Here is a 224,850-nt window from a genome sequence, read left to right as displayed (position 1 = left end):
CGCATCGGAGCCATAGATAACGGGCGCCACTGCCCCTCAAGGCGTAAGGTGGCATCCAACTGCGCCACCGCACCATAGTGCGGCAGGTTTTTCCAAAGCCATGGCGGTAACGGGGTGACCTGCAACGCGCCGATCAGCGCAAAGCACCCGAGCATCACGATCAACACACCTTCATTCTTTGTTCTTTGCTTAGATAAAAAGAACAATGAAGTGATCAATACCAGCGCTGATACTGCCCGTAGCGGTACAATTTGGATGGCATCAAATCTAGATGCCCCACCTGTCAACGCGACCACCGTGGCGAACAACGCAATTACGATCCAACCTCTGCTTCGGCCCACTGTATGCCTTCCGTTAGAGCTTGTGGCTTACTTTAAGTGACGACTTTCGCGTTCGAACTGCATAGCTTGAATGCGTCCGCATGAAAGATTAAGCGTCGGACATAGGCTCTTACAGGCGGGCATTATTGCCATGCTTAAGAAACCAGTGATAGGTCTCTTCGACCCCTTGCTCGAGACTGATCGTCGGAGTCCAGCCAAGATCCGTTAGCCGACTTATATCCATCAACTTACGCATTGTCCCGTCTGGTTTTGATGGATCGGTTACGATCTTACCCTCGAAGCTCGTTAAGCGTGCGACGAGTTGTGCTAGCGAAAGAATCGAAACGTCCTCGCCGCAGCCCACGTTGATGTGACTGAGCATCGGCTGCGTAATTGCTTCATATCGCTCACGAGGAAGGTCAAGCACAAAAAGCGATGCTGCTGCCATGTCATCGACATGGAGAAACTCGCGACGCGGGGCCCCAGTACCCCAAATCACAACCTCATCGCGGCCTTCTTCAGCCGCCTCGTGGAAGCGGCGTATCAGTGCAGGAAGGACATGACTGTTCTGCGGATGAAAATTATCGCCCGGACCATATAGATTGGTTGGCATAACCGAACGATAGTCAGTCCCGTGCTGGCGATTGTAGCTCTCGCAAAGCTTGATCCCTGCAATCTTTGCAACGGCGTAGGGCTCGTTGGTGGATTCGAGTTCCCCGGTGAGGAGTGCAGCTTCCCCCATCGGCTGCGCGGCTTCTTTTGGATAAATGCACGATGAACCGAGGAATAGCAGTCGCCGGACTCCCGCTTTGAATGCTTGGTGGATGACGTTCGCCTCAATCATGAGATTGTCGTAAATGAAGTCCGCCGGATAAGTGTTATTTGCATGGATGCCGCCAACCTTGGCCGCTGCCAGTATCACCGCATCAGGACACTCAGACTGCAGAAAATCACGCACGCCGGCCTGATTGGTAAGGTCGAGTTCTGCGTGGGTGCGCGTAACAAGTTCGAGGGCTTCTCCCTTGCGCTGACGTGCCTCCAACTGCCGCAGGATCGCACCGCCCACCATTCCACGGTGGCCTGCGAGATAAATTTTCATATTAGCAGCCCCTAGCTCTCGAAACTGACCGGTATCGGAAAACCGTTAGCCTTGAGGAAAGCGTGCCGCTGCGCTTCCTTAAGGTCGGTTTCGATCATTTCGCTGCACATCTCGCGCGCCGTGATTTCGGGTTCCCAACCCAGCTTCTCGCGCGCCTTCGAAGGATCGCCAAGCAACGTTTCGACCTCTGCCGGCCGGAAGTAACGCGGGTCGATGCGCATCACGACGTCCCCGACCTTGAGCGCGGGCGCCTTCTCGCCACTAATCCCCGCCACCGTCGCGATCTCCTCGACGCCTTCGCCGGAGAATTCGAGTTCCACCCCGAGCTCTTCGGCCGACCAGCGGATGAATTCGCGCACTGAGTACTGCTTGCCGGTGGCGATCACAAAGTCCTCGGCATGGTTTTGCTGGAGCATTAACCACTGCATGCGAACATAGTCACGGGCGTGCCCCCAATCACGGAGTGCATCGATGTTGCCCATGTAGAGACAGGCTTCGAGGCCCTGAGCGATATTGGCGAGACCGCGGGTGATCTTGCGCGTGACGAAGGTCTCCCCCCGGCGGGGACTCTCGTGATTGAATAGGATTCCGTTGCAAGCATACATTCCATAGGATTCGCGGTAGTTCACCGTAATCCAATACGAATAGAGCTTGGCGACCGCATAGGGCGAGCGCGGATAGAAAGGCGTGGTCTCACGCTGCGGGATCTCCTGCACTAACCCGTAGAGTTCGGAAGTCGAGGCCTGATAGAACCGCGTCTTCTTTCCGAGGTCGAGAAAACGCATGGCCTCGAGCAGGCGAAGTGTGCCGAGCCCATCGACATCCGCCGTGTATTCGGGCGATTCAAAGCTGACCGCGACGTGCGACTGGGCCGCAAGATTGTATATCTCGTCGGGCTGCACCTCCTGAATAATGCGTGTCAGGTTCGAAGTATCTGACAGGTCGCCATAATGCAGACTGAGCTTCGGGTTTGGCTCGTGCGGATCCTGATAAATGTGATCGATGCGTTGCGTATTGAAGGACGACGCGCGGCGCTTGATACCGTGCACCTCGTAACCCTTGGAAAGAAGGAATTCCGCCAGGTACGAGCCATCCTGCCCGGTAACACCTGTGATCAGGGCGCGTTTAGTCATTTGGCGTTTCCGTCCTTAACGATGAATTGTCCAAGCTTGCCCAGGTTCTTGGCAGCGAGGGTTCCTACGCCGCCTACACCATTGTTCCGCAGTGCCCTGAGGTCCTCGCGGCTCTTTTGCAAGATGCGTCCGAGTGAGCGGTTGCTTTCGCCGCCCAAGCGCATTTTGACAAGGACTTCGGGAATGTAGGCCAGCCTGATCTTGCCTTTGGCGAGATAGCGAAGCATCGCATCGTAGTCTGCTGCGATCCGGAAGGAGGTGTCGTAGAGGCCATGGCGCTCGAAAACCTCGCGGCGCAAGTAGAGCGTAGGATGCGGCGGCATCCAGCCGCTCTTGAGCATTGAGGGGCGGTACTCGCCCGATCGCCAGTGCCGCACAATTTTGTCTGGCTCGCTGGCTGAAACATACTGCAAATCGCCGTATACGCCGTCGACAGCGGGGTCCGAGAAACCTCGAACGACCTTCGTGAGAACATCTTCGGAAGCGAAGAAGTCATCAGAGTGCATGAGGCCGATGACCTCCCCCGATGCCCGCCTTATGCCACGATTGATTGCATCGTAAATGCCTGAATCCTTTTCGGACACCAGACTTGCGGAGTCGTTCGCCAGCCGGGATATCTCTTCGAGCGTGCCATCGGTCGATCCGCCATCCTGGATCACATGCTCGACATCGCCGTAGCACTGGGCCTGAACGCTCTTCATCGCTTCCCCGATTGTCGAGGTGCGGTTAAATACAGCAGTGACCACCGAGATTTTCATACGGGTAAACCAGCAGGATGATAGGGATAGGGAGCGGTATAGGGCTCTGGCCGTCGCAAGCCTTTCCTAAGGCCTAACATCAATTCCGGTAACCTCCATGATGGCAGCAACGGCGTCGGTGTCATTATCCTTCATGTATGTCTGGACCTCACGCAGCTTGGCATCGACCAGATAGCGATACCAGAACCCCTGCAAAACATGGAACATCTGTCCTTCTCGCGTGTCGAGGAAGCCCAGTCGCACCACATAGCGATACAGGAAGTAGGCAAGGGCGCGTAGCCCCCCGGGCAGCCTCGCGTAGAGGTTTTCCTTGATCCAGCGCTTCGCGCCCGTCCCGCCCGCGTGGTCAGCATCGCCACCTTCACCACGCGCCATGAAGCCGTGCTCGAGGTTGAGCATCTCTACAACTTCGCGCGAGGCATAGTTGTTGTGCTTATGCGTCCACCAGGTCAGCGAATTGAGATTGTCGTCGACAATCTCACCCGAGAAGTCGCCCACCTCACCATCGACAATAATATGTTCGTCCATCCAGCGGTCCTCGCTCCGGCCATGGTTGTGGCGTAGCAGCCGAACCAGGCGGATCGGGAACACCCCGCCACGGCGGACAGGCTGACCTAGAAAGTTCATGCGGCGGGACAAGCGCATACCATGGATGTGGCCCGGCACGCCGTCGAGCTTCGCGGCGATCTCCAGGGCAAGGGCCTCACTGACGATCTCGTCCGCATCGAGCCTCAATATCCAGTCGGTTTCGGAGGGAAGCTGGTCGAGCACCCAATTGAACTGCTGCGCCTGAGTGACGAAGGGATTTGTGAGGACTTGGGCGCCCATTCCCTGTGCAATCTCGACAGTCCGATCGGTCGACCCGCTGTCCACTATCACGCATTTCTCGGCGATCGAGGCTACGGACGTGAGCGCGCGCGCTATGTGTAATTCCTCATTCAGCGTGAGGATGACGACGGTCAACGGCATAGTTCAATCAGGGCGGTCATGCATCTGGCAGATCGCCCGGACATCCCAGCGTGGCGAGTTCGCCGCACGCAATGTGTGAGCGGGCGGAGGACCTGCCGCTACCATAACTATCAGCCTATCGCGAGCAGGAATGCTACCGACCTCTTTTATCTCACGCTCTCGACGATTGGTGATCGCGAGATTCATCGGACAACTCACAAAGCCGTTTGCCGCCAGCGAAAGCAGAAGCATTGTCAGGAAAATGCCACCATCTACGTAGGGCTGGTTGCGCTGTTGCGGACCGCCCCACGCAGTGATCTCGGATGCGAGAACAAATAGCGTGGGCACCGCTTCGACAAACCCTCGCCCGCCGCCCTGCAAATCAAGAAGCTGCTTGATCGTCTCACGGTCGCGGTAAACGTGAACTCTCACGGATTGCCGATTGCACTGCGAAGGCGCGCGCAACGCGAGAGCGAGGACTTCCTCGACCTCATTATCGGACAGCGGCGTCTGTCCGAAATCGCGGGCCGAAAAACGAGCATCTAGGAAAGCGATCGCGTTTTCATTTCGCACCAGCTGCGCGACGTCCACAGTCCGCACCCCACCCGTTGCGCCATCGCTACCCGGATCCGCTATCAGCTTTTCAATCTGACTAGCGAGTTGAGCGTCTGGCGCATCGGTGTCAGCAAAGGCCAGACTATAGTCACGCAACGCTCCGACAAGCATGCTGCGCGAAAGATCGCCTTCGGGTGGCGTCCACCCGTCGTTCATGGCCAACATCGCTCTAATCTTGTCTTGACCGAAGTGTGGTCTCGGTGAAGGAAGCGTGAGCCCTTTCTCGATGGTGTGAGCCTCGATAATTGTCTTGTTCGAAAATCGACGATCCCTCGGTTCGACCGGAGAAAAATTGTTGTGCTTCAGGAACAGCCATCCGTCGTTGGCATACTCGACGAAAATCTTCGCAACTTTGCCCAGGCGACTGAGATTGCTGCTTAGCTTACCCATCTTTTATTCCATTCCCGTTCTTGGCGGGCGCATTATCCGACACCTGACGCGCACCCACCAATTTCGCCGGATTACCTGCCCAGATTGTCCACGGTTCAGGATCCTTGCGCAGAACACTTCGCGCAGCGACTACCGCACCATCCGAAACAGACACGCCCGGATGGATCATCGCCTCTGCCGCAACCCAGACGTGCTGGCCTAAGATTACTGGGGCGTATGTCAGTGGCCTCTTAAGGTCGGTGATATCGTGCGATGCCGTACAGATAAACGCCCGCTGGCTAATGGTGGTCTTCGATCCAATCGATATCCGGGCAACAGAATATAAATCCACCCCTTCGGCAATCGCAACAAAATCACCGAGAGTGAGATTCCATGGCGCCCAAATCCGGGCTGTTGGATTGATCCGACAACCCGTTCCGATCGTCGCGCCAAAACGGCGAAGGAGGAAGGCGCGCCATCCATCAAAAATCCAGCGCGGCGTGGGACGAAAAAAAATAATGTACGCTACACCCCACAACGCCCTCGAAACGCGGTTCTTGCGCGACAGCCCGTTCTCATAACGATACTGTTTCATCTTGGCGCAACCGTAACCGATTGCGACTGCAGAAAAAGCTCGCCTGTACAACGGAGGTCGGTCAGTTTCGAACCGACTGCATCCCAGTCGATTTGCATATCAACCAGCTTGGCTGCGTTATCTGCGTCGTCTGCGTCTACCAAGCGCCACGACAGACCAATCTGGTCAAGGAGGTTCTCTACACGCGCATTCATGCCCGCCCGTTTGCCCGGCAACTTCACCGCGATAAAGGGTTTTCTGTGGATCACGCTCAGTGCCACACCGTGGAACGAGTTACTGACCACAAATGCCGAGTTGGCGAGGCTTTGCAGCCATTCAACCGGCGTCGGCGAGATCCCTTCCCCGATGTCGCTCCAGCGCTGGCGGCTACTGCGCGCGCTCACCAACGGCAGCTCGAGCTTGGCGGCAACCCGACCGGCCACATCGCGGATCACTTCATCGGTCCGCAGGGCATAACAGAAAACGACCTCGTCGGAGGGAGCCTTCTTCCGTGCGAGCATATCGAAGTTTCCCAGCAGGATCGTCGGGTCCGGCACAACATGCACGCGCTCGGGGGATATGCCGGCATCTGCCAGGATGTCGAGCCCAGTCTCTTCGCGCACGGAAATCCCATCGAGCTGGCTTGCCAGAGCGTGCAATTCGCCGAGATGTTCGCTCTCGATCGACGTCCGGCCGAAGCTGGGTGCATAAGCGATCTTCCGCACATCTTCGCTACCAGGGATAGCCAGGAAATAAACTGGGTCGAGCCCACGCTGGATCGAAGGGTTCCATATCTGGTCGGAGCCGCAGACTAACAGGTCATATCGGCCAACGACTGAACCCAGATCTTCAGCTGTTTTGAGCCGCCGTCCCGTCGCACCGAGATAGGTCCGCCGAAACGCTTCGAAGCCCCTCTTCTGAGCCCGGTCACCGAGAAGATTGCGCTGGATATGCGACGCCCACATGTAGGCGATCGTAGCATTTTTGCGCCAAAGCGACGGCTTCCAAGGCCGGTCTAGCGGACCGCCCTCTTCGACGTAGGATGGGTGGTAGTTGATAAACTCGGCATCATGCCCGCGATCAATGAACCACTGCCGCAGGCCAAACGCTTGGTACAGGGCGCCGTAATTGTCGCTGAAATGGTAGGTGAGAAGTCCAACCTTCATATATCTACGTATCTCTTAATTACAGGTAATAACCGACCATTTGCCAAACCTATAAGATATCGAGACAGTCCGGCGCGTCACCTTCCCCCAAAGACCAGAGATAAACCTGCTTCATTTGAAGACCAATGCCCTCCCAAGTGTAATATCGCTCCGCCATTCTTCTGCCCAACCGACCAACTTCCAAATGCCTCGCAGGGTTCATTGAAAAGTAATTCCGCAGATCGTCTCGTAGCAATGATTCGTCTGATCGAATGCGGAACGCAGCTCCAGCCTCGAAGCTTTCTGGCATATTACAAGCATCCGTCATTAAAACTGGCAAACCAAAACTGAACGCTTCAAGCACGGCTATGGGCAGGCCTTCACTTACCGAAGGGAGAACAAAGGCGTCGGCACGATTAAAAGTGGAACGTTTTGCATGACCAAACTGCGGCCCAACAAAATGCACCCGATCCGCAATGTTACGTTGGCAGGCCAATTCTTTAAGGTCTGAAAAGTGGCCGCCCTGATCCCAGCCAGCTATCACAACATGCCATTCACCGCGTTCCAAGCTCGATAATTGCGAAAAAGCCTCAATGAGGCGACTGATACCCTTTTTTGGATGAAGGCGCCCGATAAACAGAAGAACCTTTGCGGCAGGCGGTAATTCGCTCGACCATGCAGCCTCACCGACAGGTCCTGCGAGTTCTGCAAGATCAACACCATTCGGAATGATTGCAACAGGTGCCGTGAAGCCTGCTTCGCGAATTGCATCGCACTCAGCACGGTTTAACGCATGCAGACAAGTCGCACCATCTAGGTTCGCTCGTTCAAATAGAGTGAGCGCAATGCGCTTCTTCCAACGGGAGTTGCGGAGAGCCCAACTGTCCAACATACCATGAGGTGAAATAATTTTAGCCCGAACGGCATCGCGGCCTGGATAGCGAACAGAGACTAACGAAGGGTGCAACCAAAGCCCATGGAGGTGAAGAACATCAGGGTGAGAGTTTGCCAACGATCCACGCAGACTAGTCTGCCACCTCAGCGGGCCAAACGAACGCACCGGATGGAGTTTGGTATTCAAACCGTCCCACTCTGATAACTCGGAAGTCATGAGGGGCTCCAATGCCGCATGAGTTGTTACCTCTAACCCAGCCTGAACTAATGCCTGGTTCAATCCCCGCACCGCAGGCACAACGCCGCCTCCGGCAGATGAGATAGTGGGACAAAGAGAAGCTACGCGCATAGTTCAATAACTCGGTTCCGAGCGAACTTCGGAAAACTGAAGCGTTGACCAATTTCGCCAAGTTGAAACTAACCTCAAGCAAATAGTTTAAACTAAAGCATGCCCTATACCATAACGTCCATCTTCCAATGCCCATCGAAACGCCCGAACTCTCTACGAAAAACTCTCTAGCGCGCCGACGCGCTGACTGAGAATCGTCCGACGCTATTAACAGTAGGCCTTCGATTTCCAATGTCAGGCAAAAAGTTTCCTAACAAAAAAGCGCCCCACAGTGAGAAAAACGTATCATCGAGAACTAAGGCAATAGACCAACCGAAAAGCGATAGCGCTTCGCGCGCCCTTATCCCCCCGAGAGACCATGACTTCAAAGCAGCTCCGAAGACGGACCAGAACGCAAATAGCAATAGTGATACACCTGCCCCCGCGCCAATCAGATGCCGCAGCAATGTATTGTCAATCGCTCCTCGACGCGAGAAGTGCGAACTAAGAGCAAACTTGTTGCCAAATAGTTCGAGATCATTCAGCAGCGCAAAAACACGTAACCGAGCGGAAATCGAAGCATCGCCAATATCAAACGACCTCTTCTCGAAATATCCCGCCCAATAAAGAGATCCGGCTCCTATCAGAATAAAAACGAACAGAAAAATTTTACTTCTAAAACCACGCCATAGAACGAAACCGGAAAGAGCCGCCAATATCCCCGTAACCAATAACGCGCCACGACTATAAGTTGAAACGACGACGATGAGTACGAGAAACGTTGCGAGGTAACCAGAAAAATCTCTTGGACTTCTAGGGAAAGCAAAAGGAGTCAAACTTGCAGAAAATAGAGCAATGAAATTAATATTATTGACTTCATTCCCGATACCAAACCTGTATGAATTAAAAAACTGGGAAGAATTCAAACCACGCAAGGATTCGAAAATAGAAGCTTGATTGGTAGCACTTAGGAAAAGAAAAAATGCAAGAAAGCCTATCACAACCGATTTTTGAGAAACCCACACCATCCTATGCGCTGCTATGATCGAAAATAATAACAAGTAGATGCCAAACTGCCAAACTGTTGTACCGGTCGACACCACTTCGGCTGAGCAGGTTTGCGGTGAACAACTTGCAATCCAAATGAATCCATAGGCGACCGCGATGGCGGAAACAAAAAGACATGAGACGGATACCCCAAGTATCCGATCGCGCATGAATGCAATTACCAGAATTATTAGGATCGCAGCTAGGTCAAAATATCCCCCGAGAAGCTGAGAAAATCCCGCGACAAATATGCTGAATAAAAGCATCGCCGCCATCCATTCAGGAAGCGAAGGCAGGAGCGAAGCTCCAACGGTAGTCCGCGGAGTTTTGCGCTGGTAATCTGTCCCACCTGATTTTCTTCTTCCTTGGCAGTGCATGCCCTGCCCCTCCTTCTATACAGTTTGGAATAGATTAATGAGGGGGTCCCGCCAAGCAGCAGTTAAGGGAGCCAACGACTGCTGCTGCGCGACGGCCACACGCTCCCAGTTTGAGCGGTCATTCAAGTAATCAAGAAGTCTTTCAACCTCATCTGCCGGACTCTTCAACGAAAAGTAACAAGCGTGCTCGGCGAAAATATTCCGATGAGCCCTGATATCACTTAAAATCATCGGCAGACCCAGGCATGCCATCTCCAATACCACATTCGGGAAATGATCCACCACCGAAGGGACAAATACAACATCAACCTCGTCCCTAAGCAGCATCAAATTGTCGCAACGCCCCATAAATTCAACGCGCGCCTGAAGCGCTGGACTCAGTTCATTTTTTAATCGATCGAAAGCGGCCCCTTCACCATACAGACTATACAATATTGAGTTGTCAGTGAAGGTTCGCTCTATTAGCTCACGCAGGATAGGAAATCCCTTCTTTTCCCACTCTGGGTTCGACATAAAACCGATACGTTGTACCTTCCGTCTTTGCCCCCACGCTGGAGAGATAAGGCGAACTCGAAGGTCATTTGAAAGGACGGCTGTTTTCTCGGCGAGTCTCCCACCACACAATTTTGCATATCGCGCGTGGAGATTCGCCATCGCGAACTCTGATTGAACAACATAGCGGTTAGAAAAAATAACGCATGCGATCTGCAAAACATAGTCACGCAGCGTCGCCTTTCTGGAGCCGGGAAAGTATTTTCTTATTTCGTCACGTTCATATACTTGATCGTTCCGGCAAAAATAAATCGCTTTACCACCTTTCATACGCGAAAGAATAGCGCCACTTATAAAGCTGTATGGTTCGAACGCAAAAAAAACGTCTCCACGTCGAACCGCCAGCGCAGCGCGGAGACCGGCGAAAAATTTAGCTGCCTGAAGCCGCAGCCCGCGCCCGCCAACGCTCTTACGAAGATCTGCCTCCAACCCAAGAACGGTCCAACCAAATTCCCTTAGCTGGGCGATCATATGCTGATGACGAGTTTCAGCCCCCCTATTCCCCTGCCTCATTAAGGCAGTCACTATTTTGTTTCGCCCGCTTGGGTGTCTTAGTTGCTCATTCATCAACATGGTAGTCAAATCGCTTCCGCGATCAATCCAGTCTTTCGCCTTCTCATATGCGCACGAACACGATGCAACGGCTTCGCGATCATTCTAATTTGATCCGACAGCCCCAGAACCGCATCTCGGGCTTGAACGTCCGGAAAATAATCACCGGAGAAGAATGCGTGTCTGGTAGCATCTTCGATGTATCTTACTTCTTTTGAATTTAAGGCGCTTTCCCACGAAACAATGTTTCTAGCCTTTGCCATTACCCGGCCGTGCTGCCCAGTCGTATACTTGGGTATGATCATAACACTTTGCCCTTGAGCATTTGCAGTGAAAGACCTTTGTCGAACTACGTCCGCAACAGCACGTTCTGGGTCCGCACAAAGCTCCTCATATTGAACGATCGCCAACCTCTCTGGAGCATGCTTACTCAGATAGGCAAAACCCTCTAGATCTTCTTCGTATCGTCGCTGCCAAAAGGCAACAGCTGAACGAACACTCGGATACCCCCAGTCAGTACGCATTATAGAATGGACGACCGACCTGGGATCTCGAACAAGATAAACGTATAATTCGGGAGAATACGCAGCATCTAGAAACGACGCGTTCTTGAAATTGTCTGGCGTATGATCGATTATCGCATGTTTATGAGATCGACCACACAACGCATCTTCGATGCTTGCAATCATCGCCTCGTAAATCGACGAAGACATTGGAGCGAAAGCTGCGATCGAAGATTCACTCCGCTCCCACAATCGAAATCGAAAGTTATTCTTAAGATTATCGAAAACGCGAGGTAAACTATCTACATTCTGACTAACTTCGTGCTTGAAGTTAATTTCAGGTATAACTGTAGCATTTACGGAACGAGCAAGGGCGACACCCAAAAAGGTCGTACCACTTCTCTCAATTCCTCCTATAAAGATTTTTCTGCGCGGCGTCATTTACGAAACATCGCTTTCAATGTCGAAATTTCGCCGCCCTTAAGTTTAGAAAGATATTGGGGGTCACAGACGAAAGGGCGATTGAATACTTCTTCACCAACCACACTCGTAAGCACGCCCTGCCGACCGCTCCGATAATACATTTGCACCGGAGTGCCGTAAGACAGCGAGGCAACCGTTGCGTGAACCATGTCAGTGTGAACCTCATTGGCTGCGCTATACAGAGCGAGGTACTCGGCGACATTGTCAGAATAGAATGCCTCGATATCTTGCCTGCGCACGCCCGGGCGCAACACCCGATATAGGTTGCGAATTATCGAACGAGATCGCGGCTCGATCGAAAGCCGAAGAGGAAGATGCTCGCACCGCATAACCACGCCGCCAGATCGCCCAGGGTCCACCATTCTGTTGAATGTTCGGACCGTGAAACTTCTTTCAGATTGGACGGCAGCGACTGCATCGGCCACCCAGTATGCGCAGTCTAGCCCTCTCTCAGCATAATCAAAGAGATCTCCATAATGCTCAAGAGACTCGCTGTCTCGAGCGATCAAAGCGAAGGGCCGCAGACGCTCGAGAATATTCCTAACTGATGCAACTTCACGCTTTTCGTACCTGTAGCCTCCAGCGCCAAGGAGCAGAACCTTCGGCCTCTTTGGAAGACTCTCAATCTTTTCAACTAATCGGATCAGTTTCTCGTTGAGAACACAACCCGCTAATGCAACCACCTCAATCTCATTTTGAATAACATCCATCAGAGATGGGAAGTTATGGTCAGCAGCTCCATCGCCGATCATGTCGAACTTATTTGCCCCGACCGCCGAGCAAGTCTGAACATTCTCGTGGCCGAATACGTTATTTAGAATATGCTCCGCACCCATTTTGACGAAGCCATCTCCAACATTTAACCACCAACTTTTCAAAAGGACAACTTTTGTCATAGGTAAGATCTTCTTGTCGTATTTTATGGGCGTGTTTCGATAATGATGTCAGCTTTATTCAGCAATCAAAGAGTCCTACCTTTGATTTGGCCATAATTTAGAATGACCCATGTAGTCCTTCAACCCAGCTATAAACCCCACATCCATGCTCAGTGAGTTGCGTGCGCGTACATACAGTAGGATATTCCAAGATAGAAGGGATGCCAATGAGGCGAACGCCGCACCTTCGATACCGAACTTCGGAATGAGCGCTAAATTGAGGGTGATGTTGATCAGGGTGCTCGCCAGAAGTGCCGCGGTGATGACCCACTCCCGTCGCGCTAAATTAAATAAGAGCGCAACCGATCCAGTCATACAGTTTAAGAATTGTGAAGCTGCCAATATAACCATAGCTAAATATGCGTCCTTATAAATCGGAGGGAAGGCAACACTGAGAATCGCCTTTCCGAAAGCAATTATACATACCACGATGAAAAACGAGGCAGTCGAACTGAAGAACGAACATCTAGCTAGTAGTCTTTCGACTTCTTTTGTTTCACCCCTTTGTAGCGCGGCACCAACATGTTTCGCAATCACTATATTTGCGATTTGCAGTACAATTCCGACCTGCCCGCCGATCAGAGACGCTACCTTAAAGACTGCGACCTCCTCGATCCTCCCTAATCCGCCCAGCAGAACGACGTTGAGGTTAAGAGATATCGCCTGTAGTGCGGCCGAAAAACCTAGCCCGAGTGTAGCAGTCAGCCAAACCCTATGATTGTACCGAGCAGAAGAAGTCCTACGTCTCGCGCCTATTTTTTGGACGAGCCAAACGCCTAGGAGAAATGAAACTCCCATGGCGATTACATTAGCGAGTATCGCCTGGCGTGCCGTTATCTCATCACTATTAATTATCACGAGGGCGAGAACTACGAGCAGCAGAACCAACGGCTTCACGATGTTTTCGGGGAACTGACTACGAGCTGTCCACCCATGTGATCGCAGAATTGACGCCCGAATTGCGTTCCAAGATGTGAGCAGAACCAAAGGTGCGGCCAGAATAATCAGATATCCCAAACTTGGTGGCGCCCAGTAATGCGCAAAGGCCATTAATCCCATGACAACGATGCTACCGGCAAGTGTAACGACGATGTAGCCCCAACGTATTACCGAGCGGGTCGCCACATCGTCCTGCGCTTCGATAGACCGAACGGTCTCTCGAAGGACAAATTGTGGAATACCGATCTGCGAGGGAACGATAACTAGTGCAAGCAACCCGAGAACATAAACGTAATAGCCGTACTGCTCCGCTATCATAACGTTAGTCAGAAGCACCGTGGTCAAAACACCGATCCCCACCGACGCAAATCGCTGAACTGCTGTAAGAAAAATCTTAAGCCTCATGGCAATCCGCCCACCACTTTTCCTGGCAACCTAGCATAGTCACACCTAAGTGATCCCAAAGCAGATGTGATCTCGAAGCAGGAAATTTCGTCAATCCAACTGCGGAATGAATAATTAATTTATTTTGCGCCAAAGCCAGAAAAAACAACTCTCGCAGTTCTCAACATAACAATAATGTCGAGCCAGTACGAGAGATTCTTTATATAATAAAAGTCATACTGGAGCTTTTCATCGACCTCTTGCAATTCTGCAACGTGACCTTGATTCACTTGTGCCCATCCAGTGATGCCTGGCCTCACGATGTGCCGATATCTGTAAAATGGTATCTCACCTTCATACCATTGCGACAAACTAACTGCTTCTGGACGCGGTCCAATCCAACTCATTTCCCCGCGGATGATATTTAGAACCTGAGGCAACTCGTCTAACCGCGTCCGGCGCAGAAAGGCCCCAACTCGGGTAATACGCTTATCCCCAAGTTGAGTGACAGATTGAGTGCGATCAAGTCCGTCACAGGATTCAGTCATTGTTCTCAGCTTGAGAACGTAAAACGTCTTACCGCGATGCCCTACCCTCAATTGCCGAAAGAAGATTGCCCCCTTACTGTCCAGCTTTATGACTAGAGCACATAAGCCAATTACTGGGGCTATGAAAGGCAACGCGCAGATTGAAAGCACGAAATCAATCGCTCGCTTTGCTTTCTGATAAACAAAGCCGGGGACCAGGGCGCCAAATCCATTCTCAGAAAGATGCTCAATCTGAACCTTTCCTGTCTCAGCCTCCCATACCTGCTTATAATGATAAACAGGGCGGCCAGAGATAGCCGCCTCAGCAAGAAACCGCTCCCATTCTGGCGCCAAATTTGCATTGAGATCTGCGACAATCGCGGATTCGGGCAGCCCATCAAGGATTGGACTGCCAAGGGGGAGAACAGGTGCCCCTCGCAGCTCTTTTACGAGCTCAATCCGGCCGCCAGGAACCAAATAGTAGAGAATTCCTTTGGCTCGCGAACGCACGGCAGTGATCGCAAACCTAGTTGCGAGAATTGCCACGCAACATGCCCCGATGACCTTGTTTGAATATTCAAGACGAAATCCAGCGATTATCGCTATGAACACACCAAACACGATAGCCACCACAGGAAGGATAAAGCGCGCTACCGCAACACCAGGATAGAACCGCAGCCGTCGCAAGATCGCGAGCGATATCAGAGAACAAACGGCTGCACCAAATCCAGAATTAACCACTCCCGGCTGTGACAACCAAACTATGCTGGTAGCAGCCCCCCCCCTACTCTCGGCGGCCGCCAAAAAGCACAGCGGAAAAATCACTCCCACCGTAAGGATCGCGATCACTTCGAACCGCAAGGAGTGAAATAGACCACGACGCACGATAGCGGGAGAGAAATTCACTGACACCGAACTGACTCTCCAAAAGTCATTATATTTGCAACCTTTCGAACGCTGCGCAAACCAAGGGCCCACGATGGAAGCCTTGCATCTAGAGGGTTACCAGCGCTTAAACGTTCTTTCTGGCCCTAACCAATACCCTGCAAAGCTTCAATCGGAACGTGTCAAGATTCTCGTTAATCTGCTGCAGAGCGCCAAGCCGAGGTGTCACAGCGCTATTAGCAACTCCCTCAAACAGAAAGGTTTGACGCTGCCTTCTTCAGCATGCCTTAGGGGCTTGCGGTACGCACTCTCTTCATTTAGACGGTGAATCGAATACGGGCGCGGCCGGCGTGTGAGATTCGCGTGCCGGTTACGAAACTGAATTCACAATGGAGAACAAGATGATTGCGAAGAAGATTCTCATTTCGGCTTCGGCTGCTGCCATGGCGTTCGCGCCGGTTGCTGCCTCGGCTGCTCCGGTTGCCGTCGAGCGTTCGTCGGCTTCGGCTAAGGACACCTCGGAACTGGGCGGCGCTGGCCTGATCATCGCCATCCTGGCGGGCATCGCTGTGGTTGCTGGCGTCATCATCGCTGCCGATGACGACGACGACACCCCCGTAAGCGTCTAAGCCAGTCTTAGAACTTAAAGAGCCGGTCGCGGAGGTTTGCTCCGCGGCCGGTTTTTTCGTGCGCGCTACAAAGGCACTCCCCGAGTCGCACGCTCGGGATTGAGCGCATGAGTGAATCGGTGAGGCACCCGCTACCGAAGCGCCTCACCGGCAATCCTATTCACGCAACCCCTGAGGGCGAACCCGACCCGCGTCCCTTGCCCTCACCCCTCGCTCTGCTATGGCGCGCGCAACACTTATCGAACGAACAGGAAACCCATGGCGAAGATCAAGGTTGCGAACCCGATCGTCGAGCTCGACGGCGACGAAATGACGAAAATCATCTGGCAGTGGATCCGCGAGCGGCTGATCCTGCCCTATCTCGACGTCGACCTTAAGTATTACGATCTCTCGATCGAGAAGCGCGACGAGACCGAGGACCAGATCACCGTCGATGCCGCCAATGCGATCAAGCAGTATGGCGTCGGCGTGAAGTGCGCCACCATCACGCCCGACGAAGCGCGCGTCGAGGAATTCGACCTCAAGAAGATGTGGGTGAGCCCCAACGGCACGATCCGCAACATCCTCGGCGGCGTGGTCTTCCGCGAACCGATCGTCATCGACAACGTACCCCGCCTGGTGCCGGGCTGGACCGACCCGATCGTCGTCGGCCGTCACGCCTTCGGTGACCAGTACCGCGCCAAGGACACGCTGATCCCGGGCGCCGGCAAGCTGCGTCTCGTCTTCGAAGGCGAGAATGGCGAGAACATCGATCTCGATGTCTACGAGTTCCAGAGCTCGGGCGTCGCCATGGCGATGTACAACCTGGACGACAGCATACGCGACTTCGCGCGTGCCTGCATGAACTACGGTCTCGACCGTGGTTGGCCGGTGTATCTGTCGACCAAGAACACCATCCTCAAGAAGTACGACGGCCGCTTCAAGGACCTGTTCCAAGAAGTTTTCGACAACGAATTCAAGGACAAGTTCGCGGAAGCGAAGATCACCTACGAACACCGCCTGATCGACGACATGGTCGCCGCGGCGCTCAAGTGGAGCGGCAAGTTCGTCTGGGCCTGCAAGAACTACGACGGCGACGTGCAGTCGGACGTGGTGGCGCAGGGCTTCGGCTCGCTCGGTCTGATGACCAGCGTCCTGATGACGCCCGATGGCAAGACCGTGGAAGCCGAAGCGGCGCACGGAACCGTCACCCGCCACTATCGCCAGCACCAGGAAGGCAAGGCGACCAGCACCAATCCGATCGCCAGCATCTTCGCCTGGACCCGCGGCCTGATCTATCGCGGCCGGTTCGACGACACGCCCGATGTGGTCAAGTTCGCCGAAACGCTTGAGCGGGTCTGCATCAAGACCGTCGAGAGCGGCAAGATGACCAAGGACCTCGCGCTGCTTATCGGTCCCGACCAGAGCTGGATGACCACCGAACAGTTCTTCGAAGCGATCGTCGAGAACCTCGACAAGGAAATGGCCAACTGGGCCTGAAACCTTCATCCGACTTCGTCATTGCCTAGGCAGTGACGCTCGAGACCGGGATCGGCGTAGCGCCGGTTCCGGTCTTGTCGTATCGGGATCCGCAAAAGACGGGGAATGCATGGCCAGACCGCCACAGAAGAAGCGCGTAACCAAACGCAAGGGCACAGAGAAGTTCGGCCAGCGCCGGCTCGAAGTGCGCAATGCTATGATCAAGGATATTCCCGGGATCGCGCATCTGGTGCGGCGGGTTTACGAAGATATGCCCGCCTATACGCACGGCGAAATCCGCGGCCAGATCAACAATTTCCGCGAAGGTTGCTTCGTCGCGCTGCTCGACGACGAGGTGGTCGGATATTGCGCGACCATGCAGCTTGCCGAAGCGCTCGCCTTCCAGCCGCATGACTGGGACGAGATCACCGGCAATGGTTATGGTAGCCGCCATGATCCGACCGGCGACTGGCTTTACGGATACGAGATGTGCGTCGATCCCAAGGTCCGCGGCGTGCGCATCGGGCGCCGCCTGTATGAGGAACGGCGCGCGCTGGCAGAGGAGATGGACCTGACCGGCATCGTCTTTGCCGGGCGGATGCCCAACTACCGCCGCTTCCGCCGCAAGGTCGAAAACCCGCAGGACTATCTCGCCAAGGTGGTCGAGGGGAAACTGCACGACCCGGTGCTGCGCTTCCAGCTGGCCAACGGCTTCGAGCCCGAACGGATCATGCAAGGCTATCTGCCCGAGGACAAAGCCTCGATGGCCAATGCGGTGATGATGGTCTGGCGCAACCCCTATGTCGAGCGCGACCAGCCGGTGAAGAAGCGGCTGCCCCGCGGGGTCGAGGCGGTGCGTGTCGCGACCTGCCAGCTGCAGGCGCGCGCGGTCGCGGACTACGACGAGTTCATGCGCGCCATCAAATATTTCGTCGATGTCGCAAGCGATTACGAGGCAGACTTCATCGTCTTTCCCGAACTGTTCACGCTTATGCTGTTGAGCTTCGAAGAGAAGGAACTCTCTCCCGTCGAGGCGATCGAACGGCTGTCCGAATACACTCCGTGGCTGCGCAACGACATTTCGGAAATGGCGATGCGCTACAACATCAACATCATCGCCGGATCGCACCCGACGCGGATGGAGGACGGCGACATCCACAATGTCGCCTATGTCTGCCTGCGCGATGGCGCGGTGCATGCGCAGGAGAAGATCCACCCCACCCCAAACGAACGCTATTGGTGGAACATCAAGGGCGGTGACAAGGTCGAGGTGATCCAGACCGACTGCGGCCCGATCGGCGTGCAAATCTGCTACGACAGCGAGTTCCCCGAACTCAGCCGCCGCCTGGCTGACGAAGGGGCGCGGATCATCTTCGTGCCCTTCTGCACCGACAGCCGCCAGGGCTATTTGCGCGTACGCTATTGCGGACAGGCGCGCGCGATCGAGAACCAGTGCTTCGTCGTGCTCAGCGGCAATGTCGGCAACCTGCCCAATGTCGCGAACATGGACATCCAGTATGCGCAGAGCTGCATCCTGACGCCCTGCGACTTTCCCTTCGCGCGCGACGGGATCGCCGCCGAGGCCAGCGAGAACGTGGAAACGCTGACTATCAGCGACATCAATCTCGCCGATCTCAGCTGGGCGCGCGCCGAAGGCACGGTGCGCAACCTCGCCGACCGCCGCTTCGATCTCTACCGGATCGAATGGGATGAGGACGGCAAGCATCCGGGCAAGCCGCGCCCGCGCCGCGAGCCGCTGGGTCCGAAGCACCCGGGCGGGGGTTAGCCGGGAATCGCGCCGTGACACCATGACACGGCGCGGTTACGGATGTGCACATGGCATCGGCTGAATTCGCTAGTCCCGCAGTATCCGACGCGCTGGTCATTCTCGGCGCGGCCGGGCTTGTGATCCCCGTGTTCACGCGTTTTCGCGTCACGCCGATCATCGGCTTCATCCTGATCGGCATCCTCGTGGGCCCCTATGGCCTCGGGAGGCTGGTGTTCGAGCACCCGATGCTCAATCACATAACCATATCCGATCCCGAGGCGCTCGAGCCTTTTGCCGAGTTCGGCATCATCCTGCTGCTGTTCACTATCGGGCTAGAGCTGAGCTTCAACCGGCTGTGGCAGATGCGCAAGCTGGTGTTCGGGCTGGGTGCTATGGAACTGCTGGTGATCGGTACATCGCTGGCGATCGCGCTGTCGATGATGGGCCAGTACTGGACCGGCGCACTCGCGCTCGGTTTCGCGCTCGCCTTCTCTTCCACCGCGATCGTCTTGCCGATTGCGGGCACGCATTCACCGGTCGGGCGCGCGGCGCTGTCGATGCTGCTGTTCGAGGATATCATGATCGTCCCGATCATCTTCGTTCTTGGCGCGATGGCTCCCAATGCTGCGGGCGAAGGCTGGGAAGGCATGCTCACCACACTATGGCAGGGCGGGCTGGTGATCGCTGCGATGATGATCCTCGGGCGCTTCGCCCTGCCCCGGCTGTTCGGCCAGGCCGCGCGCACCAAAAGCCCCGAGCTGTTCCTCGCCGCATCGCTGCTGGTGGTAATCGGCGCCAGCCTCGCCACCGCCGCAGTGGGCCTTTCGCCGATCGTGGGCGCCCTGATCGCCGGGCTGCTCATCGCCGAGACCGAGTATCACAGCGAAGTCGAGGCGATCATGGAGCCCTTCAAGGGTCTCGCTCTCGGCATCTTCCTGATCACGGTCGGCATGAGCATCGACCTCCAGACGATCTGGGAGAACCTCGCCCTCATCGCCACCGCGGTGCTGCTTATCCTGCCCTTCAAGGCACTGGTCACCGGCATGTTGCTGCGGTTCATGGGCGCACGTCGCAGTACCGCAGCGGAAACGGGCATACTGATGGCGAGCCCATCGGAGACCACGCTGATCATCCTCGCGGCCGCAAGCTCGGCCCTGCTGATACAGCCCGGAACCGCGCAGTTCTGGCAGATCGTCACCGCGATCGGACTTACGGTGACGCCGCTGCTCGCGCGGCTCGGGCGCGTCATCGCCCGGCGTGTCGAGCCGGTCCCCGAATTGCCCGAGGACACGGCCGACGAACCCCGGGTAATCATCGTGGGCGCAGGTCGCGTGGGCCGGTTGGTCGCGCAGATGCTGATCACGCATGACAAGCCCTATGTCGCACTCGACGCCGATCCCGACCTGATCGAAAGCGCGAAACGCGACGGTTTCCGTGCCACCTTCGGCGATGCCGCCCGGGGGGATTCGATGGACCGGCTGGGGATCGAGAACGCCCTCGCGGTTGTGCTAACCATGGATGAACCGGTTCTCGTCCAGCGCCTCGTGTCGAAGCTGCGCAAGGAACATCCAGAGTTGCTGATCGTGTGCCGCGCCCGCGATGTCCAGCATGCCGCGCAGCTTTACCGCGCCGGTGCCAGTCACGCAGTGCCGGAGACACTCGAAAGCTCTTTGCAGCTTTCGGAAGCAGTGCTGGTCGATATCGGCGTGGCGATGGGCCCGGTGATCGCCTCGATCCACGAAAAACGCGACGAGTTCCGCGGCCAGATCGAACAGGAAGGCGCGCTAGCCTACAAGCCGAAACTGCGGACCAGCACTGCAGAGGGCTGAATGGCGGTCCCGCTGGAGAACCGTTCGGATTGTACGCGCTGCGCCGCGCTGTGCTGCATCGCCTATCCCTCGCAGGACATGCCCGGCTTCGCCGCCGCCAAGGACGCCGGGGAAGCTTGCCCCAAGCTGGCAAATGACGGGCAATGCACGATCTACGCGGACCGCGCAGATCAGGGCTTCGCTGGCTGCATCCGGTTCGAATGCTTCGGCGCGGGCCAGCACGTCGTGCAGCATCTGTTCGAGGGCAAGGACTGGCGAAGCGAGCCTGCGCTGATGGGCGCCATGATCGAGAGCTTTCTGGCCATGCGTCCCGTCAGCGACTTGGCATTCCTCGTCTCACGCGCACTCGCGGCGCTGCCAGATGATGCAACGGTCGCGCGGCTGCACGCCCTGGATAGCGAACTGACTGAAATCGCCTCGACGCGCGAGACGTTGCGCGACACGGCGCGAATTGGCGAGGTGCAAAGGAACATCAGAGCCGTCTTCGCAACTCTCGACCCGGAAACCCTGCGAACTTCATGAACTTCCGGCTTGCCCATGCGTTGGTGGGGCAAAGGAGAAAGACATGAGCAATCCCGACCCAACCAAGCCGACGCCGAACGACGAAAAGTTCAAGCCGCAGAATGTGCAGGACCCGGTAAGCACCGTCGAGCCGCCGAGCGCCAATGCAAACAAGCCCGCCGACACGGGTGGTCAGGACCTCCCGCGCGGCAGCCAGTCCGAAGTCGGTCGCAAGTCGCGCAACCGCAGCTGAGCAGTATTACCCGGCGGAAAGCTTGCTGCGCACCGCGGCAAGCGCTTCGTCGGCCTTGGCACCGTCCGGACCGCCCCCCTGGGCCATGTCCGGGCGGCCGCCGCCACCTTTCCCGCCGAGCGCTTCGACACCCACGCGGACCAGATCGACCGCACTGAACCGCTCAACAAGGTCATCGGTCACAGCCACTGCGAAAGCAGCTTTTCCGTCATTGACCGCGCAGAGCGCCGCGATCCCCGATCCGATACGGTTCTTTGCCTCGTCGAGCAGCGGACGCAGTTCTTTCGGGTTGAGGCCCTCGACCACCTGACCGGTGAATGTCACTCCCCCGATGTCTTCATCGGCCGGCCCGGCATCACCGGAGCTTCCTCCGCCCAGCGCCAGCGCGCGCTTCGCTTCGGCCAGTTCTTTTTCGAGCCGCTTGCGTTCCTCTACCAGCGCAACAACCCGCGCAGGCGCCTCGTCGGGCGAGGTTTTGAGCGTTCCGGCAATGGACCGAACCGCTTCGTCCCGTGCGACGAGCCAGTTGCGCGCCGCTTCTCCGGTCAACGCCTCGATCCGGCGTACGCCTGAACTGACCGCGCTTTCCGAAACGATCTTGAACAGGCCGATATCGCCCGTGGCTTTGACATGGGTCCCGCCACACAATTCGACCGAATAGTTGCGGCCTTCGCCGCCGCGGCGCCCCATGGACAGCACGCGAACCTCGTCGCCGTATTTCTCGCCGAACAGTGCCAGCGCACCCGCTGCGACTGCATCGTCGGGTGTCATAAGCCGTGTGCCGACCTGTTCGTTGGCACGGATTTCCTCGTTCACTTCGACCTCGACCGCCGCGATATCGTCATCGCTGAGCGGCTTGGGATGCGAGAAATCGAAGCGGAAGCGGTCTTCGGAAACCAGCGACCCCTTCTGCGTGACATGATCGCCCAAGCGATTGCGCAGCGCCGCGTGGACAAGGTGCGTCGCCGAATGGTTCGCCCGGATCCGGTCGCGCCGTTCGGCATCGACTTCCAGATGGACCGCGTCGCCGACCTTGATCGAACCGCCGCCAATCCTGCCGACATGCGTGTGCAGACGGCCCAGCGGCTTGTTGGTGGTTTCAACCGCGAATTCGAACCCTTCGGGCGTCCATATGCGCCCGGCGTCCCCGGTCTGGCCGCCGCTTTCGCCGTAGAACGGCGTCTGGTTGGTCAGGACGACCACCTCGTCACCGGCCCCGGCCGACTGGACCTGAGCGCCGTCCTTGACGATCGCAACCACTTCGGCTTCGCCGGTGGTCGAGCTGTAGCCAGTGAACTCGGTCGATCCCTGCGCATCGGCGATATCGAACCAGACCTCTTCGCTGGCCGACTGGCCCGAACCCTTCCACGCCGCACGGGCAGCCGCCTTCTGCTGCTCCATTGCCGCGTCGAATCCATCCTTGTCGACGGTGATGCCGCGGCTGCGCAGCGCATCCTCGGTCAGATCGTAGGGGAAGCCATAGGTATCGTAGAGCTTGAACGCGGTCTGCCCGTCCAGCGTCCCGCCCTCGCCCATCGTGCCGGTTGCCTCGTCGAGCAGCTTGAGACCCTTGTCGAGCGTGCGGCGGAACTGCGTTTCCTCGCGTTCGAGCACCTCTTCGATCAGCGCCTGCCCGCGTTGCAGTTCGGGATAGGCCTGGCCCATCTCGGTAACCAGTGCGGGGACGAGACGGTGCATCAGCGGCTCGCTCGCGCCGAGGAGGTGTGCATGCCGCATGGCGCGACGCATGATGCGCCGCAGGACATAGCCGCGGCCTTCGTTCGACGGCAGGACGCCGTCGGCCATCAGGAAGCTTGTCGAGCGCAAATGGTCGGCGATAACGCGGTGGCTGGCGGTGCTGTCACCTTCCGCCTTCACTCCGGTCAGCCCCTCGCTCGCCGCGATCAGGTTCCTGAAGGTGTCGGTGTCGTAATTGTCGTGCACGCCCTGCATCACCGCAGCGATGCGTTCGATCCCCATACCCGTATCGATGCTCGGCTTGGGCAGGTCGTCGACGATTTCATCGGCTTCCTGCGTGAACTGCATGAATACGAGGTTCCAGATCTCGACAAAGCGGTCGCCATCTTCCTCAGGCGAACCCGGAGGGCCTCCCCAGATATGGTCGCCATGATCGTAGAAGATTTCCGAACACGGGCCGCAGGGACCGTCCGAGCCCATGGCCCAGAAATTGTCCTTGGTCGGGATGCGAATGATGCGCTCGTCGGCGAAACCGGTGAGCTTTTTCCAGAGATCGAAAGTTTCGTCGTCGGTATGATAAACGGTGACCAGCAGGCGATCCTTGTCGAGGCCCCATTCCTTCGTCAGGAGTGTCCAGGCATGCAGGATGGCCTGCTCCTTGAAGTAATCGCCGAAGCTGAAATTGCCGAGCATTTCGAAGAAGGTGTGGTGGCGCGCGGTGTAGCCGACATTGTCGAGATCGTTGTGCTTGCCCCCGGCGCGCACGCATTTCTGCGCACTCGTCGCACGCGGCGCGGGCGGGGTTTCGAGACCCGTGAACGAGTTCTTGAACGGCACCATGCCGGCGTTGACGAACATCAGCGTGGGATCGCTGAAAGGCACGAGCGGCGCGCTGGCAACTTCCGCATGTTCGTGACGGGCGAAATAGTCGAGAAAACTGCGGCGGATGTCGTTGGTCGAAGTCATGATCGGGCAGTTAGGCAATCGGCGCGCGGGCGACAAGCGCGAATGCCCGGTCAGACTGTGCGGGACGCGCGATCAGGCGGGCGCGCGGGCCGTGACGATCCAGCAAGCGGCGGGCAGGCTGACCTCCCCGTCGCGGTGATGACCTTCGAGCAGCGCCCCGAGCCGCTCGAGCATTGCATCTTTCGTGGATGATTCAAGTGCTGCGGCGGCGCGCGCGATCGGCCCGATACGCTGGAAATAGGATAGCGCCTCGGCAACTGCATCACCGCCCTGCCCCGCAACCATTCCATAATCCACTGCTTCGAAAGCGATATCGGTCCACCCGGCCTGCGCCAGCAGGTGCGTGACCCGTTCCTGCCGACCGAAGGCAAAGGGACCGGGCGCATCGGGGTCGGGAAAGGTATCCCCGTTCGAGGGTACGACAGATGCCAGTTCGCGTGCCCATCCATTGTCCCCCCGTTCACGAAAACAGGAAAATACGAGCCGCGCGCCAGCGGATGACTGCGCACGGATATGGGCAAAGGCAGCGGCCGGATCGGCGAAGAACATCACCCCGTGACGCGAAACGAGAAGATCCGGTTTCTCGGCCTCGCCTGCCATCCAACTCGCAGCGTCCGCCAGTTCGAATCGCAAATTCGGCAGGTCGCTTGAGCGAGCCCGCGCGACATCAAGCAAGTCGTCGCTGATATCGACGCCGAGTACGCGCGACGAAGGCGCGCCACTCGCTAGATCGACGCTGATTTCACCCGCGCCGCATCCGATGTCGAGCGCCTGCGCGAAAGGCGCAGCCCGCGCCACTCGAAGCAGGCGTTCGGTAACCGGCCCGAAACTGCGATCGGTGCGCCGCCATTCGTCGGCCCAGACATTGCCGACCTTGCCCGTCCATTCGGATTGATCGGTCATCGCCTGTCAGACCTGATAGTAGTCGCGATACCAGGCGACGAACCGTCGCACGCCTTCGCGAATGTCGGTTTCGGGGACATAGCCGGTTAGTGCGCGCAGCAACTCCGCATCGGCCCAGGTAGCCGGAACGTCGCCTGGCTGCATCGGCATGAGGTTGCGCTTCGCCTCCATGCCCAGCGCGTCCTCGATCGCTGCGATCATATCGCCCAATTGGACGGGTTTGGAATTGCCGATGTTGACCACGCGCCACGGGGCCACAGGCGAAAGGCTGTCACCTTCGGCGATGTCTTCCGCACTTTCCGGTCGGATAGGTGCGGCGTCTATCAAACGACGGATGGCTTCCACCAGATCCTCGACATAAGTGAAGTCGCGCATCATCTCGCCGTGATTGTAGACGTCGATCGCCTCGCCGGCGAGCATGGCGCGAGTAAACTTGAACAGCGCCATATCGGGCCGCCCCCACGGACCATAGACGGTAAAGAACCGAAACATGGTGACCGGCAGATCGAACAGATGAGCGTAGGAATGCGCCATCGCCTCGGTCGCCTTCTTCGTCGCGGCGTAGAAGGACATCTGGTGATCTGCTTTCATCGTTTCGCGATATGGCATCTCGGTATTTGCGCCGTAAGCGGACGATGTGGAGGCGAGCAACATATGCTGCGGCGGATGGGCACGCGCAGCCTCGAGCAGTTCGAACGTGCCGACAAGGTTGCTTTCGAGATAGCTACGCGGATTGTCGATCGAGTAGCGTACACCCGCCTGCGCCGCGAGATGGACGACGATGTCGGGCCGGTGTTCGGCGAACAGATCGGCCAGCAGGCCAGGCGTTTCGATCGGCTCGTTGACGGCTGAGAAACCGGCATTCTGAAGCAGGTTCGCCTGGCGGCGGCGCTTGAGGTTCGGGTCGTAATAGTCCGAGAGCGAGTCGACGCCGATCACGCGGAAGCCATCCGCGAGAAGCCGCTGGCCGAGGTAATATCCGATGAAACCCGCCGAACCGGAGATCAGCGCCGTTCGTTGCTGGGTCATCAGTCGGCGCCGAACAGATCGCGCGTGAAGACCTTGTCGCTCACGTCCTTCAGCGCGTCATCGAGACGGTTGGCGACGATGACGTCGGACTCGGCCTTGAAGGCTTCCAGATCGCGCTCTACCCGGCTGCCGAAGAAGCTCTCTTCCTCCATCACGGGCTCGTAGACGATCACCTCGATGCCCTTTGCCTTGACCCGCTTCATGATGCCCTGGATCGAAGACTGGCGGAAATTGTCGGACCCCGCCTTCATCACGAGCCGGTAGATGCCGACCGTCTGGGGTTGCTTGTCGACGATACGATCGGCGAGGAAATCCTTGCGCGTCCGATTTGCGTCCACGATCGCGCGGATGAGGTTCTGTGGCACCTCGGAGTAATTGGCCAGCAACTGCTTGGTGTCCTTGGGCAGGCAGTAACCGCCATAACCGAAGGAGGGGTTGTTGTAGTGCCCACCGATCCGCGGGTCGAGGCCAACTCCCTCGATAATCTGCCGCGTATCGAGACCGCGCGACAGCGCATAGCTGTCGAGTTCGTTGAAGAAGGCGACACGCATCGCGAGATAGGTATTCGCGAACAGCTTGATGGCTTCTGCTTCTTCGGCATCGGTGAGGAGAACCGACACGTCGTCTTCAAGCGCTGGCTGGAGCAACAGATCGGCGAATTTCTGCGCACGCTCCGACCGTTCGCCGACGATGATCCGCGAGGGATGCAGATTGTCGTAGAGCGCCTTGCCCTCGCGCAGGAATTCGGGGCTGAAGATGATGCGATCGCTGGCGAACCGTTCGCGAGCCTCGGCAACGTAGCCAACCGGCACAGTCGATTTGATAACGATTACCGTCTGTTCATTAGCGGCGAGCACCTGCTCGATGACGGCATCCACCGCCGATGTGTCGAAGAAATTGCTCTCGACATCGTAATTGGTCGGCACGGCAACGATGGCGAAATCGGCCCCATCGATTGCCGCGCTCATATCGGTCGTGAAGCTGAGGTCGAGATCGTCGCGTAGGAGATATTGCTCGACCAGATCGTCCTGGATCGGAGATTGCCGGCGCGAGAGCATCTCTACGCGCTCGGCTGCGATATCGCAGCCGATGACCGTGTTGTGCTGCGCGAGCATGATCGCATTGGAAAGGCCAACATAACCAAGCCCGAAAACGGCTATCTTCATCGAATGTCCCGTCAAGAAAGTGCCGTCGCCTCCAGCGGCAACGCGCCGCCTTCTGTGGGGATGCGCTGGCGAATGCAACCCCCTGCCCCGATGGGTTCTACCACACGAAATAGGGCCCGCCACGCTCGCGAGCGCGTTGCCACGCGGGACGCGCGTGAATCGCCTCGACGAAGCAGGCGAGCTTGGGTGCGCGCTCGGCATATCCCTGCATGACCGCGATCTCGGCGGGGAAGCTCATCATCACGTCGGCTGCGCTCCAGTCGTTGCCCACGAAATGCAGCTCGTCCGATATGTTCTGCTCAGCGAAATCGACGTGCGCAGCCATTTGCTCGTCCACGCGCGGCATGAGCGGAGCAGCCGCTTCGCCAAGCCGACCGGCGTAGATCTTGAGCATCACCGGAACGAAGAAGCTGCTTTCCCCGAACTGCATCCATTCGAGATGCCGGATGTGCTCTTCGCCATCCGGAGCGGGCAACCAGTTCTCGCCCCCGTGACGTTCGCACAAATACTGGATGATTGCGCCGCTTTCGGAAATCATCAGCCCGTCGTCCTCGATAACCGGCGACTTGCCCAGCGGATGAACCTGCTTGAGTTCGGCCGGAGCGAGGTTGGTTTCGGCATCGCGCTGGTAGGTGACAAGCTCGTAGTCGGCCCCCAGCTCTTCGAGCAACCAGAGTATGCGCTGTGAACGGCTGTTGTTGAGGTGGTGAACGGTCACGGTCATGGCTGCACTCTCCCTGGGCGATTCGCGCGGACACTAGAGGCGCGCTCGCTCGCTTGCCATGGGGTACGCAAACGAAAAGCCGGTGCGGCCCAAGCTGGCGCGCACCGGCTTTCCGTTCGTTCGGGAGCACCGGGGGACAGTCCGGTTCGAACGCCATCCCGGAGTGAGGGAGATGGCGCGCTCCCGCTTGAAGAGAACTCAGTCCTCGTCCGCGTCCGGACCGGTCATCATCTCTTCGGCGACCTCGTCGGTTCGGCCGCGGATGGCGGCTTCCAACTTGGCACACATCTCGGTGTTTTCGGTAAGGAACTTCTTCGCATTCTCGCGGCCCTGGCCGATGCGGACACTGTCGTAGCTGAACCAGCTGCCCGATTTCTCGACCACGCCGGCCTTCACGCCGAGGTCGAGGATCTCGCCGATCTTGGAAATGCCCTGACCATACATGATGTCGAATTCGACCTGCTTGAACGGCGGTGCGACCTTGTTCTTGACCACTTTGACGCGGGTCGAATTGCCGATCACCTCGTCGCGATCCTTGATCTGGCCGGTGCGCCGGATGTCGAGCCGGACCGAGGCGTAGAATTTGAGCGCATTGCCGCCGGTCGTGGTTTCGGGGTTACCGTACATCACGCCGATCTTCATGCGCAGCTGGTTGATGAAGATCACCATGCACTTGGAGCGGTTGATCGAACCGGTCAGCTTGCGCAGCGACTGGCTCATCAGACGGGCCTGGAGGCCGACATGGCTATCGCCCATTTCGCCTTCGATCTCGGCACGCGGCACGAGCGCCGCGACCGAATCGACCACGAGGACGTCGATTGCATTGGAGCGGACCAGCGTATCGGTGATCTCGAGCGCCTGTTCGCCCGTGTCGGGTTGCGAGACGATCAGTTCGTCGATGTCGACGCCCAGCTTGCGCGCATAGACCGGATCGAGCGCATGTTCGGCGTCGACGAAAGCCACGGTGCCACCGGCTTTCTGCGCTTCGGCCAGCACGTGCAGCGCAAGCGTGGTCTTGCCCGAACTCTCGGGGCCGTACACCTCGATCACGCGGCCCTTGGGCAGACCGCCCACGCCGAGCGCGATGTCGAGGCCGAGCGATCCGGTGGAGATCGCCTCCACCTGCATCGTTTCCTTCTGGCCCAGCTTCATCGCCGAACCCTTGCCGAATGCGCGATCGATCTGCGCAAGCGCGGCGTCCAATGCCTTCTGGCGGTCTGCGTCCACTTTCTTGTCCTCTACGAGCTTCAGACTTGCCGCCATGACATTACCTCCTGCGCTTGGCCAGAGCCGCCCTGCGACTCTTCAACTGGCACAGTATGTATCGGCTTTGTTCCACAAGAACAAGTAGGGAACGAAATTTTTTCGCGAGGCGCGCGAATGGCTTCATCCGCCCTCACCGAACGCGCCTCTCTCAGCTGCGCTGCAAGCCCAGAACCTCGGAAACCTTCGCGTTGATCTGCTGCACGCTGAACGGCTTGGGGATGAAATGCATGTCCTCGATATCGATGTCGTTGCGCAGCTGTTCTTCCGCATAGCCCGACATGAACAGGATCGGGATGTCCGGTTTAACCTTGCGGATCGCGCGCGCCATCGCGGGTCCGTCCATCGTCGGCATAACGACGTCGGACACGATCAGGTCGAATTCGGTATCGCCATTGGCGATCGCGGCCAACCCTTCTTCGCCATCTGCGGCGGTGGTCACGGTGTAGCCTGCGCGAACGAGCGCCCTTTCCGCCACTGCGCGAACCATGTCTTCGTCCTCGACCAGCAGCAGGGTGCCCCCGGCGGACCATTCGGTCGCCTTGGTTTCCTCCACTTCTTCGCTTCGCATGTTGGCGGGCAACACGCCCTTGTTGACCGGCAAGTACATGGTGAAGCGGGCACCGATTGGCGCGCCATCTGGGCCTTGCACATTGTCGGCGAAAATGAAGCCATTCGACTGCTTGACGATCCCGTAGACGGTCGACAGGCCGAGGCCGGTGCCTTTCCCCTGTTCCTTGGTGGTGAAGAAGGGCTCGAAGATCTTGTTGAGGTGTTCCTCCGGAATTCCTCCACCCGTGTCCTGGACGATCAGCACGGTGTAATCGTCCGCAGGCATGATATCGATGCCCATCTTGCGCACGTCGCGTGCCGAAACCCGCCGCGTGGCGAGCGTCAGCCGGCCCTTCCAATCCTGCTTCCCACGCTTCGTCGCATGCGCCTGCATCGCATCGCGCGCATTCACCGCGAGATTGATGATGACCTGCTCGAGCTGCTGCGGGTCGGCGCGGACCGGACCGAGTTCGCGGTCGTGACGGACGGAGAATTCGATTTTCTCGCCCATCAGCCGCTTGAGCAGCTGGCTGACTTCGCTGACCACGTCGGGTAATTGCAGCACCACGGGCCGCAAGGTCTGCTGGCGGCTGAAGGCAAGCAGTTGCCGGGTCAGGCTGGCGGCGCGGTTCGAGTTCGCCTTGATCTGCTGGATGTCGTCGTAGTCGCTGTCGCCCGGGGTATGACGGAGCAGCATCAGATCGCAATAGCCTATGATCGCGGTCAGCACGTTGTTGAAGTCATGCGCAACGCCGCCGGCAAGCTGGCCGACCGCCTGCATCTTGGTCGCCTGCGCCACCTGGCGCCGCAGGCGCTTTTCTTCCGAAGAGTCGGAGATCGACAGCAGAACTGCCGCATCGCCCAGCCCACGCACACCGGCGAGACCGATCGAGACGGGCTCTTCCTTGTCGTTGGCCAAGCGTACCGCCATGTCCCCGCTCGCGGTCGCGCCCTTGGCGAAACGCCGCACGGTATCGGCCATGGCGGCCTTGTCTTCGCGGACCACCAGGTCGCTGGGGAACTGCGGAAGCCCCCTGTCGACCCGCTCGACCGCGCGCAGGAAGGCCTTGTTGGCGAACAGGAAGCGACCATCGCGATCGGTCAGCGCAAGCCCCAGCGGCAGCGCAGAGAGGAGTGCCTCGAGTTGCGGGATCGCGGCCTTGCCGCTGCCTTCCCAGCCGCCACCGATCCCCACCGAACTGTCGACCAGCAACATTAGCGAAGGCGCCTGATCGGCATCGCTTACACGGTTGCTCGAGGGCGCATCCAGCGGGATATGGACCAGCGTCTGCGGCGAGCCCTGCTGGCCTTCGCGCGCGAAGAATATGCGGTCGCGATCATCGGAGCGCAGCAATTGCACGAATTCGTGCCCGGCGAGCGAGTTCTCGCGATTGCCCGTCGCGCGCTCGGCCAGGCCCGGCGTAGTGGTAAGCACAATCCCCTGTGGTGCCACCAGTGCGAATTCGATGCCCGCACGCGAGAGAATGTCTCCGAATACGCCGCCAAGCTGCTTGGACAGCGCGTCGTAGCTGCTTTCCTCGCGAACCTGGGCGAAGCGCCACAGGAGATAGGCCTCGCCGCGACCGCTGCGGTCGATCTCCAGACGATACCGCGTCTCGGACCCCGTCAGGCGTAGATCGTCGATTCTGGCAGACCCATCTCGCCAGGCGCTCCGCGCAGCAGCGTTGACCGCCTCTAGCGATGCCGGTTCGAACGGCAATTCGTAAGGCGCTGCATCGCCTTCGAACCACTGCTCATAGGTGGAATTGGCGCACACCATGCGGTTGGCGCGATCTATGATCGCGACCGCGCGACCGCGGTTTTCCATGGCCGCGCTGGTGAGCGACCAATCGGCCTGATAGGCCTGGGTCTCGGCCGGTTCGGTCTTCAGCCGTGCCGCGAGCAGCAGCATGAGCAGGACCACCACCAGCGTCCCCCCATAAGCTAGCGCGACCGTGGTCTGTTCGGATACGAGCCAGACCAGCGCAATCGAAACCGCTGCGCCGCCCGCCACTCCCAGCATCAGCGGGAGAGGAGGCAGAAAGCCGATGGGGTTTTCGTCCTGAGCGATCATGAACGCGCATCCGGATCAGATAGCCGTTCGGTTTGCGTGGTTCCCAGCCGCAGCCGCTTCTTGCGCTTGCGGGCGACGACGAAGCGCCACACCACGCTGGCGACAAGATAGCCGAGCGAAGCCCCCACGATAGCGAGCACGATGAAGCCGAAAATGGTCACCAGCACGGTAACGCCGACACCTTCGAACATTTCGATGAACCACGCCCAGCGTCCACTGGCGATCTCTTCCTGCGCTGCGCCGCCGGTGGCAGCGAGATCGACCTTGAGGATGAAGGCGCCGAGCTTGTTCGCCACCAGCGCCCAGAAGGGGAAGGTGAACGGATTGGTGATGAAAGTGACCAGCGCGGACAGCGGAACGTTCGCGCGCGCGGGCAAGGCCATGAAGGCCGCCAGGAAAATCTGCCCCACAGGGATGATGAAGCCCGCGAACACGCCCAGCGCTACTCCGCGCGGTACGCTACGCCGGGTGAAACGCCAGAGTTCGGGGGTCAGGAACCGATGGGCGATCGGGCGCAAATACTTGTTCTGCGCCATTTGCTCGCGCGTCGGCATGCGCAAGCGGATCCAGTCCGCCAGTGCCGTTTTCGATCTCCGCTCGCTCATTGCCACGACCTCGCCATGCGCCGCCTCTCTGACGAGTGCAAGTGGGGGAAGATAGCGGCTTGCGACGAATGCGGCATGGCTGTCGATATGGTTACCATGCCGGATCGTTGAAAGGGCCGTGAGCGCCGCCTAGCCACGTTCGCGCATCAGTCGCGCCTTGTCGCGCTTCCAGTCGCGTTCCTTGATCGACTGGCGCTTGTCATGCGCCTGCTTGCCCTTGGCCAGCGCAAGCTCGACCTTCGCCCGGCCGGTACTGTTAAAATAGATCGACAGCGGAACCAGCGTCATGCCCTTGCGCTCCACCGCGCCGAACAGCTTTTCGATCTCGCGCTCGTGGAGCAGCAGCTTGCGCGGCCGACGCGGCTCGTGGTTGAGCCGGTTGCCATGCGAATATTCGGGTATATTGGCATTGACCAGCCAGACCTGCCCGTCGCGCACCTCGGCGTAGCTCTCCTTGATGCTCGCCTCGCCCGCCCGCAGCGCTTTCACTTCGGTACCCTGCAGGGCGAGACCCGCCTCGAAGGTTTCCTCGACATGATAGTCGTACCGCACGCGCCGGTTGTCGGCGACGGTCTTCTGCTTGTCGAAAGTGGCGGGTTTGGGACGGGCCATAAGGCGGGCGCATGTAGGCGAGGCGGCGGCGCTTGGAAAGGGGAGGCGCGATTTCTCTTGCCAAGCCCGCCCCTCGCGTGGCGATAGCCCCGCATGGACGAGCACACCCTGGCAGAGCCCTTCACCATCCACGATACCACGCTGGCGCCGGGAAGCGCGGCAACCGTCGCGATCCCGGTAAGCCAGCAGGTCACCGGGCTCAATTCGGCGCTGGCACTGCGTGTATTGCACGGTCGCAAGCCCGGACCCTGCGTCTTCGTGAGCGCCGCGATCCACGGCGATGAGATCGTCGGCACCGCCGTCATCCAGCGTCTGCTCGAACGGCTGACCCCCGACGATCTGGAGGGTACGATCATTTTCGCACCCGCAGTCAACATTTACGGCTTCGTCGCGCATAGCCGGTATCTGCCCGACCGGCGCGATCTCAACCGCAGCTTCCCCGGTTACGAAAACGGCAGTCTCGCCGCGCAACTGGCGCACTGTTTCCTGAACCATGTCATCGACCGCTGCACTCTCGGCATCGATATCCACACGGCGGCGGTGCATCGCTACAATCTGCCGCAGATCCGCATAGCCGCCGGCAGCCCCTATCTGTCCGAACTCGCCATGTCTTTCGGCGCACCGATCATAATCGAAAGCCCGCTACGTCCGGGCTCGATGCGCGCACTGGCTGCCGACCGCGAAACGCCCATGCTGTTGCTGGAAGCGGGCGAAGCGCTTCGGTTCGACCGGTTCTCGATCGGCGTCGGCGTAGCGGGCGTGCTGCGCGTCCTCGCGCATATCGGGATGATTGCCGCGGACGATGGGCTCGACGAGGTCGAGGTGCCGCTGCGCTCGAACCGATCGAGCTGGGTGCGCGCGCCGCGGGGCGGCGTCTCGCGGCGTATCCGCAAATCGGGCGACGTGGTCCGCAAAGGCGACCTGCTCGCCCAGGTCGGTGGCCTGTTCGGCGAAGACCCCGAAGCGTTGGTGAGCCCGCTGGATGGAGTCATCATCGGGCATGCCACATTGCCCATCGTCAACCAGGGCGATGCGCTGTTCCATATCGCCGAGGTCGAGGCACTCGATCATGCTGGCGAGCACGCCGACAGCATCGTCGAGGCGCTGGCGGTCAGCGATCCACCCTTCCCCGCCGCGCCGCTGCTCGACGAGGACGAGGTGCTCTAGTCATGCACCATGCGCTCGCACCCGGTCAGATCAGACCGGCATGTGCCAGCGCTTCGTCCACCGCCTTGCGGCTGGCTTCGCTCGCATTGACCAGCGGCAGGCGAACATCGGGCGAGAACCAGTCGTGCACGCGGCTGAGCGCGTATTTCGCCGGTGCCGGGCTGGCATCGGAGAACATCGCGTAATGCAGCGGGAACAGCCGGTCGTTAAGCTCGCGCGCCTTGACCAGCTCGTTGGCTGCGATCGCATCGTGGAATTCGGCGCACAGCGCGGGCGCGACATTGGCAGTGACCGAGATGCAACCCGCCCCGCCCGCGGCCGAGTGCGGCAGCCACAACTCATCATTGCCCGACAACTGACAGAACTCGTGATCGAGCCCCATGCGGTGGTCCGCGACGCGCGACAGATCGCCGCTGGCATCCTTGATGGCGACGATCCGATCGGGATGCTTGCGCACCAGTTCGACCACCGTCTCATCCTCGATGTCGGTGACCGTGCGCCCCGGCACGTTGTATAGCACGATCGGCAGGTCGCTGTTTTCCGCGAGGTAGCTGAAATGCGCGATCAGCCCGGCCTGGCTGGGCCGATTGTAATAGGGCGCGACACACAGCCCCGCGGCGGCCCCGGCCTTCTTCGAGAACTGCATGTGCAGCAGCGCATTGCGCGTATCGTTCGAACCGCACCCCGCGATCACCGGCACGCGGCCCGCCGCCTGTTCTATGCAGACCTCGATGACGCGGTGATGCTCGGCGTTCGAGAGCGTCGAAGCCTCGCCGGTCGTGCCACAAGGCACCAGGGCCTTGCTCCCGTTCTCGATCTGCCAGTCGACAAGTTTGCGAAAAGCGACCTCATCGAACGATCCGTCGCGAAAAGGAGTCGCCAGGGCTGGTATCGAGCCTGAGAACATTTACCGAAGTCCTGCATTAGGGATATGAAACACAGCGATTTTTGCCGCATTCGCGCCGCAAATCATTCAGCGCCTGATAAGGAGGGGCCGGGCACGATGTCCAGCATGGGACGACAAACAATTTTCTCACTCGCATTGATGGCCGGTTCCGCGCTGGCCTTCCCCACCGTTGCGCAAGCGCAGGACGGGGCTCGCAGCAGCCTCGTCGCGCAGCAACCCGCCCGCATGGACCAGGTTGTCGGGCAATGGGAATATCTGACCCAGCGCGACGATCTCCCGTTCGCTTCCTATGCGAATTTCCTGACCAGCTATCCCGATTTTCCCAAGCACGAACTGCTCCAGCGCCGGGCCGAGGCCGCGCTCGACCGCGACGCCCCATCGCCGCAGGATCTGGTGGCTTTCTTCGATCGCCACCCGCCGCTGACGAATAGCGGGCGGGCACGCTATGCACTTGCGCTTGCCTCGCTGGACCGTCCGCAGGCGCTCGCAACCGCACGCGAAGCGTGGCGCGGCGGCACCATGAGCGGTCCGGCGGAACTCTACATGCAGGGTCTGTTCGGCAGCCGTTTCGCTCCCGAAGATCACGATGCGCGCATGGATGCGCTGCTGTGGCAGGGCAATTACGAAGCCGCCTCGCGGCACGTGACACGGGTTTCGCCCGCCTATCGCCCTACTGCGCAGGCAAGGCTTGCCCTGGTTCAGGGCACCACACCCCAGCGCGCCGGGGTCCCGGTGCCGGCCGACGCGATGAGCGATGCAGGCTATGTCTACAATCTCACCCGTTATTTCCGCACCTCCGGCCAGCCCTACGAGGCAGTAAACCTGCTTTCCGCACGCGCAGCGTTTGCAGCCCCCGCGTTCGACGGCACGCAGTTCATCAGCGAAGCGCTTGCCGTCGCCAAAGGTGCGGGTGCCACGCAGGCGGTCAGCATCGCCTCGAAGGTCGACGATGTCTTCGCCCCGGGCACGGACATTTCGGACGGCTCTTTCACTTTGCGCGACAAATACACTGACCTGATGTGGCTGGGCGGCACCAAGGCGCTGTGGTCACTGGGTGATGGTACGCAGGCCGCGCCGTTGTTCTATCGTTACGGTACCGCCGCGAAGACGCCGCTGACGCGCTCGAAAGGCTTTTACTGGGCCGGTCGCGCGGCGGCGCGTGCGGGCAACAGCACCGAAGCGCAGCGTTATTGGGAGATGGCTGCCGAATATCCCGATTGGTATTATGGCCAGCTCGCGCTGAACGAACTCGGGCGCCCGATGCCGCAATTCGCCGCCCTGCCAGCGCCCGACGCGGCGCAACGGGCGGCATTCGAAGCCGACCCGCTGACCGGCGCCTTGCGCGCGATTGCGGGCAATCGCCGCGACTGGCGCACCGAGCGTGCCTTCTTCGAAGCGATCGCCGACAAGGCCGACACGCCCGAACAGATGGCGCTGGTCGGCCAACTGGCGCGCGACACCGGGCTCGACGAACTGGCGGTCGTCGCCGGTCTCGTCGCCGGGGAACACGGTCTCGAAGGCTTCGAACGGCTTGGCTATCCCACCGTGGAGACGCATCCCGGGGCGAATTGGACCATGGTCCACGCCATCGCCCGGCAGGAGAGCGAGTTCGACCGCAACCGTGTCAGCCATGCCGGCGCGCGCGGGATGATGCAGTTGATGCCCGGGACCGCTCGTGAAGAGGCAGGGAAGATCGGCGTGCAATATATGTCGGCCAATCTGACCGCGAGCCCGAGTTACAACATCCGCCTCGGCGATGCGCATTTCGCGCGTCTCATGGATCGTTATGGCGGCGCCTATCCGCTGGCGATCGCAGCGTATAACGCGGGACCGGGCCGGGTGAACGAATGGCTCCGCTTGAACGGGGACCCGCGGACCGGTGCGGTCGACTGGGTTACCTGGATCGAGCAGATCCCCTCGAACTTTGAAACCCGCTATTACGTGATGCGTGTGATCGGAAACGCGGTCAGCTATGCCAACATGCATCCCGACAAATCGAACGGGTATGAACGCAACGTCACCAATTACCTGCCACGCTGATCTGGGTTAGGGGCCACGGCTCCATGACGCCCAAATCGAATCCCGTCACGCCGTCCGGCTATGCCGCGATGAAGGCGCGCTACGACCACTTGCTTGGTACCGAGCGCCCCGAGATCGTGGAAATCGTCAGCTGGGCGGCGGGGAACGGTGACCGCAGCGAGAATGGCGATTACCTCTACGGGCGCAAGCGCATGCGCGAGATTGATCGCGAACTCGCGCATCTATCACGGCGCATGAAATCTGCGCGCGTCATCGATCCCGCCGACCAGCCCGACAAGTCTCGCGCCTTCTTCGGCGCCACGGTGACGCTTGCAGACGAGGACGATGAGGAACGCACAGTGACGCTGGTGGGCGACGACGAGCAGGATGCCAGCGCCGGACGGATCGGCTGGTCTTCCCCGCTTGCCCGCGCGCTGAAGGGCGCAGCGATCGGGGACCTGCGCAGCGTGCGCTTGCCCGGAGGACTGAAGGAATGGGAAGTAATCGCCATCGCCTATCCGCAGAGTTCCGGATCCGCCGGGGCCTAGCTAAACGGTGCCTGCGCGAATAAGTCTGTCTGCGATGCACGCGCCAACTCTTCTTGGAAAACTGGGTCCCTTCGCAATGGCCGCGATCACCTGCGCAATGCTGGCCGCGCCGACTGCAGCCAAAGATAGTCTCGGCGTGTTCTCTAACTGGGGCGCGTTTCGCGATGCCTCGGTGCCGCGCTGCTATGCGATTGCCATGCCTGCCCCCAGCCGCCTGCAGCGCGATTTCGAACCTTTCGCGACCATCGGCACCTGGCCGCGGCGCAAACTTCGCGGGCAGGTGCATTTCAGGCTCTCGCGGCAAGTCCGCGATGGGGCCGCAATCACCCTGTCGGTCGGCGGGAAGAGCTTTCGGCTTACCGGCGGGGGCGGGGATGCCTGGGCCAGGGACCGTACCATGGACGCCGCGATCGTCGCAGCCATGCGGTCCGCCAGTCGCATGGTTATACGCGCAACCGATACGCGCGGGAGGCGGTTCTCCAATACCTATTCGCTCGCCGGAGCGGCGACCGCCATGGATGCGGCCACGCTTGCCTGTTCGCGCCGGTGAAATGAAAAGGCCGGGAAGCGCGTAACGCTCCCCGGCCCTCGATCAGCTTAACCGGTGTCGCTTAGAAGCGGACACCCACACCGGCCATGATCTGGTGACGATCGAGATCGACGTCGAAACGGTCGCTGTCGGGCAAGTCGCCGTCGAAGTCGACTTCACCTTCACTGTAGTTCGAATAACGATATTCGACATTCATGAAGGTGCGCGGGTTGATGGCATATTCGATGCCGGCACCGGCGCGCCAGCCGTCGAGATCGAAGTCCTCGTTATATTCGGTCGTGCCGTCGTTCGACAGGATGTTGAGCTTGGCGTTGGTGTAGCCGCCCTTGGCGTAGAGCAGCAGGTCGGGTGCGACCTTGGCACCGACGCGCGCGCCGAGGAACAAGTCGCGGCCCGCGTCAACCTGGCCGAAGCCGAAGCCTTCGAAATCGCCATTGGTGAATTCGGTCTCTGCGCTCGAATCGGTCAGTTCCGCCTCGAGACCGACGACTGCTCCGCCGAGATCGAAGTCGTAACCGGCTTGGATGCCGTAGACGGCCCCATCAATCGACTGGTCGTTGTCTTCGTTGACATCGTCATCGACGCTGCTGCCCGCCTTGAGGGCGTCGTAGCCGAGCACACCCTGAACGCGGAAGCCGTCGAAATTGCTGCTGCTGTCCTGCGCCATGGCAGGAGCCGAGAATGCAGCCAGCGAACCGGCGACGAGAAGGGTCGAGATCTTTTTCATTTGCGAACTCCGTTTGGTTGACCCGCAGCTTTTGCGCTGCGTGGACCCGGAGAACGTCGCGGAAGCTGAAACAGTTTCATTAACCTGTCACAACAGGAAATTGTTGCATTTTGAACACATGTTGCGCGACGAGCCGGTTCTCCTACCGGTCCGGTCGTGCCGACTGCTTGGATCTTCGATAATCACACCCAGAACGGGGAACGTACCGGACGCAGCCACGTTCGCGCATCCCGCGCGGGCGGGTGCATCCTTTGCTTTCAACCGATTTGGCCCTATATGCGCCGCTCCCATGGCCGATACGACACTCATGAGCATCCCCGGGCAGGTTGACCCGGTTCCCGTCGCGCGCGACATCACTCCGCGGGCTGATGGCCGCATCGATCTGATCGGCCTGCCCAAGGACCGGATTCGCGAACTTTTCGCCGAGGCGGGCCTCGACGCGAAGCAGGCCAAACTTCGTGCCAAGCAGGTGTTCCACTGGCTCTACCACCGCGGGGTGACCGATTTCGCGGCGATGACGGATATCGCCAAGACCATGCGTCCCTGGCTGGCGGAGCGCTTCTACATCGGTCGCCCCGATGTCGTGGAAGCGCAGCATTCGACCGATGGCACGCGCAAATGGCTGCTGCGCACTTCGGACGGCCACGAGTTCGAAATGGTCTTCATTCCCGATGCCGATCGCGGGACACTTTGCGTATCGAGCCAGGTCGGCTGCACGCTCAACTGCCGCTTCTGCCACACCGGCACGATGAAGCTGGTGCGCAATTTGACCCCGGGTGAAATCGTCGGCCAAGTGCTGCTGGCGCGCGACTCGCTGGGTGAGTGGCCCAAGGGCTCGATGGCCGGCCTCGACGAGGTTGAAGACAGCGCCGAATACACTTCGGACGGGCGCCTGCTCACCAATATCGTGATGATGGGCATGGGCGAACCGCTCTACAATTTCGACAATGTCAAAGGCGCCTTGAAGCTGGTGATGGATGGCGACGGGCTTGCCCTGTCGAAGCGCCGCATCACGCTGTCGACCAGCGGCGTGGTCCCGGCCATGGCGCGCTGCGGCGAGGAGATCGGCGTAAACCTTGCGGTTTCGCTCCATGCGGTAACCAAGGAAATTCGCGACGAGATCGTCCCGCTCAACAAGAAGTACGGGATCGAAGAACTGCTGCAGGCCTGCGCCGACTATCCCGGGGCGAGCAATGCGCGGCGGATCACTTTCGAATACGTCATGCTCAAGGACAAGAACGACAGCGACGAGCATGCACACGAGTTGGTCCGGCTGCTCAAGCAGTACGACCTGCCCGCCAAAGTGAACCTCATCCCGTTCAACCCGTGGCCGGGCGCAGCCTATGAATGCTCCACCCCCGAGCGCGTCAAGCGGTTCTCCGAGATCGTTTTCGAACACGGGATCAGCGCGCCGGTACGCACTCCGCGCGGACGCGACATCGACGCGGCCTGCGGCCAGTTGAAAACCGCTGCGGAAAAGAAGAGCCGCGCGCAGCGCGACCGTGAGGCCGCCGCAGCCGAAGCGACCGAAGCGGCCGCCGGATGAGCGCCGATGCGGCGACGATCGCTTACTACCAAGCGAACGCGCCGCATTACACGCTGAGCTTCGGGCAGGCCCCCAGCCGCCATCTCGATGCCTTTCTTGACCGGCTTGGACCCGGTGCATGCGTGCTCGAACTGGGATGCGGTGCCGGCCGCGATTCCGCACGCATCGCCGAACGGGGTTTCACGCTCGACGCCACCGACGGGACCCCGGCCATGGTGCGCAAGGCCAACGAACGCTTCGGCATAGCTGCGCGGGTCATGCGGTTCGACGAACTGGACGCCAAAGAAACCTACGACGCGGTCTGGGCACATGCCTGCCTGCTTCATGTCGCGCGCGCCGACCTCCCCGGCGTGCTAGCGTCTGTCCATGCGGCGTTGCGTGCCAACGGCAGGCATTTCGCCAATTACAAGCTCGGCAGTGCGGAGGGCCGCGATCCGCTGGGCCGGCTGACCAACCTGCCCGACGAGGAATGGCTCGAACACACCTATCGCGCGGCGGGCTTCGCAATCCTTGCCACGCAACGCTATCGCGGGAAAGGCGCGGACGGCGTCCAGCGAGACTGGTACGCGCTCACCCTGCGCAAGGAGGCAGCATGAAAACCCAGGTCAGCGCGCTGTGCGCCGGATTGCCCAAACCCTTCAATGGCGCCGAAATGAGCGCAATCGACAAACGCCCCCTTCCCGGTCCCGCGGCCATCCGTAGCTTCGGTATCGAAGGCGACATGGTTGCGGACACCGTCCATCACGGTGGCCCGGATATGGCGGTACACCATTATCCGCGTGATCATTACGCAGGTTGGGACGCCTGGCTCGGCGGGCACGACATGCTTGAGCGACCCGCAGCCTTCGGCGAGAACATTGTCGCACAAGGCATGACCGAAAGCGACGTCTGTATCGGCGATCGCTTCCGGCTGGGCAGCGCGCTGCTCGAGATCAGCCAGCCGCGCAAACCGTGCTGGAAGATCGAACACCATTTCGGGCGCAAGGGCATGGTCGCGCGGATAATCAAGCAGCACAATTGCGGCTGGTATTATCGCGTTGTGGAGGAAGGCGGGGCGCAGGCAGGCGACAGCCTCGAACGGGTCGAAGTCGGACACGAAGGCTGGAGCGTGGCACGCGTCTTTGCCGCTCTCTACGATCCCGCGCACAAGCCTGCTCCCGCGCAATTGCGCGAACTGGTCGCGCTCGAAAAATTGTCCGGCCCATTGCGTGACAAGCTCGCGGCGCGGCTCGAAACCTAACATTTCGTCGCATGAGCTGGCTCATCTCATCGCGAATTATCGCCTCGTCCAGCTTGTTCATCCGAGGTTGTGGACCCCCTCAGCAGGAAGGGCGTTATCAAGCCGAAACCACGGACACTGAGGCACAGATATGAAGAAACTCGCTCTCGCATTCGCCGCCGGAACGCTCGCGCTTACCGGCATCGGTACCGCAGCCCCGGCAGCCGCCGATCCGCCGCACTGGGCCCCTGCGCACGGCAAGCGCGCCAAGGACCGCGCGATCTACGACAGCCGCGGTCGCTATTACGAGCCGCGCCGGATCTCGCGCTCGGACCGCATGTGGCGCGGGGATGATGGACGCTACTATTGCAAGCGCGACAACGGCACGACCGGCCTTGTCATCGGCGCGGGCGTCGGCGCACTCGCCGGTCATGAAATTGCCGGCAGCGGCGACCGCACGTTGGGCGCCATTCTCGGCGGTGCAGTCGGTGCGCTCGTCGGTCGTGAGATCGACCGCGGCAGCCTGCAGTGCCGATGATGGACTAACCGTTCCCTGGTCCAGCCCCCGTTGATCCCTCGGGGGCTGAACATGAGGCGCGTCGCTACCCTCCCCTCAGGTAGCGGCGCGCCTTTTCTTTGCGCTGCCCTGCGTTATGGTCGCTGACGATGAATGATCCCAGGCCAGCAGTGCTCGTAACCGGCGGAGCAAGACGGATCGGCGCCGCCATCGTGCGCCGGTTTGGAGAGACCGGCTGGCACGTCGTCATCCATTACGGGTCTTCGCAGGCCGAAGCACAACGCCTCGCCGACGAATTGCCCTCGGCCGAATGCGTGCAATGCGATCTCGCGGATGGCGATGCAGGCGTTGCCATGGTCGAAGCGCTGGCAGCCCGGCTGCCCGACTGGCGTGCGCTGGTGAATTGCGCGGCGATCTTCGATGCCGATTCTGTAACCGAGCTCGATCCCGCGACGAATGCCCGCACGATGCAGATCAATGCGCGCACCCCAATCCGAATGGCGCAAGCCTATCTTTCGCACGCACGGGCCGAGGGGGGGAAGCGCGTGATCCAGCTGACCGACCAGAAACTGGCCAATCCCAACCCCGATTTCTTCAGCTATACGATGAGCAAGCACGCCGTCGCCGCTGGCGTCACCATGCTGGCAATGGGCGCGGCGAAGGCATCCGACCGCGTCTATGCACTGGCTCCGGGCGCAATCCTCGCCAGCCACGACCAGAGCGAGGAAGAGACCGAGGTCTCGCACCGGATGAACCTGCTTCGACGCAAGACCGGTGCGAAGGAGGTCGCCGATGCGGCGCTGTTCCTTGCCGGAGGGCACCTGACGAGCGGGCAGACGCTCTATGTCGACAGCGGGCAGCACCTGCTCGCCCAGCCACGCGACGTCATCTATCTCGCGCGCGAAGGCGTCGACGCATGAAACGCCACGCGCTCAGCACGCGCGTCTGGCACTGGCTGAACCTGCTGTGCGTGGTGGTGCTGTTCATGTCGGGACTAACGATCTCGAACGCGCATCGTCGGCTTTACTGGGGCGATTGGGGCTTCGCCCCCGAGCAGGCATGGCTGGTGGTTCCGCGCTTCCCCGACTGGATGACCATTCCCGGCTATTACAGCCTCGCGCTTGCCCGCGACTGGCATATATTGATGGCCTGGCCTTTCGCACTCGGGCTGCTGTTCATGTGGCTGGCCATGCTCGGCAACCGTCATTTCACCCGCGATATTGCCACGCGGCGGCACGAATGGTGCCCCGCTGCAATCTGGTCCGATATCCGCGCGCATATGCGGCTCGATTTCGATCACGGCGCGGACAAGTACAATTTCCTGCAGAAACTCGCTTACGGGCTGGTGCTCGGGGTGATCCTGCCGATGATGGTCTTCACCGGCATCGCGATCAGCCCGGGGATGGAGCCCAGCTTCGGCTGGCTGGTCGACCTGCTCGGCGGACGCCAGTCGGCTCGTTCGCTGCATTTCATTTTCGCCTTCGCGCTGGCGGTCTTCTTTGTCGTGCACCTCATCCTGGTGCTACTGTCGGGCCCCATCGGGCAAGTGCGCGCTATGCTGACCGGGGGGCATCACCCGTGAAGCGTCGCAACTTCCTCGCCGCGGCAAGTGCCGCCTTCCTTGCGGGCTGCAATCGCGTAGCCGAAAGCGAGAGCGGCAAGGCGCTGCTCGGTGCGGCAGAAAAATGGCACGAGCGTGCCCATCGCCTGCTGACCGATCGCACTGCGCTGGCGCCCGAGTATCCGCGCAGCGCGATTTCCCCCTACTTCCGCGGTAATGGCTCGACCGACCCGCAGAACGGCGACTACCCGCGACATGCCGCGGAAGGTTTTGCCAATTGGCGGCTCGAGGTGCGCGGATTGGTGCACAAACCGCTGAGTCTGAGCCTCGACAACATCAGGCGCCTCCCCCAGCGTACGCAGGTCACGCGGCACGACTGCGTAGAAGGTTGGAGCGCGATCGGCGAATGGACGGGGCCGCAACTGTCGCTGCTGCTCGACGAGGCCGGCTTGCAGCAGAATGCTCGCTTCATCCTCTTCCGCTGTGCGGATAATCTCAACGGACAGGACTATTACGAGAGCGTCGATCTGATCGATGCCTATCACCCGCAGACGATCATCGCGCACAGCCTCAACGGCGAACCGCTGCCGATCCGCAACGGCGCGCCACTGCGCATGCGCATCGAACGCCAGCTGGGCTACAAGCACGCCAAGTATCTCACCGCGATCGAAGCGGTGGCGAGCCTCGACGACATCGGCCTCGGCCAGGGCGGCTATTGGGAAGACCGCGCGGGCTACCAGTGGTATGCGGGCATCTGATCAGGCGGGATAGCGGCGGTTCATCGCTTCCCAATCCGCCCGGATCATCTCCTCGAGCACGGCAAGGTCGATATCGGCCAACTTGTTCACGTAGAGGCAGCTATTGCCACGCGCGTGCTTGCCCAGTCGGTCGAGCGCAGCGGCGTGCCGCGCGCCCGTTTCCTGGTCGCAATAGCCACCCATGAGGTAGAGCGAATGCCGCGCCTTGCGCGGGCTGAAGCCGGTTCGCATCCAGTGTACTTCACGCCCGCTTGCATAGGTCGTGCGGTAGGCGCCGTAACCGATGATGCTCGACCCCCACATGCGCGGTTCGACGCCGGTGACACGGCGAAACAGCGCGTCGAGCCGATGCGCTTTCTCGCGTTTGCGCTCCGGCTGGACCATCGCGATGAATTCGGCCGGGTCCATTTCGCTGGGCTGCGTCTTCGCTTGCGCCATACCGGTTTTCCTTCCCTACCTAAGTGCCAGTCTGGCAAATCCACCGCGTGCTGGGAAGTCTCCGGGCGCTAGGCATCCGGTTGATTTCGGCCGCATGTGGACCCACATTCTCCGCGAAAGGAAGAAATCCATGGCAGGTGGTTGGGCCCGCGACGGAGCGGTTCAGGACCAGATCGACGACACGGTATCGGATGCAGTCAATGCAGCCCGCGCACGCATGCCCGTGGGCGAGAGCGAGCGCTGGTGCATCGAATGCGGTGAGGAGATTCCCGAGAAGCGCCGCAGTGCCCTGCCCGGGGTCAAGCGCTGCGTCGAATGCCAGTCGGGTCTCGATGCCAGCGCGCGCAGCGCCGGGATCAACCGGCGCGGCAGCAAGGACAGCCAGCTGCGCTGATTCCGGGCGAGACGGGTGCCCCATCTCCGCTTGCCACGCGCAAAGCGTGAATCGATTGCCTATTGCCCCCTGCCCCTGCTAGCGGCGCGCCTCGAACAGTGAAGGTGCCCCCAATGTCCGATATCAAACGCGTCGTCCTCGCCTATTCCGGTGGTCTCGATACCTCGGTTATCGCCAAATGGCTCGAGGTCGAACGCGGGCTCGAAGTGGTGACCTTCACCGCCGACCTCGGACAGGGCGAGGAGATCGAACCTGCGCGCGAAAAGGCCCGTGCGATGGGCATCCCCGACAAGCACATCTTCATCGAGGACCTGCGCGAGGAATTCGTGCGCGATTTCGTCTTCCCGATGATGCGCGCCAATGCCCGCTACGAAGGCGACTATTTGCTGGGCACCAGCATCGCGCGTCCGCTGATTTCGAAGCGTCTCGTCGAAATCGCCAAGGAAACCGGTGCCGACGCCATTGCGCATGGTGCGACCGGCAAGGGCAACGACCAGGTGCGCTTCGAATTGTCGGCCTATGCGCTCGATCCGGACATCACGGTCATCGCGCCGTGGCGCGAATGGGACCTCACCAGCCGTACCGCGCTGATCGCATGGGCGGAAAAGCACCAGATCGCGGTGCCCAAAGACAAGCGCGGCGAAAGCCCGTTCTCCACCGATGCGAACCTGCTGCACACCTCTTCGGAGGGCAAGGTGCTCGAGGATCCCTGGGAAGAGACCCCCGACTACGTCTACTCGCGCACCGACCACCCCGAAGACGCGCCCGACACGCCCGAATATATCGAGATCGGTTTCGAGACCGGCGACGGTGTCTCGCTCAATGGCGAACGTATGAGCCCCGCAACGCTGCTGGCCGCGCTCAACGATCTTGGTCGCAAGCATGGCATCGGCCGGCTCGATCTGGTCGAGAACCGCTTCGTCGGCATGAAGAGCCGCGGGATGTACGAGACCCCGGGCGGCGAGATCTACGCGCGTGCACATCGCGGGATCGAACAGATCACGCTCGATCGCGGCGCCGCGCATCTCAAGGACGAGCTGATGCCGCGCTATGCCGAGCTGGTGTACAACGGGCTGTGGTTCAGCCCCGAACGCGAGATGCTGCAGGCGGCGATCGACCTGAGCCAGCAGAAGGTTTCGGGGACGGTGCGGCTCAAGCTCTACAAGGGCAATGCAATGGTCGTCGGGCGCAAGTCTGAGGCTTCGCTCTATTCCGAAGCGCATGTCACGTTCGAGGACGATGCCGGCGCTTACGACCAGAAGGATGCCGAAGGCTTCATCAAGCTCAACGCGCTTCGTCTGCGACTGCTCGCCAAGCGCGACCGCTGACCGCAATTCGAGCGTATGGCGCGGCAGCATCGCGAAACGCGGTGCCGTAGATGCCAAGCATGACCGGTTTGCGACAGGCGGTTGAGTTATCCACCCTCATCCACAGCGAAAAGCTGGAAAAGTGGAAAACTCGACTGCGGCGTGCTGGACGAATCGCCTGATCGGAGTCAGCTTCAACTCATCGGAACGGCGAGGATGTTCCGCTCGATAGACGGCCTAACAGTCTGATATCAAGCAGAAAGTTCAAACCGGAAAGGCATGGAAGATGCTGTCCATGCGGTTCCAGAGACCGGCATGCAGAAGGCTTCGGCCCGATGCAAGTCAGTCGATGACGGAAGCGCAAAGTACGTCTTTCATGGGTCGGGCCCACCCGGCCGAATGCCGAGGAGGCAATACCGGAAAGGTCTTCGGACCCGCATGGCGCTGTCACCGATCGAGGCTTCGGCCATTGATGGAGGGATCGACCGCGGTACTGCCTGTCGAAGGCCGGATCGCAAGGGAAGCGAGGGTCTCACGACCTGGCGCTGCCTGCGCGGATCGACTGGAGGGTGGCACCGGATGCCGGTGCGAGCGCCGGTGACGGAACCTCTGATGCGCAATCTCCGGATTGCGCCGGAGGGGAAACACTGGATGCCAAGTGCTTGTCGCAAGGCAGGTCCACGCATCGGTGAGAGTGGGGTCGGCAGCGATGCCGGCCCCATTTGCGTTGGCCACCGTTCGCCCGGCGCGGACCCGGCCACCCAAGAGTTGGCGTATTGCGCGCCCATCACCCACCAGATGTTGCCAGCACACGTGTCGGCTCCCCTCACGCGACGAACTGTGGCGCGAATGGGGCAATCGGCTGGCGGGTTAACGACTCCATGCGCACGCTCGATTATAGACGCTGAAACCGAACGGGAGGTCCGATCATGGCCAATCGCGCGTTTCGCATTCTGCTTTTCAGCGCCGCCCTGGCGGCGCCCGCCACCGCGGCGCTGCCGCAGGAACACGTCCACACTGCGCGCGCGCTTCCTGCTTTCGAATCCAGCTTCGCGCGGTTCGAAGCGCTTCCGCCCGCACCCGAACCGGCAGGCCATGTGGTCGATCTCGAGACCTTCGAACCGCCGGTGGAGGCAATGCCTGCAGCGCGCCCGATCGGCGGCGGGGTGGCATCCTATTACGGACGTCGCTTCCATGGCCGGCAGACCGCCAATGGCGAGCGTTTCGACATGCACGCGATGACCGCCGCGCACCGCACCCTGCCCTTCGGCACGCTGGTCGAGGTGACCAATCCGATAACCGGCAAGCGCGTCACCGTGCGGATCAACGACCGCGGGCCCTTCCATGGTGGGCGCGTGATCGACGTGAGCCGCGCAGCCGCGACCGAGCTCGGGCTGATCCGCCGCGGTCACGGGCATGTGGAGCTGGCCGTCCTCGACCAGTAAGCCGAATTCAGGCGGCGAGTTCGGGCTGGTCCGACGCCGCTACGAGCGGCGCGGTTTCGAACTGCGCTTCCACCGATAGCTTGACCGCCGCGGCGACATTGCGCACGCCGAGCTTGCTCAGCACATTGGCGCGGTGCAGTTCGACCGTGCGCGGGCTGATACCCAGCGAACGCGCGACTTCCTTGCTCGAATGCCCTTCGCACACCGACGAGAGCACTTCCTTCTCGCGCGGCGAGAGCAGGCCGATACGCTGCTTGGCGCGCGCCTGCCCGAGCGTCGCGGTGGCCGATTGCCACTTGCTCGCCATGATCGCGGCGAGGTTGCGCTGCATTTGCGCGGGTTCGAGCGGCCATTCGAGATAGCCTGCCGCGCCGCTGCCCAGCACCTCCATCACATGGCCTATGCTTGCATCGCCCGCATAGGCGACCAGCGGGTAATAGCGCTCTGCCGCGCGCAGCGCCTGCTGCGTCTCGGCCAGCTGCGTTCCTTCGTCATGGACCAACAGCCAGGCCTGTTCGGGCCAGCGGCTGCCAAGATCCTCGAGCGTGTCGGCGGGCACCACATAGCCCATGCCCGAAAGCGCGAGCGTAAGCTCGTGCCGATTGCGATAGTTGTTGTCGACGACAACAAATACAGTGTCTTGCATCGCGTGGCGATCCCGTTTTCCGTCAATCCCCCCAAACCGGCGAAGGCGATGGTTATCCCCGGCTCGTTCACCAAGCCTATGCCCAACCCGGTATTAACCGTAGTCGTCCGAACGGATGACATGTCGGCGCATGTCATGCACATGAACCACGTAGTTCCACGTGGTTTCGCCGCGAATCGGGCGCGGTGCGGTAGAGCGATACCGGAGCGGTCGCCAGGCGCGGTTACGTGCGAACCCGACCCCCTTGCATGTAATACTAATGAATGACATCCATTTGGGGTACGCAGACTTTCGCCGCGTACATCGCAGGGGACCCACAGATGGATGACAGCCAGGCCATCCGCCAGATCGCCACCGCCGCGAGCGAGGATGACGTGCTCGCGATCGCGCGCGCCTTCTACCGCACGCAGGGATTCGCCGCGCTGAGCTACGCCCGCCCCTCGCGCGACAACCCGGGGCGCAGCGAGGTGACCTCCTTCGGCTTTCCCGAGGGCTTCATTGCCGACTATCGCGACGGTCTCGCCGAGTTCGACCCGCTCCCCGGGCTCGCCGCGCGCGCGGGGCGGCCGGTGCGTATCCTCGACATCGTCGAGGGCCGGCTGTCCGCCAACCAGCAGCTCTTCGTCGACACCGCGCGCGAACACGGGCTGACCGACGGCTTCCTGCTGCCCACCTTCGGCCCGCGCCAGCACATCGTCGTCTTCTCCATCACCATGGTCGAACACGAGGACCGCATCGCGCATGCCGATGTGCCGATCCTCCACAGCGTGGCGCAGGCGGCGCATCTGCGGATCGACCAGCTCGCTTCCGAAGAGGTCGAGCGCCCTCACCTGGCCCCGCGCGAGATCACCATCCTGCACTGGATCGCGCGCGGCAAGAGCAATGAGGAGATCGCGATGATCCTCGGCAACAAGCGCCCCACCATCGCCACGCACATCAAGCGCATCTTCGCCAAGCTCGACGTGTCCGACCGCGCCTCGGCCGCGGTCAAGGGGCTCAAGTTCGGCTTGATCAATGTGTAGGTTCGCGGTCCGACGTCTGCGGGATTGAGGGGAGTCTTTGGTATTCGAAGCCGCATCCGCGCGGGATGAGTATGTGTGTTTCGAAGCCGCATCCGCGGCTTCGTCCTCGCTAGACGTGCAGCAAGCTGCACCCGCTGCGGGCGGGCATGCAGGTGGCCTTCGGCCAGCTGCGTCTTCGACTGCGCTTCCGCCCTTGCCTCGCCTGCGGCTCGGGACCAGCGCAACCTGGCCGTTTTGTACGAGAACTGGGCCGGCGGAGGCCCGGCAAGGCCGACCGGCCGCCCGCAGGGGCCCGTAGGAGCGCAGCGACGCAGGAGCAGCCCCGAGGATGCGCCCGCGGATGCGGGTCCGTAAGACAAGGACTCCTCCCCCTCTCCCCACACTCACCCCCCCACCCGCTCTCCCTCCTCATCCCCCTCCATCTCCGCCAGCGCGCGGGCCAGCACTTCCTCGCTGGTCAGCAGCCACCATTGCGCGAGCCCGGCGCAGAAGGCTTCGAACTGCACGCCCTCGACCGTCTCGGCATCGCCCTGCTGGTGCGGTGCGGGGGCGTCGGCGGGGCGGTCTTCCTCCATTTCGCGCAGGATCCTGACGAGCGGCGGATAGTGCGGGCAGTCGCGGCATTCGGGCCAGTCGGGCGCGTCGCAGCATGGCCCCTCGCCCGCGATGTTGGGCACGGATTCGGGGCCCCGCGCGCCGCGGCGATAGTGCTTCTGCCCGCGATCGGTGCCGAAGCGCGCCCCCACGCAATCGCAGGGCGGCTCGCCCGGGTCGGGCAGGTCGGAGGCCGACGCGGTCCGCTCGCCTTCCTCCGAACTCGCCGGAGACATGGACCGCCTGTTACACGGTCCAGGCGAAGAAGCGCCGCGCCCCTGCTCCGCGGGCTCCACGCCGTCGGGATCGGCCACTTCCGCCTCGATCGGCTCGCCGCGGCGCAGCCGCAGGATCATGCCGTCGAAATCCTCCGCGAGTGCCTCGATCCGGTCATCGCCGCGCATCCGGTCGAGCCGCCCGAGATGCGCCAGCAGCAGCCGGTCGGAGAAGCGCCGGCGCTCGCCCCTGTGCTCGCCGTGATACCACACCTCCTCCTCGATGCCGTTCATGGCGTAATCGGCGAGCTTGGCCTCGGCCGCGCCGCGCGCGACCACCAGCGCCGCATCCCAGGCGCGCCCGAAGGCAGCGCTGGCCCGGCGCGCGCGGTAGCAGGTCTGGTGCGACACCCGCGCCCGGGCCGCCGCCGCGCGCACGGAGCCGGTGGTCGCCAGCGCCTCGAGAAACGCCACCTGCCGCTCGACCACGAACTGCGTCTGCGGCGCGCGGGTGTCGTCGGTGGCGAGATCGGGGTGGAGGATGATGGGGTGGTCTGCGGGGGTGTCGGGAGAGGTCTGCATCGGTTCGCCTTGCTTGTGAGGAAGGGAACCGGGCTATTTATATAGAGGGGGGTGTGTAGGACAGGATTACCCGTCCGTCATATCAACGAGCATCGGCTCTAGTTGGCGAATGTCTCCGAGCCGTAGGCGAGGCAAGGCCGACCGGCCACCCGAGCTTATGCGAGCAAGCCAGGCGAGCCGGAGAGCTCGCGCCCAGCGTTTGACGGCGCAAACAAAGAGCACAGCCGGGGCGAAAACACGGTGTGCCGATCCCCGTGAGGACCGGCGGTGCGGGCGCCTTCAACGATGACGAGAGCGTTCATGGTTCACCTCATGGGTTTGAACCAAGCATCCTATCCAGCGCCTGTTGCGGTAGGAAGTTGCTAAATTTTAAGGGAATTTATGACTGCCCGATAATGCGGGTCGGCTAGATACTTTAACAAGTCCAGCCTCAATGCTTTCCTCGTCGAGGCGGCCAGCTTTGACGAACTCAAAACCGTAAAAGCAATAAGAAACCGCTGCAGTGAATAGGTAGTCCTGTTTTTTCCATTCAATATGTAAAGTCTGACCGCAGGGGGAACCGATTTCTCGAGCGACCTCAAGACGTCCAACGAATCTAGTACCGAAATGGATGACCGTAATCCGTGAGCCCGCACGGAACTTGAAAACTCCGCGATCAAATCTGGATCGCGAAATTTGCCACTCGCCGCCGCCACCTGCCGGGACAAGAACTCATTGTGCTCCCAGATCTCCACAGAATCATGGATAAATTTCGCAATTCTCGACTGACTTTCGTACTTCGTCAGCATCCAGAGCGCGGCGACAAATCTGAAGGTTTGGGTACCAACATAATTCTGCGATCCCATAGCATCGGCAAGGGTCGATAGCTTCTTGAATAGAGCTGTTCCGGGGTCGACTTTCCATTCCGTCAGGAGACGAGCAAGCTGGCACTGCGATGCATCATCAAGGGCTGCCGGGCTTTTGAGGTATTTTTCAATTGCAGCCAAGGCTTTCTCTGAGGGCCCTAAAGCACTGAGATACCAATAGGCGTACCCGCGCATACTAGGATTGGACGATAGTCCTTCCAGTACGTTATCCATGGCAAAAGCATTCTTTGCCTTGGCGGCGAACCCAACGAACCTTTTGATGATCTTGTCGTGATGTCCGAATGGTTCTCGGGCCAAGAACTTCAAGAATGATGTCTCCACTTTCGTCTCTATGGCTGTGGTAGAGGTTCCCGCTTTCTTTGCCGCATCGAACTCTTCGTTCCAACGCGTCAAATTGTCGTTTTCTCGCTGATGAAAGAAACGACGAGCAGTGCTGGCCCTCATCACATGGGTTTTGCCAGAATTTAGGCGGATGCCTCGCATCTGAAGAAGAGTGTCCAAGTCGCGCAATATGACCCGACAAGTCTCTTCCGTATCATGCGCAAAAGTGATGTCATCCACCCATCGCACAAACGTGTCGTCAGTTTTCTCCGAGAGGAACCGGTCAATTTCGTAGAGATAGACGTGCGCCAATAGCCTCGGAGCATCAAATTGGACTTGTGGTAGGCCGACCCTGGCTGATGGAAGATAGTCAGGCCGCCAACACAATTGGTCGAGAACTGAAAAAAGTATGTCTAGAACAACTTCTTCGGTTTCATCAAATGTCGATATAATATTTCTGAGGTGCTCATATCTGATATTGTCGAAATACGTCGCAATGTCCGTTGTGGCGACCCATGCATGAACTGAAACGACCTCAAATCGTGCCTTCGAGAATTTTCGCCATTGCTTGAACCAAATATAGTCTCGAGCGAATTTAAAGCTAACATCGGGAGCCTGATGACTACGACTGAAAAACGAATTCGATGATGGCTGACCTTTTAGAGATTTTGCGATCGAATACTCTACTATACATTGCAAAACCACGGCATCTTCCGGACTCGGCGTAACAATCGTTCGACAGACTCCGTGCTTTTTCTCGATTTTTGTAGGGATAGAATTGGAAGGTCGATAATTTCCAGAAAGTATTAAGCTTCGCAGATCAGAAAAGCGCTTATCCTTATTCCAATGGGAATCATTATAGTCGAATAGGTCCAGAACCTCTTGATCTCTCAAACCTTTACGAACGTATTTCTTCCAGCAAAGCTGCATGCGGTCGACAGAGAACACCTCTGCAAGGACCTTCTGTCTTTCTTCAAGACGAGGCGTATGCAGCCCGTGCCCGGCATTTGGAAGAATTGCCAATTTTCGCCCCTCGCTCGCAAATACCGCGCATAAAGGCGAAGAAGCAACTAAAAATCAATAGCTTTGTATTGTACCATTATGCCTAGTCACTGCTCTTCGAACGGCGTTCGGTTGCAATCCGTCTCTCGTGAAACAATGAGGCGAAGCCTTCGCGGGCCCTACTCCGCCGCCTTCGGCGGCCGCTCCAGCATGGCTTGAGATACTTCCCCGTATAGCTCCCCCGACCACAACTATCCTGAAACAAGCTCAGGACAGGCCATCCGTTGCCTATTCTGCAGCTTCCTTCTGTCGCGCCAGCATCGGGCGGAGGTACTGGCCCGTGTAGGAGCCCTCGATTTTGGCCACATCCTCCGGCCCCGGCCTACGCCGGGGCAGGCTCGTTCCGGGTTGCGCGATCTAGAAGCGGCTTGAGGTACTGGCCCGTGTAGCTACCCTCTACGGTCGCGACATATTCCGGAACGCCCTGCGCGACAACCTCACCGCCGCGCACGCCGCCGCCCGGGCCGAGGTCGAGCACATGGTCCGCCGTCTTGATCACATCGAGATTGTGCTCGATCACCACGACGCTGTTCCCCTGCTCGACCAGCCGGTGGAGCACTTCGAGCAGCTTGCGCACGTCCTCAAAATGCAGGCCGGTGGTGGGCTCGTCGAGGATGTAGAGCGTCTGCCCGGTGCTGCGCTTGGCGAGTTCCTTGGCGAGCTTGACGCGCTGCGCCTCGCCGCCCGACAGCGTGGTCGCCTGCTGGCCGACCTTGACGTAGCCGAGGCCGACCTCGTTGAGCATGTGCATCTTGTCGCGGATCGGGGGGACCGCCTTGAAGAATTCCTCCGCATCCTCGATCGTCATGTCGAGCACGTCGGCGATCGAGTGGCCCTTGAACTTAACCTCGAGCGTTTCGCGGTTGTAGCGCTTGCCGTCGCATTGTTCGCAGGTGACGTAGACGTCGGGCAGGAAGTGCATCTCGATCTTGATGAGGCCGTCGCCCTGGCACGCCTCGCAGCGGCCGCCCTTCACGTTGAAGCTGAAGCGGCCGGGCTTGTAGCCGCGCGCCTGGCTTTCGGGGAGGCCCGCGAACCAGTCGCGGATCTGGGTGAAGGCGCCGGTGTAGGTGGCGGGGTTGGAGCGCGGGGTGCGGCCGATGGGCGACTGGTCGATCTCGATCACCTTGTCGCAATATTCGAGCCCGGTGACCTTGTCGTGCGCGCCCGCGACGATGCGCGCACCGTTCAATTCGCGCGCGGCGGAGGCGTAGAGCGTGTCGATGGTGAAGCTCGACTTGCCCGAGCCCGAGACGCCGGTGACGCAGGTGAAGGTACCGAGCGGCAGGCTGGCGGTGACGTTTTGCAGATTGTTGGCGCGCGCGCCGTGGACGGTGAGCTGGTGGCCGTTGCCCTTGCGCCGGGTGGCGGGGACCGCGATTTCGCGGCGCCCGGTGAGATAGGCGGCGGTGAGCGATTTCTTGTTCCTGAGCACCTGCTTGAGCGTGCCTTCGGCGACCACCTCGCCCCCGTGGACGCCCGCGCCGGGGCCGAGATCGACCACGTAATCGGCGGCGCGGATCGCATCCTCGTCATGCTCGACCACGATCACCGTATTGCCGAGGTCGCGCAGGCGCTTCAATGTTTCGAGCAGCCGGTCGTTGTCGCGCTGGTGGAGGCCGATGCTGGGTTCGTCGAGCACGTAGAGCACGCCCGACAGCCCGCTGCCGATCTGGCTGGCGAGGCGGATGCGCTGACTCTCGCCCCCGCTCAGCGTACCTGAAGTGCGGTCGAGGTTGAGATAGTCGAGCCCGACATTGTCGAGGAAGCCCAGCCGCTCGTTGATTTCCTTGAGGATGGCCTTCGCGATCTGCGCCTGCTGCTCGGTCAGGTGATCGTCGAGAGCGAGGAACCACGCCTTGGCATCGGCGACGCTCATCTGCGTGGGGGTGGCGATGTCGGTCGGGCCCGCGGGACCGGGGATCTTGACGCTGAGCGCCTTGGGGTTGAGCCGCTTGCCGCCGCAGGTCTCGCAAGGCTGCGCGGTCTGGAACTTGGCCAGTTCCTCGCGCATCCACGCGCTCTCGGTCTGGAGCATGCGGCGGTTGAGATTGCCGATCACACCTTCGAACGGCTTCTTGACGGTGTATTGCTTGCGCCCGTCCTTGAAAGTCAGCGGGATCGCGCGGCCTTTTGTGCCGTGGAGGATAATGTCGCGGATTTCCTTGTCGAACTCCTGCCACGGGGTGGTGAGGTCGAACTCGTATTCCTTCGCGAGGGAGGCGAGGACCTGCATGTAATAGGGCGACGGCGGGTTGGACTTGGCCCAGGGCACCACCGCGCCCTTCTTGAGGCTGAGCGCTTCGTTGGGGACGACCAGCCGCGGGTCGAACAATTGCTTTTCGCCGATGCCGTCGCAGGTCGGGCAGGCACCCTGCGGCGCGTTGAAGGAGAACAGCCGCGGTTCGACCTCCTCGAGCGTGAAGCCGCTGACCGGGCAGGAGAATTTCTCCGAGAAGACGATGCGGTTGGCGGGGATGCCGGCGCCTTTCATCGCGCCGCCCGCAGTGGCCCCCTCGCCCTCGCGCCCCGGCACCGCGCCATCGGCGAGATCGACATAGGCGAGCCCATCGGCCAGCTTGAGCGCGGTTTCGAAACTGTCGGCGAGGCGGGTTTCGAGCCCCTCCTTCACCGCTAGCCGGTCGACCACCACCTCGATGTCGTGCTTGAACTTCTTGTCGAGCGCGGGCGCGTCCTCGATCGCGTAGAGCTCGCCGTCGATCCGCACGCGGGTGAAGCCTGCCTTCTGCCATTCGGCGAGTTCCTTGCGGTATTCTCCCTTGCGCCCGCGCACCACCGGGGCGAGCAGGTAGAGCCGCGTGCCCTCGGGCAGATCCATCACCCGGTCGACCATGTTGGAGACGGTCTGCGCCTCGATCGGCAGGCCGGTGGCGGGCGAATAGGGCACGCCGACGCGCGCCCACAGCAGGCGCATGTAGTCGTAGATCTCGGTCACCGTCGCCACGGTCGAGCGCGGGTTGCGCGAAGTGGTCTTCTGCTCGATCGAGATCGCGGGCGAAAGCCCGTCGATATGCTCGACATCGGGCTTCTGCATCATCTCGAGGAACTGGCGCGCATAGGCGGACAGGCTCTCGACATAGCGCCGCTGGCCTTCGGCATAGATCGTGTCGAAGGCGAGGCTCGACTTGCCCGAACCGCTGAGGCCGGTGATGACGATCAGGCTGTCCCGCGGCAGGTCGATGTCGACGCCCTTGAGGTTATGCTCGCGCGCGCCGCGGACGGAAATTTTGGTGAGTGCCATGAAGGAAACGTGTTCCCGAATTGTTCGCTTGGGTCAAGGGCGGGTAAGGGCCGAACGCACGGGCTGGTGCGAAAGTGCCGTTGATGTGGGTTTGCGCGAGGAATTTGCAACGGGTCGGGAAGCAGTGGGCGAGCCGCGACCGCATCCACAACGGGTAACCGGTGTCGATCATATGCCAGCGCGCGGATCGGCAATCGTACACTGCATTCCAGCAATTATCGTGAACGGCGCGCGGCAAATCGTTAAGGAATTGCGGCTAGGCCCGCGGGTCAATCCACAGGGGATTCCGGGTCGCGTAAATGTTCATGGACGATCGCCTCGAAAGCGCCGCAGCGGGCGGGTTCACGCGTGTCTCGGTCGACAAGGCCGAGGTCGAGCGCGAGGCGGTGATTGCCATGCTCGACCGCGAGCGGCGTTCGCTGCCCGCCAGCGTGATCGGTCTCGGCATGCTGGCGGTGGGCGTGGCAATGATGCCCAACCTTCTGCCGATGACGCTGCTGCTGGCACTGCGGCTCGCGTCCTATATCTACACGCGCATGGCCGTGAGCAGGCTGGAATACCTCATCCGCACGCGCCAGCCGGCCAAAGGGGCGCGGCGCGTCATGACTTTCGCCATGTGCCTTACCGGCATAACGCTGGGGCTGATGCTGTGGCCGCCCCCGCCCGAGGCGTCGGTGGTCGCGGTCCATCTGATCCGCGGCGTCGTGATCGTTACCGCAACGCTGGTTGCCGTGACGCTTGCCGGGCTGCCGCACGCGCGCGACGGCATGCTGGCGTGCTTCTGGCTGACAACGATCGCCTTCTTCGTCGTCCATCCGAACATGCAACATCCTGCCCTGCTCGGCATCCTTGCGCTGATCGTGATCGGCATCCGCATCTACAGCGCCAACACCGGGCTGCATATCCGCAGCGCAGCGCAGATGCTGGTCGAGAACCGGCAATTGTCCGAAGATCTCGCCGATGCGCTGGCGCATGCCGAATTCCTGAGCTGGCGCGATCCGCTCACCGGGCTCTACAACCGCCGCAAGCTGTTCGAGGAAACAAGGATCGAACGCAGTCCGCTATCGCGTCACTTGCTGACGATCGATCTCGACCGCTTCAAGGCGATCAACGACACATTCGGGCACGGGGTCGGGGATCACGTGCTGATCGCGGCTGCCGATACCATTCGCGAGTGGTGTTCACGGCTGAGCGGTTCGGGCGACCACCAAGGATTCCGGTTGGGCGGCGAGGAATTCCTCGTCCTCACCCGCGGACTCACCGAGACGCAGGTTTCCGACGCGGCCGAGGCGCTGCGCGAGAGCCTTGCCGCGATCGGCAAGCAATTCGCCGATCATGACGGACTGAACGTGTCGGCTTCGATCGGGGTTGCGGCGTGGCGTTTCAGCGAACCGCTGGACGATGCCTTGCTGCGGTCGGACGAGGCCTGTTACGCCGCCAAGGACAGCGGCCGCAACCAGGTTCGCCGCGCGGTCTGATCGCTTCGCCCGCAAGGCCCGGTCGTTGCTGGACAGCGACGAACCGGGGACCGATCGTCCCTTGCCAACCGTTCTTCAGACAAGACCGACACCGCGGCAGGCGCGTGAAAACGCATGCGCCGGTCGCAGCCGCGGCGTCTCACGCTGATAGCAATATGGAAGGTGGCATGCCGATGGACATGGGCACCGCGGAAAAGAAACCAGAGGGACCAAGGAATGGCGCGATCCGGTCGGGGTCGCCCGGCTCGGACGATGCGCTCAAGGCGTTGCTGGACGAACTCAATCGTCCTCTCGACGAGGTGGACTGGTCGCACACGACGCTGCGCGGAAAGCGGGGCGAGAAACCGCAGAACTTTCTTAAACGCTTGCGCCGCGAACGACAGCATCGGCGCGAGTTGCGCCGTGCGCGCAAGGCCGCCGCCCGCGCTTTCGACGTGCGGCCAAAAATATCGACCCGCAAGCGCGCCACGCTGATGCTTGGCGCCGGTGCGCTGGGGCTTACGGCCTTCACCGGCCCGCCGAAGATGCGCAAGGCCTTCGTCGAACCCACCGCCGCCGAGCAGGTCGTCGAATACGTCGAAGGCGAACGCCGACCGGCCCAACTGCTCTTTGCCAGCGACACTTTCAAACAGGCGCTGATCGAGGAAGAAGGCGTGCGCTATACCGTCTATCGGGATGTCGCGGGTTATCCGACCGTGGGTGTCGGTCATCTGGTCGAACCCGAAGACCGACTGCGGGTGGGCGATAGGATCAGCGAACGCCGGGTACTCGATTTTCTCGATGCCGACCTCGCCGAGGCCGAAAGCGGCGTGCGCGAACTCGTCGGCGACCTGCCGCTGCACCAGCACGAATTCGATGCTTTGCTCGATCTGGTTTACAATGTCGGCATCGGCAATGTCTCGCCCAGCGAGAGTCCGCGGCTCAATGCGGCGATCGACCGGGGCGATTACGAAGGTATCGCGGCCGAGCTCAACTACACGCATGCAGGTGGGCGTTTTGCCAAGGGGCTTGAATATCGCAGCGAACGGCGCGCGCAGATTTTCCTCGACGCAGCCTATGCCGACCCGCGGACGGCAGCGAACGACACTCCCGCCTGACCAACATACCGACGCGGGTTTACAATGCCGCGTCGACTGATCGACAAGCCTTGCCATGACCCACCGCCTGTTCGTCGGCATTCGCCCTCCCGCCGCCATTCGCGACGCGCTGATCGATCTTATGGAAGGGGTCGAGGCGGCGCGCTGGCAGGATGAGGGCCAGTTGCACCTGACGCTGCGGTACATTGGCGAGGTCGATACGCATCTGGCCGACGAACTGGCGGAGCGATTACGCGCCGCGCAAGGCGAAAGGTTTGCGCTGACGATCGAGGGTACCGGCGTGTTCGAACGTAGGGGCCGCGTGCGTACGCTGTGGGCCGGGATTGCGCCCGATGCCGGACTTGCACGGCTTCGCCAGAGAATCGAGCGCATCTGCGAAATCTGCGGCATCGAACCCGATCATCGCAAATACCATCCACATATTACGCTGGCGCGCATCAATCGCGCCGCCGGGCCGCTGGCGCCGTTCCTGTCACGGACCGCCGCACTCCGCCTGGGCCCGTGGGTGGTCGAGGACTATCTGCTGTACGAAAGCCATTTGCATGCCGACGGTTCGCATTACGAACCGGTTATGCGCTATCCGCTCGAACAATCATGAGCTGCCGGACCGCCCTCTTCCTCACCGCACTGATCACGACAACGCTCGGCGCCTGCACGCCGGAAAACCCACGCGAAGTCGAGGCGCAGGCGAATATGCTGCGCGAAGCGAACTCCGACCCGGAAGATTGCCTGTTGCTGGTGTGGTCGAACCAGCGCGAGCGCGAGGTCGAATTCGATCGCAGGCATGACTTCGTCGACGGCGGCGCGATATCCTGCGCCACGGGGACCAGCGCCAGCCGGTTCGAGGCGGTCATCGCCACGCTACGCGAAGCGGCCCGCAGCGGGAACAAGGCCCGGATCCTCGATCAGGTCGGCCTGCCATTGCTCTATATCGATGCGGCAGGCACGCGCCGCGAACTCGAAAGCCGCGCGGAAGTGGAGGCGGTCTTCGATGACATCTTCGATGCCTACATGATCGCGCGGTTGCAGCGGCTGGACCTGTCGCGGATGAGCGTGGCGAGCGAACAGGGCGGCTTTTTCGATCTCGGCGCCTTGTGGCTGGTGGTCGACCGGCAAGGCGGCAAGCCACGGTTGATGACGGTCAACCGACAGGCGCTCGACGAAGCGCTCGACGCGGCGCGTGATGGGGCCGAGCGGAACCGCGGCGAACGCGTACCGTTCGACTAATGTAGGAAGAGCGCCGACCGGCGACGTGCGCATGCTTGCGCGCGCGCGTGATGCGGTCCAAGCGCGCTGACAGTCTTGCAACCTTCGCGCCCGGCGCCCGTCGGCCGCGCTCAATCCTGAGGGGAACAGAATGAAGGCCCAGATCATGGCCACCGTCGCATCCGCCGCATTGCTGGCCGGATGCTCCGCCGCATATGGGGAAGACCTCGACACCATGGCAGAAGCGAACACCGCCGCGACCGCGATGCCGCAGGGAACCGGCTATTTCGCCGCCGACAGCAGCCTGCCGTTCCAGACGCCCGATTTCTCGGCCATTTCGGAAGACGATTACATGCCCGCCTTCGAACAGGGCATGGCGATCCAGCAGGCCGAGATCCAGGCGATCATCGACAATCCGGCCGCTCCGACCTTCGAAAACACCATCGTCGCGCTCGAGAAATCGGGCCGCATGCTCGGCCGCGTGGCACGCGTTTTCTTCGCGCTGACCGGTTCGAACACCACCGACCGGCTCGACGAAATCAACACCGAGATCAGCCCCAAGCTGACCGCGCATGGCGACTCGATCACTCTCAACCCCGAACTGTTCGCGCGGGTGAAGGCTGTTTACGACAACCGCGCCGCGATGAGCATGACGCGCGAAGACGCCAAGCTGCTCGAGGACACTTATGAAGGCATGGTCCATGCAGGCGCGCTGCTGACCGAGGCCGAGCGCGAACGCGTCAAGGCGATCAATTCGGAACTCTCGACGCTGACGACCGAGTTCTCGCAGGCCGCGCGCGCGGCGATGAACGACACGCCCGTGTTCTTCGACAGCCGCAGCGATCTTGCCGGCCTGTCGGAAAACGACATCCAGTCGGCCGCGGATCTCGCTGCCGAGAACGGCCAGCCGGGCAAGTTCGCCATCGCGCTGCAGAACACCACGCAGCAGCCGCTGCTACCGACCATGGAGAACCGCGCTGCGCGCGAGAAACTGTTCATGGCGAGCTATCATCGTGCCGACGGCCGGATGGATGTCGACACCCGCATGCTGATCGCCAAGATCGCCACGCTGCGTGCGCAGAAGGCCGCGCTGTTCGGCGAACCCGACTGGGCGAGCTACGCGATGTGGGACCGCATGGCCGAAAAGCCCGAAACCGCGCTCGGCTTCATGGAACAGATGGTCCCCGCCCTTGCCGCAACGCAGCGGCGCGAGGCCGCCATGCTCAACGAGGCGATCGCGGCCGATGGTGGCGATTTCGAAGTGAAGCCGTGGGACTGGTACCGCTACGCCAACAAGATCAAGGCCGAGCGCTACGATCTTGATGAAGACGCGGTGATGGAATATTTCGTGCTCGACAAGGTGCTCGAGGACGGCGTGTTCCACATGGCCGAAAAGCTCTACGGCCTGACCTTCGAGCGGCGCACCGACCTGCCGGTCTATCACCCTGATGTGTGGACCTACACCGTGTTCGACCGCGACGGCAGCGAACTGGGCCTGTTCTATTTCGACCCGTTCCAGCGCCCCTCGAAGCGCGGCGGTGCATGGATGAGCAATTTCGTCGACCAGAGCGATCTGTGGGGCACCAGCCCGGTGATCTACAACGTGCTCAACATCCCCAAGGCGCCCGAGGGCGAGGTGCAGCTGGTCAGCTTCGACTGGGTCAACACCACCTTCCACGAATTCGGCCACGCGCTGCACGGCTTCTTCGCCAACCAGAAGTACGAGAGCCTGTCGGGCACCGCGACCGCGCGCGACTTCGTCGAATATCCGAGCCAGGTCCACGAGATGTGGGCAACCTGGCCGAGCGTGCTGTCGAACTATGCCAAGCATTACGAGACTGGCGAGACCATCCCAGACGAGATGATCGCCAAGATTGAGGCCGCGGCGAAGTTCAACCAGGGCTACGATTTCGGTGAAGTCGTCGAAGCCGCGCTGCTCGACATGAAGTGGAGCGCGCTGTCGCCGGCAGAAGCCGCCGCGATCGATACGCCGGAGAAGGTCGACGCCTTCGAACGCCGTTCGCTCGAGGAGCTCGGGCTGGAGATCGATCTCGTCCCGCCGCGCTATCGCAGCACCTATTTCAACCACATCTTCAGCTCGCCCTCGGGGTATTCCGCGGGCTATTACAGCTATCTGTGGACCGAAATGCTCGATCGCGACAGCCGCAAGTGGTTCCGCGAGAACGGCGGGCTGACGCGCGAGAACGGCGATCACTATCGCGCCACCGTGCTCAGCCAGGGCGGTACGATGGACTACTTCAAGATGTTCGAGAACTTCGCCGGTCGCGCACCCGATGTGACCCCGATGCTCGAAGCGCGCGGCCTCGTCGCGGGTGACGAGCAGTCGGACAGCGAGGTCTCGGACGGTCCGCTGCCGCCGCGCACGACCAATTGATCAACCGCTGACCAGGGCCCGGTGGTTCGGTTCGCCGATCCACCGGACCGGGACTTTCCAGACGCACTCGACCACCCGCTGGTCGAGCGCGTCTTCGCATGCGCCGTCGGCGGCGAGCGTGCCGCGGTCGAGCACCACCACGCGATCGGCATGATTCATCGCATGCGCCAGATCGTGCAGCACCAGCACCACACCCACCCCGCGATCGGCCGCGCGCCGCAAATGCCGCAGCAGCGCAAGCTGGTGCGCGATATCAAGCGCGGCGAGCGGTTCGTCGGCGAGGATCCATCGCGGCTCGCCCGCGAGCACCCGCGCCAGCAGCACGCGCGCAGTTTCCCCGCCCGAAAGCGATTGCGCGCGGCGCTCGGCCAGATCGGCAATGTCAAGCGCCTCGAGCGCGGCATCGACAGGCCCGGCGCGCCGGTCGCCATGCGGCATCCGCCCCAGTTCGACGAGGCTGCGCACAGGTACATCCCAAGCGATTTCATGCGCTTGCGGGAGATATCCGACACGCTGTGCACGATCGCGCGCGGGCATGTCGCGCAGGTCGGCGCCGTCGAGCGCGACCGTGCCGCGATCCACTTCGAGCAAGCCCGCGAGCGCTTCGAGAAGGCTCGATTTGCCCGCACCATTGGGCCCGCAGATCGCGGTGATGGTGCCCGGTTCGAGCGCGAGCGAGACGTCCGCCAGCCGCTGTCCAAGCGATATCCGGTCCGCCGCGAGGGTCATGCGAGCCCCCGGCGCATGCGCAGCAGCAGCCACAGGAAGAACGGCGCGCCAAGCAGGCTCAACGCAATGCCCAGCCGCAATTCGGTGACCAGCGGCAACACGCGCACCGCGCTGTCCGCCACCAGCACCAGCAGCGCGCCCGCGAGCGCGCTCGGCACGATGACCTGCGACGGACGCCGGTCGGTCAGCGGGCGTACCAGGTGCGGGACGATCAGCCCGACGAAGCCGATGATGCCCGCGACCGCCACGCTGGCGCCGACGGTCAGCCCGACGCCCGCGATCAGCAGCCACAGCAGCCGACCGGTGTTCACGCCAAGCGAGCGGGCGACCGCCTCGCCCAGCGTAAGCGCGTCGAGCGCGCGCCCGGCACGCCACAGCAGCAGCACGCCCCCGGCGACCAACGGCGTCACCAGCGACACCTCGCGCCAGCTCCGGTCGGTCAGCGCACCGTTGAGCCACAGCACGATCTCGCTCATCGCGAAGGCGTTGGGTGCCATGCTGATCGCCAGCGCGGTGAGCGCCCCGGCGAGGCTCGCGACCATCAGTCCCGCCAGCGTGAACAGCGCTATGCCGCCCGTCCGCCCCGCAATCGCGGCGAGTAATGCCATCGCCCCCGCGGCGCCAAGCAGCGCGAAGGCAGGCAGCAGCCACGGCGCTGTGGCATAGCCGAACCACAGCGCGGCGACCGCGCCCAGCGCCGCCCCCGGCGCAATGCCGAACAGCCCCGGATCGGCCAGCGGATTACGCAGATAGCCTTGCATCGCCGCACCGCTTGCGCCCAGTCCGGCCCCGACCACGATAGCCAGCAGCGCACGCGGCAATCGCAGCTCGGCAAGAATCAGCGCGGCGTTGGGCGTCGCAGCAGGATCGAGCCAGACCCGCCCGGCCAGCAGCGACAGTGGCAGCGCGATCACCAGCAGGCCTGCGAAAACGGCAGTGGCGCGATTCATGAAGCGCCCCCGCGAATGGCTGCCAGCCGGTCCGCCGCACGGATGATGGTCGGGCCGCCACAATAGAGCAGGCCGGTGTCGAACCGGGCGCGGTGCATGCCGGGCAGGCGGTCGAGCACGGGATGCGTCTGCCCGGCCGCGCTTCCCGCCACCAGCAGCACGTCCGGCGGTGCGGCGACCACGTCTTCGAGCGCGACATAATCCGCCTGCGACAGACCGCGCGCACTGGCGCCGTTGGCGAAGCCCGTCCGCGCCAGCAGATCGCTGACCAGCGCCTGTTCGCCCGCGACGATGCCACCCGGCTGCCACAGCAGCGCTTCTATGGGCTCTTCTCCGTCGGGCGCCGCTTGCGCCAAAGCCGCATCGATCCGCGCGATCAGCGCTTCGCCCGCCGCCGGATCGCCCGCCAGCGCGGCGAGTTCGCGGATCTGCGCGAGACTCGCTGCAACGTCGCCGGCTATGCCGAAGGTCACGACGCGGAGGCCCAGATCCTCAAGCGCCGCGCGCGTCGCGGGAGCGATGAAGCTGCCCGCGACCACCACGTCCGGATCGAGCGCCAGCACTTCCTCCACCGTTCCGCCGGTGGCGACGAAGCGCGCCGCCGTCGCCGGTTCCATCGAACTGGCGCTTTCCTGCTTGCTGTAATGCGAGATCGCCAGCAGCTGACCGGGGCCGGCCACCTCGGCGAGAATGGCATCGGTACAGGGATTCAGGCTGACGATGGTCGGTCGCTCGGTACCGGCTGGCGCACCGGCCCCACCCCCCGCACATGCGGCGAGCAGCAGGACCGGTGCAGCAATCAGCGCTTTCACATCGTCGCCCTGATCCCGCCGAACACGCTGCGCCCGGCCGTGCCGTAGCCAGCCACCGTCTGGTAATCGGTATCGAACACGTTTTCGACCCGGCCGAACAATTCAAGATTGTCACCGATGCCGAAGGACGCGCGCAGGTCGAGCAGTTCGTAGCCATCCAGGCGGTTGGTGTTTGCCGCATTGTCCCAGCTGGGGCCGACGATCCGCAGATCGGCCCCCAGGCCGAGCCCGAAATCGCTGGCCCAATCGGCGTAGATCGTCCCGAAATGGTCGGGCCGGCGCGCCAGTTCGAGCCCGGTGCTGCGATCCTCGGCATCGACATAGGAATAGATCCCGGCGATCCGCAGGCCACGTGCGAGATCGAAACCCGCCTCGACCTCGATACCCTGTGCCCGTGCGCGCGCCGTGTTGAGATAGACGCCGAAGGGCCGATCGGCGGTAAAGCCGAAGCCGATCAGATTGTCGCTGTCGCGGCGGAAGCCCGTGAGCGCCAGATGCAGGCCCGCGCCGCGCTGGCCCTTCTCGATCCCGAGATCGTAACTGGTGCTTTCCTCGGGTTCGAGCGCCGTATTCCCGTAGAAAGACAGCAATTGGTAGAGCGTCGGCGCCTTGAACCCTTCGCCCACGCTGGCGCGCACACGCCAGTCGCGACCGAAGCCATAGCTGACATCGCCGCCGAAGCTGACATGGGTGCCGAATTGCTCGTGATCGTCCACCCGCGCACCGGCATGCGCGGCCAGCCGGCCCATCACCCAGCCAAGCTGCGCATAGGCGCCGCTGATCTCGGTTTCGGCCGCGGTATCGAAGCTGGTTTCGAACTCGGTCCATTCGTGATCGCCGCCGAAGGCCAGCGAGAGCCCGCCGAGCACGCGGTATTCACCGCGCAGCGAAAGCCGCTGCGATGCGCCATCGCTGGCGAAGGTTTCGTTCCCCGCGCCGTTGCGGTTGACGCGCTCGGTGTCCGAACGGCTGTAGGCCGCACGCAGGGTCAGATCATTGCCGTAATAGGCCAAGCCCACATCGCCCCAGTAGCGGGTGGTCTTCTGCGTATCCTCGGTATCGGCGAGCACGAAGGTCGGGGCGGGGAAACCGTCGATCTCGACGTCGCCCTCGGCGAAATTGCCATGCGCGAACAGCTCGAGGCTGGGGGTCAGATTGACGAAGGCGGTGGTGCCGAGCGCGAATTGCTGCGCGCCGTCTGCTTCGGTGCCCGAGGCAGCCGCCGAGAACCCGTCGGTCTCGTACCACGAACCGGTGAGCCCGAAGAAAACCGCGTCATTGCCCGCGCCCGCCGCGGCGCTCGCGAACAACGTATCGTGCGCACCGAATTCTACGCTGCCGCTCATCCCGCGCTCGGTCCGGGTCGACACGTCGATTACGCCGCCAACGGCTTCGGAGCCCCAGATCGTGCTGTTCGAGCCGCGCAGAACGTCGATCTTGCCCGCGGTGCCCAGCAGCTGATTGCCGAAATCGAAGCCGCCCGCCGGACTCGCCTGGTCGGCAACGCGTACGCCGTCGATCAGCACCAGCAACTGGTCCGAACTCGCGCCGCGCAGATTGACGCTGGTGACGCGGCCGACACCGCCGCTGCGCGACAGCGAAAGGCCGGGAACACGGTTCAGCGCACGCGTCGGATCGGCACCCTGCACCGCCTCGATTTCAGCGCGGTCGATCACCGTCACCGATTGACCGGTGTTGCGCAGGTCGGTGCCCAGCCCGTTCGCAGTCACCGTGATGACCGAAGGCGCGCGCGACGGGACCGCCACAGCGGTTGCCGCAACCGGAGCATCGGACGTTTCGGCGTCCTGTCGCTCGACGATTTCCGCCAACGCTTGCTCGCTCGGGCTTTGCGCGAGCGCAGCCGCGGGAATTGCCGAAGCCGTCAGGAAAAACAGATATTTGTACACGTAACCTCCTATCATGAACGAATTGCCGTCCATGACGGGAGAGAGCAGGATCGCTCCATCCGCGTTTGCCATCGGTACACCCCGCCCGCGGCCGAACGACGGTCATGGGCAGGTCTCCTGGCTCCCGGATCATCGCTCTCCCGCCGCCTTCCCGGGCACGAGGCCCAGTGGCATGAAGCGGGATCGCTCCCCGGTCACAGTTGCGGGGGCAGCGGAGGGTTCGCACCTCCTTCCCTCTTCGGGCCTGCGCAAACAGGCCAACCCGTGACACGCGGCGGCGCTTAACGCTGGTTTGCGCGATACGCAAGAGACGGTCTTCGTTAAGCAATTCCGTGCTAGCAGAAGGCCAGATATGGCGTCCCGCATCGGGATGGCGCGTGGCGCATGGCTACCACATCGCGCCATGCAGCCCTATATCGGCGACGAACGAGGCAGGATTTTCCGGTGACGACCCCCGCATCCGCAGCATGGCATGGTACAGGCGCGCGCCGCACGCTTTCGCCCTATGCGCGGCGCAAGGCGGAACGGCGCAACCGTCGGCGACAAATGGCCGGGCGGGGCGCGCTGCTGGCTGGCGCGATCGCGCTTCCGACCGTCGCGGCGCAAGGCGAATGGGGCGATTTCCGCACCGCGCTGGGGATCGAGGAAGAACGCGTCGCGCTGACCGCCATGCCGTTCGAAACTCCCGGGCAGAGCTTTCCCGGATCGGCCTTCTACTATCTCGAGGACGCGCCGCGCCTGGCGATGGACCTCGACGCGCTGCGCGCGGACGAGACCCCGCTCGAGACCGTCGAGTTCGCCGAAAGCCATGGCGCGGGCACCGCCGCGCAGGCCTTCCGCCAGACGGGCAGCGGGCTCGACAAGGCACGCGCGCTGCAATGCCTGTCGATGGCGGTCTATTACGAAGCCGCGAGCGAGAGCCATGCAGGGCAGCAGGCGGTGGCACAGGTGGTGCTCAATCGCGTTGCGCACCCCGCCTACCCCGCCAGCGTGTGCGGTGTGGTGTTCCAGGGATCGGAACGAACCACCGGGTGCCAGTTCAGCTTTACCTGCGACGGATCGCTTGGTCGCAGGCCTTCGCGCCGTGGCTGGGCGGTGGCGCAATCGGTCGCACTCGCCGCGCTGGCGGGCGAGGTCTATCGCCCGATCGGTCTCGCGACGCATTACCACACGCATTACGTGAACCCCTATTGGGCGGCGAGCCTCGATTTCATCCGCTCGATCGGCGCGCATCGCTTCTATCGCTGGCGCGGCGGGGCGGGCACGGCAGGGGCCTTTACCGATGCCTATGCGGGGAGCGAGCCGTTGGCCGCACCGAACGTCGCGCAGGCGGGAGCGTCGACACCCGGCCCGGTCGATCCCGCGCCGCCCGCCAATGCGACGATCGGGCTCGGCTCCACGCCTCAGCCTCCGGTCGGCGCGCCGGCCGGTTCAGCGCAGCAAGCCAGCGGAAAGCTGCCGCAATCGGGCCGCGTGCGCGAGGAATATGCCAATTCGGGTCGCTGGATCGCGGAGCCGGGCAAGTCCGACTAAGGGAAGCGCGCGCGCAGACCTTTACGATCGCACAACCATATCGCGGAACCAAGGCTTAGGCGGGGCGCAGCTAGGAAGGCCAAACCCCAGCAGCCTGAAGAGGTCCCGTCGCATGCCCCTCCACTTCGCCGCCGCCCGTTCCGCCGCCCATTCGCCGATCGCCCGCGCGCTTGCGCGCAAGGCGCTGTCGCGGGCCGCGAACGACAATGGCGATGCGGCGCGGCTACCGACAGACCCGTTCGACCAGACCACGCGCGCGGCCTTGCGCCATTTTGCCGAACACGGGCTGCGCGCCGCGCAGGTCGCGCGCCTGCAGGCCGAGCGCGCCTATGACGCAGGTGACGAGCCGGCCTCACGCTGGTGGATCGAAATCTGTCGCACGCTCGACGGCAGGATGGCGCGCCAGTGCGAGCGCGCGTTCGGGATCGACGATCCGCTGATCCACTAACCGGCGAGCCCCCGGCCATACGCTGTCCGCTGGCCCAGAAACCGACCAGCCGTGCTTAGCGCAAGCTGGACGCAAATGCCTGAAAACCCCACACTATCGCAATTGCGAAGCATTTGCATACATAGTTTTCACCCTTACAGCATTGGCGGTTGCAATCGCTCCGGCGCGGGCCTAGGGCGCATTCGCAATCGACCGGGTGCCGTGCCTCCTTTGCGGGACACGTGAAGCATGGCCCGCTATCGGTCCGGGTATCAACACTGTCCCGCACGGCAGGAACAAGGATCCCAGCTTCCATGGCACGCAAGAAAATCGCCCTCATCGGCGCCGGCATGATCGGCGGCACCCTCGCCCACCTCGCGGCGAAGAAGGAAATGGGCGACATCGTCCTGTTCGACATCGCCGAAGGCATGCCGCAGGGCAAGGCGCTGGACCTGTCGCAGTGCGGCCCGATCGAAGGCTTCGACGCCAAGATCACCGGAACCAATGACTATGCCGACATCGCTGGCGCCGACGTTGTGATCGTCACCGCAGGCGTGCCGCGCAAGCCCGGCATGAGCCGCGACGACCTGCTCGGCATCAATCTCAAGGTGATGAAGGCCGTCGGCGAAGGCATCAAGAACAACTGTCCCGACGCCTTCGTGATCTGCATCACCAACCCGCTCGACGCGATGGTCTGGGCGCTGCGCGAATTCAGCGGCCTGCCGCACAACAAGGTCGTCGGCATGGCCGGCGTGCTCGACAGTGCGCGCTTCGCAACCTTCCTCGCGTGGGAATTCGGCTGCTCGGTCAAGGACGTCAACGCCTTCGTCCTCGGCGGCCACGGTGACACCATGGTCCCCGTCACCAGCTACACCACGATCAACGGCATCCCGGTCAACGATTACGCCAAGATCAAGGGCGTGTCGGAAAGCCGCATCGACGAGATCGTCGATCGCACGCGCAAGGGTGGCGGCGAGATCGTCGGCTTGCTCGGCAACGGCTCGGCCTATTACGCCCCCGCCACCAGCGCGATTTCGATGGCCGAAGCCTATCTCGGCGACCAGAAGCGCATCCTGCCCTGCGCGAGTTATGTCGATGGAAAGTACGGCCTCGACGGCCTTTATGTCGGCGTCCCCACCGTGATCGGCGCGGGCGGCACCGAGGAAGTGGTCGAAATCGAACTCAGCGACGAGGAAAAGGCCAACCTCAAGGTCTCGACCGACGCGGTCGAGGAACTGCTCGAAGCCTGCAAGGGCCTCGACGGCTCGCTGGCTTGACCTCTTCATGCGCAAGCTGATCCTGCTGCCCGTCCTCGCGTTCGCCGCCCCGGCGCTCGCGCAGGACGTGCCCGGCCAGGCAGGCGAGGTCGCCAATGCGATCGCCGCCTGCAAGGCGATCACCGAAGTCGACCGGATTCATCCCGACCGGCTGCCCGCAGCGGGCTGGGAACTGGCCAGGCGCCGCGGCGCCCGGTCGGGCGTGGTCGTGCATGGCGTCTATGAGGCCGGGAGTGACCGCGTGAGGATCGTCGTTGCGACTGAGCAGGAACGCGACAAAAGTTGCGTCGTGCAGGCCTATCTGGAGTCCACCGGCGATTACGGCACACTGTTGCAGGCGGTGTCGCAGGAAATCGGCATGCCCGAGAGGCAGGACGGCTACAGCTATTTCTGGAACGATGCGGACAAGGCTGTCCGCGTCGATCCCGCGGGCGATGCGAAACGCCCGTTAGCCCGTTTCGAAATTACTTCACTTCCCCAGGAGAGCGCCGAATGAGCATCCTCGTCAACAAAGACACGAAAGTCATCACGCAGGGCATGACCGGTGATACCGGCACGTTCCATACGCAGCAGGCGCTCGCCTACGGCACGCAGATGGTCGCGGGCGTTACCCCCGGCAAGGGCGGCACGACGCATATCGACCTGCCCGTGTTCGACACCGTCGCCGAAGCCAAGGCCGAAACCGGCGCGACCGCTTCGTGCATCTACGTTCCGCCACCCTTCGCTGCGGATTCGATCCTCGAGGCGATCGATGCCGAAATCGAGCTGATCGTGGCGATCACCGAAGGCATCCCCGTGCTCGACATGGTGCGCGTCAAGCGCGCGCTGCAGGGTTCGAAGTCGCGCCTCATCGGCCCGAACTGCCCCGGCGTCCTGACCCCCGGCGAATGCAAGATCGGCATCATGCCGGGTTCGATCTTCAAGAAGGGCAGCGTCGGCGTCGTCTCGCGTTCGGGCACGCTGACCTATGAAGCCGTCCACCAGACCACCATGGTCGGCCTTGGCCAGACCACCGCGGTCGGCATCGGCGGCGACCCGGTCAACGGCACCAATTTCATCGACGTGCTCGACCTGTTCCTCGACGACGAGGAAACCGAATCGATCATCATGATCGGCGAGATCGGCGGTAGCGCCGAGGAAGAAGCCGCCGAATTCATCAAGCAGGAAGCCGCCAAGGGCCGCAAGAAGCCAATGGTCGGCTTCATCGCGGGCCGCACGGCGCCTCCGGGCCGCCGCATGGGCCACGCCGGCGCGATCGTCTCGGGCGGCCAGGGCGGCGCAGACGACAAGATCGCCGCGATGGAAGCCGCGGGCATCCGCGTCTCGCCGAGCCCGAGCGAACTCGGCACCACGCTCGACGCGATGCTGAAGGAAAACGCCTGATCGCTGGCGCGGACGGTCTCGCGCAGCGGGACCGTCCGCGTAGCTCAGGCATTGCCATTATGAGCCGACAGCCGGTCGGCGTGAAAAGGTGACCCGAATGGGTAACGAAAGCCACGATTTCCTCCCCGAACTGGGCGACCAGGAAGCACCGCAGCAGGGCCCCAGCTGGGGCAATCCCAAGTGGCTCGCGGAAGTGGTCGACAGCGGTGCGGACCTGACCGCCGCGCTCGACCCCACGCAGATGCGCATGGCGGTTGCGCAGGCGGCCGAGAAAGCCGGCAAGCAGCTCGACCCCAAGGCGATCGAGCAGGCGGCGGACGATTCGATCCGCGCCATGCTGCTCGTCAGGCTGTATCGCGTGCGCGGCCACCTTGCGGCCAATCTCGACCCGCTCGGCCTGTCGCATCGTGAAGTGCCCGAGGACCTGACGCTCGAATGGCACGGTTTCGACGGGCAGGAAGCGCGCGAAGTCTATGTCGGCGGCGTGTTCGGCTTCGAATGGGTCAAGGTCAGCGAGCTCTACGACGCACTGCGCGCAACCTATTGCGGCAATGTCGGCCTCGAATACATGCACATCACGGATACGGAAGAACGCCGTTTCCTGCAGGACAAGTTCGAGACCCCCGAAGACACCATCCAGTTCACCGAGGAAGGCAAGAAGGCCATCCTCGCAGCGGTGATCCGCGGCGAACAGTACGAGGCGTTCCTCGGCAAGAAATACGTCGGCACGAAGCGCTTCGGCCTCGATGGCGGCGAAAGCATGATCCCCGCGCTCGAAGCGGTCATCAAATACGGTGGCCAGCTGGGCGTGCGCGAAATCATCTACGGCATGGCCCACCGCGGCCGCCTGAACGTGCTCGCCAACGTCATGGGCAAGCCGTACAAGGTGATCTTCCACGAATTCTCGGGCGGCAGCGCCAATCCCGACGACGTCGGCGGTTCGGGCGATGTGAAATACCACCTCGGCACCAGCACCGATCGCGAATTCGACGGCATCAATGTGCATATGTCGCTGGTTCCCAACCCCAGCCACCTCGAAGCGGTCAACCCGGTCGTGCTCGGCAAGAGCCGCGCACAGCAGGCGATCCGCGACGATCTCAAGCAGCACGAGCAGGTCCTGCCCGTCCTGCTTCACGGCGACGCGGCCTTTGCCGGTCAGGGCATCGTGTGGGAATGTCTCGGCTTCTCGGGCGTGCGCGGCTACAACACCGGCGGCTGCCTGCACTTCGTCATCAACAACCAGATCGGCTTCACCACGAGCCCGCAGTTCGCGCGTTCGTCGCCCTACCCCTCGGATGTCGCCAAGGGCGTCCAGGCGCCGATCCTGCACGTCAACGGCGACGATCCCGAAGCCGTTACCTTCGCCTGCAAGCTGGCGGTCGAATACCGCCAGACCTTCGGCCGCGACATCGTGATCGACATGTGGTGCTATCGCCGCTTCGGGCACAACGAGGGCGACGAGCCCAAGTTCACCCAGCCGCTGATGTATGACGAGATCCGCCAGCATCCCAAGGTCAGCGCGATCTATTCCGCGCGGCTCGAGGAAGAAGGCGTGATCGAGAAGGGCTTCGCCGACGGGCTGATCGCCGAATTCACCGATCACCTCGAGAGGGAATTCGCCGAGGCCAAGGATTACAAGCCCGACCAGGCCGACTGGTTCGGTGGCCGCTGGGCGGGCATGAACAAGCCGGCAGATCCGGAAACCGCGCGCCGCAACGTCGAGACAGCGATCGAGAAGAAGCTGTTCGACAGCCTCGGTCGGACGCTGACGACGGTGCCCGACGACCTGACGATCCACAAGACGCTGGGCCGCGTGATCAAGGCCAAGGAGGACATGTTCTCCAAGGGCGAAGGCTTCGACTGGGCGACCGCTGAAGCGCTCGCTTTCGGGAGCCTCGTGACCGAAGGTTACGGTGTGCGCCTGTCGGGCCAGGATTCGGGTCGCGGTACCTTCAGCCAGCGTCATGCGGTGTGGGTCGACCAGAAGGACGAGCACAAATACATTCCGCTGACCACGCTGCCGCACGGCAAGTTCGAGGTCTATGACAGCCCGCTGTCCGAATATGGCGTGCTCGGCTTCGAATACGGGTTTGCAATGGCGGACCCGAAAAGCCTGGTGATGTGGGAAGCGCAGTTCGGCGATTTCGCCAATGGCGCGCAGATCATGATCGACCAGTTCATCGCCGCAGGCGAGGTCAAGTGGTTGCGTGCCAACGGGCTCGTGCTGCTGCTGCCGCACGGTTACGAAGGCCAGGGCCCCGAGCACAGCTCGGCCAGGCTCGAGCGCTTCCTGCAGCTGTGCGCAAACGACAACATCCAGGTCTGCAACATCACCACGCCGGCGAACTATTTCCACGTGCTGCGGCGGCAGATGCGGCGTTCGTTCCGCAAGCCGCTGGTGATCATGACGCCCAAGAGCCTGCTGCGCCATCCGCTGGCGAAATCCACTGCCGCCGAATTCATGGGCGACCAGCATTTCATGCGGATCAAGTCCGACATGACCGAGATCGCCGACGAAAAGGTCAAGCGGCTCGTGCTGTGCAGCGGCAAGGTTGCCTACGACCTGATGCAGCGCCGCGACGAAGCCGGGCTGGAAGACGTTTCGGTCGTCCGGATCGAACAGCTCTATCCCTTCCCCGGCGAGCCGCTGGCCGTGCGCCTCAAGCGCATGACCAATCTGGAACAGATCGTCTGGTGCCAGGAAGAGCCGAAGAACAACGGCGCGTGGTTCTTCGTCGATCGCCTGATCGAAGAGGCCGCCGAGGCCGCGGGCAAGACGGGCATGCGCCCCTGCTACGCCGGTCGCGAGGTCGCTGCCTCGCCCGCCACGGGTTACGCCAGCCGCCATCAGGTGCAGCAGGAAGCCCTCGTCAATATCGCACTCGGACTGAACGGCGAAGCGCCCAACGTCCGCAGTGACTGCAAGTAATCCGGGAAAGCGAGATTATGGCCACCGAAGTCAAAGTTCCCACGCTGGGTGAATCGGTCACCGAAGCGACCGTCGGCGAATTGCTCAAGAACGTCGGCGATGCCGTCGCGGTAGACGAGCCGATCATCAGCCTCGAGACCGACAAGGTCGCCGTTGAGGCGCCCTCGCCCGTCGCGGGCGTGATCAAGGAATTCAAGGTCGCGGTCGGCGACACCGTCGAGGTCGAGGCGGTCATTGCGGTGATCGAGGAAGGCGCCGCGCCCGCCGCCAAAGGCGCCGAGGCCGGCCGTGCGCAGGAAGAACGCGCCGAGGGCAAGCAGGAGCGCGCCGATACGCCCGCCCCCGCCGCCTCTTCGGATGCTGCGCAGACGCTCTCGCCCGCGGTGCGCCGCGCGGTGCTCGAACACGGTGTAGATCCCTCGACGATCAAGGGCTCCGGCAAGGACGGTCGCCTGACCAAGGAAGACGTCATCGCCGCCGCCAAGGCCAAGCAGGATGGCGGATCGGCTCCCGCAGCCGCTTCCGGCGTGCCCGCGGCAGGCGCGGGCGAGCGCCGCGAGGAACGCGTCAAGATGACGCGCATGCGCCAGACGATCGCCAAGCGCCTCAAGGGCGCGCAGGACAATGCAGCACTGCTGACGACGTTCAACGATGTCGACATGTCGGCGGTGATGGAAGCGCGCAGCAAGTACAAGGACCTGTTCGCCAAGAAGCACGACATCCGATTGGGCTTCATGGGCTTCTTCGCCAAGGCTGCCTGCCTCGCGCTGAAGGACGTGCCCGCGGTCAATGCCTATATCGAGGGCGACGAGATCGTCTACCACGACTATGTCGACATCTCGGTTGCCGTGTCGGCTCCCAACGGCCTCGTCGTCCCGGTCATCCGTGACGCGCAGGACAAGGGCTTCGCCCGGATCGAACAGGACATCGCCGATTTCGGCAAGCGCGCCAAGGAAGGCACGCTGACGATGGACGACATGAAGGGCGGTACCTTCACCATTTCCAACGGCGGCGTGTTCGGCAGCCTGATGTCCACCCCGATCATCAACCCGCCGCAGAGCGCCGTTCTCGGCCTGCACCGGATCGAGGACCGTCCCGTCGTCGTGAATGGCGAGATCGTCATCCGTCCGATGATGTATATCGCGCTGTCCTACGACCACCGCCTGATCGACGGCCGCGAAGCTGTCACTGCACTCAAGATCATCAAGGAAGCGATCGAAGATCCGACCCGGATGCTGATCGACCTTTGAGGAAAGAATAATGGCTGAATACGACTACGACGTCCTCGTCATCGGCGCTGGCCCCGGAGGCTATGTCGCCGCAATCCGCGCAGCGCAGCTGGGGCTCAAGACCGCCTGCGCCGAAAGCCGCGAAACGCTGGGCGGAACCTGCCTCAACGTCGGTTGCATCCCCTCGAAGGCGATGCTCCACGCGAGCGAATATTTCGACGCCGCCAGCAATGGCGCGATGGCCGACATGGGCATCGAGGTTTCGCCCAAGCTCAATCTCGACAAGATGCACGCGCAGCGGCGCGATGCAGTCGAGGGGCTGACCAAGGGCGTCGCCTTCCTGTTCAAGAAGAACAAGGTCGACTGGAAGAACGGCCACGCCACGTTCCAGGACGCGCATACGGTCAAGGTGGGCGACGAGACGGTTACCGCCAAGAACATCATCATTGCCACCGGCTCCTCGGTTACCCCGCTCCCCGGTGTCGAGGTCGACAATGACGGGCAGGTGGTGGTCGATTCCACCGGTGCGCTCGAGTTGGCGTCGGTGCCCAAGAAGATGGTCGTCATCGGCGGCGGCGTTATCGGGCTCGAACTGGGTTCGGTCTGGCGGCGCCTGGGCGCCGAAGTGACGGTGGTCGAATATCTCGATGCGTTGCTGCCCGGCATGGATGGCGACGTCCGCAAGGAAGCGGGCAAGATCTTCAAGAAACAGGGCATGGAGCTGCGTCTGTCGACCAAGGTCACCGGCTGCACCGTGAAGGGCAAGACTGCGACGCTCACGCTCGAACCCGCAGCGGGTGGCGACAGCGAGGAACTGGAAGCCGATTGTGTGCTCGTCTCGATCGGGCGTCGTCCGAACACCGACGGGCTCGGCCTCGAGAACATCGGGCTAGAAACCAACCAGCGCGGCCAAATCGAGATCGATCACGACTTCCGCACCAAGGTGGATGGCGTGTGGGCGATCGGCGACGTGGTCCCCGGCCCGATGCTCGCGCACAAGGCCGAAGACGAAGGCATTGCCTGTGCCGAAAACATTGCCGGCCAGACGGGCATCGTGAACCACGATCTCATCCCGGGCGTGGTCTATACCTGGCCCGAATTCGCCGGCGTCGGCTTGACGCAGGAAGAAGCGATCGAGAAGCTGGGCGACAAGTCCAAGGTGAAGGTCGGCAAGTTCCCGATGATGGCCAACAGCCGCGCCAAGACCAACCACGAGCCGGAAGGTTTCGTGAAGGTCATCGCCGAAGCCGAAACCGATCGCGTGCTCGGCGTATGGGCGATCGCCAGCGTCGCCGGAACGATGATCGCGCAGGCCACGCAAGCGATGGAATTCGGCGCGACGAGCGAGGACATCGCCTATACCTGCCACGCGCATCCGACGCATTCGGAAGCGATCAAGGAAGCCGCGATGGCGGTTCAGGGCAAGCCAATCCACGTCTGATCGCATGGAGGATGCAGCGACCCTTCCCGTATCGCGTGAAGGCCGCTGAATGGCCGGGCGCATGGTTTGTGCCATTGCGCTCGGTATCCCCGTGCTGGCGGGGTTGGCGTTCCTTGTCCTTTCCGGCGCGCCGCTCGCCTATGGTGCCGGCAACGGCCTCACGCTGGCTATCGGGCTTGCGGCGATAGCATTCCTGCGGGTGCGGCTGTCGGACCGGCAGTGCCGTATCCTCGCCGTCCTGCTGCTGCTTTCGCTTTACGTCCCGCTGCTGACCGGGCCCCATGTCAATAGCATCGCGCGCTGGCTCCCATTGGGGCCGGTCGCGCTGCACGCGGGGGCGCTTACCCTCCCCGCGCTTGTCGTGCTGGCAGCGCGCGACGATGACTACGCCCCGCCAATCCTGCTAGCCGCGCTGCTCGCGGCCAGCTTGCAGCCCGACGCCGCGACCGGGCTGGCGGTCATGCTGGCAGCCGTCGGGCTCTACAATGCGACGCGCGACTGGCGCCTGGTCCCCGTTGCCGGGATCGCCTTTTTCGCCAGCATCATTGCGGGCCTGCGCGGCGAACTGCCCGCGCAACCTTTCGTCGAACGCGTGCTGGTCGACCTCGCATTGCAGCAGCGGCTGGCAGCTTTGGGCCTCGGCGCATCGCTGCTCGTGGCTTTCGTGCTGTTCGCGCATGCCCTGCCCGCCGAAAAACGCGCGCGCCACGCACTCGCCGGGTCTCTGTTCGGCTTCTCGCTGGCGGCGATTGTCTCGAACTATCCCAGCGTGCTCATCGGCTACGGCGCCGCGCCGATCATCGGTTACGGCTTCGCACTCGGGCTGGCCGCCACGCCGGGCAGATGCCCCGCGAACAGATCAGACTCCCCCAGTTGAACCCGCAGAGATTTGGTGTATTATTACACTAAATCACGAGGGAGCTCCTATGCTTGCAACTCGCCGGGCGGCTCTCGCCCTATCATCGCTCGCCCTGTTTCTGGCGGGCAATTCCGCCGCAGCACAGGACCCCGCCCGCATGGATGCGCTCGTTGCCGCGTCAGCCGCGGAGGATGCCTATATGGGTGCCGCGCTCGTCGCTGTGGATGGCGAGGTGGTGTTCGACAAGGCTTATGGCTCCGCGGACCTCGAATGGAAGATCGCCAACACGACCGATACCAAGTTCCGCATCGGTTCGGTCACCAAGCAGTTCACCGCTGCATCCATCCTGCTGCTCCAGCAGCGCGGCCTGCTCGACATCGACCAGCCAGTCCGCACCTATCTGCCCGAAAGTCCCGCAAGCTGGGATGCGATCACGCTGCGCCACCTGTTGCAGCACACCTCGGGCATTCCGAACCTCACCGATTTTGACGATTTCGGCACGTGGAAGTATCTGCCCACCACGCTTGATGCGCTGCTTGCGCGCTTTTCGGACAAACCGCTCAACTTCGCGCCGGGCGAGAAATGGTCCTATTCGAATTCGGGCTACATGGTCCTAGCAGCGGTCGCCCAAGAGGTCAGCGGCCAATCGCTGGACGCCTTCATGGCTGAAAACATCTTTACGCCGCTGGGCATGGACAACACCGGGATCGACCGGAGTGAGGAAATCCTCCCGCACCGCGCCGCGGGCTACTCGCCCTCGCAGCAGGGCATCGTGAATGCCGACCATGTCGACATGAGCATCCCGCAGGGCGGCGGGAACATCTACTCGACCACGCATGACCTGCTCGCGTGGCAACGTGGCCTCTTCGGCGGCCACCTGCTCGACGCGCGGAGCCTTGCCGAGATGACCGCGCCGGGAGTCGCTGCGATCCCCGGATCGACCTACGGGCTCGGGGTCATCCGCACCGAAGACGATAGCGGCACGCTGGTCTGGCATGGCGGCGGGATCGAAGGCTTCAACGCCTACCTTGCGCACGACCCGGATCGCGACATTACCGTCGTCGTGCTCGCCAATTTGAACGGCGGTGCCGCCAACACGCTCGGCCAGTCGCTACTCGCCATGGCCCGCGGCGAGCTAGAGTAGCGCAGGAATCCGGGGCGGAATATCGCTCCGCCCGCCGCTCCCTACACCTCGTCGGGATAGACCGGAGCGATATCGACCGGGATGTCGTCCATCGCGGCGAAGCGCGATTGCGCGGCGGCATCGAGGACGGCGTAGCGATCGAAGAACGCTATCGTCCCTGCATAGTCGCCTTTCGCCTGCAGCATCAGCTGCGCGTTGAGCAGGTCGCGGATGGCCGCTTCCATCGCTGCGTAATCCACCGTGTAGCGCTGCACTGCATCGTCCCAGGCGAACGCCCCCTTCTGCTGCAAATAGCCATATTGCAGCTTGGCGCCGCGGCCATGCGCGCTTTCGGTGCCGAAGCGCATCGAGCGGAACAGGCCGGTGAAATAGGTCGAGAACAGCTGCGGCTTCTCGCTCGCGGGAATCTCGCCTTTTTCCATCATCAGCAGGATGTTCCAGATGCCCATCACATCGGCCTTGCTCTCCTCGAGCGCCGAATACTGGTCGCGCAATTCCGCGTTCACCGTGGTCTGTCGCCCGTCGACGGTGATCGTGCCCGGCCCGAGGCTGTGCGACAGTTCGTGGAACAGCGTGTTGGCTTCCATGTATTTCTCCGCCACCAGCGCCGCCTGGTCGTCCTTCAGCACGACATCCGCCATGGGCGCGAGAATGCGGTCGTATTTCGCCCCGAGCACATTGGCGAGGATCACCTTCTTCGCGCCCTTGGCTTCGCGCACCCGCTCGTCATTGGGCAGGTTGAAGGCAATGGTCTGCGTACCCGGTACATTGTCGCCACCGCCATGCACCTGGTCGGCCACCGCGATCGGGCTTTCGAAACCGCGCTGGAAGTTCTTGTGCTCGTCGGGGATCGGGAGGCTCTCCTCCATCGTGCGGAGGTAATTCTTGTACTTTGCCAACGCCGCGCTTTCCTCGGGATTGCGCAGGGTGACGAAGCTCTCGAACGCAGTCTTGGTGCCGTAAAGCCGGTCGGTGTAGACCTCGTAGGGACCGATCGCGACCTCGATCGGCGTATCCTGCAGATCCATCCACGCCATCTCGCTTTCGAAATAGTCGTCGCTCAGGAAGCTTCTCGCACGCAGCGAAAGGAACCGCTTGAGGCTCGGGTTGGATGTGCGTTCGGCAGCCTGTTCAAGCAGGCGCGCCGCTGGAACCAGCCATTCGCGATAGGCTTGCGAATAGGGCACCGCGACGAAGCCGTCGCCGCGCCGCTCAACCACCGTATAGGGACTGGTTAGGGCCTCGCGCTGATCGGGATTGGCTGCCAGATAGGCGTCGAATTCCTCGCGGGTCAGGTCGGCGGGATAGAAGCCGGCTCCTTCGGGCATGGGCTGTGTACCCCAGAAGGGCCGCAGTTCGGCGACCTCGTCCCACGGACCGAAATTGCGATCAAACATCGCCACTAGCAGGTCGCGATCGGCCCTGCGGCTGCGCGAGATCGTTTCGCGCAACTGGGGCAGCTGCACGCCACGCTGGCGCAAGTAGATCTCGTCCATGTAACCGCTGGCTTCGATCAGCAGGTTCACCACCTCGCGCTCTTCCTCGGTAAGGAAGCTGGTGTCGGGGGTCATTTCGATGGTCGCCAGCTTGGCGTATTGCGCGCGCAGATCGTAATCGTCCGCGGCTGCATCGGCGGGTGCCGCGGCCGAGCGGACACCGGTTTCACTGATGGTCGGAGCGCAGCCGATGCAGGCGGCACTGGCAAGCAGCAGGGGCAGGATGGCGCGGCGCATGGGAAGTCCTCCAAAGACTGTCATCGTCATAACGGAAATACGCCATGCTGCGCGGATGTGTCCGGCGCAAGAGCGCGATTGACCACGCCCCGCGCTTATCCGACATTGGCTGCGATAGAGGAGACTGTATGGCCTATCCCACGCTGACGGACAAACCCGGTGCTATCGAAACCGCAACCGCGATCCGCAGGGCCGAGATGACACCGCTTGAAGCGGTCGAGGCGGCGATTGCGCGGATCGAGCACCTCGATGCGCATATCAATGCGGTGGTGGTGACGGATTTCGATCGCGCGCTGGACCGCGCCCGCGCGATGACCGTCGAGGGCCCGCAAGCCGATCAACCGCTGTTCGGCGTGCCGATGACGATCAAGGAAAGCTTCGACGTCGAGGGCCTGCCTACCTGCTGGGGGCATGAGGCGCATGTCGGAAACATCGCGCAGCGCGATGCACGCGTGGTCGCGCAGTTGAAGGCAGCGGGTGCGGTCATCCTCGGCAAGACCAATGTCCCGCCCGATCTGGCGGATTGGCAATCGAACAATCCGGTCTACGGCCGCACCAACAATCCGCACGACCATGCGCACTCGCCCGGCGGGTCATCGGGCGGTTCGGCTGCAGCCGTGGCAAGTGGCATGGTTCCCTGCGAATTCGGTACCGACATCGGCGGGTCGGTCAGGGTACCCGCGCATTTCTGCGGTATCTGGGGGCACAAGGGGACCTGGGGCCTCATCTCCAAGCAGGGTCACGATCATCCTCTGCTGGCGGGGCGCGACGCGCATGACGGCGCGCTGTCGATAGCGGGTCCGCTGGCGCGCAACGCAGCCGATTTGCGCCTGCTGGTCGAGCTGACCCGGGCGGTCCCGCTTGAGGCACGTGGCCGCAGGCTGGCCGACTGCCGGATGCTGTTGCTGGTCGACCATCCGTCCTGCCCGACCGACAGCGCCGTGCGTGGCCCGATCGAGGCCGCAGCGGCCGAACTCGAGCGCGCTGGCGTGACGATCGATCGCGCCAGCGACCTCGTACCCGATCTGGCAGCGCAGCAGGGCGATTACATGCGCATGCTCAACGTGGCCATGGCGCGCGGCATGCCCGGCCCCGACGGCAAGCGTGCCAGCGCGACCGACTGGTTCGACATGCTCGACACGCAGGCGCGCAACGAGGCCGCATGGGCACAGGTGTTCGACAGCTATGACTTCGTCCTTGCCCCGCCGGCTCCCGTGCTGGCGGTCGCGCACCGCGAAGGACGTGTTTTCGATGGTACGCTGACAATCGACGGCACCGAACAGCCCGGCGGAAGCGCATTGTGCTGGGCGGGTCTCGCCACCTATCCGGGCCTCCCATCCACCGTCCTGCCTGTGGGTGAAAGCGGTGGCCTGCCTTGCGGGCTGCAAGTGATCGGGCGCAGATGGGGTGATCTCGACTGCATCGCCGCGGCCGAGGAAATGGGCGCGATACTGCACGGCTAGGGAGCCACCGACGAATGCGAACACAGCGTGCCATGCAAAGCCTGGCGAAATGGCATGTCTGGCTCGGCTGGCTGGTCGGCGTGCCGATCCTGATGTGGACCGTGACCGGACTGGTGATGGTCGCCAAACCGATCGAGGAAGTGCGCGGCACGCATTTGCGCAAACAGGTGCCCGAAACCGCGCTGCCTGCCGACACGCAGATTGCGGTTTCGCTTCCTGCTGCCAACACGCGTCCGGTGCGCTCGGTCACGACGCAGGTCGAGCGCGGCGAAACGATCACGCGCATTGCCTATATGGACGGCACCAGTGCAAGGTACCGCGCCGATGGCAGCGCGCTGGGCCCGCTCTCCGAGCTTGAAGCGCGACTGATCGCTGCCGACGGCGTGATCGGGGGCGACGACGTGATCTCGACCACGCAATATGCGGCCGCGGACGTCCCGTTCGATTTCCGCCGTCCGTTGCCGGTCTGGCAGGTCGCGCTGGCCGATGGTACGCATGTCTATATCGGCACCGAAACCGGCCAGATCGAGGCGGTCCGCACCCGCTGGTGGCGCGTGTTCGACTTCATGTGGGGACTGCACATCATGGATCTGCAGACGCGCGAGGACACGCATCATCCGATGCTGGTGTTCTTCGCAGCGCTCGCGGCGATCGGGGCGTTCTTTGGCTGCATCCTGATGTTCCGTCGACGCCGGGCGCGGACGAGCGCCCCGTGAACAGCGAAGTCCTCACTCCTCTGCTCAACTGGCTTGACCTTGCCGGGGTTGCGATTTTCGCGCTCACCGGCGCGCTGGTGGCCGCGAAAGAGCGGCAGACCTTCGTGACGCTGGGCTTCTTCTCGCTCGTCACCGGGGTCGGCGGCGGGACGGTGCGTGATTTGCTGATCGGCGCGCCAGTATTCTGGATCCAGGATGCGCGTGTCCCGGTGGTCTGCCTCGCGGTTGCACTGTTCGCGTGGTTCACGCCGACGCGCTGGTGGGAAGGACGCTTCCTGTCGATCGCCGACGGGCTCGGCCTCGCTGCCTACGCGGTGCTGGGCGCAGCAAAGGCGATCGAATACGGCCTGCCGCCGGTTTCGGCCGCCTTCATGGGGATCATAACCGGATGCGTTGGCGGGATCATCCGCGACGTGCTCGCGGGTCGCCCGTCCATCCTCATGCGGCCCGAGCTATACGTAACCGCCGCTGCGCTGTCGGCCAGCGTCACCGTGCTGGGTGACCTGGCCGGGATCAGGCGCGAATGGGTGTGGATTGCCGCAACAACAGCGGGATACGGCCTGCGACTGGCTGCGATCCGCTGGAACCTCGCGCTGCCGGCCTACGGACGCGACTAGCCACCCGCGCTGCGATAGCCCGTCCCATATTCCAGATCACCGTCGATCGCGGCTTCCTCGCCCGGAAGCGGACCGCCGGGGTAGGCCGGCTGCGGCGCATCGCTGCGTGCGCGGGCCGCAGCATAGACATCGTCGCCATGCTGGCGGTCCGCCTGCTGGCCATCGACCTGCGCGACATAGCCATAATCGTCTTCTCCGCCGGTCTCGTAGCGCGCCGATCCGGCACCATAGTCGATCGCGTCGATCCGGCCGTCGGCGCCGATAGAACAGGTGAACGCCTGTCCATCGTAAAGTCGACCAACCACCGTCCAGCCCTGTGCGTCGCGATTGACCGAATCGACGGTGTCAACGCGCACGTCGCGTTCGATCGATTCGACGCACATCGAAGCCGCGCGATCCAGGCCGCGGGCGCCGTCATAACGCGCATCCTGCCTGTACGGTTCGCGATAGCGCGCATCGCGCGGCGGGTAGCGGTCGTCCGATTTCTTTGCCGCGCTCGCCACGGCGGCAATCCCGCCCAGGATCAATATGCCGGCGATCACATCGCCCGCATCGACCCCGCGGTGGCGGCGATGGCGATACCGGCGATAGCCTTCGGCATCATCGTCGCCCGGAGCCCAGGCGGGCGCGGCAACCATGGCGGAAGGCGAGGCAGGAACGGCAATATCGGCGGCCTGCGCAGGCACTGCGGTCAGTGAAGCCGCGGCCAGCAGCGCAGGCAGCGTGGAAATGGATTTCGTGAACGGCATGGTCCGGTACCCCCTTGGGGCGCGCCCCCACCACGACGCGCGATTACTTGTGGCATGATAATGGGCGGCCCAGGCTATACCAAGCCTGAACCGCCCGTGGTGGACAGTGCCAGCGATCAGCGCAGGCCGCGGATCCCGCTGTAATTCACATCCGCGACGCGGCCACGCTCGATATAGCAGGTGAACTTGCCACTATCGCGGCTGCGGTCGTTGTAGCGGCGGTCGTAGCGCGAATTGCGATAGCCACGCTGTCCGTCGACCACCATCCTGCCCTTCACGCGCCAGCCATTGCGGGTGTCGTCGACGTCGCGGATATCGGTTACCTGCGCGTAGCGGTAGCCGTAGCGGCGGGCATCGGTTTGCGCGGCGGCGACGCAGCGCTCGACGGCGCCACGCGGGTTTCCGCGGCGGGCATAGGCGTTGCGGCGGTAGTCATTGCCATCGCGGTAATAACGCCCGTCACGATAGTAACGGCCGCCGCGATAATGGTCGCGATCCTTGCTCGCCGCACTGGCGATCGCCGCAATACCACCGATGATCACGGCTCCGGCGATTACCTCGCCGACCGAAATGCCATCGTCGCCGCGGTCGCGGGCCTGTGCGGGGGTTGCGCCTGCCAGCGCCATCGCGCCAACGGCAGCCGTTGCGATCCCACCCTTCGCGAAGCTCTTCGTAAGTTGTTGCATGTCGAGGTCCTCCTCATCGGAACCGCGGCGGGACTGCCCCGGCTGTGAGGACTGATCTAGACGATACGCGGTGTGGTGAGGCTGAACCCCCGCGACAGCGATTGTTCAGCTTTTATCGCCAAAACCTGAACGCGCTATTCGTCCAGCGATGCGATGACGTCACGCGTAAAGCCAGCAATGTCGAAGCGTTGCCCTGCAGGATCTTCCCCGCGACGCACGATGACCAGATCGAGACTGGGTACGATCACGATGTACTGCCCGCGATTGCCCATGGCGGCAAAGGCATCGGCAGGAACGCCTGGCGTGTCGTTGAGCAACCAGAAGCCGGCACCATAGCCGAAGGGGCCATCGGGCTGCGGGCCGGCAGGCGAAGAAACATATTGTACCCACCCTTCGGGCAGGACGCGGTCACCCGAAGGCAGCACGCCATCGTCGAGGTAGAGCTGGCCGAGCCTCGCGAGGTCGCGCGCGGTCGACCAGACCTGGCTGGAGAGGATATAATCCCCGCGCCAGTCGGTTTCGGCAACGGTATCGTGCATTCCCAGACGGGCGAAGAATTCAGCGGGCGATTGCGTTTCGAACGAAGGTTCCACGGCCTCGACCGCAGCCAGCGTGTCGTTGTTGGCGTAGCGGAACACACTGCCCGGGGCATGGATCAGCGGCCAGTGCAGCGCCGTTTCCGCAACGCTCGACCCGCCGTAGTAGAGCGGATCGGTGCGGTTTCCCGCTGTGTCCGAATACCGGCCCGACGCCATGCGCAAAAGGTGGTCGATGGTGATCATGCGGCGACGGTCGTTCGGAGCCGAGCCAAGTCCGGCGATGCGCCCCACCTCGGCGTGCCCCTCCAGCACCGCCGCACCGACCAGCGTCGCAGCAATGCTCTTGGCGACCGACCATGTGCGCTGTGGCACGGCGGGCCCGAAACCGGGCGCATAGCGCTCACCCAGAATGGTGCCGCCGCGCTGAACGAGCACGGCGGTGGTGCGCGTTCCGTTGCCATGCGTTTCGCCGAAGGCTTGCTCGACGCTCGCCGCCAGCGCGCCAACAGGTACTACCGGGTCGCCGTGCTCCACGTTGATCCGGGGCCGCTTCGTGCGGATGGGATGCGGCGCACCACCGATCGGCAACTGCGAACAACCGCGGCGGGAGTCGTGCACCGCGATGCGGGGCGGCATATCGCCGGCCCACTCGACGACCACCTGCCGGATCTCGCCATCGCTGTCGCGATCGATCGTATAGGGCAGGTCGTGCACCACTGCGTCGAGCGGGCTCTGGATCCCGGTCAGTTCCCACGCCGCGACGCTCTCGGGCGTCCGCGTCGTGCCGTTTCGCTCGGCATTGGCGATCGCGCTACACAGGAACAATGCCTTGTAGCCTGCCGCCAACGCGCGGTCATAGCGCGCGGAAATATCGTCCTGCGTGGTCGATTGCGCGGCGAGCGGCGCGGCGGCCAGCAGCGCTGCGGCGGCGAAAGCATGTCTCATCATGCGCGCCTTGTGACACGCCTTTTGCGTCATGCAAACAAAAGGGGCCGGACAGTTTCCCGTCCGACCCCGCTTGTCTTGCTTCGCTGAGCTTACGCTTCTTCGAACTCGACCTCTTCGTTGAGCACCGGGCCCGAATCCTGGCCCTTGGCGTCTTCGTCGCGGTCGACGAGTTCGATCACCGCCATCTGCGCGGCGTCGCTGCCACGGTAACCGGCCTTGATCACGCGGGTGTAACCGCCTTCACGGTCCGCGTAACGCTCGGCGAGGACGTCGAACAGCTTCTTGAGCTGGGTTTCGTCCTGCAGGCGGCTCATGGCCAGACGGCGGTTCGACAGGCCGCCACGCTTCGCCAGCGTGATCAGCTTCTCGATGTAGGGCCGCATTTCCTTCGCCTTGGGCAGCGTAGTCATGATCTGCTCGTGCTTGATCAGCGCGGCAGCCATGTTACGGAACATCGCATTGCGGTGGCCGGTCTTGCGCTGAAGCTTACGGCCAGAAATCTTGTGACGCATTGTAAATCATCCTTCGTTCGTAAGGGGCCCGTTCTAGGTAGCCCGGTACGGGCCGGAATTGCGGGTCCGGCCCATTCCCGTATGCGAGGTCTTAGCCCAGCAGCTCCTGTTCGAGCTTCTTGGCCATTTCCTCGATGTTCTCAGGCGGCCATCCGGGGATATCCATGCCCAGGCGCAGACCCATCGACGACAGCACTTCCTTGATCTCGTTCAAGGACTTGCGGCCGAAGTTCGGCGTACGCAGCATCTCGGCTTCGGTCTTCTGGACCAGGTCGCCGATGTAGATGATGTTGTCGTTCTTGAGGCAGTTCGCCGAACGGACCGACAGTTCCAGCTCGTCGACCTTCTTGAGCAGGTAACGGTTGAGCTGGTTGGTGTCGCTTTCCTGCGGCTCTGCGGCCTGGCCGATCATGGCCGAGGTCGGCTGCGGAATGCCGTCTTCGAAGTGGACGAACAGAGTAAGCTGGTCCTGGAGGATGCGCGCGGCATAGGCCACGGCGTCTTCCGGGGTGACGGTGCCGTCGGTTTCGATGGTCAGCGAGAGCTTGTCGTAATCGAGTTCCTGCCCGACGCGGGCGTTCTCGACCTTGTAGCTCACCTGGCGAACCGGCGAATACAGCGAGTCTACCGGAATGAGACCGATCGGCGCATCGGCCGGACGGTTCATCACGGCAGGGCGGTAACCCTTGCCGGTGTCTGCGGTCAGTTCCATGTTCAGCGTCGCGCCGTCATCGAGATGGCAGATCACGAGATCCTTGTTCATCACCTCGATGTCGCCCGAAACGGCGATGTCGCCCGCGGTGACTTCACCCGGGCCCGTAGCCGAAAGCTGCAGGCGCTTCATGCCTTCGCCTTCCATCTTCAGCGCGATCTGCTTCACGTTGAGGACGATGTCGGTCACGTCTTCGCGCACGCCGGCAAGCGAGCTGAATTCGTGGAGGACGTTTTCGATCTTGATCGAGGTGATCGCGGCGCCCTGCAGCGAGCTGAGCAGCACGCGACGCAGCGCATTGCCGAGCGTCAGGCCGAAGCCCCGCTCGAGCGGTTCGGCCACGAAGGTCGCCTTGCGGGCCTTGTCGCCGGAATCCTTGATATCAAGGACATTGGGTTTCTTGAGTTCCTGCCAGTTCTTGATGTTGACGGACATTGAAATCCCCTGGTTCGGATGCGGGCAGGACCGGCGCTCTTGATCAGAGCGTCCGGTCCGTGAGGGTGTGTCGACGGCCCGCTAGCGAGCCGCCAGGCAGGTACGGATCAGACGCGACGACGCTTGGAAGGACGGACCCCGTTGTGCGGGATCGGCGTCACGTCGCGGATCGAAGTGATGGTGAAGCCCACCGCAGCCAGACCGCGCAGCGCGCTCTCGCGACCCGAGCCCGGGCCCTTCACTTCGACCTCGAGGGTGCGCACGCCGTGCTCGGCAGCCTTGCGGCCCGCGTCGTCGGCGGCGACCTGCGCGGCATAAGGAGTCGACTTGCGGCTGCCCTTGAAGCCCATCATGCCGGCGCTGGACCAGCTGATCGCATTGCCCTGCGCGTCGGTGATGGTGATCATCGTGTTGTTGAAGCTGGCGTTGATGTGCGCGACGCCGCTCGAAATGTTCTTTTTGTCGCGGCGCCTTACGCGGCCGGGTTCGCGTGCCATGATATGTCTTCCTTACAGTCTATCAAGAAGGGAAAAGCGTTTCGGTCGAACCGAAAGCTTACTTCTTCTTGCCGGCGATCGGCTTGGCCTTGCCCTTGCGGGTGCGGGCGTTGGTGTGAGTGCGCTGGCCGCGAACGGGCAGACCGGCACGGTGACGCAGGCCGCGGTAGGACTTGAGGTCCATCAGCCGCTTGATGTTCATCGCGGTTTCGCGACGAAGGTCGCCTTCCACGGTGAAATCCGCATCGATCGTTTCGCGGATGCGGAGGACTTCCTCGTCGGAAAGGTCCTGCACGCGACGCGCGTGATCGATGCCGAGCTTGTCGGCGATCTCAACGGCCTTCGTGCGGCCGATACCGTGAATATAGGTGAGCGCGATGATAACGCGCTTGTTGGTGGGGATGTTTACCCCGGCAATACGAGCCACTTACTTCTCCATGCTCCACAGGTGCCGGAATGGTCCGGCGGTCCTATCTCATCGCTCATTCATCGAGATTTGCGGTACCTGCTGGCACAAAGACCCGGGAAGAGGCAGATAAGGCTGCCGCCTGCCGGACTCACCGCAATGTCGAATGAACCGCGCGCTTAGGGGGATTCGCCCGCGGCGTCAACCGCTCGCGCGCGCAGATGGAACGAGGCCGCCCGCAAGGGGCGGCGACGTCATCTGATGGTGCGATTGTAGCGCTTGCGCGGGCAAAGGTCAAAACCCTTACATGACCCCGAAGGCGAGCATGGCATCCGCAACCTTCTTGAAGCCGGCGATGTTCGCGCCGCGCACGTAATCGACGTAATCGCCCTGCTTGCCATATTCGACGCATTGCTCGTGAATGCCCTCCATCAGCTCGGTCAGCATCTGGCCGAGCCGATCGTGGTTCCAGCTGATGCGCTCGGCATTCTGGCTCATCTCCAGGCCCGAGACCGCAACCCCGCCGGCATTGGCGGCCTTCCCGGGGCCATACATGAGCTGCGCGTCATGGAAGACCTTCACCCCGTCGAGCGTGGTCGGCATATTGGCACCCTCGGCCACGGCGATGCAGCCATTGGCCACCAGCGCGCGGGCCTCATCCTCGTTCAACTCGTTCTGCGTTGCACAGGGTAGTGCGAGGTCGCATTCCACGTCCCAGGGGCGCTTGCCCTCGTGGAAACTGGCATTGGTGAAATGGTCGGCATACTCGCTGATGCGTCCGCGGCGCTCGTTCTTGAGCCGCTTGACCCAGTCGATCTTTTCCTGGTCGATGCCATCGGGATCGTGGATGAACCCGCCGCTGTCCGATAGCGTCAGCACCTTTCCGCCCAGCTGGAGAATCTTCTCCGCCGCATGCGTGGCGACATTGCCCGAACCGGAGATGACCGCGGCCTTGCCCTCGACATCCTGCCCGGCATGCCTGAGCATGTTCTGCATGAAGTAAACCGCGCCATATCCGGTCGCCTCGGGGCGCATCTTCGAGCCGCCATATTCGGTGCCCTTGCCGGTCAGCACGCCTTCCCAGCGATTGGTGATGCGCTTGTACTGGCCGAACATGTAGCCGATCTCGCGGCTGCCGACGCCGATATCGCCTGCGGGGACATCGGTATCGGGGCCGATATGCCGCTGCAATTCAGTCATGAAGCTCTGGCAGAACCGCATCACCTCGCTGTCGCTCTTGCCCTTGGGGTTGAAGTTCGCGCCACCCTTGCCGCCGCCCATCGGCAAGCCTGTCAGCGAGTTCTTGAAGGTCTGCTCGAATGCGAGGAACTTGAGCACGCTTTCGTTCACGGTGGGGTGAAAGCGGATGCCGCCCTTGTAGGGGCCGATCGCATTGTTGTTCTGTACGCGCCAGCCACGCTGGACCCGGATGCAGTGATTGTCGTCTTCCCAGCACACGCGGAAGCTGACGATGCGGTCAGGCTCAGCGATCCGGCGCAGGATCTGCGCCTCGTGATATTCTTCCTTGTCTTCGATGAAGTCGAAGACGTCCTGCGCCACCTCCTGGACAGCCTGGACGAATTCGTCCTGCCCCGGATTGCGCTTCTTCACTCCTTCCATGAAGGTCGGAAGATCCACGTGCCTGTCGTAAACGGATGCCATGTCGCAATTCCCCCCTTGTGCTCGAATGAGCCGGTAGATTGTCGCGACCCCGGCGCCCGTTGTGGTCGGGCACTCTGCGGATTGACTATTCCTTGCTGCCCAAGGCGTCGATCTGCGCCTCGATGCTGCTATCCTCGGCGACAGGCTGGTCCGCTGTCGCCGGTTCTTCCTCCGCGCCGTCGTCGAGCCCCCCGAGGTGATCGCGCAGGCCAGCGAGTTGCTGGCTCATCACCGCATCGACTGCCTTGGCGATGGTATCCACCTCATAGCGCATGTAGCCGCCAACGACATATTCCCAGCGAATGCGCGTGCCCCCGTCCACTTCCTCGAGCGTGATCGTCAGCACACCTGTGGCGGGTTCACCCTGCAGCGGGCCGAGGCCGCCGCGCATGCGAAGGTTCTTGAGCGGATAGGCTTGAATCACCTGCATGTGCTGGACGCTGCCGTCGAGCGAGAAACCGTCTTCGCGATCCTCGCCCGGCACGCGTTCGCAGAAACAGCCGCCGGCCTGGGGAGTCAGCGTCATATTCGCAGCGTCGGCGGACCAGGTGTGCGCATCGTTCCACCACTGGCCAGGGCGAATCAGCGCGAGCCACGTTTCCATGGGGCTGGCCGCAACTTCGGCCATGTCTTGGGTCACGAAACCCTGCGAGCTGGTTTCGACGACTTCGGCCGCTGCCGGCGCCGCAGCGCCGAGTGCAGCTGCGGCCAGGATCGTATGGGCAAACCGCATGGGACCTCCCTCCCCTTCATCGGGAAAGGTCCTAGGACAAACCGGCGGGCTTTGAAACCCGCCCGAACTGTCAGCGGGTCAGAACCGCGTCGATTGCGCTGGTAACATCCTCGATCGAGGCCATGCCGTCGACGCGGCTGACGATCCCGCGCTCTTCGTATCCGGGCAGGATCGGCGCCGTCTTGCCCCGATACTCCTGCATCCGCTTGCGTACGGTTTCCTCATTGTCATCCGGACGACGCTTGAATTCGGTCGATCCGCACTTGTCGCACACACCGGCCTCCGCCGGCTGTTTGAACACGTCGTGATAGCCCTCGCCGCAATTGGCGCAGGTGTAGCGACCCGTAATCCGCTCGACGAGCGCGTCCTCGTTGACATGCAGTTCAATCACGTGGTCGAGCTTGCGGCCGTGCTTGGCAAGAATGTCGTCGAGCTGGTCGGCCTGCGCCGCAGTGCGTGGATAACCATCGAAGATCGCGCCGACATCGGGGCCCATGTCGGCCAGCTTGGCGTCGATCATGGCCGAGACGATCTCGTCAGAAACGAGCCCGCCCGTATCCATAATGTCGGCGACCTTGCGCCCCAGTTCGGTATCGGCCTTGCGCGTTTCGCGCAGCATGTCGCCGGTCGAAAGCTGGCGCATCCCGTGATGTTCGACGAGGCGCTGGGCCTGCGTCCCCTTACCGGCGCCCGGAGGGCCCAGGAGGATAATATCCATTGCGTAAAGTCCCCTTCGCCCGTGCTGTGCCTTAACGCAGGCGTCCCTTCAACTTCGCTTTCTTGATCAGGTCGCCATACTGGTGCGCCAGCAGGTGCGACTGGATCTGGCTGATGGTGTCGACCGTAACGTTCACCACGATCAGCAGGCTGGTGCCGCCAAGGAACAGCGGGACGCCGGTCTGCGCGATCATGTATTCGGGCAGCACGCAGACGATGGTCAGGTAGATCGCTCCGATCACCGTGATGCGCGTCAGCACGTAATCGAGATATTCCTCGGTCCGCTTGCCCGGACGGATGCCGGGAATGAAGCCGCCGTTCTTCTTCAGATTGTCCGCGGTTTCCTCGGGATTGAAGACGATCGCGGTGTAGAAGAAGCAGAAGAAGATGATACCGATCGCATAGAGCGTCATGTACAGCGGCTGCCCGTGCTGCAGGTATTGCAGCGTGCTCTGCAGCACCCCGCCAGCAGCACTGTCGGTGTCGACCGAATTGCCGGCAAATTGCGTGATCGTCAGCGGCAGGAGCAGCAGCGAACTGGCGAAGATCGGCGGGATCACGCCTGCCGTGTTGAGCTTGAGCGGCAAGTGCGACCTGTCTGCCTGCATCATGCCGCGCTGCGTCGCGCGCTTCGGATACTGGATCAGCAATCGACGCTGCGCGCGCTCCATGAAGCAGATGCCGAGGATCAGCGCGACGACCATGACGATCAGGCCGACGATGATGCCGGTCGGGATCGAGCCTTCCGAATAACCCTGGCCGAGGTTCGAAACGAAGGTCGGGAATTGCGCGACAATGCCCGCCATGATGATCAGCGAAACGCCGTTGCCGATCCCGCGACTGGTGATCTGCTCGCCCAGCCACAGCAGGAACATGGTCCCGCCGACGAGGCTGATGACCGCGCCGACGCGGAACATGACGCCGGGTTCGACCACTGCCTGCATTCCGCTTTGTGCGCCGAAACTCTCAAGGCCGGACGCAAGGAACCAACCCTGGATCGCGCACAGGAAGACCGTACCGTAACGGGTGTACTGGTTGAGCTTCTGCCGCCCGACAGTGCCCTCTTTCTTGAGTGCGGCCAGCGTCGGGTGCAGCGCCGCAGCCAGCTGCACGACGATCGAGGCGGTAATATAGGGCATGACGCCGAGCGCGATGAGGCTCATGCGCTCGAGGCTGCCGCCCGAGAAGGTGTTGAACAGGTCGAGGATACCGCCGCGCGTCTGATCGTAGAGATCGCTCAGGATCAGCGGGTTCACGCCGGGCAGCGGAACGAAGCTGAGAAAGCGGAACACGATCAGGGCTCCGATGGTGAACCAGATACGGTTCTTCAGCTCGGTAGCCTTGGAGAAGTTTGCGAGGCTCATATTGCTCGCGATATTGTCGGCGCGTGATGCCATGAGAATCTGTTCAATCCTGAATTGGCGCCGGTCCCTCCCGGCACAGGAAGGCTAGATAGGAAGCGGGGAGCGGAATGTCGAACCCCGCTCCCCGAATTATCCGCTTACTTTGCCTTGGCAGCCTTGTTGGCTTCGGCGCGAGCAGCCTTCTTTTCGTGCTCGGGCTTATCGGCAGCGATCACTTCGACCTTGCCGCCGGCCTTTTCGACCGCTTCGATCGCGCCCTTCGAGGCACCGGCGACCTTGAAGCTGACCTTGGCCTTGAGTTCGCCCTTACCGAGCAGACGCACGCCGTCCTTACCACCGCGCGCGAGGCCGGCAGCCTTCAGCGCTTCATGATCGACGACCTTCGAACCGTCGAGCTTCTTGGCGTCGATGAACTTCTGGACCATGCCGATGTTCACTTCCGCGTAGTCCTTGCCGAACGGATTGTTGAAGCCGCGCTTCGGCAGGCGCATGTGCAGCGGCATCTGGCCGCCTTCGAAGCCCTTGATGGCAACGCCCGAACGGCTCTTCTGACCCTTCTGGCCGCGGCCGCCGGTCTTGCCCTTGCCCGAGCCGATGCCCCGGCCGATGCGGATCCGGCTCTTGCGTGCGCCGTCGTTGTCGCGGATATCATTCAGTTTCATAGTGCACTCGCTTTCGCTTTCTAAAGCCCCGTTGCGGGGTTCGCGCTGTTGGGAAGGGGGCGCCGATAGTCGGTTTGACCATACTTGTCGACCCCGAATCCGGTGGGCCGAACGTGTGGCAGTATTTGGGCGGATGTTAGATCGTGGACAAGAGAGGGGTGCTTCGCGGCGGCGAGTGGTCAGCGCACACGGATAAATCGCATGGCGCTCGTCACTGGATCTTTGCCGGGGGCATGCTGACGCTGCTCGCGATCGTCACCCGGATGGCAACCTACGGCCATCCCGATCTGCATGTCGATGAAGCATTCTACTTCGCCGCGGGCGTCGAAGTGGCCCAGGGCGCGGTACCATTCGTTGACGTGTGGGATCGCAAACCACCCGGGCATTTCATGCTCTTTGCCGCCCTCGCGATGATCTCGAACTGCTTCGTTACCTACCAGATTGCCGCCACTCTGTTCGCAGCCGCCACTGCAATCGCCATCTACACCATTGCGCGTCGCCTCGTTTCACCGTGGCAGGCCTCGCTCGGCGGGGTCATCTACCTGCTTTCGATTTGCCTGTTTCACGGCCAGGGCGGGCAAAGCCCGATCTTCTACAATCTGTTCATGGCAACCGCCGCCGCCGCTCTATTAGCCGCATCCACCGCGTTTGACAGACGACGCGGGCAGGCATTCGTGGCGACGGCGATGCTGCTTGCCGGAATCGCGATCACGATCAAGACGACCGCAGTCTTCGAGGCGATATGGTTCGGTATCTTCGCCGCGCTGCTGCAAATCCGCTCTAGCGGGTTGGGAGCCGTGTCGCTCCGTCGGATAATTGGCTGGATTGGTTTGGGCGCACTGCCCACCCTGCTCTTCGCAGCGTGGTACGCAGCCAGCGGCTATTGGGACGAATACTGGACGGCGATGGTATTATCCAACCTGCGCAAGCCGGTCGAGGAAACCGGAAACCTGAGTCGCCTCGCCATTCTGGTCATGATGCTTCTCCCGCTGCTCGCGGCGAGCTCAGTGGCTATGGTTCGGATCGCCGGGCTGGAGAAGGGATTCTTCGCCGGCTGGCTGGTGGCAGCCGTCATCGGTTTCGTGTCGGTGCCAGCCTTCTACCTGCATTACACGCTGCCACTTCTGGTGCCGCTGTGCGCATTGACGCCTGTAGCTCTTGGCCTTCCCAGGCTTGGCGCGACTCTCCTTGGAACCGCGGCCGTCACGCCCGCTCTTTTCTATTCATTCTTCGATTTCGCCGATACACGCAAAGCGCAAGCGGCGATGACCGTATTACTCGAAGCCGTCGAACGCAGTGAGGGCGACGGCCCGGTACTGATCTATCACGGCCCACCCCTGCTCTACACTTTGAGTGGTACGAAATTCCCGACCGCTCTGGCCTTCCCCAATCACCTTCATAGCGCGGCAGAACGCAACGTTAGCCATATCGACACGCTGTCGGAAGTTCGCCGATTGCTCGCACTCGATCCCGCCACGATCATCGACCGCAAAACAGCAGCGACCAATACCCAGACCGCCGCACTGGTTCGATCCTATGCGCGCGAAAACTGCCGCGTTCTAGCGTCCGAACCGATGATGAAGGGATGGGATATCGAAGTCGTCGTTCATGGCGACTGCAAAGTGCCCGCGCCGAAATAGAAAAGGCCGGGCTGCGCTGGTGCGCGGCCCGGCCCTTGCTGTTCTATGGCAGTGATCGATTAATCGACCACGGTCACCAGATGCGGGATCTTGGCAATCGCGCCACGCACCTCGGGGGTGTCCTGGCGTTCGACGACCTTCTGCATCTTGCCGAGGCCCAGACCGATCAGAATCTTCTTCTGACTTTCCGGACGACGGATCGGCGAACCGATCTGCTTGATCTTGATGGTTTTCGCTTTGGCCATCGATCTTACTCCGCGATAGCGGCGGCGTCGGCTTCAGCCTCGGCCTCCGAAGCGCCACCCCGGCCAAGCAGGTCGGAGACCTTCTTGCCGCGACGCTGTGCCACCGACTTCGGCGAAGTCTGGTTGGTCAGCGCGTCGAAGGTTGCGCGGATCATGTTGTAGGGATTCGAGGTGCCGACCGACTTGGTCACCACGTCGGCAACGCCGAGGCTCTCGAACACGGCACGCATCGGACCACCGGCGATGATGCCGGTACCCGGAGGCGCGGTGCGCACGGTGACCTTGCCGGCACCGAAGTGGCCCTTGCCGTCGTGATGGAGGGTGCGGCCCTCCTTCAGCGGGACACGGACCATCTTCTTGCGCGCAGCGGCAGTTGCCTTGCTGATCGCCTCGGGCACTTCGCGGGCCTTGCCCTTGCCGAAGCCCACACGGCCCTGGCCGTCGCCGACCACCACGAGCGCAGCGAAACCGAAGCGCTTACCGCCCTTCACCGTCTTGCTGACGCGATTGATATGGACGAGCTTTTCGATGATGCCGTCGTCTTCTTCCTCGCGACGGTTGCCACGACGGTTGTCGCGACCCCCGCGACCGCGGCCACCGCCACGGTTGTCACGGCCGCCACGGCCCTGACGTTCGCGCGGCTGGCCTTCGGCGCCCTGCGCAGGCGACTGGTTGGTCGCTGCTTCGGACGGCGTATCGGCGACTGCCGGCTGCTCGTTGGTCACCGCGGTTTCCGTCTGGGCGGTCACGGTTTCTTCGTTCTTGGTTTCGTCAGCCATCATCAGAACTCCAGCCCGCCTTCACGAGCGGCGTCGGCCAGCGCCTTGACGCGGCCATGGAACAGGAAGCCGCCGCGATCGAACACGACGGTAGTCACGCCGGCCTTCTTGGCAGCAGCGGCGATGTCGGAGCCGACCTTCTTGGCGGCGTCGACATTGGCGCCCGAGCCCTTCGCACCCAGCGTCGATGCGGCGGCAACGGTCTTGCCGGCGGCATCGTCGATGATCTGGGCGTAGATGTGCTTGCCGGTGCGGTGCACCGACAGGCGGGGCTTGCCGCCCGACACGCTGCGCAGAGCGGTACGGACGCGACGACGGCGACGTTCAAAGAGAGAGAGCTTTGCCATCTTACTTCTTCTTCCCTTCCTTGCGGAAGATATACTCGCCGCGGTACTTGATGCCCTTGCCCTTGTAAGGCTCGGGCTTGCGCCACTTGCGAACGTTCGCCGCAAACTGGCCCACGGCCTGCTTGTCGATCCCGCTGATCTCGACCGTGGTCTGATCCGGAGTCTTCACTTCGAGACCCTCGGGCACGTCGAGGTCGACGTCGTGCGAATAGCCGAGCTGAAGCTTGAGCTTCTTGCCCTGTGCCTGCGCACGGTAACCGACACCGTTGATCTCGAGGACCTTGGTGAAGCCTTCGGTAACGCCTTCGACCAGGTTCGACACCATCGTGCGCTGCATGCCCCAATGGTTGCGGGCAGCGCGGGTCTCATTGGCCGGCTTGACCGAGATTTCGCCGTCTTCGAGCTTGTATTCGATAAGGTCCGAAAGACCCATCGTGAGCGTGCCCTTGGGGCCCTTCACGCTGAGCGTCTTCCCTTCGATATTGGCGGTGACCCCGCTCGGGATCGCCACCGACCTCTTGCCGATGCGGCTCATCAGAACACCTCCGCCAGCACTTCGCCGCCGACGTTTTCAGTGCGCGCTTCGGCATCCGAAAGCACACCCTTGGGCGTCGAGACGATGGTGATGCCAAGGCCGTTGCGCACAATCGGAAGTTCCTTCGAACCCGAGTAGACGCGGCGGCCAGGCTTGGAGACGCGGGCAACGTGCTTGATCGCAGGTTCACCCTCGAAATACTTCAGTTCGATCCGCAGCTGTGCGTGCTTCGCCGAAGCGTCTTCGCTGTAGCCACGGATGTAGCCTTCGCGCTGTAGCACTTCGAGAACGTTCGCACGCAGCTTGCTGGCGGGCGAAAGGACGCTGTCCTTCTTCGCACGCTGGCCGTTGCGGATGCGGGTGAGCATATCACCCAGGGGATCGGTCATAGCCATCTGTCTTTACCTCACCAGCTCGACTTGGTCAGGCCTGGGATCAGGCCCTTGTTGCCGAGGTCGCGCAGTTCGATACGGTTGAGACCGAACTTGCGGTAGTAGCCGCGCGGGCGGCCGGTGGTGGAGCAGCGGTTGCGCACCCGGGTCGGGTTCGCATTGCGCGGCAGTTCCGCCATCTTGAGACGCGCCATCAGGCGTTCGGTCTCGTCGAGCGATTCATCGTCGGCGATAGCCTTAAGCTTCGCAAACTTTTCCGCATACTGCTTGACGAGCTTCTTGCGACGCTCGTTCTTGTTGATCGAACTCAGTTTCGCCATTGGACTTAAGTTCCTCTTCTAGCGGCTCACGCCGCCTCCTTGTCTTCCGACTGTTCAGCCGGGAACGGGAAACCGAACAGGCGGAGCAGTTCGCGCGCCTCTTCGTCGGTCTTCGCCGTCGTGGTTACAATGATGTCCATCCCCCGGACCTTGTCGATCTGATCGTAGCTGATCTCGGGAAAGATGATCTGTTCCTTCAGGCCCATGGCATAGTTGCCACGGCCGTCGAACGACTTCGGGTTGAGGCCACGGAAGTCACGGATGCGCGGCATGGCCACGGTGACCAGGCGATCCATGAATTCGTACATGCGTTCGCGGCGCAGGGTAACCTTGCAACCGATCGGCATGCCTTCACGCAGCTTGAACTGCGCGATCGACTTCTTGGCTTTGGTGATGACCGGCTTCTGGCCGGCGATCAGCGCCATTTCCTCGGCTGCGGTCTGGACCTTCTTCTTGTCCTGGCTGGCTTCGCCGACACCCATGTTGAGCGTGACTTTTTCCAGCTTGGGGACTTCGAGACGGTTCTTGTAGCCGAATTTCTCGGTCATCGCCTTGACGATCTGCTCGTCGTAGCGCTGCTTCATGCGGGGCGTATAATCAGCCATCGATAGTCTCCCCGGACTTCACGGCAACGCGCACCTTCTTGCCGTCCTTCTCTTCGAAACGGACGCGGGTGGGCTTGCCATCCTTCGGATCGGCCAGCGCAACCTTGCTGATGGACATCGGCGCTTCGAAGCGATCGATGCCACCCTGCGGGTTCTGCTGGGTCGGCTTGCGGTGACGGGCGGCGACGTTCACGCCTTCGACGACGACCTTGCCGTCTTTCGGCATGACCTTCGCGACGGTGCCGGTCTTGCCCTTGTCCTTGCCGGACAGGACGACGACGCTGTCACCCTTCTTGATCTTAGCGGCAGCCATTACAGCACCTCCGGAGCAAGCGAGATGATCTTCATGAAGCCGCGGCCGCGCAGTTCGCGCACCACCGGGCCGAAGATACGGGTGCCGATCGGCTCTTCGCTCTTGTTCACGAGCACCGCGGCATTGCTGTCGAAGCGGATCACGCTGCCATCGGGGCGGCGGACGTCCTTCTTCGTGCGCACGATGACGGCGCGATGGACATCGCCCTTCTTCACCTTGGTGCGCGGCTGGGCTTCCTTGACGGAAACCACGATCACGTCGCCCACGGAAGCAGTCCGGCGCTTCGAGCCGCCCAGTACCTTGATGCACTGGACGCGCTTTGCGCCGCTGTTGTCCGCGACGTCGAGATTGGATTGCATCTGGATCATCGATCCGGTTCCTTCTCAATGGCTTGCCGGGACATCCGCCCGGCAGTTCCTACGTCAATAAAGCTCAGTTACCGGCGGCTTCGACGTCGAGGTCAGCCTCGACAGCCTGCGTGCCACCTGCGGTAACGCGGTCGATCACCTGCCAGGTCTTGGTCTTGGAGATCGGCTTGGTTTCTTCGATGCGCACGATGTCGCCGAGAGTGAACTCGTTCTGCTCGTCGTGGGCATGGTACTTCTTCGAGCGGCGGATGATCTTCCCGTAAAGCGGGTGCTTCACCTTGCGCTCGACGAGCACGGTCACGGTCTTGTCGGTCTTGTCGGAGGTGACGGTCCCGATCAGGATACGCTTGGGCATGGTCTACTCCTTAAGCCTTCGCTTCAGCCGAGCGCGAACGCTCGCTCTGCAGCGTCTTGATCTTGGCGATCGTGCGGCGGACTTCGCGGATGCGGGCCGGAGCCTCGAGCTGGTTCGTCGCCGCCTGGAAGCGGAGGTTGAACTGCTCGCGCTTGAGCGTGGTCAGCTCTTCGGCCAGCTGGTCGTCCGACTTCTGGCGCAGGTCTTCAGTCTTGGCCATCATTCGCCTCCCAGGTGGGCAGTGTCACCCATGCGGGCAACGACCTTGGTCTTGATCGGCAGCTTCATGGCTGCACGCTCGAACGCTTCGGCGGCCAGCGGGCCAGCGACGCCGTCGAGTTCGAACAGGATACGGCCGGGCTTCACGCGGGCCGCCCAGTATTCGACCGAACCCTTGCCCTTACCCTGACGGACTTCGGCAGGCTTCTTCGACACGGGCACGTCGGGGAAGACGCGGATCCAGAGACGGCCTTGACGCTTGATGTGGCGGGTGATCGCACGACGCGCAGCTTCGATCTGGCGCGCGGTGATCCGCTCCGGTTCCATCGCCTTCAGGCCGTACGACCCGAAGTTCAGCGTGGTGCCGCCCTTGGCGTTGCCATGGATCTTACCCTTGAACGCCTTGCGGTACTTGGTTTTCTTCGGTTGCAGCATGGTTCTTTCCTAATCCTGCAATCAGCGCGCCGGACGGACGCCCGAGGTCTGGGCTTCCATCATGAGGCGGTCCTGCGCGGTCGGGTCATGCGCCATGATCTCGCCCTTGAAGATCCAGCACTTGATGCCGATGATCCCGTAGGCGGTCAGCGCTTCGGCTTCCGCATAGTCGATGTTGGCGCGCAGCGTGTGCAGCGGCACACGGCCTTCGCGATACCATTCCACGCGGGCGATCTCGGCACCGCCGAGACGGCCGCCGCAGGTGATCTTGATGCCTTCCGCGCCGAGACGCAGAGCCGACTGAACGGCGCGCTTCATGGCGCGACGGAAAGCCACGCGGCGGATCAGCTGGTCGGCGATGCCCTGGGCGACGAGCTTGGCGTCGATTTCCGGCTTGCGGATCTCGACGATGTTCAGCTTCACTTCGCTTTCGGTCATCTTCGACAGCTTGGCGCGCAGCTTCTCGATGTCCGCACCCTTCTTGCCGATGATCACACCGGGACGGGCTGCGTAGATCGAGATGCGGCACAGCTTGGCCGGACGCTCGATGACCACCTTCGAGATCGCTGCCTGCGGCAGGCTCTCGACGATGTACTTGCGGATTTCGACATCCTCGCTGAGCAGCTTGGCATAGTCGCGCCCTTCGGCGTACCAGCGGCTGTCCCAGGTGCGGTTGATCTGCAGGCGCAGACCGATCGGGTTGCTCTTATGGCCCATCTTACGCCTCTTCCTGCTCGCGGACGACGATGCGAAGGCGGCTGAACGGCTTCAGGATGCGCGTCGACTTGCCGCGACCACGGGTGTGGAAGCGCTTCATCGTGATCGACTTGCCCACCGAAGCCTCGGCAACGACCAGTGCGTCGACATCGAGGTTGTGGTTGTTTTCCGCATTGGCGATTGCCGATGCGAGAACCTTCGTGGCGTCCTTGGCCATCGCCTTCTTCGAGAAAGCGAGGATGTTGAGCGCCTCTTCGGCCTTCTTGCCGCGGATCAGCGCAGCAACGAGGTTCAGCTTCTGCGCCGAACCACGGATCGTGGTCCCGACGGCGAGCGCCTCGTTGTCGGCTACGCGACGGGGTGCTTTCTGCTTGCTCATCAGCGCTTACCCTTCTTGTCGGCGGCGTGGCCCGGGAAAGTGCGCGTGGGCGCGAATTCACCGAGCTTGTGGCCGACCATCTCTTCCGAAACGGAGACCGGGATGAACTTGTGTCCATTGTAGACGTTGAACGTCAGACCAACGAACTGCGGCAGGATGGTGGAACGGCGCGACCAGGTCTTGATCGGCTTGGCGCCACCGGCGTCCTGGGCGGTCTCGGCCTTCTTCAGAAGGCTGAGCTCGACGAACGGACCTTTCCAGACGGAACGAGCCATGTCGGATTACCTCTTCTTCTTCGCGTGGCGCGAACGGATGATCATCTTGTCCGTCTGCTTGTTCTTGCGGGTACGGGCGCCCTTGGTCGGCTTGCCCCACGGAGTGACCGGGTGACGGCCACCGCTCGTGCGGCCTTCACCACCGCCATGCGGGTGGTCGACCGGGTTCTTGGCGACGCCGCGGGTCAGCGGCTTGATGCCCATCCAGCGACGACGACCGGCCTTGCCCAGGTTCTGGTTCTGGTTGTCCGGGTTCGACACGGCGCCGACGGTGCCCATGCAGTCGGCACGCAGATAACGCTGCTCGCCGCTGTTCAGACGAACGATGACCATGCCCCGGTCACGACCGACGAGCTGGACATAGGAACCCGCAGCACGGGCGATCTGGCCGCCCTTGCCCGGCTTCATTTCGACATTGTGGCAGATCGTGCCGACCGGCATCTGACCCAGCAGCATGGCGTTGCCAGGCTTGGTGTCGGCCTTCTCGGCAGCGATCACCTTGTCGCCGACAGCGAGACGCTGCGGGGCAAGGATGTAAGCCAGTTCGCCGTCGTCGTACTTCACCAGCGCGATGAACGCAGTGCGGTTCGGGTCATATTCCAGACGCTCGACGATGCCTTCGACGTCCCACTTGCGACGCTTGAAGTCGACGTAGCGGTACTTCTGCTTGTGGCCACCGGCCATGCCGCGCGAAGTGACGTGGCCCTTGTTGTTACGGCCACCGGTCTTGCGCTTGCCTTCGACGAGCGACTTGACCGGCTTGCCCTTGTAGAGGCCCGACTTGTCGACGAGGATCAGGCCGCGACGGCCCGGGCTCGTTGGTTTGTAGTTCTTGAGTGCCATTTCTCTCTAGCCCCTCAGATACCGCTGGTGACGTCGATGGGCTTACTGTCAGCAGTAAGCGTCACGATCGCCTTCTTCATGTCGGTGCGCTTGTAGGGCTTGCCCTTCCAGCGCTTGGTCTTGCCCTTCACAACAACGGTATTCACGTTCGCAACCGTCGCACCAAAGATCGCCTCGACAGCTTCCTTGATCTGCGGCTTGGTGGCATCGTTGGCGACCTTAAAGACGACGGCGTTGTTTTCCGACGCCAGCGTGGCCTTCTCGGTGATGTGCGGTGCGAGCACGACGTCGTAGTGACGCGCCTCCACTTCCTGCTTCTTAGCCATTGAAACGGGCCTCCAGCTTTTCGACCGCGTCCTTGGTGAGGACCAGCGTGTCGTGCTTCAGGATGTCGTAGACGTTGGCGCCCATCGCCGGCAGCACATTGACGCCGGGGATGTTACGGGCAGCCTTGCTGAAACCGTCATTGACGCTTTCGCCGTCGATCACGAGGACCTTGCCGCTCCAGCCATTCTTGCCGAACGTCGCCACAAGCGCCTTGGTCTTGGCATCCTTGAGCTCGAGGCTGTCGACGACCACGAGGCCATCCTTCGCCTTGCTCGACAGAGCCATCTTCAGGCCGAGAGCGCGGACCTTCTTGTTCAGCGACTGCTCGAAGTCGCGCTTGCGCGCACCGTGAGCCTTGCCGCCGCCAATGAAGATCGGCGCGCCGCGATCACCGTGGCGAGCCGTGCCGCCGCCCTTCTGGCGACCCCACTTCTTGCCGGTGCGGGCCACGTCCGAACGCTCGCGCGTCGGGCGGGCAGTGCCGCGGCGGTTCTCGAGCTGCCAGGTGACAACGCGATGGAGGATGTCGGCACGCGGCTCGAGACCGAACACGTCATCGTTCAGTTCGATGTCGCCCGACGCCTTGCCGTCGATTTTCTGGACCTTCACCTTCACGGATCAGCCCTCCTTGTTCTCGTCCGAGCCGGTGTCGGCTGCGGGCGTATCGGTGGTGTTTTCGGTGTCGGCACCGGCTTCCTGCTGCTTGAGCAGGGCTTCCTGCTGTTCGGCGGAAATTTCGGTACCGGCTTCGTGCTCGGCCGCACCTTCAACGAGGCCTGCATCAGCTTCCTGATGCTCGAATTCGTCACGGTTGCGATACATCACACCGGGGAACGGCAGCTCCTCGTGATTGATCTTGACCGCGTCCTTGACCAGCAGCCAGCCATTCTTCGCGCCGGGCACCGAGCCCTTCACGAACAGCAAGCCGCGATCGGCGTCGGTACGGACGATCTCGAGGTTCTGCTGGGTGCGCTGACGGTCGCCCATGTGGCCGGCCATCTTCTTGCCCTTGAACACGCGACCCGGATCCTGGCGGTTACCCGTCGAACCGTGCGAACGGTGCGAGAGCGAAACGCCGTGGGTGGCACGCAGACCGCCGAAGCCCCAACGCTTCATGGCGCCGGCAAAGCCCTTACCCTGCGTGTGACCGGTGATGTCGACCTTCTGGCCGGCAATGAAGTGCTCGGCCGAGATGCGGGCACCGACCGGAAGCAGAGCCTCCTCGGTGTCGACGCGGAATTCGGCGACCTTCATCTTCAGCGGAACGCCAGCCTTGGCGAAGGCTTCGCGCTGCGGCTTGTTGACGTTCTTCTGCTTGGCTTCGCCCGAACCCACCTGGACCGCGAAGTAACCATCGCGATCTTCGGTGCGGTGAGCAGTGACCTGACAATTTTCCAGAGCCAGAACGGTGACCGGCACGTGCCGACCGTCCTCCTGGAAGAGGCGGGTCATCCCGACTTTCTTTGCGATAACGCCTGTGCGCATCGTAAAACTCCTAACACAGAGGCACCCCGGCCCATCCGAGGTGCTTGCCAGCCCGTTTTATGATGCGTCGCCCCGTCCGGGCCAGGTGCCTCCGCAGCGTGATGCCTTGGAAACGAGACGGGGGACGCAGACCCGGATAAATCCGGCGGTATCCCGATGTCTTGCCAGACCTTGCGATCCGGCGGGGCTATCGAGCGCCCCGTAACTTTCCTGCCCGCTTAACGTCCGGCAGGGAGACCGAAATCGCGGCTTAGGCCAGCTTGATTTCGACGTTCACGCCCGCTGCGAGGTCGAGCTTCATCAGCGCGTCGACGGTCTGGGCGTTGGGCTGCACGATGTCGAGCAGCCGCTTGTAGGTGCGCACCTCGAACTGCTCGCGCGACTTCTTGTCGATGTGCGGGCCGCGGTTCACGGTGAACTTCTCGATACGCGTCGGCATGGGAATGGGGCCGCGAATAAGAGCACCCGTACGACGCGCGGTGTCTGCGATTTCGCCAGTAGCCTGGTCGAGAACGCGATGGTCGAACGCCTTGAGGCGAATGCGGATATTCTGAGCTTCCATTACCTACACCGATGCGAAAGAGCCAATGGATCGACTGGCGACCCACAAAAAAGAAAGGCCTGCCCCGCTGACACCCGGTTTCCCGGAACGGGCGACCTTTCATGAATTCGTTTAGCGGGGACGAATCCCCGTCTCTGGGCGGGCATATACGGGGGCGACTCGTTTCTGGCAACCCCTCAAATCCGCGCAATTTTCAATGACGGAATATGACACGACCAGACGTGCGTGAGAGCCGGTCAAAGCCCTCACAAAAAGCGAAGGCCCGCCCCTCAGAACGAGGAGCGGGCCAACGTTTTCAGCGGGTGCTGACGAAGATTACTTGGTGATCTTCGCAACAACGCCCGAGCCGACGGTGCGGCCGCCTTCGCGGATTGCGAAGCGCAAGCCTTCGTCCATGGCGATCGGAGCGATCAGCTTGACCGAGATGGTCACGTTGTCGCCCGGCATCACCATTTCGGTGCCTTCGGGAAGGATCACTTCGCCGGTCACGTCGGTGGTGCGGAAGTAGAACTGCGGACGGTAGTTCGCGAAGAACGGCGTGTGACGGCCACCTTCGTCCTTCGACAGGACGTAGACTTCTGCACTGAACTCGGTGTGCGGGGTAACCGAACCGGGCTTTGCGAGGACCTGACCACGCTCCACATCTTCACGGCTGATGCCGCGGATCAGGGCACCGATGTTGTCGCCGGCTTCACCGCGGTCGAGCAGCTTGCGGAACATTTCGACGCCGGTCACGGTCGTCTTGGTGGTGTCCTTGATGCCGACGATTTCGACTTCGTCGCCAACGTTCACAACGCCGGTTTCGACGCGGCCGGTGACAACCGTACCACGACCCGAGATCGAGAACACGTCCTCGATCGGCATCAGGAAGTTCTGGTCGACCGGACGATCGGGCTGCGGGATGTGCTCGTCGACAGCCTTCATCAGCTCGATGATCGATTCCTTGCCGATGTTGTCGTCACGGCCTTCGAGAGCGGCCAGAGCCGAGCCCTTGATGATCGGAATGTTGTCGCCGTCGAAGTCGTAGGCGCTAAGCAGTTCGCGAACTTCCAGCTCGACGAGCTCGAGGATTTCCTCGTCATCGACCTGGTCGACCTTGTTCAGGTAAACGACCAGCGCCGGAACGCCGACCTGACGCGAAAGCAGGATGTGCTCGCGGGTCTGCGGCATCGGGCCGTCAGCAGCGTTCACCACCAGGATCGCGCCGTCCATCTGGGCGGCACCGGTGATCATGTTCTTCACGTAGTCGGCGTGGCCCGGGCAGTCGACGTGTGCGTAGTGACGCGCGTCGGTTTCATACTCGACGTGCGCGGTCGAGATGGTGATGCCGCGCTCACGCTCTTCGGGCGCCTTGTCGATGTTTGCGAAATCGACGGCCGCACCGCCGTAGGTGTCGGCCATGACCTTGGTGATAGCCGCGGTCAGCGTGGTCTTGCCGTGGTCGACGTGACCGATGGTGCCGATGTTGCAGTGCGGCTTGTTACGCTCGAACTTTTCCTTCGCCATTTTCCAATAACCTTTGTCTAAAAATTTGGGATTTCTGCGGGGAGGAAACGGCGCCCGCGGAATCAGGCGCCGCCCCTAGACCTCAAAGCTGGCTTACGCAAGCTTCTCCTTGACTTCCTGCGCGACGTTGGCCGGCACTTCGTCGTAGTGGCTGAACTGCATCGAGTACTGTGCACGTCCCTGAGTGAACGAACGCAGCTCGTTGACGTAGCCGAACATGTTGGCCAGCGGCACGAAGGCGTCGACCGCCTGCGCATTGCCGCGGCTGTCGGTGCCCTGGATCTGGCCACGACGCGAGTTGAGGTCGCCGATGACATCGCCGAGGTAGTCCTCGGGGGTCACGACCTCGACCTTCATGATCGGTTCGAGCAACTTGATGCCCGAACGGTCCGCCACTTCGCGCATCGCACCGCGACCGGCGATTTCGAACGCGATCGCGCTCGAGTCAACGTCGTGGTAGGCACCGTCGTACAGCGTGACGGTGAAGTCGATGATCGGGAAGCCGACAAGGTGGCCGCTTTCGGCCTGTTCGCGCATGCCCTTTTCGATCGCGGGGATGTATTCCTTCGGAATGTTACCGCCCTTGATCTCGTCTTCGAAGACGAAGCCCTGGCCGCGTTCACCCGGGGTGACCTTGACCTTGACGCGGCCGAACTGGCCCGAGCCACCCGACTGCTTCTTGTGGGTGTAGTCGACGTCGACCGGCTTGCCGAGATATTCGCGGTAAGCCACCTGCGGTGCGCCCACGTTCGCCTCGACCTTGAACTCGCGCTTCATGCGATCGACCAGAATGTCGAGGTGAAGCTCGCCCATGCCCTTGATGATCGTTTGGCCCGATTCATGATCGGTGGTGACGCGGAAGCTGGGATCCTCGGCGGCCAGGCGGTTGAGCGCGACGCCCATCTTTTCCTGGTCGGCCTTGGTCTTGGGTTCCACCGACAGCTCGATGACCGGCTCGGGGAATTCCATGCGCTCGAGGATGATCGGCTTCGAAGCGTCGCACAGCGTGTCGCCGGTCGTCGTTTCCTTGAGGCCGGCAATCGCGACGATGTCGCCCGCGAATGCCTCGTCGATGTCCTCGCGGTTGTTCGAGTGCATCAGCAGCATGCGGCCGATCTTTTCCTTCTTCTCCTTGACCGAGTTCAGGACCGAACCCTTGGTCAGGTGGCCCGAATAGATGCGGGTGAAGGTAAGCGAACCGACGAACGGGTCGTTCATGATCTTGAACGCCAGTGCGGCGAAAGGCGCATCATCCGACGAAGGACGGGTGTCCTCCTGGTCGCTGTCGGGTAGGACGCCCTTGATGGCCGGAACGTCGAGCGGGCTCGGCATGTAGTCGACAACGGCGTCGAGCAGGGGCTGGACACCCTTGTTCTTGAACGCCGAGCCGCACAGCACGGGCACGAAATCGCGAGCCATGGTGCCCTTGCGGATGAGCTTCTTGAGCGTCGCCGCATCGGGCTCGGTGCCTTCGAGATAGGCTTCCATGACATCGTCGTCCTGTTCGACGGCGGTCTCGATCAGCTTCTCGCGATACTCGGCAGCCTTGTCAGCCAGATCGGCAGGGATGTCGACGTAGTTGAACGTCGCGCCCAGGCCGTCGTTTTCCCACACGATGCCGCGGTTGTTGACGAGGTCGACAACACCCGACAGGTCGCTTTCGGCGCCGATCGGGAGGTAGAGCACCAGCGGGGTCGCACCGAGGCGGTCGATAATCGACTGCACGCAGTAGTAGAAGTCGGCGCCGGTGCGGTCTAGCTTGTTGATGAAGCACATGCGCGGGACGCCGTACTTGTCGGCCTGGCGCCAGACGGTTTCGGACTGGGGTTCGACCCCGGCCACGCCGTCGAACACGGCGACCGCACCGTCGAGCACGCGCAGCGAGCGTTCGACTTCAATCGTGAAGTCGACGTGCCCGGGGGTGTCGATGATGTTGATGCGGTGCTTTTCGCCCTTGCCGTCCTCGTTCTGCCAGAAGGTGGTCGTGGCGGCCGAGGTGATGGTGATGCCGCGTTCCTGCTCCTGCTCCATCCAGTCCATCGTCGCGGCGCCGTCGTGGACTTCGCCGATCTTGTAGGACTTGCCGGTGTAGTAGAGGATACGCTCGGTCGTGGTGGTCTTGCCGGCATCGATGTGCGCCATGATGCCGATATTGCGGTACCGCTCCAGCGGATAGTCGCGAGCCATAGGGATTTCCTCGATTGCGGGGTTGGCGTGTCGCCCGCCCCATATGGGTAACAGTGTGACCGGTTAAAGACAGCTGCCGCGCGACCCGACGCCGCGCGGCCCCGCCCTGCCCCGGCCGCGGCCTACCAGCGGTAGTGCGAGAAGGCGCGGTTGGCGTCCGCCATGCGGTGCGTGTCTTCGCGCTTCTTGACCGCGTTGCCGCGATTGTTGGCCGCATCCATCAGCTCGCCCGAGAGGCGTGCCGACATGGTGGTTTCGGGGCGCCCGCGCGCGGCGGTGATGAGCCAGCGGATGGCCAGCGCCTGCGCACGCTCGGGACGCACTTCGACGGGGACCTGGTAGGTCGCACCGCCGACACGGCGCGAACGCACTTCGACCTGCGGCTTGATGTTGTCGAGCGCGGTGTGGAACAGCTCGACCGGGTTCGACTTGGCCTTCGCTTCGACCACGTCCAGCGCGGTGTAGACGATGCCTTCGGCAACGGCCTTCTTACCGTCGAGCATGAGGTTGTTCATGAACTTCGACAGGACCTGATCACCGAACTTGGGATCAGGCAGGATTTCCCGCTTCTCGGGACGACGACGACGTGACATTTTTTCAAACTCCTTCGGAGTGCGGCGAAACCTCCGTTTCGCCTTCGGGGTCGGTGCCGGCCCTCTCCCCCACCCGACCACCCATAGCTTATGGGCATCATTGGGTGGTCGGGTGGGGGAGAGGGCTGGAACCGCAAGGTCGGGACGGATGTCTCGACCGCACCCCACAAAAACCAAAACCGGGCCACCAGCCTTAGCGCTGGCAGCACGCTCCCATCCTTACTTCGGCCGCTTGGCGCCGTACTTCGAACGGCTCTGCTTGCGGTCCTTGACACCCTGCGTGTCGAGCACGCCGCGCAGGACGTGGTAGCGCACGCCGGGAAGGTCGCGCACACGGCCGCCGCGGATCAGCACGACGCTGTGTTCCTGGAGGTTGTGGCCTTCGCCGGGGATGTAGGAGATGACTTCGCGCTGGTTGGTCAGGCGGACCTTGGCAACCTTGCGCAGAGCCGAGTTCGGCTTCTTCGGGGTCGTCGTGTAGACGCGGGTGCAGACACCGCGCTTCTGCGGGTTCTGTTCCATCGCAGGGACCTTGCTCTTGGCCTTCTGCGGAACGCGGCCCTTGCGGACCAGCTGGTTGATCGTCGGCATATGAGTTCTTTCTCTTCACCGTATGGAGGTGACGACTAGCGGGTGACAGGTGATGTGATCGGGTTCGTGGCTACGCCGCATGCGGCGCCAAAAGCACCGGGGTGGCATATTCGCACGAGCCTGAAACACTCCACCCACCGGCCCACACGGCCACCGGGTTACTTTGACGGCTGCCCCGAGCGATCCCATGGGGACCGCTGCAATAGAAAAGAGCCCGGGCGCATGACGCACCAGGCCCCGGGACATGACCGGCAATGTTCAGCTCTATCTGACCGACGAGGGAATCACGCGAGGCGGTTCCTACACCGGATGGGGGGGGCGCATAGTCGGATGGGGGGGATGGGTCAAGGGAGGGTATAGGTTTTCTAGATCGACATTCCGTCCTAATGGCCGAGAAACTTTTGGAGACAATAATGGCTGTGAAACGCATTGAAATCGCGAAACGAATCAAGGGTTCGCTTATGGAGAACGAGGACTGGTGGTACCTTTGCTACGAGACCTCAACTGGCGAGGCTTGGATCGAGCATGAATGGGATCACATGGATGCGTACAACGTCGGAAAAGCCGGCGACCGCGGCAAGTCGCGACATGACTTGGACGAATGGATCTCGGCCAAGAATCGAGGGTATGAGAATATCGAGGCTGCGCTCAGTGAAGCTAAGGGGAAATAGTCACACAGTTGCCCATTTCCGCTGTCGGCCAACCATTTAGATTCCTAGTTTATGGAAGAAAACACGATTGCGCATCTGTGCGTCGCGCAGAACCTTGGTCCAACTCAAAACCTCCATATAGAGATTTATGCGGTCGAACCATTGGAAGTAGCCAAGGCCGTCTGGCATGGGCGTGAAGTTCTTCTCACGCTCCAGCCAGTCTTTCACTTTCTTAGAGAAATCGCAGACAACATAACCATAGAACGGCGTGTGGTCTGACACTAGAATCTCCCGGCCGTCCGGTAAGTCGTGCTTCCCATCTCGAATTTCATTTACGTAGCGGATGATCTGCTGAACTGGATCATCTTTCGATGAACGATCTGCAAAATCATGTCTTTTCGGCTTTTTGAACTCAAAGATTGTGATTGGATTTGTCGGTTCATTATCTCCCCGAAACGCCACGCGCTTATCGAACACTGAGATGTCCGTTCGATCGCTGCCGACGCCATCCATCAGCTTGTCAGATGCAACATACCGAGCAAAATTGAGGCGCTCGTCCAAAAGCCATAGATTATGGTCTGAGAATTCCAATTCGTCGGAATCCTTGAACCTAGGCATTATGACTGAATGCACTTGGGCCTCGGAAGAAAATTTTCCGTCATCGCCTTTGCCAAGTGATTTTTGGAAAATATCCAATACACATTTCCGAAGTGACACGTAATGGATCAGGTCGTTCCGGCCGGTGGATGAAATATTCTCCACGACATCTTGCACCAAGGCTGAAATGTCATCAGATTCTTCGCTACTTAGTATCTCTCCAGTCTTGTTTCTGGCATCAACCTCAAGTCTATGCTTGGCTTCTTGAAGATACAACTCGATGTCCATCGAAGATGGGTTCATCGAAAGTTTCTCAAAATCCAAGCGCTTACTTAGTTGTTTATGCCAAGGCGCGTCGGAATCCACATACTCGGAAATTCGTTCGAGCTTTCTCTCTCTTCTCGCAGCTATCTCGTTCCCGACCGCTTCTTTGGCAATCTGGGCGGCGGCTTTCTCGATATCAGTTTGAGAAGCCGGAAAGAGCATGTCTGCATCTTTGGAAAAGCGGAAACCAGCCCGCTCAACCAAGACATTCTCATCGAGGTACTCACTGAAGACGTAAGCTTTCACGATATAGTTTTTGCCAACCTTTTCACCTTCACTCTCGCCAGGTTCATAAAACTCTTCCGCGAATTCTGGAATGTAGGTTTGCAATGTAGTTTCTGTAACTTCGCGGCGGTGCGCTACTAGCGCTACTTTGCTTTTCGGCGTGCGTGGTGAGAAAACCTTAAACACGCGGACACGGAAGAAAATACTTCCAAGTTCTCCATCGACGAATTCAAAAGCGCTGTTGAAGGGTGAAATCTCAACTAGCTTCTTATCGTCTCTCGCAAGGTAATCATTTAACGAAACCGTCGTTTCGCCATCGGTCACAATCACACGGGGGCAGTCAAAACTCTCATCAACAAAGAACGGGAGGAGCTTTTCAAAGATCACTTTTGCGATTGTCGTTACCTTCTTATCCGGAAAGGCAACCACTTTTATGCCATCAATCGTGACCCTAGAGCCAGTTGCGTCTGCATCCGTCGGGCCTAGAGCTTCATCGACGATAATATCCGTTTGATGCCCCATACGGAATTTACGTCCACGCAGATTGCCGTCATCGTGGAATACACTTTCGACCCTGAGATTTTCGAAATATTTGAGGCACGTAAACCTCCCGAAGCCTTTCCCCCCCTGTCCTTCCTTCAGATCAGAATAGAGAGTGTCGAATGAACGCCGTTCCTCCTCGTTGAATCCGACGCCATCATCTTCGACGCGAAAGCCGGTCACCTCAGTAAGGCTTTCATCGAGAGTGGATTGGCCAGACCGGAGAACGACAATCTTAACTAGTCCGCCGGTCTCTTTCGATTTCCGAACTGCGTCGATGCCATTGACCGTCAGCTCCAAGACTGGCGTGTAGATTGTAGTGCCAGTCCTTATATTCTCGACAGCACGCTTGATATTGATGTTGCTCATTCGCGTTCGCCTCTCACCGACTGGCGCTAGCGTTTGTGGCTGAGCAATCGCCTGAATGCAAAAGCAATGCTCCGTATTTCGTTTTCTTCCCTCAGATGCCGGGCCCAGCACGGCCATGCGGCCTAGCTTTCTCGCATAAGCTCGGGGCTGCGATGGCGCATGCCTCGCCTGCGGCTTGGATAATCCAACCCGCTAGAAACCATTTTCCTACTCGCCGAGAATATGCATCCTGCGCTTGGTCATGCCCTTTGATCACCCCACCCCCACGAGTTTTTCATTTCGCCCGCAAACGCCGGGCGCAGCGCATCCGCGCTCCTTGGGTTGGCGCTTCGCGCCGTCTCCGCTTTCGGCTCAGACTCCCTCGCATAAGCTCGGGCGGCCGGGCGGCGTTGTCCCGGCATCGCCGGTTCTGCTTCGCTACCCCTCGCCTGCAGCTCGGAAGCTTGCGCCATGACAGAGAACAAGCGCGCCACGCCCCGGCAGGCCACCTCCGTCGTCGCCTATGTCGCCGACGAACCCGACGCTGACGATCCCCTCCTCGCCTTTGCGCCTTTCCTCCACACAGCGCCGCGCCGCAATTCGATCACGCCCGAGCTGCAGCGCCGCTTTGTCGCCACGCTCGCCGCGACGGGCATCGTCAAACTGGCGGCCAAGCGGATCGGGAAGAGTCTCGAGGCGCTCTATAAACTCCGCGCGCGGCCGGGGGCGGAGGGGTTTGCGGCCGCCTGGGATGCGGCGCTGGAGCGCGGGGTGCAGCGGCTGGAGGACATCGCGCTGGAGCGCGCCATGCTGGGCACGCGCACGCCGATCGTCTCGGGCGGGGAAATCCTCGGCCATTGGGACAAGCCCGACAATGCGCTGCTGCGCTTCCTCCTCCAGCACCGGCTGCCCGAACGCTATGGCGTGCAGGATCTGAATCCGGGCCACCCGGTCTATGAAAGCATCCGCGCCGAAGTGCTGGCCGAGCAGGAGCCGCTGGCAGGCGCGGGGGAGGCGGAGGTGCTCGCCTCTCTCAACGCCAAGCTCGAACATATGCGCGCGAACGAGGAAGCGCTGGCGGCGATGGACGCGGCGGAAAAGCGCGAGCGCTTGCGCGAGGTGGGCGCGCAGGCGATGGCCGAAGTGCGCGCGCGATCGGGGCCGAAGTGACAGGCGGGGCGCGCTTGGGGGCCGCCTTTTGCAGTCGTGTCGGACGCGCGCGCCAGGCGTAGTGCGCTTGGGAGCGCTTGGGACTCGTCAGCCTTGCCGCAGGCGGTTTTCCATGCGCGGGCGCGGTTCGCATTCGCGCGTATCGAGCGGCGTGGTGTCGGTGATCTGCGGCAGGCTGTCGCCCGCCAGCGCGGCGGCGGCGCGCGGCGCGGCGGCGGCGAGAATTTCGCGCTGGCGCGCCTCGCTCGCCTCGGGCCAGTCGCCGATCTCGCGCAGCGTGCGCCCGCAGCCGGTGCAGAACCTTTGCGCCGGATCGAGGCGACAGACGCCGATGCAGGGAGATGCGAGTGCCATGGTTGAAAGGTAAAATTGCACCGCGATTCGGTCAATCTGTCGGAACCACATACGGGATTTACACGATTAAGAAGGCAAGGAGATTTGCCGTGCCCGACACCGAAAGCACCCCCGCGCCTGCCCCCGAACCTTCCCCCGAACCTTCCCATGCCCCCTCCCCCGCGCGCCATGATGCGCAGGACGTGCGCGGCGGCGAAATCGTGCTCAGGCGCAGGCGCAGCCGCGTGGTCTTCATCGCCGGGCTGGCGGCTTTCGTGCTGGTGATGCTGATCGCCGCGCTGTGGCGCTAGGGCCTGCGCGGATGGAGGCCGCGACGGGCGAAAGCGAGGCGGAGGACGCGGGAGAAGCGGATCCGGATGCGGATGCGGATGCGGTGACGCTCTACTGGCTGTGGCACGATCCCGCGGCCGCGCCCGAGGGCGCGCTCGACCTGCATGGCGATGCGCATCCCTTCGGCCCCGGCATGTGGCTGGTGCGCTCGCCGCTGACGCGCTCGAAGCTCTACCACCGGATCAAGTGGCAATTGCCCGAAGGGACGCCGCTCGCCTGCGCGCCGCTGGGCGACGATCCCGCCGGCTGGCCCAAGTTCAGGGGGATGGAAGCGGGCGCGCTCGGCTGGCTGCGCGGGGGCTGAGGGGCGCGGGCCTAAGGGGTTTCCGGCAGGCGCGGTGCAAGTGCTGGTGCGCGCGCGCGAATGGCCCTAGGCTGGCGCGCAAACAGCCCCGCGCCGGTGCAGCGCGGGGTGCACAAGTGGAGAATGACCGTCCATGGCCGACCGCGCGCAGCCGCCGCTCGACCTCGTCTCGCAGGGCCCCTGCGGCGACGCCTCGATCCATACGCATCTCGAAGACGGGCGGCGGATCTGCATCCGCACGGTGAGCCCGGCGGACGAGGCGCGCCTGCGCGAAGGGATCGCGCGGATGAGCCCGCGCTCGCGTTATCTGCGGTTCTTTTCCGGCGGGGCGAGCCCGCCCGACTGGGTGATCGAACGGCTGCTCGATGCCGATGGCGTTCTGCATCTCGCTTGGGGCGCGCTCGATCTCGGCGATCCGGCACAGCCCGCGATGGGCGTGGTCCACGCGATGCGCCCCGATGCGGGCGACGCGGTGGCGGAATTCTCGGTCGGGGTGGTCGATGCCTATCACGGGCTGGGGATCGGCCGACTGCTGACCGCGACGCTGCTCCTCGACGCGGCGGGCGGGCGGCTGGAGGCGTTCCGCGCGCATGTCCTGTCCGAAAACGACGCCGCGCGCAGCTTCATCAAGCGGCTCGGCGGGGTGCATGTCGGGCAGGACGGGCCGCAGGCGGAATATCTACTCGAAGTGGCACCCGCGCTGGCACGGTTGCGCGAGGAAAGCCGTCCCGGCGGGCTCGCCGCGATCTTCGCGCATTTCGACGCGCGCGAGGCGGCGGGCGGTGGCGGCGGCGGCCGCAGCTGATCAGGCGGGACGCGGGTCGCTGTCGAGCAGGCCGTAGAGGCACACGTCGCGCAGCCCCTCATGCGTCGTCTCATGCGCGTGCAGCAGCCCCTCGCGGGTGAAGCCCAGCGCTTCGGCCAGCCGCAGCGAGGCGTGGTTTTCGGCATCGATCTCGGCGGTGAGTTTGCGCGCCCCCTCGGCGAACAGCTGCGCCACCAGCGCGGCCATGCATTCGCGCGCGACGCCCCGCCCCTGCCACGCGGCGCAGGTGATGTAGCCGATCTCGACCACGCGCGCCTCGTGCCCCGGCACCGCGACGAAGCGCCCCGCGACCGCGCCCTGCGCATCCTCGGCGATCCAGCTGCGCCCGTCCCATGCGGGATCGGCGAGCCAGCCCCACAGCTCCTCCTCGTCGGCGAAGGCGGGGCGCGTCAGGAAGCGGCACTGCGCGGGATCGCCCAGCGTGGGCAGCAGCGCGGCGGCGTCCGTGCGGCGCAGCGGGCGCAGCGTGAAGCGTGGGGTGTGGAGGTGGGGAACCGCGGTCATCGCCGCAGGTTAGCGCGCAGCGGTCGCGAGGCAAGCGCCTCAGCAGGTCATCTGGACGAGGCCCTGCGAATTGCTGATGTCGTTGTTCTGCCGCCCGCGCACGTTGAAGGCGCTTTCGTAACGGATGCGCGGCGGATCGAAGAAGCCCGTCGTCAGCAGCGGCTGGTAGTCATAGGTCGCCTCGACGAACATCACCGCGGTATCGGGCAGCGCGGTAATGTTGTTGCCGCCCGCGCCGAGGCCGTCCTCGAGATCGTCGTCGTCCTTGCCGTCACCCTCGACGCCATAGGCGGGCGTGATCGAGCGCGAATCGCCCCAGCACCTCTGCCAGACGATGGTCTGACCCTCCTCGGTCCCGGTCTTCCCATTGTGTTCGAGACTGGAGAGCACGATGCGGCCATTGGGCTTGAAGCCGAGCCCGCTGGCGTTCACTTCGGCGCCGGCGAACACCTCGTAGACATTGGCTTCGTCGATCCCCGACGAGACGCGTCCCGCATTGTCGGCCACGGTCATCGCCATCATGCTGACGCGCAGATGCGCCAGCGCGAGATTGGACAGCTCGAGCCCGACCAGCACCAGGCTGATGAAGATCGGCGCGGCGAAAGCGAATTCGGTCAGCGCCAGGCCGCGTTCGTCGCGGCGAAGGGAAGAGAACAGTCTAGCCACAGATCACCGGTGCGGTCGGCTGCTGGCCATAGGGCTGGTTGCGCACGGCCGCGCGCAGCGTGTATTCCACCTTTTCGCTGATGCCCGGCACGAGCCGGTCGAGCGGCAGGATCCGCGGCGCGCTGACCTTCGCGGTGTAGAGCACCACGTCGTCCGCGCCACCATTGGTCCCGGACTTGCCCGAATCGGGATCGAAGGTGCCGTTGCCGTTCGCGTCCTCGAAGCAGTCTTCGTCGCTGGCGTCGTATTTCCCGTTGCCATTGTTGTCGGTCATGAGCTTCTCGGGCTCGCCGATGCTCGAGAACTCGAAATAGCTCTTCTGGTCGACATCCACGACGGCATTGGGCGCGACATGCGCGACCGTTTCCTTGATCATGTTCGCGACCTGCTCTTCCACCGTGTCCCCTTCGGTGGCGAGGATCGGATTCTCGACCGCCGCAACACGCGCGGCATCATGGAGAGCACCCTGCAGGGTCGAGCGGACATAGCTGTTGTAGCCCAGTTCGAGCCCGCCCATCAGCAGCACACACATGGGCATGGCGATCACCGCGAATTCGACGATCGTCGCGCCGCGCTGGTCGCGTCCCAGGCGCCGGATGATGGGCCGCCGCCGCATCAGCGCGTCAGCCTCAGATTGCCGATCCCGCGTCCGATCGCCTCGAACACTTCCTCGAGGTCTGACCCGTCCGAGGTGTAGAAATGCGCTTCGCTGGTGGCACAGGTCTTGATGTCACCGGTCGAACCCACGTCGAGCGCGATCACCCAGATTGTCGTCCCGGTCGCCTTCACCCGGTTGCAGATCGAATGGAAGCGCGAGATATGCTTCTCTTCCTGCGTGCCGGTGCCCTGCAGTCGGTCGTCGAAATAGTTCATGCCGAAGGCCGAATAGAGCGTGTCGCCCGTGTCGAGTTCGCCATCGGTCATGAACACGAGATGGCGGTTCACCGGCACGATGCCGTGCTTGGTGGGGTTGCTCGAGGCAAACATTCCGGTCGGCGAAAGGAAGCGCGCACCCCACAGCATGCCGATGTCGTGGTAGGTACCCCCGGTCACGTTGGCAGTGGCGGCGCTGACGGCATTGTTGAACGCAGTCTCCGAGCCGTATTCCTTCAGCTTCTGCGATTCCGAGGGACATCCGACCTGCGAGGGATATTCGTGGGCCACGGGATCGTAGCGCCCCCATTGATACTTGGTGTCGTTCCCGTTCTGGGCGACCGCATCGATATCGTCCTGGCTCACCGTTTTCAGGAGGGTGAACGGGCTTTCGTCCTCACCGATGCTCGAGCGTTCCTCGATGCAGCCGTCACCGCTGACGCGGAAATCCCGACGGTTCTGGTTGGTGTTGTTGTCGTCGTCCGCCCATTGCGTGTCATCGATATGGACCGACTGATATTCGTATTCGGTCGTGGCCCCGTAGACGGCGGTCCGCCGGGTTGACGAATCGTAATAGTAATCGCTGCGACGCGTATCGTCGCTGTCCTCGTAACGCTTGGTGGTGCACTCGTCCTGGTACCAGTATCGGCCACTCTTGTACTGGGTGCACTCGCGCTGCTCGTAGTACTTCTGGTAGTGCAGCTGTTCCTTGAGGATGTCGCGGTTCTTCAGGCTGCGCGCAACGTTGACGGTATGCGAATAGGACACGATGCCGAAGCGCGTGATCGATCCGTTCCCGCTGTCGTCAAGCGCGCGATAAAGCCCCTTGGTGCCATCGCGCAGCAGGTCGATCTTGTCCTTGCTGCCCCCCGAGGACGGCCTGCGCGCCATCGATCCGGTGGTGTCGAGCACCAGCATCACGTCGTTGTGGCCGAGATCGCGCTTGGCGTCGCAATTGGCTTCGATGGGAATGCCGTCGAAGCCAAACAGCCCCATCAGCGATGTTGGGACGACCGCCCGTGCCGTGCCGATGATCTGGGCGCTGTCGTTCGGGTCCTTGCCGATATCGAAATCGAGCTCGCGCGCCTTCATTGTTCCCCGGGGGAAATTGAAATAGAAGAACTTTTCCGCTTCTTCCTTGTTGGCGGTGGTCCATTTGGTCCCATCCATGGACTGACGACCAGCCAGTGCAGCAGCATCGCAGGCATTCTGCAGCTTGGCCTTGGCCATATAGGCGGAACTCAGGTCGAGCCCGCTGCCAATGACGATGGTCAAGGGCACCAGCGCCGCGGCGAAGATCGCCAGCGCGTTTCCTGAAGTATCGGTTCTGAGTTTGCGCAGCATACGGTTCATCGGCCAGCCCCCTGTGGGCCGGCGGTAGCCGCGAGACCGTTAAGATCTGCTTACCTGCGGCGGTTAGGAGAACCCTAACGACCGTAGAGCCCGCGAAGATCGCGAGCGGACCGGTGCCAAAATAGAATATTGGCGATCCAGAAAATAATGCAAAGTGAAATCCAGTAAATCCGCAAAGTATTCGCTACGGATTGTACGCTCGCCCTACTCTTTTATTGACGGACCCAATTGTTCCGACAGGAACGAGACCAGCGACTTGACCTTTTTCGTACGCCATTGGGGCGTCGGCGCCACCAGCCAGTAAGCCCGCGTGCCCGTATGCGGTCCGTCGAGCACCTCGAGGCGGCCATCGTCGATCGCATCCTTGACCAGCAGTTCGGGCAGGATCGCCTTGCCCAGCCCCGCCAGTGCGGACGACAGCGCCTGTCCGGCATTGGACACGCTGACATGCGCGGTGATGCCATCCTGCAAGGGCAGACCCCAGTCGATCCACTGGTCGGGGGCTCCGCCCAGCGCTTCGGGCCGCGCCACGGTCACGCGCCGCGCCTCGTCCAGTTCGATCCCCTGCAAATCGCCCGGGCCATCGACCAGCCGGATCGCGCAATCGAGATTGGCTTCGGTGAAATCGGCATTCTCGTCGGCGACGAAGGTGAAGCGGATGTCGGGATTGGCTTCGCCGAAACGCGCCAGCCGCGGGGCCAGCCACTGCGCGTAGAATTCGCGCGGGCAGGCGATGGTATAGCTGTCCGACGCCTGCCCCGCCTGCATGGCGGACACGCTTTCCTCGAACTTGAGGAAGCCCTCGCGCAGCGCATCGAGCCCCGCAGCGCCTTCCTGCGTCAGCTCCAGCCCCTTGCTGGTGCGGCGGAACAGCACGGTCCCGAGATGATCCTCGAGCGCGCGGATCTGCTGCCCGACCGCCGCCGGCGTGACCGCCAGCTCGTCCGCGGCGCGGGTAAAGGAAAGGTGCCGCGCGGCGGCGTCGTAAACGCGCAAGGCGTTCAGGGGCAGATGGGTACGCTTCATGGTCGCGAGGAATTAGGCAATGCTTTCGGACGACACAAGTGCGCACCAGCGCTCCGCCAGGATTCGCTGTTCCCGTCCCCGGGGCCGTGCCTCAATCGGGGGGATTATGCCGCTCGAGAAACGACACCATCGCATCGAGCAGTTTCTCGTGGTTATCGGCGTAACCTGGCGAGTGCATTTCATCGAGCACCAGCGTTTCCAGCTCGACACCTAGTCGCCCGGCCTTTTCGACGAGACGGTAATGTTGCGAATAGGGAACCCGCTCATCGAACCTGCCATGGGCAATCAGCAGCGGACGCGACAGCCGGCCGATTTGAGCCATCGGCGACACATCGCTGAAATCGAAACTGTTGTCGTTCCCCAGAAGCTTGGGTTTCCACGTTTCCTTGTAATAGCGACGCGTGAGCGTGTCCCTGTCGTAAGCCATTATCGCATCCCAGTCGGCCACGCCCGCCCAACTCACCGCGCAACGATAGATTTCGGGGTTGCGGATCACGGCCCACATCGCCGCATAACCGCCATAGCTGCCTCCCGCCATACAGACGCGCGCGGAGTCGGCGTACCCTTGGGCGACCGCCCAGTTGGTCGCGTCATCGAGATCGTCCTGCATCCGGCGTCCGATTTCCCCGTCGCCTGCTTTTTCGAACGCCGCACCAAAACCGCCCGAACCCCGAAAATTGGGCTGGAGTACGGCATAACCGCGATTGGCGAACAATTGGACCCAATCGTCGTATTCGAGCGTGTCGCGAACGCCGTATGGGCCACCATGGGGCATGACGACGAGTGGCAGGTTGCTCTTGCCCCGTCCCCGCGGCAGCGTGAGGTAGCTGCGCATGGATTTTCCATCACGTGTCGGAATGTCGTGCGCGGTGCCCGCTGACAGCAGGCGGAAATCGATATCCGGCCGCAAGTTGGCAAAGAAAGCGAGACGCTGTTCGGCAGGGGTAAAAACATACAGCGCGCCGGGATCGTCAGCTCCGGTCTGCAACACCAGCATTCGCCGATTGTGTGCATTGGCAATGATGCGCACCTCTCGCCCACCCAGTGCTTGCGCCAATTCATCCTGCAATGCCGCGATCTTCGGATCAAACCAGATGTGACGGGAACGATCGTCGGTAATGACCATCCCCCCGGGAACGCCGGTATGGTCGGTCAGGATACGCTGTATGCTCCAGTCGGAGTGCTCGTAGGCGATTTTGCCTTGCTCCCCGGTCCGGAAGTCGAATTCGCGCACCACCGACCGGCCATCTTCCAGCTCCTCGAACGAATAGCCGAGGTCGCTGCCCTCGGTGAGCCCGAAGACATCCCAAGCTTCCATCGCATCGCGGTCGTGTCGATCGATCTTGGTAACCCGCCTGAAATCCTCGTTCGCCGACGCGCGATAAACCACGATCAGCGAACCGCGCCGCGACCGGCCCAAGCCGAGCCGGACCACGCCTGCCGAATCGGCAACCCATGAACGGATGTCGCCCTCGTTGTCGACGATGCGCTCGGCATTCGCGGATCCGCTGCCATCGAGCGGCAGGCGCCAGACCTCAGCTTCGAAGCGCGCTTGGTTGCGATAGGACAGCAGGACATGGTCGCCCGCCGGGTCGATATGGATCACCGTATCGCCATCGATCGATGCACGTTCCAGGCCGACGTAGCTAAGGCTGTCGTTGCGGATGTCGAACACCAGCAATCGCGCCATGCGGGCCCAATAGTTGGCGTTGTCGGTCTCGCGCATGACGGACAGCAGCACGCGGTCGTCCCCTGCCCATGCGAACCAGTTGAAATCGCCGGTCTTGCCGCCGTCGATCACCTTCAACAGCTGCAGCGTGTCGGCATCGTAGACGCGCACCATTTGCGAGCCGTTGACGTTCTCGGCGATCGCGAGCCGTTTCCCGGTTTCGGAAAGTCGCGCGCCCCCTAGTTCGAGACCCTGAGCGAATGCCGACAAGGCGATTTTTCCCGGACGCCCCTGCGCATCGATGTCCGGCGGCGCTTCAGCTTGCGCGCCCGCTACACTCGTCGCTGCTGCAAGATACAGTGCACCGCCACCGCAAATTCTGCGAAACGCCTTGAATAGATACATGAAATGCGCCCCCTGAGTGACGATTACATTATCGTATGGCGCGGGGCAGACAAGCACGCAGCGCTTATCGCCCTCCAATTCTGCACAGCTCCCCGCGTGCGCCCTTCGTCCAGGCTGCTTGCCCCCTTTCCTTCGGCGCCGCGAACGCGCACAGTGTAACCGCAACGTCACATGCGAGGACCATGGCCCGTAGCCGCACCAGGATGACCGTCGACGCTTCCCCGACCCTGCCGGCCAACGACGCCGAACCCGATGCGCCTGTGGCGCAGGAGGACCGCTATACCAATCGCGAGCTGAGCTGGCTTTCGTTCAACCGCCGCGTGCTCGCCGAAAGCGAGAACGAGAGCTATCCGCTGCTCGAACGGCTGCGCTTCCTGTCGATCTCGGCCAGCAATCTCGACGAATTCACCATGGTCCGCATCGCCGGGCTGGAAGGTCAGGTCCAGCGCGGGATCGAGACGCAGGCGATCGACGGAGCGAGCCCGCGCCAGCAGCTCGCCGCGATCCGCGAGCAATTGCTGCAGCTGGAAGACCGCCAACAGGCCAGCCTCGACACGCTGAGCGCATTGCTTGCCGAGGAAGGCATCATCCTCGCGCCGGTCGAGGCCCTGTCCGACGAGCAGCAGGGGTGGCTGGCCGCCTATTTCGAAAGCGACATCCTGCCGCTGATCACGCCGCAGGCGATCGACCCGAGCCACCCTTTCCCCTTCGTCGCAAACAAGGGGATCGGGGTGATCTTCCGCCTCAAGCGCGGCAAGCGGCAGGCCGATCTGATCGAGATGGTGCTGATCCCCAGCGGCGCGCCACGCTTCGTGCGCGTGCCCGGCGAACAGGCGATCTATGTCGCGATCGAACAGCTGGTGACGCGTTTTGCCGACCAGCTGTTCCCCGGCTTCAAGGTTCTGGGCGACGGGGTTTTCCGCGTGCTGCGCGACAGCGATATCGAGGTCGAGGAAGAGGCCGAGGACCTCGTGCGCTATTTCCGCACCGCAATCCAGCGGCGCCGGCGCGGCCATGTCGTGCTGCTCGAGCTCGACGAGGACTGCGACGGGATTGCCGAAACGCTGCTGCGCGAACAGCTCGAGGTGGACGAGGACATGATCGTCAAGTCGGGCGGCATGCTGGGCCTCGCCGATCTCGCGACGATCTGCAACGAACCGCGCCCCGACCTCAAGTTCACCCCGTTCAGCCCGCGCTATCCCGAACGCATCCTCGAACATGACGGCGACTGCTTCTCCGCGATCCGCGAGAAGGACATCGTCATCCACCACCCGTTCGAAAGCTTCGACGTGGTGGTCGATTTCCTCCGCCAGGCGGCGCGCGACCCGGCAGTGGTGTCGATCAAGCAGACGCTCTACCGCGCGGGCGACCAGTCGCCGGTGATCGCGGCGCTGATCGAGGCGGCGCAGAACGGCAAGGCGGTGACCGCGGTGGTCGAGCTGAAGGCCCGCTTCGACGAGGAACGCAACATCCACTGGGCGAGCGAGCTCGAACGGGTGGGCGTGCAGGTGATCTACGGCTTCACCGAGTGGAAGACACATGCCAAGGTCAGCCTGGTGGTCCGCCGCGAGGAAGACGGCTATCGCACCTACTGCCATTTCGGCACGGGCAATTACCACCCGATCAACGCCAAGATCTACACCGATCTGAGCTTCTTCACCGCCAATGCCGCGCTGGGGCGCGACGCCGCCAAGCTGTTCAATTTTATCACCGGCTATATCGAACCCGACGACCTCGAACATCTCGCGCTGTCGCCAATCGGGCTGCAGGAGCAATTGTTCGCGCTGATCGATGCCGAAATCGCCAATGCCAAGGCGGGCAAGCACGCGGGCATCTGGGTGAAGCTCAACTCGATCACTTACAAGCCGATGATCGACAAGCTCTACGAAGCCAGCCAGGCGGGGGTCGAGATTCACATGGTGGTGCGCGGCATCTGCAGCTTGCGCGCAGGCCTGCCGGGCGTGTCGGACAACATCCGCGTCAAGTCGATCATCGGCCGTTTCCTCGAGCATTCGCGCGTCTGGGCCTTCGCCAACGGCAAGGCGCTGCCCAGCCGCCAGGCGAAGGTGTATCTGACCAGCGCCGACGCCATGAGCCGCAACCTCGTCCGCCGGGTCGAGGTGATGGTTCCGATCACCAACAAGACAGTGCACGATCAGGTGCTGGGACAGGTCATGCTCGCCAATATCCTCGATACCGAACAGAGCTGGCAGCTCGATCCCGACGGCCAGTACCACCGGCTGCGACAGGGCGATGGCGGGTTCAACTGCCACCAGTATTTCATGGCCAACCCTTCGCTGTCGGGCCGCGGTGCGGCGCTGGCCGAACACGAGGTGCCCCGGCTGACGTTGCGCGGGGCCGACGCGTGAGCAAGTCGCGCTCGGCCAAGTGGCAGCGCCGGCTGATCCAGCCGCCGCGCGCGGTGATCGACATCGGCTCGAACACGGTGCGCATGGTGATCTACGAAGGCACCGCGCGCGTGCCCGAAGTGATCTGGAACGAGAAGGTCGCCGCGCGGCTCGGGCGCGACCTGTCCGAAACCGGGCGCATTCCCGACGAAGCCGCACAGGAAGCCCTGGCGGCACTGGCGCGCTATGCGCTGATCATCGGCGATCTCGGGGTGGAAGACGTGCAGACGGTCGCCACCGCTGCCGCGCGCGATGCGGCCAACGGCCCCGAATTCCTCGCCGCGGTCGCCGCGCTGGGGCTCGAACCGCGGCTGCTGACCGGCGAAGAGGAAGCGACCGCTTCGGCAATGGGCGCACTGGGCGCCTTTCCCGGCGCGAGAGGCGTGGTCGCCGACCTGGGCGGCGGCAGCCTCGAACTGGTCTCGGTGGCGGACAACCAGTGCCACGAGGCCGCCAGCCTCCAGCTCGGCACGCTGCGCCTGCCCGCCTTGCGCGAGGCGGGAAGCGACGCCTTCGAGACGGCGGTGCGCGAACAGCTTGCCGCGGTCGGCTGGGCCGCCGCGCATCCGGGCCCGATGTACATGATCGGCGGCACCTGGCGTGCGCTGGCCGCCTACGCGATGCGCTATTTCGACTATCCGCTGACCGACCCGCACGGTTTCACGCTGCTGCCCGACGATGCGCAGCGGCTGGCGAAGGAGCTGGTCGGCGCTGATCCGGAAAAGCTGATGGAAATCTCGGGCATCAGCCAGATGCGCGCGCATTACCTGCCCGATGCGGCGGCCCTGCTGCGCCCGCTGCTCGATGCGATCGGCCCGGACGAGCTGGTGTTCTCGTCATGGGGCCTGCGCGAAGGTTTGCTCTATGCCCGGCTCGAACCCGCGCAGATGAAGGCCGATCCGCTGCTCGCCGGGGTCACCGCCTATGCCTCGCCGCGCGATTCCTCGATCACCGATGCGACGCTGCTCGCCGCGTGGACGGTCGGGCTCGCCGATGGCGACGGTACGGTGAACGAGCGGCTGCGACTGGCTGCAGCGCAATTGTCGGGCGCGCTGCAACGCGTCGAACCCAACCTGCGCGTCAGCCACGCGATCGAATGGCCGCTGGGCAAACGCTGGATCGATCTCGATGCGCGCGGCCGCGCGATGATCTGCGCTGCGCTGTTCGGCAGCATGGGCCGGACCGACGTGCCCGACAAGCTGCGCGAGCTCGCCAGCGACGACGATCTGCGCGAAGGAATGACCTGGGGCCTCGGCTTCCGCCTGGCGCGGCGGCTCGGCGGTGGCAGCCGCGTCTCGCTGTCGACCAGCGCGCTGCGGCGCAAGAAGAAGAGCCTGGTTCTGCGGCTCGACGAGAGCCGCGCCGCGCTGGCGACCTATCCCGCCACGCGCGAGTTCGAGATGCTGGCAGACTGGCTTGACCTCAAGCCAAAGATCAAGATCGGCAGCTTCGACTTTTCCGGCTTCGACGAGGAAGAGGAAGAAGAGGACGAATAGCGGGCCGCCGCGCGTCGGACGGGCGTCGGGCGCCGCTGCCCGAGCCTCAGGTGGCGGTGGCAGGCGCGGCGAGCGGGAAGAAGGGAATGCGCACTTCGAGCGGTTCGCCATTCTCCGCGTGGAAGGTGTAGAAGCCTTCCATCGATCCATGCGGCGTGTCGAGCGGGCATCCCGAGACATAGTCATGGCTTTGCCCCGGCATCAGCACCGGCTGTTCGCCGACCACGCCTTCGCCATCGACATGGCTGACCAGACCCGCCCCATCGGTGATCCGCCAGTGGCGAGTCTTGAGCTGGACGCGTTCGTGCGAGCCGTTCTCGATGCGGATGTGATAGACCCAGAACCATTTGCCCGCTTCGGGCTGCGATTGCTCGGGCAGGAAATTGACCGCGACCCGGACGGTGATCCCGTCGGTCGTGGCGGCATGCTGGAAAAGCTCCTTAATCACCCCCCCAATCTAGCGCGCCCGCCGCGCGGCGCAAGGAAACGCCCGAAATTTTCCCATGCGCACGCGCGTCGTGCCCCTCATCGGCTCAATCGGGCGGATTGTGCTCGGCGAGGAAGGCGGTCAGTTCCTCGAACCATTTCTGCGCATTCTCGGGTTCGTTGAACGAATGGCCTTCATCCTCGAAAACCAGTTCAACCGGCTGCACGGGCGCGTCGCGCGCCGCGCGCGTGAATTTGCGGAACTGCGACCAGGGCACACGATCGTCCTTCTTGCCTTGCGCGACCAGCACGGGTCGCGTCAGGCTCTCGGCGTGACGATAGGGGGACACCGCGTCGAGGTCGAAAGCGTCCTCCCCCTCAATCCGGGCGCGCCAGGCACGGCTGGCATCACGGCTGAAGAACCGCCGATCGTACTTCAGTATCAGTTCCCAATCGGTCACGCCGGCAAAGCTTGCGGCGCAGCGATAACGCTCGGGATTGCGAATGACCGCCCAAAGCGCCGCATAGCCGCCATAGGACGCGCCTACCACGCAAACGCGCGATGGATCGGCAATCCCTTTTGCTACCGCCCAGTCCATTGCATCGTCGAGATCATCCTGCATTGCGCGCCCGATCTGGCCCACACCAAGGTCGTAGAACGCCTGCCCGTACCCGCCCGAACCTCGGTAGTTTGGCTGGAGCACGGCATACCCTCGATTGACGAGCAATTGCACCTGGTCATCGTAGTCCAGCTTGTCGCGAATGCCATAGGGGCCTCCATGGGGCTGTATGATCAACGGTAGCCCCACCGCCTTCCGTCCGCGGGGCAGGGTAAGATAGCCTTTGATCGTAGTGCCATCGCGAGCTGTATAGGCGATCGGCCGTGGAGCTGCGAGCAGACCTATGTCTATTTCGGGGCGCAGTTCGGCAAGCAGGTCCATGCGCTTGCCGACCACGTCGTAATTGTAGATCGCGCCTGGGTCGGCCTCGCCTCCGGCCCAGACGAGCATGCGCGAATCATCCTCGGCGCGTGAGATCACCCAGATCTGCTCTTCCGCCAACGAGCGTTCGAGCCGCGCGTAGGTGGCCGCATACTCGGGATCGAGCCAGTGCGCGCGGTCGCGCTCGTCGGTGAAATAGGCGCCCACTGGCCTACCGTCGCGAAACAGCACGGCTTCGATGTCGTGTTCGGGATGCTCGTAGATCTGTTCGATCGGCTCGCGCGTGGAAAAGTCGAACAGATACAGGCCGACGCGCCCGCTCGGTCCTTCGTGTAGTACATGGCCGGTATCCGACCCGCTTACGATCTGGGCGATATCCCAGTACTTGTCTTCGAGTTCGTCGTGCCTGATTTTCTCGATCAGGCGCATATCGTCGCCGGGACCGGAGCGGTAATAGACCCCCAACCGACCGCGCCGCCAGCCTGTACCGAGCCGTACGACACCATTGCTGTCGGCATGCCACGACCATACCCCGGGCCGCGAATCCTGCACGCGGATGCGTTTGCCACCAGCAACAAGCTCATAGCGGTAGACCGAGGGATAATCGCGAATATCGTGTTGAACCGAAACCAGTGCGTAGCTGCCATCTTCGGCGACGAAGATAACGTCGTCCCCTTCTATTACGGGTTCGTCATTGCCCAGAAGCTCGACGGTTCCGGCCGACATGTCGATCAACAGGAGACGCGTGAAACGCGCTTCTTCGCCAAACCAATCGCCCGTTTTGGACAGCGAAACGAGCAATTTTGTATTGCCGGCCCAGCGGATCCATTCGACATCGTCGCTTTCGTTGAGCGTGTAGCGTCGCTGCAGCGAGTGGTCGGCCGCATCGAGAACGGCTAGAAACTTCCCCAACCTCGTGTCGACATGCAGCGCGATCGCTCGGCCGTCGGGTGAAAGGCGGGTGAAAGAAAACTCGCTCCGCTTGGCAAAGTTGCTCGCAGGAATTTGCTGAGGACGGGCTTCCCCGGGTCCGTGCGCAGAGTAATCCGCAGCACCCTGCGCAAGGGCTGGCGTACCCATGAACGACAAAGCGCAAAATGCGCCCAAGACACGAAAACCGACCATGAGACCCCCAAGTAATTTCACTGCCAGGCAGATTATCCGGCGCAAATTTACTGGCAAGAACAAACGCGTTAAATTCGGTTTACCGCGCTTGATCAGATATCCCAAAGATGTCCGCCGCACTGTCTTTGGCAGGGTCGCACCTAATTAAGCCGAAGCCATTCGGGTCGCGCGGCCGACGGGTTGGAGATCAACTGGGGGAGTCGGAAAATGCTGTTCGCATTCTGGAGACGGCTGGTTCGTGACGAAGGCGGCGATCTGCTGTCGGGGATGGCACTCGTGCTGCCCCTGCCGCTGATCGCCGTGCTCGCCGCCTAGGGCTTGCCGCCGCTGAGGTAGTCCTCGAGCTGGCCAAGCCGTTCCTTGCCGAACCACATTTCGCCATCGACGTAGAAGGTGGGAATGCCGAAGGCGCCGCGTTCGACTGCGGCTTCGGTGTTCTGCGCCAGCTTCGCCTTGACCTGCGGATCCTGCGTAGCGGCCAGCAGCGCCTGGGCGTCAAACCCTGCCACGGCCAGTTCCTGCCCCACCGCCTGCGGGTCGCCGCAATCGACATTGCGTTCCCACACGGCGGGCAACAGTGCCTCGACCAGCGCCTGTCGCTGCGTCTCGTCCGCGGCAGCGACCAGCACGCGCTGCAGCAAGATAGAATTGAACGGCAGCGCGGGGTGCATCTTGAATCGTGTGAGGCCGTGGCGGTCGATGAAACGCTGGAATTCGAGCGCGGCATAGGCAACCTTGCCCTTCACTTCGGCATCGCGGATCATCGGCGGCGCATTGCCCGTCAGCTTGTGCATTCCGCCGAGGAACACCGGCGTCACCACCAGTTCGGCCCCTGTCCGCGCGACCACTTGCTTGAGCGGATACCAGGCGAGATAGCCATTGGGCGCGGCAATATCGAAAATGAATTCGACGGTCTTGGTCATCGTTTCCTCCCTTGACGGGCCTTGTGCGGGAAACCGCGACGCGCGGCAACGTTGGATCACCATGCCGGAAGCCTTCTCCCCCACCCTGCTCGGCTGGAGCGATATCGCGCTGCGGATGGGCGCCGCCTTCATCCTGCCGCTGGCGATCGGCCTCGAGCGGTTCCTCCATCGCAAGCCGATCGACTACCGCCCCTTCGTGATCATCTCGCTGGCCGCCTGCGGGTTGCTGATCGGCGCGGTCGAACTGCTGCATTCCTATCGTGGTCCGCAGGTCCAGCTCGATCCGACACGCGTGGTCGAGGGGGTTATCACGGGGATCGGCTTCATCGGTGCTGGCGCCATGTTCCGGCAGGGCAATTTCGTCCAGGGCGCGGGATCGGCCGCGGCGATCTGGTGCGCGGGCGTGATCGGGCTGATCTGCGGCATGGGCGAGATCTGGCTGGCGGCCCTCATCACCTTGCTCGTGCTGGCCCTGCTGCTCGCCAGCCGCCCCTTTACCGAGAAATGGGATCCCGGCTCGGACATGAAAGCCCCCGAATAACAGTCACTTGTCGCCGAGGGGTCGCGAACCCTGTCGACAAAGCCATAGAATTGTCTTGCGACTGATTTGCAATAGCATACGATGACGGCAGCAAAGGAGATCGCATGGCCCATTCGCACGATTCGACCGCCCTCGACCTGCCACTGCCCGCGCGGCGGCACCAGACGCTGGGGCTGGTGCTGGTCCGACGGCTTGCGGGCCACGGCTTGCACGACGCGCGCGCGACGATGCTCGCGCTCGATGCCAGCGGGACCAAATTCCGCCGCCTGCTGGTGCTGGCCCGCGCGCTGGTGGTCGATCTGGCGCGCACCTCGCGCCGCAAGATCCTGCTCGCGCCCTGCTGCGCGGCGGGGATGACGCGTGACGAAGGCCTGCTGATGGCAATGGTCGGTGGCGGCGGGCTCGACGTCCACGGCGTGCTGACCGAGGACGCGGCCTGCACCGATGCGATGGCGACCGCGCATGCGCTGGGCGAGGAACTCGACCGCGTGGCAACGCGCAACGCCTGGCGCCGCTAGCGCTCGCGCGGCTGGTTAAAGTCCCGCAGCGACGAGCGCGCGGTCGAGGTCTTCCTTCAGATCCTCGACATCCTCGAGCCCGACATTGATCCGCAGCAGCCCTTCGGTGACCCCCATCTCGTCGCGCGCTTCCTGCGTCATACCCGCATGGGTGGTGCTGGCGGGATGGCACATCAGGCTGCGCGCATCGCCGATATTGTTCGAGATATCGACCAGTTCGAGCGCATCGAGCAGGCGGAAAGCGGTGGCGCGATCGCCCACGTCCATCGCGAAGATCGGCCCCGTCGCGACCATCTGTTCGCGCGCCAGATCGTGCCGCGGATGGCTGGGCAGGCCGGGATGGAGGATCCTCGGCAGGCGATGCTCGATGAAGGAACCCAGCGCCACCGCGTTTGCGCTCTGCTGCCGGGCACGCAGGTCGAGCGTCTCGATCCCCTTGTGCACCACCCAGGCGTTGAAGGGCGAGATGTTGGGCCCCGTGTTGCGCTGGAAAGGCAGCAGCACCTCGTCGATGAATTCGCGCGAGCCGCACACCGCGCCCGCCAGCACGCGGCCCTGCCCGTCCATCAGCTTGGTGGCCGAATAGGCGACCACGTCGGCGCCGAAATCCATCGGCCGCTGCAGCGCGCTGGTGGCGAAGGCGTTGTCGACCACGGTGGTGATGCCATGCGCCCTCGCCACGCTGCAGACATGCGCCAGATCGACCACGTCGAGCGTGGGATTGGCGGGGGTTTCGAAGAAGAACACCTTGGTGTTGGGCCGGATCGCGGCCTCCCATGCGTCGTTGTCGGCGCTGTCGATGACGGTGGTCTCGATCCCGAAACGCGGCAGCAGCTGGTCGAGCAGCCAGCGGCACGAGCCGAAGGCCGCACGCGCGCCGACCACGTGATCACCCGCCGACAGCTGGCACAGCAGCGCGGTGGTCATCGCCGCCATCCCGCTCGCCTGCGCGCGGCACGCCTCTGCCCCTTCCATCAGCGCGATGCGTTCCTCGAGCATGGCGACGGTCGGGTTCTGGAGGCGCGAATAGGTCATCCCCGCATCCTCGCCCGCAAAGCGGTCGGCGACCGTCTGCGCGTCGTCATAGGTATAGCCCGAGGTGAGGAACAGCGCCTCGCTGGTCTCGCCATGCTCGCTGCGCCAGGTGCCGCCGCGCACCGCCTGCGTTGCGGGACGCCATTTGCCGGTGATCGAGCGGTCCATGCCGGTGGTCTTCTTCATGGCAGGCGCGATAGCACGCGCGCAGCGCGCATCAAGCGGGTCGCCCTTCCAAGGCTGCAAGCCCCGCTTCGGCAATGTCGCCGCACCCCACCGCGCGCAGCATCTGCGCCCCTTCGATAACGGTCAGCACCGCGCGCGCACCCGCCTGCGGGTCGGGATCGTCGGCCGGCAAGTGGTCGACCACCCAGGCCAAGAGCACATCCATCATCCCGCCTGCAGCATCGAGATAGGCAGCATTGTCGTCCGAACAGCCCGCGACAATGTCCCACCACACGCGAAAGAAGGGCGCGAACTGCGGCTCTTCGGTAATCGCATAGACCGTTTGCGCGCAGGCACGGCGCGAGGCACTGCGATCCTTGGGGAATGCGGTGTCGAGCGCGGCCGCGAACATGCCCGCCAGATATTCGAGCAATGCCGCGACCAGCGCGTCCTTGGTGCCGAAGTGGTAGATCAGCATCCGGTCGCTGGTCCCCGCCGCCTTGGCGAGCGGACGCAGCGAAGCAGCGGCAAGACCATTCTGAAGGACATGGGCCGCAAGCAGCGGCACAAGGGATTCACGGGACATACGGGTGGGCGCCATCGGCAGGCTTGTAGCGAGCGCTACAGATCGCTACAAGTGTAGCACCTGCTACGTTCGACTCAGGAGCTTGCCATCATGAATGCCTTCGAATTCCTCGCAGCGGGCGGCGTCGTCGCAGCCATCGCAGTCCTCGCCTACATTCTGTCCGGTTCGCCCAAGGTGGGGAGTGCTGCCTTGGCCGCCGCGCTGAGCGCCGGTTTCGGCGCCTTTACGGCCATCACCATCGCGCAGGATGGCGTGGTACCGGTCTGGACCAACCACACGCAGAACTTCTGGGGTGTGCAAGTGTGGTGGGACCTGCTGTTCGCTGTCGGGATTGCGGCCTTCTTCATCGCTCCACGGGCGCGTGCGGCGGAGATGAACCTGCGACCCTGGTTGATCTTCGTCGCCGCCACCGCCAGTATCGGGCTACTCGCCATGGTCGCGCGGCTGTTCTGGCTCGAACGGCGCACAACTCCCTGAACTTGCTTGAAGGGCGCGCGCGGCTTTCCTAAGCCGCTTGGCGATGAGCCGCGCGCCCGAACAGGTCCAGGATCCGCTTCGCTGGTGCGCTGCGCTTGCGCTGGCCTTCTGGCTCGCCTGCCTGCCGCATCTGACCGCGGTGCCGCATGCCTATTTCGACGAGGTTCACTATCTCCCCGCCGCGCGCGAGCTGCTGGCGCTGGACGAATTCACCAATCGCGAACACCCGCTGCTGGGCAAGGAGCTGATCGCGCTCGGCATCGCGCTGTTCGGCGACAACCCCGTCGGCTGGCGGCTGCTGCCCACACTGCTGGGCACGCTGGCGCTGTTCGGCGCCATGCGCGCGCTGTGGTTCGCCAGCGAAAGCCGCTTCGCCACGCTTGCCTATGGCGTGCTGCTGGCGACCGGTTTCCACCTGTTCGTGCACGCGCGCATCGCCATGCTCGACATCTTCTACCTGGGCTTCCTCGCGCTGGCCGCATGGCAGTTCGCCGCCGCGATCCGCCAGCCCGAACAGGGCCGTTGGCGGCTGGCGCTGACCGGCGTGGCGCTGGGGCTGGCGATGGGCGCGAAATGGAACGCGCTGGTCGTCGCCATGCTGCCGGGGCTGACCTTTCTCGTCGCGCGCGCGCTGGCGGGGCGGCGCAGGCTGCTCATGAGCCGCCGCGGCGCGCCGGTCCCGGGCACCACGCTGCTCGAGGCGACGCTATGGCTCGGCGTGGTGCCACTGGCGGTCTATGCCGCGACCTATCTTCCCGGCTTCCTCTTCCGCCTGCATCCGATCACCGAGGGGCTGATGTTCCACCACCAGTTCATGCTGTCGCAGCAGGAACAGGTGCTGAAGCCCCATCCCTACCAGTCGACCTGGGAGCAATGGGTGCTCAATGCGCGCTCGATCTGGTATCTCTACGAACCCGTCGCGGGGGTGCAGCGCGGAATCATGCTGATCGGCAACCCGCTGACCATGCTGCTCGGCCTGCCCGCGCTGGCATGGTGCGCCTGGCACGGGCTGGTGCGCCGTTACTGGGCCGCGCTGGGCGTGGCGCTGGTCTATGCGGTGAGCCTCGGCTTCTGGGTGATCGCAAGCAAGCCGGTGCAGTTCTACTATCACTACGCGCTGCCGAGCATGGCGCTGCTCGCCGCGCTGGCACTCGCCTGCGACGCGCTATGGCGCAATGGCTGGCACAAGAGCGCACTCGCACCGGTGATCGGCAGCGTGCTGGTGTTCGGCTGGTTCTACCCGATCATCAGCGGCGCACCGCTGGTCGGCCCCGACAGCTTCGCCGTATGGACCTGGATGGCCAGCTGGCGGTAGGGGTTTGGCGGGGTGCTTGCTGGATTGCCGCGTCGCCTGCGGCTCCTCGCAATGACTGGGATAGTGAGAGGGTCACCCTTTCGAGAAGTCATTGCGAGGAGCGCAGCGACGACGCAATCCAGTGCTATACAGCGATGTCCCCATAGAGATCGCGCCAAGTCGGGTTGAGCGTTTCGATCAGCGCCAGCTTGCGCTTGCGCGACCCATCCTTGAGCTGCTTCTCACGCGGAATCGCCAGCTCGATATCATCGTGCCATTCGTACCAGGCCAGCAGTTTGCAGCCATACCGAGCGGCGAAACCCTGCCCGATGCCTTCGCGATGCTGCCAAGCGCGTTGCGGCAGGTTCGAGGTCACGCCGATATAGAGCGTTCCGTTGCGGCGGTTCGCCATGATGTACACCGCCGGCTGGAAGTCCTCGCGACAGGCCATGCTCACGCTTTAGCATATCGGCGCGCTACTCGTAGAGGTTCGCTGGATTGCCGCGTCGCTTCGCTCCTCGCAATAACTGTGTTCTGATCGCCAGTCATTGCGGGGAGCCGCAGGCTCCGCGGCAATCCAGGGCTATCAGGCGCTTACTAGCGTCAAGCTATCCCTCAATACCTGCCCCAGACGAAGCGGCTCGACAGCGCGTAGTTCCACACCGAGCCGATCCCGATGCCGACCAGCGCGGCGAGCACTTCGTGCAGGCCCCGGTCGTTGAGCGTGGTGGCCACCGCGACATTGGCGAAGGCGCCGATAGAACAGGCGGCGATGAAACTGAGCCAGCCCCAGAACACGCGGTCTGCCTCTTTCAGGCGACGGTCGCGGTAGGTGAGGAAATTGTTGAGCCAGAAGTTGAAGGTCATCGCGCCGAAGGTCGCGACCGCCTGGCTCCAGCCGAAATTGGTCCCCGCGACCAGCATGAAAGCATAGAGGATCGCCATGTGCACCAGCACGCCGAGCGCCCCGACCGTGCCGAACAGCGCGAAGCGCGTCGGGATGATGCGGCCGAAGCTCTTGTCGTAGAGACCGGCGAGGAAATCGAGTGCGATCGCGCGGTCGAGCTTGCTTTCGCCGGAGCGGCGGGCGGAGAAATTCATCGGGAAGTCCTTCACCTTGAGCGGTGTTTCGGAAGTGGCGAGCAGGTCGAGCAGGATCTTGAAGCCGATGCCCGAAAGATTGGGCACCAGCGCACGCGCGGTTGCGCCGGGCAAGAGGAAGAAGCCGCTCATCGGGTCGCTCAATTCGACCCCGGTGAGCTTGCGCGCGAGCATGTTGGCGACGCTCGACAGCTTCTCGCGGTCGGGGCGGCCCCATTCCTCCATGCTCGCGCCCTCGGCAAAACGGCTGGCGACCGCGACCTCGGCCTCGCCGCCCTTCACAGCCGCGAGCATGTCGACCAGCAGCTTGGGATCATGCTGGTGGTCGGCATCCATTACCGCGACATAGGGCGCAGCGGTGGCGCAGAAACCCTCGATCGCCGCGCTCGACAGCCCGCGGCGGCCGATCCGCTGCAGTACGCGCACGCGCGGGTCGGATAGCGACAGGCGGCGGGCCTCGTCGCTTGTGCCATCGGCGGAATTGTCGTCGACAACCAGCACTTCCCAGCCCGACGCGCCCAGAGCGCCTTCGATCCGCTCCACCAGCGGGGCGAGATTGTCGCGCTCGTTGAGCGTGGGCAGGATGATCGCCAGCTCCAGCGGCCGGGGTTCGACTGCGGTTGCAAAGGCCGGATCGGGGTGCGTCTGCGGTGTCATGTCCATTGCATGAACCGGTTATGCGCCAATCCTCAAGATATGGTTACGATCTTCCTAACAATCGCGTCGCCGATCTCTTGCGTAGAGGCGTCGCCGCCGAGGTCGCCGCCGAACACGCCATCGGCAAGGATGGCCTCTACCGCGCGCTCGATCCGCACGGCATCCTCGTCGCGCCCCAATGAATGCCGCAGCAGCATGGCAAGGCTGAGCACGGCGGCTACCGGGTTGGCCTTGCCCTGCCCGGCAATATCGGGCGCGCTGCCATGGATCGGCTCGTAGAGTCCGAAGGTCCCGTATCCGGTCTGGCGCTCGCCCAGCGAGGCACTGGCCAGCAGGCCGATCGAACCGACGCAGGCACTGGCCTGGTCGGACAGGATGTCCCCGAACAGATTGCCGGTGACGATGGTGTCGAACTGACCGGGCGATTTGACCAGCTGCATCGCGGCATTGTCGACATACATGTGCTCGAGCTCGACCTCGGGATAGTCCTTCGCCACCTCGATCACGGTCTCTCGCCAGATGCGGCTGGTTTCGAGGACATTGGCCTTGTCGACACTTGTAAGCCGCTTGCCGCGCCCCATCGCCGCGCGGAAGCCGGTGTGCGCAATGCGGCGCACCTCGGCCTCGTTATAGGACATCGCGTCCCACCCCTCGCGTCCGCCATCGCTGTCGCGCTCGCCCTTGTCACCGAAATAGACGTCGCCATTCAATTCGCGCACCACCAGCAGGTCGATGCTGCGCGCGACGTCGGGCTTGAGCGAGGACAGGTGTTCGAGCCCGGGGAAGCCCGACGCGGGGCGCAGATTGGCGAACAGGCCCAATTCGCTGCGCAGGCCGAGGATTGCCTGCTCGGGGCGGAGCGCTCGCGGCAAGTCGTCGCAGGAAAAATCGCCCACCGCGCCGAACAGCACCGCATCGGCGGCGCGCGCCATCTCGAGCGTTTCAGGCGGCAGCGGATGACCGTGGCGGCGATAGGCAGCGGCACCCACATCGCCCTCGAACAGCGTCAGGCCGGGCAGCGCCAGCGTTTCGAGCACGCGGCGCGCCTGCGCGGTCACTTCGGGGCCGATTCCGTCTCCGGCAAAAATTGCGATCTTCATCATTCATCCAGTCATTGCGAGCGGAGCGAGGCAATCCAGTCCTGCACTGGCTGGATTGCCGCGTCGCCATCGGCTCCTCGCAAAGGCTGGCCTAGGATATCATCCGCGCCAGCCGCTGCCTGAGGAGATGCCGTGCAGCTAGGACGTCGGCGCGGGTATCGGCAAGCAGGTAGCGCCCGATAAGCGGCTCCTGCCGGTCGAGAATTTCCAAGGCCTGGCCAAGGTCCGCTATCTCTGGCCGCTGGCCGCCATAGCCGAGTTCACGCAGCAGCAGCGCTTCGTAGAGCGCGAGCGCGGCGACCCAGTCGCGCGCGGCGCCTGCCGAGCAGATCGCGTCGAGCAACCCGCCAAGCGCGGCGTGAAGCGATGGATAGGGATTGCGTTCGGGTAGCGCACTGGCGGTGAGCGCAGTGGCCCAGGCGATCGCCGCGGCGGGCAACGGCTCGCCCAGCCAGGGGCCGCGACTGGTGACGAGTTCGAGCCGCGCGAAAGGCAGCTGACTGTCCGACTTGGCGCGGATTTCCGTCTGCACGACATTGCCCGGGATCACCACCGGACGCAGCTGGCGCCCGCGCCCGCCCGCCACATAGGCCGCGACCATGCCGTGCTGCTCGGTCAGCATCCGCGCGATGACCGCCGTCTCGCCATGCGCACGCGCGGCAAGCAGAATGGCGGGAGCGGTCAGCTGCATGGGGCGTCCTTAGCCGCTTGCGTCGATCCTGCGAAGACGGCGGGGGCGACATTCAGCGAGACGTATCGCGGGCTTCGATGTCAGTTGGGCCCCCGCCTGCGCAGGGGCCTAGATAAGCTCTCTGCACGCAGACCCCCGCGCGGCCAAAACCCTACTTGATCTTGGCTTCCAGCGCCGCGACGCGCGCCTTCAAATCTTCGGCTTCCTCGCGCGCCTTGCCGGCCATGGTCTTGACCGCGTCGAATTCCTCGCGGCTGACGAAATCCATTCCGCCGAAGGTTTCCCTGGCGCGCTCGCGGGCGGCGTCGCGCGCCTCGCGGCTCATTCCGGCCAGCGTTCCGGCCGCCGAATTGGCGAGTTTGACGAAATCGGCGATGAGCGGGTTCTGTGACTGCATCCCATCCAGATGGGACGGGATGGGGTTTTTGTCTAGAGTGCTCGTTTGTTGAGCCTCAAGCGCCGGCGGCCGCGTTCGCGGCCTTAGGCTATCCTCGCTCATGCGACCTGAAGGTCGCGTCGCTGCGGGCGCGCGGGCGCGCTTGCCGTCCGCTGTCGCAGACGGGACCAGCGCTACTTCAGCATGGTGGCGTTGGTATCCGAGCCGAAGGCGAGGCAAGGGCGACCGCCCGCCCGCAGGGGCCCGTAGGAGCGAAGCGACGGAGGAACAGCCCCGAGGACGAACCCGCGGATGCGGGTTCGAAAAACCAAAATCTCTCCCCTAGATCCGCACCCGCTCGACCGCGCCATCCGGGCTTCCGCCATCGGCATCGGGATTGAGCTGGAGGAACTGGTAGTTGAGTGCGGTCGCGAAGCAGACCCAGGCGAGGTAAGGCAGCAGCAGCAGGCCCGCGAGCCGGCGGACGCGCCAGAACAGCGCGATCACCACCAGCAGCGTCAGCACGATCGCAACCAGCAGCACCAGCGCGCCGGTGATCTGCTGCGCGCCGAAGAACACGTAGCTCCACGCGAGATTGAGCGCGAAATGCACCGCGAAGACCCACAGCGCGGCGGTGCGCCCACGCGCGCCCCAGGCGGATGCGACCAGCGCCAGCGCAAAGCCGATCATGACGTAGAGAATCGTCCACACGATGCCGAACCACTTCGGCTCCGGATAGATGTCCGGCTTGGCGAGCGACTGGAACCACGCGGTGTCGGGGCTGCCCGTTTGGCCGGCCAAGAAGCCGAGCAGCACGCACAGCGGGACGGTAAACAACGCCCAACGAATGAAACTTGCGCGCAGCTGCCCGCGCGACGCCAACATGTTCATGTGGATTTCCCGTATCCGATTCGTTTCATGCGTCTTTTGCCGAGCGGGGCACGGGCTGGCAATGCACCTGCCCGGGGCGTGCCCCTCACCCCTTGACGATCCCCTTAGCCACGAGGCTGCGCACCGTATCCTCGAGCGTCTGTTCGGCGGGAATGAAGGTGAAGCCGAGCACCTCTTCGGTATGCTTGCCCGAGACGTCGCGGACATTGCCCAGCTCGCCCTTGATCTGCTTCATCTCGTCAAGAAACAGCGCGAGCAGCCGGACCAGCCAGTCGGGCATGGCGCGGCGCGGCACCCGGCCCGCATGTTCGGGCGCGCGTTGGCGGATGACATCGGCCATTTCGCGCAGCCAGAGAAACTTCTCGCTGGTCGGGAAGCGCTCGCCCCGCACTGTCTCGGCCGGTGCCTCGATCGCGCGGACATGCGCTTCGGCGACATCGCGCACATCGGTGACGCAAATGCCCATGTCGGGGATCAGCGGGATCGACCCGTCGATGATCTTCTTCACCAGTTCGACGCTGGTCGACATATCGTCGTCATGGACGGGTCCGAACACCGCGACCGGATTGACCGAACAGAAAATCATCTCGGGCGCATGCAGCGCAACCCAGTCGCGCGCCGCCCGCTCGGCCACGGTCTTGCTTTCGATATAGGGCGGCACGCCCGCGGTCAGATCGGTCCAGTCGAGATGGGTGAAATGGTCCTTGTGCGGCTGGCCATAGGCGATCGCCGCCGCGCTGCTGGTTTGCACGAAGCGCGAAATGCCCGCGCGGTGCGCGAATTCGAGCGCGCGCAGCGTGCCCTCGCGCGCAGGCACCACCAGCTCGTCCTTGTCCCGGGGCGTCGCCAGCGGAAACGGCGAGGCGACATGCGCCACCGCGTCGCAGCCGGCATTGGCCTCGGCCCAGCCGGCATCATCGAGCAGATCGGCCTGGAACACCTTCAGCCGCTCACCCGCACCGCTCCAGCGCGCGCGCAGCCGCGGTTCGCTCTTCGCAGCATCGCGGACCGTGGTGTGGACGCTGTGCCCGCGTGCCAGAAGCTGCTCGATCACCTCGCCGCCGATATAGCCGGTGCCCCCGGTCACCAGGATCGTCATTGCCATCTGTCTGCGCCCCCGCTGTTCTGCTAGGCGCGAGACTAGGCAGAATGGCCGCAGCGGGCAACGGAGTCGCTATGAAACAGGTCGATTTCCTCGTGGTGGGCGCCGGGATCGCGGGGCTGTCCGCCGCTGCGCGGCTGGCACGGCACGGGACCACGCAGGTGGTCGAGGCCGAAGCCGGGCCCGGCGTGCATTCCTCGGGCCGCAGCGCCGCCTTCGCGCATTTCGACATGGACGCCTGGCTGGTGCGCGCACTGACCGCGGCGAGCATGCCGCTGCTGGCCGAACCCAGGGCAACGCCCCATCCCGCGCTGTTCATCGCGCTTGAAGGACAGGAAGCGGCGCTCGACGCTCTGGAAGCCAATTACCGCGAATGGGAGCCGCGCGTCGAACGACTGACGCCGGCCGAGGCGCGTGCGTTCACCCCGGTGCTGCGCGAGGGCGACGGCGGCATCCGCGGCGCGCTGCTCGACCGGCATGCGCGCAAGCTCGACGCGCATGCCATGCTCGAGGCGCATCGCAAGGCGCTGCTTGGCGAAGGCGGCAAGCTTGAGAACGGCGCCCCGGTGGAGCGGCTGGCGCGAGCGGGCGCGCGCTGGACTGCCGATACGCCGGGGGCAAGCTACAGCGCACGCTTGGTGGTCAATGCCGCGGGCGCCTGGGCCGACCCGGTCGCGGCGCTGGGCGGTATCGCGCCGCTGGGCATCACCCCGCTGCGGCGCACGGTGATCACTTTCGACACCGAGCACGCGGTGCGCGACTGGCCCTTCACCAAGACCGTGGGCCCCGGCTTTTATCTCGAGCCCGAGGGCAATGGCCGGCTGCTCGCCAGCCCGATGGACGAAGGCCCGAGCGCGCCCTGCGACGCGCAGCCCGAAGAGGAAGACGTCGCGCTGGCGGCGTGGAATGTCGAACAGGCGACCACGCTGACGATCCGGCAGCTGGCGAGCAAATGGGCGGGTCTCAGGAACTTTGCCCCCGACCGGCTGCCCGTGGCGGACTTCGACCGGCAAGCGCCGGGCTTCTTCTGGCTGGCGGGACAGGGCGGGTTCGGCCTGCAGACCTCGCCCGCCATGGCGCTGGCCGTGGAAGCGGCCGCGACCGGCGGGCCGTGGCCCGGGGAGCTGCGCGCGGTCGGCGTGACCCGCGCGATGCTGGCAGTGGAACGTCTCCGAACGCCGCCGGCATAGCAGCGCGCCTAGGCCGCGGCGTCGATCCTCAGGTGCATCCCCGACCCGTTTGCGCTCCAGTCGGGCGCCACGCCGAAGGATGAGGCGAGCGACTGGATGACACGCGTGCCCAGCCCCTTGGCCAGCGCCGCGCGTTCGGCATCCGCACTGGTGGCGCTGCCATCGTCGCTGCAGGCGATCGACCAGCCGTCGTCGCCCGCGCGGATGGCGATGGCGATCGATCCGCTGCGGTCCTGCAGCCCGTGCTTGACGCTGTTCGACACGAATTCGTTCACGATCAGCAGCAGCGCATTGGCGAGGCTGGGCGAGACGCGGTCGTCGCCGACCTCGATCACCAGCCTGATTCCGTCGGGCAGCAGCTGGCGCAGATCGCGTTCGATCCGTTCGAACAGCGAGCGCAGCTCCACCCGCTCGCCCTGTGCCAGATCGTGTAGTTCGGCATGCAGCGACGGGAGCGAGCGGATACGGATGCTGGCGTCTTCGAGCGCGGTCTGCACCGCTTCGTCGGTTGCCCGCTGCGCCTTCATCGACAGCAGTGCCCCGATCGAGGCGAGCGAGTTCTTGACCCGGTGGTCGACCTCGCGCCGGAGCGTCTGTTCCTGCGCCAGCGCAAACCGGAGTTCGAGTTCGCGCATCACGTGCTTGGACAACACCTCGAGCACGCGGCGCTGGTGCGGCGTGAGCGCGCGCGGCTTGTGATCGAGCACGCACAGCGTCCCCAGCGGCAGCCCCTTTTCGGTCCGCAGCACCGCGCCGGCGTAGAACCGGAAACCGGGCTCTTCGGTGCACAGCGGGTTGTCGGCCATGCGCTCGTCTTTCAGCGTGTCGGGGATCTCGACGAAATCGCCTTCGAGGATCACATGCCCGCACAGGCTCGTTTCGATCGGGGTAGAGCGTACGCCCAGCCCGACTTCCGCCTTGAACCATTGCCGGCCCTCGTCGATGAAATTGACGACCGAAACCGGGACCTCGCAGATCTGCGACGCGATCTCGACCAGATCGTCGAAATCGCGTTCACGCTCGGTATCGAGGATATTGTACCGGCGCAGTTCGCGCAGCCGTTCTTCTTCCCGGGGATGGAGGCGTGGTGTCATCCCGCACCGATAGCAGGGAAATCCTTCGGGCCTAGGTTTTTTGGTCCGCTGCGAGGTCCCCCGGGCAAGTGTGCCACACGGGCGCAGCGCAGCCGCCGGGCGCTATCGCGGCGGCAATCCCCAACGTTCAGCGGCTGGCGGTCAGGTAGTCCATAACGAGGTCCCAAGAGCCGAAGCCAAGGAAGATCCGCCCCGCCATCATCGACATCAGCAGGATGAGCAGCACCACCCACACCAGCATGATCCCGCTGGTCATCCGCCAGCTGGTCGGCGGCAGGCCCTGGAACAAGAACATCGCGATCCCCGCTACATTGACGCAGACGAGATTGACGGTGAACAGGAACAGCGCGTTGGCGCCCGCTTCGGGAATGCCCGCACCGGTATAGATGCCTGCTGCGGTCAGGGGCGGAACCAGCGCGACGGCGATCATCACCCCGACCAGCGCGAGCGAGGCGCCGCGACTGAAAGCCAGCACGCCCGCAGCGCCGCAGGCAAGCGCCAGCGCGATATCGGCGGGCTGGACCAGCGTGCGGTTCTTCAGTTCGGGGACCAGCGGGTCGATTGCCACCGTCATGCCGAGGACGACGCCCGAAAGCACCGCGAGCACGCAGCCGATGGCGAGCGTCGCGGCGGCCTGCTTCCCCAGCTTCCAATTGCCGACCGTCGCCGCCAGCGCCAGCCCCATCGTCGGCCCGAGCAGCGGGGCGATGATCATCGCGCCGATGACCACAGCGGTCTGCCCGCTGCGCATCCCCAGTCCGGCGATGATCGCCGACAGCGTGACCGTCAGCAGGTAGGCCGGGCCTGGATGCAGGCTCTCTTCGATGTCGTCGTAAAGTTCGTCGGTGCTGAGCCGGTCGCGGCTGAAGAACCGTTCGAGCCAGGTGGGGGTCGGCAGGTCGGCCGACAGCGGCAATTCGGTGACCGGCGTTTCCTCGACCACCGGGAGGATCGCCTGCAGCTCGGACACCAGCGCGGAGAATTGCGGCAGCTTACCGAAAGCCGCATCGAGATCGGCAAGCAGGCGTTCAGTATAGCGTTGCTGGACGATGCAGGTGTATTTCTCCTGCTCGCCGGGCACGGTTTCGCGCCAGAACCGCCTGCTGTGGCGCCCGAGGATGGTTTCCAGGTTCGGGACCTGGTCTTCGGGCAGGTAAATCTGGACAAGCCTCGCCGGCATTCAGGTTACCCGGTCATGCCCCGCGCCGGTCAATAGCCACCCGGCGGGTCGCTGGCGGGGAAGCTTTCGTCCAGATCTTCGTCGGTCGCGGTCCATTCGCGCGCGTCCGGATCGCGCATCGCGCCCGGACCGGCATGGCGCACGTCGGTATGGAAATCATGCGGCTGGTCTTTCGCAAAGGCAGCGTTGCGGGGCGCATCCTTGCGTTTGAACAGCGTGTAACCGGCAAGCCCTGCAAGCCCGAGTGCCACCATCTTCCCGATCACCGAACTTCTCCTGTCATCCGTTCAACTTTGCGGCGCGCCGTGCACATGGACATCGTGACCCGAATGCTCTGTCAGGATCTCGACCGCGCGGCGTTCGTCGCCGCAGTCCCATGTGCGCACCCAGAGCAGCAGGCCGCCATGTTCGAGCTGGTTCTGCAGGTTTTCCGCGTGCCGGTCACCCACCAATTTCGCCAGGCTGGCGCCCAGCGCGCCGCCGGCCCCGCCCGCGACCGCCGCGCCGACGATCACTGCGAGCAGCGAGCCGCCCGAGGCCACGATGGCGCCGATCGCAGTGGCCGCCGCGATATAGAGCGGCGTGGCGATCAGCGCGCCCTGCGCGTCGCCGATCGATTCCTTCGGGATATAGATTGCGCGCGGCACGGCGGGATCGTCCTCCAGCTCGGCGACCTTGTGGTACTGGTGACCAAGCAGCTCCTCGACCGTCTTCTCGGTCGCCAGCAGGCTGATCTCCGCCCGGTCGAAACCCGAACTCAGCAGCTCGTCGATCGCTTCCTCGAGATCTGTGCTGGCGTCGAAATAGGCGACGGCCTCACGAATGCGGAAAGCATCGGGTGGGGTGGTCATATGCTGTACTCCTGCAAAGCGGACATGCGCCTGCGCCGCGCGATGGCGCACTGTACCACGCCGACGTCCCGCCGTCCCATCTCCAGTCGTGGCCCTGCCGCAGCCGCTCATTTTTCAACTTGCGGCAGTGCCCGAACAGACTTTATGACACCGGTTACCATTTAGTGACGCGCTCGGCGGGGAGGACAGCATGACGACATTCGCATATCCGAAATCGATACGGCGCGCGGTGGCGGCGGCGTTGGTGCTGGCCGGGGTCGCTGCCGCCCTCGGCGGTCCGGCCCCGGCGGCACACGCACGGCCCATGCTCGAAGTCGCCCCCGGCGGGCGTTACCTGCAGACCAGCGAGGGCAAGCCGTTCTTCTACCTAGGCGACACCGCCTGGGCGCTGTTTCACCGGCTGACGCGCGAGGAGGCCGAAACCTATCTGCAGGACCGCGCAGACAAGGGGTTCACCGTGATCCAGGCGGTGGCGCTGGCCGAACTGCGCGGGCTGGACGAACCCAATGCCTATGGCGAGCTGCCGCTGGTGGGGCGCGATCCGGCGCAACCCAACGACGCCTATTTCGCGCATATCGACCATGTCGTGGCGCGTGCCAATGCGCTCGGGCTCACCGTGGGCCTGCTGCCCTCGTGGGGGCGGTACTGGCGTGATGGCGGTTCGCAGATATTCACTGCACAAAGCGCGCGCAGCTATGGGCGGTTCCTCGGGCAACGCTACCGCGATGCGGGGGTGATCTGGATCCTCGGCGGCGATTCGAACGTGCGTTCGACCAATGAACGCGCGATCATCGACGCGATGGCGCGCGGCCTGCGCGAGGGCGACGGCGGCCGCCACCTGATCACTTTCCACCCGCGCGGCCCGGGGCTGTCATCGGTGCAGGTGCGCGATGCGGACTGGCTCGACTTCTACATGAACCAGTCGTCGCATGCGGCGCGCGATCTCGATACGGGGCTCTATGTCGAGCACGACCGCGCGCTGACCCCGCGCCGTCCGGTGATCGACGGAGAACCGCGCTATGAAGGCATTCCGGTGGGTTTCTATAACGAAGGCCACGACCCGTGGCTGCGCTTCGACGATGACGATGCGCGGCAGGCGGCATGGTGGGCAGTGCTCGCGGGCGCGGCAGGGCACACCTATGGCAACAACAATGTGTGGCAGATGTGGGCCCCCGGACGCGATCCCGCGATCGGCGCGAACCGGCCGTGGTCCGATGCGATCGACGATCCCGGGGCGCGCCAGATGGGATTGCTGCGCCGCTTCATGGAAGCGCAGGACTTCGCCACGCTCGAACCGCGGCAGGACCTGATCCTCGACGGCCCGCGGCACGGCCCCGCCAAGGTGCGGTTGGCGCGGGCGGCGGACGGGCGGCGGATCATCGCCTATTCGCCGCGCGGCGAGCCCTTCACCCTCGACCTTGGCGCGCTGGAAGGGGGCATGCACACGCAATCATGGTTCGACCCGCGCTATGGCGCGACCTACCGCTTCCGCACCGAACAGAGCCAGGGCATCCAGTCCTTCGTCCCGCCCTCCTCGGGCGAAGGCGAAGACTGGGTGCTGCTCATCGAGGCCGAAGGCGCGGCAGCCGCGCCCTAGCGCATCAGCACCAGTTCTTCCGCCATGGTCGGGTGGATCGCAGTGGTGGCGTCGAAATCTTCCTTGGTCAGCCCCGCCTTCACCGCGATCGCGGCGGCCTGCATCATCTCGGGCGCTTCGGGGGCGATCATGTGGATGCCGACGATGCGCCCGCTGTCGCCATCGCAGATCATCTTGATCAGGCTGCGTTCGTTGCGCCCGGCGAGCACGTTCTTCATCGGGCGGAAATCCGACAGGTAAACCTTCACGCTGCCCAGCTGGTTCTTGGCCTCGCCCTCGGTCAGGCCGACCGCGGCGATCGGCGGATGGCTGAACACCGCGCTGGGGATGCAGCTGTGATCGACCGCGATCGGGTCGTGTCCGCCGAAGACGCTGTCGGCGAAGGCCTGGCCCTCGCGGATCGCCACCGGGGTCAGCTGCACGCGGTCGGTCACGTCACCGACGGCATAGATATGGTCGACATTGGTCTTGCTGAAACGGTCGACCTTGACCTCGCCGCCCTCGCCCAGTTCGACGCCGGCATTCTCGAGGCCCAGCCCTTCGGTGTTGGGCACGCGGCCAACCGCGAACATGACCAGATCGGCCTTTTCCTCGTCGCAATCGGACATCTTCACGAAATAGCCGCCTTCATCGCACGGCTTGATATATTCGAAGGTGGTGTTGAAGCGGAACTGGATGCCCTTCATCGTCGAAATCTGCAGCAGCCGGTCGCGCACCGCCTCGTCATAGCTGCGCAGCAACCGGTCGCCGCGATTGACGATGTGAACTTCGCTGCCGAACTCGTTGAAGATGCCGGCGAATTCATTGGCGATATAGCCGCCGCCCGCGATGATGATCTTCTTGGGCAATTCGTCGAGATGGAACGCCTCGTTCGAACTGATCGCATGTTCGGCGCCTTGGCATTCGGGCATGCGCGGGCGGGCGCCGGTGGCGATCAATATGGTCTTTGCGGTCACGACCTTGCCGCTGGCCAGCGTGATTTCATGCGGGCCGGTGATCTCGGCACGCTCCTTGAAGATCGTCACCTCGTGGCTTTCGAGCGTGTTGGTATAGGCGCCCTCGATCCGCTCGACGTCCTTCAGCACATTGTCGCGAAGCGTGATCCAGTCGAAGGTCGCGTTCTCGGTCGACCAGCCGAAATTGCGTGCGTCCTTCAGGTCTTCGGCGAAATGCGCGCCGTAAACGAGCATCTTCTTGGGTACGCAGCCGCGGATGACGCAGGTTCCGCCGACGCGGTGTTCCTCGGCCACCGCCACCTTCGCGCCATGCGCCGCCGCCACGCGGCTGGCGCGCACGCCGCCCGAGCCCGCGCCGATGGTGAAAAGGTCGAAATCATACTCGCCGCTGGTGCCTGCCGCCAAAACCTGTCTCCGTCTGTTGCGCGCCCGCACTTGGGGCCTGCCCCGGCGCGGCACAAGGGGCAAGCGGGAACCGCGCGGCGGGTCGGCCCATTGATCCGGCAGTCCCTGGGAGGGGATGCTGTGCCTGCCGCAGCCATCCAACGGGAGACCGCATGACCGATACGCTTGCCGATTACGCCGCCGAAGGGACGGCGATCCTGCCACATCCATGGAACTTGCTGGCGCTGGCCGTTATCGCCACTCTGGCCGCGCTGCTGCTGCACCATGTGGTGTTCCGCCTGCTGCGGCGCGTGGTCGGCCGCACGCGGAGCGAGGCCGACGAAATGCTGGTGCGGCGGCTCGCCATGCCCACGCGCTTCGCACTGGTCGCGCTGGCGCTGGTGCTGACCGCGCGCGAGATCCCCGCTTTCGAGACGGTGTGGGAGCGCGTCGCCGGCTTCGTCATGCCCGCAGTGATCGGGTGGATCGCGCTGGCGATTTTGCAGGCGCTAATCGAGGCGATGAAGCTGCGCGCGGATATCTCGGTGGAGGACAATCTCGCCGCGCGGCGGCAGCGCACCAAGCTGACCATGCTGAGCCGCATCGCCACTTTCATCATCATCTTCGTGACCGTGGGGCTGGTGCTGCTGTCGATCCCCGGCGTGCGCGACATCGGAGTGACGCTGGTCGCCTCGGCGGGGCTTGCAGGCCTTGCAGTGGGGGCCGCCGCGCAGCCCGCGCTCAAATCGCTGATCGCGGGCGTGCAGATGGCGCTGACCGAACCGATCAACATCGACGACGTGGTGATCATCGAAGGCGAATGGGGACGAATCGAGGACATCCGCACGACCTATGTGGTGGTCAAGATCTGGGACGAGCGGCGGCTGATCGTGCCGACCTCGCAATTCCTCGAAGGCGCGTTCCAGAACTGGACCAAGAAGACCGCGCAATTGCTCGGCTCGGTCATGCTCTATCTCGACCCAGCCACCCGGATCGGGCCGATCCGCGCAGAGTTCGAGCGCCAGATCGCCGACAATCCGCGCTGGGACCGCCGCGTGCAGGTGGTGCAGGTGACCGAGACCACGCGCGACGCGATCGAGGTCCGGCTGCTGATGAGCGCAAAGGATTCGCCCACGCTGTTCGACCTGCGCTGCGATATCCGCGAAGGCATGCTCGAATGGCTGGCGGATCACCAGCCCGAAGCATTCGCTCGCCTAAGGTTGCTGGAAGCGGATGCAGGCCCCGCCGGAGCAGGGCCCGCATAGGTCAGGGATCAGCCGCGCGGCGCGCCGCCACCGCTGCGCCGCCGGTTGCGGCTACGAGTGCGATTGCCGCCGGGACGACCCGCACCCGCGCCGGCACCACCCGAACCTGCCCCTGCGGGCTTGCCCTTGCGCGCAGTGTGCTTCTGCTTGGGCTTCGGTTTGCGTGCGGCATCGCCCGCGGGACGAACCTTGGGCCGTGCGAGGCGCGGTTTCTGTTCGCGCTTGGTGGGGCCGACGCCCTCGACCACTGCGCGGAAATTGTCGGGCAGCGCCAGTCGCTCGAACTCCGCGTCGGTTTTCTTGCGGATGTCCTTGAGGTAATCGCGCTCGTCCTCGGCACAGAAGGCAATCGCGATGCCATCGCGCCCGGCGCGCGCGGTGCGGCCGATGCGGTGGACATATTGTTCGGGCACGTTGGGCAGCTCGTAATTGAGCACGTGGCTGACACCCGGGATGTCGATCCCGCGCGCGGCGACATCGGTCGCGACGAGGATCGGCGTCTTGGCGCTGCGGAACTCGCCCAGTGCGCGTTCGCGCTGCGGCTGGCTCTTGTTGCCGTGGATCGCATTGGCAGGAATGCCGCTCTGCGACAGCTTCTTCACGATCCGGTCGCAGCCATGCTTGGTGCGCGCGAAGATCAGCACGCGCTCGAACTTGCCCGGCACCGGGTGGCGTTCGGACAGGATCATCTCGAGCAGCGTCTGCTTCTCGTCCTGCTGGACCATGAAGAGGAACTGGTCGATCCGTTCGGCAGTGGTGCTTTCGGGCGTCACCGAGACCTTGACCGGATTGCGGCAGTATTTGCCGACCAGTTCCTGGATCTGCTTGGGCATGGTGGCGCTGAAGAACAACGTCTGGCGGTCTTCGGGGACCAGTTGGCTGATCCGCCGCAACGCGTGGATGAAGCCGAGGTCGAGCATCTGGTCGGCCTCGTCGAGCACCAGCACTTCGACCTTGTCGAGCGTGAAGGCCTTCTGGTCGATCAGGTCGAGCAGGCGGCCCGGCGTCGCGACGAGGATATCGGTGCCGCGATGCAGCTTGTTGCGGTCCTTGTTGACCGAGGTGCCGCCGACGATGGAGTGCACCTTGAGCCCGGCGAGCGCGCCGTAATCCTTGGCGTTCTGCGCGATCTGGCCGGCCAGTTCGCGTGTCGGCGCAAGCACCAGCATGCGGCACGACTTGAACGGCGTCTGCTTGTCGGCTTCGCGCAGCCGGTCGATGCTGGGCAGCATGAAGGCGGCGGTCTTGCCGGTGCCGGTCTGCGCGATACCCATCAGGTCGCGCCCCTCGAGCACGGGCGGGATCGCCTGCGCCTGGATCGGCGTGGGAGTGTTGTAGCCCTTGAGGTCGAGGGCCTGGAGGACGGGCTGCGACAGCCCGAGGTCTTCGAAACGAAGATCGTCGTTGGATTGCGTCATGAAAACTCGCATTCGTAATGCGGCGCGCACGACAATCCATGGCGGATTCCGGGCGCGGTCGCGGAGGTTGTAACCACCCGCGTGAAAAGGGAAGTCTGGAAAAATGGACCGAGGCGCGGCCGGGGCGATGGATGTATCGTCATCGCCGCTTCACGCTGGCTAGCGCGCTTCGATGGCCCGGCAAATGGGCGCATTGCCCGCAAAAGTCAATTTGTTTCGCAAGTGCGAACGATCATTTCGCTTGCGCGCGGGGCAATTTCGGAAGCATCGTTGGCCTGGGGGCGCCTTGGGGGAACTACGATGAGAAACGCAATCCTGCGCCGCCTGGCGGGTCCCGGGCTGATTTTCACCGGCGCCGCGATCGGCACCTCGCACCTCGTCCAGTCCACCCGTGCGGGCGCGATGTTCGGCGTCGCGATGATGGGCGTGATCGTGCTGTCGACCCTGCTCAAATATCCCGCCTACCGCTTCGGCGTCGATTACGCGCATGCGCGCGGGCGGTCGCTGCTGTCCGGCTATCGCGAACTGGGCCGCTGGGCGGTATGGCTGTTCCTCCTCGCGGTGATCCCGCTCGTGCCAATCGTCTATGCGGCGCTGGGCGCGGCGACCGCGGGGATTTTCGCGGCGATCTTCGGGCCGCTGCTGCCGCTGCCGGTCATGGCATCGCTGGTGATCGCGCTCGCCGCCGCGCTGCTGTTCGCGGGCGGGTACCGGCTGCTCGACCGGGTCAACGGCGTGCTGCTCGCCTTTCTCGTCATCGCGACGGTGGCAGCCACCGTCATGGTCCTGCCGCGCGTCGAATGGGCCACGCTGACCGATTTCGGGTGGACGCGGCAGGCCACCGCGCTGCTGTTCATCGTCGCGCTGGCGGGCTTCATGCCCAACCCGCTCGATGTCTCGGTCGCACTGTCGCTGTGGAAGGTGGAGGCGGACCGCACCCTACCCGAAGGGGCACATCCCACGCTTGCGGAGGCGCGGAGCAGTTTCCTGTGGCCCTATGTCATGACCACGCTGATGGCGCTGTGCTTCTGCATCATGGGCGCGGGCGTGATGCATGCACAGGTTATCACCCCGCTGTCCGACGCGCCGGGGTTCGCGGGCCAGCTGGTCGACCTCTACCGCGAGGCGCTCGGGCCGAGTGCCGCCGCGCTCGCCGCCGTGGCCGCGCTGTCGGTCATGCTGACGACGGTGATCGCCGCGATCGACGCCTATGCCCGCGCGCTGCCCGCGGCGATCCAGGTGCTGCGCGGAGCGCACCAGGAGAGCGGCACGCGCAGGCAGTACGCTCTCAGCACGCTGGCGATGGCCGGACTGTCGATCGTGGTGCTGTTCACCGCGATGCGCGCCTTCACCACCTTCCTCGATTTCGTCACCAGCGCGACCTTCGTGGTCGCACCGCTGCTGGCGCTGCTGAACTACCTCGTGGTGACGCGCTGCGAGATGCCCGAAGACGCGCGGCCCAGCGCCGCGATCAAGGCGCTGAGCCTCACCGGCGTGGTCGTGATGGGCGCGTTGGCGGTGATGTATTTCGTGCTGGTTTGAGGCTGCTCACCCCAACCCAGCCGTCGCCAGCAGCGCTTCCGTACTCGCGTCGAATTCCTCGCCGCCCTGCTCGATTGCCTTGGCCATCTGTTTGCCGAGCTCCACGCCGAACTGGTCGAAGGGATTGATGCCCATCAGCACCGCGCTGGCGAAGACGCGGTGTTCGTGGAAGGCGATCAGCGCGCCCAGCGCGGCGGCGTCGAGATCGTCGCACAGGATCGTCGCGCTGGGACGGTCGCCGGGGTAGTTGCGCGCGGGGTCCTCGCCCGCCTTGCCTGCCATCAGCGCAGCGCCCTGCGCAAAGCAGTTCATCAGCAGGATGCGATGGTGCGCGGGGTCGAGCTCGTCGCCCGGCGCGACGCTGGCGATGAAATCGACCGGGATCAAATGCGTGCCCTGGTGGAGCAGCTGGAACACCGCATGCTGCGCATCGGTGCCCACCCCGCCCCAGGTGATCGGCGCGGTCGGGCCGTCGACGGGTTGCATGTCGGCAGTGACGCGCTTGCCGTTGCTCTCCATCTCGAGCTGCTGGAGGTAGTCGGGGAACAGCCCCAACCGTTCGTCATAGGCGAACACGGCGCGCGTCTGGCAGCCGCGCACGCGGGTGTAATAGAGATCGGCGAAACTCGCGCGCAGCACGAGGTTGGCCGCGCCGTCGGTGTCGCGGAAATGTTCGTCCACCGCCTTGGCCCCGGCGAGCATGGCGCGGAAATCGTCCATCCCCACCGCCATCGCGATCGGGAAACCGATCGAGGACCAGATCGAATAGCGCCCGCCCACGCTTTCCTGGAACGGCAGGATACGCGTTTCATCGACGCCCCATTCGACCGCGCCTTCGGGGTTGGCGGTCAGCGCGATCACGCGCCCGCCGGGATCGGATACGCCATTGTCGCGCAGCCATTTGAGCGCGCTTTCGGCATTGGTCATAGTCTCGATGGTGGTGAAGGTCTTGCTTGCCACCGCGATCAGCGTCTTGGCCGGATCGCATTTGGCGAACGCCTCTTCCAGCGCGACGCCGTCGATGTTGGAAACGACATGGACATCGCAATAGGCGAGATCGCGGCTGAGCGCATCGACACCCAGCGCGGGGCCGAGCGCGCTGCCGCCGATGCCGATGTGGATGAGGTGTTCGACTTCGCCCAGCGCGCCCTGGTGGATCGCTTCGACCAGCATGCCCATGCGGTCGATCAGTGCCATCGCCTCTTCCACCTTGGCTTCATCGCCCGTGCCGCGCAGCGTCGCGTGGTCTGCGGCGCGGCCTTCGGTCGGGTTGACCACCTCGCCGCCAAACAGCTTTGCGCGCATGCCAGCGAAATCCATCGCCTCGGCCAGCTGTTCGAACCCGGCGATTACCGCGCGGTCGAGATGCGTCTTCGACCAGTCGAACAGGATCCCGCCCGCCTCCGCGCCCTCGCCCAGCTCGATCCGGCCAGACAGCATGGCGACGCGCTCGGCGCCGCCGGGTTCGTCGGTGCCCTCGCCGCCATCGCGCACGGCGCTGAACAATTCGCCCAGCGTCGGGCGCGGCAGGGTGTCGAGGCGGGTCCAGAGCTCGGCTGCGGTGGTCATGACGGGCAAAAATCCTTTGATGGCTGCGCTCCTGCGACTAGGGAACTCGACGATGATTGAGAACCCCGCATGACAGAGCACGCGCTGGATACGAATTCGCCCGCGACAAGCGCCGAGGAACCCGAAAAGAAGGAAACGCTCGGCAGTTTCCTGTGGTTCGTCGCCAAGCTGGTGATCGCGGTGCTGATCTTCCGCAGCTTCATTTTCTCGCCCTTCACCATTCCCAGCGAGAGCATGCTGCCGAACCTGCGCAATGGCGATTACCTGGTCGCGGCGAAATGGCCCTATGGCTTTTCGAAGCTCTCGCTGCCGGGCGAACCCGCATTGTTCGAAGGGCGCATCTTCGCCAGCCTGCCCGAACGCGGCGACGTGGTGATCTTCAAGCACCCCGTGACGGGCGCGGATTACGTGAAGCGCGTGATCGGCCTGCCGGGCGACACGGTGGCGATGGAAGACGGTGTGGTCGTGCTCAATGGCGCAGCGCTGGCGCGCGAGGACGCGGGCCACGCCGATATCGCAATGGGCCCGAACACCGCCTGCCGCAGCGATGGGGGCGTGGTGGTCGAAGGCGGGACGGTTTGCCGCTATCGCCAGTTCCGCGAGACTCTGCCTTCGGGCGAAAGCTACATGACAATCGATTTCGGCGCGGTCGGCGCGCGTTTCCTGACCGATGGCGATGGTGGCCTTTCGCTCGATGCCAGCGGCGCACCCTTGCGCATCGATCCCGACAACATCGCGCCGGTGGTGGTCCCCGAAGGCAAGCTGTTCGTGATGGGCGACAATCGCGACAATTCGCTGGACAGCCGTTTCCCCGCGGTGCGCGACGGCGGCGTCGGGCTGGTCGATGCCGACCTGCTGGTCGGACGCGCCAGCCGCGTGCTGTGGTCGACCGATGGCAGCGCCGAATGGCTGCTGCCATGGACCTGGTTCACCGCCGCACGCTGGGACCGGATCGGCAGCGACCTATGACCGCATTGCCTTCCGACGCGCGCGACTGGCTCGACGCAACCGGCTTCACCGTCAAGGACGAGGCGCTGTGGCACGCGGCGCTGACGCATGGCAGCATGGGCGAACGCCAGGATTACGAGCGGCTCGAATTCCTCGGTGACCGCGTGCTCGGCCTGTCGATCGCCGACTGGCTCTATGCGCAGAGCGACGCACCCGAAGGCAAGCTGGCGCAGCGGCTGAACGCGATCGTCAGCCGCGCGATGTGCGCGCAGGTGGCGCGCGGGATCGGGCTGGCGCCGCATATCCGCATTTCCAAGCAGGCCAGCAGCGATGGCGGGCGCGACAGCGACAACATCCTCGGCGACGTGATGGAAGCGCTGCTCGGCGCGCAATTCCTCGACAATGGTTTCGAAACCGCGCGCGATCTCGTGCGGTTGCTGTGGCGGCCCGCGCTCGAAAGCGGTGCGGGCAAGTCGAAACATCCCAAGAGCGCGTTGCAGGAATGGGCCGCGGGCAACCAGCGCCGCCCGCCGCAATACGAACTGATCGACCGCTCGGGCCCCGATCACGCCGCGCGCTTCACCGTCCGGGTAAAGGTGCACAAGGTGGGCGAGGCGCAGGCCACCGCGAACAGCAAGCAGGAAGCCGAGAAGGAAGCCGCGCGCGAGTTCATGGAGCGCTACGGGTGACCGGGCGCCGGCCGCGAGCGAGTATCACACACCCACCCCGCCCCAGGCGGGACGAATGGAACCGACATGACTGACACGAAAACGAAATGCGGCGTCGTCGCCGTCCTCGGCGCCCCCAATGCGGGCAAGAGCACGCTGGTCAACCAGCTGGTCGGGCAGAAGGTGGCAATCACCAGCGCCAAGGCGCAGACCACCCGCACGCGGATGATGGGCATTGCGCTGCATTCGGGCGACGATGCGGAAACGCAGATGATCCTGGTCGACACGCCGGGCATTTTCGCGCCCAAGCGGCGGCTCGACCGGGCGATGGTCAGCGCGGCATGGGAGGGCGCGGAAGCCGCCGACGCGGTGCTGCTGCTGGTCGATCCGGTGAAGCAGCGGCGGCACGAGCTCGAACCGCTGCTCGAGCAGGTCGCCAGCCGGCCCGAGCGCAAGATCCTGGTGCTCAACAAGGTCGATGCGGCGAAGAAGGAACCGCTGCTCGCGCTGGCGCAGGAGCTGACCGACAAGGTCGATTTCACCGAGGTCTATTTCATCTCCGCACTGACCGGCGACGGCGTGCCCGAGATGAAGGACGCGCTTGCCGCGCTCATGCCCGAGGGGCCGTGGATGTATCCCGAGGACCAGGTATCCGACGCCAGCGAACGCCTGCTCGCCACCGAGATCACGCGTGAACAGCTGTACCGCCAGCTTCATGAGGAACTGCCCTACGACAGCGCGGTGCGCCCCGAGAAATACATCCAGCGGCCCGACGGCAGCGTCGAGATCCACCAGCAGATCGTAGTGATGCGCGACAACCAGCGTGCGATCGTGCTCGGCAAGGGCGGCAGCCGGATCAAGGAAATCGGCAAGGCCGCACGCGAGGAACTGAGCGAACTGCTCGGCCAGAAGGTCCACCTGTTCCTCCATGTGAAGACCGACGAACGCTGGAGCGAGGACAAGGAAATGTTCGAGGAAATGGGACTGGACTGGAAAAGCTAGGAGATCTTCGTCCTGCCGATGTTCGCGATCGATTCCCTTCCCCAGTTGGCTGCTGCGCTCGCAGCCGGTCTGCTGGTGGGGATCGAACGGGGATGGAAGCTGCGTGACGAAACCCCCGGCATGCGGGTTGCGGGGATTCGCACATTCACCCTGCTGGGCGCCGCGGCAGGCCTCGCGGGAATTATCGCGGGCCTCGGCTTCGCAGCCGCCTCGGGTCTCCTGTTTGCAGCGGCCACCGCCATCGTCGCGATCGGCTATTCACGCGCGGTGCTCGACAGCGGCCGGCCCGATGCGACCAGCGCTGTCGCCGCCATGGTCACGCTGGGGCTGGGGTTTCTTGCCGGGATCGGCGAGGAAGCGTTGGCAGTTGCGGGCGCGGCGGTGGTCACGCTGATCCTCGCGCTGCGCACCGAGGTCCACCGCTGGGTTGGCGCGCTCGACGAGGACGATATCAAGGCCTTCACGCGCTATGCGGTGATCGCGCTGGCGGTGTTCCCCTTCCTGCCCGAGGGGCGTTTCGGCCCCTACGACGCGTGGGAGCCGCGTACGCTGTGGCTGGTGGTGATCATCGTCACCGGCTTTTCCTTCGCCGGCTATGTCGCCAACCGCCTGTTCGGCGCGCGGCGCGGCACCATTGCGACCGCCGTCATCGGCGGCGCCTACAGTTCCACCGCGGTGACGCATTCCTTCGCCCAGCGGATCGGTTCGGGCGCCGGGCACGGGGCGGAGAATGCCGGCATCGCGCTGGCCAGCGCGGTGATGTATCTGCGGGTGATCATCCTGGTCGCAGTGCTGGCGACGAGCCTGCTTCGGCCCTTCGTGATCGTCGTCGCGCCCGCGCTGGTCGCCGGTTTTACGGTCAGCTACCGACTCTATCTCAAGGCCCCCAGCACGGCCGGCCCCGCTGCGCCGGGCAACCCCATCGCCATGCTGCCCGCCCTCACCTTCGTCGCCTTCGTGGCCGTGGCCGCGGTGGCCGCACGCTGGGCGCAGGGCGAATTCGGAGAACAGGGCATCGCAGTCCTGTTGCTGCTGATGGGCAGCATGGATGTCGATGCCGCCATCGTCACCGCGGGCGGGCTCGAGCCCGGCACCATCGCACCCGATCTCGCCGCGCTGGCGATCGCAGGGACGATCCTCGCCAATATGAGCGTGAAGCTGGGCGTCACGCTCGTTTACGGCGGGCGCGAGGCGCGCCCCGCCGCGCTGGCGCTGGGCGCAAGCATGGTGGTGCTCGCCGCGAGCCTGATCGCGGGGTATGTGCGGCTTTGAGCGGAGCTGGCGCTACCGCTTCTTCGCGATCTCGATCTTGTTCTTCTTGGCGAAGTCCTTGGTTGATTCCTCGCTGCGGCCGATGGCCTTGGCGATTTCCTTGAGGCCCTTGCCCTTGCCTGCGAGCAGCCGCAATTGCCCCGCTTCGTCGGACTTCCACGGCTGCTTGTGGCGTTCGAAGCGTTCCTTCGCCATCAGCCGGCCTCAGCTTTCTTGGCAGCTGCCTTCTTGGCCGGGGCCTTCTTTTTCGCGGGGGCCTTCTTGGCGGCGGGTTTCTTCTTCGCCGCCGCCTTCTTCTTGGGCGCGGCCTTCTTCTTTTTCGCCGGGCCCTTGGCCGCGCGCGCGTCGATCAGTTCGATCGCCTGCGCTTCAGTGACGTCCTCGGGCTTCATGTCCTTGGGGATCGTCGCATTGGTGGTGCCGTCGGTGACATAGGGGCCATAGCGGCCCGGCATCACCTTCATCTCGCCGCCGCTGGTGGGGTGTTCACCAAGCGTCTTGATCGGTTCGGCCTTGCCGCGCCCGCCGCCCTTGCGATTGGCAGCTTCGGCGAGCAGCGAGACCGCTGCGTTCATGCCGGTATCGAACACATCGCGCGTGCTCTGCAGCTTCGCGTATTTGCCATCATGCCGCAGGTACGGGCCATAACGTCCTATCGCAGCTTCGATATCCTTTCCGGTCTCAGGATGCTGGCCGACGATGCGCGGCAGGCCGAGCAGCTTCAGGGCCCATTCGAGATCGAAATCGGCGAGGTCCTTGGGGATGCTCGCGCGCTTGGCTTCCTTGCCCTCGCCCAGCTGGACATAGGGGCCGAACCGCCCGCTCTTGCGTTCGACCGGCAGGCCGGTTTCGGGATCCTCGCCCATCACCCCGTCATCGGCGCCGTCGTCGCCCTCGCCGCCGGGCTTGGCGAACTGGCGGGTGAACTTGCAGTCGGGGTAATTGGCGCAGGCAACGAACGCGCCGTAGCGGCCGCCACGCAGCGCCAGCCGGCCGCCTTCGCGCCCCTCGCTCTCGCACAGCGGACAATGGCGCGGGTCCTTGCCGTCGGCGCGTTCGGGGAACAGGTAGTCGGACAGGAATTCGTCGAGCACCTCGGTCACTTCCGAAGGCTTCTTGTCCATCACCTCTTCGGTCTTGGGTTTGAAATCGCGCCAGAACGCCTCGAGCAGCTTTTTCCAGTCCTCGCGCCCGTCGCTGACCGTGTCGAGCTCGTCTTCGAGCCCGGCGGTGTAGTCGAAAGCTACATATTGCGGGAAGAAGCGTTCGAGGAAGGCGGTGAGCAGCCGCCCGCTTTCCTCGGCGAAGAAGCGGTTCTTCTCCATCCGCACATAGGCACGGTCGCGCAGCGTCTGGATCGTGCTGGCATAGGTCGAGGGGCGGCCGATGCCGAGTTCCTCGAGCCGCTTGACCAGGCTCGCCTCGGAAAAGCGCGGCGGTGGCTGGGTGAAGTGCTGGTTGGCATCGACCCCGCGCTTGAGCGGACTGTCGCCCTTGCTCATCGCGGGCAGCAGGCCGTCCTCGTCGTCATCGGCATCGTCGCGGCCTTCCTGGTAGACCGCGAGGAAGCCGGGATATTTCACCACTTGGCCGGTGGCGCGCAATTCGTGCTGGCCAGTGGGATCGCGCAGCGTGACAGTGGTGCGTTCGAGCTGCGCCGCCGCCATCTGGCTGGCCATCGCGCGCTTGTACACCAGATCGTAGAGCTTGCCCTCGTCACCCGAGGCAACGCGGTCGCGCGCAAAATCGGTCGGGCGGATCGCTTCGTGCGCTTCCTGTGCGTTTTTGGCCTTCGACTGGTAGATGCGCGGCTTTTCGGGCAGCGCGTGGCCACCATAGCGATCGGACACCGCCTTGCGGCATTCCGAGATCGCGCTGCCATCCATCTGCACGCCGTCGGTACGCATGTAGGTGATCGCGCCCGCTTCGTAGAGCGACTGCGCCAGCCGCATCGTGTGGCTGGCGGAGAAGCCCAGCTTGCGCGCGGCTTCCTGCTGCAGCGTCGAAGTGGTGAACGGGGGTGCGGGATTGCGCTTGAACGGCTTGGTCTCGATCTCCTCGATCGTGAAATTGGCCGCTTCGACCGCTGCCTTGGCCGCCTTGGCGCTGCCTTCATCGCCCAGCGTCAGCTTCTCGAGCTTCTTGCCCTGGTACTTGACCAGCCGCGCATCGAATTCGCTGCCGTCCTGCTGCAGCTTGGCGATGACCGACCAGTATTCATCGGCACGGAAGCGCTCGATCTCAATCTCGCGGTCGACGATCAGCCGCAAGGCGACCGATTGCACGCGTCCCGCGCTCTTCGCACCGGGAAGCCGCCGCCACAGCACCGGCGAAAGCGTGAAGCCATAGAGATAGTCGAGCGCGCGGCGCGCGAGATAGGCATCGATCAGCGGCTGGTCGAGCTCGCGCGGGGCCTTCATCGCCTCGGTCACCGCCTGCTTGGTGATCGCGTTGAAAGTCACGCGGTCGACGCTGTCGGGCAGCGTCTTGCGCTTCTTCAGCAGTTCGAGCACGTGCCACGAAATCGCTTCGCCCTCGCGGTCGGGGTCGGTCGCGAGGACCAGCCGGTCGGCGCCCTTGGCCGCGTCGCTGATTTCCTTGAAGCGCTTCAGCTTGTCGCGATAGAGTTCCCAGTCCATCGCGAAGCCCTCGTCCGGGCGGACGCTGCCATCCTTGGGCGGCAGGTCGCGGACGTGACCGTAGCTGGCGAGAACCTTGAAGTCCTTGCCGAGGTATTTCTCGATGGTTTTCGCCTTGGCGGGCGATTCGACGATGACCAGTTGCATGGTGGTGTGGGCAGTCCCTTACGTGTGTACGTGCGTATACGCGCGAAAATGGGGATCGGGCGAGAGCTCCGTCAAGCGGGAGATTGCCCGGCCCCGTTCGCCGGGGCGTAACCGGCGTCATCGCCGGATGCGTGGTCCGGCAAGGGCGTCATCAGCAAGCGGTAGGTCGCGACGCTGAGCAACACGCCCCACGCAACGGACATCGCGCCGACGACATTTGCGATGAAGACGAACCCCAAGGGCGCGATGCCGAGCACGCGGTCGGGGAGCAGTTCGAGAAGCGAGACCGCAGCATAGCCGCACATGGCGAGGACCGCGTGCGGCAGCAGCGCGGTCATGGAAGCGCTGGTGGCGTCCCAGCTCCGCCCCAACGCATCGGTGACGCCTTCATTGCGCACCAGCACGTCGCACACGGCGGGGCTCCAGCGTGCGAACAGAATCAATCCCGGGATGATCAGCGCCAGCGTGCCGAGAACGATCAGCATGCCCGACACGATGGAGACAAGCAGAAAGGCGAGGAACCCGCCGCGCTTGCCATCCGCGAACAGCCCGGCTTCCGCCATCAGCAGGAAAGTCAGCACGTAGACGAGGTAACCGTCTGCCAGCAGGACCAGCGTTTCGAACCAGGTGAAGACATCGCCGAACGTCCAGTCGACGAAGGAATAGGCCGTGGCTGCGCACAGGACATACAGCGTCAGCGGCACCGGCAGCAGGCGCGCCAGTCGCAGGATTTCCCGAGCAATCGTGCGAAAATCTGCCGTTCTCGGTTCCATCTTGCCCCCTGTTAGCGAGGGCGCGGGTAAAAGCGCCCGGCGGCAAGAGCAAGCGCCAAACGCAGAACGGGCCGCCCGTAAGGAGGTACGGAGGCGGCCCGTCGCGAGCTCCGTGGGGGGCCCGCTGTCTGGAAACAGACGTGCGAAGTCCGGCGACGCGAATCGGTGCCGGAACATGGTTGTATGACAAAAACGACATCGACGCTTGCAGGAACGCGCCAAAATCGCCGGTTTACGCATTCATCCAGAGCGTATTTGCGCGTAGCCGCGGATCAGCGCAGCGATACACGACCGCCGGCGTGACGTTCGAGCCGCCCCGCGATCTCGAGTTCGAGCAAGGCCAACTGGACCCCCGCCGCACTTTCGCCCGATTGCCGGATCAGTTCGTCCACCGCCACCGGCACGCTGGTCAGCCGGTCGGCGATCGCTGCCGGTTCGGCATGGACAAGCTCTTCGGGCATGGGCGGCGCGAACTCCTGTCCACACTCGCGAAAGGTCGAACGCGGCGCGCCGTCGAAACCGGTGAGCAGTTCGATAACTTCCTCGGGTGACTGGACCAGCACCGCGCCTTCGCGGATCAAATGATTGCAGCCATGGCTGCGCGGCTCGAGCGGGCTGCCCGGGATCGCCATGACCTCGCGCCCCGCTTCTCCCGCCAGCCGGGCGGTAATGAGGCTGCCCGAACGCACCGCCGCCTCGACGACCAGCGTCCCCGCCGCCAGCCCGGCGATAATGCGGTTGCGGCTGGGGAAATGGCTGCCGCGCGGTTCGGTGCCGGGTGGTTGTTCGGCGAGCAGCAGCCCCTCGCTGGCGATCCGTTCCTGCAGATCGGCATGCTGCGGCGGATAGGCGATATCGATCCCGCTCGCGATGACGCCGATCGTGTGCGGCAGCGCGCCCTCATGCGCCGCACCATCGATTCCGCGCGCCAGGCCCGAAACCACCGCGAAGCCCGCTTCCGCGAGCGCCGCGGCGAAGTCGCGCGCCAGCTTGACCGCCGCTGCGCTGGCATTGCGCGCGCCGACCATGGCGACACAGGGCCTTGCCGCCAGTGCCACATCGCCGCGCAGCGTCAGGATCGGCGGCGCCCCCGGCGCCTGCGCGAGCAATGCGGGATAGCCGGGCTGGTCGTGGAACAGATACCGCGCCCCGGCTGCACGCACCGATTCGACTTCACGCTCGATCGCGTCCGACGCAGCGGCGCGATAGCTGCGCCCGCCGCGTTTCCCGAGATCGGGCAGAGCCTCCAGCGCGGCGGCGGCGGTCTCGAAGCGCTGCAGCAACAGGGCATAGCTGACGGGCCCGATATTGGGCGAACGCAGCAGCCGGATGCGGGCGAAAGCCTCGTCCTGCGAAAGGGCCGAGGTCGCCGCGCCGGTCATCCCCCAGCACCGTCCTTGCTGCCACCGACGCGGGGTTCCTCGCCCTTCGCCAGCCGCGCGATATTGGCACGATGCAGGTAGATGATCAGCAGGGCGATCGCCGCAAGCACGGGAAAGAACTGCGGATAGCCGAACAGCGGCGCGGCGGCGGCGGCGGCGACCACCGCGGCCATCCCCGCGAGCGAGGAGATACGGAAGATCGCCAGCACGCTGAGCCAGACGAAGGCATAGGCCAGCCCCACCGGCCAAGCGAGCCCGAAGGCCACGCCGGCATTGGTGGCGACGCCCTTGCCGCCCTTGAAGCCGAGCCAGACGGGAAAACAGTGCCCCAGCACCGCCGCGCCTGCGGCAAAGGCGGCCGCCACTTCGCCGCCCAGGCGTTCCGCGATGAGCACCGGTGCGAGCCCCTTGAGCAGGTCGAGCAGTAGCGTGCCCGCGGCCAGCCCCTTGTTGCCGGTGCGCAGCACATTGGTCGCGCCGATGTTGCCGCTGCCGATCTTGCGCACATCGCCCATCCCCGCCGCGCGGGTGAGCAGCAGCCCGAAGGGGATCGAGCCGATCAGATAGCCGAGCAGCGCCGCCCAGAGCGGGATGGAAGTGGGTTCGGTCGGCACGTCGTACTCCGCAAATCAGAAACCGTCGGGTCCCGCTTGTCGGCACCCGGTATTTTCTTCTACCGCCCTAATGTGAAACCCCGCCCTTCGACAAGCACAGGACGTACGGAATTGGACCAAGTGGCCGCAGATTCGCCGATCGTGCTGTTCGACAGCGGCGTGGGCGGGCTGACCGTGCTGGGCGCGATGCGCAAGCTGCTGCCGCAGGCACCGGTGATCTATGCCGCCGACATGGCGGGTTTGCCCTATGGCGCGAAGAGCGAGGCAGAAGTCGCTGCGCGGGTCGCCGGGTTGCTCGGGCGGATCGCCGAACGCTATGATCCACGGTTGATCTGCATCGCCTGCAACACTGCCAGCACGATCGCGCTGGGCATGGTGCGCGACGTGCTCGAAACCCCCATCGTCGGCACGGTCCCCGCGATCAAGCCCGCCGCGGCGATGACCGAAACCGGCGTGATCGGGCTGCTCGGCACCGAGGCAACAGTGCGCCAGCGCTATGTCGACGATCTCGAGCGCAAGTTCGCGGCCGATTGCACGCTGCTTCGCTACGGCGCGAACAATCTCGTGGCGCTGGGCGAGGCGAAGCTGCGCGGCGAGGCGGTCGATGTCGACGACGTCGCGCGCGCCGCGTCGGGACTGGTGCTGCAGGAGGACGGCGAGCGGCTCGATACGGTGATTCTCGCCTGCACCCACTTTCCCCTGCTCGAACCCGAATTGCGCGAGGCTTTCGGCAGCGGCGTGCGCTTCGTCCACGGCGCCGACGGGATCGCGCGGCGGATCGCGTCGCTGACCGAGGGGCAGGACTTCGCGCGCAGCACCCCCGACTTCGCCGTGGCGACCGGCGAGCTGGCCGATTTCGAGCGGCTCGCCCCTGCCTTCGCCGAGTACGGCATTGCGGATTTGCGCGCCTTTTAGCTGCGAACCGCTCGCAAAGATCGCGGTAGCGATTTGCAACGTATTCGACTAGGGCGACCGCAGAGTTGGCCGCGTATGCGCGGCGCAGAGACAGGCGAATACGCCAGTGAATTACGACCAGATCTTCGACGAAGCGATTGCCCGGCTGCACGAGGAAGGGCGGTATCGCGTCTTCATCGATATCCTGCGCAACAAGGGCGCCTTCCCCAACGCACGTTGCTTTGCGGGCCACAACGGCCCCAAGCCGGTGACCGTATGGTGTTCGAACGACTATCTGGCGATGGGCCAGCACCCCAAGGTTATCTCGGCCATGGAAGAAGCGCTGCACGATGTCGGCGCAGGTTCGGGCGGCACGCGCAACATCGGCGGCAACACGCACTACCACGTCCAGCTCGAGGCTGAGCTGTCGGACCTGCACGGCAAGGATGCCGCGCTGCTGTTCACCAGCGGTTATGTCTCGAACGATGCGACGCTGTCGACCGTGGCCAAGCTGCTGCCCGGCTGTGTGATCTTCTCCGACGAACTCAACCATGCGAGCATGATCGCGGGCATCCGCAACTCGGGCTGCGAGAAGCGCGTCTTCCGGCACAACGACCTCGAACACCTCGAGGAACTGCTGGCAGCCGAAGATGCCGATACGCCAAAGCTTATCGCCTTCGAGAGCGTCTATTCGATGGATGGCGACGTCGCCCCGATCCACGCGATCTGCGACCTCGCGGAAAAATACAACGCGCTGACCTATATCGACGAGGTCCACGCGGTGGGCATGTACGGAAAGCGCGGCGGCGGCATTTCCGAGCGCGACGAGGCTGCGCACCGGATCGACATCATCGAAGGCACGCTGGGCAAGGCCTTTGGCGTGATGGGCGGCTATGTCGCAGCCGACAAGAAGATCATCGACTGCATCCGCTCCTATGCCCCGGGCTTCATCTTCACCACCTCGCTCAGCCCCGCGCTGGTGGCGGGCGTGCTTGCCTCGGTACGGCATCTGAAGGAAAGCAGCGTCGAGCGCGAAGGCCAGCAGGCCGCCGCCGAACTGCTCAAGACCAAGATGCGCGATGCCGGCCTGCCGGTGATGGACAGCGTCACCCACATCGTCCCACTGATGGTCGGCGACCCGGTCCACGCCAAGAAGATCAGCGACATCCTGCTCGCCGAATACGGCGTCTATGTGCAGCCGATCAACTTCCCCACCGTCCCGCGCGGCACCGAACGGCTGCGCTTCACCCCCGGCCCCGCACACACGGCCGAGATGATGGACGACCTCGTCGCGGCGCTGGTCGAGATCTGGGACCGGATGGACATGGAACTGGCCAAGGCGGCCTGACGCTCCCGCTCGATGCGGCGGTTGGCGCGTTGCCGCTGGCGCATGCGCAAAATGCGCCTAGATAGCCGGAATGGATCGCGCAGCCCCCGCCCTGCCCCCGCATGACGACCGCGGCCCGCTGGCGGCATTCGCGGCGCTGGTGCTGTTGCCGATCGCATTGCTGGCGCTCGCGGGCACGCTGCCCGGCCCCGCCGCGTCTCCTGCCTCGGTCGCGCCCGTCGAAACGGCCGAACCGATGCCCGATCTCCCCGCTTCGCCCGAAGATACGGTGGTGTTGTCCGAACTTACCGCGACCGATGCGCGGGCACGCAATGCCGCGGTCGAATTTGCCGTGGTCGGTCCGGGCACGCCCAGCCCCTTCCGTTTCGACGGGGGTGCGGCAGACCGGCTGCGCGCGCGTGACTGCCTTGCGCTCGCGGGAATGGCCGAGGCGGGCGGCGGCGATGGCGACCAGCGCGCGGTGATGCAGGTCATCCTCAACCGCGTGCGCCATCCTGCCTTTGCCAGGACGGTCTGCGGCGTGGTGTTCGAAGGCGCGCAGCGGCCCACCGGTTGCCAGTTCAGCTTTACCTGCGACGGCTCGCTCGCGCGGCGCTATCCGGATGCCGCCTGGCGTGCCGCGCGCGACCGGGCAGAGCAAATGCTCGGCGGCGCGACGCATGCCCCGGTCGGCAATGCCACGCATTTCCACGCCGATTACGTCTATCCGTGGTGGAGCGACCAGCTCGACAAGGTGGCGCAGGTCGGCCCGCATATCTTCTTCCGCTGGCGGGGGTTCTGGGGCAGCCGGAGCGCGCTTTCCGCGCGCTATGCCGGGGGCGAGCCCGACCCGCTGCGGCTGCGCGAGACCGCGCTGGTCACAGCCGCTGCCAATCCGTTGCCAGGGCTGCTCGAAAGCGGCGAAGCCGTGCGCAGCATTACCCGCGACAGCGTGGCGCGCGCCGCGGACAAGTCGCCGCGCGCGGCTGCATCCCCCGGGCAGCCCGTCGCGGGCGCGGGCGCGGGAGTGCATTTCGTGCTCGTCGCGCCGAGCGATTCGCCCGCAGCGTTGATCGAGCGCGCGCGCAGCCTGTGCTCCGGTGGCGGCTATTGCCGCGTACAGGGGTGGAGCGAGGCGGAGCAGATCCCGGCGCAACTGCCGCTGTCCAAGGCCGCACGTCGCAGCCTGCGCTTCAGCTTCGTCGCGTCTAATGCCAATGGCGGCGAAGCGGTGTTCTTCGATTGCCGGCTGTTTCCCTCGCCGCCGAGCGGAACCTGCCTGCCCGCTAGGCCGTAGGGGATTTGGCGCGTGCCTGCAGCCGCGCTAGGTCTGCAGCGAACACCAAGGGAGAGAGTGAATGAGCGGCAATCCGGATATGGCCTATGACGAGGTGGTGATGGGCCGCCGCTCGATCAGGGGCTATCTCGACAAGCCGGTACCGCAGGCAGTGATCGAGGAAGTCCTCACGCTTGCCATGCGCTCGCCCACTTCGATGAACACGCAGCCGTGGCATTTCCATGTCATTACCGGCGAACCGCTCGACCGGATCCGCAAGGGCAATACCGAGCGCATCCTCGCAGGCGAACCCGACAGCCGCGAATTCCGCCGAGGCGAGCCGTTCGCGGGCGTCCATCGCGAACGCCAGATCGGCGTGGCCAAGCAATTGTTCGGCGCGATGGGAATCGAGCGCGACGACAAAGAGAAGCGGCAGGACTGGGTGCTGCGCGGCTTCCGCCAGTTCGACGCACCGGTCTGCGTGATCGTGACCTACGACCGCGAACTGTCGGGCAGCGACGACACGCCCTTCGATTGCGGCGCGGTCACCACTGCGCTGGTCAACGCGGCCTGGAGCCGCGGGCTCGGCTGCGTGATCAACAGCCAGGGCATCATGCAAAGCCCGGTGGTGCGCGAACACGCCGGAATCCCCGATGACCAGGTGATCATGAAGGCGGTCGCGATGGGCTGGCCCGACGAGAGCTTCCCCGCCAATGCGGTGGTCAGCGAACGCAAGCCGGTGGCCGAGGCCGCGCGTTTCGTGGGGTTCGAATGAGCGACAGGCTGATCGATCTTGGCAACGGCTTCTGGACGGTGCGCGGCAGCCTGCGCATCGGCGGGGTCTTCGATGTCGGTACGCAATGCTCGCTGGTGCGGCTTGCCAATGGCAATTTCGTCTTCCTCGACAGCTATACGCTCACCGACGCGATCCGCGCCGAGGTCGATGCGCTGACCGATGGCGGCGCCAGGGTCGAGGCGATCATCAACGTCCATCCGTTCCACACGCTGCACTGCGAATGGATGCACCGGGCATTCCCGCAGGCCAAGCTCTACGGGACCGCACGGCATCTCGAACACCTGCCCGACCTGCCGTGGGAAAGCCTACGCTGCGAGGACGACGCACTGGCACAACGCTATGCGGACGATTTCGCCTTCTCGGTCCCGCGCGGTGTCGTGCTGGTCAGCGATGACGAGAGCGTCCACTTCTCCTCCGTGCTGATGCTGCATCGCGCGAGCGGGACGCTGCATGTGGACGATACCTTCTTCTACCTGCGCAAGGGTTTCCCGCTCAATCTGCTGCCCTTCACCGGGCGGCTCGGCTTCCATCCCACGCTTGCCAAGGCGCTCGAACCGCGCGCGGGCGCGGCCGACGCATTCCGCGACTGGGCGATCGGACTGGGCGTGGACTGGGCCGACACGCGCCGCATCGCCGCCGCGCATAATGCGGTTCTCGAGCTCGACGCGAAACAATTGCCCGACCTGATCGGCGCAGCGCTGGGCCGGGTCAAACCCGTGCTCGACGCACACCGCGAGCAATACGGCTAGGCCAGCGCGGCGACCCTGGCGCGCACCAGCGGGAGCTGGTCGTTGCCGAAATAAAGCTGCTCCTCGCCGGCGGGATCATGGACGATGATCGTGGGCGACCCGAAGGCCCCGCGCGCGATCGCCTCGTCGGTGTTGGCGCGCAGGCGATCCTTGACCGGCTGGCTGCGTGCGTGTTCGGCCAGCACCGCGCCATCGAGCCCCGCCGCGTCGGCCACCGCCACCAGTTCGGCCGGATCGTCGAGATTGCGCGCGTGGGTGAAATAGGCCTCGAACGCTTCGCTCGCGAAACGCTCGAGCGCGGGCTGGTCATCTTCCAGCGCGCAGCAGAACCGCATCGCGTGGACCGACTTGAGTGGGTGATGCTCCGACGGGAAGTTCATCGCGACGCCCGCCAGCTCGGCCCATTGCTTGAGCCAGTCGAAGCTGCGCGCAAGCCGCGCCGCGTTCTCGGGCTTGCGGTTTTCGTAGACCGACGGGTTCACCGCGTTGAACACCCCGCCGACGAGGAAGGGTCGCCAGATGATCGCGTGATCCAGTCCCACCAGCGCCGGACGGATGTTGGCGAAGGCGAGCCGCGTCCACGGGCTCGACAGGTCGAAGAAGAACTCTACCCGCACGCTCATTGGACGCGCGCTTTCGCGGTGCCGAACAGGTTCTTGCGCTGCTCTTCGGTCATCTCGCCGCGCCGCGCGAGGTCGCTGCCCAGCGATACGCCGCGCCTCAGCGCTTCGCGCTGTTTGAGCGCATCGTACCAGCGCTTCACATGCGCATATTCCGCCAGCGGGATACCCTGCGCTTTCCAGGTTCGCACCCATGGGAAGCAGGCCATGTCGGCCACGCTGTAGTCGTTTCCTGCGAGATATTCCGACTGTCCCAACCGGCGATCCATCACGCTGTAGACACGCAGCGCCTCGCGGTGGAAGCGTTCGATCGCATAGGGAAGCTTCTCTTCGGCATAGAGGTGGAAATGGCCGTGCTGACCAAGCGTGGGGCCAAGATGTCCCACTTGCCAGAACAGCCATTGCCGCACGCGCGATTGCCCGCGCAAATCGGTGGGCAGGAACCGCCCGGATTTCTCGGCCAGATACAGCAGCACCGCGCCCGATTCGAACACCGTCACCGGCTCGCCGCCATCGCCGGGTGCGCGATCGATGATCGCGGGAATGCGGCCGTTCGGATTGATCGCGAGATACTCATCCGAATGCTGGTCGCCTGCGGCCAGGTCCACCCAGCGCGGCTCATACGCCAGCCCGCATTCCTCGAGCATGATGGCCACCTTCCACCCATTGGGCGCAGGCGCGGTAAAGAATTCGATCACGCGGCAGTCTCTCCCCTTCTCTCTCGCCGCAGAGAATTCAGGTCCGCGCCGGGTGATGCAAGCAAAAAGCCCCGGTGCGCGCGAGGCTGCCGGGGCTTATTGAGTCGATCCGTCGAGCAAATGGCTAGCGCAGGCTCACCACATTGTCCGCCGCAGGACGCTGACGGCTGCCGTCGTAGAGGCTCGCCATCGGCTCGTCGGTGACGACCACGCGATCGGCCGCGCCGAAGCCATTGAAATCGGTCTTCATCGCCGCGCCATAGGCACCGAGCATGCCGATCTCGATGAAATCGCCTGCTTGGATGTCCTCGGGCAGGACGAAGGGGCCCTGCATGTAATCGGCATCGTCGCAGGTGGGGCCGTAGAAGGCGAAATCCATCTCGGGCTTGATGAGGTCGTCCTCAAGCGCGCGGACGGGGAATTTCCAGTCCACATGCGCGGCATCGAACAGCGCGCCATAGGCGCCGTCGTTGATGTAGAGTTCCTCGCCGCGGCGCTTCTCGACCTTGACGATGAGCGACGAATATTCGGCGCACAGCGCACGGCCCGGTTCGCACCACAGCTCGGCGTTATACGCGATCGGCAGGTTGTAGAAGTTCTGGTGGATGATCTGGAAGTAGTCTTCCAGCGGCGGGGGCTCCATCCCCGGATAGACCGAGGGGAAGCCGCCGCCGACGTCGATCATGTCGATGACCACCGAAGCCTCGCCGATCGCCACGCGCACGCGTTCGAGCGCCTGGACATAGGCAAAGGGCGTCATCGCCTGGCTGCCCACATGGAAGCACACGCCGAGCCAGTCGGCATGCTGACGCGCCTGTTGCAGCAGCTCGGGCGCCTCGGTCAGGTCGCAGCCGAATTTGGACGCGAGGCTGAGTTCGGAATACTCGCTCGATACACGCAGGCGGACGCACAGCCGCAGATCCTGCGCAGGCTCGCCGTCATCGTCGCGGCAGGCAGTGACGATCTTCTCCAGTTCCTCGACCGAATCGAGGCTGAAGGTGCGCACGCCGTGCTGGCGATAGGCTTCGCGGATCGCGCTGGGCGCCTTGACCGGGTGCATGAAGCACAGCGTTGCGCCGGGCAGCGTGGCGCGGACCAGCCGCACTTCGGCGATCGAGGCGACGTCGTAATGCGTCACGCCGTTGTCCCACAATACCTGCAGCAGGTCGGGCGACGGATTCGCCTTTACCGCATAGAGCGACTTGCCCGGAAACTTCTCGACGAAGAAGCGGGCGGCGCGCGCAGCGGCGTGCGGGCGATTGAGGATGATCGGTTCGTCCGGCTGGAGAGCGCGAACTACGGACCGGGCGTCAGGATATGTGACCAACTCAAGGGACCCCCAAAACGGTTAGTTTCAGACAAGGCTGCCTTGCGGTTCGAGTCCCCTTGGGGCAGCGGAGCGGCGCACATAGGGGATATGCGCGAGAACGCAAGTACAATCGCCGCGGGCCGCGCCGTCCGCACTCACTGACTCAAAGCGCCAGCCGCGCGAGTGTTCCGCGCGCCCGCCGCAGCGTCAGCTCAACCGGTCGCGGAAGGTGTCGTAGCCGAATTCCCGGACCAGCTCGAGCTGGTCGGTTTCGCTGTCCCAGAGGTAGATGCTGGGCAGCTTGACACCGTTGAAGGTGTTGGTCTTGACCATCGAGTAATGCGCCTGGTCGAGGAAGGCGAAACGCTTGCCCACCTCCGCCCCGCCGGGGATGCGATAATCGCCGATGACATCGCCCGCGAGGCACGACGGCCCGCCGATGCGCACTTCGGGCACTTCCTGGTCGCGCGATTCGCCGAGCATGGCCGGGCGATAGGGCGCCTCGATCACATCGGGCATGTGGCAGGTGGCGGAGACGTCGGCCACCGCCACGGGTACGCCGTTGAACCCGGTATCGAGGATCGTTCCGACAAGGATGCCCGCATCGAGCGCCACCGCCTCGCCGGGCTCGAGATAGATTTCCGCGCCGGTGTCGTCTTTAGCGTCGCGCAGAAATTCAACCAGTTCCTCGCGCTGGTAGTCGGCGCGCGTGATGTGGTGACCGCCGCCCATGTTGATCCACTTGAGCTGGCCGAACCACGGCTCGATCGCATCGAAGACCTTGTCCCAGGTCGCATGCAGCGGTTCGAAATCCTGTTCGCACAGATTGTGGAAATGGATGCCGTCGACCTGCGCCATGATTTCCGGGGTCAACTGGTCGATCGGGAAACCCAGCCGGCTGCCGGGGCTGGAGGGGTCGTAACGCGGCACCTCGCCGGTCGGATGCAGCGGGTTGATGCGCAGGCCGACGTCGAAATCCTGCCCCGCGGCGCGCGCGTTCTCGAGAATCAGCGCAGCGCGTTCGAGCTGGCCGGGCGAATTGAAGATGACGTGGTCGGACAGGCGGCAGACCTCGTCGAGTTCCTCGGGCTTGTAGGCCGCCGAATAGGTCGCGATCTCGCCGTCGTAGAATTCGCTGGCGAGCCGCGCTTCCCACAATCCGCTCGTGCATACGCCGTCTAGATACTCGCCGATGATCGGCGCGGTTGCCCACATCGAGAACGCCTTGAGCGCGCTGAACATCTTTATCTCGGCTGCGTCGCGCACTTCGGCCAGCACCTGGCAATTGGCGCGCAGCCGCGCGGCGTCGACCACGAAGGCGGGACTGTCCACGCGATTGAGGTCGAACTGGGCGAAGGCCCCGGGATCACCGGCTCTGGTTTCCATGGTCTATTCGTCTCCTGGCACGACAGCCACCAGCGCATCGACCTGACGGGCGATCGAACGACGGACTGCGGCGAGCTGGTCGGGTCCGATCTCCGGCCAGCCCATGATCTTCTTGGTAACGCGACGGCCGCTGGTGAAAGCGACCAGATTGCTGATCAGCATGGCCGCTTCGAGCCGCGCGGTCTCGATCCCGCCGCGCCCTCCGCGCGCCGCGTGGAGCAGCTGCGCGGCAAGTTCGGTGCCCGGTTGCCACAGCCGGTCGTAGAGCACGGCGAAAGCCTCGCCCGGCGCGTGCATTTCGCGCGCGACGAAGCCCGACCAGACCTGCGCATCGGTGCTCGCCACCAGCGTGTCCACGAGCCCGTGCATCACGCCGTTGAGCAGCGCGTGCGCGCGCGCCGCATCGCTGCCGCCTGCGGCGAGGAATTCGACCGCCGGGGCAGTCGATTCGCCCATGCTCAGCGTAAAGCGGTCGACGATCGCCTCCGCGCAGTGGCGATAGAGCCCGTCCTTCGAGCCGAAATGGTAGTTCAGCGCAGGCTGGTTGACGCCTGCCGCGGTGGCGATGCCGCGCGTGCTGGCGCCTTCGGGGCCATGTTCGGCAAAGGCCGGAATCGCCGCGTCGAGAATGGCGCGGCGCGTGTCGGCGCTCTTGGCATAGCTGCCGCGGGGGGCGGATCGTCTGGGGGCCATGCGGCGCCCATAGGGCAAGCTGCGGGCAAGCTCCAGAGCCTGCCCGCAAGCGACCGTCAGAGCGCGGGCTTATATTTGCTCGCGTCGGTGATGAAGTCGGCGTGGCCGTAGGTTTCGAGCAAATGGGCAAGCTTCCCGACCAGCCGCCGGTCGGCCCAGTTGCGCGTGAGCGGAAGCGCGGCCAAGGCCCGGTACAGGCGGATCCGGCTATGGACGAAGCCCAGCGCACAGATCGCTGCGAGTTTGTCGAGCGCGGACATCTCGACCCCGACGCTGGCCGCCAGCGCGCGGTCGCCGCCCATGAAGTGCTGGATGAAGAACAGCTTGGAAAAGCCACCCTCCATCCAGCGCCTCGCCCCCGCCAAGGCCCCCTCTCCCTGGGTCATCTCGGCTTCCATCGTGGCGCGCAGCAGCGCGCCGCAGGTTTCGGGTTCGAATTCGGCGCGCAGCGTGGCCGAGCGTGTCAGCCACAGCTTTTCGATACCGCGCGGCGTATCGCTCAACAGGTCCTCGGGCAGGCCGAGCAGGAAGCAGCGATAGCGCGCGAGTTCGACCCTGGCGCGCTCTTCGGGCGTGAAAGTCTCGCGGCCGCTGTCGAGGACATCGCGCGCCATCAGGTAGGTCCCGATCAGCCCGGCGGGCATCTGGTCGACCTGCGGGATCGGAATGCCATAGACGCCGACGTCCCACTTGCCGCTGCGCATGATGTTGGCGCGCACCATCGAATGCATCAGCCGCACCTTGGCGGCGGCCTTGAAGCCCGCCCCGAAGCGCTGCAGCGCGCCCGGCATCAGCGTGGAGGTGAAGAAGCTCCCGGTTTCATAGGCACGGCGCGCGGCGGTGTTGTTCGACAGCGTACCGGTCAGCGCCATCGGCAAGGCGCTGTACTTGTTCATGAAAGTCGCGATGAAGGCACCGCGCAGCACGAAGGGCGTCAGGTGGACATGCGTGTTGCGCTCGATCCGCGCACCCTGCTCGACCAGCGCCATGTCGAGCCACGCGGGCTTCGCTTCCATCGCCGCGATGAAGGCACGCAATTCGGCAGGCGCGTCGGGCACCGCCTCGATCCCCTGGTCGCAGGCCCTGTCGAGCATGTCGACCAAGCGGCGGAACCCGAATTCGGGCATCAGCGCGGCATAGGCGTCGGCGGTGCGGTCGCCCATCATCGTATAGCCGCGGATGGTGGCGATGCAGTCTTCGTCGGCCAGCAGTTCGGCGCGGCGACCGGCCATCCGGGCCGGCAGTTCGACCGCGTCGGCGGGATCCACCGAATAGCGCTCGGGCAGCCGCGTGAAATCGACCGCGCCGTATATCTCTGGGATCGCACCCTTTTGCGCGATCACCTTCGGCGGATAGAGCGGCGCCCGGGCCAGCGGCTCGGTCGAAACATCCTGTGCAAGCGTAGCCATGGGCGACTCCTCCGGCCGCCCAATTTATATCGATCGATATAAAGGTCAACCCGCCTTCGCTGCGGGCGCAAGCGTGGCGGGCGCCGCCTGACGCGGCCCCCGCCCTAGCGGATCAGAACTCTACCGGACCGTCGAGTTCCTTCACCTGCCACGGCAGCCCGTGATCGTTGAGCATGTCCATGAAGGGATCGGGGTCCATTTCTTCCATGTTGAACACGCCGTCGCCGGTCCATTTGCCGGTGACCATCATCGCGCTGCCGATCATGGCCGGGACGCCGGTGGTATAGGAAACCGCCTGGTTGCCGGTTTCCTCGTAAGCCGCTTCGTGGCTGCAGATATTGTTGATGTAGAAGGTCTTCTCACCCGAGCCGTCGAGCGCCTCGCCGGTCGCGATCACGCCGATATTGGTGTTGCCCTTGGTGGTTTCGCCCAGCGTTTCGGGTTTGGGCAGCACGGCGGCGAGGAACTGCAGTGGGATGATTTCCTTGCCCTGGTACTTGACCGGGTCGATCCGCGTCATGCCGACATTCTGCAGCACGGTCAGGTGCTTGATGTATTCATCGCCGAAGGTCATCCAGAAGCGCGCCCGCTCCATCTCGGGGTTGAACTTGGCGAGGCTTTCGAGCTCCTCGTGATACATCATGTACATGTTCTTCGGGCCGACCGCCTCGAAGTCGAATTCGACCTTCTTGCCCATTGCCGGGGTCTCGACGAACTCGCCGTTTTCCCAGTGGCGCGCAGGCGCGGTGACTTCGCGGATGTTGATTTCCGGATTGAAATTGGTGGCGAAGGCCTGCCCGTGATCGCCGCCGTTGCAATCGAGGATGTCGAGCTGGCGGATAGACTTCAGCTTGTGCTTCTTCAGCCACATGGTGAAGACGCTGGTAACGCCCGGATCGAAACCCGAACCCAGCAGCGCCATCAGCCCGGCCTGCTTGAAGCGGTCGTGATAGGCCCACTGCCACTTGTATTCGAACTTGGCCTCGTCCTTCGGCTCGTAATTGGCAGTGTCGAGGTAATCGACGCCCGCTTCAAGGCAGGCATCCATGATCGGCAGGTCCTGATACGGCAGCGCGAGATTGACCACCAGGCTCGGGCCGACCTTCCGGATCAGATTGACCATCGCCGGGACTTCCTCGGCGTCGATCTCGTAGGTCGCCACATCCTGCCCGGTGCGCTCCTTCACGCTCGCGGCGATGATGTCGCATTTGCTCTTGGTGCGGCTGGCGAGATGGATATCGCCGAAGATATCCGCGTTCATCGCCATCTTGTGGACGCAGACCGAGCTGACGCCGCCCGCACCGATCACCAGGACTGTGGACATGGGTAAACCTCTTTCGTGGAAATTCGAATCTTGCGTGCCCCCTAGCGAAATGCGCTACGGGGGCCAAATGATCCGAGACGATATGCGCAAGCCGACCCGAGAAGGCGTTCTCGCCGCGGCCGCCTCCATTGCCGAACTGCTTCCGCCGACCCCGCTGCTGCCGATCGAGATCGACGGGGTGCGCTGCCATGTGAAGGCGGAAAGTCTGCAACCCATAGGCGCGTTCAAGATCCGCGGCGGCTGGTGGCGGCTGTCGAACCTCGATGAGGCGGAGAAAAAGCGCGGCGTGGTGGCGGTATCCTCGGGCAATCACGCACAGGGCGTCGCCTGGGCCGCGCGGCGGCTGGGCATTGCCGCGACGATCGTGATGCCCCGCAATGCCCCGCAGGTAAAGCTCGAGGCTACCCGCGCGCTGGGCGCGGAGATCGTCCTCTACGACCGGCCCGGGCAGGACCGCGACGAAGTGGCTGCGGGCATCGTCGCCGAGACCGGCGCCACTTTGGTGCATGCCTTCGCCGATGCGTGGGTGATCGAGGGGCAAGGCAGCGCTGGCGTCGAGATCGCCGCGCAGCTTGGCCGCGCGCCATCGCGGCTGGTGGCCTGCTGCGGAGGTGGCGGACTGTCCGCAGGACTCGCGCTCGCCTGCCCCGACAGCGCGATCCACGTGGTCGAACCGCAGGGCTGGGACATGGTCGGACGGGCGCTCGAAGCAGGCGAAGTCGTCCGCGTCGGGGCCAATCCGCCCGCGACGATCTGCGATGCGCTGCAACCCGATGCGACCGGACCGATCGTGCTGTCAGTGCTTCACGGTCGCGCCGAGCCGGGCGTCACGGTGACCGATGAAGAGGTCCGCGCGGCGCAGCGCTTCGCCTTCGCGCGGCTCAATCTCGTGGTCGAACCCGGTGGCGCGGCCGCGCTGGCTGCAGCGCTGGCGGGCAAGGTGCCAGTGGACGAGGACACCGTCATCATGGTGACCGGCGGCAATACCGATGCGGCAAGCTTTGCGGAGACGCTGCGCGGCTGAGACGCAGCGCGATAGGTTGCATTTGACAATCCGGATGCGGACCACCACTCTCGCGCGCAAACGGGTCTGAGGGGAGAAACCAGATGCTAGCCCAAATGCTCGCGCCAGCGGCAGTGCTCGTGGCGTGGTCGATCGTGGTCCTGTTCTGGATGGCGTTCACGCGGTTGCCCGCACTGGGCAAGGCCGGCGGCCTCGGGAATGCCAAGCCCGGCGGACGCGGACAGGATCTGGAGGGCGTGTTGCCTGACCGGATCAACTGGAAATCGCACAATTACGCGCATCTGATGGAGCAGCCGACGCTGTTCTACGCCGTCAGCGTGATCATCGCGCTGATGGGTGCGGGCGCGCTCGATGTGGTCTTCGCCTGGATCTATGTCGGCCTGCGGATCGTCCATTCGATCTGGCAGGTCACGGTCAATGTCGTGAAAGTGCGGTTCCTGCTGTTCCTCGCCTCGACCGCCGCGCTGATCTATCTCGCCTATCGCGCGCTCGCGCTGACGCTGTTCCACGATCCCGGCCTTGCGCCGGCCTGACGGAGTTTTCCATGATTCAATCGCAAATCCTCCAGCCGATCGTCGTGCTGCTGGCATGGACCATGATCATGTGGCTGTGGATGTACGCCACGCGCATTCCGGCGATGTCGAAGGCGGGGATCGACCCCAATGACGCGCGCCGGACCAAGGCGCTGGACGAGACGCTGCCCGCCGAAGTCCAGTGGAAAGCGCACAATTACAACCATCTGCACGAAGCGCCGACGGTGTTCTACGCGGTTGCGCTGGTGCTGGCGATGATCGGCCTGGGCGACGGCATGAACGCGCTGATCGCGTGGATCTACGTCGGCCTGCGAATCATCCATTCGCTGGTGCAGGCGACCGCAAATGTCGTGATGGTGCGCTTCGTGCTCTACGCGCTGTCGAGCGTGGCGCTGATGGTACTGATCTTCCACGCCGCCATCATGGTGTTCGACATCCACATGTAAGTCAGCACGTCAATGCAGAGAGCCGCGGGCTCCGCATCGATCCACCTCCGACGTAGCCACTCGGCGCAAGGTCGGTTGATGGATTGCTTCGCCTGCGGCTCGCAATGACTGTGCAGAGAGCTATTCCGCCGCTTCGGCCTCATGCGCGTGGCCGTCGGCATCGATCTCCAGCCCCGCGATGAACCGTTCGGCGTCGAGCGCGGCCATGCAGCCCATCCCCGCGGCAGTGACCGCCTGGCGGTAGACGTGGTCGGTGACGTCACCCGCGGCGAAGACGCCGGGCACATCGGTCTTGGGCGAGCCCGGTTCGGTCAGCAGGTAGCCGCCCTCGTCCATCGGCAGCTTGCCTTTGAACAGCTCGGTCGCTGGCGCATGGCCGATGGCAACGAAGGCGCCGTCGACTTCGAGCGTGCTGTCTTCGCCAGTGACCGTGTCCCGCAGGTTGAGATGTCCCAGCGCGCCGGTCGGCCCGGCTTCGAAGCTTTCGACCGCCTTGTTCCAGATCACGCTGATCTTGGGATGGTTGAGCAGGCGCTCCTGCAGGATTTTTTCCGCGCGCAATTCGTCGCGGCGGTGGATCAGCGTGACATCGTCCGAATGGTTGGTGAGGTAGAGCGCTTCCTCGACCGCGGTGTTGCCGCCGCCGATCACCGCGACCTTCTTGCCGCGGTAGAAGAACCCGTCGCACGTAGCGCAGGCGCTGACGCCCTTGCCGCCCAGTTCCATCTCGCCCGGAACGCCCAGCCATTTGGCCTGCGCGCCGGTGGCGATCACCAGCACGTCGGCGACATATTCATCGCCGCTGTCGCCAGTCGCGGTAAAGGGCGAGCCGTTCGATACGTCGACATCGACGATCGTGTCCCACATCATCCGCGTGCCGACATGTTCGGCCTGCTTCTGCATCTGCTCCATCAGCCACGGGCCCTGCACCACATCGGCGAAACCGGGATAATTCTCGACATCGGTGGTGATGGTCAGCTGCCCACCCGGCTGGAGCCCCTGCACCACGATCGGTTCCATCATCGCACGCGCCGCATAGATGGCGGCCGAATAGCCCGCGGGGCCCGAGCCGATGATGAGCATCTTGGTGCGATGGGTAGCCATGTCGTCAAATCCGTCAGTCTGAAGAAGTGTTCGCGGCTATATGGGAAGCCGCAGCCGCAGAGTCACGCCACGAAGCGGGTGATCAGCGCATCGCGCAGTGCGTCATCCACACCTATCGCCCGTTCCAGATAGCCATCGAAGCTGCCGTGGCGCTCGGTCGCGATCTCGAGATAGCGATCGAGATATTCCTCGCGCACGCCGAGCAGGTCCTTCGCCGCGCCCTTGTCCAGCTTGCGGCCCAGCCGCGCCTCGATCCCGGGCAGCGATTGCCGCGCGAGTACGTCGAAGGTCGGGCTGTCGTTGGTGCGCAGGAATTCGCGGCGCTGGTCTTCCTCGGCCACGCCGAGGATGTGCAGCAGCATCGTCGCTGCCACGCCGGTGCGGTCCTTGCCGGCATAGCAATGGACGAGGCTGGCGCCGTCGCGCTGTGCAAGGACGGTGAGATAACGGCCGAACATGTCGATCATCGCCGGATTGTCGGGCATGCGCGTATAGACCGCGAGCATGCGTTCGCGCGCGAAATCGGCGGCGCTGGTGTCGGGGCCGATATCCATATGCGGCGGGCTGGAAGTGGTCTCGCCGTCGTAGAACAGCACCTCGCCATCAAACCCTTCGACGCGGCGGCAGGGATTGGCCGCACGCTCGCTTGCCCCGCGCAGGTCGATGACCGTGTGGATGCCCAGCGGCGCGATCGCCGCAAGGTCCTCGTCGGTCGCTTCCACATGGTGGCCCGAGCGGAACAGCAGGCCGGTGCGGACCTGCCCGCCCCCGCGCGTATGCCAGCCCCCGTAATCGCGGAAGTTGTGGATGCCCTGCGTCTCGAGAAATGGTTCGCGAATCATGCGCGCGACGGTGGCAGCGCGGCAGGACATGCGCAATCGCAGCGAGCGGCGACGCCCTCAGGCCTCGCTCAGATCGCGCAGGAAATTGGCGGTCCAGTCCTGTACATTGTCGTCGCGGACGGTGGCGATCAGCTTCTGGTAGCGCGCCTTGCGTTCTTCCAGGGTCATGTCGAGCGCGGTCTGGATCGCATGCGCGATGTCGTCGGGGCTGTGCGGATTGACCAGCACCGCATCGGGCATCTGCGCCGCCGCGCCGGCGAAGCGCGAGAGGATCAGCACGCCGGGATCCTCGGGGTCCTGCGCCGCGATATATTCCTTGGCAACAAGGTTCATCCCGTCGCGCAGGGGAGTGACCAGCCCGATCTTGGCGGCGCGGAAGAAACCGAACAGCTCTTCATGGCTGTAGCCGCGATTGACATAGCGGATCGGCACCATGTCCACTTCGCTGCGCGCGCCGTTAATGCGACCGCATTTCTGTTCGAGCTCGGCGCGGATTGCCTGGTAGCTCTCGACATCCTCGCGGCTGGGCGGCGCAACCTGGATGAACACCAGGTCCTTCACCCGCTCGGGATGCTTGTCGAAAAAGCGCCCGATGCCATCGATGCGTTCGGGAATGCCCTTCGAATAATCGAGCCGGTCGACCCCGATCATCGCGGTACGGCGGCGGCTGGAACTCAGCAGGCGTTGCTGCGCCTGCCGTGCCTCGCCTGTCTCGCCCAGCTTCGAGAAATGATCCCAATCGATCCCGATCGGATAGGCGCGGGCGATTGTCGTGCGCCCCTCGAAGCTGACGGTGCCCTTTTCGCCGTCGACCTCGGCGCCGAGCTCGTTCTCGCAATAATGGAGGAAGCTTTCGAGCCATTCCTGCGTCTGGAAGCCGATCACGTCGTAATAGAGCAGCGTGCGGACCAGCCGCTCGTGATAGGGCAGCGATACGAACAGCCGCGTCGGCGGCCAGGGGATGTGCAGGAAGAAGCCGATCCGGTTCTTGACCCCGCGCGAACGCAGCCGTTCGCCCAGCGGGATCAGGTGATAATCGTGAACCCATACGACATCGTCGGGCTCGATCAGCGGCGCTGCCAGCTCGGCGAAGCGTTCGTTGACGCGTTCATAGCCCTTGCCCGTCTCGCGTTCGTACTTGGCGAGGTCGAGCCGGTAGTGGAACAGCGGCCACAACGTCGAATTAGCATAACCATTGTAATACTCGTCGATGTCGCGCTGCGACAGATCGATCGTCGCAGTGGTCACGCCATCATTGGTCTGCGTGTCGATATGCCCGGTGCGTCCGCTCTCGCTTTCCTGCCCCGACCAGCCGAACCACAGCCCCTTGCGGTCGCTGAGTGCGGCATGCAACGCGCCCGCAAGACCGCCCTGTGCGCCCGCTGCGCCACGTGCCTTGGGCACTGCAACGCGGTTGGAAATAACGACGAGTCGGGGTTGATCGGTCAGCGTACTTCGCTCCACGGTTTACTCAGCAGGCCAGCACAATTGATTATACCAACCAGCGAGTAGGTCTGCGGGAAGTTCCCCCACAATTCATCGGTTTCGTAGTCGAGATCCTCGCTCAGCATGCCCGAGGCGGTGGTGTGGCTGAGCATGGCCTCGAACATCTCGCGCGCTTCTTCGCGACGCTCGACCAGCGCGAGCGCCTCGATCAGCCAGAAGGTGCAGACATTGAACGCGGTTTCGGGCGCGCCGAAATCGTCCTCGGCGGCATAGCGCAGCATGTGGTCCCCGCGCCGCAAATCGCGCTCAACCGCGGCGAAGGTCTTGAGGAAGCGCTCGTCATCGGGCTTGAGATAACGCAGCTCGACCATCTGCAGCAGGCTGGCATCGAGATAATCGCTTTCGAAGCTGGCACCGTAATGCTCGCCTTCCTCGCTCCACGCATGCTCCTCGATCTTCGCACGGATCGCCTCGGCACGCTGCTTCCAGTGAAGCACGCGGTCGCCCTTGCCCAGCGTCGCAGCGACATTGGCCAGCCGGTCGCAGGCCGCCCAGCACATCACGGCCGAATAGGTGTGTACTTCCTGCCGTGTACGGAACTCCCACAGCCCGGCGTCGGGCTGGTCGTGCTTGGCCCAGGCGGCCTCGCCCACTTCTTCCAGATGTTCGAAATCGCGCTCGTCCGCCATGCGCAGGAGGCGCGTGTCGAAGAACGCCTGCGCGGTCGGCATGACGATCTGGCCATAGCAGTCATGCTGCACCTGCTTGTAGGCCGCATTGCCCACACGCACCGGCCCCATGCCGCGATAGCCCGCGAGGTGCTGCGCCTCGAATTCGTGCAACTGGTCGGCGCCCATCACCGAATAGAGCGGCTGGATCTGACCGCCGCGCGCCTGGTCGACGATGTTGCGCAGATAGGCGAGATATTTCTCGAGCACGTCGAGCGCGCCCAGCCGGTTGAGCGCCTGGACGGTGTAATAGCTGTCGCGGATCCAGCAGTAGCGATAATCCCAGTTGCGCTGACTGTTCGCGGCTTCGGGGATCGAGGTGGTCAGCGCGGCGACGATGGCGCCGGTTTCCTCGTGCTGGCACAGCTTGAGCGCAATCGCCGCGCGGATGACCTCTTCCTGCCATTCGAGCGGGATGTGCAGCCCGCGCACCCAGTGCTGCCAGTAGCGCGCAGTCATCGCTTCCATCCGCCGCACTTCGCTGCGGATATTGCCGACGAAGGGCTCGTCGGGGCCGAGGAAGAAGTGCTGGTCGCTCTCGACCCGGTAGCTGCGCCCTTCAAGCAGATAGCCGACCGGCGCATCGGTCGACAGGCGCAGCGCCTGCGGGCCGATCAAATAGCGGATGTGGTTGGTACCGTTGGTGGTTTCGGCGAGCGAGGCGCCATAGCCGTTCATCGGCGCGAGCACGACACGCAGTCGCGGCGCGCCGGCGACGGGGCGCACGATCCGCGCATAGGCCACCGGGCGGTACATCCGCCCCGAGCGCTCGAAACGTGGCGCGAAATCGTGGATCTCCACCGCGCTCCCGTCCTCGGCCTCGAGCCGGGTGATCAGGATTGCGGTGTTGCGTTCGTAGCGCTGGCTGCTGCGTGCCTGCCCTTCGAGTTCGAACCGCCAGATGCCGCGATCGCGGGCATTGTCATTGAGCAGCGAGCAGAAGATCGGATCGCCATCGACCCGCGGGACGCAGCCCCAGACGAAGGCCCCCTCGCTATCGACCAGGGTGCTGACTTGGCAATTGCCGATCGGGGAAAGCTCGAGGTCCGACTGCATCATATCTCCAACCAATGGTGCACTGCAGCAACGCTGTCGAGTCCGTATCGTGCCTTCTCGCTCGGACGTTCGCCCACGGCGATCCCGAAACCGCCGTGTTCGATCGCGCCGACAAAGCCGTCCTCGTCGGTCACGTCATCACCGATGAACACCGGCGCGGCGCCCGCGAAGGGCGCAACCTGCATGAAGGCTTCGACCGCCGCCGCCTTGGTCGCCCCGGGACGCACGAGTTCGGCGACTCCCTTCCCGCTTGTCACGCACAAATCGCGCGAAGCGGCGAACTCTTCCGCGAAAGCCAGGGTCGCTTCGCGCTTCTCGGGTGCGCCGCGGAAATGCAGCGCGCCGCCATGCGTCTTGGTCTCGTAGAACAGGCCATGCGCCTCGGCGAAGGCGCGCAACTCGGCAACCGAGCCATCGGACAGGCCAAGTGGTTCGTCACCCAGACGCGTCCCGTCGGCGAGGAACCGCGAGGCCCCGTGCGATCCGGCGCGGCAGATTGCCGGTTGACCCAGATGTCCGGTCAGATCGTCGAGCGCGCGGCCGCTGACCAGCGCCAGCCGGCCTTCAAGCCGGTCGCGCAGCGCGTGCAACCGGTCGAGCAAGCCGTCGGGAACGTGGATGTCGCCGGGGCGCGGCGCGATATCGACCAGCGTCCCGTCGAAATCCAGGAACAGCGCCGCGGGGCCGCTGTCGAGCAGTCGCGCCAGTGGCGGCGGGGGCGGAAGCTTAGTCGGGCCGTCCATCGCCCCCGGCCTAGCGGTTCGGTGCGCCGCATCCAACGGGTGAATTCACGAAATCGTATCCTCGGCGCGGGGGACGAGGATGAGCGTGTTGTCCTCGACCCGCCACGAGCCAAGCCGGGCCAGCACATTCATTCCGATAACATTGAAATCGCCGAAATTCTCGGCGATCGCCGCGTCGGTCCCGCTGGCGCTGACATTGCCGAAGGTCAGGCTGTCGATCGTCGCGACATGCGCTTGCACCGTGCCGTTGGCAGTGCCCAGCATGATCGGGATCCCGCCACGACGCGGTTCGAGCCCCGCGCGCTCGGCGAGCGGCGCGGAAATCGCAGTCAGCGTGGCGCCGGTATCGATCATGAAATTGCCCGGCACGCCGTTGACGTCGGCGCGCACCCAGAAATGGCCATCGGCCGACAGCGGAATCCGCGTTTCGCCGCCCTCGACAACCTGTTCGGGCAGGCCGATCTGCGGCACGGCGACGTCGAAGCGCGGGTCGAACCGCGACAATTGCAGCACCACCGCCAGCAGGATGAGCCCCAGCGCCGCCGAACTGGCCAGCCGCAGCACTCCGCCCAGCGCCGAACGCTTGGCGATCATCGCACCGATCCAGCCGAGCACCATCGCGGCAACCGCAGCGATCAGCAGTTCGGATCGGGGGATCGCGCGTAGCGTATCCGCCGCGGCATTGAAGACGGGTTCGAGTTCCATGCGTCACATATAGGAACGCGCCGGTGTCGCGTCCATGAACTCGCGCGGCGTCAGGGGGCCTCGCGCTGGTCGGTCGCCCGCGCGAGGAGGACCGAGAACTGGTCTTTCGCATCGGTCCAGCGTTCCAGCGGCGTCCAGCCCCCCGCGAGCAACAGCAGACTGGCGGTGCGCGGAGTGAACTTGTGGCTGTTCTCGGTGTGGATGGTTTCGCCGCGCTGCATGGTGAAACGTTCGCCCGACACTTCGAAAGCGACATCCCTCGTCGCGACCAGATGCATCTCGATCCGCGCCAGATCGTCGTTCCAGCGCGCCTCGTGTGCGAAGGCGTCGGCAGGAATGGTCCCGCCCAGTTCGCGGTTGATCCGCGTCAGGAGGTTCATGTTGAATGCCGCGGTCACGCCCTCGGCATCGTCATAGGCAGATTCGAGCACGCCGCTGTCCTTGACGAGGTCCATCCCGATCAGCAGCAGCGGGCTGGCGCCCTCGTCCGCGCCCAGCGTGGCCCGCATCGAACGCAACAGGTCGACCGCGGTACGCGGAACCATGTTGCCGATGGTCGATCCGGGGAAGAAGCCCAGCTTGGGCAGTGCGGCCACAGCATCGGGCAGGCTTACCCGGCGCATGAAATCGGCTTCGACGGGATGCACGGGCAGCCCGGGAAACTTCGCTCCCAGCGCCGCCGCGCTCTCGCGCAGGAAATCGCCCGAAATATCGAGCGGCACATAGGCGGCGGGATCGATTGCCTCGAGCAGCAGCGGAGTTTTTACCGAACTGCCCGAGCCGAACTCGACCACCGCTCTTCCCGGCCCGATCAACTCGGCGAAATCGCCGCCGCGCGATCCGAGAATTTCGGTTTCTGCACGGGTCGGATAATATTCCCCGACCTGCGTGATCCGTTCGAACAGGCGCGAGCCTTCCTCGTCGTAGAACCAGCGCGCGGGAATGGCCTTGGGCGCCTGCCCGAGCCCTGCCAACACATCCTTGCGGAAGGCCTTGTCGACGCCCTCCTCGTCACGCTCGACCAGCGCGATCCCCGTATCGGTAGTCATCAAATGTCCTTTGCCAGACGCAGCCCGGTGAATTGCCAGCGCTGGTGCGGGTAGAAGAAATTGCGATAGCTGGCGCGCGAATGGCCGCGCGCGGTGGCGCAACTGGCCCCCTTGAGCACGAACTGCCCACTCATGAACTTGCCGTTGTATTCGCCCACTGCGCCGGCGGCGGGCCGGAACCGCGGATAGGGCAGATAGGCCGAACGGGTGAACTGCCAGCAATCGCCGAACAGCCCTTCGCCGCCCCGCGGAAGCGGTGGTCCGGCATCATCGAGCTGGTTTCCCCCAAATGGGTCATGCGCCTGCGCCTGCCCTTCCTGGCCGCGCGCGATCGCTTCCCATTCGAACTCGGTCGGCAATCGATGACCCGCCCAGGTCGCGAAGGCATCCGCCTCGTAATAGGAGATATGCGTGACCGGGGCATCCGCGTCGCGCTTGTGCCAGCCGCAATGCGTAAAATTCTCGTCGTCGCGCCAGTAGAGCGGCGCGCTGATCGCATTCTCGCGTACCCAGGCCCAACCGTCGGACAGCCAGAGGCTGGCAGTTTCATAACCGTCATCGGCAATGAATTCGGCCCATTCACCATTCGTTACCAGCCGCGAGGAGAGCGCGAACGGTTCGAGCAGGACGCGGTGCGCGGGCCCTTCATTGTCGAAGGCAAACCCGTCCGCCTGATGGCCGATGCGGGCGATCCCGCCGGGATGCTCGTGCCAGCCTTCGTCCTGCGGGCGGGCTGCCGCTGGTCGCCGGTCCCACATGGCCGCGCCCAACGGGTTCTGGAACAGACCATGCTTGATGTCGGTAAGCAGCAATTCCTGGTGCTGCTGTTCGTGGCTGATACCCAGTTCAATCAGCGACGCCAGTTCCTCGCGTGCGAACAGCGGCGCCATCGCCGCGTCGACATGCGCACGCCATGCGCGGATTTCGTCGAGCGTGGGGCGCGACAGCATCCCGCGGGAAAATCGCGCGATCCGTTCGCCCTCCGCTTCGTAATAGGAATTGAAGACGAACGGCCAGTCCTCGTCATAGAGCCGATACCCGTCGAGCCGATCGCGCAGAAGGAAGGTTTCCCAGAACCAGGTGGTGTGCGCGAGATGCCACTTGGCGGGGCTCGCATCCTCCATCGACTGGATCGTCGCGTCGGCATCCGACAAGGGCGCGACCAGCGCTTCGGTGAGCGCGCGGGTCGCTGCATAGCGGGCCTCGATTTCCTCTCCAAGCGCGGGCTGCGCCTGTGGCCGGACCTGGTTCAACGCCGGTCCCCCTGAACAGCGGTCGCCGGAAGCTGGCGACCACGATCCACCATGGCGCAATTCAAAGTCGCTTTAAAGGCCGGGGGCCGAAAACCATGCCCAAACAATCGACTGACGCGCATTCCCGGACAATGCGGTGCACGGACCGCAGTTCCCGGCAGGACACGCCATTCGTGGTGTCAGGCGGCGTCCGCCTGGCGCAGCCCGTGTTCCTCGTTGAGCATTTCGGCAATGAGGAACGCCAGTTCGAGCGACTGCGCAGCGTTCAGGCGCGGATCGCAATGCGTGTGATAGCGATCCTTGAGCGCTTCGTCGGTGATCGCCACCGCGCCGCCGACGCATTCGGTCACGTCCTGCCCGGTCATCTCGACATGGATGCCGCCCGGATGCGTGCCTTCGGCGCGATGCACCGCGAAGAAGCCCTTCACCTCGGTGAGGATACGGTCGAAAGGCCGCGTCTTGTAGCCGCTGTCCGACTTGACGACATTGCCGTGCATCGGGTCGCAGCTCCACACCACGGGATGGCCTTCGGCCTTCACCGCGCGCACCAGCCGCGGCAGGCCGTCTTGCACCTTTTCATGGCCGAAGCGGCTGATCAGCGTGATCCGCCCCGGTTCGCGCGTCGGGTTGAGCGTGTCGAGCAGCTTGAGCAACGCATCGGTTTCGAGGCTGGGGCCGCACTTCATGCCGAGCGGATTGCCAATGCCGCGCGCAAATTCGATGTGCGCGCTGCCTTCGAACCGCGTGCGGTCACCGATCCACAGCATGTGTGCGCTGGTATCGTACCATTCGCCCGTCAGGCTGTCGCGGCGCGTCAGCGCCTGCTCGTAGGGCAGCAGCAGCGCTTCATGGCTAGTGAAGAAGCTGGTCCCCTGCAGTTGCGGCACAGTGGCAGGATCGATCCCGCAGGCCTCCATGAAATCGAGGCTTTCGCCGATCCGGTCAGCGATATCGCTGAACTTGTCGGCCCACGGGCTGCGCCCCATGAAATCGAGCGTCCACTGATGCACCTGGCGCAGGTTGGCATAGCCGCCGCCCGCGAAAGCACGCAGCAGGTTCAGCGTGGCGGCGGCCTGAGAATAGGCGCGCACCATGCGCTGCGGATCGTTGGTCCGCGTCGCGGCGTCGAACTCGATCCCGTTGATGTTGTCGCCGAAGTAGCTCGGCAGCGTGACAGCGCCCTGCGTTTCGGTGTCGGAACTGCGCGGCTTGGCGAACTGTCCCGCCATCCGCCCGACCTTCACCACCGGCTTCTTGCTGGCGAAGGTCATGACCACCGCCATCTGCAGCAGCACGCGGAAGGTGTCGCGGATGTTGTTGGGGTGGAATTCGGCGAAGCTTTCCGCGCAATCACCGCCCTGCAGCAGGAAGGCGCGCCCTTCGGCGACATCGGCCAGGTCCGCCTTCAGCGCGCGCGCCTCCCCGGCGAACACCAGCGGCGGATGCGTGGCGAGCGATGCGGTCGCCGCGTCAAGAGCGCCCGCGTCGGGATAGCTGGGCAAATGCCTTGCCTCGAATCCCTGCCAGCTGTCGGGTGCCCATGTGTTCGCCATTGTCTCTTCCGGTTGCGGCGCCGGAAATGGCGCCTGATTGCCCGTCTGTAGCAGACGAGCGGGCATCATGTCGCAAGCAGCATTTGCTTGGCCAGCTTAAAAAGCCGATTGCAGTGAGCGGGTCAGCGCCCCTGTGCAGCGGTGGCGAGCGTTTGACCCTGCGGGATGACCGCCAGCCGCCATCCGGGGCGCGAGCCAAGATATTTCTGCGCCAGCGCCTGCAGTTCGGCCCGAGGCGTTTGCGTGTAATCGGCCAGCAGGAAGCGCAGCATCGGGATGCGGCGGGGGTCCTGCGTCGCGCCTTCGAGCTGATAGAGCCAGAACAGGTTTCCGGTCGATGCGCGGCTGACATACTGGCGCAGCGGTTCGACCACGCGATTGTATTCGTCCTCGCTCACCGGGGCACTCGCCAGCTCCTGCGCGATCCGTTCGGCCTCGGCAAAGAACACCGGCACGTCTTCGGGCCGCAATTGCGCCAGCGCGGCGATCCGCCCGCCACTGTTCACATCGCTCGGCCATTCGGAACGCACCACGGGCGAATAGCTGGCCCCGGCATGTTCGCGCATGGCTTCCATCAGCCTGTTGTTGAAGAGCGATACCAGCACTTCGAGCCGCCGCGATTCGCGCAGGTTCTCGACCCCCGCGCCGCTCGGCCAGGCGATGACCGCTGCAGCCTGGTTGGCATCGCCCCGATGGTGGCGCACCACCGTTTCGCCGGCTTCGGGAAAGGCGACCGGGCGTTCGAGCACATCGGCCGGGGCGGCATCGCGCGGCGCGAGCGCGCCGAACGTCCGGCGCAGCGCATCGACGGTGGCCGCCTTGTCGAATTCGCCGAACACCAGCACTTCCACCGGTCCCTGCTTCAGCAGCGGCTCCCAGGTTTCGCGGAAGCCCTCGGGCGTCGCCGCATCGAACATCTGCGGCGTCGGCGTCCGGAAACGCGCATCCCTGTCGCTCAGCAGATATTCGAGATCGCGCTGGAGGACGCCATTGGGATTGGCGCCATAGCTCTCATAGGCCAGCTTGCCCGCCGCTTTGGCGCGGATCACGGGATTGGGATCCCAGCCGGGCATCGCCAGCTTGGCCGCGAACAGGTACAGCTGTTCCTCGAGGTCCTGCTCGCGCGTCTGCGCATAGAAGCTGAATGCACCATCGCCAGTCTGGAAATCGAAGCCGAACTTGCGCCCGGTTGCGAGGACATCGAGCTCTTCCTGCCCCAGGTCTCCGATCCCCGACCCGATCAGCGCGGCGTATCCGAGATTGGCATAGACCGCGTCCTCGGGATCGATAGCGCGATAGCCTGCGCCGAAGCGCACCTTAACCGCAACACGGCCCGGTTCGGCATCATTGGCCCAAAGGATCGCTTTCACGCCATTGGCGAATTCGACCTGTTCTATGTCGAGCACGCCGATCGGGGCCTGCGCGACGACTTCGCCGGGTTCGCCCACGGCAGGCAGATCGTCGAAGGAGATCGCCCGTGCGGCGACACGCGCTTCGGCATCGGCGGCGATGTCTTCACCCAGAGCGGCGCGAATGGCCTCGGCGCTCGCCTCGCCCGTGGCGGGCGTCACGTAGGAAGCGCGGATGACATCGCCGGTGAACAGCGCGCGCGTGTGGTCGAGCACCAGTTCCGGCGTGATCGTCTCGCGCATCGAGTTGAATACGGTCAGCACGGTTTCGGGCGCGGCCACGGCTTCGCGGATATCGACCGCGTTGACGATGTCATCGGCCAGCCGCGGTCCGGGAAGGACGCGGCGCTGTTCGACCTGGCTCTTGAACACGATTTCGAATTCGGCGAGCTCGCGATCTATCTCTTCCTGCGACGGCGGGGTCGCCAGCGCATCGGCGATGACACCGCGAATGTCGTCGAGCGCGGCTTTCCAGTCGCTCGTCAACGGGGCAAAGCTGACGAAGGTCATGTCTGCCGAGCGGCTGACGTCGTCCTGCGACACCTGCGCGTAGAGATAGCTGCCGCCCGCACGCGCCCGCGATTCCAGCCGGCGGTTGATCAGCGCCTGAGCCAGTGCATCACGCAGCAGGCCTTCGTTATAGGCAACCGTGTCCTGCACCGGTCGCCAGGGACGCATCACCGCGTAGGTAAAGCTGCGCGGAAGGTCGGGTTCGACCACCACGCCGACTTCGCCGACGGGGTTTTCGGGATCGGCCCCGGCTGGTGCGACAGGATCGCCGAAATCGGGTGCCGGGACGGCCGGCCCCTCGCCCTGCCAGTCGCCGAACCATTTCTCGATCCCGGCCGCGAGTTGCAGCGGATCCATGTCGCCCGCTGCCACGATGACCGCGTTCTCGGGACGGTACCACCGCTTGTGGAAAGCGCTGACGCTGTCGCCGGTCGCCGCGCCGAGCGTTTCCTCGGTCCCGATCGGGGTGCGCGTGGCCAGCCGTTGCCCTGAGAAGAGCACTTCGCGGCTGGCATTGCCTGCACGCTCGCCCGGCCCGCCGCGCTCACGCTTCTCGGCCAGGACGATCGGCACTTCCGCCTTCACATTGGCATCGCTGAGCACGGGGCTGCGGACCATGCCCGAAAGCAGCTTCATGCTTTCGGCAAGCTTGGCCTCGTTCACATTGGGCAGGTCGAGCTTGTAGACCGTGTGCGTGGGGCTGGTCTCGGCATTGGTGTCGCTGCCGAAGGTTGCACCCAGCCGCTGCCAGGTGGGAATAGCTTCTGCCGGGCCGAGGTAACGGCTTTCCCGGAACAGCAGGTGCTCGAGCAGGTGCGCGTAGCCGAGCTCGGAGTCCTCCTCGTGCAGAGAACCGGCATCGATGCGCACGCGCACCGAAACCTGATCGGGCGGCACGCCGTTCTTGCGTACGGCGTAACGCAGCCCGTTGGGCAATTCTCCGAAGATCCATTCCTCGTCGCGCGGGACATCGCTGCCCTCGTAGATCCATGGCGTGCCACCGGCGGGCGTCACATGCTGCGGAGACGGTGTCGCCGGCTCCTGCGCAAGCAGGGGCTGCGGAACGAGCAGCACGGCGGGGAGGACGAGCGCGAGACGCCTGATGGCGCGCGGGAAATGGGTCATGGAAGGCATATAGGAGGGCGACCTGTGAAGGCTAGGTGAATGTTCGTCGGACAAGCGTTCCTTCCTTGCCCCCGGTTCCCGCACTTCCTACATCGCGGGCATGTTCATAGAGACCGAAACCACACCCAACCCCGCAAGCCTCAAATTCCTGCCCGGCCAGCCGGTCATGCAGCAGGGCACGCGCGAATTCGCCAGCCCCGAAGCCGCCGAGGCCAGTCCGCTGGCGCAGGCGATCTTCGATACGGGCGAGGTGGTGAATGTCTTCTTCGGCGGCGATTTCGTTACCGTGACCGCCGCGCCGGGCGTTGGCTGGAGCGATCTCAAGCCACAGGTGCTGGCGATCCTGCTCGATCATTTCGTGTCGCAGGCGCCGCTTTTCACGCCCGGCACTGCGGGCGGCATCGCGGTACCGCCCGAAGCCGAGGCCGGCATGCTGGTCGAGGAACGCGACGAGGATTCGGACATCATCGCGCAGATCAACGAATTGCTCGAAACGCGGGTGCGCCCGGCAGTCGCCGGGGATGGTGGCGACATCCAGTATCGCGGCTATCGCGACGGCGTGGTCCATCTGCAGATGCAGGGGGCCTGTTCGGGTTGCCCCTCCTCTACGGCCACGCTCAAGCACGGGATCGAGGGACTGCTGAAACATTACGTCCCCGAAGTCGTTGAAGTCCGCGCCGCCTGATCCTCTTCCGACCCGAAGGAACCGCTCCCTTGTCCGACATGCTTTCCGCCGAAGCCCTCGACATCATCTTCCGCGAAGCGCGCAGCTACAATGCCTGGCTCGACAAGGATGTAAGCGAGGACCAGATTCACGCGATCTACGAATTGCTCAAGATGGCCCCGACCTCGGCCAATATGCAGCCGGCGCGGATCGTCTGGGCAAAGTCTTCGGACTCAAAGGAGAAACTTGCCGCCCTCGCGATGGACGGCAACAAGGACAAGATCACCTCCGCCCCGGTGGTTGCGATCATCGGCTACGATATCGATTTCCACGAAGAACTGCCGTGGCTGTTCCCGCATACCGATGCGAAGAGCTGGTTCGAGGGCGACGAGGAGGGCCGCAAGGAAGGCGCGTTCCGCAACTCCTCTCTGCAAGGCGCCTATCTGATGATCGCCGCGCGCGCCTTGGGCCTCGACTGCGGTCCGATGTCCGGTTTCGACAATGACAAGGTCGATGCCGCGTTCTTCGGCGACAATCCGCGTCACCGCAGCAATTTCATCTGCGCGATCGGCTATGGCGACCGCACGAGCATTTTCGAGCGCAGCCCGCGTCCCGAATTCGACAAGTTCAATCGCATCGCCTGACTTGCAGCCGGGCCGCTGCTGCGGCACTGCGATGCCATGCGTATCCTCGCGATAGAAACTGCCACCGAAGCCTGTTCGGTCGCCCTGTTCGACGATGGCGTGCCGCTCGACGCGCGGCACGAAGTGCTTGGCCGCGGCCATGCCGAACGGCTGGTTCCGATGATCGCCGAACTGCCCGAAAAGGGCCGCGCCGCGGAGATCCGCGTATCGCTGGGGCCGGGAAGCTTTACGGGCGTGCGGATCGGTCTTGCGGTGGCGCGGGCGCTGGGGATTGCCTGGGAGGCACGCGTGCGCGGCTACCCCACGCTGGCGCTGGTGGCCGCCATGGCGCGCGACGCCAGTGATGGATCGGTCACCGCCTGCATGACCGGCGGCCACGGCGAATGGTTCGTGCAGGATTTCACCGCAGACGGGTCGCCTTCCGGGAAAGTCATTTCGCTCCCACCTGCGCAGGCGGCAGAGCGCCCGGTGCAATCCGTTATCGCCGGATCGAAAGCGGAAGAATTGCACGCCCTTTTGCCACCCGGCTCTGCGCTTTCCGCAGTCCGCCTGCCCGATGCGCGTCACGCGCTCGCGCTCGACCCCGCCTTGTTGCGCGATGAACTGGCGCCGCTCTACGGGCGCCCGCCAGATGCGAAACTGCCTGGATGACGCGCGCGCTCGATCAGGTGATGGCGGTAATGGAAACCGCTTTCGATCCGCACTGGCGTGAAGCCTGGACCCGCCAACAAGTCGCCAATTCGCTTGCGCTGCCGCATACCTACGCGATCCTCGTCGATGCAGAAGCGCGGCTGATCGGCGATGGCGAGGCGGAAGCAGGCGGCTTTATACTGGCGCGCCGCGCGCCGGGCGAAGAAGAACTGCTGCTGATCGGCGTCCGCCCCGAATTGCGCGGACGGGGACTTGGACGACTGCTGATAGAGACTTTCGCGGAATTGGCGCGCCACGCGGGCGCCGAACAGGTTTTCCTCGAAATGCGGGCCAACAATCCTGCCGAACGCCTCTATCGCGCCTGCGGCTTCGAGCCGATCGGGCGCCGCCCGGCATATTATCGCACGCTGGATGGCAGCTTTCTCGATGCGATTACCTTCGCACGAAAGTTGTAAGCACGCGACAAACAAAGCCTCTTGCGAACATTTGTTGCATTTTCTTGTCGATTTTATACAATGGGGGTCCAATGGGGTCGCACCTTAGTAGTTTCCACAATACAGAAGGTTCCCTAATGGAAGAAATCCAGACCGACATGACCGAAACCCTTATCACCCTTACCTCGGACATTGTCGCGGCGCATGTAAGCAATAACAATGTGGACGTGGCCGAAGTGCCGACGCTGATCTCGAACGTGTATTCCGCGCTGTCGGGTCTTGGCGGCACCGAAACCGAAGAAGAAAAGCCCGAACCGGCAGTGCCCATTCGGTCTTCGGTAAAGAAAGATTACATTGTCTGCCTCGAGGACGGGAAGAAAATGAAGATGCTGAAGCGGCATCTCAAGACCGCCTACGACATGACGCCCGAAGAATACCGCGCGCGCTGGAACCTGCCGGCCGACTACCCGATGGTCGCCCCCGCCTACGCCGAGAAGCGGCGCGAGCTGGCGGTCAAGATCGGCCTCGGCCGCAAGCCCGACCAGAAGCGCGGTCGTAAGAAGAAGGCTGCCTAAAGCCCTTCGGTTCGCCTTGAGCAAGACGCCCCGGCCCGATAAGGGTGCGGGGCGTTTTATTTTGGAAGTGACTGTGCACCAGAAGATCGATCTCGAACAATTGTGCGCCGACAAGGGCCTGCGGATCACCGAACAGCGTCGTGTGATCGCCCGCGTGCTGTCGGAAAGCGACGACCATCCCGATGTCGAATTGCTGCACAAGCGCGCGAACAAGATCGATTCGGGCATTTCGATCGCCACCGTCTACCGCACGGTGCGGCTGTTCGAGGAAGCGGGCATTCTCGACCGCCACGATTTCGGCGATGGGCGCGCGCGCTACGAAGCCGCGCCCGAAGCGCATCACGACCATCTGATTGATGTCGAGACGGGCAAGGTCGTAGAATTCGTCGATCCGGAGATCGAGGCGTTGCAGAAGCAGATCGCCGCGAAACTCGGCTATCGCCTCGTCGATCACCGGTTGGAACTCTATGGCGTCCGCCTCGACCGCGAAGGATAAGGACATTGCCCGGGCCGAGCGGCGGCTGGCGAAGCTTTCCGCCCGCCGGCTGGCCGCCATGCGCGGCGAAAAGACCCCGCTCGGACCAGCCGAATGGGTGCGCTTCATCCTGCGGACCGTAGGAATACTGATCGGCCTGCTGGTCAGCGTCCCGCTGCACTATCTCTACCGCGTCTTCGCCTATGGCTCACCCTTCCCCATGCTGTTCCTGCGCTTCACCGCCTGGGTGGTGGGTGCACGGGTAAAGATCCACGGCACGCCGCTGCGCCGCGACGTGTTCTTCATCGCCAATCACGTTTCCTGGGTCGATATCCTGTCGCTCGCCGGTGCGACGGGCACGGCCTTCGTGGCCAAATACGAGCTGTCGCAAGTGCCCGTGATCGGCTGGCTGTGCCGGCTCAACCGCACTGTCTTCGTCAAGCGCGAGAACCGCATGGGCGTGGCCGAGCAGATCAACGCCCTGAAAGAAGCGCTCGCCGACAATTGGTCGGTCACCGTGTTCCCCGAAGGCACCACCACCGACGGCAAATCGCTGCTGCCGTTCAAGAGCTCGATGCTCTCGGTGCTCGAACCGCCCCCGCCCGGCGTGCTCGTCCAGCCCGTGATGCTCGATTACGGTCCGGTGTCCGAATTCATCGGCTGGATCGGCGAGGAAGGCGGGCTCAACAATGCCATGCGCATCATGGGACGCAGGGGCAGCTTCCCGCTTCACATCACCTATCTCGAACCGTTCAGCCCCGAGGAATATCACGGCCGCAAGGCGATCGCTGCCAGGGCCCGTGGCGAAATCGAGGCCGCGCTTGCTGCCACGCTCGACGAACCGCTGCGCGATTTCCGCCATACGGTTGCAGCGATCCGCTATACCGCCCCGGCGCAGGCGGAGTGAAGCGCCCCGTCAGAGACCGGCCTTGACCAGCCAGTCGTGGAACAGCCGCACCGGGCGTTCCTCCAGCGCGGTCGGCTTGCACACGAACCAGTAGCTGTAGGGGCTTTCGACATCGACATCGAACAGCGTCGCCAGCCGGGTATCGGCGGCGCGGCGCATGTGATCGTCATGCATGATAGCGATACCGAGCCCCTGCGCGGCGGCCTCGAGCATGATCTGACCCGAATCGAAATGGTCGATCGCGGTGGGTTCGAGATCGGCCAGCCCGATTTCGGCGCGCCATGCGGTAAAGCTTTCGGGCAATTCGTTGTGAATCAGGAAGGTCTGCCGCGACAGCACCTCCGCATCGGGTTCGGAGCCGAGCTTCTCCGCCAGTTCGCGGCTGCAGATCGCGTGCACCTTGTTGTAATCCAGCCGCACCGCATGCAGTCCGCGCGACGGCCCGCGCGAAAGAATGATCGCGGCATCGAGAACGTCGCCCACGCGATCCTCGAGATGCGCACCAGTGTCGATGTCGATATGCAGCAGCGGATGCCGCTCGCGTAGTTCCGCAAGCCGCGGGAACAGGCGCTGGGTACCGAATAACGGCAAGACGCCCAGATGCAGGCGCAGGACCGAGAGATTTTCCGACTGGCTTTCGACCGCGCGGGCCAGCGCTTCGAGCTGCGGGTTTACCGCTTCGAAGAAGGCGTGCCCATCATCGGTGAGCTGCATCGACTGCCGTGCGCGGGTGAACAGCTTCTTGCCGACGAAATCCTCGAGATTGCCGATCCGGCGCGACAGCGCGGACGGGCTGAGCCCGAGTTCATCGGCTGCGGCGCGTGCCGAGCCGAGACGGACGGTGCGCACGAACGCCTCGAGCGCGCGCAAGGGAGGTAGTCGACGGGTAGCCATGATGGTTGCACGCTATGAGCGTGAAACGCACCTGTCGAGGCCGAATGTGCAGAAATCTGCAACATCACGCAGTTGCAGCAATTTCCTCCGGGGCATGCAGCCGCAAACGGGTCACATGCGTCTCGTCGCCATCGGTAACTTCGATCCGCCAGCCGCTGCGATGTTCGAGAACGCGGCCCACTTCGGGCACCTGCTCCGCCAGCACGAAGGCCAGACCGCCCAGCGTGTCGACCGATTCCTCGACCTCGGCGAGAGCAGGCGAGACATGCTTGGCCACGTCTTCCAGTTCGGCGCGGGCGTCGCAGTCCCACATGCCTTCGCCGATATCGACGATCCATTCTTCGGGCGCATCGTCGTGCTCGTCCTCGATCTCGCCGACGATTTCCTCGACCAGATCCTCGATCGTGATGAGACCGTCGGTGCCCGAGAACTCGTCGACCACCACTGCCAGGTGCATGCGCTGTGCGCGCATGTCGGCCAGCACGTCGAGCGCATTGCGCGTCTGCGGCACGTAGAGCGGCTGGCGCATCAACACGGTCCAGTCTGCCGGCGGCGTCTCCCCCCGCGCGAGGATCGTGAAGACGTCCTTGATGTGGATCATGCCGATCACGTCGTCGAGCTGGTCGCGATAGACCGGCATGCGCGAATGGCCGTGCTCGGCGAAGGTCTCGACAAGCTCGTCCCAACCCGCGCTGGCGTCGATCGCGATGATCTCGCCGCGGGGCACGGCGACATCGTCGGCATCGTGCTCCGAGAAGTGCAGCAGGTTGCGCAGCATCTGGCGTTCGACCAGCGACAGGTCGCCAGTGCCGCTGTGTTCGGGCGTTTCCTCGCCGTTCTCGCCCTCATGCTCGTCGATCGCTTCTTCCAGCTGCGCGCGCAGCGAGCGTTCGCCGTGATCGGGGTCGAAAAATTTCCGGATTGCGAGCATCAGCCCGCTGCTACTCTCCGCGTCTCCCGCGGGTGATGACGAATCGGGCATGGCCCTACCAGTGCACTCCAATCAGTTGCGGTCCCCATATGGGTCGGCGATACCCATTTTTGCAAGCGCCGCGATCTCGAGCGCTTCCATGGCCTCGGCCTGGGCATCCGAGTCGACGTGATCGTGCCCGGCAAGATGTAACAAACCGTGTATCAGGAGATGGGTCGCGTGGTCTTCCAGCGAGATGCCCTTCTCGCCTGCCTCGCGCGCGCAGGTGCCGTGGGCCAGAGCGAGATCGCCGAGCATTTCGGGTGGCCCTTCAGTCGCGAGATCGAGCAATTCCCCTCGTTCGAGCATGGGGAAGGACAACACATTGGTCGGCTTGTCCTTCCCGCGCCATTCGCGGTTGAGCGCGTGGACCTCCTCGTCCGAAGTGAAGAGTAGCGAAGTCGATAGGCGCGGGTTGCCGATTGCAGGCTCCACCTGCGCAGTCGCCGATAGCGCGCGCTCGGCAAGCGCGGCCCAGTCGCCCGACGGCCAGCCATCGATGTCGATGTCGAGTTCCATATGATCCACCTGTCATTGCGAGCGCAGCGACGCAATCCAGTCCCGCACGATCTGGATTGCCGCGTCGCCTGCGGCTCCTCGCAATGACCGCCCTAGGAGCTCGGCCCCTCGTAAGCCTCGACGATGCGACCCACGATCGGGTGGCGCACCACATCGGCGGCGGTGAAGCGGATGGTGCCGAAGCCCTCCACCCCTTCCAGCTTGCCAACCGCATCGGCCAGCCCGCTCATGCCGTCGCCACCGGGAATATCGACCTGCCGCGGATCGCCGCAGATGACCATGCGGCTGTTCTGGCCGAAGCGGGTGAGGAACATCTTCATCTGTTCGCGCGTGGTGTTCTGCGCTTCGTCGAGGATGACGAAGGCATCGGCCAGCGTGCGCCCGCGCATGAAGGCGATCGGCGCAATCTCGATCTCGCCCGAGGCCAGCCGCCGCTCGACCTGTTCGGGCGGCATGCAATCGTAGAGCGCATCGTAAAGCGGGCGCAGATAGGGATCGACCTTCTCTTTCATGTCACCGGGCAGGAAGCCCAGCTTCTCCCCCGCCTCCACCGCGGGGCGCGAGAGAATCAGCCGTTGCACGCTGCCCGAAACGAGCTGCGCCACCGCCTGCGCCACCGCGAGATAGGTCTTGCCCGTTCCCGCGGGGCCGAGTGCGAAAATGATGTCGTCGCGCACCAGGCTGCGCATATAGGTCGCCTGCATCGCGCTGCGCGGCACGATCGTCTTGCGCCGCGTGCGGATCATGATCGGCGGTCCGCCCTTGCCCTTGCCCGGATCGGCATCGACGATACCGTCGAGCGTCGGCTCGTCCGACATGGCGATAAGCGCCTCGATCGCGCCCTGGTCGAGATCCTGACCAATCGCCAGCCGATCGTACATCGCCTTCAAAACATCGCGCGCACGCGCGACGCTGTTCTCCGGCCCTTCGATATGCAGTTCGTTGCCACGCGCGGCGATGAACACGCCGAGGCGGTTCTCCACCTGCACCAGATTGGCGTCGAACTGGCCGAACAGCGCGCCCAGCAGGCTCTGGTTGTCGAAACTGAGGTCGACCTGTGCGCGGCGCGTTTCGCGCTGCGGGGACGGCGGCGGTGTGAAGGCGGTGGTGTCCTTCGGTGCGGGTTTGCGAGCCATATGCTCCTTTCGCTTGCGACTCCGAATGTAGGCTTCATCCGGGCAGAGGCAAGCGGCGCACCGCGCGATGGCGGTGGAAAGTCACGCGGCGGACACCTTGTCTCGCCGCCGTCATCCTTGTCGAAAGGTCAGGCCGCGACGCGTTCGCGCAGCCGCCCGGCGAGCGAATTGGGCCCTGCCTCGACCAGTTCGACCTGCACGAGATCGCCGATCCCGACATCGCCTTCGAACCAGGCGCTTTGCAGCCAGGGCGTCTTGCCCAGCCACTGGCCCGGATGCTTGCCCTTGCGTTCGACCAGCACTTCGCAGGTGCGGCCTTCGGTGGCGCGGTTGAAGGCCCACTGGTCGCGATTGAGGGCCGCCTGCAGGCGCTGGAGGCGATCGTCCATGACCTCTTTCGCCACCTGCCCTTCCATCGAAGCGGCGGGAGTGCCGGGACGCGGACTGTATTTGAAGCTGAAAGCCTGCGCATACCCAACCGCGTCGACCAGCATGAGCGTTTCCTCGAATTCGGCATCGGTTTCGCCGGGGAAGCCGACGATGAAGTCGCCCGAGAGCGCGAGGTCGGGCCGCGCGGCGCGGAACCGTTCGAGCAGGCGCAGATAGCTTTCCGCGGTGTGGCTCCGGTTCATCGCCTTGAGCACCCGGTCGCTGCCCGCCTGCACCGGCAGGTGGAGGAAGGGCATCAGCTTGTCGATCTCGCCATGTGCGGCGATCAGATCGTCGTCCATGTCGGCCGGGTGGCTGGTGGTGTAGCGGATCCGCGCGAGGCCATCGACCTTCGCAAGGTCGCGGATCAGCCCCGCAAGGCCAACGGTGTGGCCCTTGTCGTCCTCGCCGCTCCACGCGCTGACGTTCTGGCCGAGCAGCGTGATCTCCTTCGCGCCCGCGTCGACCAGCTTGCGCGCTTCGGTAACCAGATCGCCATAGGGGCGCGAGATTTCCGCGCCGCGGGTATAGGGGACCACGCAATAGGTGCAGAACTTGTCGCAGCCTTCCTGCACGGTGAGGAAGCTCGCCGGATTGGTCCGCTTGCGTTCGGGCAATGCCGCGAACTTGGCGATCGCGGGCATGTCGGTGTCAGTCGCGCGCTCGCCCTGCACCGCCCTGTCGAGCATCTCGGGCAGGCGGTGATAGGCCTGCGGGCCGACCACCATGCTGACCGCCGGCGCACGCGCCATGATCTCTTCGCCCTCGGCCTGCGCGACGCAGCCCGCGACCGCGATCATCGGCGCCTTGTCCTGCGTCTTGCCCTTGGTCAGGCGGCCGATGTCCGAATAGACCTTTTCGGCCGCCTTCTCGCGGATATGGCAGGTGTTGAGCACGACGAGGTCGGCATCTTCACCCTCGGGCGCAGGCACGATGCCGCGTTCGCCGAGCATCTCGGCCATGCGCTCGCCGTCATAGACGTTCATCTGGCAGCCGAAGCTCTTGACCCGGTAGGTCTTGGGGGAATTGGTCGGTTTCATGAGGTCCGCGCCTTTAGCCCGAAGCGCGCGCGTGTTCAATCGGACTCGCTATCGGCCTCGTCGCCGCGCCGCGACTGGTGCACGCAGGGTTCGCTTTCGCGGTAGCCGGGGCCCGGGTGCACCTTGTCCGCGGGCCCGCATTCGACCAGCGGCTTTCGTACCGGCATGGGGCTGTCGGCGTTGGCGTTGATAACGGCGGCGGCATCCTTGCTCCCATAGGCGGCGATCCAGGTGATGCAGTCGGCCAGTGGGCGGATCTTGTGCTTGGCGAAGGTGCTTTCGCGTGGCCCGCAGTTGAGCGTGAAGGCTTCCGCCGCGGGTGCCTCGTCGAAGCGCGCGAAGCGCCGCAGGATTTCGCCGCGCTCGTTGAAGACCGTGCGCCGGATGTCGTTGGTCATGCCGTCGCTGCGATAGAAGGGCGAGGTGTTGAACATATAGGCGCGCACTTCGGGGTAACGGACCGAGATTTCGGTCGCCAGCGCGCCGCCGAGCGAATGGCCGGCGACCACCCATGGCACGCCGTCGCCGAATTCGGGACGCGCGCGCTCGGCCTCGAAGGCTGCCAGCGCCAGTTCGATCTGGTCGCTGCGCAGCGTGCCGTAGAAGATGTCGGTCAGGCCGTTGAAATCGGTCCCGCGGAACGAGAGGATACGCGCTGCCAGCACGCGCTCCCCGCCCTCGTTCTCGCGGTATTGCGCGAAGAGCTCGTAGCCGAAGCCCTTGTCCGCGGCTTCCGCGTCGATCTCGAGCCGCTCGAGCCGGGCCAGCGTCGCGCCCAGTTCGGCGAACACATCGTGATCGCCGGTATAGGCATTGGTCGCAGCCACCGCGAAGGGCCACGCCTCGACAGCCGCCTCGCGCACGAAGCCGCACCACCCGCCCGGCTCCATCCGGCACGGCGAGCGCGATTGCGAGATATCGGGATAGGTAACGCAGGCGGTCAGAGCGAGCGGCAAAATCGCACAAGCCAGGCGGCGTAGCTTCACGTCAGATCACAGCCCCTGGCACCTAGGCCAGGCACTCGCCCTCGTGAACGTCCATACGACAACCGAAGGTCCGGACCCCGTAGGGTTTGGGGGAATTGGTCGGTTTCATAAGTGGCAGCCAATTACCCGATGAGATTGGCCCTTTCAATGAAAAGGGCGGCTCGTGGCCGCCCTTCCCCATTGCGATCTCGGCGAAAATTACGCCACGGTCGCCTTGACGATCTTGCCCGGGTTTGCCGGCGGTTCGCCCTTGGGCAGCGCATCGATGTGGTCCATGCCGCTTTCGACCTGGCCCCAGACGGTGTACTGGCCGTCGAGGAATTCGGCATCGTCGAAGCAGATGAAGAACTGGCTGTTGGCGCTGTCGGGCACCTGGGTGCGGGCCATCGAGCAGGTGCCGCGCGTGTGCGGTTCGCTGTTGAATTCCGCCTTGAGGTCGGGCTTGTCGCTGCCGCCCATGCCGGTGCCGGTCGGATCGCCGCCCTGCGCCATGAAGCCGGGAATCACGCGGTGGAAGACGACGCCGTCGTAGAAGCCTTCGCCGGCCAGCGTGGTGATGCGCTCGACATGGCCGGGGGCAAGGTCGGGACGCAGCTTGATCACGACGTCCTTGTTTTCGCCGTCGCCGGTGTCGAGGGTGAAGGTCAGCTTTTCAGCCATTGTCAGTATCTCCGGTTGTTCAGGTCCGTGGGTTCACGTTCTGGCGGCTCTGTAGCAGGCATGACGTCCCTGTCACGGCTTGCTTTTCGCTAGGCGCTGCCTAGAGCGGGCCTATGGCCGACGACAGCCGCCTCCCCGACGACGACGTGATGCTGGCCGATCCGCCGGGCGAAGAGGACATGGGCGAAGCGCGTCCCGACGACCGCATCGACGACGAGCGCATGGACGAGGAGAACACGCTCAAGCGCGAATATGTCGACGCGGTCGAGCAGGCGCTCGAAGCGGGTGACACCAAGGCGGTGTACGAGCTGGTCGAACCGCTGCACCCGGCCGACATCGCCGACCTGCTCGAATTGTTCGAGCGCGAACAGCGCTACCAGCTGGCGGCGGCGATCACCGACCTGATGACTTCCGAAGTCGTCGCCGAACTCAACGATTATGTCCGCGAGGACATGATGGAAGCGCTGCCGCCCGAGGCGGTGGCGCAGATCGTCGACCAGCTAGAGACCGACGACGCGGTCCAGCTGATCGAGGATCTCGACGAGGCCGACCAGCGCGCCATCCTGGCCGAGGTCGAGCTCGAGGACCGGATCGCCATCCAGTCCGCGCTTTCCTATCCCGAGGAGACCGCGGGCCGCCTGATGAGCCGCGATTTCGTGGCGGTGCCCGAGCATCTGACCGTGGGCGATTTGATCGATTTCCTGCGCGAAGGGCGCGACCTGCCCGACGAGTTCTACGAAGTGTTCGTCGTCGACGAGAAGCACCATCCGGTCGGCACCTGCGCGCTCAGCTGGGTGCTGCGCGCGCCGCGCAGCATCCCGCTGGCCGACGTGATGAAGCGCGACCAGACGCTGGTCCCGGTGACGCTCGACCAGGAAGAGGTCGGGCTGATGTTCCAGAAGTACAATCTCATCAGCGCCGCGGTGGTCGACGAGAACGAGCGGCTGGTCGGCCAGATGACAGTGGACGACGTTGTCCACATCATTTCCGAGGAAGCCGGCGAGGACGCGCTGCTGATGAGCGGTGCGGGCGAAGGCGACATCAACGAGCCGATCCGCGAGGCCTATTCGGCGCGCGTGCGCTGGCTGGTCGCCAATCTGGGCACCGCGCTGATCGCCAGCCTGATCATCGCGCTGTTCGGCGCCGCGATCGAGCAACTGGTCGCGCTGGCGGTGCTGATGCCGATCGTAGCCAGCATCGGCGGCAATGCGGGTACGCAGACGATGGCGGTGACCGTCCGCGCGATCGCGACCAACCAGCTCACGCGCAGCAACACACGGCGCATATTGATGCGCGAGATCCGCGTGGCGGTGCTCAACGGGCTGACCATCGCCGTACTTGTCGGGCTGGCCACGGGCGTGATCTTCACCCCCATGCTCGGCGGCGTGATCGCGCTGGCAATGGTCATCAATGTCATCACGGCGGGACTGGCCGGCGTGCTGGTCCCGGTCGCGTTCGAGCGGCTCGACCAGGACCCGGCGGTGGCGAGCAGCGTGTTCGTGACCATGATCACCGATTCGATGGGCTTTTTCGCCTTCCTCGGCCTTGCGGTCGCGAGCGGGATCGTGGGCTGACCATCCGAGACATGGACCGGGTGTTACACGGTCCAGGGCGAAAAAAGCTGCGGGTGGTTGCTGCGCTGCGAAACCGCGGAAATGCTTGACCTGGAGGGGTAGAGATGCGCGCATGGGGTGCATCCTGCCAGTGGCGGGTCGGCGTAGGAAAGCAGTGAGTTTGCCTCCCCCCATCGCGTCACCCCGGACTTGATCCGGGGTCGGGGCTGCTTGGCTTCGCGCACCCGGTGAAACGAAGCACCGGCCCCGGATCAAGTCCGGGCCGACGTGTCAGGAAACATCGCCCGCCATCCCGCATGGTTGAGATATGGGGGCGAAGCGCTACATCACGCCCCATGCCGCTCAACCTGACCAAGATCGCTTTCGGTGCGCAAAGCTATGGCGATATCGAGAACTGGTATGCCGCGCGGCGCAGCCCCAATCTGACCACGCGCTATCGCCCGACCAAATGGGAAGAATGCATTGGCGGCTCGCTCTACTGGATCCACCAGCACAGCATCGTCGCGCGGAGCGAGATTCTCGGTTTCAGCGAGACCAGCGACGGGCGCTGGTCGATCGACCTCAAACCCGAACTGGTTCGTGTACACCCGCGTCCCAAGCGCGCGCATCAAGGCTGGCGCTATCTCAAGGGCGAACCGCCGCGCGACCTGGCACCGGGCGAGGACATCGGCGATGCCCTTCCGGGCAAGCTGGCAGGCAAGCTGGAGCGGCTGGGCCTGATTTGAACCGCACCTTTCGGCCCAAGCACCTGAAATCAAAGCATTGTGACATCGGCGCGACCGCGAGGTTTCCGAATTAAGTCATTGGTTTTATAGCACTTTCTCATTCGTGGTTTACGCGTTGGTAAGAGCCGGCGCTTAACCGGGGCCCACCGCCAATCGCATGGTTTGCCCGATGACCACCCTTCCGAATTTCGTCGATACCTTCGTTCGCGAGGCCGATGTCGCCCCCCCGCCCCCCGAATTGGCCGGCCGCCCGCCTTCCGCACGGGCCGGGCGCGCCCCGCGGCGCGGATGGTTCGAACGAGTGTCGCATATGCGCGCGAGCATCGCGGGCAAGGTCCACATCTTCGCGACTTCCTTCACGCTGCTGCTCGCGTTGCTCGGACTGCTTCTGGGCGGGACGCTGGCGATGCTCTCGGCACGCGCGGGTGACGCCGCGGTCAGCGCTTCGCGCGCGCTTGCCGCTTCGCAGCTGGCGACCTCGATTGCCGAAAGCCGCTATTATGCCTCGCGCTATGCCGCGGGGGGCGAACCGCAGATGATGACCTCGGCGCGCGCCACGCTCGACCAGGCGCGCAGCGAGATCGACGCGACGATCGCGCTCGACGGCGGTGGCAGCCAGTCGCGCGAACAGATGGAATGGCTGGTCACGCAGGTCGAGGGATTCGATCCCGAACTGCGCGCGCTGCAGGCCTCGATCGAGGCGCATGGCCCCTCGCCGACGGGCGACGCACTGGCCAACGCGATCGACATATCGGGCAGCCAGCTTGCCAGCCAGGCCGCGGATATCGAGACCGCGCTCCGGCTGCAGGCCGATGCCGCACAACAGGCGCTCGACACGCTGGGTACATGGGCAATCATGCTGGCGCTGACGATGATCGCGGGGTGCATCGCGCTGGTTGTCGCGGGCGCGCGCGGATTGTCGCGCCAGGTGTCCGGTTCCCTGTCCGAGATCACCGGCGCGATGACACGGCTGGCGGACGGCGACCGGTCGATCACCATTCCCGCCACCGGGCGCGAGGACGAGATCGGTGCCATGGCGCGCGCGCTGGCGGTGTTCCGTGAAAGCGCCGATGCGCTGGCCGAGTTGCAGCGCAAGGCGCGCGCGGAGCAGAATGCCGTGCTGCGCCGGCTGGTCGACAATTTCCAGGGCGGCGTGGGCGAAGCCGTCGGCAGCGTGGCGCAGGCCGCACGCGAACTGCAGGCGACCTCGAGCGACATGGCGGGCGGCGCGACGCGCACCATCGGCTTCGTCGAACAAGTCGCGCGCGACATGAAGGAAACGCAGGTCGGCGTGACCGCCGCCGCATCCGCGAGCGACCAGTTCGCCATGTCGATCGCCGAGATCGGACGGCAGGCGGGCAATTCGGCAGGCATGGTGCAGGATGCGCGCGAGACCGCCGATACCGCCGATCGCAAGATGGCCGAACTGGCTAGGGTGGCGGAAGAAATCGGCGAAGTGGTCGACATGATCGGGGCGATCGCCGACCGCACCAATTTGCTCGCGCTTAACGCCTCGATCGAGGCGGCGCGCGGTGGCGAGGCGGGGCGCGGCTTCGCGGTGGTGGCGAGCGAGGTCAAGGAACTGGCCCGGCAGACGCGCGCGGCGACCGGCGATGTCGGCTGCCGGATCGTCGGCATGCAGGCGGTGACGCGCGAGAGCGGCGAGGCGCTGGCCCGGATCGGCGAACGCATCCGCGAAGTCGAGATGACCGCCACCGCGATTGCGCAGGCGGTGGACGAACAGTCCTTGTCGAGCCGCGAACTGGCGCGCAATCTCGATCTTGCGGCAAACGGCGTGGACGCGGTCGGCAGCAATCTGGCGCAGATCGCCGACATGGCGCGCGGCACGGGTGCCGCGGCCGAGCAGGTGCTGGTGTCGGCGGACCAGCTCGACGCAACCGCGCATGGGCTGGATACGCGCTCGCGGCAATTCGTGGAATCGGTGCGCGCCGCCTGAGCCCGAATCGTCTCGGAACATCCGGCGGGGGCGAGCCATTGGTTGGGCAAAGGAGAAACACTATGCCCGAACGTCAATCACGCCATCCCGACAACGAGTTGATCGCCGAGATGACCGAGGGGGCAACCCCTTCGCAGCAAGGCTCGGCCGGTGGCGAAGTGAACCGCCAGGTCGGCAAGCGCGGCGAACTGAACCGCGCGACCGATCCCGACAATCGCGAGCCCGAAACCGGTGCGGACAATCCCGCGCAGGACGCGCAAAAGGGCGGCAAGACGCTCGCCGCGATGCAGGATTCACGCGGCTGACCACCCGCTCGCGAACGACCATGCAGCGCCCCGCCCTAACCGGCGGGGCGTTTGCGTTCAGGCGGCAGTTTTCTCCGCCACCCGGCGAAGCGCATCGGCATAGGCTTCAGCGGGCTGCGCGCCGGGAATCATGAACTTGTTCTCCACGATCATCGCGGGCACGCCGGTGATGTTGAGATCCCATGCCGCCTGTTGTTCGGCGCGGACCTTGCGCCCCCATTCCTCGCTCGCCAGCGCAGCAGCGGCCGCGTCGCGCTCGAACCCTTCTTCTTCGGCAATGTCGAGCAGGACCGCCTCGTCGCCCAGCGCGCGGCGCTGGTTGAAATGCGCGCGGAACAGCGCAAGCTTGAGCGCGGTCTGCCGCACCGGGCCGTGTTCTTCGCCCGCCCAGGTCAGCAGCTTGTGCGCGGCGAAGGTGTTCCACATCATTCCCGCGGGTTCGGGCTCGCCGCCCTCGTAATCGAGCGAGACACCCGCATTGTCCGCCGCTTCGCGCATGCGTCCCTGCACAGCCTTCGACTGTTCGGTGGTGGTGCCGTATTTGCGCGCGATATGCGCGGTGCGTTCTTCGCCCTCGGGTGCCATGTCGGGATTGAGCTCGAAGGCATGCCAGCGGATATCGGCCTCGATCTCGCCCTCGAGCTGTTCCAGCCCCTTCTGCAGGCTGCCCCAGCCGACGAGGCACCACGGGCACATGACATCGGACCAGATATCGATCCGCAGGGTTCGGGGTTCAGTCATTTCTCGATCCACCATTGCATCAGGTAGTGCGCGATTGCGTGCGGCGGCGGGGCCACGAAGGGCCCATCACCGGCGAGCGCGGCCTGCACTTCGTCTCTGGTGTAGAAATTGATCTCGGCCATTTCGGTTTCATCGATCGTCAATTCGTCGCTGTCGGCGTGGCTGTGGCAGCCGATCATCAGCTGGCTGGGGAAGGGCCATGGCTGGCTGGCGACATAGGTCACGTCGCGCACGCGCACGCCGGCTTCTTCCAGCACTTCGCGCGCAACACCTTCCTCGATGCTCTCGCCCGGTTCGACGAAGCCCGCAAGCGCGGAAAAGCGCCCTTCGGGCCAGCCGAGCCCGCGGCCGAGCATCAGCCGGCCTTCGTGTTCGACCAGCATGATCGTGACCGGGTCGGTGCGGGGGAAATGGCTGGCGCCGCAATTGGTGCAGTCGCGCTGCCAGCCGCCCTTGGCAAGCTTGGTATCGCCGCCGCATTGCGCGCAGAACCGGTGCCGCGCGTGCCAGTCGGTCAGGCTCCGTGCCCCGCCGTAAAGCGCGAGGTCGTCGGGCTGGAGCGTCGCCATCAGCGACCACAGTTGCGGATTGGCCATGCGCGGGGTCGCATCGCCGCGCGGCGGGACCGCCGCGAAGCAGGCCTTGCCCTCGTCCAGCCCGAGGAAACACAGCTCGGCATCCTCGGGCACGTCGGCGAGCGTGCCCCAGACAAGGCGGTTGGCATCGTCGAGCGACGGCATCAGCCCGTCGAGCGCGAGCACCCGTGCCTTCCAGTTCATGTAACCCGCAAGCCGATCGGGATCGGCGCGGACGTGATCGGCGCGGTCGAGGCGCGAACCGGTAAAGGACAGCACGATCTAGGCCCCTGCCCCCTGCATCGCGGCGAGGTCGGCCGCCACCGCCTTGGGGAAGCCCTCGTGGATCGGATAGGCTTCGGACGGCATGTATTGCGTCATCAGATTGGCGCGCAGCCCGGCCTTGTAATTGACGAAGGCAACCGTGCCGGCAGCGCCGCCCCAGCCATAGGACCCGTCGGTCACGCGGCCACCCGCGCCGAAGCCCTGGCCTTCGATCCAGGTCCCCTTGGTGGTGGCGGTTGCGGGCAATATGTCCGACGTGCCCACACGCACCGCCAGTTCGCCGATCACGCGCTTGCCCTCGATCATGCCGTAGCCGAGCAGCATCTTGAGGAAGCGGTCGTAATCGCGCGGGCTCGACACCAGCCCCGCCCCGCCGAAGGGGAACGGCGGTTCGTCGAGATAGATCGACGCCTTGGCCGGATCCATCGGCATGGGGGTGCCGTTGAGGATGCCGTAATTGGTGGTGAAGCGGCCGATTTCGCTCTGCGGAACGGAGAACCAGGTGCTGTTCATCCCAGCGGGTTCGAAGATCTGCGTGCGCAGGAAGTCGTCGAACGCCATGCCCGAGGCGACTTCGATCACGCGCCCGAGCAGGTCGAGGCTGACCGAATAGCTCCATTTGGTCCCCGGCTGGAGGACCAGCGGAAGTTTCGCCAGCCGATTGGCGAAGACATCGAGCCCTTCGACCGGCTCGGCACGACCCAGCCCGGGGATCGGCAGGCGGCTGACCTGTCCGGGAATAAGTCCCTGTTCGGCATAGGCTTCGGTGATCGGGCCCTTCTGGACGATGCCGTAGCCGAGGCCCGCCGTATGGGTGAGCAACTGGCGCACGGTGATCGGCCGTTCGGCGGGCACGACATCGGTGACCGACCCGTCATAGGTCTTCTGCACCTTCATGTCGGCATAGGCGGGCAGCAATTCGGCGATCGGCTGGTCAAGCCGCAGCCGCCCCTCGTCGATCAGCATCATCGCCGCCATTCCGGTGATCGGCTTGGTCATCGAATAGATGCGATAAAGGCTGTCGGGATCGGCCTTGACCGCGCCGCCGAGCGCCAGTGTGCCCCGCGCAATGGTAAGCGGGTCCTTGCGCCCCCAGCCGAGCGTGGCGACCATGTTGGCGACCTTGCGTTCGTCGACGTACTTCCGGACCATCGCATCGACATTCTGCCACGCCGCCCCGCCTTCGCGCGCCATCGCCACGCGGCCCATCAGCGTGCCCGCGAGCGCAGCCCCCGCGGTCAGCCACGCGCCGCCACGCAGCAGGGATCGGCGGGACATGTTCGGGGTGGCGAACTCGCGATAGGCCATGGGTCTCTCTCCGGAATAGCAATTGCGCCGCGTTTGTGCGGGAGGCCGTGCAGAGCGTCAATTGCGAATTGAAACCGTTGCAATCCGGCAGTGTCCTACCCATATAGGACACATGCTGAACCTTCTTTCCATCCTGTTCGGGCTCGTCTCGCTCGTGATTGTCATCCCCGCGACCATTCCGCTGCTCGGCTGGGCCAACTGGCTCGCGCTGCCGCTGATCGTGATCGGCGTGGTGCTGGGGCAATTGTCCTCGAGCGATGGCGGGCGCAATTTCTGCCTGATCGTGCTGCTGATCGCGGCGGTGCGGCTGACGCTGGGCGGCGGAATCTTCTAACCCGCGAGCACGAGCCGCGCGGCCTTGGCGAACAGGGTCGGCAGCCCGGCATCGTCGATGCGGTCGATCGGCCACCATTCGCCCTCCGCGTCGGGTTCGGACGCGTTGCGCTGTATAACCACCGACAGTTCGAGCGCGGCATGCGTGAAGACATGCCGCACCACTCCGGCGCTTTCCCAGTCCCCCCCCATTGGCGCTGCGCCGGTACCATCGGCGCGCGCGCTCCAGCCATCATCGGGGAGCGCGCGCATGCCCCCCAGCATCCCTTTGCCCTCGCGCCGGACCAGCCAGACCGCGCCCTCGCGTTCGATCCAGAAGGCGCGGCCCCGGCGCAATGGCTTCGGCTTCTTCGGCGCTTTCACCGGCAAGCGTGCCGGATCGCCCGTCGCGCACGCCTTGCACGCCTTCGCCAGGGGACACAGCAGGCATCTGGGCTCGCGCGCAGTGCAGACCGAGGATCCGAGATCCATCATCGCCTGCGCGAAATCCCCCGCACGGCGAGCGGGTGTGATGGCATCCGCTGCGACGCGGATGGGCTTGCGCGCGGCGGGCATTGGCGTGTCGATCGCGAACAGCCGCGTGACCACGCGTTCGACATTGGCATCGACCACCACCGCGCGCTGGGCAAAGGCGATCGCCGCCACCGCCGCGGCGGTATAGGCGCCCAGCCCCGGCAATTCGCGCAGTTCGGCTTCGGTGGTGGGGAACCCGCCTCGCGCCGCGACCGCGCGCGCGCATTTCACGAGATTGCGCGCGCGCGAATAGTAGCCCAGCCCCGCCCACGCCGCCATGACGTCATCTTCCGGCGCGGCGGCGAGTGCGGCGACATCGGGCCAACGCCGGGTGAACGCCTCGAAATAGGGTTTCACCGCCGCCACCGTGGTCTGCTGCAGCATCACTTCGGACAGCCACACGCGATAGGGATCGGGCGGCGGCGTGCCGGGCGGTGCGCGCCACGGCAAGTCGCGCGCATGACGATCGTACCAGTCGAGCAATATGTCGGAGACGGTAGCGGCCACGCGCCGCCTATGGCATGAGCGCTGCCATCATGGAAAGCGACAAGACGACCAGGGGCGACAGGCCGGTTCGCGGCAAGGCGGCAGGCGGCGCGAAGACGCCGGCCAAGCAATACAACCGCCCGCGCGGCGGCGGGGCCAAGCCGATCAGCGACCTGATGCCGCAGATCGGCCGCAGCGCGTTTCGCCGCTTCGGCTTCGTCCAGTCATCGGTCGTCAGCCGCTGGCCCGAGATCGTGGGCGAGGCGCATGCGCGCACCTGTACGCCCGAAATGATCCGCTTCCCACCCGGCGAGAAATCCGAAGGCATCATGCATCTGGTGGTCAAACCCGCGCATGCGCCGCTGGTGCAGCAGGTCATTCCCGAGATCATCGACCGGGTGAACCGCTTCTTCGGCTATCGCGCGGTCGCGCGGATCAAGCTGCGGCAAGGCGCGGTTAAGCCACCCCCCGGCAGGGAGGAACGCAAACCGCCGCCGTCGCTCAAGCCGATTCCGATGGAACTGGGCGACAGCCTGCGCGATATCGGCGATCCGGAACTGCGCACCGTGCTGGAATCGCTGGCGCGCGGACTGGATGCGCAAGAGGATGGGAAAGACAGATCGTGAAAATGAAGACCGCAGTCATGGGCGCAATCGCGCTGACCGGGGCCGGCGTGCTGGCGCTCGCGGCCAATGCGCAGGACCGCATGATCCTGCCCGGTGCGAACTGGGCGACCATGCAGGACGAAACCGAGGGCGGGCACCGCTTCGGCAATCCCGAAGCCAAGGTGAAGCTGGTCGAGTTCATGAGCTACACCTGTTCGCTCTGCGCCACATTTGCACGGCAGGGCGATAGCGCGATCCGGCTGGCCTACGTGCCGACGGGCCGGATCAGCTACGAAATCCGTCACCTGATCCGCGATCCGGTCGACCTGACCGCCGCGCTGCTCACCCATTGCGGCGAACCGCAGAAGTTCGCCGGCAATCACGAAGCGATCATGTATCGCTACGAGGACTGGATGGCGAAGGTCCAGAAGAGCACGCAGGCCCAGCGTTCGCGCTGGCAGTTCGGCAGCCATTCGGCGCGCTTCCAGGCGATCGCGAGCGATCTCGACTTCTACGACATCATGCAGGGACGCGGCTATACGCGCAGCCAGATCGACGCCTGCCTGTCGGACGAAGCCAAAGCGCAGGTGATGGCCGAGCAATCGGCCGCAGATATCGCCAAATACGGCCTGCCGGGCACGCCCAGCTTCGTGCTCGATGGCGAATTGCTCGAAGGCACGCACAACTGGCCCGCGCTCGAAAAGCGGCTCAGCAGCGTAGTGATCGCCGATTAACCGTGCTTTTCGGGGGAAAGGCCTGTGGATAGGGAAGACCCTGCCTTTCCCCTGCATGCCGCACCGGCCTAGCCTTCCCGCTTCATAGATGAGGATACCGATGACCAAGACCCTGCGCTTCGCCCTTGCCGCCCCGCTCGCCCTGGCGCTTGCCGCCTGCGGCGCGGGAGCCGAAGAAACCGGCGCAATCGAAGGCGAAGCGATCGCCGCAATCCCCGCACCCGAGGGCACCGAATGGCGCAGCACCGCGACAATGACCGAGGACGGCGGGACGCTGGTCGGCAATCCCGACGCGCCGCTCAAGCTGATCGAATACGGTTCGCTGACCTGCCCCACCTGCGCGCGTTTCTCGATGGAAGGCGGCGAACCGCTGCTCGAATATGTCGATAGCGGCGTGGTCAGTTTCGAACTGCGCCAGTTCGCGATCCACGGCCCGCTCGACCTGCTGCTCCAGCGCATGACGCAGTGCGGCCCCGATGAAGCGGTCATCCCCCTGTCCGACCAGGTCTGGGCCAATTACGAATCCATCATGGAGCCGATCCAGACCAATCAGGCGGCATTCGAAGCGGCGATGCAGCGCCCGATGGAGGAACGCTTCGTGGTGGCGGCAGAACAGATGGGCTATCTCGACTTCTTCGCCTCGCGCGGGATCAGCGAAGACCAGGGCCGTGCCTGCCTCGCCGATGTCGCCTCGCTCGAGCAGATGGCCGATTACACGCAGCGCTACAGCAGCGAATTCAACATCACCGGCACGCCGACCTTCAAGCTCAACGGCCGCGATGTCGATGCCAACACCTGGGCCGCGCTCGAACCCATCCTGCAGCGCGCCGGCGCCAGGTAAGACCGGTAGCGGGGGGCCAGGGTACAGATGGAGATCTCGAAGCTTCGATTGAGCGGCTTCAAGAGCTTCGTCGAACCTGCCACCCTGCATATCGAACCGGGGCTGACGGGTGTCGTCGGCCCCAATGGTTGCGGCAAGTCCAACCTGCTCGAGGCAATCCGCTGGGTGATGGGCGAAAACTCGCCCAAATCCATGCGCTCGGGTGGGATGGAAGACGTCATCTTCGCGGGCACGCAGAGCCGCCCGCAACGCGATTTCGCCGAGGTGGTGCTCAACGGCGCGGACGATGACGGCGACGAAATGGAAGTCGTCCGGCGGATCGAACGCGGCGCGGGCAGCGCCTATCGCCTCAACGGACGCGATGTGCGCGCCAAGGACGTCGCGCTGATCTTCGCCGATGCCGCCACCGGGGCGCACAGCCCCGCGCTGGTCAGCCAGGGCAAGATCGCGCAGGTCATCGCCGCCAAGCCCACCGAGCGTCGCCAGATGTTGGAGGAAGCCGCGGGGATTGCCGGGCTGCATGTCCGCCGCCGCGATGCCGAGAGCAAGCTGCGCCAGACCGAGAGCAATCTCGAACGGCTCGAAGACATCATGGCCGGGCTCGACAGCCAGATCGCCTCGTTGCGGCGGCAAGCGAAGCAGGCCGAACGCTACAGCAAGCTGTCCGAAAAGATCCGCATTGCCGAAGCGCGGCTGGTGTTTGCGCGCTGGCGCGATGCGGCAGCGGCGGCCGAACAGGCCAAGGCCGCTGCCGCCGATGCCGAAGCACGCGTGAACGAGGCGCAGGCGGCTGCCGACGAAGCGCAGAAAGCGCAGCGCAGCGCGGCCGAGGCTCTGGCCCTAGCGCGCGAGGAGCAGGCCGACCGACGCGACGACGCGAGCGCGCATGGCCATCGCATGGCTGCACTGACCAGCCAGCTCGAAGCCGCCGAACAGAGGCTGGCCGACCTCGATCGCCAGAAAGCGCGGCTCGAAGCCGATCGCGGCGATGCCGACCGCTTGACCCGCGATGCCGCCGAATCGCTGTCGCGGCTCGAACGCGAACTGGCCGAGAGCGAAAAGGCGCTGGCGGGCGACGAGGAACGCCGCCCCGCGCTCGAACGCACGCATGAGCAGGCCGAACGAGACAGCCGCGCCGCCGAACTCGCGCTGGCCCGCGCGACCGCGGACAATGCCGGGGTCGAAGCCGAATGGCGCGTGGCCGAAGCCGCGATCGCGCAGGCGCGCAGCCGGCTCGACCGGATCGAGACGGAAGGGCGGCGGATGGCCGAACAGCGCGCCGCGCTGACGGACGAGGATCCCGACGCCGAGGTCGTCGCCGCGCGCGCTGCTGCGGAGAGCGCGGGCGCGAAGCTGGCCGAATTGCGCGACGCGCTCGACGCGATGCAGGCGCGCAAGGCGGAACTCCAGGCCGCGCGCGATGCCGCCTCTTCCGAACTCGCCGAAGCCAAGGCCGAACTGTCCGGCGTGCAACGCGAATGGGAGGCACTCAAGCGCGATCGCGATGCACGCGAACGCGCCGCCGCGAAGCGCAGCGGGCGCCATCAGGCGATCGACGGCGTGCGCGCGGCCAAGGGCTATGAACGCGCGGTAGCGGCAGCGCTGGGCCGCGACGGCAAGGCCCTGCTTGGCGCGCCCGAAGGCGATTCCGAGGGACGCTACTGGACCGGCGCCGAGGCCCCTTCCCCCGTTCCGGACAGCCTCTCAACCCATGTCGAGAGCGCCCCCGGCGAACTGCGGGCACTGCTCGCGCTGGTGCATGTGGCCGAGAGCGACGACGGCCGTGCCCTTGCCCCCGGCCACGCGCTGGTGACGCTTTCCGGCCAATTGCGCCGCTGGGATGGCCTAGTGGTGCGCGGTGAAGGATCCGCGGAAGCGGCCCGCCTGGAAGCGGAGAACCGCTTTGCCGAACTCGACCGCCGATTGCCCGCGCTGCGCGAAGCCGCAGGGAACGCGCAGTCGACGCTGGACATGGCGGGCGAAGAACTGGCGCAGTTGCAGCGCGATCTCGTGGCGCGCGAACGCGAACTGGCGGGAGCCGCCGATGCGGAACGCCAGGCATTGCGCGCGCTCGACCAGGCCGAAGCAGCGCGCGAACGGCTGGCCGCGCGGCTCGAGGAACTGGCCCGCAACGAAGCCGAGCATGCCGAGACACTCGAGGCGGCCAGGGCGGAGCTCGATGCCGCGCAGGCCCGGCGCGACGCGCTGCCCGATCCCGAAGCGGGCCGCGCTGCGCTCGAGGCCGCGCGGGCCAAGAACGAGGCTTCCCGCGCAACGCTGCAGGCACGCGCCGCCGAACTCGCCAGCCACGACCAGTCGCTGGCGGTGGCGCGCGAGCGGGCAGCGGCGCAGCGCAGCGACATGGCCAACTGGCAGGCGCGCAGCGGCGATGCCGCGCGGCGGCTGTCGGAAATGGAAATCCGTGCCGAGGAAATCGAGCAGGACCGCGCGGTTACCGCAGCCAAGCCCGAGGGGCTTATGCGGGAGATCGAACAGGGCGACCAGGTCCGCGAACGGCTGGCGCGCGAATTGGCGGCGGCCGAGGCGGCGGTGAGCGCTGCCCAGGCCGAGGCACAACAGGCCGACAGCGGGTTCGCCGCCGCCAATGAGGCGCTGGCAAAGGCCCGCGAGAATCGCGCCGGCCTCGCCGAACGCGCGGAAAACCAGGACGGTCGGCGGATCGAGATGGCGCGCATCGCGGGCGAACGCTTCCAGTGCCCGCCCCCGCTGTTGCCGCAGCGCTTTGAATTCGAAGAGGACGCGATCCGCTCTGCCGAAGCCGAGAGCGAGGATATGGATCGCCTCACCGCCAGCCGCGAACGGATCGGTCCGGTCAACCTGGTCGCGGCGGAAGAACTCGAACGGATCGAGAGCGAGCACGGCTCCAACGCGGCCGAGCAGGAGGAACTGCGCGAGGCGGTCAGCCGGCTGCGCGGCTCGATCGGCAACCTCAACCGCGAGGGGCGCGAACGGCTGCGCGCGGCGTTCGAACAGGTCAACGATCACTTCAAGCGGTTGTTCACCCGGCTGTTCGAGGGAGGCGAGGCGCATCTGGCGCTGATCGACAGCGACGACCCGCTCGAAGCAGGGCTCGAGATTTTCGCGCAGCCGCCAGGCAAGAAGTTGCAATCGCTTACGCTGCTGTCGGGCGGCGAACAGGCGCTGACCGCGACCGCGCTGATTTTCGCGTTGTTCCTGACCAATCCCGCGCCGATTTGCGTGCTCGACGAGGTCGATGCGCCATTGGACGATGCCAATATCGATCGCTTCTGCGACCTGCTCGACGCGATGAGCCGCGAAACGCAGACACGCTACCTGATCGTCACGCACAATGCGGTGACGATGAGCCGGATGCACCGCTTGTTCGGGGTCACGATGATCGAAAAAGGCGTCAGCCGGCTTGTCAGTGTCGACCTTGGCGGCGCGGAGGAATTGCTCGCGGCGGAATAGCCGTGTCACCATTGGGGACGATGCCATGATATCGCTGCGCTTGTCACTTGCAGCCCTGCTGCTGGGGTTCGCCGCTCATAATCCCGCGCTCGCCCGTACGCCTGCCGCACCAATGCAGATCGGCATGAGCGACACCGAGCAGGCGATCCCCGCCATGCCGCCGCTATTGCCGATGCGCGAACGCGCCGAAGTCATCGACGCGGTGCTGGCGGAGCGGCTCGAGACGGTCGTTCCCGCGATCATGCGCGAACAGGGCATCGCCATGTGGGTGCTCATGGCGCGCGAATATTTCGAGGAACCGGTCGTCGCGACCATGCTCGATGCGCAGAGCATGCATGCCCGGCGCCGGACGATCCTGATCTTTCACGACCCGGGCGAAGGACAGGCGATCGAACGGCTGACCGTCAGCCGTTACGGCCTTGGCGGACTGTTCGAGGCCGCCTGGGATCCCGAGAAACAGCCCGACCAGTGGCAAGCGGTCGCCGATATCATTGCCCGACGCGATCCCGCGACCATCGCGATCAACACCTCCGATCTGGCGGCATTCGGCGATGGCATGACGCTCAGCCAGTACCGCTTGCTGACCGCGGCGCTTTCGCCGGAGTATCGCGAGCGGATCGTGTCGGGAGAAACGCTGGCCACGCGCTGGCTGGAGACGCGAACGCCTGCCGAAATCGCGCTCTATCCGGGGATCGTCCGGATCGCGCATGCGCTGATCGCGCAGGCTTTTTCAGGCGCGGTCATCACGCCCGGGGCGACCACCGCTGCCGATGTCGAATGGTGGTATCGCGAAACGCTTGCCACGCAGGGCCTGACGCCATGGTTCCACCCGTCGGTGGGCATCCAGCGCGAGGGTGCCGACGGCATGCTTCGGGGCGATACGGTGATCGAGCCCGGCGATTTGCTGTGGACCGATTTCGGCATCACCTACCTGCGACTAAACACCGACACGCAGCATCTCGCCTATGTCCTCAAGCCGGGCGAGACCGAGGCCCCTGCCGGCCTCCGCGCGGGGCTGGCTGCGACCAACCGGGTGCAGGACGCGCTGTTGGACAGCTTCGAGGCTGGCCTGACCGGCAATGCAATTCTGGCCCGCGCGCGCAGCCGGGCGATTGCCGAGGGGCTGGACCCGTCAATCTACTCGCACCCCATCGGACTGCACGGACATGGCGCGGGTACGCCGATCGGGTTCTGGGACAATCAGCATGGCGATCCGCGCGGGGAATACATCCTCCAGCCTAATACCGCATGGTCGATCGAACTGACGTCATACAGCGCCGTGCCCGAATGGGGCGGACAGGTGGTCGACTTCCGATCGGAAGAAGACGCGTTCTTCGATGGCAAGACGGTACGCTTCCTCGACGGCCGTCAGACCGAACTGACGCTGATCCCCAGCGACTGACGCCAAGTAGTCAGGCGGCCAATGCGGCCTTCAGATCGTCGCGGATAGCCTTGAGCTTGCCGACAAGTTCGGCATGGTCCGCGGCTGGCGTCGGCGCAGCGGGTGCCTGTGCCGCAGCCTGCGGATCGGGAGTCTCGCGCAGCGCCGCCTTGGCGCCTTTCAGCGTATAGCCTTCGCGATTGACCAGCCGGTCGATCCGCTCGATCAGTTCGATGTCTTCGGGGCGGTAATAGCGCCGTCCGCCGCTGCGCGTAAGCGGCTTGAGCATCGGGAATTGCTGTTCCCAGTAACGCAGCACATGCGCCTTGATCCCGGTCGCCTTGGCGACTTCGCCGATCGTGCGCAGCGCGTCCTGGTCCTTGCCGTCGTCGAATTGAGCCATGGCGTATCCTTACGCCCGACCGTCAGCCGTTGGCAATCCGCTCCTTCAGCAGCTGGCTGGCGCGGAACGTCATCACCCGGCGGGGCGTGATCGGCACTTCCACCCCCGTCTTGGGGTTACGGCCGACGCGCTCCTTCTTGTCGCGCAGAACGAAACTGCCGAATCCCGAGATCTTCACATTCTCGCCATCCGCCAGCGCGTCGCACATCTTGCCGAGGATCGCTTCGACCATGTCGAGCGATTCGGCGCGCGAGAGACCCATCTTGCGATTGATCGTTTCAGCCAGGTCGGCCCGGGTAAGAGTGCCCACAGAGCGCATCATATCCATCCAATCCTTCCCCCAGATGCGACCCTGAGCGACACCGCCAACCGTGTATGAAACTTCGCCAAGCAATATAGGGATTTGCGGCCGTTCAGGCAAACCGGAACGCCCCGTATACGGGACTTTGCTTAGAAGCGGACCAGCGAGGCGCCCCAGGTGAAGCCGCCGCCCATCGCCTCGAACATCACCAGATCGCCCGGCTGGATCCGCCCGTCGCGCATGGCCGTATCGAGCGCCAGCGGGACCGAGGCGGCGGAGGTGTTGGCGTGACGATCGACCGTCACGACGATCTTTTCGACTGGCAGTTCGAGCTTGCGCGCGGTCGCATCGAGAATCCTGGCATTAGCCTGATGCGGGACCACCCAGTCGATATCCGCAGCGCATTTGCCGGTCTCGTCGAGCACTTCCTTGAGCACGTCGGCGAGGTTGACGACCGCGTGGCGGAACACCTCGCGCCCTTTCATCCGCAGCTTGCCGACCGTTCCCGTGGTCGAGGGCCCGCCGTCGACGAAGAGCATGTCCTTGTGCTGCCCATCGGCATGCAGCCGGCTGGCAAGGATGCCGGGGCCGTCCTCGGCCACGTCCTGCGCTTCGAGCACGACCGCCCCCGCGCCATCGCCGAACAACACGCAGGTGGTGCGATCGTCCCAATCGAGGATGCGGCTGAAGGTTTCCGAACCGATCACCAGCGCCTTGCCGGCCATGCCCGTGCGCAGCAGCGAATCGGCTGTGGCAAGCGCGTAGAGGAAGCCCGAACAGACCGCCTGCACATCGAAAGCGACGCCCCCGCCGCAGCCGAGCGCGGCCTGGACCTGCGTGGCGGTGGCAGGAAAGGTGTGATCGGGTGTCGCCGTGGCAAGGACGATCAGGCCGATCTCGCCCGCATCGATACCGGCCGCATCGAGCGCATTGCGCGCGGCCACGGTCGCGAGGCTGGAAGTCGTCTCGCTATCGTCGGCGATGTAACGCTGGCGGATCCCGGTGCGTTCGACGATCCATTCGTCGCTGGTGTCGACCTTCGCGGCCAGATCGGCATTGGTCACGCAATTGGCCGGTAGCGCCGAGCCCGTACCGGTGATCACCGAACGGATCATTTGGCGGTAACGCCCGCCGCTTCGATTTCGCCCAGATCGCGCTTGATACGATTGGTGATGTCATCCTCGAGCAACCGCGCGGCGACTTCCACCGCATTGGCGACGCCCTTGGCATTGGCGCTGCCGTGGCTTTTCACCACCACGCCGTTGAGGCCGAGGAAGACCGCCCCGTTGTGGTTGTTGGGATCGAGATGGTGCCGCAGCAGTTCGGTCGCGGGCCGCGAGACGAGGAAGCCGATCTTGGAGCGAAGCGAGCTGGTGAAAGCCGTGCGGAGCAGGTCGGTCACGAAGCGCGCCGCGCCCTCGATCGCCTTCAGCGCAATATTGCCCGAGAATCCGTCGCAGACCACCACGTCGCATTCGCCGCGATTGATCTTGTCGGCCTCGACATAGCCTTCGAAATCCATCGCCAGCCCGGTCGCGGCGCGCAGCGCCTCGGCCGCAGCCTGGATGTCTTCAGTGCCCTTGGTTTCCTCGGTCCCGATATTGAGCAGCCGCGTGCGCGGCCGTTCGCGCCCGGTGACGATCCGCGCGTAGGCGGCGCCCATGATCGCGAACTGCACGAGGTTGCGCGCGTCGCATTCGCGATTCGCTCCGAGATCGAGCATGACCACGTCATCGTCGGTCAGCGTCGGCAGCAGCGCGGCCAGCGCCGGGCGATCGAGCCCCGGCATGGTGCGCAGCGCAAGCTTGCTCATCGCCATCAGCGCGCCGGTATTGCCGGCGGATACCGCCGCCCCCGCAGCGCCCTGCTTCACCGCATTGACCGCGAGGCCCATGCTGGTGGTCTTGGCACGACGCAGCGCGCGGCTCGGCAGCTCGTCGCCGCCGACGACGTCGGTACAATGCAGGATTTCGGACGCACCGGCCATGCCGGGGTGCGCGTCGAGCGCGGCCTTGATCCGCGTTTCGTCGCCAACCAGCAGGAACTGGAACTTGTCGTGGCGCCGACGCGCAAGCGCGGCGCCCTCGACCATCACGCGCACACCTTCGTCGCCGCCCATCGCATCGACGGCGATACGCGGCAGACTCATGTGCTTTCTCCGGCTTGGCTTACGGTCTTACAGTCCGACGGCGATGATTTCGCGGCCGTTGTAATATCCGCAATGCGGGCACAGGTTGTGCGGCCGCTTGAGTTCGCCGCAGTTCGAGCACTCGTGATGAGCTTCGACCTTGAGCGAATCGTGTGCACGGCGATTGCCGCGACGGTGGGGCGATACTTTCCTCTTGGGGACGGCCATGGCGGCACCTGTTCCTCAAACAATTTCAATCAATTTCGGTGGCCGCCCTAGGGGAAGGTCCGGCACGCCGCAAGAGCGCGTGAACCCGAATATCCCGACCGTGGCGGTGAAGGCGCGCGCTATAGCGAAAATCGCGGGCGATGCAACCCGTGAAGCAGGCCGGTCATGCATGCGGCAGGATTGCGCGGCGCGCGGCATCGCCCTAGCACCCCTCCGGGTAGTGCGCTCGCTGGGAGCGCAGGGGAGAAACTCATGGGCACTATCCTGCCGGTTACACTGACCGCGGCGGCCGCGGCAGCAATCATCAATCTATGGCTCGCGGTCCGCGTCGGCCAGATGCGCGGCGCGACCAAGACGATCCACGGCGACGATGCAGGCGGCCCGCTCACGCGGCGGATGCGCGCGCAGCTCAACTTCGTCGAGAACACGCCCTTCGCGCTGGCGCTGATTGCGGCAATCGAACTGACCGGCAGGGGCGAGCCGTGGCTCGCATGGGTCGCGGGCCTCTACATGCTGGGCCGCGTGGCGCATGGTTTCGGGATGGACGGCGAAGGCGCCACCAAGCCGCGGATGATCGGCACGCTGGTGACCATGCTGACACTGCTCGGGCTCGCGATCGTCGCAGTGCTGATCGTTCTCGGGGTGATGTGAAGCGCTAGCCTCCCCGCTTGGCACGAGCCGGGCGGGGAGTTTTTGTGTGGTGCGGTCGGGACCTCCGTCCCGACCTTGCTGTACCATCCCGCAAGGGAAGCGCGGAGGCGCTTCCCGCACGCCTCAGGAAAGCGCGTAATCGCTCACGAAGGCGTTGGTCTTGCGTTCCTGGCCGAAAGTGCTGGTCGGGCCATGGCCGGGGATGAAGGTCACGTCGTCGCCCAGCGGCCACAGTTTCTGCGTGATCGCGTCGATCAGGTCCTGGTGGTTGCCCATCGGGAAATCGGTGCGTCCGATGCTGCCCTGGAACAAGACGTCGCCGACCACCGCGAACTTGCTCTCGCGGTTGAAGAACACCACGTGGCCGGGCGTGTGGCCGGGGCAATGGATCACTTCGAGCGTCAGTTCACCCACCGTCACCGTGTCGCCGTCGACCAGCCAGCGATCGGGCTCGAACACTTCGGCGTTCATGCCGTATCTGGCGCCATCCTCCTCCAGCCGCGCGATCCAGAAGCGATCCGCTTCGTGTGGCCCCTCGATTCGCAGGCCGAGTTCCTTCGCCAGCACGCCCGCCTCGCCGCAATGGTCCATGTGACCATGCGTGATGAGGATTTTCTCGAGCTCCACACCCGACTTGGCGACCGCCGCCTTCAGCTTGTCGAGATCGCCGCCCGGATCGATCAGCGCACCCTTGTTGGTTTTCGTGCACCAGATCAGCGAGCAATTCTGCTGCAACGGGGTTACGGGGACGATACCCGCCTTCATCGGCGGGCCGGACTGCGCTTGCGTGTCGTTTTCCATGTCGGCGAGGAAAATGCGTTGCTTCTTGATTGAAAACAAGGCGCGTCTTGGCGCATGTGCAATCAGGGCACCTGGAGGGAATGCAATGCGCACCGTGATCGCAGCAACACTGGCCACCGTGGCACTGGCGGGATGCCAGACGCAGGGGGCACCGCTCGCCTCCCCGCAAGCGGCAGCAGCGGGTGCGGCCGCCCCGCCCGATTACGTCACCGCGATCTGCGGTCAGTGCCATGCAGTGCGCGACAATGCGGTGTCTCCCAACCCGCAGGCGCCGGGCTTCGCGGACATCGCCAACAGTCCGGGCGTGACCCGCGCGACGCTCGTCACCTTCCTGTCGGATGCCCACAATTACCCGATGCAGATGGATGTCGACCTGGTCGAAGAGGACATCGAACTGATCGCCGACTACATGCTCACGCTGCAGTCGGACGATTACGTAAAGCGCCCATCGTAGCGCTGGGGCAGCTAGACCCGCCCGCCTTTCCACACCACGCGCCCGATCACCTCGACCTCGTCGCGGGCGAGGTCGATCGGGGCGTAGCTGTCGTTCGCACTGATCAGCGCGATGCGGCCCGGCGCGCTGGCCTGGACCTGCTTGACGTGCAGCGCTTCGCCGATGCGCACGACGTGGATGCCCTCGCCCGAACGCTTGTTGCGGTCGACGAAGATCTCGTCGCCGCTGCGCAGCGTTGGTTCCATGCTGTCGCCCTCGACGCGGATCGCGGTGAGATCGGCACCCTCCAGCCCCATTTCGCGCAGCCAGCGACGGCTGAAGCGGAAGCTGTCGAAGGAAATTTCCTCCGCCGAGAACGCGCCCGGACCCGCCGAGGCGTCGAGCGACAGGCGGGGTACCTCGAACCAGTCGTCACTCTGTGCGGCGTCGTATTCGGCCAGTGCGGCGCGGCGTTGTGTCGGTGAATCGAGCCGCTTGTCGTCAAATCGGCGTGTTTCGATCACCCTGGTCGAAACACCGAGAAATTCCGCGATTTTACGCAGGTCCGGCTCATCGAGGTGGCGCGGGCTACCGCGCGTCACATATTGCTGCAAATAGGCTGGATTACGCCCGATGAGGCGCGAAAGACCGGCAAGGCTCGTGCCGTTCTTACGGACCAGATCCTGCAGCCGACCGCGGGCGTGCTGCTCATCGCGTGAGATACTCTCCATGAATTTTCCTATACCATAGGATTTTTCCTAGACAAGTAGGATTTCGACTGGAACGAATCAGGAACACGGCGAGCGATTCGCCTGTCTGACCAGCCTATTGGGGAGCCTGCGATGCTGATCCGATCCGTCGAGAAATTCCTCCGCCAGCACGAGATGGCGGCCACCAAGTTCGGCCGTCTCGCCGCGCATGACCCGCGCTTCGTGCTCGATTTGCGCATGGGCCGCGAGCCCCGCGACCGCACCGAACAGCGCATCCGCGGTTTCATGGCCGGGTTCGAGGCCGCGCGCGAAGCAGCCCCCACGCAGGAAACCGCGCATGTCGGATGAAACAATCCCGCCCCGCGCGCCGCGCGCGCGCCGCACCGCCGCCGACCGCCTGCGCGCCGCGCTGGCCGACCTCCACGCGCATCACGGTCAGGTGTTGACGCATACCGAGAAGGCCTGGGCCAGCATCACCTTTGCGGGCACGCGGCACAGCCTCGCAATCCTGTTCGCAGGCGACGAGGCGGTGGAGGCTGGCGAAGAGTTCGTCGCCGCCCTGCCCGATCACGAATTCGCCATCCCCGGCCAACTGGTGGCCGATGCGGGCGTGGTGGAAGTCGAACACCGGCTCATCCCCGAACCGCGGCTAATTGTCCGGTGCGAGTTGCTCCTTCTCGAAGAGAACTGAGGCTGTACGCATGGCAGCTTTCGTCACGTGTTACGTGTTGTGGGAACGGCTGAATTGGGGTGGTAAGCAGACATGGCTAGTCTTCCGTGAACTTGCTTTGCAATTGGAAGAAGCCGAAAGGTTTCTGCATGAACCGTATCGTGACTCTCGGCTTGGC

General features: G+C 63.8%; 227 protein-coding genes and 1 riboswitch (1 of these 228 only partly in view). Of the genes, 88 read left to right on the top strand and 139 right to left on the bottom strand.

Annotation, left to right across the window (positions count from 1 at the left end):
* The 15 genes from FHS69_RS01135 to FHS69_RS13930 form a co-directional block, all read right to left on the bottom strand.
* Positions 1-218 carry the 5' portion of an O-antigen ligase family protein gene (locus FHS69_RS01135; RefSeq protein ID WP_166775886.1) on the bottom strand. 1,024 nt of this gene lie to the left of the window's left edge, so 218 of the gene's 1,242 nt are visible here — the first part of the coding sequence; it begins with the start codon at positions 216-218; its stop codon lies off the left edge, out of view.
* A gap of 232 nt (positions 219-450) precedes the next feature.
* Positions 451-1,419 carry a GDP-L-fucose synthase gene (fcl, locus tag FHS69_RS01130; protein ID WP_166775884.1) on the bottom strand — a complete coding sequence of 323 codons (969 nt, stop codon included), beginning with the start codon at positions 1,417-1,419 and terminating at the stop codon, positions 451-453.
* Positions 1,420-1,430: 11 nt separating this feature from the next.
* Positions 1,431-2,552: a GDP-mannose 4,6-dehydratase gene (gene gmd / locus FHS69_RS01125; RefSeq protein ID WP_166775882.1), complete on the bottom strand. Its 1,122-nt coding sequence runs from the start codon at positions 2,550-2,552 to the stop codon at positions 1,431-1,433.
* Positions 2,549-3,310, bottom strand: coding sequence for a glycosyltransferase family 2 protein (locus tag FHS69_RS01120; RefSeq protein WP_166775880.1), 762 nt, complete (start codon positions 3,308-3,310; stop codon positions 2,549-2,551). The genes gmd and FHS69_RS01120 overlap by 4 nt, the downstream gene beginning before the upstream one ends.
* A 66-nt stretch (positions 3,311-3,376) precedes the next feature.
* Positions 3,377-4,273 carry a glycosyltransferase family 2 protein gene (locus FHS69_RS01115; RefSeq protein WP_208380052.1) on the bottom strand — a complete coding sequence of 299 codons (897 nt, stop codon included), beginning with the start codon at positions 4,271-4,273 and terminating at the stop codon, positions 3,377-3,379.
* Between the two features lie 9 nt (positions 4,274-4,282).
* Positions 4,283-5,263: a nitroreductase family protein gene (locus FHS69_RS01110; protein ID WP_166775876.1), complete on the bottom strand. Its 981-nt coding sequence runs from the start codon at positions 5,261-5,263 to the stop codon at positions 4,283-4,285.
* Complete coding sequence (locus tag FHS69_RS01105) at positions 5,256-5,837, bottom strand: LbetaH domain-containing protein (RefSeq protein ID WP_166775874.1); 582 nt, start codon at positions 5,835-5,837, stop codon at positions 5,256-5,258. Before FHS69_RS01105 ends, FHS69_RS01110 begins: the two co-directional genes overlap by 8 nt.
* Positions 5,834-6,982, bottom strand: coding sequence for a polysaccharide pyruvyl transferase family protein (locus FHS69_RS01100; protein WP_166775872.1), 1,149 nt, complete (start codon positions 6,980-6,982; stop codon positions 5,834-5,836). Before FHS69_RS01100 ends, FHS69_RS01105 begins: the two co-directional genes overlap by 4 nt.
* Before the next feature lie 49 nt (positions 6,983-7,031).
* A complete protein-coding gene (locus FHS69_RS01095; RefSeq protein WP_243844498.1) occupies positions 7,032-8,204 on the bottom strand; it encodes a glycosyltransferase in 1,173 nt (390 codons plus the stop codon).
* A 167-nt stretch (positions 8,205-8,371) separates the two neighbouring features.
* On the bottom strand, positions 8,372-9,607 hold the full coding sequence (locus FHS69_RS01090; protein ID WP_166775869.1) for a hypothetical protein: 1,236 nt from the start codon (positions 9,605-9,607) through the stop codon (positions 8,372-8,374).
* 15 nt (positions 9,608-9,622) lie between these two features.
* The gene (locus tag FHS69_RS01085) at positions 9,623-10,630 is read right to left on the bottom strand and encodes a glycosyltransferase (protein ID WP_166775867.1); all 1,008 of its coding nucleotides are present in this window, start codon (positions 10,628-10,630) and stop codon (positions 9,623-9,625) included.
* A 107-nt stretch (positions 10,631-10,737) separates the two neighbouring features.
* Positions 10,738-11,655 (bottom strand): sulfotransferase family protein, encoded by a 918-nt coding sequence (locus tag FHS69_RS01080; RefSeq protein ID WP_166775865.1) that lies wholly within the window; start codon positions 11,653-11,655, stop codon positions 10,738-10,740.
* Entirely contained in the window at positions 11,652-12,593 is a 942-nt protein-coding gene (locus FHS69_RS01075; RefSeq protein ID WP_166775863.1) for a polysaccharide pyruvyl transferase family protein, read from the bottom strand. Before FHS69_RS01075 ends, FHS69_RS01080 begins: the two co-directional genes overlap by 4 nt.
* Positions 12,594-12,668: 75 nt before the next feature.
* Positions 12,669-13,976, bottom strand: coding sequence for an oligosaccharide flippase family protein (locus FHS69_RS01070; RefSeq protein ID WP_166775861.1), 1,308 nt, complete (start codon positions 13,974-13,976; stop codon positions 12,669-12,671).
* A 119-nt stretch (positions 13,977-14,095) separates the two neighbouring features.
* The gene (locus FHS69_RS13930) at positions 14,096-15,331 is read right to left on the bottom strand and encodes a sugar transferase (protein WP_166775859.1); all 1,236 of its coding nucleotides are present in this window, start codon (positions 15,329-15,331) and stop codon (positions 14,096-14,098) included.
* A 437-nt stretch (positions 15,332-15,768) separates the two neighbouring features.
* On the opposite strand from FHS69_RS13930, the gene FHS69_RS01060 reads away from it, so the two are divergent.
* The 6 genes from FHS69_RS01060 (at position 15,769) to FHS69_RS01035 (ending at position 21,805) form a co-directional block, all read left to right on the top strand.
* On the top strand, positions 15,769-15,996 hold the full coding sequence (locus FHS69_RS01060; RefSeq protein ID WP_063505291.1) for a hypothetical protein: 228 nt from the start codon (positions 15,769-15,771) through the stop codon (positions 15,994-15,996).
* Positions 15,997-16,254: 258 nt separating this feature from the next.
* Entirely contained in the window at positions 16,255-17,475 is a 1,221-nt protein-coding gene (locus tag FHS69_RS01055; RefSeq protein ID WP_166775857.1) for an NADP-dependent isocitrate dehydrogenase, read from the top strand.
* 109 nt (positions 17,476-17,584) lie between these two features.
* Entirely contained in the window at positions 17,585-19,240 is a 1,656-nt protein-coding gene (locus FHS69_RS01050; RefSeq protein ID WP_166775855.1) for a bifunctional GNAT family N-acetyltransferase/carbon-nitrogen hydrolase family protein, read from the top strand.
* 50 nt (positions 19,241-19,290) lie between these two features.
* On the top strand, positions 19,291-21,051 hold the full coding sequence (locus tag FHS69_RS01045; RefSeq protein ID WP_067464540.1) for a cation:proton antiporter domain-containing protein: 1,761 nt from the start codon (positions 19,291-19,293) through the stop codon (positions 21,049-21,051).
* Positions 21,052-21,573: a hypothetical protein gene (locus tag FHS69_RS01040; protein ID WP_166775853.1), complete on the top strand. Its 522-nt coding sequence runs from the start codon at positions 21,052-21,054 to the stop codon at positions 21,571-21,573.
* A 43-nt stretch (positions 21,574-21,616) separates the two neighbouring features.
* Positions 21,617-21,805, top strand: a complete 189-nt coding sequence (locus FHS69_RS01035; protein ID WP_067464543.1) for a hypothetical protein — start codon at positions 21,617-21,619, stop codon at positions 21,803-21,805.
* Between the two features lie 6 nt (positions 21,806-21,811).
* Here the strand turns inward: FHS69_RS01035 and alaS are convergent, their stop codons facing one another.
* The 9 genes from alaS to smpB form a co-directional block, all read right to left on the bottom strand.
* Positions 21,812-24,469, bottom strand: a complete 2,658-nt coding sequence (alaS, locus tag FHS69_RS01030; RefSeq protein WP_166775850.1) for an alanine--tRNA ligase — start codon at positions 24,467-24,469, stop codon at positions 21,812-21,814.
* A 72-nt stretch (positions 24,470-24,541) separates the two neighbouring features.
* Positions 24,542-25,372, bottom strand: a complete 831-nt coding sequence (locus FHS69_RS01025; protein ID WP_166775848.1) for a class I SAM-dependent methyltransferase — start codon at positions 25,370-25,372, stop codon at positions 24,542-24,544.
* 6 nt (positions 25,373-25,378) lie between these two features.
* The gene (locus FHS69_RS01020; protein ID WP_166775846.1) at positions 25,379-26,401 is read right to left on the bottom strand and encodes an NAD-dependent epimerase/dehydratase family protein; all 1,023 of its coding nucleotides are present in this window, start codon (positions 26,399-26,401) and stop codon (positions 25,379-25,381) included.
* A complete protein-coding gene (locus FHS69_RS01015; RefSeq protein WP_166775844.1) occupies positions 26,401-27,567 on the bottom strand; it encodes a nucleotide sugar dehydrogenase in 1,167 nt (388 codons plus the stop codon). The genes FHS69_RS01020 and FHS69_RS01015 overlap by 1 nt, the downstream gene beginning before the upstream one ends.
* A 97-nt stretch (positions 27,568-27,664) precedes the next feature.
* Positions 27,665-28,291, bottom strand: a complete 627-nt coding sequence (locus FHS69_RS01010) for a glutathione S-transferase family protein (protein ID WP_166775842.1) — start codon at positions 28,289-28,291, stop codon at positions 27,665-27,667.
* 198 nt (positions 28,292-28,489) lie between these two features.
* Positions 28,490-29,554 (bottom strand): recombinase RecA, encoded by a 1,065-nt coding sequence (recA, locus tag FHS69_RS01005; RefSeq protein WP_067464566.1) that lies wholly within the window; start codon positions 29,552-29,554, stop codon positions 28,490-28,492.
* A gap of 151 nt (positions 29,555-29,705) precedes the next feature.
* On the bottom strand, positions 29,706-32,180 hold the full coding sequence (locus FHS69_RS01000; protein ID WP_166775840.1) for a hybrid sensor histidine kinase/response regulator: 2,475 nt from the start codon (positions 32,178-32,180) through the stop codon (positions 29,706-29,708).
* Positions 32,177-32,785, bottom strand: a complete 609-nt coding sequence (locus FHS69_RS00995) for a DUF2062 domain-containing protein (protein ID WP_067503450.1) — start codon at positions 32,783-32,785, stop codon at positions 32,177-32,179. Before FHS69_RS00995 ends, FHS69_RS01000 begins: the two co-directional genes overlap by 4 nt.
* Positions 32,786-32,914: 129 nt before the next feature.
* Positions 32,915-33,397: an SsrA-binding protein SmpB gene (gene smpB, locus FHS69_RS00990; protein WP_067464579.1), complete on the bottom strand. Its 483-nt coding sequence runs from the start codon at positions 33,395-33,397 to the stop codon at positions 32,915-32,917.
* A 93-nt stretch (positions 33,398-33,490) separates the two neighbouring features.
* Here smpB and FHS69_RS00985 point away from each other — a divergent pair, with 93 nt between their 5' ends.
* Positions 33,491-34,564: a succinylglutamate desuccinylase/aspartoacylase family protein gene (locus tag FHS69_RS00985; protein ID WP_166775838.1), complete on the top strand. Its 1,074-nt coding sequence runs from the start codon at positions 33,491-33,493 to the stop codon at positions 34,562-34,564.
* 25 nt (positions 34,565-34,589) lie between these two features.
* Here FHS69_RS00985 and dapA read toward each other — a convergent pair whose 3' ends face one another.
* The gene (gene dapA, locus FHS69_RS00980; protein ID WP_166775836.1) at positions 34,590-35,471 is read right to left on the bottom strand and encodes a 4-hydroxy-tetrahydrodipicolinate synthase; all 882 of its coding nucleotides are present in this window, start codon (positions 35,469-35,471) and stop codon (positions 34,590-34,592) included.
* 138 nt (positions 35,472-35,609) lie between these two features.
* Between dapA and FHS69_RS00975 the strand changes: the two genes are divergently transcribed.
* The 3 genes from FHS69_RS00975 (at position 35,610) to FHS69_RS00965 (ending at position 38,588) form a co-directional block, all read left to right on the top strand.
* The gene (locus FHS69_RS00975) at positions 35,610-37,511 is read left to right on the top strand and encodes a lytic transglycosylase domain-containing protein (RefSeq protein ID WP_166775834.1); all 1,902 of its coding nucleotides are present in this window, start codon (positions 35,610-35,612) and stop codon (positions 37,509-37,511) included.
* A 23-nt stretch (positions 37,512-37,534) separates the two neighbouring features.
* Positions 37,535-38,038: a GreA/GreB family elongation factor gene (locus FHS69_RS00970; RefSeq protein ID WP_067464590.1), complete on the top strand. Its 504-nt coding sequence runs from the start codon at positions 37,535-37,537 to the stop codon at positions 38,036-38,038.
* A 76-nt stretch (positions 38,039-38,114) separates the two neighbouring features.
* Entirely contained in the window at positions 38,115-38,588 is a 474-nt protein-coding gene (locus tag FHS69_RS00965; protein WP_166775832.1) for an invasion associated locus B family protein, read from the top strand.
* 61 nt (positions 38,589-38,649) lie between these two features.
* On the opposite strand, the gene FHS69_RS00960 is transcribed toward FHS69_RS00965, so the two are convergent.
* Positions 38,650-39,315 (bottom strand): outer membrane protein, encoded by a 666-nt coding sequence (locus FHS69_RS00960; RefSeq protein ID WP_166775830.1) that lies wholly within the window; start codon positions 39,313-39,315, stop codon positions 38,650-38,652.
* Positions 39,316-39,604: 289 nt separating this feature from the next.
* Between FHS69_RS00960 and rlmN the strand changes: the two genes are divergently transcribed.
* The 7 genes from rlmN to FHS69_RS00925 all read left to right on the top strand — a co-directional run bounded on the left by rlmN (position 39,605) and on the right by FHS69_RS00925 (position 44,916).
* Positions 39,605-40,861 carry a dual-specificity RNA methyltransferase RlmN gene (gene rlmN / locus FHS69_RS00955; protein ID WP_067464601.1) on the top strand — a complete coding sequence of 419 codons (1,257 nt, stop codon included), beginning with the start codon at positions 39,605-39,607 and terminating at the stop codon, positions 40,859-40,861.
* Entirely contained in the window at positions 40,858-41,457 is a 600-nt protein-coding gene (locus FHS69_RS00950) for a class I SAM-dependent methyltransferase (protein ID WP_166775828.1), read from the top strand. The genes rlmN and FHS69_RS00950 overlap by 4 nt, the downstream gene beginning before the upstream one ends.
* Entirely contained in the window at positions 41,454-42,101 is a 648-nt protein-coding gene (locus FHS69_RS00945) for an MOSC domain-containing protein (RefSeq protein WP_166775826.1), read from the top strand. The genes FHS69_RS00950 and FHS69_RS00945 overlap by 4 nt, the downstream gene beginning before the upstream one ends.
* Positions 42,102-42,231: 130 nt before the next feature.
* Positions 42,232-42,618, top strand: coding sequence for a glycine zipper 2TM domain-containing protein (locus FHS69_RS00940; RefSeq protein WP_067464609.1), 387 nt, complete (start codon positions 42,232-42,234; stop codon positions 42,616-42,618).
* A gap of 128 nt (positions 42,619-42,746) precedes the next feature.
* On the top strand, positions 42,747-43,517 hold the full coding sequence (locus FHS69_RS00935) for an SDR family oxidoreductase (protein ID WP_166775824.1): 771 nt from the start codon (positions 42,747-42,749) through the stop codon (positions 43,515-43,517).
* Entirely contained in the window at positions 43,514-44,179 is a 666-nt protein-coding gene (locus FHS69_RS00930; protein WP_166775822.1) for a cytochrome b/b6 domain-containing protein, read from the top strand. The genes FHS69_RS00935 and FHS69_RS00930 overlap by 4 nt, the downstream gene beginning before the upstream one ends.
* Positions 44,176-44,916 (top strand): molybdopterin-dependent oxidoreductase, encoded by a 741-nt coding sequence (locus FHS69_RS00925; protein WP_166775820.1) that lies wholly within the window; start codon positions 44,176-44,178, stop codon positions 44,914-44,916. Before FHS69_RS00930 ends, FHS69_RS00925 begins: the two co-directional genes overlap by 4 nt.
* On the opposite strand, the gene FHS69_RS00920 is transcribed toward FHS69_RS00925, so the two are convergent.
* Positions 44,917-45,354: a DUF1801 domain-containing protein gene (locus FHS69_RS00920; protein ID WP_166775818.1), complete on the bottom strand. Its 438-nt coding sequence runs from the start codon at positions 45,352-45,354 to the stop codon at positions 44,917-44,919. It abuts the gene before it with no gap.
* A gap of 130 nt (positions 45,355-45,484) precedes the next feature.
* On the opposite strand from FHS69_RS00920, the gene FHS69_RS00915 reads away from it, so the two are divergent.
* The 3 genes from FHS69_RS00915 (at position 45,485) to FHS69_RS00905 (ending at position 48,500) form a co-directional block, all read left to right on the top strand.
* Complete coding sequence (locus FHS69_RS00915) at positions 45,485-45,748, top strand: DksA/TraR family C4-type zinc finger protein (RefSeq protein WP_166775816.1); 264 nt, start codon at positions 45,485-45,487, stop codon at positions 45,746-45,748.
* A gap of 113 nt (positions 45,749-45,861) precedes the next feature.
* A complete protein-coding gene (locus FHS69_RS00910) occupies positions 45,862-47,076 on the top strand; it encodes an argininosuccinate synthase (RefSeq protein WP_166775814.1) in 1,215 nt (404 codons plus the stop codon).
* 908 nt (positions 47,077-47,984) lie between these two features.
* Positions 47,985-48,500, top strand: coding sequence for a septal ring lytic transglycosylase RlpA family protein (locus FHS69_RS00905; protein ID WP_166775813.1), 516 nt, complete (start codon positions 47,985-47,987; stop codon positions 48,498-48,500).
* A 7-nt stretch (positions 48,501-48,507) separates the two neighbouring features.
* On the opposite strand, the gene FHS69_RS00900 is transcribed toward FHS69_RS00905, so the two are convergent.
* On the bottom strand, positions 48,508-49,146 hold the full coding sequence (locus FHS69_RS00900; protein ID WP_166775811.1) for a response regulator transcription factor: 639 nt from the start codon (positions 49,144-49,146) through the stop codon (positions 48,508-48,510).
* A gap of 320 nt (positions 49,147-49,466) precedes the next feature.
* On the opposite strand from FHS69_RS00900, the gene FHS69_RS00895 reads away from it, so the two are divergent.
* Entirely contained in the window at positions 49,467-50,168 is a 702-nt protein-coding gene (locus tag FHS69_RS00895) for a helix-turn-helix transcriptional regulator (protein WP_166775809.1), read from the top strand.
* A 383-nt stretch (positions 50,169-50,551) separates the two neighbouring features.
* On the opposite strand, the gene FHS69_RS00890 is transcribed toward FHS69_RS00895, so the two are convergent.
* The 3 genes from FHS69_RS00890 to uvrA form a co-directional block, all read right to left on the bottom strand.
* Complete coding sequence (locus FHS69_RS00890) at positions 50,552-51,559, bottom strand: hypothetical protein (protein WP_166775807.1); 1,008 nt, start codon at positions 51,557-51,559, stop codon at positions 50,552-50,554.
* A 362-nt stretch (positions 51,560-51,921) separates the two neighbouring features.
* Positions 51,922-53,769 (bottom strand): RNA-directed DNA polymerase, encoded by a 1,848-nt coding sequence (locus FHS69_RS00885; protein ID WP_166775804.1) that lies wholly within the window; start codon positions 53,767-53,769, stop codon positions 51,922-51,924.
* A gap of 361 nt (positions 53,770-54,130) precedes the next feature.
* Positions 54,131-57,070: an excinuclease ABC subunit UvrA gene (uvrA, locus tag FHS69_RS00880; RefSeq protein ID WP_166775802.1), complete on the bottom strand. Its 2,940-nt coding sequence runs from the start codon at positions 57,068-57,070 to the stop codon at positions 54,131-54,133.
* 305 nt (positions 57,071-57,375) lie between these two features.
* Between uvrA and FHS69_RS00875 the strand changes: the two genes are divergently transcribed.
* The 5 genes from FHS69_RS00875 to FHS69_RS00855 all read left to right on the top strand — a co-directional run bounded on the left by FHS69_RS00875 (position 57,376) and on the right by FHS69_RS00855 (position 63,246).
* Positions 57,376-58,548, top strand: a complete 1,173-nt coding sequence (locus FHS69_RS00875; RefSeq protein ID WP_166775800.1) for a GGDEF domain-containing protein — start codon at positions 57,376-57,378, stop codon at positions 58,546-58,548.
* A 167-nt stretch (positions 58,549-58,715) separates the two neighbouring features.
* Positions 58,716-59,645, top strand: coding sequence for a lysozyme (locus tag FHS69_RS00870; RefSeq protein ID WP_243844497.1), 930 nt, complete (start codon positions 58,716-58,718; stop codon positions 59,643-59,645).
* Between the two features lie 55 nt (positions 59,646-59,700).
* Positions 59,701-60,243: an RNA 2',3'-cyclic phosphodiesterase gene (gene thpR / locus FHS69_RS00865; protein WP_166775798.1), complete on the top strand. Its 543-nt coding sequence runs from the start codon at positions 59,701-59,703 to the stop codon at positions 60,241-60,243.
* Positions 60,240-60,872, top strand: a complete 633-nt coding sequence (locus FHS69_RS00860) for a hypothetical protein (protein ID WP_243844496.1) — start codon at positions 60,240-60,242, stop codon at positions 60,870-60,872. Before thpR ends, FHS69_RS00860 begins: the two co-directional genes overlap by 4 nt.
* Positions 60,873-61,086: 214 nt before the next feature.
* On the top strand, positions 61,087-63,246 hold the full coding sequence (locus FHS69_RS00855) for a M3 family metallopeptidase (protein WP_425128216.1): 2,160 nt from the start codon (positions 61,087-61,089) through the stop codon (positions 63,244-63,246).
* Here the strand turns inward: FHS69_RS00855 and FHS69_RS00850 are convergent, their stop codons facing one another.
* The 4 genes from FHS69_RS00850 to FHS69_RS00835 are packed head-to-tail and all read right to left on the bottom strand — an operon-like array spanning position 63,247 to position 67,716.
* Positions 63,247-63,975, bottom strand: coding sequence for an ABC transporter ATP-binding protein (locus FHS69_RS00850; protein WP_166775794.1), 729 nt, complete (start codon positions 63,973-63,975; stop codon positions 63,247-63,249).
* Positions 63,972-64,925, bottom strand: a complete 954-nt coding sequence (locus FHS69_RS00845; protein ID WP_166775792.1) for a FecCD family ABC transporter permease — start codon at positions 64,923-64,925, stop codon at positions 63,972-63,974. The genes FHS69_RS00850 and FHS69_RS00845 overlap by 4 nt, the downstream gene beginning before the upstream one ends.
* The gene (locus FHS69_RS00840) at positions 64,922-65,737 is read right to left on the bottom strand and encodes an ABC transporter substrate-binding protein (protein ID WP_341801630.1); all 816 of its coding nucleotides are present in this window, start codon (positions 65,735-65,737) and stop codon (positions 64,922-64,924) included. The genes FHS69_RS00845 and FHS69_RS00840 overlap by 4 nt, the downstream gene beginning before the upstream one ends.
* Positions 65,734-67,716, bottom strand: coding sequence for a TonB-dependent receptor plug domain-containing protein (locus FHS69_RS00835; protein ID WP_243844495.1), 1,983 nt, complete (start codon positions 67,714-67,716; stop codon positions 65,734-65,736). The genes FHS69_RS00840 and FHS69_RS00835 overlap by 4 nt, the downstream gene beginning before the upstream one ends.
* A gap of 18 nt (positions 67,717-67,734) precedes the next feature.
* Positions 67,735-67,925, bottom strand: a riboswitch (cobalamin riboswitch).
* A gap of 163 nt (positions 67,926-68,088) precedes the next feature.
* On the opposite strand from FHS69_RS00835, the gene FHS69_RS00830 reads away from it, so the two are divergent.
* From FHS69_RS00830 to FHS69_RS00785, 10 genes are all read left to right on the top strand, one after another.
* Complete coding sequence (locus FHS69_RS00830) at positions 68,089-69,177, top strand: cell wall hydrolase (protein ID WP_341801628.1); 1,089 nt, start codon at positions 68,089-68,091, stop codon at positions 69,175-69,177.
* A gap of 112 nt (positions 69,178-69,289) precedes the next feature.
* The gene (locus FHS69_RS00825) at positions 69,290-69,625 is read left to right on the top strand and encodes a hypothetical protein (RefSeq protein ID WP_166775791.1); all 336 of its coding nucleotides are present in this window, start codon (positions 69,290-69,292) and stop codon (positions 69,623-69,625) included.
* Positions 69,626-69,918: 293 nt separating this feature from the next.
* Complete coding sequence (mdh, locus tag FHS69_RS00820; protein WP_067464661.1) at positions 69,919-70,881, top strand: malate dehydrogenase; 963 nt, start codon at positions 69,919-69,921, stop codon at positions 70,879-70,881.
* Positions 70,882-70,888: 7 nt separating this feature from the next.
* The gene (locus tag FHS69_RS00815) at positions 70,889-71,377 is read left to right on the top strand and encodes a hypothetical protein (RefSeq protein ID WP_166775789.1); all 489 of its coding nucleotides are present in this window, start codon (positions 70,889-70,891) and stop codon (positions 71,375-71,377) included.
* The gene (sucD, locus tag FHS69_RS00810; RefSeq protein WP_067464667.1) at positions 71,374-72,264 is read left to right on the top strand and encodes a succinate--CoA ligase subunit alpha; all 891 of its coding nucleotides are present in this window, start codon (positions 71,374-71,376) and stop codon (positions 72,262-72,264) included. The genes FHS69_RS00815 and sucD overlap by 4 nt, the downstream gene beginning before the upstream one ends.
* A 97-nt stretch (positions 72,265-72,361) precedes the next feature.
* On the top strand, positions 72,362-75,193 hold the full coding sequence (locus FHS69_RS00805; RefSeq protein WP_166775787.1) for a 2-oxoglutarate dehydrogenase E1 component: 2,832 nt from the start codon (positions 72,362-72,364) through the stop codon (positions 75,191-75,193).
* Between the two features lie 17 nt (positions 75,194-75,210).
* A complete protein-coding gene (gene odhB / locus FHS69_RS00800; RefSeq protein ID WP_166775785.1) occupies positions 75,211-76,443 on the top strand; it encodes a 2-oxoglutarate dehydrogenase complex dihydrolipoyllysine-residue succinyltransferase in 1,233 nt (410 codons plus the stop codon).
* A 10-nt stretch (positions 76,444-76,453) separates the two neighbouring features.
* On the top strand, positions 76,454-77,863 hold the full coding sequence (gene lpdA / locus FHS69_RS00795; protein ID WP_166775783.1) for a dihydrolipoyl dehydrogenase: 1,410 nt from the start codon (positions 76,454-76,456) through the stop codon (positions 77,861-77,863).
* Between the two features lie 61 nt (positions 77,864-77,924).
* A complete protein-coding gene (locus FHS69_RS00790) occupies positions 77,925-78,740 on the top strand; it encodes a hypothetical protein (RefSeq protein WP_208380051.1) in 816 nt (271 codons plus the stop codon).
* Positions 78,741-78,879: 139 nt separating this feature from the next.
* A complete protein-coding gene (locus FHS69_RS00785; RefSeq protein ID WP_166775782.1) occupies positions 78,880-79,866 on the top strand; it encodes a serine hydrolase domain-containing protein in 987 nt (328 codons plus the stop codon).
* 41 nt (positions 79,867-79,907) lie between these two features.
* Here the strand turns inward: FHS69_RS00785 and FHS69_RS00780 are convergent, their stop codons facing one another.
* A complete protein-coding gene (locus tag FHS69_RS00780; RefSeq protein WP_166775780.1) occupies positions 79,908-81,599 on the bottom strand; it encodes a dipeptidyl-peptidase 3 family protein in 1,692 nt (563 codons plus the stop codon).
* A gap of 128 nt (positions 81,600-81,727) precedes the next feature.
* Here FHS69_RS00780 and FHS69_RS00775 point away from each other — a divergent pair, with 128 nt between their 5' ends.
* From FHS69_RS00775 to FHS69_RS00765, 3 genes are read left to right on the top strand one after another with little or no spacing between them, the layout of a single operon-like run.
* Positions 81,728-83,062, top strand: coding sequence for an amidase family protein (locus FHS69_RS00775; protein WP_166775778.1), 1,335 nt, complete (start codon positions 81,728-81,730; stop codon positions 83,060-83,062).
* 14 nt (positions 83,063-83,076) lie between these two features.
* On the top strand, positions 83,077-83,778 hold the full coding sequence (locus FHS69_RS00770) for a PepSY domain-containing protein (protein WP_166775776.1): 702 nt from the start codon (positions 83,077-83,079) through the stop codon (positions 83,776-83,778).
* Complete coding sequence (locus tag FHS69_RS00765) at positions 83,775-84,395, top strand: trimeric intracellular cation channel family protein (RefSeq protein ID WP_067504726.1); 621 nt, start codon at positions 83,775-83,777, stop codon at positions 84,393-84,395. Before FHS69_RS00770 ends, FHS69_RS00765 begins: the two co-directional genes overlap by 4 nt.
* Here FHS69_RS00765 and FHS69_RS00760 read toward each other — a convergent pair.
* From FHS69_RS00760 to rplO, 12 genes are all read right to left on the bottom strand, one after another.
* The gene (locus tag FHS69_RS00760; protein ID WP_166775775.1) at positions 84,392-85,144 is read right to left on the bottom strand and encodes a hypothetical protein; all 753 of its coding nucleotides are present in this window, start codon (positions 85,142-85,144) and stop codon (positions 84,392-84,394) included. The genes FHS69_RS00765 and FHS69_RS00760 overlap by 4 nt on opposite strands.
* A 116-nt stretch (positions 85,145-85,260) precedes the next feature.
* On the bottom strand, positions 85,261-85,830 hold the full coding sequence (locus tag FHS69_RS00755) for a hypothetical protein (RefSeq protein WP_166775773.1): 570 nt from the start codon (positions 85,828-85,830) through the stop codon (positions 85,261-85,263).
* 134 nt (positions 85,831-85,964) lie between these two features.
* Positions 85,965-87,317, bottom strand: a complete 1,353-nt coding sequence (locus FHS69_RS00750) for a serine hydrolase domain-containing protein (RefSeq protein WP_166775771.1) — start codon at positions 87,315-87,317, stop codon at positions 85,965-85,967.
* A gap of 89 nt (positions 87,318-87,406) precedes the next feature.
* Positions 87,407-87,829: a 50S ribosomal protein L17 gene (gene rplQ / locus FHS69_RS00745; protein WP_166775768.1), complete on the bottom strand. Its 423-nt coding sequence runs from the start codon at positions 87,827-87,829 to the stop codon at positions 87,407-87,409.
* A gap of 91 nt (positions 87,830-87,920) precedes the next feature.
* Positions 87,921-88,976 carry a DNA-directed RNA polymerase subunit alpha gene (locus tag FHS69_RS00740; protein ID WP_067504731.1) on the bottom strand — a complete coding sequence of 352 codons (1,056 nt, stop codon included), beginning with the start codon at positions 88,974-88,976 and terminating at the stop codon, positions 87,921-87,923.
* A 107-nt stretch (positions 88,977-89,083) separates the two neighbouring features.
* Entirely contained in the window at positions 89,084-89,473 is a 390-nt protein-coding gene (gene rpsK / locus FHS69_RS00735; protein ID WP_006831904.1) for a 30S ribosomal protein S11, read from the bottom strand.
* 58 nt (positions 89,474-89,531) lie between these two features.
* A complete protein-coding gene (gene rpsM / locus FHS69_RS00730; protein WP_067464710.1) occupies positions 89,532-89,900 on the bottom strand; it encodes a 30S ribosomal protein S13 in 369 nt (122 codons plus the stop codon).
* Positions 89,901-90,182: 282 nt separating this feature from the next.
* Positions 90,183-91,541: an NADP-specific glutamate dehydrogenase gene (gene gdhA, locus FHS69_RS00725; protein ID WP_094062845.1), complete on the bottom strand. Its 1,359-nt coding sequence runs from the start codon at positions 91,539-91,541 to the stop codon at positions 90,183-90,185.
* Between the two features lie 85 nt (positions 91,542-91,626).
* Positions 91,627-92,274, bottom strand: coding sequence for an SRPBCC domain-containing protein (locus FHS69_RS00720; RefSeq protein WP_166775766.1), 648 nt, complete (start codon positions 92,272-92,274; stop codon positions 91,627-91,629).
* Between the two features lie 70 nt (positions 92,275-92,344).
* Positions 92,345-92,992 (bottom strand): adenylate kinase, encoded by a 648-nt coding sequence (locus tag FHS69_RS00715; protein WP_067676145.1) that lies wholly within the window; start codon positions 92,990-92,992, stop codon positions 92,345-92,347.
* A 31-nt stretch (positions 92,993-93,023) separates the two neighbouring features.
* Complete coding sequence (gene secY / locus FHS69_RS00710; protein ID WP_067464727.1) at positions 93,024-94,388, bottom strand: preprotein translocase subunit SecY; 1,365 nt, start codon at positions 94,386-94,388, stop codon at positions 93,024-93,026.
* Positions 94,389-94,492: 104 nt separating this feature from the next.
* Positions 94,493-95,017 (bottom strand): 50S ribosomal protein L15, encoded by a 525-nt coding sequence (rplO, locus tag FHS69_RS00705; RefSeq protein WP_067464730.1) that lies wholly within the window; start codon positions 95,015-95,017, stop codon positions 94,493-94,495.
* A gap of 233 nt (positions 95,018-95,250) precedes the next feature.
* Between rplO and FHS69_RS00700 the strand changes: the two genes are divergently transcribed.
* Positions 95,251-96,657 carry a glycosyltransferase family 39 protein gene (locus tag FHS69_RS00700; protein WP_166775764.1) on the top strand — a complete coding sequence of 469 codons (1,407 nt, stop codon included), beginning with the start codon at positions 95,251-95,253 and terminating at the stop codon, positions 96,655-96,657.
* Between the two features lie 59 nt (positions 96,658-96,716).
* On the opposite strand, the gene rpmD is transcribed toward FHS69_RS00700, so the two are convergent.
* The 24 genes from rpmD to rpsL form a co-directional block, all read right to left on the bottom strand.
* On the bottom strand, positions 96,717-96,902 hold the full coding sequence (gene rpmD / locus FHS69_RS00695; RefSeq protein WP_067464735.1) for a 50S ribosomal protein L30: 186 nt from the start codon (positions 96,900-96,902) through the stop codon (positions 96,717-96,719).
* Between the two features lie 5 nt (positions 96,903-96,907).
* Positions 96,908-97,684, bottom strand: coding sequence for a 30S ribosomal protein S5 (rpsE, locus tag FHS69_RS00690; protein WP_208380050.1), 777 nt, complete (start codon positions 97,682-97,684; stop codon positions 96,908-96,910).
* A complete protein-coding gene (rplR, locus tag FHS69_RS00685) occupies positions 97,684-98,028 on the bottom strand; it encodes a 50S ribosomal protein L18 (RefSeq protein WP_067464738.1) in 345 nt (114 codons plus the stop codon). Before rplR ends, rpsE begins: the two co-directional genes overlap by 1 nt.
* A 1-nt stretch (position 98,029) precedes the next feature.
* Positions 98,030-98,563 (bottom strand): 50S ribosomal protein L6, encoded by a 534-nt coding sequence (gene rplF, locus FHS69_RS00680; protein WP_067464741.1) that lies wholly within the window; start codon positions 98,561-98,563, stop codon positions 98,030-98,032.
* Positions 98,563-98,958: a 30S ribosomal protein S8 gene (rpsH, locus tag FHS69_RS00675; protein WP_067464745.1), complete on the bottom strand. Its 396-nt coding sequence runs from the start codon at positions 98,956-98,958 to the stop codon at positions 98,563-98,565. The genes rplF and rpsH overlap by 1 nt, the downstream gene beginning before the upstream one ends.
* 11 nt (positions 98,959-98,969) lie before the next feature.
* Positions 98,970-99,275, bottom strand: coding sequence for a 30S ribosomal protein S14 (gene rpsN, locus FHS69_RS00670; RefSeq protein WP_050599045.1), 306 nt, complete (start codon positions 99,273-99,275; stop codon positions 98,970-98,972).
* Between the two features lie 26 nt (positions 99,276-99,301).
* On the bottom strand, positions 99,302-99,880 hold the full coding sequence (rplE, locus tag FHS69_RS00665) for a 50S ribosomal protein L5 (RefSeq protein ID WP_067464749.1): 579 nt from the start codon (positions 99,878-99,880) through the stop codon (positions 99,302-99,304).
* The gene (gene rplX, locus FHS69_RS00660) at positions 99,873-100,193 is read right to left on the bottom strand and encodes a 50S ribosomal protein L24 (RefSeq protein ID WP_067464752.1); all 321 of its coding nucleotides are present in this window, start codon (positions 100,191-100,193) and stop codon (positions 99,873-99,875) included. Before rplX ends, rplE begins: the two co-directional genes overlap by 8 nt.
* The gene (gene rplN / locus FHS69_RS00655; protein ID WP_067464754.1) at positions 100,193-100,561 is read right to left on the bottom strand and encodes a 50S ribosomal protein L14; all 369 of its coding nucleotides are present in this window, start codon (positions 100,559-100,561) and stop codon (positions 100,193-100,195) included. The genes rplX and rplN overlap by 1 nt, the downstream gene beginning before the upstream one ends.
* Before the next feature lie 64 nt (positions 100,562-100,625).
* Positions 100,626-100,916 (bottom strand): 30S ribosomal protein S17, encoded by a 291-nt coding sequence (gene rpsQ, locus FHS69_RS00650; RefSeq protein WP_067464755.1) that lies wholly within the window; start codon positions 100,914-100,916, stop codon positions 100,626-100,628.
* 10 nt (positions 100,917-100,926) lie between these two features.
* Positions 100,927-101,136 (bottom strand): 50S ribosomal protein L29, encoded by a 210-nt coding sequence (gene rpmC, locus FHS69_RS00645; protein ID WP_067464826.1) that lies wholly within the window; start codon positions 101,134-101,136, stop codon positions 100,927-100,929.
* Positions 101,136-101,570: a 50S ribosomal protein L16 gene (rplP, locus tag FHS69_RS00640; protein ID WP_067464756.1), complete on the bottom strand. Its 435-nt coding sequence runs from the start codon at positions 101,568-101,570 to the stop codon at positions 101,136-101,138. The genes rpmC and rplP overlap by 1 nt, the downstream gene beginning before the upstream one ends.
* A gap of 21 nt (positions 101,571-101,591) precedes the next feature.
* Positions 101,592-102,287 carry a 30S ribosomal protein S3 gene (gene rpsC / locus FHS69_RS00635; RefSeq protein ID WP_067464758.1) on the bottom strand — a complete coding sequence of 232 codons (696 nt, stop codon included), beginning with the start codon at positions 102,285-102,287 and terminating at the stop codon, positions 101,592-101,594.
* A gap of 1 nt (position 102,288) precedes the next feature.
* On the bottom strand, positions 102,289-102,666 hold the full coding sequence (rplV, locus tag FHS69_RS00630; RefSeq protein ID WP_067464760.1) for a 50S ribosomal protein L22: 378 nt from the start codon (positions 102,664-102,666) through the stop codon (positions 102,289-102,291).
* Positions 102,666-102,941 carry a 30S ribosomal protein S19 gene (rpsS, locus tag FHS69_RS00625; RefSeq protein ID WP_067464762.1) on the bottom strand — a complete coding sequence of 92 codons (276 nt, stop codon included), beginning with the start codon at positions 102,939-102,941 and terminating at the stop codon, positions 102,666-102,668. Before rpsS ends, rplV begins: the two co-directional genes overlap by 1 nt.
* 6 nt (positions 102,942-102,947) lie before the next feature.
* On the bottom strand, positions 102,948-103,784 hold the full coding sequence (gene rplB, locus FHS69_RS00620) for a 50S ribosomal protein L2 (protein ID WP_166775762.1): 837 nt from the start codon (positions 103,782-103,784) through the stop codon (positions 102,948-102,950).
* A gap of 14 nt (positions 103,785-103,798) precedes the next feature.
* Positions 103,799-104,110, bottom strand: a complete 312-nt coding sequence (locus tag FHS69_RS00615) for a 50S ribosomal protein L23 (protein ID WP_166775760.1) — start codon at positions 104,108-104,110, stop codon at positions 103,799-103,801.
* Positions 104,103-104,726, bottom strand: a complete 624-nt coding sequence (gene rplD / locus FHS69_RS00610; protein ID WP_067504748.1) for a 50S ribosomal protein L4 — start codon at positions 104,724-104,726, stop codon at positions 104,103-104,105. The genes FHS69_RS00615 and rplD overlap by 8 nt, the downstream gene beginning before the upstream one ends.
* 3 nt (positions 104,727-104,729) lie before the next feature.
* Positions 104,730-105,596 (bottom strand): 50S ribosomal protein L3, encoded by an 867-nt coding sequence (gene rplC, locus FHS69_RS00605; RefSeq protein ID WP_067676133.1) that lies wholly within the window; start codon positions 105,594-105,596, stop codon positions 104,730-104,732.
* Positions 105,597-105,846: 250 nt separating this feature from the next.
* Positions 105,847-106,158, bottom strand: coding sequence for a 30S ribosomal protein S10 (gene rpsJ, locus FHS69_RS00600; RefSeq protein WP_006831877.1), 312 nt, complete (start codon positions 106,156-106,158; stop codon positions 105,847-105,849).
* A gap of 315 nt (positions 106,159-106,473) precedes the next feature.
* Positions 106,474-107,664, bottom strand: a complete 1,191-nt coding sequence (gene tuf, locus FHS69_RS00595; protein ID WP_166775757.1) for an elongation factor Tu — start codon at positions 107,662-107,664, stop codon at positions 106,474-106,476.
* A 93-nt stretch (positions 107,665-107,757) separates the two neighbouring features.
* Positions 107,758-109,851: an elongation factor G gene (gene fusA / locus FHS69_RS00590; RefSeq protein ID WP_067676131.1), complete on the bottom strand. Its 2,094-nt coding sequence runs from the start codon at positions 109,849-109,851 to the stop codon at positions 107,758-107,760.
* A gap of 122 nt (positions 109,852-109,973) precedes the next feature.
* Positions 109,974-110,444 carry a 30S ribosomal protein S7 gene (gene rpsG / locus FHS69_RS00585; protein WP_067464780.1) on the bottom strand — a complete coding sequence of 157 codons (471 nt, stop codon included), beginning with the start codon at positions 110,442-110,444 and terminating at the stop codon, positions 109,974-109,976.
* Between the two features lie 219 nt (positions 110,445-110,663).
* Entirely contained in the window at positions 110,664-111,035 is a 372-nt protein-coding gene (gene rpsL, locus FHS69_RS00580) for a 30S ribosomal protein S12 (RefSeq protein ID WP_006831873.1), read from the bottom strand.
* A 386-nt stretch (positions 111,036-111,421) separates the two neighbouring features.
* Here rpsL and FHS69_RS00575 point away from each other — a divergent pair, with 386 nt between their 5' ends.
* Positions 111,422-111,706, top strand: coding sequence for a hypothetical protein (locus FHS69_RS00575; protein ID WP_166775755.1), 285 nt, complete (start codon positions 111,422-111,424; stop codon positions 111,704-111,706).
* A gap of 36 nt (positions 111,707-111,742) precedes the next feature.
* On the opposite strand, the gene FHS69_RS00570 is transcribed toward FHS69_RS00575, so the two are convergent.
* The gene (locus FHS69_RS00570; RefSeq protein WP_166775753.1) at positions 111,743-113,740 is read right to left on the bottom strand and encodes an ATP-binding protein; all 1,998 of its coding nucleotides are present in this window, start codon (positions 113,738-113,740) and stop codon (positions 111,743-111,745) included.
* Between the two features lie 450 nt (positions 113,741-114,190).
* On the opposite strand from FHS69_RS00570, the gene FHS69_RS00565 reads away from it, so the two are divergent.
* Positions 114,191-114,889, top strand: a complete 699-nt coding sequence (locus tag FHS69_RS00565; RefSeq protein ID WP_243844494.1) for a hypothetical protein — start codon at positions 114,191-114,193, stop codon at positions 114,887-114,889.
* A gap of 87 nt (positions 114,890-114,976) precedes the next feature.
* Here the strand turns inward: FHS69_RS00565 and FHS69_RS00560 are convergent, their stop codons facing one another.
* A complete protein-coding gene (locus tag FHS69_RS00560) occupies positions 114,977-115,243 on the bottom strand; it encodes a DUF1289 domain-containing protein (protein ID WP_166775750.1) in 267 nt (88 codons plus the stop codon).
* A gap of 89 nt (positions 115,244-115,332) precedes the next feature.
* On the opposite strand from FHS69_RS00560, the gene FHS69_RS00555 reads away from it, so the two are divergent.
* From FHS69_RS00555 to FHS69_RS00545, 3 genes are all read left to right on the top strand, one after another.
* Entirely contained in the window at positions 115,333-115,533 is a 201-nt protein-coding gene (locus FHS69_RS00555) for a hypothetical protein (RefSeq protein WP_166775748.1), read from the top strand.
* Complete coding sequence (locus tag FHS69_RS00550; RefSeq protein ID WP_166775746.1) at positions 115,524-115,877, top strand: hypothetical protein; 354 nt, start codon at positions 115,524-115,526, stop codon at positions 115,875-115,877. The genes FHS69_RS00555 and FHS69_RS00550 overlap by 10 nt, the downstream gene beginning before the upstream one ends.
* Positions 115,878-116,010: 133 nt before the next feature.
* On the top strand, positions 116,011-116,682 hold the full coding sequence (locus FHS69_RS00545; protein ID WP_243844493.1) for a GNAT family N-acetyltransferase: 672 nt from the start codon (positions 116,011-116,013) through the stop codon (positions 116,680-116,682).
* On the opposite strand, the gene FHS69_RS00540 is transcribed toward FHS69_RS00545, so the two are convergent.
* From FHS69_RS00540 to FHS69_RS00515, 6 genes are all read right to left on the bottom strand, one after another.
* A complete protein-coding gene (locus FHS69_RS00540; protein ID WP_166775744.1) occupies positions 116,683-117,207 on the bottom strand; it encodes a GNAT family N-acetyltransferase in 525 nt (174 codons plus the stop codon).
* A 39-nt stretch (positions 117,208-117,246) separates the two neighbouring features.
* Positions 117,247-117,873 carry a TadE/TadG family type IV pilus assembly protein gene (locus FHS69_RS00535; RefSeq protein ID WP_130586828.1) on the bottom strand — a complete coding sequence of 209 codons (627 nt, stop codon included), beginning with the start codon at positions 117,871-117,873 and terminating at the stop codon, positions 117,247-117,249.
* Positions 117,866-118,489, bottom strand: coding sequence for a TadE/TadG family type IV pilus assembly protein (locus FHS69_RS00530; RefSeq protein ID WP_166775742.1), 624 nt, complete (start codon positions 118,487-118,489; stop codon positions 117,866-117,868). Before FHS69_RS00530 ends, FHS69_RS00535 begins: the two co-directional genes overlap by 8 nt.
* On the bottom strand, positions 118,489-120,099 hold the full coding sequence (locus tag FHS69_RS00525) for a VWA domain-containing protein (protein ID WP_166775740.1): 1,611 nt from the start codon (positions 120,097-120,099) through the stop codon (positions 118,489-118,491). The genes FHS69_RS00530 and FHS69_RS00525 overlap by 1 nt, the downstream gene beginning before the upstream one ends.
* Before the next feature lie 204 nt (positions 120,100-120,303).
* A complete protein-coding gene (locus FHS69_RS00520; protein ID WP_067507438.1) occupies positions 120,304-121,125 on the bottom strand; it encodes a LysR substrate-binding domain-containing protein in 822 nt (273 codons plus the stop codon).
* A gap of 91 nt (positions 121,126-121,216) precedes the next feature.
* A complete protein-coding gene (locus FHS69_RS00515) occupies positions 121,217-123,064 on the bottom strand; it encodes a S9 family peptidase (RefSeq protein ID WP_166775738.1) in 1,848 nt (615 codons plus the stop codon).
* Between the two features lie 338 nt (positions 123,065-123,402).
* Between FHS69_RS00515 and FHS69_RS00510 the strand changes: the two genes are divergently transcribed.
* Complete coding sequence (locus tag FHS69_RS00510) at positions 123,403-125,568, top strand: RNA degradosome polyphosphate kinase (RefSeq protein ID WP_166775736.1); 2,166 nt, start codon at positions 123,403-123,405, stop codon at positions 125,566-125,568.
* Positions 125,565-127,103 carry a Ppx/GppA phosphatase family protein gene (locus FHS69_RS00505; protein WP_341801606.1) on the top strand — a complete coding sequence of 513 codons (1,539 nt, stop codon included), beginning with the start codon at positions 125,565-125,567 and terminating at the stop codon, positions 127,101-127,103. Before FHS69_RS00510 ends, FHS69_RS00505 begins: the two co-directional genes overlap by 4 nt.
* A 46-nt stretch (positions 127,104-127,149) precedes the next feature.
* Here the strand turns inward: FHS69_RS00505 and apaG are convergent, their stop codons facing one another.
* From apaG to FHS69_RS00490, 3 genes are all read right to left on the bottom strand, one after another.
* Positions 127,150-127,548 carry a Co2+/Mg2+ efflux protein ApaG gene (gene apaG / locus FHS69_RS00500; RefSeq protein WP_067464445.1) on the bottom strand — a complete coding sequence of 133 codons (399 nt, stop codon included), beginning with the start codon at positions 127,546-127,548 and terminating at the stop codon, positions 127,150-127,152.
* An 88-nt stretch (positions 127,549-127,636) separates the two neighbouring features.
* Positions 127,637-129,550, bottom strand: coding sequence for an alpha/beta hydrolase family protein (locus FHS69_RS00495; RefSeq protein ID WP_166775734.1), 1,914 nt, complete (start codon positions 129,548-129,550; stop codon positions 127,637-127,639).
* Positions 129,551-129,906: 356 nt separating this feature from the next.
* The gene (locus FHS69_RS00490) at positions 129,907-130,518 is read right to left on the bottom strand and encodes a 2-hydroxychromene-2-carboxylate isomerase (RefSeq protein WP_166775731.1); all 612 of its coding nucleotides are present in this window, start codon (positions 130,516-130,518) and stop codon (positions 129,907-129,909) included.
* 61 nt (positions 130,519-130,579) lie between these two features.
* Here FHS69_RS00490 and FHS69_RS00485 point away from each other — a divergent pair, with 61 nt between their 5' ends.
* On the top strand, positions 130,580-131,059 hold the full coding sequence (locus FHS69_RS00485; RefSeq protein WP_166775729.1) for an MgtC/SapB family protein: 480 nt from the start codon (positions 130,580-130,582) through the stop codon (positions 131,057-131,059).
* A 104-nt stretch (positions 131,060-131,163) separates the two neighbouring features.
* Positions 131,164-131,577 (top strand): DUF6628 family protein, encoded by a 414-nt coding sequence (locus FHS69_RS00480; RefSeq protein ID WP_166775727.1) that lies wholly within the window; start codon positions 131,164-131,166, stop codon positions 131,575-131,577.
* 15 nt (positions 131,578-131,592) lie between these two features.
* Here the strand turns inward: FHS69_RS00480 and FHS69_RS00475 are convergent, their stop codons facing one another.
* The gene (locus FHS69_RS00475; RefSeq protein WP_166775726.1) at positions 131,593-132,798 is read right to left on the bottom strand and encodes a trans-sulfuration enzyme family protein; all 1,206 of its coding nucleotides are present in this window, start codon (positions 132,796-132,798) and stop codon (positions 131,593-131,595) included.
* Between the two features lie 31 nt (positions 132,799-132,829).
* On the bottom strand, positions 132,830-133,363 hold the full coding sequence (locus tag FHS69_RS00470; protein WP_166775725.1) for a TetR/AcrR family transcriptional regulator: 534 nt from the start codon (positions 133,361-133,363) through the stop codon (positions 132,830-132,832).
* Positions 133,364-133,453: 90 nt separating this feature from the next.
* Here FHS69_RS00470 and FHS69_RS00465 point away from each other — a divergent pair, with 90 nt between their 5' ends.
* A complete protein-coding gene (locus FHS69_RS00465) occupies positions 133,454-133,840 on the top strand; it encodes a hypothetical protein (RefSeq protein WP_243844492.1) in 387 nt (128 codons plus the stop codon).
* 43 nt (positions 133,841-133,883) lie between these two features.
* On the top strand, positions 133,884-135,155 hold the full coding sequence (locus tag FHS69_RS00460; RefSeq protein ID WP_166775723.1) for a phospholipid carrier-dependent glycosyltransferase: 1,272 nt from the start codon (positions 133,884-133,886) through the stop codon (positions 135,153-135,155).
* A 124-nt stretch (positions 135,156-135,279) separates the two neighbouring features.
* Here FHS69_RS00460 and FHS69_RS00455 read toward each other — a convergent pair whose 3' ends face one another.
* From FHS69_RS00455 to FHS69_RS00425, 7 genes are all read right to left on the bottom strand, one after another.
* On the bottom strand, positions 135,280-135,585 hold the full coding sequence (locus FHS69_RS00455) for a GIY-YIG nuclease family protein (protein WP_166775721.1): 306 nt from the start codon (positions 135,583-135,585) through the stop codon (positions 135,280-135,282).
* Positions 135,586-135,749: 164 nt separating this feature from the next.
* Positions 135,750-136,892 (bottom strand): glycosyltransferase, encoded by a 1,143-nt coding sequence (locus FHS69_RS00450; protein ID WP_172603188.1) that lies wholly within the window; start codon positions 136,890-136,892, stop codon positions 135,750-135,752.
* A 32-nt stretch (positions 136,893-136,924) separates the two neighbouring features.
* Positions 136,925-137,992, bottom strand: coding sequence for a 3-isopropylmalate dehydrogenase (leuB, locus tag FHS69_RS00445; protein ID WP_166777013.1), 1,068 nt, complete (start codon positions 137,990-137,992; stop codon positions 136,925-136,927).
* Positions 137,993-138,083: 91 nt separating this feature from the next.
* The gene (locus tag FHS69_RS00440) at positions 138,084-138,683 is read right to left on the bottom strand and encodes a recombination protein O N-terminal domain-containing protein (RefSeq protein ID WP_166775718.1); all 600 of its coding nucleotides are present in this window, start codon (positions 138,681-138,683) and stop codon (positions 138,084-138,086) included.
* Between the two features lie 151 nt (positions 138,684-138,834).
* Positions 138,835-139,080 (bottom strand): accessory factor UbiK family protein, encoded by a 246-nt coding sequence (locus tag FHS69_RS00435; protein ID WP_067672518.1) that lies wholly within the window; start codon positions 139,078-139,080, stop codon positions 138,835-138,837.
* Between the two features lie 321 nt (positions 139,081-139,401).
* Entirely contained in the window at positions 139,402-139,950 is a 549-nt protein-coding gene (locus FHS69_RS00430; protein WP_067672515.1) for a TspO/MBR family protein, read from the bottom strand.
* Positions 139,951-140,035: 85 nt separating this feature from the next.
* Complete coding sequence (locus FHS69_RS00425; protein WP_166775716.1) at positions 140,036-141,055, bottom strand: NAD-dependent epimerase/dehydratase family protein; 1,020 nt, start codon at positions 141,053-141,055, stop codon at positions 140,036-140,038.
* Between the two features lie 71 nt (positions 141,056-141,126).
* On the opposite strand from FHS69_RS00425, the gene FHS69_RS00420 reads away from it, so the two are divergent.
* Positions 141,127-142,242, top strand: coding sequence for an NAD(P)/FAD-dependent oxidoreductase (locus tag FHS69_RS00420; protein WP_166775714.1), 1,116 nt, complete (start codon positions 141,127-141,129; stop codon positions 142,240-142,242).
* A gap of 8 nt (positions 142,243-142,250) precedes the next feature.
* Here the strand turns inward: FHS69_RS00420 and FHS69_RS00415 are convergent, their stop codons facing one another.
* The 4 genes from FHS69_RS00415 to FHS69_RS00400 form a co-directional block, all read right to left on the bottom strand.
* On the bottom strand, positions 142,251-143,336 hold the full coding sequence (locus FHS69_RS00415; RefSeq protein WP_166775712.1) for a histidine kinase dimerization/phosphoacceptor domain -containing protein: 1,086 nt from the start codon (positions 143,334-143,336) through the stop codon (positions 142,251-142,253).
* A 127-nt stretch (positions 143,337-143,463) separates the two neighbouring features.
* Complete coding sequence (locus FHS69_RS00410; RefSeq protein ID WP_166775710.1) at positions 143,464-144,516, bottom strand: TIGR00341 family protein; 1,053 nt, start codon at positions 144,514-144,516, stop codon at positions 143,464-143,466.
* A gap of 29 nt (positions 144,517-144,545) precedes the next feature.
* Positions 144,546-144,782: a hypothetical protein gene (locus FHS69_RS00405; protein ID WP_166775708.1), complete on the bottom strand. Its 237-nt coding sequence runs from the start codon at positions 144,780-144,782 to the stop codon at positions 144,546-144,548.
* 21 nt (positions 144,783-144,803) lie between these two features.
* Positions 144,804-145,367, bottom strand: a complete 564-nt coding sequence (locus FHS69_RS00400; RefSeq protein WP_166775706.1) for a hypothetical protein — start codon at positions 145,365-145,367, stop codon at positions 144,804-144,806.
* A 190-nt stretch (positions 145,368-145,557) separates the two neighbouring features.
* Here FHS69_RS00400 and FHS69_RS00395 point away from each other — a divergent pair, with 190 nt between their 5' ends.
* A complete protein-coding gene (locus tag FHS69_RS00395; RefSeq protein ID WP_166775704.1) occupies positions 145,558-146,964 on the top strand; it encodes a glycoside hydrolase family 140 protein in 1,407 nt (468 codons plus the stop codon).
* Here the strand turns inward: FHS69_RS00395 and gorA are convergent.
* Positions 146,961-148,325, bottom strand: a complete 1,365-nt coding sequence (gene gorA, locus FHS69_RS00390; RefSeq protein ID WP_166775702.1) for a glutathione-disulfide reductase — start codon at positions 148,323-148,325, stop codon at positions 146,961-146,963. The two genes, FHS69_RS00395 and gorA, sit on opposite strands and share 4 nt — an antisense overlap.
* A gap of 152 nt (positions 148,326-148,477) precedes the next feature.
* Here gorA and FHS69_RS00385 point away from each other — a divergent pair, with 152 nt between their 5' ends.
* Positions 148,478-149,569, top strand: coding sequence for a mechanosensitive ion channel family protein (locus FHS69_RS00385; RefSeq protein WP_082892280.1), 1,092 nt, complete (start codon positions 148,478-148,480; stop codon positions 149,567-149,569).
* Positions 149,570-149,577: 8 nt separating this feature from the next.
* Here the strand turns inward: FHS69_RS00385 and FHS69_RS00380 are convergent, their stop codons facing one another.
* Positions 149,578-150,987: a DEAD/DEAH box helicase gene (locus FHS69_RS00380; protein ID WP_166775700.1), complete on the bottom strand. Its 1,410-nt coding sequence runs from the start codon at positions 150,985-150,987 to the stop codon at positions 149,578-149,580.
* Between the two features lie 300 nt (positions 150,988-151,287).
* Here FHS69_RS00380 and FHS69_RS00375 point away from each other — a divergent pair, with 300 nt between their 5' ends.
* Positions 151,288-152,529 carry an NRAMP family divalent metal transporter gene (locus FHS69_RS00375; protein WP_166775697.1) on the top strand — a complete coding sequence of 414 codons (1,242 nt, stop codon included), beginning with the start codon at positions 151,288-151,290 and terminating at the stop codon, positions 152,527-152,529.
* A gap of 6 nt (positions 152,530-152,535) precedes the next feature.
* Here the strand turns inward: FHS69_RS00375 and pgi are convergent, their stop codons facing one another.
* On the bottom strand, positions 152,536-154,098 hold the full coding sequence (gene pgi, locus FHS69_RS00370; protein WP_166775696.1) for a glucose-6-phosphate isomerase: 1,563 nt from the start codon (positions 154,096-154,098) through the stop codon (positions 152,536-152,538).
* Between the two features lie 69 nt (positions 154,099-154,167).
* On the opposite strand from pgi, the gene lepB reads away from it, so the two are divergent.
* From lepB to FHS69_RS00350, 4 genes are all read left to right on the top strand, one after another.
* Positions 154,168-155,067 carry a signal peptidase I gene (lepB, locus tag FHS69_RS00365; protein ID WP_166775694.1) on the top strand — a complete coding sequence of 300 codons (900 nt, stop codon included), beginning with the start codon at positions 154,168-154,170 and terminating at the stop codon, positions 155,065-155,067.
* Complete coding sequence (rnc, locus tag FHS69_RS00360; protein WP_067464286.1) at positions 155,064-155,735, top strand: ribonuclease III; 672 nt, start codon at positions 155,064-155,066, stop codon at positions 155,733-155,735. The genes lepB and rnc overlap by 4 nt, the downstream gene beginning before the upstream one ends.
* Positions 155,736-155,801: 66 nt before the next feature.
* A complete protein-coding gene (gene era, locus FHS69_RS00355) occupies positions 155,802-156,716 on the top strand; it encodes a GTPase Era (protein ID WP_166775692.1) in 915 nt (304 codons plus the stop codon).
* Between the two features lie 18 nt (positions 156,717-156,734).
* A complete protein-coding gene (locus FHS69_RS00350) occupies positions 156,735-157,988 on the top strand; it encodes an MgtC/SapB family protein (protein ID WP_166775690.1) in 1,254 nt (417 codons plus the stop codon).
* 12 nt (positions 157,989-158,000) lie between these two features.
* Here FHS69_RS00350 and FHS69_RS00345 read toward each other — a convergent pair whose 3' ends face one another.
* The 5 genes from FHS69_RS00345 to plsY form a co-directional block, all read right to left on the bottom strand.
* Entirely contained in the window at positions 158,001-158,183 is a 183-nt protein-coding gene (locus tag FHS69_RS00345; protein ID WP_166775688.1) for a hypothetical protein, read from the bottom strand.
* Positions 158,183-160,774, bottom strand: a complete 2,592-nt coding sequence (topA, locus tag FHS69_RS00340) for a type I DNA topoisomerase (RefSeq protein ID WP_166775686.1) — start codon at positions 160,772-160,774, stop codon at positions 158,183-158,185. Before topA ends, FHS69_RS00345 begins: the two co-directional genes overlap by 1 nt.
* A gap of 71 nt (positions 160,775-160,845) precedes the next feature.
* Positions 160,846-161,547 carry a hypothetical protein gene (locus tag FHS69_RS00335; protein WP_166775684.1) on the bottom strand — a complete coding sequence of 234 codons (702 nt, stop codon included), beginning with the start codon at positions 161,545-161,547 and terminating at the stop codon, positions 160,846-160,848.
* A gap of 272 nt (positions 161,548-161,819) precedes the next feature.
* Complete coding sequence (gene dprA, locus FHS69_RS00330; RefSeq protein WP_166775682.1) at positions 161,820-162,929, bottom strand: DNA-processing protein DprA; 1,110 nt, start codon at positions 162,927-162,929, stop codon at positions 161,820-161,822.
* Complete coding sequence (gene plsY / locus FHS69_RS00325; RefSeq protein ID WP_130586854.1) at positions 162,926-163,543, bottom strand: glycerol-3-phosphate 1-O-acyltransferase PlsY; 618 nt, start codon at positions 163,541-163,543, stop codon at positions 162,926-162,928. The genes dprA and plsY overlap by 4 nt, the downstream gene beginning before the upstream one ends.
* A 120-nt stretch (positions 163,544-163,663) precedes the next feature.
* Between plsY and murI the strand changes: the two genes are divergently transcribed.
* From murI to FHS69_RS00300, 5 genes are all read left to right on the top strand, one after another.
* Positions 163,664-164,458, top strand: a complete 795-nt coding sequence (gene murI, locus FHS69_RS00320) for a glutamate racemase (protein ID WP_166775680.1) — start codon at positions 163,664-163,666, stop codon at positions 164,456-164,458.
* Between the two features lie 106 nt (positions 164,459-164,564).
* Positions 164,565-165,785: a 5-aminolevulinate synthase gene (gene hemA, locus FHS69_RS00315; RefSeq protein WP_067464271.1), complete on the top strand. Its 1,221-nt coding sequence runs from the start codon at positions 164,565-164,567 to the stop codon at positions 165,783-165,785.
* Positions 165,786-165,855: 70 nt separating this feature from the next.
* Positions 165,856-167,061, top strand: coding sequence for a cell wall hydrolase (locus FHS69_RS00310; protein ID WP_166775678.1), 1,206 nt, complete (start codon positions 165,856-165,858; stop codon positions 167,059-167,061).
* Positions 167,062-167,122: 61 nt separating this feature from the next.
* A complete protein-coding gene (locus tag FHS69_RS00305) occupies positions 167,123-167,815 on the top strand; it encodes a nitroreductase (protein ID WP_208380048.1) in 693 nt (230 codons plus the stop codon).
* Positions 167,812-168,585, top strand: a complete 774-nt coding sequence (locus tag FHS69_RS00300) for a hypothetical protein (RefSeq protein ID WP_166775676.1) — start codon at positions 167,812-167,814, stop codon at positions 168,583-168,585. Before FHS69_RS00305 ends, FHS69_RS00300 begins: the two co-directional genes overlap by 4 nt.
* Here the strand turns inward: FHS69_RS00300 and FHS69_RS00295 are convergent.
* The 7 genes from FHS69_RS00295 to FHS69_RS00265 all read right to left on the bottom strand — a co-directional run bounded on the left by FHS69_RS00295 (position 168,582) and on the right by FHS69_RS00265 (position 176,024).
* Positions 168,582-169,208, bottom strand: a complete 627-nt coding sequence (locus tag FHS69_RS00295) for a 2-hydroxychromene-2-carboxylate isomerase (RefSeq protein WP_166775674.1) — start codon at positions 169,206-169,208, stop codon at positions 168,582-168,584. The genes FHS69_RS00300 and FHS69_RS00295 overlap by 4 nt on opposite strands.
* A complete protein-coding gene (locus FHS69_RS13925) occupies positions 169,205-169,903 on the bottom strand; it encodes a glutathione S-transferase N-terminal domain-containing protein (protein ID WP_166775672.1) in 699 nt (232 codons plus the stop codon). Before FHS69_RS13925 ends, FHS69_RS00295 begins: the two co-directional genes overlap by 4 nt.
* 124 nt (positions 169,904-170,027) lie before the next feature.
* The gene (locus tag FHS69_RS00285; RefSeq protein ID WP_166775670.1) at positions 170,028-171,230 is read right to left on the bottom strand and encodes a type III PLP-dependent enzyme; all 1,203 of its coding nucleotides are present in this window, start codon (positions 171,228-171,230) and stop codon (positions 170,028-170,030) included.
* A gap of 189 nt (positions 171,231-171,419) precedes the next feature.
* On the bottom strand, positions 171,420-172,598 hold the full coding sequence (locus FHS69_RS00280) for a carboxynorspermidine decarboxylase (protein WP_166775668.1): 1,179 nt from the start codon (positions 172,596-172,598) through the stop codon (positions 171,420-171,422).
* 3 nt (positions 172,599-172,601) lie between these two features.
* Positions 172,602-173,291: a CerR family C-terminal domain-containing protein gene (locus FHS69_RS00275; protein ID WP_166775665.1), complete on the bottom strand. Its 690-nt coding sequence runs from the start codon at positions 173,289-173,291 to the stop codon at positions 172,602-172,604.
* 56 nt (positions 173,292-173,347) lie between these two features.
* The gene (locus FHS69_RS00270) at positions 173,348-174,700 is read right to left on the bottom strand and encodes an oxygenase MpaB family protein (protein ID WP_166775663.1); all 1,353 of its coding nucleotides are present in this window, start codon (positions 174,698-174,700) and stop codon (positions 173,348-173,350) included.
* 112 nt (positions 174,701-174,812) lie between these two features.
* On the bottom strand, positions 174,813-176,024 hold the full coding sequence (locus FHS69_RS00265; protein WP_166775661.1) for a saccharopine dehydrogenase family protein: 1,212 nt from the start codon (positions 176,022-176,024) through the stop codon (positions 174,813-174,815).
* Between the two features lie 67 nt (positions 176,025-176,091).
* On the opposite strand from FHS69_RS00265, the gene FHS69_RS00260 reads away from it, so the two are divergent.
* From FHS69_RS00260 to FHS69_RS00250, 3 genes are all read left to right on the top strand, one after another.
* Positions 176,092-177,048, top strand: a complete 957-nt coding sequence (locus FHS69_RS00260; protein ID WP_166775659.1) for a threonine ammonia-lyase — start codon at positions 176,092-176,094, stop codon at positions 177,046-177,048.
* Positions 177,049-177,131: 83 nt separating this feature from the next.
* On the top strand, positions 177,132-177,581 hold the full coding sequence (locus FHS69_RS00255; protein WP_166775657.1) for an MAPEG family protein: 450 nt from the start codon (positions 177,132-177,134) through the stop codon (positions 177,579-177,581).
* A gap of 11 nt (positions 177,582-177,592) precedes the next feature.
* Positions 177,593-178,027, top strand: coding sequence for an MAPEG family protein (locus tag FHS69_RS00250; RefSeq protein ID WP_166775655.1), 435 nt, complete (start codon positions 177,593-177,595; stop codon positions 178,025-178,027).
* A 120-nt stretch (positions 178,028-178,147) separates the two neighbouring features.
* On the opposite strand, the gene trxB is transcribed toward FHS69_RS00250, so the two are convergent.
* The 10 genes from trxB to FHS69_RS00200 all read right to left on the bottom strand — a co-directional run bounded on the left by trxB (position 178,148) and on the right by FHS69_RS00200 (position 191,550).
* Positions 178,148-179,131, bottom strand: coding sequence for a thioredoxin-disulfide reductase (trxB, locus tag FHS69_RS00245; protein WP_166775653.1), 984 nt, complete (start codon positions 179,129-179,131; stop codon positions 178,148-178,150).
* 62 nt (positions 179,132-179,193) lie between these two features.
* Positions 179,194-179,973 (bottom strand): tyrosine-protein phosphatase, encoded by a 780-nt coding sequence (locus FHS69_RS00240; protein ID WP_166775652.1) that lies wholly within the window; start codon positions 179,971-179,973, stop codon positions 179,194-179,196.
* 57 nt (positions 179,974-180,030) lie between these two features.
* Positions 180,031-181,377, bottom strand: coding sequence for an alpha,alpha-trehalose-phosphate synthase (UDP-forming) (locus FHS69_RS00235; protein ID WP_341801605.1), 1,347 nt, complete (start codon positions 181,375-181,377; stop codon positions 180,031-180,033).
* A gap of 41 nt (positions 181,378-181,418) precedes the next feature.
* Entirely contained in the window at positions 181,419-183,206 is a 1,788-nt protein-coding gene (locus FHS69_RS00230) for a glycoside hydrolase family 15 protein (RefSeq protein ID WP_067464230.1), read from the bottom strand.
* The gene (otsB, locus tag FHS69_RS00225; RefSeq protein WP_166775650.1) at positions 183,203-183,946 is read right to left on the bottom strand and encodes a trehalose-phosphatase; all 744 of its coding nucleotides are present in this window, start codon (positions 183,944-183,946) and stop codon (positions 183,203-183,205) included. The genes FHS69_RS00230 and otsB overlap by 4 nt, the downstream gene beginning before the upstream one ends.
* Before the next feature lie 45 nt (positions 183,947-183,991).
* Positions 183,992-184,651 (bottom strand): retropepsin-like aspartic protease family protein, encoded by a 660-nt coding sequence (locus FHS69_RS00220; protein WP_166775647.1) that lies wholly within the window; start codon positions 184,649-184,651, stop codon positions 183,992-183,994.
* Between the two features lie 50 nt (positions 184,652-184,701).
* Positions 184,702-185,700: an L-histidine N(alpha)-methyltransferase gene (gene egtD / locus FHS69_RS00215; protein WP_067672442.1), complete on the bottom strand. Its 999-nt coding sequence runs from the start codon at positions 185,698-185,700 to the stop codon at positions 184,702-184,704.
* On the bottom strand, positions 185,700-186,953 hold the full coding sequence (gene egtB, locus FHS69_RS00210) for an ergothioneine biosynthesis protein EgtB (protein ID WP_166775645.1): 1,254 nt from the start codon (positions 186,951-186,953) through the stop codon (positions 185,700-185,702). Before egtB ends, egtD begins: the two co-directional genes overlap by 1 nt.
* A 179-nt stretch (positions 186,954-187,132) precedes the next feature.
* A complete protein-coding gene (locus FHS69_RS00205) occupies positions 187,133-188,506 on the bottom strand; it encodes a class II 3-deoxy-7-phosphoheptulonate synthase (protein ID WP_166775643.1) in 1,374 nt (457 codons plus the stop codon).
* A 122-nt stretch (positions 188,507-188,628) separates the two neighbouring features.
* Positions 188,629-191,550: a M16 family metallopeptidase gene (locus FHS69_RS00200; protein WP_166775641.1), complete on the bottom strand. Its 2,922-nt coding sequence runs from the start codon at positions 191,548-191,550 to the stop codon at positions 188,629-188,631.
* 100 nt (positions 191,551-191,650) lie between these two features.
* On the opposite strand from FHS69_RS00200, the gene FHS69_RS00195 reads away from it, so the two are divergent.
* From FHS69_RS00195 to FHS69_RS00165, 7 genes are all read left to right on the top strand, one after another.
* Positions 191,651-192,235, top strand: a complete 585-nt coding sequence (locus tag FHS69_RS00195) for a NifU family protein (RefSeq protein ID WP_067464210.1) — start codon at positions 191,651-191,653, stop codon at positions 192,233-192,235.
* A 38-nt stretch (positions 192,236-192,273) separates the two neighbouring features.
* Positions 192,274-192,858 (top strand): malonic semialdehyde reductase, encoded by a 585-nt coding sequence (locus tag FHS69_RS00190; RefSeq protein WP_166777010.1) that lies wholly within the window; start codon positions 192,274-192,276, stop codon positions 192,856-192,858.
* A 36-nt stretch (positions 192,859-192,894) separates the two neighbouring features.
* On the top strand, positions 192,895-193,509 hold the full coding sequence (gene tsaB, locus FHS69_RS00185) for a tRNA (adenosine(37)-N6)-threonylcarbamoyltransferase complex dimerization subunit type 1 TsaB (RefSeq protein ID WP_166775639.1): 615 nt from the start codon (positions 192,895-192,897) through the stop codon (positions 193,507-193,509).
* Positions 193,506-193,964, top strand: a complete 459-nt coding sequence (locus FHS69_RS00180) for a GNAT family N-acetyltransferase (protein WP_130586876.1) — start codon at positions 193,506-193,508, stop codon at positions 193,962-193,964. Before tsaB ends, FHS69_RS00180 begins: the two co-directional genes overlap by 4 nt.
* A gap of 116 nt (positions 193,965-194,080) precedes the next feature.
* On the top strand, positions 194,081-194,518 hold the full coding sequence (locus FHS69_RS00175) for a Ros/MucR family transcriptional regulator (RefSeq protein WP_067464199.1): 438 nt from the start codon (positions 194,081-194,083) through the stop codon (positions 194,516-194,518).
* 73 nt (positions 194,519-194,591) lie between these two features.
* A complete protein-coding gene (locus FHS69_RS00170; protein ID WP_067464402.1) occupies positions 194,592-195,014 on the top strand; it encodes a Fur family transcriptional regulator in 423 nt (140 codons plus the stop codon).
* Entirely contained in the window at positions 194,986-195,900 is a 915-nt protein-coding gene (locus tag FHS69_RS00165) for a lysophospholipid acyltransferase family protein (RefSeq protein WP_166775637.1), read from the top strand. Before FHS69_RS00170 ends, FHS69_RS00165 begins: the two co-directional genes overlap by 29 nt.
* Before the next feature lie 9 nt (positions 195,901-195,909).
* On the opposite strand, the gene FHS69_RS00160 is transcribed toward FHS69_RS00165, so the two are convergent.
* From FHS69_RS00160 to FHS69_RS00130, 7 genes are all read right to left on the bottom strand, one after another.
* Positions 195,910-196,794, bottom strand: coding sequence for a LysR substrate-binding domain-containing protein (locus tag FHS69_RS00160; protein WP_082837549.1), 885 nt, complete (start codon positions 196,792-196,794; stop codon positions 195,910-195,912).
* Positions 196,795-196,858: 64 nt separating this feature from the next.
* Positions 196,859-197,776, bottom strand: coding sequence for a hemolysin family protein (locus FHS69_RS00155; RefSeq protein ID WP_094062790.1), 918 nt, complete (start codon positions 197,774-197,776; stop codon positions 196,859-196,861).
* 21 nt (positions 197,777-197,797) lie between these two features.
* A complete protein-coding gene (ybeY, locus tag FHS69_RS00150) occupies positions 197,798-198,283 on the bottom strand; it encodes an rRNA maturation RNase YbeY (RefSeq protein WP_166775635.1) in 486 nt (161 codons plus the stop codon).
* 92 nt (positions 198,284-198,375) lie between these two features.
* Positions 198,376-199,419, bottom strand: a complete 1,044-nt coding sequence (locus FHS69_RS00145) for a PhoH family protein (protein ID WP_166775633.1) — start codon at positions 199,417-199,419, stop codon at positions 198,376-198,378.
* 128 nt (positions 199,420-199,547) lie between these two features.
* Complete coding sequence (miaB, locus tag FHS69_RS00140; RefSeq protein WP_166775630.1) at positions 199,548-200,888, bottom strand: tRNA (N6-isopentenyl adenosine(37)-C2)-methylthiotransferase MiaB; 1,341 nt, start codon at positions 200,886-200,888, stop codon at positions 199,548-199,550.
* A 35-nt stretch (positions 200,889-200,923) separates the two neighbouring features.
* Positions 200,924-201,874 carry an alpha/beta fold hydrolase gene (locus FHS69_RS00135; protein ID WP_166775628.1) on the bottom strand — a complete coding sequence of 317 codons (951 nt, stop codon included), beginning with the start codon at positions 201,872-201,874 and terminating at the stop codon, positions 200,924-200,926.
* Between the two features lie 198 nt (positions 201,875-202,072).
* Complete coding sequence (locus FHS69_RS00130; RefSeq protein ID WP_067464178.1) at positions 202,073-202,534, bottom strand: peptidylprolyl isomerase; 462 nt, start codon at positions 202,532-202,534, stop codon at positions 202,073-202,075.
* Between the two features lie 113 nt (positions 202,535-202,647).
* Here FHS69_RS00130 and mgtE point away from each other — a divergent pair, with 113 nt between their 5' ends.
* The 4 genes from mgtE to FHS69_RS00110 all read left to right on the top strand — a co-directional run bounded on the left by mgtE (position 202,648) and on the right by FHS69_RS00110 (position 207,095).
* On the top strand, positions 202,648-204,108 hold the full coding sequence (gene mgtE / locus FHS69_RS00125) for a magnesium transporter (RefSeq protein WP_208380046.1): 1,461 nt from the start codon (positions 202,648-202,650) through the stop codon (positions 204,106-204,108).
* Positions 204,109-204,443: 335 nt separating this feature from the next.
* Complete coding sequence (locus FHS69_RS00120; protein WP_067464172.1) at positions 204,444-204,833, top strand: DUF1489 family protein; 390 nt, start codon at positions 204,444-204,446, stop codon at positions 204,831-204,833.
* A 169-nt stretch (positions 204,834-205,002) separates the two neighbouring features.
* On the top strand, positions 205,003-206,790 hold the full coding sequence (locus FHS69_RS00115; RefSeq protein ID WP_166775626.1) for a methyl-accepting chemotaxis protein: 1,788 nt from the start codon (positions 205,003-205,005) through the stop codon (positions 206,788-206,790).
* A 62-nt stretch (positions 206,791-206,852) separates the two neighbouring features.
* On the top strand, positions 206,853-207,095 hold the full coding sequence (locus FHS69_RS00110) for a hypothetical protein (RefSeq protein ID WP_067464166.1): 243 nt from the start codon (positions 206,853-206,855) through the stop codon (positions 207,093-207,095).
* A 57-nt stretch (positions 207,096-207,152) separates the two neighbouring features.
* Here the strand turns inward: FHS69_RS00110 and FHS69_RS00105 are convergent, their stop codons facing one another.
* From FHS69_RS00105 to FHS69_RS00095, 3 genes are all read right to left on the bottom strand, one after another.
* Complete coding sequence (locus FHS69_RS00105) at positions 207,153-207,836, bottom strand: DsbA family oxidoreductase (protein ID WP_166775624.1); 684 nt, start codon at positions 207,834-207,836, stop codon at positions 207,153-207,155.
* Positions 207,833-208,615 (bottom strand): NAD(+) diphosphatase, encoded by a 783-nt coding sequence (gene nudC, locus FHS69_RS00100; RefSeq protein ID WP_233457351.1) that lies wholly within the window; start codon positions 208,613-208,615, stop codon positions 207,833-207,835. Before nudC ends, FHS69_RS00105 begins: the two co-directional genes overlap by 4 nt.
* Before the next feature lie 78 nt (positions 208,616-208,693).
* Positions 208,694-210,004 carry a serine hydrolase domain-containing protein gene (locus tag FHS69_RS00095; protein ID WP_166775623.1) on the bottom strand — a complete coding sequence of 437 codons (1,311 nt, stop codon included), beginning with the start codon at positions 210,002-210,004 and terminating at the stop codon, positions 208,694-208,696.
* Between the two features lie 112 nt (positions 210,005-210,116).
* Here FHS69_RS00095 and FHS69_RS00090 point away from each other — a divergent pair, with 112 nt between their 5' ends.
* Positions 210,117-210,338: a hypothetical protein gene (locus FHS69_RS00090; protein ID WP_067464154.1), complete on the top strand. Its 222-nt coding sequence runs from the start codon at positions 210,117-210,119 to the stop codon at positions 210,336-210,338.
* On the opposite strand, the gene FHS69_RS00085 is transcribed toward FHS69_RS00090, so the two are convergent.
* Positions 210,335-211,357 carry an NUDIX domain-containing protein gene (locus FHS69_RS00085; protein ID WP_166775621.1) on the bottom strand — a complete coding sequence of 341 codons (1,023 nt, stop codon included), beginning with the start codon at positions 211,355-211,357 and terminating at the stop codon, positions 210,335-210,337. The genes FHS69_RS00090 and FHS69_RS00085 overlap by 4 nt on opposite strands.
* 14 nt (positions 211,358-211,371) lie before the next feature.
* Here FHS69_RS00085 and FHS69_RS00080 point away from each other — a divergent pair, with 14 nt between their 5' ends.
* The 5 genes from FHS69_RS00080 to FHS69_RS00060 all read left to right on the top strand — a co-directional run bounded on the left by FHS69_RS00080 (position 211,372) and on the right by FHS69_RS00060 (position 218,368).
* On the top strand, positions 211,372-211,962 hold the full coding sequence (locus tag FHS69_RS00080; RefSeq protein WP_094062779.1) for a DUF721 domain-containing protein: 591 nt from the start codon (positions 211,372-211,374) through the stop codon (positions 211,960-211,962).
* A gap of 2 nt (positions 211,963-211,964) precedes the next feature.
* The gene (locus tag FHS69_RS00075; protein ID WP_243844537.1) at positions 211,965-212,675 is read left to right on the top strand and encodes a thioredoxin domain-containing protein; all 711 of its coding nucleotides are present in this window, start codon (positions 211,965-211,967) and stop codon (positions 212,673-212,675) included.
* Between the two features lie 100 nt (positions 212,676-212,775).
* Positions 212,776-213,516, top strand: a complete 741-nt coding sequence (locus tag FHS69_RS00070; protein WP_067464147.1) for a thioredoxin domain-containing protein — start codon at positions 212,776-212,778, stop codon at positions 213,514-213,516.
* 27 nt (positions 213,517-213,543) lie between these two features.
* Entirely contained in the window at positions 213,544-216,966 is a 3,423-nt protein-coding gene (locus FHS69_RS00065) for an AAA family ATPase (RefSeq protein WP_166775619.1), read from the top strand.
* 25 nt (positions 216,967-216,991) lie between these two features.
* A complete protein-coding gene (locus tag FHS69_RS00060) occupies positions 216,992-218,368 on the top strand; it encodes a M24 family metallopeptidase (protein WP_243844491.1) in 1,377 nt (458 codons plus the stop codon).
* A 10-nt stretch (positions 218,369-218,378) separates the two neighbouring features.
* On the opposite strand, the gene FHS69_RS00055 is transcribed toward FHS69_RS00060, so the two are convergent.
* The 5 genes from FHS69_RS00055 to rpmF all read right to left on the bottom strand — a co-directional run bounded on the left by FHS69_RS00055 (position 218,379) and on the right by rpmF (position 221,407).
* Complete coding sequence (locus FHS69_RS00055; protein WP_067464139.1) at positions 218,379-218,750, bottom strand: MerR family transcriptional regulator; 372 nt, start codon at positions 218,748-218,750, stop codon at positions 218,379-218,381.
* Between the two features lie 22 nt (positions 218,751-218,772).
* Positions 218,773-219,072 carry an integration host factor subunit alpha gene (locus tag FHS69_RS00050; protein ID WP_172603228.1) on the bottom strand — a complete coding sequence of 100 codons (300 nt, stop codon included), beginning with the start codon at positions 219,070-219,072 and terminating at the stop codon, positions 218,773-218,775.
* 128 nt (positions 219,073-219,200) lie between these two features.
* Positions 219,201-220,166, bottom strand: a complete 966-nt coding sequence (locus FHS69_RS00045; RefSeq protein ID WP_067672397.1) for a beta-ketoacyl-ACP synthase III — start codon at positions 220,164-220,166, stop codon at positions 219,201-219,203.
* Positions 220,163-221,200 (bottom strand): phosphate acyltransferase PlsX, encoded by a 1,038-nt coding sequence (plsX, locus tag FHS69_RS00040; RefSeq protein WP_067499883.1) that lies wholly within the window; start codon positions 221,198-221,200, stop codon positions 220,163-220,165. The genes FHS69_RS00045 and plsX overlap by 4 nt, the downstream gene beginning before the upstream one ends.
* A 27-nt stretch (positions 221,201-221,227) precedes the next feature.
* Positions 221,228-221,407 (bottom strand): 50S ribosomal protein L32, encoded by a 180-nt coding sequence (rpmF, locus tag FHS69_RS00035; protein ID WP_067464131.1) that lies wholly within the window; start codon positions 221,405-221,407, stop codon positions 221,228-221,230.
* A 252-nt stretch (positions 221,408-221,659) separates the two neighbouring features.
* Between rpmF and FHS69_RS00030 the strand changes: the two genes are divergently transcribed.
* Entirely contained in the window at positions 221,660-222,058 is a 399-nt protein-coding gene (locus FHS69_RS00030; protein WP_166775618.1) for an MAPEG family protein, read from the top strand.
* A 123-nt stretch (positions 222,059-222,181) separates the two neighbouring features.
* On the opposite strand, the gene FHS69_RS00025 is transcribed toward FHS69_RS00030, so the two are convergent.
* The gene (locus FHS69_RS00025; protein ID WP_166777006.1) at positions 222,182-222,823 is read right to left on the bottom strand and encodes an MBL fold metallo-hydrolase; all 642 of its coding nucleotides are present in this window, start codon (positions 222,821-222,823) and stop codon (positions 222,182-222,184) included.
* Between the two features lie 121 nt (positions 222,824-222,944).
* On the opposite strand from FHS69_RS00025, the gene FHS69_RS00020 reads away from it, so the two are divergent.
* The gene (locus tag FHS69_RS00020; protein ID WP_166775617.1) at positions 222,945-223,313 is read left to right on the top strand and encodes a cytochrome c; all 369 of its coding nucleotides are present in this window, start codon (positions 222,945-222,947) and stop codon (positions 223,311-223,313) included.
* Positions 223,314-223,324: 11 nt separating this feature from the next.
* Here FHS69_RS00020 and FHS69_RS00015 read toward each other — a convergent pair whose 3' ends face one another.
* Positions 223,325-224,023, bottom strand: a complete 699-nt coding sequence (locus FHS69_RS00015) for a LexA family transcriptional regulator (protein WP_166775616.1) — start codon at positions 224,021-224,023, stop codon at positions 223,325-223,327.
* Positions 224,024-224,134: 111 nt separating this feature from the next.
* Here FHS69_RS00015 and FHS69_RS00010 point away from each other — a divergent pair, with 111 nt between their 5' ends.
* Together FHS69_RS00010 and FHS69_RS00005 are read left to right on the top strand one after the other, a co-directional pair.
* On the top strand, positions 224,135-224,350 hold the full coding sequence (locus FHS69_RS00010) for a hypothetical protein (RefSeq protein ID WP_166775615.1): 216 nt from the start codon (positions 224,135-224,137) through the stop codon (positions 224,348-224,350).
* Entirely contained in the window at positions 224,340-224,693 is a 354-nt protein-coding gene (locus FHS69_RS00005; protein WP_166775614.1) for a hypothetical protein, read from the top strand. The genes FHS69_RS00010 and FHS69_RS00005 overlap by 11 nt, the downstream gene beginning before the upstream one ends.
* Positions 224,694-224,850 lie beyond the last annotated feature (157 nt).

It is taken from the genome of Qipengyuania flava, from assembly GCF_011762005.1.
GTDB classification, from domain to species: domain Bacteria; phylum Pseudomonadota; class Alphaproteobacteria; order Sphingomonadales; family Sphingomonadaceae; genus Qipengyuania; species Qipengyuania flava.
The sequence above is the reverse complement of the archived record's forward strand: the minus strand, read 5'-3'. Positions and strand labels throughout refer to the sequence as shown.

Excerpts from the sequence above, each read along its gene's own strand:
- fcl (WP_166775884.1), bottom strand. The coding sequence starts at position 1,419 with ATGAAAATTTATCTCGCAGGCCACCGTGGAATGGTGGGCGGTGCGATC.
- gmd (WP_166775882.1), bottom strand. The coding sequence starts at position 2,552 with ATGACTAAACGCGCCCTGATCACAGGTGTTACCGGGCAGGATGGCTCG.
- FHS69_RS01120 (WP_166775880.1), bottom strand. The coding sequence starts at position 3,310 with ATGAAAATCTCGGTGGTCACTGCTGTATTTAACCGCACCTCGACAATC.
- FHS69_RS01110 (WP_166775876.1), bottom strand. The coding sequence starts at position 5,263 with ATGGGTAAGCTAAGCAGCAATCTCAGTCGCCTGGGCAAAGTTGCGAAG.
- FHS69_RS01105 (WP_166775874.1), bottom strand. The coding sequence starts at position 5,837 with ATGAAACAGTATCGTTATGAGAACGGGCTGTCGCGCAAGAACCGCGTT.
- FHS69_RS01100 (WP_166775872.1), bottom strand. The coding sequence starts at position 6,982 with ATGAAGGTTGGACTTCTCACCTACCATTTCAGCGACAATTACGGCGCC.
- FHS69_RS01095 (WP_243844498.1), bottom strand. The coding sequence starts at position 8,204 with ATGCGCGTAGCTTCTCTTTGTCCCACTATCTCATCTGCCGGAGGCGGC.
- FHS69_RS01090 (WP_166775869.1), bottom strand. The coding sequence starts at position 9,607 with ATGCACTGCCAAGGAAGAAGAAAATCAGGTGGGACAGATTACCAGCGC.
- FHS69_RS01085 (WP_166775867.1), bottom strand. The coding sequence starts at position 10,630 with ATGATCGCCCAGCTAAGGGAATTTGGTTGGACCGTTCTTGGGTTGGAG.
- FHS69_RS01080 (WP_166775865.1), bottom strand. The coding sequence starts at position 11,655 with ATGACGCCGCGCAGAAAAATCTTTATAGGAGGAATTGAGAGAAGTGGT.
- FHS69_RS01075 (WP_166775863.1), bottom strand. The coding sequence starts at position 12,593 with ATGACAAAAGTTGTCCTTTTGAAAAGTTGGTGGTTAAATGTTGGAGAT.
- FHS69_RS01070 (WP_166775861.1), bottom strand. The coding sequence starts at position 13,976 with ATGAGGCTTAAGATTTTTCTTACAGCAGTTCAGCGATTTGCGTCGGTG.
- FHS69_RS01060 (WP_063505291.1), top strand. The coding sequence starts at position 15,769 with ATGATTGCGAAGAAGATTCTCATTTCGGCTTCGGCTGCTGCCATGGCG.
- FHS69_RS01055 (WP_166775857.1), top strand. The coding sequence starts at position 16,255 with ATGGCGAAGATCAAGGTTGCGAACCCGATCGTCGAGCTCGACGGCGAC.
- FHS69_RS01050 (WP_166775855.1), top strand. The coding sequence starts at position 17,585 with ATGGCCAGACCGCCACAGAAGAAGCGCGTAACCAAACGCAAGGGCACA.
- FHS69_RS01045 (WP_067464540.1), top strand. The coding sequence starts at position 19,291 with ATGGCATCGGCTGAATTCGCTAGTCCCGCAGTATCCGACGCGCTGGTC.
- FHS69_RS01040 (WP_166775853.1), top strand. The coding sequence starts at position 21,052 with ATGGCGGTCCCGCTGGAGAACCGTTCGGATTGTACGCGCTGCGCCGCG.
- FHS69_RS01035 (WP_067464543.1), top strand. The coding sequence starts at position 21,617 with ATGAGCAATCCCGACCCAACCAAGCCGACGCCGAACGACGAAAAGTTC.
- alaS (WP_166775850.1), bottom strand. The coding sequence starts at position 24,469 with ATGACTTCGACCAACGACATCCGCCGCAGTTTTCTCGACTATTTCGCC.
- FHS69_RS01025 (WP_166775848.1), bottom strand. The coding sequence starts at position 25,372 with ATGACCGATCAATCCGAATGGACGGGCAAGGTCGGCAATGTCTGGGCC.
- FHS69_RS01020 (WP_166775846.1), bottom strand. The coding sequence starts at position 26,401 with ATGACCCAGCAACGAACGGCGCTGATCTCCGGTTCGGCGGGTTTCATC.
- FHS69_RS01015 (WP_166775844.1), bottom strand. The coding sequence starts at position 27,567 with ATGAAGATAGCCGTTTTCGGGCTTGGTTATGTTGGCCTTTCCAATGCG.
- FHS69_RS01010 (WP_166775842.1), bottom strand. The coding sequence starts at position 28,291 with ATGACCGTGACCGTTCACCACCTCAACAACAGCCGTTCACAGCGCATA.
- recA (WP_067464566.1), bottom strand. The coding sequence starts at position 29,554 with ATGGCGGCAAGTCTGAAGCTCGTAGAGGACAAGAAAGTGGACGCAGAC.
- FHS69_RS01000 (WP_166775840.1), bottom strand. The coding sequence starts at position 32,180 with ATGATCGCTCAGGACGAAAACCCCATCGGCTTTCTGCCTCCTCTCCCG.
- FHS69_RS00995 (WP_067503450.1), bottom strand. The coding sequence starts at position 32,785 with ATGAGCGAGCGGAGATCGAAAACGGCACTGGCGGACTGGATCCGCTTG.
- smpB (WP_067464579.1), bottom strand. The coding sequence starts at position 33,397 with ATGGCCCGTCCCAAACCCGCCACTTTCGACAAGCAGAAGACCGTCGCC.
- FHS69_RS00985 (WP_166775838.1), top strand. The coding sequence starts at position 33,491 with ATGGACGAGCACACCCTGGCAGAGCCCTTCACCATCCACGATACCACG.
- dapA (WP_166775836.1), bottom strand. The coding sequence starts at position 35,471 with ATGTTCTCAGGCTCGATACCAGCCCTGGCGACTCCTTTTCGCGACGGA.
- FHS69_RS00975 (WP_166775834.1), top strand. The coding sequence starts at position 35,610 with ATGGCCGGTTCCGCGCTGGCCTTCCCCACCGTTGCGCAAGCGCAGGAC.
- FHS69_RS00970 (WP_067464590.1), top strand. The coding sequence starts at position 37,535 with ATGACGCCCAAATCGAATCCCGTCACGCCGTCCGGCTATGCCGCGATG.
- FHS69_RS00965 (WP_166775832.1), top strand. The coding sequence starts at position 38,115 with ATGGCCGCGATCACCTGCGCAATGCTGGCCGCGCCGACTGCAGCCAAA.
- FHS69_RS00960 (WP_166775830.1), bottom strand. The coding sequence starts at position 39,315 with ATGAAAAAGATCTCGACCCTTCTCGTCGCCGGTTCGCTGGCTGCATTC.
- rlmN (WP_067464601.1), top strand. The coding sequence starts at position 39,605 with ATGGCCGATACGACACTCATGAGCATCCCCGGGCAGGTTGACCCGGTT.
- FHS69_RS00950 (WP_166775828.1), top strand. The coding sequence starts at position 40,858 with ATGAGCGCCGATGCGGCGACGATCGCTTACTACCAAGCGAACGCGCCG.
- FHS69_RS00945 (WP_166775826.1), top strand. The coding sequence starts at position 41,454 with ATGAAAACCCAGGTCAGCGCGCTGTGCGCCGGATTGCCCAAACCCTTC.
- FHS69_RS00940 (WP_067464609.1), top strand. The coding sequence starts at position 42,232 with ATGAAGAAACTCGCTCTCGCATTCGCCGCCGGAACGCTCGCGCTTACC.
- FHS69_RS00935 (WP_166775824.1), top strand. The coding sequence starts at position 42,747 with ATGAATGATCCCAGGCCAGCAGTGCTCGTAACCGGCGGAGCAAGACGG.
- FHS69_RS00930 (WP_166775822.1), top strand. The coding sequence starts at position 43,514 with ATGAAACGCCACGCGCTCAGCACGCGCGTCTGGCACTGGCTGAACCTG.
- FHS69_RS00920 (WP_166775818.1), bottom strand. The coding sequence starts at position 45,354 with ATGGCGCAAGCGAAGACGCAGCCCAGCGAAATGGACCCGGCCGAATTC.
- FHS69_RS00915 (WP_166775816.1), top strand. The coding sequence starts at position 45,485 with ATGGCAGGTGGTTGGGCCCGCGACGGAGCGGTTCAGGACCAGATCGAC.
- FHS69_RS00910 (WP_166775814.1), top strand. The coding sequence starts at position 45,862 with ATGTCCGATATCAAACGCGTCGTCCTCGCCTATTCCGGTGGTCTCGAT.
- FHS69_RS00905 (WP_166775813.1), top strand. The coding sequence starts at position 47,985 with ATGGCCAATCGCGCGTTTCGCATTCTGCTTTTCAGCGCCGCCCTGGCG.
- FHS69_RS00900 (WP_166775811.1), bottom strand. The coding sequence starts at position 49,146 with ATGCAAGACACTGTATTTGTTGTCGTCGACAACAACTATCGCAATCGG.
- FHS69_RS00895 (WP_166775809.1), top strand. The coding sequence starts at position 49,467 with ATGGATGACAGCCAGGCCATCCGCCAGATCGCCACCGCCGCGAGCGAG.
- FHS69_RS00890 (WP_166775807.1), bottom strand. The coding sequence starts at position 51,559 with ATGCAGACCTCTCCCGACACCCCCGCAGACCACCCCATCATCCTCCAC.
- uvrA (WP_166775802.1), bottom strand. The coding sequence starts at position 57,070 with ATGGCACTCACCAAAATTTCCGTCCGCGGCGCGCGCGAGCATAACCTC.
- FHS69_RS00875 (WP_166775800.1), top strand. The coding sequence starts at position 57,376 with ATGGACGATCGCCTCGAAAGCGCCGCAGCGGGCGGGTTCACGCGTGTC.
- FHS69_RS00870 (WP_243844497.1), top strand. The coding sequence starts at position 58,716 with ATGCCGATGGACATGGGCACCGCGGAAAAGAAACCAGAGGGACCAAGG.
- thpR (WP_166775798.1), top strand. The coding sequence starts at position 59,701 with ATGACCCACCGCCTGTTCGTCGGCATTCGCCCTCCCGCCGCCATTCGC.
- FHS69_RS00860 (WP_243844496.1), top strand. The coding sequence starts at position 60,240 with ATGAGCTGCCGGACCGCCCTCTTCCTCACCGCACTGATCACGACAACG.
- FHS69_RS00855 (WP_425128216.1), top strand. The coding sequence starts at position 61,087 with ATGGCAGAAGCGAACACCGCCGCGACCGCGATGCCGCAGGGAACCGGC.
- FHS69_RS00850 (WP_166775794.1), bottom strand. The coding sequence starts at position 63,975 with ATGACCCTCGCGGCGGACCGGATATCGCTTGGACAGCGGCTGGCGGAC.
- FHS69_RS00845 (WP_166775792.1), bottom strand. The coding sequence starts at position 64,925 with ATGAATCGCGCCACTGCCGTTTTCGCAGGCCTGCTGGTGATCGCGCTG.
- FHS69_RS00835 (WP_243844495.1), bottom strand. The coding sequence starts at position 67,716 with ATGGCAAACGCGGATGGAGCGATCCTGCTCTCTCCCGTCATGGACGGC.
- FHS69_RS00825 (WP_166775791.1), top strand. The coding sequence starts at position 69,290 with ATGCCCCTCCACTTCGCCGCCGCCCGTTCCGCCGCCCATTCGCCGATC.
- mdh (WP_067464661.1), top strand. The coding sequence starts at position 69,919 with ATGGCACGCAAGAAAATCGCCCTCATCGGCGCCGGCATGATCGGCGGC.
- FHS69_RS00815 (WP_166775789.1), top strand. The coding sequence starts at position 70,889 with ATGCGCAAGCTGATCCTGCTGCCCGTCCTCGCGTTCGCCGCCCCGGCG.
- sucD (WP_067464667.1), top strand. The coding sequence starts at position 71,374 with ATGAGCATCCTCGTCAACAAAGACACGAAAGTCATCACGCAGGGCATG.
- FHS69_RS00805 (WP_166775787.1), top strand. The coding sequence starts at position 72,362 with ATGGGTAACGAAAGCCACGATTTCCTCCCCGAACTGGGCGACCAGGAA.
- odhB (WP_166775785.1), top strand. The coding sequence starts at position 75,211 with ATGGCCACCGAAGTCAAAGTTCCCACGCTGGGTGAATCGGTCACCGAA.
- lpdA (WP_166775783.1), top strand. The coding sequence starts at position 76,454 with ATGGCTGAATACGACTACGACGTCCTCGTCATCGGCGCTGGCCCCGGA.
- FHS69_RS00790 (WP_208380051.1), top strand. The coding sequence starts at position 77,925 with ATGGTTTGTGCCATTGCGCTCGGTATCCCCGTGCTGGCGGGGTTGGCG.
- FHS69_RS00785 (WP_166775782.1), top strand. The coding sequence starts at position 78,880 with ATGGATGCGCTCGTTGCCGCGTCAGCCGCGGAGGATGCCTATATGGGT.
- FHS69_RS00780 (WP_166775780.1), bottom strand. The coding sequence starts at position 81,599 with ATGCGCCGCGCCATCCTGCCCCTGCTGCTTGCCAGTGCCGCCTGCATC.
- FHS69_RS00775 (WP_166775778.1), top strand. The coding sequence starts at position 81,728 with ATGGCCTATCCCACGCTGACGGACAAACCCGGTGCTATCGAAACCGCA.
- FHS69_RS00770 (WP_166775776.1), top strand. The coding sequence starts at position 83,077 with ATGCGAACACAGCGTGCCATGCAAAGCCTGGCGAAATGGCATGTCTGG.
- FHS69_RS00760 (WP_166775775.1), bottom strand. The coding sequence starts at position 85,144 with ATGCCGTTCACGAAATCCATTTCCACGCTGCCTGCGCTGCTGGCCGCG.
- FHS69_RS00755 (WP_166775773.1), bottom strand. The coding sequence starts at position 85,830 with ATGCAACAACTTACGAAGAGCTTCGCGAAGGGTGGGATCGCAACGGCT.
- FHS69_RS00750 (WP_166775771.1), bottom strand. The coding sequence starts at position 87,317 with ATGATGAGACATGCTTTCGCCGCCGCAGCGCTGCTGGCCGCCGCGCCG.
- rplQ (WP_166775768.1), bottom strand. The coding sequence starts at position 87,829 with ATGCGTCACAAGATTTCTGGCCGTAAGCTTCAGCGCAAGACCGGCCAC.
- FHS69_RS00740 (WP_067504731.1), bottom strand. The coding sequence starts at position 88,976 with ATGTCCGTCAACATCAAGAACTGGCAGGAACTCAAGAAACCCAATGTC.
- rpsK (WP_006831904.1), bottom strand. The coding sequence starts at position 89,473 with ATGGCACGCGAACCCGGCCGCGTAAGGCGCCGCGACAAAAAGAACATT.
- gdhA (WP_094062845.1), bottom strand. The coding sequence starts at position 91,541 with ATGGCATCCGTTTACGACAGGCACGTGGATCTTCCGACCTTCATGGAA.
- FHS69_RS00720 (WP_166775766.1), bottom strand. The coding sequence starts at position 92,274 with ATGCGGTTTGCCCATACGATCCTGGCCGCAGCTGCACTCGGCGCTGCG.
- FHS69_RS00715 (WP_067676145.1), bottom strand. The coding sequence starts at position 92,992 with ATGGATATTATCCTCCTGGGCCCTCCGGGCGCCGGTAAGGGGACGCAG.
- secY (WP_067464727.1), bottom strand. The coding sequence starts at position 94,388 with ATGGCATCACGCGCCGACAATATCGCGAGCAATATGAGCCTCGCAAAC.
- rplO (WP_067464730.1), bottom strand. The coding sequence starts at position 95,017 with ATGAAACTGAATGATATCCGCGACAACGACGGCGCACGCAAGAGCCGG.
- FHS69_RS00700 (WP_166775764.1), top strand. The coding sequence starts at position 95,251 with ATGCTGACGCTGCTCGCGATCGTCACCCGGATGGCAACCTACGGCCAT.
- rpmD (WP_067464735.1), bottom strand. The coding sequence starts at position 96,902 with ATGGCCAAAGCGAAAACCATCAAGATCAAGCAGATCGGTTCGCCGATC.
- rpsE (WP_208380050.1), bottom strand. The coding sequence starts at position 97,684 with ATGATGGCTGACGAAACCAAGAACGAAGAAACCGTGACCGCCCAGACG.
- rplR (WP_067464738.1), bottom strand. The coding sequence starts at position 98,028 with ATGGCAAAGCTCTCTCTCTTTGAACGTCGCCGTCGTCGCGTCCGTACC.
- rplF (WP_067464741.1), bottom strand. The coding sequence starts at position 98,563 with ATGAGCCGCATCGGCAAGAGGTCGGTGGCGATCCCGAGCGGGGTCACC.
- rpsH (WP_067464745.1), bottom strand. The coding sequence starts at position 98,958 with ATGGCTATGACCGATCCCCTGGGTGATATGCTCACCCGCATCCGCAAC.
- rpsN (WP_050599045.1), bottom strand. The coding sequence starts at position 99,275 with ATGGCGAAACTGAGTTCGATCAACAAGAACGAGCGTCGCAAGAAGCTC.
- rplE (WP_067464749.1), bottom strand. The coding sequence starts at position 99,880 with ATGGCTGATTATACGCCCCGCATGAAGCAGCGCTACGACGAGCAGATC.
- rplX (WP_067464752.1), bottom strand. The coding sequence starts at position 100,193 with ATGGCTGCCGCTAAGATCAAGAAGGGTGACAGCGTCGTCGTCCTGTCC.
- rplN (WP_067464754.1), bottom strand. The coding sequence starts at position 100,561 with ATGATCCAGATGCAATCCAATCTCGACGTCGCGGACAACAGCGGCGCA.
- rpsQ (WP_067464755.1), bottom strand. The coding sequence starts at position 100,916 with ATGCCCAAGCGTATCCTGATCGGGACCGTCACCTCCGACAAGACCGAC.
- rpmC (WP_067464826.1), bottom strand. The coding sequence starts at position 101,136 with ATGGCCAAGACTGAAGACCTGCGCCAGAAGTCGGACGACCAGCTGGCC.
- rplP (WP_067464756.1), bottom strand. The coding sequence starts at position 101,570 with ATGCTGCAACCGAAGAAAACCAAGTACCGCAAGGCGTTCAAGGGTAAG.
- rpsC (WP_067464758.1), bottom strand. The coding sequence starts at position 102,287 with ATGGGCCATAAGAGCAACCCGATCGGTCTGCGCCTGCAGATCAACCGC.
- rplV (WP_067464760.1), bottom strand. The coding sequence starts at position 102,666 with ATGAGCAAGCAGAAAGCACCCCGTCGCGTAGCCGACAACGAGGCGCTC.
- rpsS (WP_067464762.1), bottom strand. The coding sequence starts at position 102,941 with ATGGCTCGTTCCGTCTGGAAAGGTCCGTTCGTCGAGCTCAGCCTTCTG.
- rplB (WP_166775762.1), bottom strand. The coding sequence starts at position 103,784 with ATGGCACTCAAGAACTACAAACCAACGAGCCCGGGCCGTCGCGGCCTG.
- FHS69_RS00615 (WP_166775760.1), bottom strand. The coding sequence starts at position 104,110 with ATGGCTAAGAAGCAGGAAGTGGAGGCGCGTCACTACGACGTCGTGCTC.
- rplC (WP_067676133.1), bottom strand. The coding sequence starts at position 105,596 with ATGCGCACAGGCGTTATCGCAAAGAAAGTCGGGATGACCCGCCTCTTC.
- rpsJ (WP_006831877.1), bottom strand. The coding sequence starts at position 106,158 with ATGGAAGCTCAGAATATCCGCATTCGCCTCAAGGCGTTCGACCATCGC.
- tuf (WP_166775757.1), bottom strand. The coding sequence starts at position 107,664 with ATGGCGAAGGAAAAGTTCGAGCGTAACAAGCCGCACTGCAACATCGGC.
- fusA (WP_067676131.1), bottom strand. The coding sequence starts at position 109,851 with ATGGCTCGCGACTATCCGCTGGAGCGGTACCGCAATATCGGCATCATG.
- rpsG (WP_067464780.1), bottom strand. The coding sequence starts at position 110,444 with ATGTCACGTCGTCGTCGTCCCGAGAAGCGGGAAATCCTGCCTGATCCC.
- rpsL (WP_006831873.1), bottom strand. The coding sequence starts at position 111,035 with ATGCCGACGATCAACCAGCTGGTCCGCAAGGGCCGCGTTCCGCAGAAG.
- FHS69_RS00575 (WP_166775755.1), top strand. The coding sequence starts at position 111,422 with ATGGCCGAGAAACTTTTGGAGACAATAATGGCTGTGAAACGCATTGAA.
- FHS69_RS00570 (WP_166775753.1), bottom strand. The coding sequence starts at position 113,740 with ATGAGCAACATCAATATCAAGCGTGCTGTCGAGAATATAAGGACTGGC.
- FHS69_RS00565 (WP_243844494.1), top strand. The coding sequence starts at position 114,191 with ATGACAGAGAACAAGCGCGCCACGCCCCGGCAGGCCACCTCCGTCGTC.
- FHS69_RS00560 (WP_166775750.1), bottom strand. The coding sequence starts at position 115,243 with ATGGCACTCGCATCTCCCTGCATCGGCGTCTGTCGCCTCGATCCGGCG.
- FHS69_RS00545 (WP_243844493.1), top strand. The coding sequence starts at position 116,011 with ATGGCCGACCGCGCGCAGCCGCCGCTCGACCTCGTCTCGCAGGGCCCC.
- FHS69_RS00540 (WP_166775744.1), bottom strand. The coding sequence starts at position 117,207 with ATGACCGCGGTTCCCCACCTCCACACCCCACGCTTCACGCTGCGCCCG.
- FHS69_RS00530 (WP_166775742.1), bottom strand. The coding sequence starts at position 118,489 with ATGCGGCGGCGGCCCATCATCCGGCGCCTGGGACGCGACCAGCGCGGC.
- FHS69_RS00525 (WP_166775740.1), bottom strand. The coding sequence starts at position 120,099 with ATGAACCGTATGCTGCGCAAACTCAGAACCGATACTTCAGGAAACGCG.
- FHS69_RS00520 (WP_067507438.1), bottom strand. The coding sequence starts at position 121,125 with ATGAAGCGTACCCATCTGCCCCTGAACGCCTTGCGCGTTTACGACGCC.
- FHS69_RS00510 (WP_166775736.1), top strand. The coding sequence starts at position 123,403 with ATGACCGTCGACGCTTCCCCGACCCTGCCGGCCAACGACGCCGAACCC.
- FHS69_RS00495 (WP_166775734.1), bottom strand. The coding sequence starts at position 129,550 with ATGGGTACGCCAGCCCTTGCGCAGGGTGCTGCGGATTACTCTGCGCAC.
- FHS69_RS00490 (WP_166775731.1), bottom strand. The coding sequence starts at position 130,518 with ATGACCAAGACCGTCGAATTCATTTTCGATATTGCCGCGCCCAATGGC.
- FHS69_RS00485 (WP_166775729.1), top strand. The coding sequence starts at position 130,580 with ATGCCGGAAGCCTTCTCCCCCACCCTGCTCGGCTGGAGCGATATCGCG.
- FHS69_RS00480 (WP_166775727.1), top strand. The coding sequence starts at position 131,164 with ATGGCCCATTCGCACGATTCGACCGCCCTCGACCTGCCACTGCCCGCG.
- FHS69_RS00475 (WP_166775726.1), bottom strand. The coding sequence starts at position 132,798 with ATGAAGAAGACCACCGGCATGGACCGCTCGATCACCGGCAAATGGCGT.
- FHS69_RS00470 (WP_166775725.1), bottom strand. The coding sequence starts at position 133,363 with ATGTCCCGTGAATCCCTTGTGCCGCTGCTTGCGGCCCATGTCCTTCAG.
- FHS69_RS00465 (WP_243844492.1), top strand. The coding sequence starts at position 133,454 with ATGAATGCCTTCGAATTCCTCGCAGCGGGCGGCGTCGTCGCAGCCATC.
- FHS69_RS00460 (WP_166775723.1), top strand. The coding sequence starts at position 133,884 with ATGAGCCGCGCGCCCGAACAGGTCCAGGATCCGCTTCGCTGGTGCGCT.
- FHS69_RS00455 (WP_166775721.1), bottom strand. The coding sequence starts at position 135,585 with ATGGCCTGTCGCGAGGACTTCCAGCCGGCGGTGTACATCATGGCGAAC.
- FHS69_RS00450 (WP_172603188.1), bottom strand. The coding sequence starts at position 136,892 with ATGACACCGCAGACGCACCCCGATCCGGCCTTTGCAACCGCAGTCGAA.
- leuB (WP_166777013.1), bottom strand. The coding sequence starts at position 137,992 with ATGAAGATCGCAATTTTTGCCGGAGACGGAATCGGCCCCGAAGTGACC.
- FHS69_RS00440 (WP_166775718.1), bottom strand. The coding sequence starts at position 138,683 with ATGCAGCTGACCGCTCCCGCCATTCTGCTTGCCGCGCGTGCGCATGGC.
- FHS69_RS00435 (WP_067672518.1), bottom strand. The coding sequence starts at position 139,080 with ATGCAGTCACAGAACCCGCTCATCGCCGATTTCGTCAAACTCGCCAAT.
- FHS69_RS00430 (WP_067672515.1), bottom strand. The coding sequence starts at position 139,950 with ATGAACATGTTGGCGTCGCGCGGGCAGCTGCGCGCAAGTTTCATTCGT.
- FHS69_RS00425 (WP_166775716.1), bottom strand. The coding sequence starts at position 141,055 with ATGGCAATGACGATCCTGGTGACCGGGGGCACCGGCTATATCGGCGGC.
- FHS69_RS00420 (WP_166775714.1), top strand. The coding sequence starts at position 141,127 with ATGAAACAGGTCGATTTCCTCGTGGTGGGCGCCGGGATCGCGGGGCTG.
- FHS69_RS00415 (WP_166775712.1), bottom strand. The coding sequence starts at position 143,336 with ATGACACCACGCCTCCATCCCCGGGAAGAAGAACGGCTGCGCGAACTG.
- FHS69_RS00410 (WP_166775710.1), bottom strand. The coding sequence starts at position 144,516 with ATGCCGGCGAGGCTTGTCCAGATTTACCTGCCCGAAGACCAGGTCCCG.
- FHS69_RS00400 (WP_166775706.1), bottom strand. The coding sequence starts at position 145,367 with ATGACCACCCCACCCGATGCTTTCCGCATTCGTGAGGCCGTCGCCTAT.
- FHS69_RS00395 (WP_166775704.1), top strand. The coding sequence starts at position 145,558 with ATGACGACATTCGCATATCCGAAATCGATACGGCGCGCGGTGGCGGCG.
- FHS69_RS00385 (WP_082892280.1), top strand. The coding sequence starts at position 148,478 with ATGACCGATACGCTTGCCGATTACGCCGCCGAAGGGACGGCGATCCTG.
- FHS69_RS00380 (WP_166775700.1), bottom strand. The coding sequence starts at position 150,987 with ATGACGCAATCCAACGACGATCTTCGTTTCGAAGACCTCGGGCTGTCG.
- FHS69_RS00375 (WP_166775697.1), top strand. The coding sequence starts at position 151,288 with ATGAGAAACGCAATCCTGCGCCGCCTGGCGGGTCCCGGGCTGATTTTC.
- pgi (WP_166775696.1), bottom strand. The coding sequence starts at position 154,098 with ATGACCACCGCAGCCGAGCTCTGGACCCGCCTCGACACCCTGCCGCGC.
- lepB (WP_166775694.1), top strand. The coding sequence starts at position 154,168 with ATGACAGAGCACGCGCTGGATACGAATTCGCCCGCGACAAGCGCCGAG.
- rnc (WP_067464286.1), top strand. The coding sequence starts at position 155,064 with ATGACCGCATTGCCTTCCGACGCGCGCGACTGGCTCGACGCAACCGGC.
- era (WP_166775692.1), top strand. The coding sequence starts at position 155,802 with ATGACTGACACGAAAACGAAATGCGGCGTCGTCGCCGTCCTCGGCGCC.
- FHS69_RS00350 (WP_166775690.1), top strand. The coding sequence starts at position 156,735 with ATGTTCGCGATCGATTCCCTTCCCCAGTTGGCTGCTGCGCTCGCAGCC.
- FHS69_RS00345 (WP_166775688.1), bottom strand. The coding sequence starts at position 158,183 with ATGGCGAAGGAACGCTTCGAACGCCACAAGCAGCCGTGGAAGTCCGAC.
- topA (WP_166775686.1), bottom strand. The coding sequence starts at position 160,774 with ATGCAACTGGTCATCGTCGAATCGCCCGCCAAGGCGAAAACCATCGAG.
- FHS69_RS00335 (WP_166775684.1), bottom strand. The coding sequence starts at position 161,547 with ATGGAACCGAGAACGGCAGATTTTCGCACGATTGCTCGGGAAATCCTG.
- dprA (WP_166775682.1), bottom strand. The coding sequence starts at position 162,929 with ATGACCGGCGCGGCGACCTCGGCCCTTTCGCAGGACGAGGCTTTCGCC.
- FHS69_RS00310 (WP_166775678.1), top strand. The coding sequence starts at position 165,856 with ATGGATCGCGCAGCCCCCGCCCTGCCCCCGCATGACGACCGCGGCCCG.
- FHS69_RS00305 (WP_208380048.1), top strand. The coding sequence starts at position 167,123 with ATGAGCGGCAATCCGGATATGGCCTATGACGAGGTGGTGATGGGCCGC.
- FHS69_RS00300 (WP_166775676.1), top strand. The coding sequence starts at position 167,812 with ATGAGCGACAGGCTGATCGATCTTGGCAACGGCTTCTGGACGGTGCGC.
- FHS69_RS00295 (WP_166775674.1), bottom strand. The coding sequence starts at position 169,208 with ATGAGCGTGCGGGTAGAGTTCTTCTTCGACCTGTCGAGCCCGTGGACG.
- FHS69_RS00280 (WP_166775668.1), bottom strand. The coding sequence starts at position 172,598 with ATGGAAACCAGAGCCGGTGATCCCGGGGCCTTCGCCCAGTTCGACCTC.
- FHS69_RS00275 (WP_166775665.1), bottom strand. The coding sequence starts at position 173,291 with ATGGCCCCCAGACGATCCGCCCCCCGCGGCAGCTATGCCAAGAGCGCC.
- FHS69_RS00270 (WP_166775663.1), bottom strand. The coding sequence starts at position 174,700 with ATGGCTACGCTTGCACAGGATGTTTCGACCGAGCCGCTGGCCCGGGCG.
- FHS69_RS00265 (WP_166775661.1), bottom strand. The coding sequence starts at position 176,024 with ATGTCCACAGTCCTGGTGATCGGTGCGGGCGGCGTCAGCTCGGTCTGC.
- FHS69_RS00260 (WP_166775659.1), top strand. The coding sequence starts at position 176,092 with ATGATCCGAGACGATATGCGCAAGCCGACCCGAGAAGGCGTTCTCGCC.
- FHS69_RS00255 (WP_166775657.1), top strand. The coding sequence starts at position 177,132 with ATGCTAGCCCAAATGCTCGCGCCAGCGGCAGTGCTCGTGGCGTGGTCG.
- FHS69_RS00250 (WP_166775655.1), top strand. The coding sequence starts at position 177,593 with ATGATTCAATCGCAAATCCTCCAGCCGATCGTCGTGCTGCTGGCATGG.
- trxB (WP_166775653.1), bottom strand. The coding sequence starts at position 179,131 with ATGGCTACCCATCGCACCAAGATGCTCATCATCGGCTCGGGCCCCGCG.
- FHS69_RS00240 (WP_166775652.1), bottom strand. The coding sequence starts at position 179,973 with ATGATTCGCGAACCATTTCTCGAGACGCAGGGCATCCACAACTTCCGC.
- FHS69_RS00230 (WP_067464230.1), bottom strand. The coding sequence starts at position 183,206 with ATGATGCAGTCGGACCTCGAGCTTTCCCCGATCGGCAATTGCCAAGTC.
- otsB (WP_166775650.1), bottom strand. The coding sequence starts at position 183,946 with ATGGACGGCCCGACTAAGCTTCCGCCCCCGCCGCCACTGGCGCGACTG.
- FHS69_RS00220 (WP_166775647.1), bottom strand. The coding sequence starts at position 184,651 with ATGGAACTCGAACCCGTCTTCAATGCCGCGGCGGATACGCTACGCGCG.
- egtD (WP_067672442.1), bottom strand. The coding sequence starts at position 185,700 with ATGACTACCGATACGGGGATCGCGCTGGTCGAGCGTGACGAGGAGGGC.
- FHS69_RS00205 (WP_166775643.1), bottom strand. The coding sequence starts at position 188,506 with ATGGCGAACACATGGGCACCCGACAGCTGGCAGGGATTCGAGGCAAGG.
- FHS69_RS00200 (WP_166775641.1), bottom strand. The coding sequence starts at position 191,550 with ATGACCCATTTCCCGCGCGCCATCAGGCGTCTCGCGCTCGTCCTCCCC.
- FHS69_RS00195 (WP_067464210.1), top strand. The coding sequence starts at position 191,651 with ATGTTCATAGAGACCGAAACCACACCCAACCCCGCAAGCCTCAAATTC.
- FHS69_RS00190 (WP_166777010.1), top strand. The coding sequence starts at position 192,274 with ATGCTTTCCGCCGAAGCCCTCGACATCATCTTCCGCGAAGCGCGCAGC.
- tsaB (WP_166775639.1), top strand. The coding sequence starts at position 192,895 with ATGCGTATCCTCGCGATAGAAACTGCCACCGAAGCCTGTTCGGTCGCC.
- FHS69_RS00180 (WP_130586876.1), top strand. The coding sequence starts at position 193,506 with ATGACGCGCGCGCTCGATCAGGTGATGGCGGTAATGGAAACCGCTTTC.
- FHS69_RS00175 (WP_067464199.1), top strand. The coding sequence starts at position 194,081 with ATGGAAGAAATCCAGACCGACATGACCGAAACCCTTATCACCCTTACC.
- FHS69_RS00165 (WP_166775637.1), top strand. The coding sequence starts at position 194,986 with ATGGCGTCCGCCTCGACCGCGAAGGATAAGGACATTGCCCGGGCCGAG.
- FHS69_RS00160 (WP_082837549.1), bottom strand. The coding sequence starts at position 196,794 with ATGGCTACCCGTCGACTACCTCCCTTGCGCGCGCTCGAGGCGTTCGTG.
- FHS69_RS00155 (WP_094062790.1), bottom strand. The coding sequence starts at position 197,776 with ATGCCCGATTCGTCATCACCCGCGGGAGACGCGGAGAGTAGCAGCGGG.
- ybeY (WP_166775635.1), bottom strand. The coding sequence starts at position 198,283 with ATGGAACTCGACATCGACATCGATGGCTGGCCGTCGGGCGACTGGGCC.
- FHS69_RS00145 (WP_166775633.1), bottom strand. The coding sequence starts at position 199,419 with ATGGCTCGCAAACCCGCACCGAAGGACACCACCGCCTTCACACCGCCG.
- miaB (WP_166775630.1), bottom strand. The coding sequence starts at position 200,888 with ATGAAACCGACCAATTCCCCCAAGACCTACCGGGTCAAGAGCTTCGGC.
- FHS69_RS00130 (WP_067464178.1), bottom strand. The coding sequence starts at position 202,534 with ATGGCTGAAAAGCTGACCTTCACCCTCGACACCGGCGACGGCGAAAAC.
- mgtE (WP_208380046.1), top strand. The coding sequence starts at position 202,648 with ATGGCCGACGACAGCCGCCTCCCCGACGACGACGTGATGCTGGCCGAT.
- FHS69_RS00120 (WP_067464172.1), top strand. The coding sequence starts at position 204,444 with ATGCCGCTCAACCTGACCAAGATCGCTTTCGGTGCGCAAAGCTATGGC.
- FHS69_RS00115 (WP_166775626.1), top strand. The coding sequence starts at position 205,003 with ATGACCACCCTTCCGAATTTCGTCGATACCTTCGTTCGCGAGGCCGAT.
- FHS69_RS00110 (WP_067464166.1), top strand. The coding sequence starts at position 206,853 with ATGCCCGAACGTCAATCACGCCATCCCGACAACGAGTTGATCGCCGAG.
- FHS69_RS00105 (WP_166775624.1), bottom strand. The coding sequence starts at position 207,836 with ATGACTGAACCCCGAACCCTGCGGATCGATATCTGGTCCGATGTCATG.
- nudC (WP_233457351.1), bottom strand. The coding sequence starts at position 208,615 with ATGAACTGGAAGGCACGGGTGCTCGCGCTCGACGGGCTGATGCCGTCG.
- FHS69_RS00095 (WP_166775623.1), bottom strand. The coding sequence starts at position 210,004 with ATGGCCTATCGCGAGTTCGCCACCCCGAACATGTCCCGCCGATCCCTG.
- FHS69_RS00090 (WP_067464154.1), top strand. The coding sequence starts at position 210,117 with ATGCTGAACCTTCTTTCCATCCTGTTCGGGCTCGTCTCGCTCGTGATT.
- FHS69_RS00080 (WP_094062779.1), top strand. The coding sequence starts at position 211,372 with ATGAGCGCTGCCATCATGGAAAGCGACAAGACGACCAGGGGCGACAGG.
- FHS69_RS00075 (WP_243844537.1), top strand. The coding sequence starts at position 211,965 with ATGAAGACCGCAGTCATGGGCGCAATCGCGCTGACCGGGGCCGGCGTG.
- FHS69_RS00070 (WP_067464147.1), top strand. The coding sequence starts at position 212,776 with ATGACCAAGACCCTGCGCTTCGCCCTTGCCGCCCCGCTCGCCCTGGCG.
- FHS69_RS00065 (WP_166775619.1), top strand. The coding sequence starts at position 213,544 with ATGGAGATCTCGAAGCTTCGATTGAGCGGCTTCAAGAGCTTCGTCGAA.
- FHS69_RS00060 (WP_243844491.1), top strand. The coding sequence starts at position 216,992 with ATGATATCGCTGCGCTTGTCACTTGCAGCCCTGCTGCTGGGGTTCGCC.
- FHS69_RS00055 (WP_067464139.1), bottom strand. The coding sequence starts at position 218,750 with ATGGCTCAATTCGACGACGGCAAGGACCAGGACGCGCTGCGCACGATC.
- FHS69_RS00050 (WP_172603228.1), bottom strand. The coding sequence starts at position 219,072 with ATGATGCGCTCTGTGGGCACTCTTACCCGGGCCGACCTGGCTGAAACG.
- FHS69_RS00045 (WP_067672397.1), bottom strand. The coding sequence starts at position 220,166 with ATGATCCGTTCGGTGATCACCGGTACGGGCTCGGCGCTACCGGCCAAT.
- plsX (WP_067499883.1), bottom strand. The coding sequence starts at position 221,200 with ATGAGTCTGCCGCGTATCGCCGTCGATGCGATGGGCGGCGACGAAGGT.
- rpmF (WP_067464131.1), bottom strand. The coding sequence starts at position 221,407 with ATGGCCGTCCCCAAGAGGAAAGTATCGCCCCACCGTCGCGGCAATCGC.
- FHS69_RS00030 (WP_166775618.1), top strand. The coding sequence starts at position 221,660 with ATGGGCACTATCCTGCCGGTTACACTGACCGCGGCGGCCGCGGCAGCA.
- FHS69_RS00025 (WP_166777006.1), bottom strand. The coding sequence starts at position 222,823 with ATGAAGGCGGGTATCGTCCCCGTAACCCCGTTGCAGCAGAATTGCTCG.
- FHS69_RS00020 (WP_166775617.1), top strand. The coding sequence starts at position 222,945 with ATGCGCACCGTGATCGCAGCAACACTGGCCACCGTGGCACTGGCGGGA.
- FHS69_RS00015 (WP_166775616.1), bottom strand. The coding sequence starts at position 224,023 with ATGGAGAGTATCTCACGCGATGAGCAGCACGCCCGCGGTCGGCTGCAG.
- FHS69_RS00010 (WP_166775615.1), top strand. The coding sequence starts at position 224,135 with ATGCTGATCCGATCCGTCGAGAAATTCCTCCGCCAGCACGAGATGGCG.
- FHS69_RS00005 (WP_166775614.1), top strand. The coding sequence starts at position 224,340 with ATGTCGGATGAAACAATCCCGCCCCGCGCGCCGCGCGCGCGCCGCACC.